Below are 228,029 nucleotides of genomic sequence, written 5' to 3'. Positions count from 1 at the left end.
TTCTTGACCGGGGCGGTCGCTTTCGGCTTGTCGTTCGCGGTCGCGGATACCTTGGCCTTGGTCGGCTTCGCCGCCTTGGCGGGTTGACCGGTGCTCGCAGGGACCCGCTCTTCGGCCAGTCGCCAGTGCTCGGCATCGCGGCCTTCGGGCTTACCCTCGGCCTCCCAGATCGCATAAGCGGTATCGCGGACGATCTGTTCCCGGCTCATCATCTGTCTCCTCGAAAGGCGGCTGAAACGCGGTGGATGAACGGCAGCAGGAGTGGTTGGTTCCGCCGACCGCCCCCGCCTTTCGGCGAGGGTGTGGTTGCGGAACGGAGACCAGTTCGGCTGCGTTGCATCATCGCCGATTCCACCTCCCGGGCGGAACACCTCTCGTCTTTCGGATAAGCCCGTTTATGCGCCAGTCTGCACCGTCTCTGCCCGCCCTGCCTCAACACGATCGGGTGTTGCTGGAGGAGGGGCGCCATCCCGACCCCTTCGCCATCCTGGGTCGCCACGACTTCACCGGTGGCAGCTTCGTGCGGGCGTTCCTGCCCGGCTGCAACTACGCCGAACTTGTCACCGGAGAGGGCGAGGAACGCAGCGCGGTGCCGATGATCACGCAAGGTGACGGCGTCTTCCAGGTATCCGCCCCGACGGAAGGCTCCTACCGGCTGCGCATTTCCTGGCCCGACGGCATCGTAGAGGCGGCCGATCCCTACGCCTTCGGCCTGTCACTGTCGGAGGACGATATCTATCTCTTTGCCGAGGGGCGCCATTTCGACCTTTCGACACGGCTCGGCGCCAATCCGTGGTCTTTCGACGGCGTCGAGGGCGTGCTCTTCGCCGTCTGGGCACCGAATGCCGCGCAGGTCGCGGTCGTTGGCGATTTCAACAGCTGGGACGCCCGCCGCCACCCGATGCGACGCCGGCTCGGGCCCGGCATCTGGGAGCTGTTCATCCCCGGCATCGGCCCGGGCGCCGTCTATAAATATGCGATCACCGCACAGAATGGCGAAAAGCTGCCTTGGAAGGCCGATCCGCTCGGACGCCGGCACGAGGAGCCGCCCCGCACCGGCTCCATCGTCGCCGCTGCGCCGGATTTCAGCTGGAGCGACGCCGCGTGGCTGGAAAGGCGCGAGCATGCGAACCCGATAGCGGAGCCACTCGCCATCTACGAGGTTCATGTCGGCTCCTGGCTCAGGACCGAATGGGGCCGGATGGGCAGTTGGGACGAGGCCTGCGACAGGCTGATCCCCTATCTTGAGCATATGGGCTTCAGCCATGTCGAGCTCTTGCCGATCACAGAGCATCCCTTCGGAGGTTCATGGGGCTATCAGCCGCTCGGCCTCTTCGCGCCCACGGCAAGACTGGGCCCGCCCGAGGCCTTCGCCAGATTCGTGGATCGTTGCCATGCGGCCGGTATCGGCGTGATCCTGGACTGGGTGCCTGCCCATTTCCCCTCGGACGAGCACGGGCTCGCGCGCTTCGACGGAACGGCCCTCTACGAGCATGAGGATCCCCGCCAGGGCTTCCACCGCGACTGGAACACACTGATCTACAATGTCGGCCGGCGCGAGGTTCGGGGCTTCTTGATCGCGTCGGCGCTCTGGTGGCTGGAGACCTTCCATCTCGACGGACTGCGCGTCGATGCGGTCGCGTCCATGCTTTATCGCGACTACAGCCGCGAGCCCGGCGAATGGGTGCCGAACCATCTCGGCGGTCGCGAGAATTTCGAGGCGATCTCCTTCTTCCAGGAGCTCAACACGCTCGTCGGCGCACGCGGACGCGGCGCCATCACCATCGCCGAGGAATCGACGGCTTGGCCCGGCGTCACAGCGCCGGTCCATCATGGTGGACTCGGCTTCCACTTCAAATGGAACATGGGCTGGATGCACGACACCTTGCGCTATTTCGCACGGGATCCGATCCATCGCGGCCATCACGGCGACGACGTCACCTTCGGGTTGATCTACGCCTTCTCCGAGAATTTCGTGCTGCCGATCTCGCATGACGAGGTGGTGCACGGCAAAGGCTCGCTCCTCTCCCGCATGCCCGGCGACGACTGGCAGCGCTTCGCCAATCTGCGGCTGTGCCTTTCCCTGATGTGGACCCATCCCGGCAAGAAGCTGCTGTTCATGGGCTGCGAGTTCGGCCAGGAGGAGGAATGGAACGTCGATGCGCCCTTCCCCTGGCCTTCGGACGATGACGGCCGCCGTCGCGGGGCCATGCAACTGGTGCGCGATCTCAATGCGCTCTATCGCGGCACCCCTTCCCTGCACCGGCTCGACCACAGCTCGGAGGGCTTCGGCTGGTTGATTGCGGATGACCAGCCCAATGCCGTCTTCGCCTTCACGCGCTCAGCCGGCGACGGCAGGCCGCCGTTCCTGGTGATCGCCAACATGACGCCGGTGCCGCGCCACGATTACCGGATCGGTGTCGCTGCCGCGGGAGCCTGGGCGGAGCGTCTTAACAGTGATGCGGAAGGCTATGGCGGCGCCGGGCTCGGCAATGGCGGGCACGCGATGGCGGAACCGATAGCATCGCACGGACAGGCGCAGTCGCTGTCGCTGACCCTCCCGCCGCTCGCGCTGCTCGTATTGGAGCATGCGGGAGCGGTCGCATGACCGATGACATCCTGCGCCAGCTCGCCACCCGCGCCGGCATCGCGCCCGAATGGACCGACCAGACCGGCGCGCTGCGCCAGGTCACGCCCGACAGCCTGCGCGCGATCCTGCGCGCGCTCGGCCTGCCCGGCGACACCGACGAGGCTTTGCGCAATTCGCTGGCCGCCGTCGAAGCACTTCCGCCCTCGGGATCGACGCGCTTCCTGACCGGGCGGGTCGGGCAGCCGATCGACCTCCCCATCGCCAGCAATGAAGACGCGGATATCGAGATGATCCTGGAGGATGGAACGCGCCGCGTTCTCCAGGCGGAAAGGGCTGGCGAGCGCCTGCTTCTACCTGCCTTCGATCAGCCCGGTTACCACACTATCCAATTTGGCGTTGAAGCGATCACCGTTGCGGTTGCACCGGCGCGCTGCGTCACCTTTTCCGACTTGTCCGGAGGCCGGCCAGGCTGGGGTCTTGCGGCGCAGATCTATTCCTTGCGCAGCGCCCATGACGGCGGGATCGGCAATTTCGCCGGCGCGGCCGCGCTGGGCCGGGCAGCCGCCGGCCGTGGCGCCGATGCCCTGGCGATCAGCCCGGTTCATGCGCTCTACGGCGCGCTGCCCGGTCAGTTCAGCCCGTACTCGCCCTCGACGCGACTGTTCTACAATCCGCTGCACGCCGATCCTGCGGCTGCGTTCCCCGACGCTTTGCTGGCGACCATCGCCGCGCAAGCCGGCCTTGACGAGGAGATGGAGCGGCTCTCCGGGCTCGACCAGATCGACTGGCTGGCCGCGACGCCGCTCCGGCAACGGTTCCTGCGCGCGCTCTTCGATCAACTGGACAAGGCCGGGGAGAGCCGCGCCGCCTTCGAGCGCTATGCCACGGAGGCCACGCCCCTGCTGTGCTCCCACGCGATCTTCGAGGTCCTGCATGCCACCGAACTGGCGCGCGACCCGACCGTGCGGTCCTGGCGCGACTGGCAGCCCGGCTATCGTGACCCCGACAGTCCGCAAGTAGCGGCCTTCGCCGAGGCCCATGCGGGCGATGTCCGATACCAGATCTTCCTGCAATGGCTAACGAGCCTGTCCTATGGCGCTGCTCAGCAGGCCTGCCGGGAAGCCGGTATGGTCGTCGGGCTCATCGCCGATCTCGCCATCGGCATGGACGGCGCCGGCAGCCATGCCTGGAGTCGCCAGGACGAGGTGTTACACGGGCTGAGCATCGGCGCCCCGCCCGACTATTACGCCGCCGATGGCCAGAACTGGGCGCTGACAACCTTTTCGCCGCGCGGCCTCGCGGCCAGCGGCTATGCGCCCTTTATCGAGACGCTGCGGGCGAGCCTGCGCCATGTCGGCGGCATCCGCATCGACCATGTCATGGGCATGAGCCGCCTCTGGCTCGTCCCGGAAGGCGCGGGCGCGCTCGATGGCGCCTATGTCAGCTTTCCGTCGGAGACCCTGTTCCGTTTGATCGCGCTCGAATCCTGGCGCCATCGTGCCATCGTCATCGGGGAAGATCTCGGCACGCTGCCCTACGGCTTCCGGGACTATCTGCGCGAGCAGGGGGTGGCCGGGCTTCGCGTACTACGCTTCGAGCGGACACAGCATGGCTATGTCCGGCCCTCGGATTGGGATCGCGATGCGGTGGCGCTGACCAGCACGCATGACCTCGTGCCGACCGCCGGCTGGTGGGCCGGCTCCGATCTTGCGGCGGATGACGCCGGCGAGGCCGAGGAGGCGAGGGCCTGGGATCGCGGCGTGCTCTGGGGTGCGTTCAGGGATGCCGCCCTAGCGGAAGGCGAACGCCCGGCGCCCGAGCATACGGACCCTGTTGTCGATGCGGCGATTCGCTATGTCGCGGCGACGCCCTGCACACTCAAGATCGCGCCGATCGAGGATGCGCTGGGCCTGCGCGTGCAGCCCAATGTCCCCGGCACGACCTTCGAAAAGCCGAACTGGCGGCACCGGCTTGCCGGCGATGCCGCCCATGCGCTCAATGGCGCCCATCTCGACGAACGGTTGGCGCCGCTGGGTGCCAGACCGTCGCGCTGATGGCTCAGGCGTGCGCGTGCCTGTCGGCGCCGGATGGTCGCCTGGCGATGTCCATTGTTTCGGTGACACAGCGATAATGCGCGATGGCGTCGCGCAGAGCGGCGCTTTCGATCGCGTCCGCCGAACCGGGCATACAGATGCCCAGAACCTTCAGACGGGATTGCGCTCGCAGCATGTCGACAGGAGAGCGGATCGGGGCAACTTGCATGGCTCACCTCCGGCGGCTGAACGCGCGTCGGAGCGTCAGGTTCCGTTCCATGCTGACGGTTTTGCGGAACCGTTTCCGAAACCTTCGCCGCGGCGGACCGGAGGCGAACCCAAGGGCTTGAAAGCGCGTTGGGAGGAAGGCGGCGGCCCCGGATCGGCCGGCGGAAACGGGGGTATCGTGACGCAGGCACATCTGGTGCGGGCCACCTATCGGCTGCAGTTCCACAAAGGCTTTCCCTTCGCGAGCGGGGCCGCTCTTGCCCGCTATCTCGGCCGGCTCGGGGTCAGCCACGTCTATTCCTCGCCGATCCTGGCCGCTCGCGCCGGCTCTCTGCACGGCTACGACGTGATCAGCTATGACGCAGTCAACCCGGAGCTCGGCGGCCTCGACGGCTTCCACACCATGGCCCGAGCCCTCCGGGCCGAAGGGCTGGGGATCATCCTCGATATCGTGCCGAACCACGTTGCCGTCGGCGGCGACGACAATGCGATGTGGCTCGACCTGCTCAAGAACGGGCGCAGCAGTTCCTATGCCGGCTGGTTCGATGTTGATTTCGAAGAAGCAGACCCGCTGCTCGACGGGCGCATCCATATGCCGTTCCTCGGGGAGCCTTTCGACGAGGCGCTCGAAGCTGGAAAGCTCGCGCTGGTCGAGGACCCGGAGCGTCACGGCTTCGCCATACGCTATGGCGAGCACCTCTTTCCGATCCGACCGGAGGATGACGCGGAGGCCCGTGATGCCCTAGCGAAGACGCGGCGCGAGCCCGAAACCCTGCGCACCTTGATCGAGCGCCAGCATTTCCATCTCGACTACTGGCGCAATGCCGGCGACCGGCTGAACTGGCGCCGCTTCTTCGATATCACGCAGCTCGCCGGTATGCGGATGGAGCGGCCGGACGCCTTCGACGCAGCCCATCGCATCGCCTTCTCGCTCTACGAGGAAGGCTGGATCGACGGGCTCAGGATCGATCATGTCGATGGACTGTCTGATCCGGCCGGTTACTGCGCGACCCTGCGGGCCCGGCTCGCGGCGCTGGCGCCCCGTCGCCCGGACGGGGCCGCACCGGGCCCAGCCTGGATCGTGGTCGAGAAGATCCTGGCTTCTGGCGAAGTCCTGCCCGCCGATTGGAAAACCGATGGGACGACGGGCTACGACTTCATGGACCAGGCAAGCGCGGTCCTCCATGCCGACGATGACGAGAACCGGCTCGGCCTGTTCTGGTCGGAGCTCAGCGGGCGGCCCGCGAGCTTCGCCGACGAGGAGATCGCGGCACGCCGCGAGGTGCTGGAACATGCCTTCGACGGGCAACTGGAAGCGATCACGGCTCGCCTGATGGCACTGGCGCAGGCGGCGGGCCGCGAAGCCGACATTCCGCGCGGCGCCATGAGACGTGCCATCACGGCCATCGCCTGCAACATGCGCCGTTACCGAACCTATCTGACCGGCGCGTCGGCTCCGGAGGATCCCGGGCTCGGCTTCACCGAGGCTGTCGCGGCGGCGCGCGGCCAGCCGCAGGCCGAGCTCATCGCGATCGACTTCGTGGTGGCCGTCCTGACCGGAACCGAAGTCGCATCGGAACAGCGTGCCAGACGTGCGGTAATCCGGCGATTCAACCAGCTTACATCGCCGCTGGCCGCGCGCAGCGTCGAGGATACCGCGTTCTATCGCTATGGCCGCCTGCTCTCCCGCAACGATGTCGGTTTCGATGCGGCGCGCTTTGCGCTGCTGGTCCCCGACTTCCATAGCGCCATGGCCGATCGCGCCTGTCTCCAGCCCGATGCCATGCTCGCCCTCTCGACGCATGATCACAAGCGCGGCGCCGATGTTCGAGCCCGCCTCGCGACGCTCAGCCAAGATCCGCAGTCCTGGATGGACGCCGTCCAGCGCTGGTTCGCGCTCAATGACCCGATCCGCCCGGAGGGGTTGGATCGCGGCGACGAATACATGCTCTACCAGATGCTGATCGGCACCTGGCCAGCAGGCGGGATCGCCGACGATTATCCCGACCGCATCGGCGGGTGGTGGCAAAAGGCATTGCGCGAGGCGAAGCTGCGCACGGGCTGGGCCGCACCGAACCAAGACTACGAGCAACTGACCAGGAATTTCCTGCGCGCCCTGCTCGATCGGAATGTCAGCCCTGGCTTCCGCGAGGCGCTGGAGCGCCATATTGCATGGATCGGGCCGGCAAGCGCCCTCAACGGACTGGCGCAAATGGTGCTCCAATGCACCGTGCCCGGCATTCCCGATATCTATCAGGGCGGTGAGTTCTGGGATTTGAGCATGGTCGATCCCGATAACCGCCGTCCGGTGGATTTCGCGGCGCGTCAGGTGGCCCTCCTGCAAGGCGAGGATGAAGATCACCTTCGGGCCGATTGGAAGAGCGGATTTATCAAACAGATCGTACTGCGGAGGCTCCTCACCACGCGGCGCGATCATTCCCGACTTTTCCGGAGCGGTCGCTATCGCGCCCTTTCGGCGCACGGCCCGCGGGCGGAGAACCTGATCGCATTCTGCCGCGAGACCGAAAAAGAGGCGCTCGCGGTGGTCGTGCCGATCGGTTGTCCGGCCGGGGTCGACGACGGGCTTTCCCTGCGAGCGGAATGGTGGGCCGATACGACAGTCGCGTTGCCTTCCGTATCCGGAACCTGGCAGCCGCTCGTGGGGGGACCGGCTTCAGGCGAAGCAATCATGCTTGCGGATGGAAGCTTCGGCTGCCGGGTGCTGCTCGGCAACCGCTAAGCTATTTCGCACCCCATGAGAGGAGAGCGCGGAAGGATCTTGCGCCGAGAAGCAGGCCGTCCGGCCTCCGCTCCGCCTCGCCCAGCGCGAAGATCTCTGCGCCTTCAGGCGGCCTGTCGCCGACGGCCTCATCACCGAAATTCGCCAGAAGCGTCAGCGTCCCACCACTGAGGTGCCAACAGGCCCGAACGGCGGACGAGCCGAGGGCAACGGCGCCTATGTTGCGACACGTATCGAGATGAGGAACCACCCGATCGCGCCGAAGCGCGATGAGACGGCGATAGAGCGCGCTCCACTCCGCACCGTCCTCGCCCGCGTCCGGCTTGCTTGCATTAAAGGTCTCGGCGGCGTTGGGGTCGAACAGCCTCGTCTCGCCACAGGGGTCGACGTGGGCGAATTCGCGCGCACGCCCTTCCCTGACCGCCTGGGCAAGCTCCTCGTGGTGATCGGTGAAATACAGGAACGGGGTGCGGCTACCGAACTCCTCACCCATGAAAAGCAGCGGAATTTGCGGGTTAAGCAACAGCAGCGCGACGGCGACGCGAACCGCAGCAGGGTCGGCCAATGCCAGGAGGCGGTCGCCGAACAGGCGATTGCCGATCTGGTCGTGGTTCTGCAGGCAGTTGACGAAACGGGTCGGCGCCAGGTCCGAGCTGGGCCAGCCGCGCGGCTCGCCACTGAAGGAGGCGACCTCGCCCTGGAACGCGAAGCCTTCCGCCATCACTCTCGCGAGATGGCGGATCGGCTCGTCGGCAAAGCTGCCGTAATAGGCCGTGGCCTCGCCCGTCAGCATGACATGGACGGCATGGTGAAAATCATCGTTCCATTGCGCGTCGAACCGCGACAGCAAGCGGGAATCGTTGGCGTCGTTCTCTACCACCAGCTGGATATGACGGTCTGCCGGAACCGCGCTGCGGACCTCGCGCTCGAAATCCAGCAGGAATTCGGTCGAGGGAATCGCATGAACGGCATCAAGCCGCAAACCGTCGAACCGGTACTCGCCAAGCCATTGGACCGCACAGGCGATGAAATAGGCTCGCACGTCCGGCCGGTCGAAATCGATCGCCGCGCCCCATGGCGTGTGACTTCCGACGCGGAAGAATTGCGGCGCATAAGCATGCAGGTAGCAGCCATCCGGGCCGAAATGGTTGAACACGACGTCGAGATGGACGGCGAGGCCAAGCTCATGCGCCCGGTCCACCAGCCGCTTCAAGTCGTCGGGCGTCCCATAAGTTGCGGCCGGCGCGAAGGGCAGGACGCCGTCATATCCCCATGAGCGCTCGCCTGGGAAATCGGCGATCGGCATGAGCTCGACAGCCGTGATGCCGAGCTCGGCCAGGCGGGGCAGGTCGCGCTCGATTCCCGCGAAGCCTCCGACGAGGCCGGGGTGAATTTCGTACAACACGGTCTCGCGCCAGGGCCTGCCGCGCCAGTTCGCGCAGCGCCAGGAATAGGAATCCGGGTCGGTCAGGACGCTCCAGCCATGCACCCCGCCCTCCTGGCGGCGCGAGGCGGGATCGGGAAAGACCAGTCCTTCCGGAGAGCGATAGCGATACCGCGTTCCGAACGGCAGGTCGGCCCGATGCTCGAACCAGCCGCCGCCAATCGCAACCATGGCGACGCTTCTTCTGGCGCCGCCTATCTCGATCTGGACCTCGGAAAGCGCGGGCGCCCATAATCGGAATGTCGAGGCCGAACCCGTTCGCCATGCCCCGAAGCGGAAACGCTTCCCATCCTCGCGCACGTTTTCGGTCATAGGCGTTCGCGATGCAGGGCGTTTTCGGTGGGAGTCGTCATGGCTGTTCGGGCGTAGCGGTGGAGGCTCGGCTTTGACGCAGCGATCGGCTCGAATCCGGCGTCCAACGTTTCCCCGAACCTGCCTCCCCCTGAATATGTTCCGCCGCTCGGATTGCTCTGCGCGATCGATGCAATGCGGCGGAACGAATCCGGCTCAAAATTCCGGAGGCCGCCTATTGTTTAAAGTCAGCGGCCGAGCGCGAGACATCCCACGCGTTCTGTCATTCGGGGACCTAGCATTAGCGGGCTTGTGGGAGTACTGCGCAACCCGAGACAGGCAAGGACACCACCACCTGTACGATAGTCCCCGAACCACGCTAGCCCTTGGCGGCGAAGGAGGCCGCGAACCGGACGTAGAGTCCGGAGACGTGTTTTTTCTCCCTCCCGTCACCGGGCACCGCCGGCTCACCCAGTCGGAAAACTTTCTCGTTGTCAGCGCCTACCCGCCAGGGCAATCCGGCGACATCGTGCGTGAGGAAGTAAACTCGGCGGCGACCTAGAAGACCGCGCTCCTAGGCTATCCCCCACGCGACCCGGTGTTGGGGCACGATGGACCGATGCTCTGGCTCGGGGCCGAGGCCGGCCCTTGAGCGCGTCCCATCGACCCGCGAAGCATGGCTCGGCACAGTCGGGCCTAAGCCGTGATCGCGGATAGCGGCAGTTTGATCGAGACTATGAGGCCCTCGGCGCGCCAATCGTGCGAAATCAGCCCGCCAAATTGGCGAACTATGGTTGTGTCGAGCAGGCGGCTGCCGAAACCCACGCGATCCGGGCTGGTCACGACTGCATCGCCCCGCTCCTCCCAGCGGATGTCGAGGCTGTCGCTATCCACCTTCCAGAACACAGCTACCATGCCCGCGTCCGCTCGCAGAGCGCCGTATTTGAGGGCGTTGGTGGTCAATTCGTTGATTACCAACGCCAGTCCACTGATCGATCCCGCGCTGACCTGCAGCATTGGTCCTTCCAATAGGAACCGCGGTGCGTCATCCGACTGGTGGGGCTCGATAACGGATTTGATGATTTGGCGCAGTTCTGATGGTTCGGATTCGTCCCGCGACAGGACGAGCTGATGCGCTCCGGCCAAGGCAAGCATGCGCCCGGTGAGCGCGGTTGCGAAATCGTCCTTGTCCCTCGCGCTCTTCGCACCGAACCGGATCATGGTCGTCACCAGCGCGAAGAGATTCTTCACCCGGTGGCTCATTTCGTGAGAAATCGTCCGCTGCGCCTCCAGCGCTTGGCGGAGTCGCTCCTCGCCTTGCTTCACCTGGAGCGCGATGCCGACGAATGTAGCGAGTTCGGTCGCAATGCGTGCGTGCTCGGCGTTGAAATGCCCCTCGTCGTCGGACACGATCCAGAGAGTGCCGAGAGGTTTATCGCCGATATAAAGCGGGACGAGGAGTACCTCCGGCACTTCGATGCCGGCGTCGGAGATCCAACTGTACATGCGCTCTGAATGCCGGGTCAGAACGGGTCCCATCTCGTCGAGCGTCACGCCACACGGACTGTAGTTGCGGGGCGTCGTCGCCCCGTCGAAGCGAGCCAACCGGCCCCGGACGTGATGCCACCGGAAAATGCCGGGCACCGGATCGGCTTCAAAGAGGCTCAGGCCGGCCGAGACGCCCCCGGTCATCGTCACCGCCAAGTCGACGAAGCACGGGAGCACCTCGTCGGGACCCTCCACCATGCGACGGGCGAGGTCCTGCAAGGCGCGCTTTTCCGCAAGATGGTCCACGGGCGTCGGCGAGCGAGCCGCGAGTTGCTCTGTGATGAAAACCTCGTGTCGGCGATCGTCTGCGAGCATATCCGCCTTCCCCCCAGCTGCTATAGAGGCCAACGGCTCGGGTGACCAGCATTCTAGCTCCATGAGCAGGCTCGTAGCAGAACGCACCGCACCTCGACGACGACCCTCGCGCAGCACATTGGATAACGAGGTTAGAGGCTCCTGCCGCTGGCAAAGCTGCGGGATTTTTGCGACATGATTTCGGTATCCACCGAGGTTACGACCCACATGAACGATTCCGCTGTCGCGGCGAGGCCCGTATCCGGACTGCCGTCTCGCGTGATGGCACTCGCGCTCGTCGCCGTCATCCTGCTGCCTGGTCTGGCCTATGCCGCCTTGCTTCTGAGCCGCTATTCGATGGCGGAGCGCGCGGGATATGAGCAGGACGCGTTGAACGTGGCCCAATCGGCGTCCTCGTTGATCGACCGGCAATTGTTGGGGTGGAAGGTGGCCCTCCAGACGCTCGCGACGTCGGCTCACCTCAAATCCGGCGACCTTCGATCATTCTATGAGCAGGCCATGCTTGTGAAGCCGTTCGTCAACGGTGACATCGGGCTGAGGGAACACGACGGACGCCTGGTGCTCAGCACCGCCGCCCCGTTCGGGACTGACCTCCCCCCGACGCGGATCAGAAATCCTCCGGAGGCGGAACTCGGCCAGCCCTTCGTCACGGATGTGTTCGTCGGCGCGCTCGTGGACCGTCCTCTTGTCGCGGTGGTGGTTCCGGTCTCGCTCGACGGTAGCGTACGTTACCATCTCCACGTCAGCGTCCCGACCATCGTCTTGCACGACCTCGTGCGACAGTCGCTGGCGCGGGACTGGATCATCGGCGTCGGGGATAAAGCCGGACGTTACGTTCTCCGCTCTGACGACGATGCAAGCTTTCGGGGCAAGCCTGGTAATCCCGATTTCCTCGCGCAAGCGGTCGGAAAAAGCGGGACCTTCGTGGGGAACAGCGCCCGTGGCGAAAGCGTGCTCGTCGGTTACGCGCGATCGGACGTCTCGGGGTGGCTGGTTGCCGCGAACATCCCCCGCACCGTGATCGAGCGTCCTCTATGGGACGCTGTGCTCTCGCTCGTGGCGTTTGGGGCGACGGCGTTGATTGTCGCCGGCCTCGGCGCCCTGTGGATCTGGCGAACGATCGAGCGGCCCCTCGCGGCGGTGACGGGCGCGGCTCGCCGTCTGGGCCGGACCGACGAGGCCTTGGAATTCCCGACCAACCTCAGGGAGTTCGCGACGCTACGCGACGCGCTCTCGTCGGCCTCCCGCGAATTGAAGCGCAACAGCGACGAACTCGAAGCGCGAGTAGAGGCCCGCACCCGGGAACTCACCGAGGCAAACGAGAGCCTCGTCGCCGAGAGCGAGAGGCGAGCTCGTCTGGAAGGGATGCTGTCCCAGGCGCAGAAGATGGAAGCCATCGGCAACCTGACTGGCGGCGTGGCGCACGATTTTAACAATTTGCTGCAGGTTATCGGGGGCAATCTGCAACTGCTTGCGCGCGAGCTGGGGGAAAACGACCGCGCTCGCGTTCGCATCGAAAAAGCCATGGCGGGCGTCGCGCGGGGTGCTCACCTTGCCACGCAACTGCTGGCTTTCGGCCGTCGCCAGCCGCTGGAGCCGAGAGTCGTCAACGCTGGGAAGCTGATCCGCGGCATGGACGATCTACTCCGGCGAACGATCGGCGAGGCGGTCGATATCGAGACAGTTGTTGCCGGCGGCCTGTGGAACACGATGGTCGATCCCACCAATCTTGAGAACGCGATTCTCAATCTCGCGATTAACGCCCGCGATGCGATGGAGGGACGGGGTCATCTCACGATCGAGACCGGAAATGCCTTCCTCGACGACAACTACGCCGAGCAACACGAGGAGGTCCAAGCGGGTCAGTACGTCCAGATATCTGTAACGGACACTGGATCGGGGATGAGCCCCCAGGTCATGGCAAAGGTGTTCGAACCGTTTTTCTCGACGAAGCCCGCAGGAAAGGGAACGGGATTAGGGCTGTCCATGGTGTTTGGCTTCGTCAAGCAGTCTGGCGGCCACGTGAAGATCTACAGCGAACCCGGTCACGGGACGACGGTGAAGTTATACCTGCCACGCTCCGCAAAGGCGGAGGAAGCGATCGTGGAGGCCGAGACGGGGCCGGTGGTCGGCGGCTCCGAAACGGTTCTCGTCGTGGAAGACGACGAGGCAGTGCGCGAGACCGTCGTGGCGACGCTGGGCGAGCTGGGGTACCGCGTACTCAAGGCATCCGATGCGCACAGCGCCTGCGTCGTCATCGAGAGCGGCGTCGAGATTGATCTCCTCTTCACCGACGTGGTCATGCCAGGCCCCATGAGAAGCACCGAGCTGGCGAGGCGAGCGAAAGAGCGTCTGCCACAGGTTAGCGTGCTGTTCACATCCGGCTACACTGAGAATTCCATCGTCCACGGCGGTCGGCTCGACGAGGGGGTCAATCTCCTTTCGAAGCCGTATTCGCGCGATGCCCTTGCGCGCAAGCTCAGGCAGGTGTTCCTCAAAGACGGAAAGACCGCGAGTGGCGTGCCTTCGCCGCTGCCGGATCAGAAGGAAGATGATGTCGCCGCGAAGACCGTTCTTGTCTGCGAAGACGACGCCCTGATCCGCCTCGACCTGGTGGATATGCTGCGGGACATGGGGCATCTCGTCCTGGAGGCGGCGGATGGATCGGAGGCACTTGCTACTGCCGGGCTGCATGCGATCGACGTCCTTGTCACCGACGTCGGCCTGCCGGACATGCGCGGCGATGAGCTCGCCCGGCGTCTTCTGGAACGGTCGCCGACCCTGGCCGTCGTTTTCGCCACAGGCCAGTCCGCATTGCCCGAGTTTGAGGGACGACCGGGTGTGTCGATCCTGAAGAAGCCCTTCCAATTGAAGGGGCTGGAGCGTGCCTTTCGCGCGGCCTTGGAAAGCGCAGAGAGCGACACGGACGCGAGTGCCGTCGGCTGATACGAGCGTCCTTAAACCCGCGAGAGCGGTCTAACGCCCCTCCCCGCGGAGAGCGCGTAAGCGAAGCAGATCGGTCACAGCGGCGCGGCGGGCGCTGCTTGATGCTACTCTTAGACCAAGACCGCCGAACTCGGCGGCTGTCGCGCAAGCTAAGGCGGCGTCACCATGTAGACGCCCTACCAGCAAACTTTACGCAGCCTCGCGCCTCCCTGGCTGGGTTTTCAGATATTTCCTCTCTGCAACGGAAGAATCTTGGCTCCGTCAGCTGTGACGGAGCCTCTTTCGTTTCCTCTGCCTCTTGTCCCGTCAACGTCGCCAGCTAGGTTTTTGGGCTCTTCAGGCATCGACGGGGAGGACGACAGCCATTCTCATCGCTGACCGATCCGGTCGATCTTGCGCGAGCGGATGGTGCGTTACAGGCGGCTTGGGCAGAGCTTCAGTTGATGACCCCGGAGCCTCTCGGTGAGCGCGAGCGGACCAGGCTGGCGTACATCATCGCAGCGCTCGTCGCTGTGGCCGAGGACGAGGACGATCTTCGGCGGCGCGCGATTGATCGCTATCGCGCGAGCTACTGAGGCAATAAGGAACCAATTCACCGCGCCACTCGTTCGGCCGAAGCCCGTCGCTGTGCCTCGACTCCGATGGAGAGCCGCATGCCGAAATATCGATTCGTGACGGATGACGGGAAGAAGTTGGATCGGGGCGAAGATACTCTTGAGTTCCCGAATGACGGCGCAGCGGCAGACGCCGCTCAACAGGCGTTGGCAGACATGGTCCAAGATGCCTTGCCGAACGGCCAATCACTAAATTTGAGTGCGGCAGTTCAGAACACTGAGGGCGATGAAGTCTATCACGCGTCCCTCAAATTTCACGGTGAAACGGCTGAGCAAGCCCGCTTCAAGGCGGCGGAAATTGATGCAGGAGCGGATGATGCGGCCGATGCAGTCGCTAGAGCGCTTTCTGCCAATCTCAAGAAAACACCAACGTAGCTATTGGATTGGCTGATACTTGGCCAGCTCCTGGCTGGCTTTCGCGAGCATTGCTTTAAGCTCAATGAGAGTACGTCTACCTCCCCGGCCGGTTCAAACTTGATGATGGCGTCGCCTCGCGCGTCGCTGCTGACTTCGATCTGCGACGGGTTCACGACTGGTAGTGGGATTGTCGGCTTTTCAGGCATCCCAGAGTGGCTCGTTTCAAGCCACGCGAGGTGAAGCGACGGTGATGCCCACCGCCAAATTTTCATGCGCCTTAGGGAGCAGGGTCGATCGTGTCGGCCACAGCCTCCTTTTTGGCGCGGGGCAGCAGTGTCATCGTCAAAATGAAGGCGGACAGAACGAAACATACGCTGTTCGTGGCGATCAGCGGCCATTCGCCCAAGCCGACGCCGTAGGCCGTCCAGAGGGCGAAACCGGTCACGGTCAGACTATAGGTCAGCGGCGAGATCGCCCCGGTGTCGCGTGTCCTGACAATCCGCCAAGCCTGAGGGACAAAGCTGATGGTAGAGCACAGCGTCGCGAGAGTGCCAGCCACCGCGACCCAGTTCACGTCCGACACCTATCTCGACAGCCGCCGGACATTCGCGCGAACCTTGCGCCGATAGCCGCGCGTAATGCCGACAGGCCCCGCGCCAGCCGACGCTTGCACCACCGCTCTCTGAGCAGCCGAGACCTTCTCCTTCACCATCAGCTTGGCCTCGCGCTCGCCGGCACGGCCACCGCCGGCAATCTTCAGGCTCCGGAGCCAGATGGCCTGCTGCGCCTCGAGGGCCAGCATCGACATTTCAACGAACAGCTTAAACATCGGCGCCACCTCCGGCCGGGGGGGTCCGAACTCCCCTTCGTGATCGGCCCGATGCAGATTTTGCCCTCCGAGCAGCGGGCTCGGCGCGGCGTGTCGGAGTCACATCCCGCGCCGCCGTCGCCCGCGCCTCCTGGCTCATGCGGTACCATCCGTAGCCAATCGCCCCGGCCAGGATCAGCGGCGTAGGAAGACGTGTCGCCAGCATGGTGAGCGGGACCGCAAGCCGCTCAGGGATTTCACCCCTGTCGACTTTCCCGGCAATCCACGCGCCGGCCAAGCTGAACATCGCTGCGCGGATCATTTCTTCTCCTCCGCCGCGCCCGGCGTAATCGGCACTTGCGCAGCTACAGGATCGCTGGCGGGAAAGGTATCCTTGAGCGCCTTTTCGAGCTTCTGGTCGGGCGTCAGCTCCCGCTCCGCTCTCGCTTGAGACTTTTGTTCCTCGCGGAGACTTTCGACGGCCGGGCTTCGAGTATTTGCCATGTGTCGCTCCATCCCCTGTGCAGAGGCTGAACGCTCCCAGGCTCGCTACCGTTCCCTTTGTGGGCCAAGCATGGTGCCGCGGATCCTTGCGGGAACCAGAGCCGCGCTTACGTCGTTGTCCGCGCGGTGCCAGCGTGGCACCTGCCTGCTCTCCGGTTGGATGCGTGGCCGCGGATGTACCGGCCGCAGCCGACAGGAGGGCAAAGTCAGTTTCCCGGTGATGGCCGGAACCGCCAAGTCCTGACGCAAGTCCAGAGGCCCGCCGCTTAAGCGGCGGGCTTTCCTTTTCCCGATGCCGGGGCGCACGACGCTGCGCGCTTGCAAAGCAGCCTGCGATGAGGAACGCCCCCGCCTCGGTCGAGTTGAGGAACCGTTCTTGGGAGATGGTGCGATGACGAAGACGACGGTGACGGCCTTTCATTTCGAGCCGTGGAGCTTCGTCCCCAACAATCCCAGGTTGTCTGCGCTGATCTACGAGGGAGCGTTCGCCGCGGACGCGACCGACCTCGCGGGGCTCATGGAAAAGCGGTTTCAGGAGAATGGATGGCCACCGCAATGGCGCAATGGGATCTACGATTTCGATCACTACCATTCGCATGGGCACGAAGTGCTCGGCATCGCGGCTGGGTCAGCCAGGCTCCTCCTCGGCGGCGATAATGGCCGCGAACTCGACGTAAAGGCCGGAGATGTGCTGGTGCTTCCGGCAGGAACGGGCCACCGCCGCATTTCGCAATCTGACGATTTCCTCGTCATCGGCGCCTATCCACCTGGCCAAAGCGGCGACATCGTTCGCGAGAAAGCTTCGGTAATTATGGCCCAGAGAATATCCGTACTGAGCTTCCCTCCGCGCGATCCAGTCGTTGGCGAGGATGGTCCGCTGCTTCGACTATGGGCAGATGTCCGCGTGGCGTGACGCCTGTCGCTTCGTGCGGGGGACATTATATGCCATTGAACGCTTCATCCATGCTGGCGCAGCTATCGAACGCACCCATGGCGCCTGGGCCTGTCGTGTGGCTCGGCATTCGCCCGCGGCGTCGTGAGTCGATGCTCGTGGTGCAGAATGCCGATTTCGATACCGTGCAAGGCGTCGTTGGAGACCGCTACACCCGCGCTCGGGGCGGCCGCCAGGTAACGCTTCTCCAGGCTGAGCATGTTGCGGCTATCGCCAGCCATATCGGCAGATCAGAAGTTTTGCCGGCCGACCTCCGGCGCAACGTCGTCACGCGCGGTATCAATCTCCTGGCTCTGAAGGACAAGCGCTTCCAGATTGGCTCTGCGGTCCTGGAGACCACTGGGGAGTGTCACCCCTGCTCCCGAATGGAAGAAATCCTCGGCGTCGGCGGCTACAATGCCGTTCGTGGCCTGGGTGGCATCACGGCACGCATTGTTCAGAGCGGAAAGGTCAGTGTCGGCGATGAACTCCTCGCGCTGCCCCGGGAGTCGAAAGCATCGCGCCGGCTCCGGAGTGAGAGCGTTCGCGGCTATCGCTTGGCGCAGGCAGTGACTTCCTCTGCGGTGAGCTGACGCCCGGCGACCCACATGGTCTCGACACGGCCAGTTTTGAGGTCCTGTGCGATCTCGCGCAGCGCGGTTTCCAAGTCGGGATACTCCATCCGGTAGGTCGCCATGAGCTCCCCCCCGACCTTCACTTTGTGCTGCAGCATCACGACGACCGCGCCATCCTCGATGTCGTTCATTCGTCCTCGCAGCGCGTCAGCATCTTTCCAGAGGGAAGCGTGAAGTAGCACTCGTCTTCGTAATGCACGGGGGTGCCGTCTTCGAGCGTGTATGATGTCAGCGAGAGGCCGGGCCATTCGCGCCAGACGACGACCTTGTAGCGGTTGCCATCCTCGTCACGGCAATGCTCCGTGTGAAGCGCGCGCCGCACCTGCGTCGGTCTCTTGTTAGGTCCATCGGATTTCCAGATTGCGACCAAGGGCGCCTCGCGATCAATCCTTCGCAGTCAACGAGAGCCTATGAGCACTGGTTCCCAGTTCGTCGGGCCCAAGCTACTCTGCGATCGCTTGCAGGGCCTATTCTATATTGAATGCGGCCGCATCGCCGCCCGCAGTTACAACGGCGAACGATCTCGCAATCCGCGCATCGTTTCCACCTGGCCGCATTTTTCTCTCGCTGATCACGGTCACGCCGACGGCGGTTACCGGAGATGCACCGGCCACTCCACAATAGCGCCGGTAGGTATCCAGAGCATCGGATCGCTCGGGATCACTCAGGAGTGAGCCGATCGGGGTGCTTTCTCGCAACCCGCTGAAATAGGCCTTCGCTTCCGTGACGGGTCTGAGTTCCCGACCGCTCAACACGTTGATGCATTTCGACATTGCAGCTCGTCTTCATCCCTCGCAGGAAGTGGGAAAAGGAGTGCCGTGGGGGCTCGCCAAGCATTCGGATATAGCCGCATCTGGAGAGCCAGCCGCGAGAGAAGCCTACGCGGAGCCGTCGGACAGCGGATCAGCGACGATAGGCTGACGGCCGTTCGCTCCCTCCCGAACTGCCGTCGCCACGAATGCGCGATACTCCGACCAGGTCGCCAAGCGGCGGGAGCAGCCGCCGCAACACACATCGCTGGTAGGCCGGAGGTCCGAGGGCACGGCGATGCTCGGCGAGCCGCAAATATCGCACCGAAATCCGTCCGCACCCATAACGCCTGTCCTGACGAACCACACCGCCGCTGCAAACTTCGCGAGCGAGTGATGGTTCCGCTGCGCGGGCTGGAACCTCCACACCAGACGCTCCGTTGCTCCGGGAAAGCTTCAGGAAGGAAATCCAGCGATGATGTTCGTCGAGCAAATTAAGGAGGGCCAGCGAGTGATCGGATCCGATGGAGGTCACGTCGGAACCGTCGACGCTCTGAGCGGCCAGCTCATCAAACTCAAGAAGAATGACGCCGAGTCGGGCGGCGCTCACCACTACATCGACCTGGGGCTTGTCATCGGCATCGAGGGCGACACGATCAAGCTGATCGTCCCGGCTACTGAGGCGAAAGAGCGATGGTCCGAGGCCACCGGCTGATGGACAGACGCCATTTCGTGGCAGGGGCAGGCGCGACAATCGTCGCTGGCCCGGCCCACGCGAGCATCGCGGTCGATCGCTTCGGGCCGATGGTTCCCGGACGCAGCGTCATCCTTCTTCACGGCTCGGATGGTCTGACCAACGGCGGTCGATATGAGTTCGCCGCGCAGATGATCGCCGCCGCCGGCTACAGTGTCTGGCTACCGCGTTATTTCCAGGCAACGGGCGATCGCCGGGCCCGCTACGGTGAGATCAAGACCAAGTTTCCAATCTGGCTTGAAGCGATCGAGGCCATCAAGGTCGAAAGACAGGATCGGTTCGCTGTTGTCGGCTTCTCGCTCGGCGGAGCGTTGGCTTTGGCATTCGCCGCTCGCGACAGCAGGATCAGGGCCGTCGTCGACTTCTTCGGTTTCCTCCCTGCTGGATTAGAGTGGGCATCATTGCCACCAACACTCATCCTCCATGGGGACGCCGACCAAATCGTTCCGGTATCGAACGCAGTCGCGATCGAGAACCTGATCAAGGGCAATGGAGGCCACGTCCAGAGCCACATTTACCCGGGCGAAGGACACGGACTGTCCGTTGCGAGCTGGCCGGACGCGATATCGAGGGCGCAGGCGTTTTTGCGGGAATACCTGTGACAGGCTTGTGCGGGAGCGCTGGTCGTGAGGACAGGCGCAATTGAAGATCGCAACCTACAACGTCAACGGCATCAACGGGCGCCTGCCTGTTCTCCTGCGCTGGCTCAAGCAGGACGGGCCGGATGTCGTCTGTCTGCAGGAGCTAAAATGTTCCGACGCCCGATTTCCAGAGTGGGAACTGCGGCAGGCGGGGTATGAGGCAGTTTGGCATGGCCAGAAGAGCTGGAACGGCGTCGCCATCCTTGCAAAGCAAGGCAGCCCGCTGGTCCTGACGCGCCGGGGGCTGCCCGGAGACCCCGACGATAGCCACAGCCGGTACATCGAGGCCGCGGCGCACGGGATACTCATCGGCTGTATCTATCTCCCCAACGGAAATCCGGCTCCGGGTCCCAAGTTCGAATACAAGCTACGCTGGTTCGAGCGGCTGCAAAGCTATGCCGAGGAGCTGCTATCGCTCGACGTGCCGGTGGCGCTTGTTGGTGACTTCAATGTCATGCCCACGGAGCTCGATGTTTATGCGCCTGAGCGTTGGAGGGAGGACGCTCTCTTTCGCACGGAGGTGAGGAAGGCGTTCGCCAGCCTTCTTGAGCAGGGCTGGGTCGACGCCGTCAGGCACCTCCATCCCCAGGAGCGAATCTACACGTTCTGGAAATACTGGCGGAACTCGTTCGAGCGCGACGCTGGACTGCGGATCGACCACTTCCTATTGAGCCCCGCGCTGGCCGATACGCTCAAGCGAGCGGAAGTTCGGCGTTCGCCGCGCGGCTGGGAGCACACCAGCGACCACGCTCCAGTGATGATTGAGCTCTAGTGCCCCGGACCCCGGAGAGCTCGTTCGCTTGGGAGACAGCCGGCTGGCAGGCATGCCGTGCTTCCTCCCGCGGCAATGGTGGCGACCCAGCGCAAGGCCTGGGTCACCAAGTTCGACCGCCGCGCGCCGCACTCCACCACGCGGCTCGACGAGGTGCCGGTCGTTGGTTCGCGCGCCCACTGAGAAGCCGCGAGGTCCGTCGCGAGCCGGACGGGATCGCACCGAAGGGAACACGACCTTAGCCCGCCCGTTCGATCTCCATCGAAAGCGGTCACCATGCTGGAGGATACCATGGGCGAGCTCACACTCAGCGACATCGCAGAGAAGATGAAGGACATGGATTTCTGCATGCTCACGACCGTGACGGAGGGCGGCAAGCTTTCCAGCCGGCCCATGAGCAACAACCGCGATGTCGAGTACGATGGGGATTCCTGGTTCTTCGCGTATGATGATGCGCGTTTCATCCAGGACATCCAAACCACTGATCAGGTCGGCCTTACCTTCTCGGGCAACAAGAGCCTGCTCGGCAAGCCAGGCATCTTCATCGGCATCGAGGGCAAGGCCAGCTTGACCAAAGACCGGGGCGCTCTCGAAGAGCACTGGGTCGACGATATGGAGCGCTGGTTCCCGCAGGGCATCGAGACCCCGGGCATCGTGCTGGTTCAGGTTCACGCGTCGCGCGTGCACTACTGGGACGGCGAAGATGAGGGAGAGGTCGCGGTCTGACCGCTTCCGCCAGCGCGGCGAGCTTGTGGCCCCTCAGCCGCCGTGCCCGAATCCCCCGCCTTCGGTTTTGCCGGCGCCAAGGGTCAGAGCTTCGCTCCATCGAGGATGACCCGGGCGATCGAACCGCAGTAAGCAAGCCTGAGCCGAGCATCATGTGAAGCGCACCGCAATGCAGCTGGCCGAGTGTCCTCTTCCTTCGTCCGTCACCTTGGGATCGTCGGTTCGCGCCAAGGGGATCGAACGCGAAATCAAGCGTCGACTGCCTTGGGCATGGAGGAAATGCCTGAAGGTCGAAGCCGGCAAGGTGACACTCGATGCGCCGGGCGCCGACGCGGTGGAATTCGACGCGCTTTCAGCGATCGTCGGCGAGACATTGGCCGGCATCGCTGTGTTGCCTGTCCTCCCGAGCGAAGCTGAGGACATTCTCGCCATCTCCTCTCGCGAGCGCCACAAATGGCTCGACGACGGTCGCCTTCAGAGCGCGGGAACCAAAACGGTCAAGCTGCGTGGCCGCGCCAAGGCCGTCACTTTCCACGTATTCGAGCCTCGCTTCATTGAGCATGTCCTTGACAGCGGACTGACAGAGATCTGGCGGGAAGAGGATATCGCCGCGGCAGCGGAAAACAGGCGGCGCGCCGCGGGAAAGGCGGCGCAGACCCGCGCGGGCAAACGGCCTGGCAAAGCGCGGAAGGCCGTCAGCAGCCCGAACGACGAAGTCCCGCCGGACCTAGCCGGCTGGGATGAATTCGATGCTGAGGGACTGCTTCGCTAGCGCTCCGGTGGCGGCCCGAGGAGCGGCGGCGATCACACCTCGAATGAGCTGCCGGCTCGCGGTTTCAATCAGCCAGAGGTGTTCCGATACGGAGCTGGTTGATTTCCCTGGTCGGCATGGAGTGCGAACCGAGCGGATGTTCGATCGGCGGATCGACCGCTACCGGGGTCGCGCACACCTTGAGGGGAATTGCGGCCGCCCTGAGGACAGGAACCTCGGCCTCGCCTCGAGGCGCGGCTGCGTGGGCGAGCGAGCTCCAGCCCATCGAGAAAGCGGCGAGAAGGAGAAGCGATTTCATGCGGAAACCTCGAAGGCTGGACGGAGCACAACCGGCCGCCTCAGTCAGAGTTCCCCTCGCCCGCCAGCAGCACCCGCCGCGGCTCGAAAATTCCTTGGCGGGCTCTGGGAACCAGCCTTTTCCGGCCGCGTTCATGCGCTCAAAGTGGAGGCGAAAATGTTGCGTCTTTCGTTTCTTTCGGCGCTGTTCTCCGTAGTTGGCATCACCTCGGTTGTGGCATCCCCCGCGATGCGCGCTCCTTGGGTCGGCGATCTGGCGTGGCTTATCATCGCGGCGACTTGCGTCGTCGCCGTTATGGCTTCCGAGAGTGAGAGCGCGTAAACCACCTGGTACAACGCTCGACAGCCACGCCGCCGACGAACCCCAACGCTACGCCCGAGGGCCAATGCGCGAGCATGCCTACCCGGGCTGACGCCAAACCCAAAGCAGCTGACCATAGAGCCGCGGGACAAGCCACGCGGTCAGCGAAGAAGGCCGCCATCGCCCCGGCATGCATCGCGTGGCCCGAAGGCATCGAGTCGAGCGCTCGGCCGGTCTTCAATCGCCCGGATCCCATCACTCGGTCAGGCCGTACTTGGTCGACGATCTGCTTGACGGCGTGATGCAAGGTAGTCGTAGCCGCAATAGTCGACAGAAAGCGAACAGCATCCCTGCGGGCAGCGCTTTGGCCCGGCGTTGCCAGAAGCCAAAGTGCGCCCCCTCCCAGCAGCACGCGCGCATCGGCTAGCCACCCGAGTGAGAACGCGACACGCGCTCCCGGCGAAGGCAGACGGGCGGCTCGCGTGACTGCGCGATCAATGTCAGACACTGGCAGTGCAATGCGCGGCACCAGCTGGCAACTCAGCTCTTTTTCTTACGCGGCTGGCGAATGGACTTTTCAGGGTCAGCGCCGGCTTGCTGCTCGCTTACAGCGTGTAGCCCGTGTCTCTGCATGGCCCACGCAGCTTTTGCTGCGGTCCAGTGTTCTCGGTCTCGCCCGTCTGGCTGCCCCTCCTTCAACCAAATCTGGTAAGCCAGTCTGCGGATTTCGGCGTGGTCTGCGTCGTGGTCCATCGGTGTCGTCCCAGGGGTCTTCGCGGCGGAAAACGCCCTCGGTGGACCGACGGTTCCGCCTCCGTTGCCGAGTTGCCGACCGGTTGCGAATGCGGCGCCCAAAGGTGCTGCCCAGTTCTCCCTGATCGCGCTTCACCTAGCGCGTCCCTGACAGCGACCTGCCGCGACTGCGCAGTCCCGTTCGCGGGGTGCCCGTCGCTTCGCGCGCGGCGGTCTTGTCAAGGGGCGATTAGCTGGCGACGCTCATTTCGCCGGGCTCTGAGCAGGCCGGAACCGGAAGTGAAAGGCGACAGTTGACCTGTTCTAGGTGATCGAAAGACTCCCGGAGCATTCGGCCCCCGCGAAGACCCAAATAAGGACGATTGAATTGGTCGAGGAAGGACCCACCAAAACTGCCCAGAGCCCTTCGTTACGCGGCCTGCGATTTTCCCCTCTGCGTGGCGTACTGAAATTGCTCGTCGAGGCAGACGGATCCCGTCTGACTCTGAGCCGTCTGCGAGCGGCCGTCATTTTGCTCGCGGCTCTCTCGGGCTTTGCATTACTCGGATACCTGCTGCCGACGCTGGTATGGTGAGGGTCCAAACCCCGCCTTTCTTTTCGCGGCGCATCGGATTGTTGGAAGCCCGCCATAACTATGGCGGGCTGCTGTTTAGTCGAGCTAGCGCGAAGCGTAGTGGACGACGATCCAAGCCACCCCGACGAGGAAGAGCCCACCGATCAGTACCGCGAGCACTGGACGACCTAGGAAACCCTGCCGCCCTTCGACGGGTGTCTCCACGGCCGGCTCGATCGTCGAATGCTTATCTGCTCGCATCGGCGGGACCACCCCTCCACCTGGGCCTTCACCCTGCTGGTCAGCACGCGCGTTGGCTGCCCGGACATCTGAATCTTGGTTGTCTGTCATCGCTCATCTCCGTTTTGCATCTGCTAGGGAGACTGCGTTTCGCTTCTGATTGTTCCGCCACGGTCGCCAACACTTGCGCTTATGGGATCGAGCCAGCATCCTGCCGGTCCACTATGGAGATGCGTATGGCTACCGGCACTGTGAAATGGTTCAACGAGACCAAGGGTTACGGCTTCATCACCCCGGACAGCGGCGGCAACGATGTTTTCGTGCACATCAGCGCGGTGGAGCGCGCCGGATTGCGGAGCCTGAACGAGGGACAGAAGGTTTCCTACGAGATGGTAGCCGATAAGAGGTCGGGCAAGCAGTCGGCTGACAACCTCAAGGCGGAGTAGCGGCGGCCACTTCTGCCGGCTGAGACAGCCCGCCTCCATCGGGAGGCGGGCATATTTATCGGGCGCCGTCCTTCAAGACCCGCTTCCCCCTTCTCAGTTTCGATCGGGAGCACAAGAAAGGGCGCGCGCCAAAGGATCGCGGAACATCAATCAGAATGGGCTATCAGCACGTCTCCTGCCAGGCCTCGCGGCCGTGAACCGTCGGCGAAACATACTCGTCGTGGGGTTCCTGTCGGCATTGACGGGTGCGGTCGGATGCCTTCTCGTCTATAATCTACTGCCTGATCCTCAAGAGCTGAGGGAGCCGCTTCCGCATCACCTGGCTTCGTCCGATCGCCAGCTGAAGACGTCGATGGGCGCCCTTTTCGGGTCGAGCTATATCCCAGGCAACAAGGTCGAGACGCTCGTCAACGGCAACCAGATCTTTCCCTCGATGCTGGGCGCCATCCGTGAAGCCCGGCAAACAATCAGTTTCGAAACCTACATCTACTGGCGCGGCGACATCGCGGTGAAATTCGCGGATGCTCTTTCCGCTAAAGCCCGCGAGGGCCTGAGCGTGAAAGTGCTGCTCGACTGGGTCGGCAGCCTCCCAATGGACGAAGCGCTGATCAAGCGCATGCAGGGTGCGGGCGTCGAGGTCGTGCGGTTCCGGCCCGTTACCTGGTACACGCTCGACCGCGTCAACAACCGTACGCACCGCAAGTTGCTAATCCTGGACGGCCGCGTTGGCTTCACGGGCGGTGTCGGCATCGCCGACGAGTGGAACGGGGATGCTCGCTCACCAAGTGAGTGGCGGGACAATCACTACCGCGTGGAGGGGCCGGCGGTGGCTGAGTTCCAGGCGGCCTTCGCCGAGCACTGGATCGAGGCGACCGGCGAACTCCTGCTCGGCGATCGCTATTTTCCGGACGTTGCGCCGACGGGCGAGCGTGCCGCGCAGGTCGTCGTCAGCTCGACCCACCAGCGCAACGTCATGCATCTGATGCTGATGACGGCGCTCGCTTCAGCGAAGAAGAACATCCGGATCGCGACGCCGTATTTCGTTCCGGACGAACTCACGCGCCAACAGCTGCTAGAAGCGCGCAAGCGCGGCGTGGACATCCACATTATCGTGCCCGGTCCCCAGACCGATGCGCGCGTGGTGAGAAAGGCATCGCGGCACCTGTGGGGCGATCTGCTTGAGGCGGGCGTGAAGATCAGCGAGTACCAGCCGACCTTTTTCCACTGCAAGCTCGTGGTCGTCGACGACGTCTGGGCCTCGGTGGGCTCGACGAATATCGACGACCGCGCCCTGCGGCTCAACGACGAGGCCAACGTCAACTTGTTCGACCAGGACTTCGCCAGAACGCAGACGACCGTGTTCGATCGGGATGCGGCAGCCTCTCGGCCTTACACGCTCCTAGAGTGGCAAAATCGATCAGCAGACGAGAAATTCTCGGACTGGGTGTCGAGCTTGGCCCGGTCACAGATTTGATCGGTTTCACTGCCGACATGGTTCGCGGCCGTCATGAGAGAACAGCGGCATCTCGGTCTCATGCAGTAGCGGCTCGCGGACCCGAGCTAGCGGCGCCTGACGAACCGTTGACGCAACACCAAGTTCACTCGCCAAAACAAAACCCCGCCGGGATCTCCGACGGGGTTTGTGGGCCTCCAGCCCTTTGCTCTGCCGCGAGGACGAGCACTACCGAATTTCGCGCCAGCCTTAGATCGGGAGCTGCCGGTACATCCGCGGCTCGCTCTCCGATCGAGGTAAAAGAAGCGAGCCGGCCGGCTGGGGGAAGTTGCGCCGGCTCGCTTCTGGTGGTCATCTTGGCAGAGGGTCCACCGCTGTCGTCGATGGGTGCAACGACGATAGCGGCTTTCAAACCAGCTTCTGCGTCTTGAGTTCCGCCGCGTGGCAAATAGTTCCGCCACCACACCTTACCGCTACATCATGCGGCCTTTTTCCCAACGCGCCGGGCTGGCTTGGACGCAGGCCGAGACGAAGCGCCTGGGGTCCTGGCGAAGAGGACCGATGCCGAGCGGCCGGGCACGGCGCAGATGACGAGGAGCTTCGGCCATGGCGCAGCACCGCTGAGGAACAGCCGGGGCATGGCAACCGTTCTCCGAGGGCGCTGCAGTATGGCGCATCTGGAGCCAGCCCGATGACGACCGAAGAAGCGACCGAGATTCTTGGCGTGCAAGGCGGCCTGCCCTGCACAATCCATTTTTGGGGAACTGATACGCCGTCGCGAAAATTCGACACGGTGCACGACGGACTAAACTTCATCACGGAGGCAGGCAAGCAGGAGCCGCTTCCCGACCTTCATATCCATGGGAACCAGGGGGACATCGCCGTAAACGGCCCCGACCTTGAGAAGCTCATCGCTGCGGCGAGCGCAATTCGGTCGGTTCCATAGGAGTTCGCGCTCAGCCCTTTGGCCGCCCGCCCTATCGACTCGGCATCTAGCCTACGCTTGACCGGCATGTCCTCCTCGAACTCGTCTCGAAACGGTCGACACAAGCGAGCCGTTTAGGCACGCATAACGAAGCCGGCGCTGCATCAGCCCAGGCAGCGGATTCTTCGAACTGTGTTTCGGCGTGCAAGTTTGACCCTGTGAGGCGGGGGATCGGCGTCCAACTTTGACCCCCTTGAGCCGGTTTCGGTGAGACTGCCCGTCCTGGTTTCGGACGGGCGGGCGGGGGATGAAGGGCGTGGATACGATTGCGCGGATCCGGCGCGAGTTTTCGATCCGCGGGAAGACGATCAAGGAGATCGCCCGCGAGCTGCACGTCTCGCGGAACACGGTTCGGAAGGTGCTGCGCTCGGGCGCGACGTCGTTCGAGTATGAGCGGAAGGTTCAGCCGCAGCCGAAGATTGGGCCCTGGCGCCCTGAGCTGGATCGGTTGCTGATGGCAAACGACGGCAAGCCGGCCCGCGAGCGCCTGACGCTGATCCGCCTCTTCGAAGAGCTGCGGGATCTCGGCTACGAGGGCGGCTACGATGCGGTTCGTCGCTATGCGAGAGGCTGGCGCCGCGAGCAATCCGCCGTCACAGCCGACGCCTATGTGCCTTTGAGCTTTGCGCCTGGCGAGGCCTACCAGTTCGACTGGAGCCACGAGATCGTCGTCATCAATGGCGCGACGACCCAGGTGAAGGTGGCGCATGTCCGGCTTTGTCACTCGCGCATGCTGTTTGTGCGGGCCTATCCGCGCGAGAGCCAGGAGATGGTCTTCGATGCCCATGACCGGGCCTTCGCCTTCTTCAAGGGCGCCTGCACGCGCGGCATCTACGACAACATGAAGACGGCGGTGGAGGCGATCTTCGTCGGCAAGGAGCGGGCCTATAATCGCCGCTTCCAGCAGATGTGCAGCCATTACCTGATCGATCCCGTTGCCTGCACGCCGGCCTCGGGCTGGGAGAAGGGGCAGGTCGAGAACCAGGTCGGGCTCGTGCGGGAGCGCTTCTTCGCCCCGCGCCTGCGGGTCAAGAACTACGACGAGTTGAACGCCTGGCTGATGGATCAGGTGCTTCGCTACGCCAAGGCCCACCGCCATCCGGAGCAACGTGACCGCACGATCTGGGAGATGTTCGAAGCCGAACGGCCGAGCCTGGTGCCTTACGCGGGACGGTTCGATGGCTTTCACTCACTGCCAGCCTCGGTGTCGAAGACCTGTCTCGTGCGCTTCGACAACAACAAGTACTCGGTCATCGCGAGTGCGGTCGGGCGCCCCGTCGAGATCCGCGCCTATGCCGATCGGATCGAGCTGCGTCAGGACGGGCGTATCGTCGGCGAGCATCCCCGCTGCTATGGCCGCGACCAGACCATCTACGACCCTTGGCACTATGTCCCGGTGCTGGCTCGCAAGCCGGGCGCCCTGCGTAACGGCGCGCCTTTCAAGGACTGGGTCTTGCCCGGCGCGATCGACCGGGTCCGGCGCAAGCTCGCTGCCGTTCAAGACGGCGATCGGCAGATGGTCGAGATCCTCACGGCGGTGCTCAGCGACGGGTTGTCGGCGGTCGAAGCCGCCTGCGCGGACGCTCTGCGGCAGGGCGTCCACTCAGCCGACGTGGTCATCAACATCCTGGCCCGGCGCCGCGAGCCTGAGGCGGCGATCACAATCATGACGCCCGACGCCCTTCGCCTGCGCCATGAGCCTACCGCCGATTGTGCCCGCTACGACAGCCTCAGGAGAGCCGTGTGATGGAACGCTCGGAGATTCTCGCCACCATGGGCGAACTCAAGCTCTACGGCATGAAGGCCGCCTTCGACGAGATCATCGCCTCGGCGGTGAAGCGCCAGCACGAGCCGCAGCGCGTCGTCGGCGACCTACTCGCTGCCGAGATCGCCGAGAAGCAAGCCCGTTCGATCAAGTATCAGATCACCATCGCCAAGCTGCCGCTCGCCAAGGATGTCGCCGACTTCGCCTTCGACGGAACCCCGATCAACGAGACCCTCGTTCATGATCTCGCCGGCGGCAACTTCCTGGCGCACCAGCGCAACGTCGTCCTCGTCGGCGGGACCGGGACCGGCAAGACCCATCTCGCCATCGCGATCGCCCGAGCCTGCATCCGTGCCGGTGCTCGAGGCCGCTTCTTCAACGTCGTCGATCTCGTCAACAAGCTCGAGGCCGAAGCCCGCGCCAGCCGCCAGGGCCGCATGGCCGACTATCTCGCCCGCATGGACTTCATCGTCCTGGACGAACTCGGCTATCTGCCCTTCGCACAGTCCGGAGGACAACTGCTCTTCCACCTGGTCAGCAGGCTCTACGAGCAGAGCTCCGTCATCGTCACCACGAACCTCGCCTTCGGCGAATGGCCATCCGTCTTCGGCGACGCCAAGATGACCACCGCGCTCCTCGACCGGCTCACCCATCACTGCGACATCGTCGAGACCGGCAACGAGAGCTGGCGCTTCAAGAACAGGCTCTGAGTTCCCCGCACACCACCGATCCGGAGCCGGCGCGGCTGCGCAATCCAGACCAGCTCCGCCGCGCCGCCTCCTCGCCGCGAAGCATGCTCAAGGGGTCAACATTGGACGCCGATCGGGGGGCAACTTTGCGCGCCGTTTGACACTCTCGCCGAGGTGAATTGGGTCGTCACGAAGTGGATCGTCGACATCTACCATCAGGAGCAGCACTCGGCGACGGGGCAGGCTCCAATGGATCGATGGAGACGTGGCATAAGCATATGCGGCGTCAAGCTGCCGCCTCCCCGTGAATTGCTGGCGCCGCTCACGGGTCTGGTAGTCCCGCGGACGCTGAATGCCCAAGGGATCAAATTCAAGAATCTGGTCTGGAACTCAAAAGAGTTCTCGGCCCTTCGCAACCGGCTAGGCGCGAGAATCGACGTCCAAGTCCGGCTGGACCCACTCTCGCTGGATCAGATCCACGTGTTTGATCCGCAAACGAGGAAGTGGGTTGCGGGCGAACTCCAAGGAGATTTTGCCAAGGACCTGACCTACCATCAATGGTTGGTCGTCAAGAAGAGAGCCGACGAAATCAGCGAGCCTGACGAGGACCGTCGCGAGGCGATTTCCCGTGCAAGGCGGGAGCTTTTCGACTTCGTGGCTAAGCTCGCTGACGCAAAGAAGAAGTCCGGCGCTCCGAAACGTATGGGCCGTTTCATGACGGATGGCCGAAAGGCCTCCGCACACATCGCGCGCGAACGCGTAGATCCGGACGCCAGTGAAATCGGGATTGGCAGCCATGTGAATGGCCAGGGCTATCCACCCGAGACGAAGAAGCCTCTTCCGCCAGTGGCGCCCCTATCCGCGGCGGAAGCTCGCCAGGAACGAGCAGATCAAGCTCGTGCCGCCGCGCCAGTAGCACCCGTCCAGGAAGCCCAAGAAACCACGCCCCGCAAGGTCGCTGTGCGAACCCGAAGTGTCAGGAGTTGAGTATGATGAAGTCTGAGCTTTCCCGCGAGGAGCGGCTGAAGTCGATTGGCGGTCTTCTCGTGGCGACCACGCCCTTCAACGAAGCGACCGAGATTCTCAGCCGAACATATGCAAACTGGGGCACTCGCCAGGAAGGCACTTGTGCCTTCGTCGTGGGAGATTCTGGCGCGGGCAAAACCACCGTCGCAGACGATTTCTTGTATGAAACCGCCAGGGCCCTCGGCACCGAATACATTGCAGAGGCCAGTGCTGATGCAACAGGCCGATGGGGGCTGATTAAGGAAACCGAAGCCGGGTTCATCCGACCGGTGCTCAAGGTTTTCGTTGGTCCACGCATCATGTTTCGCGCGCTGTTTTTCGATCTCTTGCTCGCACTCGGCGTTCGAGCGAACAGGAATGCCAACTTTGCAGAGCTGATGTCCCTGGTCATGCGTCATCTCAAGGCGCAGCAGGTCAAGCTGATCATTTTCGACGAAACCCATCACATCATCGACCGGCACACGAGGACGACCGCGTACGAGGCGGCGGACCTCCTGAAGATGCTCCTGATCCAAGCGAAAGTGCAGATCGTCTGCCTGGGGTTGCCGCATTCGCTCGAAATCTTGGCTGCGAACAACCAGCTCGACCGGCGCTGTACCGCGAAATACGAAATCCGGCCATTCCGCGATAACGTCGAAAACGCCGACGGCGAATTCATGCAGTTCTGTGCAGCGCTGGAATCTGCGTTGCCATTCGACATGCCCTCGGGCTTGGATCAGCCGGGTTTGGCGCTGCGTCTGCACCACGCGGGATCCGGCTACATCGGTCGCATGACGCATATCGCGCAAACGGCCACTGAGCTGGCGGTCGACCGTGGCCTATCTCATTTGACGACCGAGGTTCTGGGCGAGGCCTACAAGAACATCAGCACGATCAACGACGATGTGAATCCCTTCCTCGTCAAAGAGTTTCGACCGGAGGCGTTTCCCCTGCATCGAGCTCGGCTCGAAGCTCAGAACGAAGAACCCGTCCGCCGTCGCCGCCCAAAGGCTCCAGCCGCAGATTTCACGAAATGAGTTTGTTCAATCAAGCTGTCGTCGGCGTGCCTCGATGGGCGCAACCGGAGCTGGAGGAGCCCGCTCATGGGCTCTTCCTTCGCATCGCCGAAATCAACGGTCAGCCTCCCGGCGACATGGCTCGGTCGATGGGGTTTTCGCTGGCCAGCCTGAGGCGCGGCTATAACATCGACAAGATGGCGAAACTGATCCGGTGCGATGAGGTGCAGCTGGCGGCCAACTCTTTCAGCTTCGCAGTCGGCGAAAAGGTCTCCATCCGCGGCCAGACCATCGGCCTGCGGCGTGACCTATTGCGCAAGAAGCGTCGCGTTTGTCGCTGCTGTCTTGCCGAAGCTCCGTATCATCGGTTCTGGTGGGATCTCAGTTTCATCGACTTCTGCCCCCGACATTGGACGCGGCTGGAGGATCGCTGTCATTGCGAACGCGCCCATCAACTGAGTTGGTACGACGGCAGCGTCGGCATGTGCCGGCAATGCACGGAACAAGGCATCACAGCTCGGAAGGTCGAGGCGATCCCTGATAGGGAGACTGCCATCGAGAGACATCTAATAGAGGCAAATGCCTACCTTCTCGGGCGTCTGGGCGTGTGTCCAAAGCAGAGCGTTCCGATCCTGGATGCCTTGCCGTTGGATGAAGTTGTCGACGTTATCGAGCGTGTGGGAGCATTTGAGCTCGGCGGCTACTCAAAGACATGGAAAACCGCCGCCAACTTGTACCTACCCGTAGCGGAAATTCGAGCCTGGGGGTTCAACATGCTCGCGAAGGGGTTTTGGCCGGGTCATCGGGACCCCGATTACGAGCTCTACATCAGGGCATTCCAGCGGCATTTCAGCCAAATGTCCGATAATGGGCCGAGTGATCGCGACCCCGATTTCGACCAGTACCTCGTAGAAAATCCAAAGGATTCCAATCCGACGCTCAATAAGAGGCTCGGCTGGTTTTACCATTGGTTCAACGGAAAAGGCGGGAAAAGCTTCTCGCCAGGGCTGGCCGCGTTGTTAGAGCAAACGCCGTGGAACTATTTTAGCTCGCTTGGGCAAGGACTGGCGAAATCAAACCTTGGCTTCAGCTCGCACTACATGACGCTAAACCAAGCAGCCAAGGAATGCGCTCAGGGAAAAACGACGCTGCGACGCCTTTTGCGGCAATTTGGCAAAGATCGGGATCTCGTCAGAAAGGGTTTGGCCTTCCGACTGGAGGGCGAATTCGTCTCCAAATTGAGAAGCGTTCTGGAGGAAGAGTGCAACTTTGACCAGGTCCGGGAAATTCTTGGGGCCGGCCATTCGACCGTCCACCGTTTCATCAAATCCGGCTTTTTCAGCCCGGTGGTGAAAGGCGGCGGTGAACGCCATGAATATGCGTTTCGTCGTGATCACATCGAAGCGTTTCTCGAACTCCTTGGAAAGGATGCTCCTGTTCTGACAGTCTGCCCGGACGAAGCGCTTCCACTACAACGGGCTGCGCGCACCTACGCTGCTCCCCTCGAACGACTGTGCATGAGCATCATCCTCGGCCACACAGAGCTTGCGGGTCGAATTGAGGACGGAAATGGTCTGGGACAGTTCGTCATCACACGGGCGGCTGTCAAAAGCTTCAAACGCCAGTTCCGCGAGGAAGGAGAAGACTACCTCTTAGAGGGCATGTTTCAATTCCGGCACATGCGGCAATTGGAACTCGGTCTCGAAAGGAAGGCGGGGCGGTCGGTGGCTTAGAAATCCCCAGGGCGTCCGCATAAGTGATCGACGGATTTCATTCGCAGCGTGATGCCACCTCGCGCGCGACCTCGGCTATCAAGGATCTGAGCCATCGATGGGCAGGGTCGTTGCGGTAGCGGACATGCCAAGCCATCTCGACAGGGAATGTCCCCAGATCGACCGGTGACGGGACAATCGTCAGGCGCGGGTCGCTCGCGAGGTGGCGGCAGATCAGCTTCGGCAGGGTGCTGCAATAGTCGGTCACGGCGAGCAGTTCGGGGATCGCCAGAAAATGCGTGACTGAGACCGCGACCTCCCGCTTCAAGCCCTGCCGCTCCAAAGCCTGGAATAGGCCGGCGCGCAGACGTCCAGGCGGCTGCATATTGACGTGCTTCAAGCTCTCATATTGCTCCCGCGACATCGTACTTGAGATTTCGGGATGGTCGGATCGTACGACGCAGGCGAGGCCGTCATCCATCAGATGCTGGACGACGAGATTGTCGGGCGCATCAACGATACGGCCGAGCACCATTGCGGTGTCGCCCGAGATGACGCCGGTCTCGGCGACATCGCTGCCATAGGGCGTCAGGCGCAACCTGATGCCGGGCGCGACCTCGCGCAGCCGCGCAACGATGGCCGGCACGAGCACGAATTCGACATAGCTGTTCGGTGCGATCGTGATCAGCCGCTCGGCTCGCGCGGGATCGAATGCCTGCTGGCCGACCACGATGTCGTCGACGGTCGCCAGCGCGGCAGCGATGGCCGGCGCAAGCTCCAGCGCGAGAGCCGTCGGTTGGATGCCGTAGCGCTCGCGAATGAACAGCGGATCGCGCATGACCGCGCGCAGCCGCGTCAGCGCGTTCGACAGGGCTGGTTGGGTAATCCCGAGCCGTTGAGCCGCCCGCGTCACGCTGCGCTCCTCCATGAGCACGACGAAGATCGGCAGCAGGTTCAGGTCATAGCGCATCAGTTATAATTTCATATGAATATCTAAAATCATAGAAATAAACTTCTGGAATATATGCTCAACGAGCATGGTCGGGGCGTCCAAGAGGACGCCAACCCAATCCAGGAGATCATCATGAGCAAGGGCAAGGTTCTCATCGTCGGTTCCAACGCCACCCGCATCGAGATCCAGGGCGGCGGCACCGGCGTGACCGGCCAGTATCTCAACGAGACCGTGGTACCCGCGATGGCGCTTATCGTCGCCGGCTACGAGGTCGTTCTCGCAACGCCGAAGGGCAGCAAGCCGCATATCGACGAAGCATCGGACTCTGCGCAGCATTTCGAGAACGACGAGGTTGCCTATCAGCGCGCCAAGGCGTTCTACGCCGAAGACCCTGCGATGAACTCGGTCAGGACGCTGCGCTCCGTGCTCGACGAGGGGCTCGACGCCTATGCCGGCGTCTTCGTGCCGGGCGGGCAGGCGCCGGTGGTCGACCTGATGCAGGACGCCGAATTGGGCGAGATCCTGCGCCATTTCCACGAGCAGGCCAAGCCGACCGCGCTGCTCTGTCATGGTCCGATCGCGGTGGTCTCGGCCATGCCCCATGCTCGTGAATTCCGCGCCGCGCTGATCGCCGGTGTACCGGAGAAGGCGGTGGAATGGGCGAAGGGCTGGCAATATGCCGGTTATCGCATGACCGTCTTCTCGGCGACGGAGGAGAAGGTGGTCGAAGACTACATCCTGCATGCCAAGATGTACTTCAACATGCCGGAGGCGCTGCGCGCGGCGGGCGGCGATGTCAGCACGACCGCGGTGGATTTCGAGCCGAACGTGGTCGAGGATCGCGAGCTGATCACCGGCCAGAACCCGCGCTCCGACCATCCGCTCGCAGCGCGCCTTGTGGCGGCGCTCGACCGCGCGGTCGCGGCATGAGCCTGCGCAGGACAGGCGGGCTCCTGGCGGCATCTCGGCCGCCGGACGCCCGCGGGCCAAGAAAGGACGAACCGATGTCGGATACGGTGAAGATCATGGCGACCTTGGTCGCGAAGCCCGGCAAGGCGGATCAATTGAAGGACCTGCTCCTCGCCATGGTCGCGCCGAGCAGAGCCGAACCCGGCAATCTGCGCTGGGACGTCTGGCAGGAGCAGGCGGACAGCAGCCGCTTCGTGCTCGACGAACTTTATGTCGGTCACGCTGCCGTGACGGCGCATCGCCAGACATCGCATTTCGTGAATTATCTGTCGCGGATCAACGATCTCGCGGATCGCAACGCCTTCGTGCTCGACGCCGTCGAGGTCGTCTGAGCGGCCTGATCACCCCGACATCCACCAGAGGAGTTCGTCATGGCTCTGAAAGACATCCTTCCAGGCAAGCTCGGGTTTGGCGCCGCGCCTCTCGGCAACATGTTCCGCAACATTCCCGAGCCGGAAGCCCGCGCGACCGTGGAGGCCGCCTGGAAGGACGGCATCCGCTATTTCGACAACGCGCCCTTCTACGGCGCCGGCCTCGCCGAGATCCGCATGGGTGAGGCGCTGGCGGGCAAGCCGCGCGACCAATACGTGATCTCGACCAAGGTCGGTCGCGTCATCCTCGAAGAGATCGAGGACGTCAGCGCCCGCGATCTAGGCGAGAAGGGAGAGGTCTTTAAGTACGGCCGCCCCAACCGGATCGTGAACGACTATTCCGCCGATGCGACGCTGCGCTCGATCGAGGACAGCCTGAAGCGGCTGAAGACGGATCGGATCGAGATCGCCTTCGTCCATGACGTCGCGCAGGATTTCTATGGTGACGAGTGGTTGTCGATCTTCGAAAGCGCGCGCAAGGGCGCCTTCAAGGCGCTCGACCGGCTGCGCGACGAGGGCGTGATCAAGGCCTGGGGGCTGGGTGTCAACCGCGTCGAGCCGATCGAATTGCTGCTCGCGCTGGACGAACCGCGTCCGGACGGCTTCCTGCTCGCTGGCCGCTACACGCTGCTCGACCACGCCCATGCGCTCCAGCGTGCCCTGCCGATGGTGGCGGAGCGCGGGCTCGGCATCGTCGTCGGCGGGCCCTACAGCTCGGGCGCGTTGGTTGGCGGGCCGAACTTCGAATATGCGCCGATCACGCCCGCGATCCGTGACAAGGTAGCGCGGATCAAGGCCATCGCCGATCGTTATGGCGTCAGCATGAAGGCCGCGGGCCTGCAGTTCTCGCTGGCCAATCCGGCCGTCGCAGCGGTAATCCCCGGCGCCAGCCAGCCGAGCCGCATCGCCGAAGATCGCGCGGCCCTCGAAGAGGTCGTGCCGGCGGATTTCTGGCAGGAGCTGCTAGCTGCAGATTTGGTTGATCCCAGAGCGCCACTCCCAAAATCCTAACTACTTGATCCCGGATAGCGCCTATCGCCGAGAGGCGCTATCCGGGTGAACCTCCGAACCCAGCGTGAGGGGTCTTCATCGAGGCTCGCGGTCCTGATTCGGGGAGCGCTAGGACAAGCGACTCGTATTCTTGGAGCCAGATGTTAGCCTAGCTGCATGGGGTTGCGTAGCGATGAGGTGTTGTCATGCCGAACGCCGACGCCGTGACGATTTCGTCTTACCAACAGAGAAAGGCTGCTGTTCTACGAGCTGCGCAGCTCATCTCATCCTCGCCGAGCTCAGACAGCGAGCGGGAGTTCGAGAAGCTGACCGAGGCTATCGCCGAATTCGATATCCGCCAGGAAGCAATCGGCTACATTGAGATTCCCCGGGCTTTCGTACGGCTCCTCTCCAGCCGCCATCACGGTTGGATATCAACAGATCCCCGGTAGGCCGGCTGCAATGGAGAGAGCCGCACCACGCGCTAAGGTCGTTCGAGCCCCGCCGAGAGACGTCGGCCTGAGGTAACAGGCAACTCGAAGTGCTACCTATTACCCGCTACCCAGCGTGCTGATACCCTTCTAAAAGCGTGAAGGCCGCCCGATCCGGCTCCTTCACGAAGAACCGCTTGTGCTTGGCTCTCGTAGCCATCCGGCTGGAGAGAACACTCGCGCTCAGGTTTTCCCGGCGCGTCCGTGCCTCATCAAGCAACTCCTTCGGGAGATAAACCAGAAGCTCGGCCGGGCGAAAAGCCTCCTTCCTTTCCGGCGACAGGCGCAGCATCAGCGACTGCACTTCTATCATCACGCGATCCCAGAACTCGTTTGCACCTCTGCGCCTTGCGGCGGCATCGAGTTTCTCGGGCTCAACACCCTGACCTACTGCCGGATCGTTGGGCGCCTCGCGGACATCAGGCGCAGCTTCGCGATTGGTCAACTCCAGCTTTAGAAGGACGGCGCCGGAACTTTCATCTCGACGAGTCAGGTCCTCAATTTTTGCGCGTGCAACAGCCAACTCGCAGGCTAACTCCTCCGCCCGCTGTTCCGCGTCACGAATGCGTGCCTCCGCGAGGTCGGCAATAATCAGGCCTTCATCACGCATTCGTTCGTTTTCTGACCTGATCCCGTCGATACGGTGGCGTTCAGACGCAAATTGCCGTGCAGCTTCCTTCACTGCCTCGTCCCACAGCGTCTTTCCCAACGCCGCCAACTGGCGTTGCAAGGCCTCCGGAATTTGGATGGCCTCCAAGACTGGCTGATAGCAGCGGTCGACCTTCCAATCGGCCAGGTGCTCGCCGATGGATCGGTAGGACCCACCATTCAGCAGCTTCTTCTGCACCGTTCGAATGGAAATCCTGATCGCTTCCGCACGCATCTCATCGGCAACGCGGAAAACGTCTTCTCTCGTAGGCATAGGCACCTCCAACTCTCCCAATCGATGCCATCAAAATGTGAAGGCAGGATTGATCGGCCGTGGCGCCGGCGTCGGACCTCGTCGCGATTAGCATCCCATTTTCGTCGAATTCCAGCGCTCGATCCGAGCAGATTCAGAACTTACGCCTTATGGGGTGCAAACCTCTGCAAGTTTCGCTTTTTTGGGGTGCAACGCGACAATGTTATGAGAGTAAGTAGCGACCAAATATCAATGACTTAGACGCTCAGCGCTGCTCACTTATGGGGTGCGGAACAGCTTTTCCGCGCAGCAGACCGAGCACGGCAAGCAGGAAGAGCCCAGCCGAGGCCAGCGCATTCCAGCCGGCCAGCGACAGTCCGAGGAAGCGCCACGCGGCTTCCGAACAGGCGACGATCCGCGTCGTCTGCAACTGCTTCATGAAATCCTGCATGCCGCTCGCCGCCGAAGCCGCTCCGCCGCAATCGTTCGGCCCCATGAACCAGCCCCATTCGACGCCGGCATGGTAGACGCCGAGCCCGGTGCTCCAGGCCATCAGCCCGGCCAAGCCCAGCAGGACGAACCACTGCAGCCGGGCTGAGCGCGCCAGCATCAGCCCGACGAATGCGAGCCCGATCGCGGCATAATGCGGCGCGCGCTGCTCGAGGCAGAGCTTGCAGGGGCGCAGGTGCAGGACGAGTTCGAAGAACCACGCCCCGGCGATCAGCGCCAGGCTGACCACACCGATGAGAGCGATCAACTGCCGCGAATTCGGCAGGCGGCGCGAAACGGGGGCAGCGGCAAGGGAGGCGGTCATGGCGGGCTCAGCAGGAGAAAAGCTGGCCAGACCCTGCGACGAGCTTGAGGCCGAAATAAAGCAGGATCAGCAAGGCAGCGCCGACCACCGCGATCACTTTCAGGCGACGTTCGATGAAATGGCGGATCGTGTCGCCATAGCGCCGTAGCAGGAAAGCGAGCGCGAAGAAGCGCGCCCCGCGCGCCAGCACGCAGGAGATGACGAAGAAGGTCAGCCCGATATGGACGGCGCCGGCCAGGATCGTCACCACCTTGATCGGCGGCAGATGGGCAAGGCCGGAGGTCGTCAGCAGGATCAGCGTGGTATCCGGCCCGGCGCAGGCCTTGAGCGTCTCGAAGGCGCCGAGCTTGCCGTAGAAGGCCAGGACCGGCTTCGCCAGCGCCTCGAAGGCGTAGTAGCCGATCGCATAACCGGCGATGCCGCCGAGCACCGAGAACAGCGTCGCCACGAAGGCCAATCGGTAGGCCCGCTGCGGCCGGGCCAGCGCCATCGGCACGAACAGCACATCGGCCGGAATCAGGAAGAAGGAACTCTCGACGAAGGCGACCACCGCCAGCCAGAGCTCCGCCCGCGGCCGGGCGGCAAGGGACATCGTCCATTCGTAGAGGCGCTTGAGCATGGCGCGCTCTAGAGCATGGGCCAACCGGTGACGCAACGGCTTCCATGCATCGGGAAGGCGTGTTTTCGAGCCATCTCGCCCGCTCTTCGTTTTCGGCGGCGAAAGGCCTTGCAGCCTCCTTGTGAAAACCCGCTGGATTGGCGGAAGCAACGATTGACCGGCATGGGCCGATCGCTATAGTCCGCCCGCCTGCAAAGGGCCCCTGTGGCGGAATTGGTAGACGCGCTCGACTCAAAATCGAGTTCCGCAAGGAGTGCTGGTTCGATCCCGGCCAGGGGCACCATTAGCCTTTATCCACGGCATCTCAAGCGCTCTCCGGCCAACTCAAAGCCGCGTCTTTTCAAGCGCTTAGCTAGCGAACACCGTCTCAAGCCATCGCACTCGGCTCACTACAGCTCATCAACCCGACGGTATGGTGTCGAGCGAGCGCCGCAGATACATCGAGGCGACCGGCCGAGCGGAAAGCGCCCGCCGTGTCCGCGCCACCATCAGCGGCGTATCAACCTGGCCGTTATGAAGCTTAGGGCCTAGGCCGATCCTGCGGCCCCGCTGGCGGTGTTTCCGTCGATCCGCAACGCTGAGCGGGAACGCGATGAACGCGGCGCTAGGTGGATGGGCCAGCGCCTCATTTTCTCAGCGTGATGACCTCTGTGCTTTTCACGGTGAGCAGCGGTGTTCCGTGTGCGATTCGCATTTGGCCGCTCTCATCTGAGGCGCCTTGTCGTCAGGGAAAGACGCCCGGGGGCAGCGGCGGCTCCGCGTTGAGCAGCGTGATCGTCACCCGCCGGTTCGGCGGGATGTAGGGATTGTCGAGGAAGAGCGGCTCGGTGTCGGAGCGCCCCACCACGGAGGTGAAGCGGTCGTTGGGGAGCCCGGCACCCGACAGGATCTCGCGCACGGCGAGCGCCCGCCCGGCGGTGAGGCCCCAGGACTCGACGGTCTGCACCGAGCCGGGGCGCGCGGCGGCCGTGTGCCCGCTGACAGACATTTGGTTGGGCATCCGGCGCAGGGTGGGCGCAATCGCCTCCAGCACGAGGCGGGTGCGCTCGTAGGGCTGGACCGAGCCTTCGGGGAACATGGAGCGGCCGTTATCGTCCACGAGGGAGACGTTCAATCCATCCTTGGTCTGCTCGATAACGATGTTGCGCGACAGGTCGGCAATCTCGGGCATGTTCTGGAGTGCCTGCCGGATGCTGGCTATGGCGCTGTAGTTGGCCTGCACGCTGGCGGCCCTGCGGCTGACCTCGCGGTCGCTGGCGCCGCCCGCGCTGGTCGGCCGCACTTTGTCCTCCTGCCCGGTCGTGCCCTTCGCCATGTCTCGGGGCACTGACGACCTGTTGCCTGACTTGTCCAGGGCGCTGCCCATCAGGATGCCGCCAGCACCGCTGTTTGTCGGACTCAGGGCCGCCGGCGCGAAGTATTCCGCCAAGCCTTCCTTCTGCTCCTGCGTTGTCATGCTGATCAGCCACATCAGCAGAAAGAACGCCATCATGGCGGTCACGAAATCCGCATAGGCGATCTTCCAGGCCCCGCCGTGATGCGCGTGAGCGGCCTTCTTGACCTTCTTGATGATAATCGGCTGGGTCGACTTGGCCATCGAGTCCTACGGGAGATCAGGTCAGATGTTGGCGGGCAGAGCGGCGGTTGCCGCTTCCACTTCGGCGAAGGTCGGGCGGACGTCGCTCATCAGAGCCTTGCGGGCAAATTCGACCGACATCACCGGCGGCTGGCCGCTGATATGGGCGAGGAGACCCGCCTTGAGTGACAGGAAGTATTTGGCTTCCGCCTCGAAGGTGCTCTTGAGCGAGGCCGCCATCGGCGCGAAGAAGCCGTAGGCGACGAAGACGCCGAAGAAGGTGCCGACGAGCGCGCCACCGATCAGATGTCCCAGCACCTCCGGCGGCTCTTTGATCGCCCCCATCGTCTTGATCACGCCGAGCACGGCGGCGACGATGCCGAGCGCCGGTGTTCCGTCGGCGATCGACTGCATGGCCGAAACGATACGCTCCTGCTCCTGGTGGTGCGTTTCCAGTTCCTCGTCCATGAGAGCGTCGATCTCGTGGACGTTGTTGGCGCCCAGCGTCAACATGCGCATGTAGTCGCAGACGAACTCGACCGCATGGTGGTTCGCCGCAAAAGTCGGGAAGGCGTTGAACAGCGTCGACTCGCTGGGATTCTCAATGTGCTGCTCGACCGCGAGCATGCCCTTCTGCTTCACGAGCTTGTACAACGAATACTGCATCCCCAGCAGTTCGACATAGCATTCCTGCTTGTACTTGGGGCCCTTCACGATCGTGCCGAGCATGCCGGGCACGGCCTTGAGCACCGGCGCGGGGTTGCCGATGATGAAGGCACCGATCGCTGCGCCGAGGATGATGACGAACTCGAACGGCTGCCAAAGGACCTCGAGATGGCCGCCCATAGCCGCGTAGCTGCCGAAGACGCAGACGAAAACGATGATTGCGCCGACGATCAGCCGCATGGTTTGCCACCCTCGCACCGCAGCAGCTACAGCCCGCGCGAAGCCACTACTCTCCGAGGAAATGAACGATCGAGGTTAAGGGCGAGTTTATGGCCCTTGGCCCGCGGGTTCGTAAGCGTCGTCCTTCGGCCACGGCTAGAGGCTTGGGACGGCAACCGAGCCGGTGTCGTTCGATCCCGCGGCTCTCGCCAAGCACGTTGGGCTGCAGCCTCAGTCGCGAGCCGCCTGAGGCTAACCAAGATGTCGGAGCATCGCCTCGGGCGACGCCACGTTCTTGCGCAAACGGAGAAGCAGCACGACGCCAGCCAGAAGGACGACTGCCCGCGCGACGGGATTCAACACGGTTGCCGTCCAGTCTTTGCGCGCGCGTGAGCGTCAGGCGCAGATTGTCCTCCGAAGGGACGCCGTAGCAATCAAGCCCGGCCGAACCTGCAGCGGTCCGAGGCGTTTGATCCAGAACGAAGCCTATGCCGGAGCCTTGCAGTGCAAACACCACACCTACTCGCGTTCGTAACCTTGGGAATGGGGTTGGCTGCATGGATCGGATGGAGGGTTGGTCAGCTGATGACACCTCGGCCTGACGAGCTCAGACGAGCAGCGCTTGGCCGCCGACCGACACTGATCGAAACCTGGAAACCCTGCCGAGATTGAAGGCCTGTTCGGTCGATTGATCCGCGAGAGAAACCAAGATGCCTTTTCGGTCGATTGTTGCGGAACCACATGAACTCGCAAAGCTCGCGAGCGCGTTCGACGCAGCGTGGATCGCGGTGAACAGTGTGCACACGATCGGTAGCCAATCGCAGAAATTGGCGAGAGGCCGCCTGGCAGCAATCATTCTAGATCTTTGGAAAGAGGACCCCGAGCAGCCACTGAGCGCAAGCGCGGTGGAACGCTTTCTTGCAACGGGCACCGGTGCCGACGCCCCTTAGATGAGGCGGAACAAGGACGAGCTTCAGGCCGTCCCTGCATCGAGTGCAAGCAGGAAGCAAGACCAAAGCCGTCAGGCTTTCGGCAATCAATTTTCCGCGACGGCGCTGAGCGTAACTTGGACCGCGTGCCGGGCGACACCGTACCGATTTTCATCTCTGTTTCGCTTCCGATGTCGGCCATATGCCCAATCGGGACGTGAGAACCCCGCATTGACAGCGCGGTGACGGCAAAATCGACATCGCGGAAAGAGCATGAACACGCCGCCGGCTTTCCGGCTGACGCAGTGGAAGGCAAATTTCGGAGGATTAACCGTACGTTAATCGAAGCCTTTACTGCGGTTCTAAACTGAGCGAGAATTGGAGCATGCAGGATAGTAGGGGCTCCCGCATCTCCATCGCGATCGTCGATGACCATCCGCTTCTGGCGGAAGGCATAGCGGCCGTTCTGGCGCGGCGCGAAAACTATATTGTCGTAGAGACCGGCGTCAGTGCCGCGGATGTCGTCGGTATTCTCGGCAGGCGGATGTGCGACGTCGTGATCGTCGATCTGAACATGCCCGGCGATGTCTTCGCCGCGATCGCCGAACTGCGTGACATCGCACCAGCCTGCCGCGTGGTGGTCTTCACCGCCTCGACCGAGACCGAGCATGCCGTCAAGGCGCTCGGGGCCGGGGCAGCCGGCTATGTGCTGAAGGGAAGCAGTGCCGGCGAGCTGATCGATGCGGTCGATGCCGCGCTGCGCGGCGAAGTCTACATCACGCCATCCTTCGCGGCGAAGGTGATCGGCGCCCTGAACAACAAGGCGGCGGAGAAGCAGGCGGTCATCAGCACGAAGCTGAGCGTCCGCGAGGAACAGATCGTTCGCCTGCTGCTCTGCGGCAAGCAGAACCGCGAGATCGCACGTAGCCTCGATCTCAGCGAGAAGACGGTCAAAAGCTACATGACCAACCTGATGACCAAGCTCCACGCACGCAACCGGCTTGAGGTCGTCATCGCGGCACAGAAACTGAAGCCGGCCGACTTTTCCTCCGCCGGCCGCTGAAACAGGCGCCGCCACAGGTGCGGCTCACTCCACCTTCGTCCGCAGGGAGCGCCGGCGCACGGGCAGCAACACCGTGAGCAGCAAGCCACCCTGGGGTTGCTGCGTGATCGTCAGGCTGCCGCGCAAGGCCTTCACGCGGGTCTCAAGCCCCCGCAGGCCGAGGCGCGGCCGCTGCTGCGGCACGTCCGGCGGTGCTGCCTCGCCTCCCGGGCCGTCGTCCGAAACCATGATCTCCAGCGTCTCGGCGGCAAAGCGGGTCGCGACATGCTGGCCACGGCCCCGCGCATGCTTGTAGGCGTTCATCAGCGCCTCCTGGACGACGCGAAACGCGCAGAAGCGGATCGCTTCGGGCATCTGGTCCGGCAAGTCGCCGAGGCTGCGTGCAACGCCCGTTCCGGTCTGCTGCTCATGCCGCTTGATCGCGGCCTCGATCGTGTCGGATGGTGAGAGGTCCCGGATCTCAGGCAGAACCAGCCCGGCCGAGAGATTGCGCAGCTCGGCCAATGTCTGCTGGATCAGCCGCTCCAGCTGGCCTCGGAGTTCCGCCGGTTCGTCGGGAAGCCGCAGCATCAGCAGGCTCAGCATCTGGATGGGGCCGTCATGCAGGTCCGCGCCGATGCGGGCGAGGTAGATCTCATTCGAGACGGCGGCATCGAGCCGGGCCCGATCGGCCGCGCGGCGCAGCATGTTGTTGCGTCTCGCCAGAGCCGATGCGCGCGCGAGATTGGCCTCCAGCTGCGTCTGCTGCGAACTGATGATGCGGCTGGCACGGCGGATCGTCAGGTAAAGCAGGAAGCCGATGATGATCGCGACATTGAGGATCAGGAACCAGGTCGCATAGCGCAGCTGCTGGATCTCGCGGTCGAGCGACAGGCTGACTTCGTAGAATTCGCCGAAGCCGAGGATCCTGCTCGTGCCCGGCTTGTAGATGGGGGCGTAGGTTTCCAGCGAGTGCTGGCCGGGCTCCCCGTCACCATGGCTGTCGCCATGCGGGGAGACGACGACCTGCCCCCTCGACAGCTGGTCGAGCCGCGACGGCTGAAGCTGCGCGCCCTCCTTGGTCTTGCCGGTGCTGTAGATCAGCTTCCCTGTCCTGCTCCAGATCTTGATCATCGTGACGCGCTGGCCGAGGCGGCTGTCGGTGATCTGCGCCTTGATCCTGTCCTTGCTGTCTTCCGACAATGTGTCGGCATGTTCGAGTTCAAGGACATGCGGAGCCAGGAGGGCCTGGAGATAGTGGGCGCCGATCTCGGCCATGCCCTGCTCCCAGCCCATGCGGATGCGGCGCTCGACCCAGTATCCCAGGGTGAGCATCGACAACCCGACGACGAGCGAGGCGGCGATGGTGAAGCGGCGCTCCAGGCTTTGCGCAGCCCAGCGCGCCCGCAAGCCGTCCAGAAAGAGTACCGACCTTGGTCCGTATCCGAACCAGCCCAAGGTCGATGCAGCAGCCCTGTCTTTTGCCGCTGATTCTTCCTCGACCTTTCCATCTACCGCGCTTGGCATGGCTCAGGCACTCTGATGATTAACGAGTGGTTAAATCGGGGAACCGCCGCCGTCATTACGTACTGATTACGCAAGGCTCGATGCCTCTTGAAAGGCATCAATACAGTATCTTTCGTCGATTGTCTTCACGACATCGCTGCGGGAAATGATTTCCGCGGCCGGATTTTTGCGCGTCGCTTTTGAGGATCACGGCTATGGTCAATATCGTCAGGCACGATCTCGAATTCATCCTGCGCCAGATCAAGATCGCCGAGGCGCATTCCGGCGGAACGGCGCTCGACCAGATCTATGTCAACGCGGCCGGCGATGTCGTCGCGCAGGGTACGCCGGGTGCAGTGCTGGCGATTAGCCACCCCCTCGCCCCCTATGGCCTACGGACGGTCGATGGCAGCTACAACAACATGGTCGAGGGCCGCGACCAATGGGGCGCGGCCGACAATCCCTTCGCCCACCTGACCGACCCATCCTATCGCAACGACCTCGACGGTGACAGCATTCCTCTCGGCCAGAATGGCCCGCTCCTCACCAACACGAACTATGGTTCCTCCGGTTCCGTCGTCGACGCCGATCCGCGGCTGATCTCGAACCTGATCGTCGACCAGACCCTCGGCAATCCCGCAGCCGTCTACGCCGCCCTCGCGCATGCCGGCCTGAGCGGCAACGCGCTGAGCCAGGCGCTGACCGCGATCAACACCGCCTACCAGCCGGTCAAGGACGCCGCGGCCGCGCGGGCCGCGGCCAACGCGGCGCCCAACAATGCCACGCTCGATGCGGCGGCCGACGCCGCCGAGGCGGCCGCCGCCGCTGCCATGCCAGGGATTCTGGATCTCGCTGCCGACTACGGCATCGAGATGGAGGAAACGACCCACACCATCATTCTGCCGAACGTCGCGCCGGACGAAGGCCTGTCGGCGCCCTTCAATTCCTGGTTCACGCTGTTCGGCCAGTTCTTCGACCACGGCCTCGATCTGGTCGCCAAGCAGGGCGGTACGATCTACATCCCCTTGAGCCCGGACGACGCGCTCTACAACCCGGCCTCGCCCCAGACCAACTTCATGGTGCTGACGCGCACCACACCCGGCGCCGACAACCTGACGACGCCCTTCGTCGACCAGAACCAGACCTACAGCTCGACGGCGTCGAAGCAGCTGTTCATGCGCGAGTATGATTTCTCGACGGGCGTGCCGCTCGCGACCGGCAAACTGCTCTCCGGCGAGAGCGGGCTCGCGACCTGGAAGGACGTCAAGGATCAGGCGAAACTGCTCGGCTTCGACCTGACCGATGCCGATGTCGGCAATATCCCGCTCTTTGCCATGGACGAGTATGGCGAGTTCCTGCGCGGCCCCAACGGCTTCCCGCAGATCGTGATGGACCTAGGTGATGACGACGCCTTCGGTGGCGGCGACGATGTCCTCGTCGAGGGCAATCCCCTCTTGCTCGTTCCCACGACCGGAGCGCTGCGCACCGGCCACGCCTTCATCGACGACATCGCCCACAACGCCGTCTTCAAGGGCCTCGTCGATCCCGACCGGAATCCCGGCACGCCCAATTCCGTGATGCAGCAGCCTGACGGAGACAACGTCGCCGGCAATCCGATCATACCCAACGCGGCCGGCGTGGCCCTCACCTATGACGACGAACTGCTCGATGCGCACTACGTCACCGGCGACGGGCGCGGCAACGAGAATATCGGTCTCTCGGCGGTGCACCACGTGTTCCACTCGGAACACAACCACATGGTCGAGCAGATCAAGCAGAGGGCGCTCGAGGCGAACGACCTCGCCTTCCTGAACGAGTGGCTGCGCGTCGACGCGACCGCGCTTCCGGCGAATCCGGCCGCGATCGCCGCCTTGCAATGGGACGGCGAGCGCCTGTTCCAGGCCGCCCGCTTCACGACCGAGATGCAGTACCAGCACCTCGTCTTCGAGGAGTTCGCCCGCAAGGTCCAGCCGGATATCGACGCCTTCGTCTTCAATCCCTCGACCGACATCAACCCGGCCATCTTCGCCGAGTTCGCGCATGTCATCTATCGCTTCGGCCATTCGATGCTGCGCGAGGATGTCGCCCAGACCTATGCCGACGGCACGACGGGCGACCTCGCCCTGTTCGACGCATTCCTCAACCCGCTCGCCTTCGGCGGCGTGCAGCGCGACGCGAACGGAACCCCGATCCTCGGCGCGAACGGTCAGCAGATCGTGCTCGACCATGACCAGGCTGCCGGCGCGATCGTGCGCGGCATGACCAGCCAGGTCGGCAACGAGATCGATGAATTCGTCACGCATGTCCTGCGCAACCAGCTCGTCGGCATCCCGCTCGACCTTGCCGCGATCAACATCGCCCGCGGCCGCGATACCGGCATCCCCTCGCTGAACGAGGCACGCGCGCAGTTCAAGACGATAGCCAATGGCGACAGCCAGCTCGACCCCTATACGAGCTGGACCGACTTCGCCCTCAACCTGAAGAACCCGGCCTCGATCGTGAACTTCGTCGCGGCCTATGGCACGCACCAGACGATCACGAGCGCGACGACATCCGACGCAAAGCGCGACGCGGCGATGAAGCTCGTCTTCGGCGACGCGTCGCTGAACGAGGCTGACCGGCAGGACTTCCTGAACGGCCGCGGGCAGTACGCCGCGAAGCTCGGCGGCCTGAACGACGTCGATCTCTGGGTCGGTGGCCTGGCCGAGAAGAAGATGCCCTTCGGCGGCATGCTCGGCTCGACCTTCTCCTTCGTGTTCGAGCTGCAGCTCGAGAACCTGCAGAACGGCGACCGCTTCTACTATCTGTCGCGCGTCCAGGGCCTGAACTTCCTCAACGAACTCGAGAACAACTCCTTCGCCAAGATGGTGCTGAACAACACCGATCTCGGCGCGACGGGCTACGCCCTGCCCGGTGACATCTTCTCGGTTCCCGACCACGTCATCTATATGGATGCGCGCGACCAGGTGAAGTTCGCGGTGCCCGAGGCTGTCCACGAGGACCCGTTCCTCCAGGCGCTCTCGGCCTTCGTCGAGCGCCGCGACGCCAACGGCAACCTGATCGAATACCAGCGCAACCCGGACGGCACCTTCGCCAAGGACGCCGCCGGCAACGCTGTGCTCGCAGTCGGCAGCCTCGGCATCGGACAGGTCGCGCGCTCCGTGCGCGTCAACACCGCCGACCATCTCCTGATCCAGGGCACGACGGGCGATGACATCATCGTCGCCGGCGGCGGCGACGACTCCGTCTGGGGCCGCGAAGGCAATGACCGGATCGAGGCCGGCTACGGCGTCGACAAGATCCATGGCGGCGCCGGCGACGATATCATCACCAATAGCGGCACCGACATCGGTGAAGTCGACATGCTGCATGGCGAGGCGGGTGACGATGTCATCCACGCCGGCAGCGGCCTGGCGCTGGTCTTCGGCAACGAGGGCAAGGACGTCCTGATCACCGGACCGGACGGCAAGGAAGCCTTCGGCGGGCTCGGCGATGACTTCATCCTCGGCGGCGAGGGCGGCGACTTCCTGCTCGGCAACGAGGGCAGCGACTGGATCGAGGGCGGCGGCGGCTTCGACACGACAGCCGGCGACAACTCCGAGCTGTTCTTCAACTCGACCATCATCGGTCACGACGTGATGTTCGCCGGCACCGACGAGAATGATTTCGACGCCGAATCCGGCGACGACATCATGGTCCAGGGCGAAAGCGTGATGCGCAGCGAGGGCATGCTCGGCTTCGACTGGGCGATCCACAAGGGCAACACGCAGGCCGCGGATTCCGACCTCCTCGTCCCGATCTTCACCACCGACCAGCAGGACATCCTGCGCGATCGCTTCGACGCGGTCGAAGCGCTCTCGGGCTGGAACAAGGACGACCGTCTCTGGGGCGACAACCGCGGCGACGCGGATGCCGAAGCGGCTCCAGACGGCCCACCGCTCGCGGGAGCCGAGAACACGATGGTCGGCCACGAGCTCGACCAAGCCGGCATCGCGCGCATCACGGACCTCGACAAGATCGTCACAACCGATCTTCTCCGGCAGGTCAACTACATGGCTGATGGCTCCGGCGACCAGAAGCTTGCTTTCGTCGGCGGCAACATCCTGCTCGGCGGCAAGGGCAGCGACACCATCGAGGGCCGCGGCGGTGACGATGTCATCGACGGCGACGCCTGGCTCAACGTCCGCATCAGCATCAAGGATACGGCCGGAAACCAGCTCGCCACCGTCGACAGCCTGACGCAGACCCTCGACCTGCCGACAACGCACCCGTTCTACGGCCAGTGGCATGGCAAGGCGCTCAGCGAGCTGATGGTGAGCGGCGCCATCAAGCCGGTCCAGCTCAACATCGTGCGGGAGATCCTCGATTATGAGGATTCCGCTACCGCTGGCGTGGATGTCGACACCGCGGTCTTCGGCAGCAACATCGCCGAGTACGATATCGTGCGGGGAGCCGATGGAACGGTCACCGTCATCCATAGCCGCTTCGACGCGGGCACCAGCCTCACCCTCGTTTCCGACGGCAGCGACACGCTCAGGAACATCGAGAAGCTGCGCTTCGCGGACGGGACGGTCGATGTCGCGCTGGTCCTCGACCAGCCCTTCGAGCGCCTGAACATCGTGGCCACCAACGGCGACATCGGCAGGTTCGACGCCGTGTTCACTGGCCTCGTCGCCGGGCGCCCGGTCACGGTGCAGTGGCAAGTCCTCGACGCCAACGGCACGTGGCGGAACGTGGTCGGGGCGGACGGGACCGTGGCCAACGCACCCGGTGGCCCGGCGGGCGACCGCTTTACCCCGTCGAACCCGAATGTCGAGATCCGAGCCGTCGCGACCTGGACCAGCACGCTCCCGAACATCCCACCGACCCAGCGCACGCTGTCCGTCGAGACGGCCTTCATCGGCACGGCCGGGGACGACGACATGCCCGGATCGACGGCATCGAACGTGATCCTCGGCCTGGACGGCGACGACGACATCGAGGGCGATGCCGGCGTCGACACCATTGACGGCGGCGACGGAAACGACCGGATCGACGGCGGCGGTGGCGACGACATCCTGATCGGCAACGACGGCGACGACATCCTGATCGGCAGGACGGGCGACAACAGGCTCCAGGGCGGGGCCGGCGACGATGAGCTCTCCGGCAGCCACGGCAACGACACCCTTGATGGTGATGGCGGCACCGACACGGCCGTCGTCTCCGGACCGGTCGAGGCCTACACCTTCGAGCGCACCGGCGCCGTCATCACGGTCACCGACAACCTGGGCGTGGAGGGCGACGGACGCGACACCTTGACGGAGGTCGAGCTGCTCCAGGTCGGCGAGACCGACGTCTACGCCATTGGTGCGGCCGGCACGGCCGCCGTTGACATCGTGGTCGGCACCGCGGCGGGCGAGACGCTCGCGGGCGGGGCGGAGAACGACCTCGTCTTCGCCGCGGGCGGGAACGACACCGTCACCTGGCGTCCCGGCGACGGGCGCGATTTCGTCGACGGCGGCGCCGGCAACGACATCTTCCGGGTGCTCGACGGCTCGCTTCCGGTCCAGCAGCTGGGGCTCGCCGCGGCGCGCGCCCAGTTCCCGGCCCTGAGCTTCCGCGACGACACGCAGACCGTGGTGGTCCGCGGCGGCGTCGTCATCGCGGAGCTGAAGAACGTGGAGGCGGTGCAGGTCAACATCCAGGCGACCGGCGCCCCGATCGTCGTCGATCCGACCCCGACCAACGGGCTCGTGTCGCCGACCGAGGGCCTGTCCCTCAGCATCTCCACGGCCGGCATCGCGGACGCGAACGGCCTTGGGGCCTTCTCGTTCGGCTGGCAGGTCCTGGCAGCTGACGGCGTGACCTGGAACACCATCGCCGGCGCCACGGGGCAGAGCTTCACCCCGGGCCAGGCCCAGGTCGGCGCGGTCCTCAGGGCCCGCGTCAGCTTCACCGACGGCCAGGGCAACCCGGAGGAGGTGTTCTCCGCCCCCACCGGCGTCGTCGGAGACAATTTCACCGGCACGCCCCTGATCGGACTGAACTTCAACGGCACAGCCGGCGACGATATCGCCAACGGCGCCAACGCCGCGCTTCTCTCCAACGACACCATGAACGGGAACGGCGGCAACGACATCATCAACGGCCGCGCGGGCAATGACCAGATCACCCAGCTCAGCATCGACGGGCGTGACCGCGTCGACGGCGGCACGGGCACCGACACCTACATCCTGAACGGCGTCGCCGCGGCGGAGACCTTCAGCATTTACGCGCTGACCGCCGGGCAGAACGCCAACCTTGCCACCACGCTCGGGACGACCTTCGCCGCGACGACGGAGATCGTGATCACCCGCACCGTCGGCGCGACGACCACGGTGGTGGCCGAGCTCGACAACATCGAGGAGATCACCGTCAACACGTTGAATGTCTCCGCCAACGACGGCGGCGGCCCGAACCAGGGGCCGGCCGGGAACGACACCGTCGCGGTGTTCGGCAACTTCACCAGCACCAGCCTGAACTTCAGTACCATCACCATCAACGGCGCCGTGGGCGACGACACCGTCAACATCTCGGCGCTGACCTCGGCCCACCGCATCGTCTTCCGCTCCAACGGCGGCAACGACACGATCGTCGGCACCCTGCGGCCACAGGACGTGATCGAGGTCCCAGCCGGCACCGGCCTTGCCAACTACGTCTCGACGGTGAACCCGAACGGCACCACGACGCTGTCCAACGGTACGCACTCGATCACCTACCTATCGAGCGGGACGCCGGTGATCCGCGAGGAAGCGGACCCGCCGCGCGGCGCCTTCGAGATCACCCCGCGCGATCTCGAGGGCCTCGAGAGGCTGGTCAATGGCCAATTGCCCTTCCCCGACGACGACGATGCCGAAGGCGCGCTTGGACCGCGCGAGGTCTCCGGACACGGCAACAACGAGGACAACCCGTCCTCCGGACAGGCCGACACGCCCTTCATCCGGCTCACCGATGCGCGCTACGGCGCGGCCGACGCGGCGATCGGCAATCGTGGCCTCAACCCGATCTATGACGGGCTCGATCCCCGGGCCATCTCGAACATCCTGGGGGCGCAAGAGGCAGGCCTGCCGCATGCCGGCAACGACGCCAACATCTTCTTCATGGCGTTCGGCCAATATGTCGATCACGGCCTCGACTTCCTGCCGAAGAGCGCCGCCAACGGCACGATTCAGATCGGCGCGCCCGGCACCGGCCACCCCGGCCAGGGCAATCCGGCCGACCTGACCCGTGGCGAGGTCTACGCCACCGAGGGCGGCGTGCCGCAGCACCTCAACAAGACCTCGGCCTATGTCGACCAGAACCAGGCCTATGGCTCGCACAACCTCGTCACGCAGTTCCTGCGCGAAGGCGATGGCAATGGCGGCCTGACCTCGCATCTGCTGAAGGGAGCGCCCGACCCGTCGAACCCGACCTTCAGCCTGCTGCCGACGCTGCGCGAGGCGATCCAGCATCATTGGGTCAACAACACGGTCTTCCACGACCCGTCCCTGCCCGGCGGCCAGATCGCTTTCCGCGACTATTTCGTCGGACTTGTCGATGGCGGCGGCGCCATCAACCCGGCCATGATCCAGTCGGTGTCGTCCAACTTCATGGGTTCGGGTCAGGCCCTGCTGCTCGACAGCAATCCCTTCATCAGCCTGCTCGACCACTATGTCGCCGGCGATGGTCGTACCAATGAGAACTTCGCGCTGACCTCGATGCACACGATCTGGGCGCGGAACCACAATTTCCACGCCGAACAGCTCGAGGCCGCCGGGTTCGAGGGCACGGAGCAGGAGCTCTTCGACGCGGCCAAGATCATCAACGAAGCCGAATACCAGCGTGTCGTGTTCAACGAATACGCCGACACCCTGCTCGGCGGATTGCGGTCCCGCGACGGCGGCGGCGGCGACCACGGCCATGACGGCTACAATGCCGACGCCGATGCCGGCGTCAGCCACGAGTTCGCCGCGGCGGCCTTCCGCTTCGGCCACTCGCTGATCGGCCAGACCCTGACGGTGATGGACGCCAACGGGCAGCCCAAGCAGGTCAGCCTCGTCGACGCCTTCCTGAACCCGACCAACGCCGCCTCTGCCTTCCCGAACCCGCTGCCTCCCGGCTACGTGCCGCAGCCCGGCTACGCGCAATATGGCGTCGGCGCGATCCTGCAGGGGGTTGCGGGGCAGCCGGCCGAGGATGTCGACTTCAACATCGTCGACGCGGTCCGCAACGACCTCGTCCGCATCCAGGCGGATCTGTTCTCCTTCAACCTGGCCCGCGGCCGCGATGTCGGCCTGGGAACGCTGAACCAGATCCGCAACGACCTCGCGACCTCGACGAACTCCTATGTTCGGGAAGCGGTCGGGTTCGCCGGCAACATGTCGGCCTACCAGTCCTGGGAAGACTTCCAGCAGCGCAACGGCCTGAGCAACGCGGTCATCGCGCAGTTCAAGCAGGCCTATCCCGACCTCGTGCTCGACACGCCGGCGAAGCTCGCAGCCTTCGTCGCCGCCAACCCGGACATCCAGCTCGTCAACGGCAACACCGTGAAGGGCATCGACCGGGTCGACTTCTGGCTGGGCGGCCTCGCCGAGCAGCACGTCAATGGCGGCATCGTCGGCCAGACCTTCTGGGTCGTCCTGCACGAGCAGTTCGACCGCCTGCAGGAAGCCGATCGCTTCTACTACAAGGATCGTCTCGAGGCCTTCGACTTCTACGACGCCTTCATCGACGGCCAGGAGTTCTCCGACATCGTCGCCCGCAATACCGGCCTGACCGATCTGGCCGAGCATATCTTCGAGGTGGATGACGAGGATGACGCCGGCAATGGCGGCGAGGATGACGACGAGGACGATGAGGACGACGACGACACGCCGACCAATCCCGGCGATGACGACGAAGACGAGGATGACGACGACGAAGACGATGAGGATGACGAAGACGACGACGATGAAGATGACGATGACGATGAGGACGATGATGATCCGTCCTGCGGCTGCGACGATGATGACGAGGACGATGACGGCCCCGGCACGCCGGCGCCCAATCCGAACCCATCGACCGGCGGCGCTCTGCGCACCGGCACGGCCGCAGCAGACGTCCTGATCGGCACGGCCAATGCCGACAACCTCATCGGCCTGGCCGGCGACGACACCCTGATCGGTGATGCCGGTGCCGACGCGATCTCGGCTGGCGAGGGAGCGGACTTCATCGATGCCGGCGACGGGCGCGACGTCGTCTTCGCCGGAGCTGGCGACGATCAGGTCTTCGGCGGCGGCGGGGTCGACATGCTCTACGGCGAGGCCGGCAACGACCGGATCTTCGGCGGAGCGGGCAACGACCTGATCGATGCCGGCGCCGGCAACGACACGGTGGTTGCAGGCGGCGGCGACGACCGCATCATCGCGGCGACTGGCGACGGTGACGACACCTACTTTGGCGACGAGATCGACGGCGGAAACGGCACCGACACGCTCGATTTCGCGGCGATCACGGCAAACCTCACCGTCGATCTCGGCAACGGCCTCGGCGGGCGCGGCAGCGCGGCGAGCAGCCAGAGCGGCAGCGACACGTTGTGGAGCATCGAGAATGTCGCGACCGGCTCCGGCAGCGACGTGATCACGTCAAGCGACGCGGTGAACGTGATGGAGGGCGGTACCGGCAACGACACCTTCCGCTTCCTCAGCACGGTGGGCGCGGATGGCGACACGATCCTCGACTTCCAGCCGGGCGATCGCCTCGACCTCAGCGCCATCGACGCGGATGCAAGCCAGGCCGGCAACCAGAGCTTCACTCTGGCCAATGGCGGAAGCTTCACCACCACGGCGCAGCTCACGGTCACCTACGAGACCCGGACCGATGGCGAGTACACGATCGTCAAGGGCAACGTCGATGCGGCGACGGATGCCGAGTTCCAGATCAACCTGAAGGGCAGTCACAACCTGACGGCCAACAGCTTCATCGTCTGATCGAACCGGCAGCGGGTGGGCGGACCGAGGGGGCCGCCCACCCGATCCCTCTCCATCACCAGCATTTTACGGGGGCCAGAATGGCACCGTCCAAGACGCTTCTCTCCGCCCGCAAGCGCGATGCCGCCCGGCTGACGCGCGGCTTGCGCGGCATCGCCATCTTCCTGTTCGTCGTCTCCGGCCTCATCAACCTGCTGGCCCTGACCGGCTCGTTCTACATGATGCAGGTCTATGACCGCGCCCTGACGAGCGGCAGCATCCAGACCCTGGCGGCGCTCTCGGCGCTCGCCATCGGGCTCTATCTCTTCCAGGGATGCTTCGACGTCATCCGCTCGCAGGTGCTGGTTCGCGTCGGCGCGCGCTTCGACGACCAGATCGCGCCGATTGCGCATCGCGTCACCATCGACATGCCGCGCCTGGGCTTCTCGACGGCGGAGGCGATGGAGCGCGGCCGCGACGTCGATACCGTCCGCAGCTTCCTCGGCGGCCAGGGCCCCGGCGCTCTGTTCGACCTCCCCTGGATCCCGCTCTATCTCGCCTTCGTCTATTTCCTGCACCCGTGGCTCGGCGGGCTGACGCTCGCCGGCGCAGTCGTGCTCACCGTGCTGACGCTGCTCAGCGAGATCCTGACCCGCCGCATCAACAGCGAGACGCGGCAGGCGGCCGTCGCGCGCGGCGCCATCGCCGACAGCAATGCCCGCAACGCCGAGGTGCTGAAGGCGATGGGCTTCGCGCCGCGCGCCGTCGCGCGCTTCGACGAGGTCAATCGCGAGCATCTCGCCCTTCAGACCCGTTCCAGCGATCTCGGCGGCACCTTCGGCGCGATCTCGCGCGTGCTGCGCATGATCCTGCAATCGGCGACGCTGGGGCTCGGCGCCTATCTCACCATCAAGGGTGAGCTTTCGGCCGGCGCGATCATCGCCGCTTCCGTCGCCTCCTCCCGCGCGCTGGCACCGGTCGACCAGGCGATCGCCAACTGGAAGCCCTTCGTCGCGGCGCGCATGGCGTTCCAGCGCCTGCGCGAGACGATGACCGCGCTGAGCAAGGCGGTCGAGCCGATGGAGCTGCCGGCGCCATGCCGATCGCTGAAGATCGACAAGATCACCGTCGCCGCGCCGGGCAGCGGCCAGGTGCTGCTGAGCGACGCGAGCTTCGACGTTCAGGCAGGCAAGGCGGTCGGCATCATCGGGCCGAGCGGCGGCGGCAAGACCACGCTCGTGCGGGCGATCACCGGCATCTGGCCGATCCTGCGCGGCGCCGTCCGGCTCGATGGCGCGGAGCTGGAGCAATGGCCGGAAGAGACCATCGGCCACCATCTCGGCTATCTGCCGCAGGAGGTCGCGCTGCTCGACGCCACGGTCGAGGAGAACATCTCGCGCCTGGCCGAGACGTCCGATCCCGCCAAGGTCGTCGAGGCGGCGGCCGCCGCCGGCATCCACGAGATGATCCTGCGGCTGCCGCTGGGCTACAAGACCCAGCTCGGGCCGCAGGGTACGGCCCTCTCCGCCGGCCAGCGCCAGCGGATCGGCCTGGCGCGGGCGCTCTACGGCAATCCCTTCCTCGTCGTCATGGACGAGCCGAACTCCAATCTCGACGGCGAGGGAGAAGCCGCGCTCACGGCCGCGATCGAACAGGTCAAGGCGCGCGGCGGCATCGTCCTCATCGTCGCGCATCGCCCCAGCGCGCTGCAGGCGGTCGATGATGTCGGCCTGATCCAGGGCGGCAAGCTCGTCGCCTTCGGCCCACGCGACAAGATCCTCGCGCCGGCCCAGCAGCGAGCCGCCCCGGTTCCCAGCGCGCCGGCCGCGGCTTCGCCCGCTCCTGAAAGCGAGCGAACTGTTTCCATGCCACGGGCCGTCGGTCTCGGCGAACATCCGGCTGTCCTTCACGCACGGGTGCCGGCATGATCACGATCAAGGCAGCCAAACCTGCGGAGCCGCAGCTTCCCGACGCCGCCCAGATCTATCGCAAGGCGGACGAACCCGCGTCGGCGCCACGCTGGCCGGGCGTGTTCGCCCTCGCCTTCACGGCGGTCGTGCTCTACCTCAAAAGCCTGTTCCCCGGCCAGGCGAAGACCGATGCGTCGGCGCCCCCCGCCGCAGAGGACGCCGCCCAGGCCGGGGAAGCCTCCCGCAAGCCAAATGTCGCCGAAGGCGAGGATCAACGGACGGACGCGGAGAAGGATGTCGACGAAACCGGTTCGGTGAACAAGGAGCCGGCCGCGGCCAAGGCCATCGGCACGGGAGGCCCCGGCCCTGGCGTTCAGGGGCTGCCGGATTTCCTCAATATCGACTCGCGGCTGATCGACTACGAACAGCTGCCCTTGCCCCGCTACACCTCGCCGATCTTCGAGGCCGGGCTGGGCTTCTCGGCCAATAACGACAATGGCGGCCGCGGCTTTTCCTTCACCGCGGTCTCGGGCGGCGCCTCCGACGGCGGCGGCTCGTCGACGGGTTCCGGCCCAGGCGGCGGGACTGGGCCCGGTGGCCCGGGCGACGACGATGACGACGAAACGCCGGAAGAGCCGCGCAACCGCGCCCCGCGCGTTTCCGGTCCCGTCCAGCTCGTCGATATCGGTGGCTGCCAGACGCTGATGATCGCCAGCCTCGCCTTGCTGGCTGGCGCGACCGATGCCGATGCCGACCCGCTCTCCATCGTCGGGGTCCAGGTATCCCATGGTCAATTGACCGCGACCGAGGGCGGCTGGGTCTTCAAGCCGCAGAGCGGCTGGTACGGCACGGTGACGCTGACCTACTGGATCAGCGACGGCGAGGCTCTCGTGCGCCAGACGGCGACGCTGCGCGTGCTGGAATTCCTCGACGTCACCGGCACGACCGGCGACGACATGCTGCTCGGCAGCGAATGTAACGACCGGATCGCGGGCCTCGGCGGCGACGACGTGGTCGATGCGCGCGGCGGCAACGACATCGTCGTGACCGGCGCCGGCGACGACCACATCGTCGGCGGGGCCGGCAACGACCAGATCGACGCTGGCGCGGGCAACGACATCGTCTTCGGCGGCGTCGGTAACGACGTCATCCGTGGCGGTGCCGGCAATGACCGCCTGTATGGCGGCGACGGCAACGATACGATCTACGGCGAGGCCGGCGACGACGTCATCGACGCTGGCCCGGGCAACGATATCGTCGACGCCGGCCCGGGGAATGATGTCATCGATGCCGGGCCTGGCGACAACATCATCGATGCGGGTGACGGCGACGATATCGTCAAGGCCGGCGACGACGACAACACCGTGCTCGCAGGCAAGGGCGATGACCATGTGACACTGGGCGCGGGCAATGATGTCGTCGAGGCCGGCGCTGGCAATGACCATCTCAAGGCCGGTGCCGGCGCTGACCGTGTCTTCGGCGAGGAGGGCTGTGACGAGCTGTACGGCGAGGCCGGCAATGACGTGCTCGACGGCGGCGCCGACAGCGACCGCGTCTTTGGCGGCGAGGGCAACGACTGGATCATGGCGACGAGCGATGCCGCGGCCGACTGCTACGATGGCGGCGAGGGGCAGGACACGCTCGACCTCTCGGCGACCGAGCATGGCGTCACCGTCGACCTGAAGCGCGGCAAGGCCGTCGGCATCGAGATCGGTGAGGACACCGTGATCGATTTCGAGGCCATTCTCGGCGGTAGCGGCGATGATTGCATCATCGTCGGAGAGAAGGCCACGGCGCTCACCGGCGGCGGCGGCGATGACCGTTTCGTCTTCGCCGTGAGCGACAACGCGCCCCGGACCGATGACCTCGTTCACCAGATCCTCGACCTCGAGGCCGGCGACCGCATCGTGATCAAGCAGTACCAGCTCCGCTCCGGCGACGACGAAGGCAATGGCGACCAACAAGGCGGCGACGGCTTCGAGCAGGCCTATGGCGATGGCGGCAACGACCGCCCCTTCCGCTTCCGCATCGAGAAGATCGGCGAGAACGAGCGCACCTATGTCGACGTCTATGTCGAGGAGGCTGACGCGACTGATTTCTCGATCGAGATCTACGGCAACCACAAGCTCTATTACGCCTGAGGCAAGGACCGACCGCCTGAACGGCCGGCAAGGGGACAATGCCGATGAACGCCCATAACCACGATTTCGCCGCCGCTTCGGCGAAAGCAGCCAAAAAGGCCCGGGCCCGCCAGGCGAATTTCAGCCTGCGTGGCCATGTCGTCACTGGCGCCGCCATCGCCCTGCTGCTGGTCCTCGGCTTCGGCGGTTGGGCAGCAAATGCCGCGCTGAATGGCGCCGTCGTCACGCAGGGCGCCGTCAAGATCGACCAGAACCTCAAGGAGGTGCAGCACCGCGACGGCGGCATCGTCCAGTCGATCGCCGTCCGCCAGGGCGACCGCGTCGAGGAAGGTCAGGTGCTCTTCCGGCTCGACGATGTCCAGACGAGGGCCGAACTGTCGATCATCCGCTCCCAGCTCGCCGAGAATCTCGGCCGCAAGGCCAGACTCATTGCCGAACGCGACAATCTGGCGAGCATCACCTTTCCGTCCGAGATCGCGACGCTTTCCGACGAGGTCGACCATATCCGCGATGGCGAGGCCCGCCTCTTCACCGGCAACAAGGCCAATCGCGACAGCCGCAAGGAGCAGCTGGAGATTTCGATCGTCCAGTCGGGCGAGGAGATCCGCGGGCTGGAATCGCGGCAGGTCGCGAAGGTCGAGGAACTCAGGCTCGTCGATCTCGAGCGCGCCAAATATCTCAGCCTCTTCCAGAAGGGTTTCATCGACGGCGTCAAGGTCTTCAACATCAACCGCGAATGGGCGCGGCTGCTGGGCGAGCGCGGCGAGATCGATGCGACGCTTGCGCGTGCGAAGCTGCGCATCAGCGACGCCCGCCTCCAGATCATCGCGATCGACGAGACGGCCCGCACCGAGGCGCAGCGCGAATTGCGCCAGGTCGAGGCCAAGGTCTCCGAGCTGAGCGACCGCCGTATCGCCAACGAGGACCGGCTGGCGCGCATGGAAATCCGCGCGCCGATCGCAGGCACGGTCAACGAGCTGATGATCTTCACCGTCGGCGGTGTCATCACCCCCGCGGCGCGGCTGGCCACGATCGTGCCGCAGAGCGCGAAACTGGTCGTCGAAGTCCGCATCGCGCCCAACGACATCGATCAGATCCAAGTCGGGCAGACCGCGCGGATGCGCTTCTCCGCCTTCAACCGCAACACGACGCCCGAGGTCTCCGGCAAGCTGGCCCATATCTCGCCGGCGACCTCGAAGGACCCCGTCAGCGGCCAGAATTTCTATGTCGGCGAGGTCCAGATCGAGGACGCCGCCATCGCGCTCGGCGAGCGTCGCCTGCTGCCGGGCATGCCCGTCGAAGTCTTCATCTCGACCGACGAGCGCACCGCGCTGTCTTATCTCGTCAAGCCGCTGATGGACCACGCGGAGCGCGTCTTCCGCGAACGCTAGGACGTTTCGGACAAGCCCCAGACCAAGCCGCCCGGTCGCTGCGCCCAGCGACCGGGCGAATTCCTATAAAATTCCTATTTTGCGACGCCGCCCGCCGTCTCGAACGGCTATGCCGCCAGCACGATAATCCCAGCCATGGTCGATCTGCTCGCGTCCTCGCCTTCCGCAGGAAGGTGGGACCGCGCGCGTCGGCCCATCGGTAACGCCCGGTCGAAAGGACCTCGGCAATGGATATCGCCATGCTCGCGCTCGGTCTCGGCTTCTTCGCGGCAGCCCTCGCCTATGTCTCGGCCTGCAACGCGCTCTGAAGGAGCCCCCCATGTTCGTCGATTATCTCCTCGGCGGCGCGGTGACCGCGGTCCTGCTCGTCTATCTCACCTATGCGCTGCTGCGGCCCGAGCGCTTCTGAGCGCCGGCGCAAGCTGAGAAAGCCTTCCCATGACACTCTACGGCTGGATCCAGATCCTCCTCTTCTGCGCGATCGTGCTCGCCTTGGTGAAGCCGCTCGGCAGCTACATGACGCGCGTCTTCAAGGGCGAGCACACCTTCCTCTCTCCCGTGCTCGCGCCGGTCGAGCGCGGGCTCTATGCGCTCGCCGGCACGCATGAGCGCGAGGAGCAGCACTGGAGCGGCTATGCGGCCGCGCTGCTGCTGTTCAACCTCGCCGGCCTGCTGCTGCTCTACGGGCTGCAGCGCTTCCAGGGCCTGCTGCCGTTGAACCCGGACGGCATGAGCGCGGTTGCGCCCGACCTCGCCTTCAACACGGCGGTCAGCTTCGTCACCAACACGAACTGGCAGAGCTATGGCGGCGAGAGCACGATGTCCTACCTGACGCAGATGCTCGGCCTGACCGTGCAGAACTTCGTCTCGGGCGCGACCGGCATCGCCATCGCCGTGGCGCTGATCCGTGGTTTTGCGCGCGCCTCGGCCAAGTCGGTCGGCAGCTTCTGGGTCGACCTGACCCGTGCGACGCTCTACGTCCTGCTGCCGCTCTGCATCCTGCTGACGCTGGCCTATGTCGCGCTCGGCGTCCCGCAGACGCTCGATCCCTCGGTGACGGCGACGACGCTCGAAGGCGCGCAGCAGACCATCGCTCGCGGCCCGGTCGCCTCCCAGCTCGCGATCAAGATGCTCGGCACCAATGGCGGCGGCTTCTTCAACGCCAACTCGGCCCATCCCTTCGAGAACCCCGACGCCATCTCGAACCTGATCCAGATGGTCTCGATCTTCGCGATCGGTGCCGCGCTGACCAATGTCTTCGGCCGGATGGTCGGCAACGAGCGCCAGGGCTGGGCGATCCTCTCGGCCATGGGCGTGATGTTCATCGCCGGCATCGCCGTCTGCTACTGGGCGGAGGCCGCCGGCAATCCGCTGGTCCAGGGGCTCGGCCTTCAGGGCGGCAACCTCGAGGGCAAGGAGATGCGCTTCGGCATCCCGCTTTCCGCCCTCTTCGCCGTCGTCACCACGGCGGCCTCCTGCGGCGCGGTCAACGCCATGCATGGCAGCTTCACCGCGCTCGGCGGGCTGATCCCGCTGATCAACATGGAACTCGGCGAGGTCATCGTCGGCGGCGTCGGCGCCGGCTTCTACGGCATCGTGCTCTTCGTCGTGCTGGCGATCTTCGTCGCCGGCCTGATGGTCGGCCGCACGCCGGAGTATCTTGGCAAGAAGATCGAGGCGCGCGAGGTCAAGATGGCGATGCTCGCCATCCTCTGCCTGCCGGTCGGCATGCTGGTCTTCACCGCGATCGCGGTCGTGCTGCCCGGTGCGGTGGCCTCTGTCGGCAATAGCGGTCCGCACGGCTTCTCCGAGATCCTCTACGCCTATACCTCAGCGGCTGCGAACAATGGCTCGGCCTTCGCCAGCCTCTCGGCCAACACGCTCTGGTACAACACCACGCTCGGCATCACGATGCTGGTCGGCCGCTTCCTGGTCATCATCCCGGCGCTCGCCATCGCCGGTTCGCTTGCCGCGAAGAAGTCCGTGCCCGCCTCGGCCGGCACCTTCCCCACAGACGGCCCGCTCTTCGTCGGCTTGCTCGTCGGCGTCATCCTGATCGTCGGCGGCCTGACCTTCTTCCCGGCGCTGGCCGTCGGCCCGATCGTCGAGCATCTCGCGATGCTCGCCGGCCAGAGCTTCTGAGGAGATCGTCATGGCAAGCTGCCTGCGCCAATTGCGCCGCGAGGCCGTCCATCGCGACGCCGCCTCGCGGGAAACGGACGGGGCGCCACCGCGCCCTGCCACAATCATCCTCGGCCTGACGGTCGCTTTGTTCCTCGTCCTGCTGCTCGTCCGGGCGCTCGCCGGCCTCGTCGCCGCTGCCTGAGCCGGACCCGACACCCTTCCGCTGGAGCCTCTTAATGAGCCCGTCCAAATCCGCGAGCCTGATCGACGCCCGGATCCTGCTGCCGGCCCTCGCCGACGCCTTCCGCAAGCTCGACCCGCGCAGCCTCGCCCGCAACCCGGTTATGTTCGTCGTCGCCGTGGTCTCGGCGCTGACCACTGTTCTCTTCCTGAAGGACCTCGCCACCGGAGGCGCCAATCTCGGCTTCTCCTTCCAGATCGTGCTCTGGCTCTGGTTCACCGTGCTCTTCGCCAATTTCGCGGAAGCGGTGGCCGAGGGGCGCGGCAAGGCCCAGGCCGACTCGCTGCGCAAGACCCGCTCCGAAACCGAAGCCAAGCTGCTCTCGGGCGATGACCGCAGCCAGTTCCGGCTCGTTCCCGGCACCTCGCTCAAGGTCGGCGATGTCGTGCTGGTCGAGGCCGGCGACATCATCCCCTCGGACGGCGAGGTCATCGAGGGCGTCGCCTCGGTCAACGAGGCCGCGATCACCGGCGAATCCGCCCCCGTGATCCGCGAATCCGGCGGCGACCGCTCGGCCGTGACCGGCGGCACGCAGGTGCTCTCGGACTGGATCCGCGTGCGCATCACCGCAGCGGCCGGCTCGACCTTCATCGACCGCATGATCGCGCTGGTCGAGGGCGCAGAGCGCCAGAAGACGCCGAACGAGATCGCGCTCAACATCCTGCTCGCCGGCATGACGCTGATCTTCGTGCTGGCGACCGTGACGATCCCGAGCTTCGCCACCTATGCCGGCGGCTATATCCCGGTCGTGGTGCTGGTCGCGCTGTTCGTCACGCTGATCCCGACCACGATCGGCGCCCTGCTCTCGGCCATCGGCATCGCCGGCATGGACCGTCTCGTGCGCTTCAACGTGCTCGCCATGTCCGGCCGCGCCGTCGAGGCTGCCGGCGACGTCGACACGCTGCTGCTCGACAAGACCGGCACGATCACGCTCGGCAACCGCCAAGCGACGGAGTTCCGCCCCGTGCGCGGCGTCGGAGAGCAGGAGCTGGCGGACGCCGCGCAGATCGCCTCGCTCGCCGACGAAACGCCGGAGGGCCGCTCGATCGTCGTGCTTGCCAAGGAGAAATACGCCATCCGTGCCCGCGACATGGGCTCCCTGCACGCCACCTTCGTGCCCTTCACCGCGCAGAGCCGGATGAGCGGCGTCGACCTCGAGGGCTCGCAAATCCGCAAGGGCGCGGTCGATGCCGTCCTGAAATATGTCGAGGGCGCCAGCGCCAAATCCACGCCCGAGACGGTGCGCGAGGTCCAGGCCATCGCCGCCGAGGTCGCCAAGGCCGGCGGCACGCCCTTGGCGGTCGCGCGTGACGGGCGCCTGCTTGGCATCGTGCATCTCAAGGACATCGTGAAGGGCGGCATCCGCGAGCGCTTCACGGAACTGCGCCGCATGGGCATCCGCACGGTGATGATCACCGGCGACAACCCGATGACCGCCGCCGCCATCGCGGCCGAGGCCGGCGTCGACGATTTCCTCGCCCAGGCGACGCCCGAGAACAAGCTCGCGCTGATCCGCGAGGAACAGGCGAAGGGCAAGCTCGTCGCCATGTGCGGCGACGGCACCAACGATGCGCCTGCCCTCGCCCAGGCCGATGTCGGCGTCGCCATGAACACCGGCACGGTCGCGGCCCGCGAGGCCGGCAACATGGTCGATCTCGATAGCGACCCGACCAAGCTCATCGAGATCGTCGAGATCGGCAAGCAGCTGCTGATGACGCGCGGCGCGCTGACGACCTTCTCGATCGCCAACGACGTCGCCAAGTATTTCGCCATCATTCCGGCGATGTTCCTGGCCTTCTACCCGCAGCTCGGCGCGCTCAACATCATGGGGCTGCAGACGCCGCAGAGCGCCATCCTCTCCGCGATCATCTTCAACGCGCTGATCATCGTCGCGCTGATCCCGCTCGCGCTGAAGGGCGTGAAGTATCGCGCCGTCGGCGCCGGTGCGCTGCTCAGCCGCAACCTTCTCGTCTACGGGCTCGGCGGCCTCGTCGTCCCCTTCATCGGCATCAAGGCCATCGACATCGCCATCACCGCCCTCGGCCTCGTCTAAGGAGCCGCAGACATGCTCAAGCAGATCCGCCCCGCCCTCGTGATGATCGTCGCGCTGACCGCCATCACCGGCCTCGCCTACCCGCTCGCCATGACCGGCATCGCCCAGGCCGTCTTCCCGCGCCAGGCCAATGGCAGCCTGATCGAGAAGGACGGCAAGATCATCGGCTCCAGCCTGATCGGCCAGAACTTCACCAGCGAGCGCTATTTCCACGGCCGCCCCTCGGCGACATCAGGCGCCGATCCCAACGACAGCACGAAGACCATGGACGCGCCCTATAACGCCGCCAATTCCAGCGGCTCCAATCTCGGCCCGACCAACCAGAAGCTGGTCGACCGCATCAAGACCGAGACCGAGAAGCTCAAGGCGGAGAACCCGGATGCGCCGGTGCCGATGGAACTCGTGACGACCTCAGGCAGCGGGCTCGACCCGCATATCTCGCCCGAGGCCGCCTATTTCCAGATCGCGCGCGTCGCCAAGGCCCGCAATGCCGACCCGGCAACGCTGAAAGCGCTCGTCGATACCCATGTCGAGAGGCGCAAGCTCGGCTTCATCGGCGAACCCGTCGTCAACGTGCTCGCGCTGAACCTTGCTCTCGACGGCGCCGCCCAGCGCTGACACAAAGACCCCGGCGGCGCATGAGGCGCCGCCGCTTTCCCCTGCGGACCGCATGACCATCGCCGACAGCCATCGCGAGACGAGAGGCAGGCCCTCGCCGGAGGCGCTACTGGCCAGCGCCCAGCGCGAAGGTCGCGGCCGTCTGAAGATCTTCCTCGGCGCGGCGCCCGGCGTCGGCAAGACCTACGAGATGCTGACCTCCGGCCGCGCCCGCCGGGCCGAAGGGGTCGATGTCGTGATCGGTGTCGTCGAGACCCATGGCCGCAGCGAGACGCAAGCGCTGGTCGACGGCTTCGAGATCGTCCCGCGCCGGCTCGTCGACTACAAGGGCCGCGCGCTCGACGAGATGGACCTCGACGCGATCCTGACGCGCCGCCCGGCCCTCGTCCTCGTCGACGAGCTCGCCCATACCAACGCGCCCGGCAGCCGCCATCCCAAGCGCTATCTCGATGTCGAGGAATTGCTGTCGCGCGGCATCGACGTCTACACCACGCTCAACATCCAGCATGTCGAGAGCCTGAACGACGTCGTCGCCCAGATCACGCGCATCCGCGTGCGCGAGACCGTGCCGGATTCGATCGTCGACCGCGCCGACGACATCGAGATCATCGACCTGACGCCGGCCGACCTGATCAAGCGCCTCGAAGAGGGCAAGGTGTATCTCGGCAAGACCGCCAAGCGCGCCGTCGCCAATTATTTCTCGCCGGGCAACCTGACGGCCCTGCGCGAACTCGCCTTGCGCCGCACCGCGCAGCGGGTCGACGACCAGCTCCTCAGCCATATGCAGGAACACGCCATCTCCGGCCCCTGGGCGGCGGGCGAGCGCATCCTGGTCTGCATCGACGATAGCGCCGGGGCCCCTGCCCTCATCCGCCATGCCAAGCGGCAGGCCGACCGCCTGCGCGCGCCCTGGAGCGCGCTCTATGTCGAGACGCCGCAGGCCGCGGCCTTGTCCGAGCCAGCCAAGACGCGGATCGCCAATGCGCTGAGGCTCGCGGCACAGTTCGGCGCCGAGGCGATCACCCTGCCCGGACAGGATGTGGCTGGCGAGATCCTGCGCCATGCCGCCGCCGGCAACGTCACCCAGATCATCGTCGGCAAGCCGGCGAAGCCGCGCTGGCGCGAATGGCTCAGGGCCTCCGTCTCGCATGAACTGATCAATCGCGCCGGCGATATCGGCGTGCATGTCGTCGCCTTGCGGGAACAGCCGCCGGAGGCGGATGCCGGCGTCTCGGCCATCGGCAAGCCCGGCTTCGCACCAAGGCCTTATCTCGCGTCGGCGGCCTATGTCGCGGCCGCGCTAGGCGCGGCCGAACTGCTCAGCCAGATCATGGACCTGCGCAATATCGCGCTGGTCTTCCTCACCGCGGTGCTCGCCTCGGCCGTGACAACGGGCCTTGGGCCGGCCCTCTTCGCCTCGCTCCTGAGCGCGCTCGCGCTGAACTTCTTCTTCATCCCGCCGCTTTACACGCTGACGATCGCCGATCCGGAGAACGTCGTCGCGCTCGGCTTCTTCCTGCTCGTCGCGCTGATCGCCTCGAACCTCACCGCCCGCGTCCAGCGTCAGGCCAATGCCGCCCGCCAGCGCGTCCGCACCACCGAGGACCTCTATCTCTTCTCGAAGAAGCTCGCCGGCACCGGCACGCTCGACGACGTGCTCTGGGCCAGTGCCTTCCAGATCGCCTCGATGCTGCGCCTGCGCGTCGTCATCCTGATGCCCGAGGATGGAACGATCGCGGTCCGCGCCGGCTACCCACCCGACGACACATTGGTCGATGCCGATATCGCCGCCGCGCGCTGGGCCTGGGAGCACGATCGCCCGGCCGGGCGCGGCGCCGACACCCTGCCCGGCGCGAAACGGCTCTATCTGCCCCTGCGCACCGGCCGCACCGCGATCGGCGTCATCGGTCTCGACGATGACAAGGAAGGCCCGTTGCTGACGCCCGAGCAGCAGCGCCTGCTCGATGCGCTGGCCGATCAGGCCGCCGTCGCCATCGAGCGCATCCAGCTCGTCGCCGATGTCGACCGGGCCAAGCTTGCGGCCGAGGCCGACCGCCTGCGCTCGGCGTTGCTGAACTCGATCTCGCATGACCTGAAGACGCCGCTGGCCTCGATCATGGGCGCAGCCGGAACCTTGCGCGACTATCGCAACGCCCTGCCTGAGGACGACCGCACGGCCCTGCTCGCGACCGTGATCGACGAATCCGAGCGCCTCAACCGCTTCATCGCCAATCTCCTCGACATGACCCGGATCGAATCCGGCGCGATGGAACCGAATGCGGCCCTGGTCGATGTCGCCGATGTCGTCGGCAGCGCTTTGCGCCGCGCCAGCAAGATCACCGCCGGCCACCCTATCGAGACCGCCCTGCCCGGCGACCTGCCGATGCTCAGGCTCGATCCCGTCCTGTTCGAGCAGGTGCTGTTCAACCTGCTCGACAATGCCGCGAAATATGCGCCGACAGATAGCGCCATCGCCATCCGCGCCCGGCAGGACGGCCGCGAGGTTCTGGTGACGGTGACCGACGAGGGGCCGGGCCTGCCGCCCACCGATCTGGAGCGCGTCTTCGACAGCTTCTACCGCGTCCGCAAGGGCGATCAGGTCCGCGCCGGAACCGGGCTCGGCCTCGCCATATGCCGCGGCTTCGTCGAGGCGATGGGCGGTACGATCACGGCGGCGAACCGTGCGGATCGCAGCGGCGCGGTCTTCACCATCCGCATGCCGGCCGAAAGCCAGCTGAAGCCATTGGAACCACAATCATGACGGCAACGGACATCAAGGTGCTGGTCGTGGACGACGAGCCGGCGATCCGCCGCCTGCTGCGCGTCGGCCTCTCGACCGAGGGCTATGCCATCCGCGAGGCCGCGACGGCAGGCGAGGCGATCGAACGCATCGCCGAGGACTTGCCTGACCTCGTCATCCTCGATCTCGGACTGCCCGACATGTCCGGCCAGGAGTTGCTTCAGAGATGGCGCGCCGAGGCGTTGGCCCTGCCGATCGTCATCCTGTCGAGCCGCACCGACGAGGCTGGTATCGTCGAAGCCTTGGAGAACGGCGCCGACGACTATGTCACCAAGCCCTTCGGCATGAAGGAACTGGCGGCGCGCCTGCGCGTCGCGCTGCGCCACAAGCTCCAGCAGCAGGGCGAGAAGCCGGTCTTCCAGACCGGCGAGCTCTCGGTCGATCTGGTCAAGCGCATCGTCAGGCTGGGCGAGCAGGAGGTGAAGCTTTCGCCCAAGGAATACGACATCCTGCGCATCCTCGTGCAGCATGCCGGCAAGGTGCTGACCCATCAGTTCCTGATGAAGCAGGTCTGGGGCGCCTCGGCCGATGTCCAGTACCTGCGCGTCTACGTCCGGCAATTGCGCCAGAAGATCGAGCGCATCCCCGACCAGCCGCAATACATCACCACCGAGACCGGCGTCGGCTACCGCCTGCGCGAAGCCGAATGAGCCCTGCCGCAAGGCGCAAGACCGACCCATGATCCCATCCGACATCATCCGCCCGCGTTCCATCGTCAGGCTCGCCGCCGCGAACAAGCCGGCCCTGTTTAGGGCGCTTGCGAAGAAGGCGGCCGAGCAGCTCGCCTTGCCCGAAGCCGTGATCCTCGACGCACTGAACCGGCGCGAGACGCTCGGCTCCACCGGCGTCGGCGGCGGACTGGCGATGCCGCATGCACCGGTCGAAGGCCTCGCCGAGCCCTTCGGCCTATTGGCGCGATTGGAGAAACCCGTCGCTTATGAGGCGATCGACGGCGCGCCGGTCGATCTCGTCTGCATGGTGCTGACGCCGGTCAACGGCGGCAAGGGCCGCATCGATGCGCTGGCCTGCATCGCCAAGCGTCTGCGTCCGCAGGACATCCGCGACCGCATCCGCAACGCCGCGGGCGGCGAGGACATCTACGCGCTGCTGCTCGACGAGAGCTGATCGACCTTGGCCGGGACCGGCACGGAGGACAGGATCGTCGGCTTGCAACTGCCGCCGCGCGACAAGATGAACTCGTCTCGCGCGAACAGCTCCGCCAGCCAGTCGACGAAGACGCGCACCTTGTTGCTGAGGTGGCGGTTCGGCGGATAGACGATGTGCAGCGGCTTCGGCGCCGTGCACCAGTCCAGCAGCAGGGGCACGAGCCGTCCATCGGCGATCGGCACGCGGGCCATGAAGGTCGGCAATTGCATGATGCCCTGGCTGGCGAGCCCGGCCGCGAGATAACCCATGCCGTCATTGAGCGCGATCGCGTAGCGCCCGCTGACCTCGATCGTCTCGCTGAGGCTCTGGTAGACCAGCGGCAACACCCGACCACCGAGCGCCGGCCGATAGGCGACGATCTGGTGCCCATCCTCGATATCGCGCGGATGCAGCGGCGTGCCGTAGCGGGCGAGATAGTCCGGCGTCGCACAGGTGATGAGCTGCATCTCGCCGATCCGCCTTGCGATCAGGCTCTGATCGACGATCTCGCCGGCCCTCACGGCGCAATCAAGGTTCTCGCCGATCAGGTCGGCCGGCCGGTCGCTCAGGCCGAGATCGAGCTGGATGTCGGGATAGCGCCGCTGGAATTCATGCAGCGCCGGAATGATCACCGAGACCGCCAGCGAGGAGCTGCAATCGACCCTGAGCCGCCCGCTCGGCCGCGCCTGCGCCAGCGTGAGGCTGGCGTCGAGTTCGGAGAGCTCGTCGAGCAGGCGCAACGCCCGCTCGTAATAGGCCGCGCCGTCCATGGTCACGGTCACGCGCCGCGTCGTCCGGTTCAGCAGCTTGGCGCGCAGATGCGCTTCGAGCTGCTGGATCAGCTTGGTGACGGTCGGCTTCGGCATGTCCAGGAGATCGGCGGCACGCGTGAAGGTTCCGGTCTCGACGACCCGCACGAAGGCCCGCATCGCGGCAAGCTGGTCCATAAGCCCTCGGATTGTTTCCGTACGTGAACAATGAATAAGCAGATAGCGTATTTATTCCGAAATCTCGATTCACTATCTCGTGGTGCAACGCAACAGCGAGGGTTGAGTCCATGCCCGCGATCGCCGCGCAGAAACTGCAACCGGTTCTCTCCGTCTTCTGGCGTGAGGAGACCCTGAGCGCCCGTGGAGAGAGCTTCACCGGCCGCCTCTACGTTCCCGCCGAGGTTCCGGAGAATGCCGGGCTCGTGCTGCACCTGCATGGCGGCCACTTCAACAGCGGCTCGCCGGCCGAAGGGCAGGCTGTCGCCACGGCCTTGACCGAGGCCGGCGCGGTCGTGTTCTCGCTCTCCTATCCGCTCGCGCCGATCAAGCGCTTCCCCGAGACGCTGGAGCGCATCTATGCAGCGCTCGAGGCTCTTGCCAGGGGGCGCAATCGCTGGGCGACGCGCGGCGCGCCGCTCTACATCGCCGGTGAGGAAGCCGGCGGCAATCTCGCCGCGGCGCTCGCCATGATGGCGCGCGATCGCGGCGGCCCGGCACTCGCCGGCCAGATCCTGTTCTCGCCAATGCTCGATGCCTGCCTCGGCACGGCTTCGCTGCGCGGCGCGCAGGCCGGCCCGGTCGGCTGCCGCTGGGCCGATGGCTGGACCGATTATCTCGGCACGCCCGAGCGCGCCGCCCACCCTTACGCCGCCCCGCTTCAGGCAACGCGCCTCGCCGGCCTGCCGCCGGCCCTGCTGATCAGCGGGCAGGACGATCCGATGCGCGACGAAGCCGCGCAATACGCAGATCGTCTCGGCCAGGCCGGCATCGCCGTCCGCCATGTCGAGTTCACCGCGCCGACGCGCTGGCCGCAAGCCTATGCGGATGCGGCCGAGGAAGGCTCCTGTCTCTGCAAGAGCTGCGGCGAGATCGCCGCCTTCTATGAACGGACCGCGCCCTCCTAGCGGCCCGCCCCTTTTCGAACACCCCAACGCATTTCCAAGGAAGGACCGACCCATGATTCCGGGAACGAACCGTCGCGGCCTTTTGGCCGGCCTCACCGCCTCCGTCGCATTGACCGCCATCACGGTCTTCGCATTGTCCGGCACCCGTGCGCAGGGCGACACCGCCCCTGCCGCCCCGCCCGCCGTCCCCGTCTCAGTCGCGACCGTCGAGGCGCGCGACATCGTGCCCTGGGCCGAATTCTCCGGCCGGCTGGAGGCGATCGAGCGCGTCGAACTGCGCTCGCGCGTCGCCGGCGTCGTCGAGGCCGTGCATTTCCGTGAGGGCAACCTCGTGAAGCAGGGCGAGCTGCTCGTCAGCATCGACCAGGCGCCTTATCTCGCCGATCTCCAGCGGGCCGAGGCGCAGGTGCAGGGCGCGAAGGCACGCGTCGCCCTTGCCGAGAACGAGAACGAGCGCGGCCAGCAATTGCTGGCGACCCGCAACCTCTCCCAGCGCGACGTCGACACCCGCGTCAACAACCTGCGGGAGGCGCAGGCGAACCTCCAGGTTGCCGAGGCGGCGCGCCGCACGGCGCAGCTCAACCTCGACTACACGCAGATCCGCGCGCCGATCAGCGGTCGCATCGGCCGGCTCGACGTCACCGTCGGCAACCTGATCGCGGCCGGCGGGCAGGTGCTGACCTCCCTGCTCTCGGTCGATCCGATCTATGCCGCCTTCAATGCTGACGAGCGCAGCGTGCTCGACGCGCTGGCCTCGCTGCCAGACGGCTCGCGGGCGCTGGAGCAGATCCCGGTCCGGCTCACCACCGCGACGGCGCAGGCCGCGCAGTTCAGCGGCAAGCTGCATTTCGTCGATAACGGCATCGACGGCGCCAGCGGCACGGTCAGGGTGCGCGCGAGGCTCGACAATCCCGACGGCAAGCTGATGCCCGGCCAGTTCGTCCGGGTCCAGCTCGGGCAGGCCAAGGCCGAGCAGCAGCTCGTCATCAACGAGCGCGCCGTCGGCACCGACCAGAACAAGAAGTTCGTCTTCGTCGTCGGCGATGACGCCAAGGCGGCCTGGCGCGAGGTCTCGCTCGGCGCCGCCCATGACGGCCTGCGCGTCGTCAATGCCGGCCTTAAGCCGGGCGAGCGCATCATCGTCAATGGCCTCCAGCGCGTGCGGCCCGGCGCGACCGTCGCGCCCGAGCCGGTGCCGATGGCCGAAAAAAGCGAACTGAAGAAGCCCGCGACCGAACTCGCGCAACGCTGAAAAACACAGCCGTCATTCTCGGGCGAAGCGGAGCGCAGACCCGAGAATCTCAGGCAGGATGAGGCTGAAAGAGCCTCCTTCGGCAGGAGATGCTCGGGTCAAGCCCGAGCATGACGGCGTTTTTCGTCCAATGACCTATCCGCTCCGAAGGGGCGCACAATGAACCTCTCGAAATTTTTCATCGACCGGCCGATCTTCGCGGCGGTCCTCTCCGTCCTGATCTTCCTGGCAGGGCTGCTCTCGATCAGGGCCTTGCCGATCTCGGAATACCCGGAAGTCGTCCCGCCGACCGTCGTCGTGCGCGCGCAATATCCCGGCGCCAGCCCGCGCGTGATCGCCGAGACGGTGGCAACACCGATCGAGGAGCAGATCAACGGCGTCGAGGGCATGCTCTACATGTCGAGCCAGGCGACGACCGACGGCGTCATGACGCTGAACGTCACCTTCCGCCTGGGCACCGATCCGGACAAGGCCCAGCAGCTCGTGCAGAACCGCGTCAGCCAGGCCGAGCCGCGCCTGCCCGAGGAGGTCCGCCGGCTCGGCGTCACCACGGTCAAGAGCTCGCCGGACCTGACGATGGTGGTGCACATCACCTCGCCGAACGGCCGCTACGACATGACCTATCTGCGCAACTACGCGGTGCTGAACGTCAAGGACCGGCTCGCCCGCATCGACGGCGTCGGCCAGGTCCAGCTCTTCGGCTCCGGCGATTACTCGATGCGCGTCTGGCTCGACCCGCAGAAGGTCGCCGAGCACGGCCTCTCGCCCGGCGACGTCGTGCGCGAGATCCGCGCCCAGAACGTCCAGGCCGCGGCCGGCGTCATCGGCGCCTCGCCGAACGCGCCGGGCCTCGATCTCCAGCTTTCGGTGAACGCGCAGGGCCGCCTCCAGAACGAGGAGCAGTTCGGCGAGATCATCGTCAAGACGGCTGCTGATGGCGCGGTCGTCCGGCTGAAGGACATCTCCCGCATCGAGCTCGGCGCCGCGGATTATGCGCTGCGCTCGCTGCTCAACGGCAAGTCGGCCGTCGCCGTGCCGGTCTTCCAGGCGCCCGGCTCGAACGCCATCGCGATCGCCGACCGCGTTCAGGAGACCATGCGCGAGATCAAGCAGAACATGCCCGAGGGCGTGGACTACTCGATCGTCTACGACACCACCCAGTTCGTCCGCGCCTCGATCAAGGCCGTCATCACGACCCTGCTGGAGGCGGTGGCGCTCGTCGTGCTCGTCGTCATCGTCTTCCTGCAGACATGGCGCGCCTCGATCATCCCGCTCGTCGCCGTGCCCGTCTCGGTCGTCGGCACCTTCGCGGTGATGTATCTCCTGGGCTTCTCGATCAATGCGCTCAGCCTGTTCGGGCTGGTGCTCGCCATCGGCATCGTCGTCGACGACGCGATCGTCGTGGTCGAGAATGTCGAGCGCAATATCGAGAACGGCCTCTCCCCCCGCGAAGCCACCTACAAGGCGATGCGCGAGGTCTCCGGCCCGATCATCGCGATCGCGCTGGTGCTGGTCGCGGTCTTCGTGCCGCTGGCGTTCATCTCGGGCCTGACCGGCCAGTTCTACCGCCAGTTCGCGCTGACCATCGCGATCTCGACGGTGATCTCGGCGATCAACTCGCTGACGCTGTCGCCGGCTCTCGCTGCGCTGCTGCTGAAGGGCCACCACGCCCCCAAGGACGCGCTGACCCGCTTCATGGACAGGCTGTTCGGCTGGTTCTTCCGTGCCTTCAACCGCTTCTTCAATCGCTCGTCCGAGGCCTATGGCGGCGGCGTGCGCCGGGTGATCTCGCATCGCGCGATCATGCTCGCGGTCTATGTCATCATGCTCGGAGCGACCGGCGTGCTGTTCAAGGCGGTGCCCTCGGGCTTCGTCCCCGGCCAGGACAAGCAGTATCTCGTCGGCTTCGCCCAATTGCCCGATGCCGCGACGCTCGACCGGACGGAGGACGTCATCCGCCGCATGGACGAGATCGCGCTGAAGCATCCGGGCGTCGAGAACGCCATCTCCTTCCCCGGCCTCTCGATCAACGGTTTCACCAACTCGTCGAATTCCGGCATCGTCTTCGTCGGCCTGAAGCCCTTCGACCAGCGCAAGGATCCGTCCTTGAGCGGCAACGCCATCGCGATGCAGCTCAACAAGGAATTCTCAGGCATCAAGGAGGCCTTCATCGCGATGTTCCCGCCGCCGCCCGTGCAGGGCCTCGGCACCATCGGCGGCTTCAAGCTGCAGATCGAGGATCGCGCCGGCCTGGGCTATGCCGCGCTCGACGAGGCGACCAAGGCCTTCATGGGCAAGGCCGCGCAGGCGCCTGAGATCGCCGGCATGTTCTCGAGCTTCCAGGTCAACGTTCCGCAGCTCTATGCCGATATCGACCGCACCAAGGCCCGCCAGCTCGGCGTGCCCGTAACGGAGGTCTTCGACACGCTGCAGACCTATCTCGGCTCGACCTATGTCAACGACTTCAACCGCTTCGGCCGCACCTACACCGTGCGTGTCCAGGCCGATGCGCCCTTCCGTGCTCAGCCCGAGCATATCGGCCAGCTCAAGGTGCGCTCGACCTCCGGCGAGATGATCCCGCTCAGCGCGGTGCTCAACGTGCGCACCGATTCAGGGCCGGAACGCGCCATGCGCTATAACGGCTTCCTCTCGGCCGACATCAATGCCGGCGCGGCGCCGGGCTTCTCCTCGGGACAGGCGCAGGAGGCGGTGGAGCGCATCGCGAAGGAGACGCTGCCCAAGGGCTTCGCCTTCGAATGGACCGAGCTGACCTATCAGGAAATCCTGGCCGGCAACTCGGCGGTGATCGTCTTCCCGGTCGCGATCCTGCTGGTCTTCCTGGTGCTGGCGGCTCAGTACGAGAGCATGACCCTGCCGATCGCGATCCTGCTGATCATCCCGATGGGCCTGCTCGCGGCGCTGACCGGCGTCTGGCTCTCGGGCGGAGACAACAACGTCTTCACCCAGATCGGCCTCGTGGTGTTGGTCGGACTATCCGCCAAGAACGCCATCCTGATCGTCGAATTCGCGCGAGAGCTCGAATTCGAGGGCAGGACGCCGGTCGAGGCCGCGATCGAGGCGAGCCGCCTGCGCCTGCGTCCGATCCTGATGACTTCGCTCGCCTTCGTGATGGGCGTGGTGCCGCTGGTGATCTCGACCGGGGCCGGCGCCGAGATGCGGCAGGCGATGGGCATCGCGGTCTTTTCCGGCATGATCGGCGTCACCGCCTTCGGCATCTTCCTGACGCCGGTCTTCTACGTGCTCATGCGGAAGCTGGCGGGCAACCGCCCGCTCGCCCGGCACGATATCGAGCCGCCGGTCCTGCAGGCCGCCGAATAAAGCAAGTTAGAAACCGCCTCCGGCCACTGGCCGGAGGCGGTTTCGCCTTGGCCGTCTCAGCGATAGCGCCGCTGCACGGTGAGGTGGGCGATCATGGTGAGCAGGATCGTCGCGGTCATCAGGATGAAGGAGATCGCGCCGCCGAAGGGCCAGTTGTTCTGCTGCGCGAACTGGCCATAGACCAGCGGCCCCATCATCTGGAATTTCGGCCCGCCCAGCAGCACCGGCGTGGCATAGGCGTTCATCGCCAGGATGAAGGTCAGGATCGTGCCGGCGAGGATGCCGGGCAGCGCCAGCGGCCAGAGCACGCGACGGAACATCGCCGCGGGGCCGGCGCCAAGGCTGAAGGCGGCCTCCTCGACATTGCGCGGGATGCCTTCGATCACGCTCTGCAGCGTCAGCACCATGAAGGGCAGGTTGACCGCGATGATGCCGATCAGCACGGCATTCTCGGTGTACATGATCTCCAGCGGCTGATCGATCAGGCCAAGCCCCATCAGCGAGGCGTTGAACGCGCCCTTGCTGCCGAAGAGAGTCATCCAGCCGGCGGCGCGCACCGCATTGCCGACGAAGAGCGGCAGCACCACCGCGATGACCATCAGGTTCTTGAAGCGGCTTTGCGTGCGCGCCAGCACATAGGCGAGCGGGAAGCCCATGATCAGGCAGGCCAGCGTGCAGATCACCGCGACGCGGACCGTGCGGGCGAGCACGTTGAGATAATAGGCGTCGGTGAAGAACTTGACGTAGTTCTCGATCACCAGCGCATCGACCATGAACTGGCCGGGCACGAACTTGTTGAGCGAATAGCGGAACAGGATCGCCAGCGGCCCGATCAGCATGAGGGCGACGAAGAGCGTCGCCGGCACGACGAGCAGGCCGGCGAGCTTGGTGCGGGCGCCGGCGACGGCTTCGGGAGCGGCGCTCATGAACCGCTCCCCCTGGAGACGCCTCTGGCATGGTTCGACCGTTCGCCAGCGCGAGCCGGATGGCGCGGCTTTCGAGAACCGGCGCGCAGCGGACATCCGTCCGTGAGCACCGGAAGCGCAGAAAGCCGCGTCAGGCGGCCGCGATGGTCGGACGGGCGAGCCATGTCAGCCCTTGAAGACCTTGTCCCACCATTCCTTCATCGCCGCGTCGTTCTTGGCGAGGAAGGCGTAGTCGAGGTCTTTCAGGGTCTTCTCTTCCTCGGGCGTGAAGCCGATGCGCTTGTGCAGCGCCGGATCGACATTGAGGCCGGTGACGGTGCCGTTATAGCCCATGTCGACCGCGAAGGCCTCCTGCGGCGCCTTGGCCAGCATCGCGTCCATATAGGCGTAGGCGTTGTCCTTGTTCGGCGCGTTCTTCTGGATCACGAAACCCGAGACATAGGTCGGGATGCCCTCGATCGGCGAGACCGCCTCGCAGGGGATGCCGGCATTCTGCCACTGCACGACGCGGGCCTTCCAGATCGCGCTGATGCCGACTTCCTCGTTCTTCATCGCCTGGGCGAAGGCCTCATTGGTCGGATAGACGCGCGCGCCGGCCTTCTTGACCGCGAGCAGGACCTCCTTGGCCTTCTCGATGTCGTTCATGTCCTTGCCGTCGGTTGCGGCCATCGAGGCCGCGATGAAGATCGACTGGTACTGGATGTCGATGAAGCCGATCTTCGAGCCCCATTTCGGGTCGAGCCAGTCCTTGAAGCCCTTCGGCGCCGGCGAGATGATCTTGGGATTGTAGATCACGACGTTGCCCGAATAGATGTGCCCCATGCCATAGGGGTACTTCATCGTCGGCAACAGGTTCTTGGCGTTCGGCAACTTGGAATAGTCGATCTGTTCGAGCACGCCGGCTTCGTTCATTTCGTACATGTTCGCGGCCGACAGGCCCTGGATATCGACCGTGCCGCGCGGCAGGCGCCGCTCGGCGACCATCTTGGCGCGGCGCGGCGCGTCGCCGGCCTGATCCTGCACCACTTCGAGCCCCTTGGGCTTGAGGATCGGGTCCTCGATATTCTTGGTCAGAAGCCGCGCGTAGTCGCCACCCCAGGTGCCGACGACGACGCGTCCGCCGGATTGGGCGAAGGCCGGCATGCCGGTCGCGGTGGCGAGCGCCGCCGCGCCGACGCCTTTCAGAAGATCCCGCCTGTCGAATGAAGCCATGGTATTCCCCTCGTTTTTGGACGCCGATTGGGAGCTTTCAGGCCCCTTGCGGATAGACGAGCCCGGCGCTTTCGGCCCAGCCTATCGTGATGGTTTCGCCCGGCTGCGGCTCAGTGAGCCCCACCCGGTTCGGAATCTGCAGGATCATGCGATCCTGCTCGTTGAGCGCGACCTGCACGTCAAGCAGCGCGCCGAGATAGGAGGCATGCTCGATCCGGGCCGGAAAGCGGTTGGCCAGCCCCTCGGCCTCAGCCCCAACGACGATCCGCTCGGGCCGGAGTGCCAGCGTCGCCGGTCCACTCGCGGCAGCGGCGGTGCAGGCAATGTCGAGCCCACCGCCGGTGCGGAACCGCCCCTGCCCCGTGACCTGCCCCTCGATGAAGGCGCTGCGCCCGATGAAGCCAGCGACGAAGCGATCGGCCGGCTTCTCGTAGAGTTCGCGCTGGGTGCCGATCTGGCGCACTTGCCCCTTTTCCATGACGACGAGGCGGTCCGCCATGGTCAGCGCCTCTTCCTGGTCATGGGTCACCATGATCGTGGTCAGGCCGAGCTTCTGCTGCAATTCGCGAATCTCGATCCGAACCTCAAGACGCAGCTTGGCGTCGAGATTGGAGAGCGGCTCGTCGAGCAGCAGCACCTTCGGCTCCATCGCCAGCGCGCGGGCGAGCGCGACGCGCTGCTGCTGGCCGCCGGAGAGCTGGCGCGGATAGCGCTCGTCGAAGCCGCCGAGCCGGACAAGCCTGAGCGCCTCGGCGACGCGCGGGCCGCGCTCGGCCTGCGGCACCTTGTGCATCTCCAGCCCGAAGGCGACGTTCTGCGCCACGGTCATATGCGGGAACAGCGCATAGCTCTGGAAGACCAGCCCGCAATGGCGCTTCCACGGCGGCAGGTTGGTGACGTCCTGCTCGCCGATGGTGATCGCGCCGGAGCTCGGAGCGATGAAGCCCGCGACCATGCGCAAGGTCGTGGTCTTGCCGCAGCCGGAGGGACCGAGCAGCACGAGGAACTCGCCATCGGCGACCGCGATGTCGACATCGTCGACGACCGTCAGCGCGCCATAGGTCTTCTTCAGATGCGAAATCGAGAGACGTGCCATCGTTAGGAACTTGCCATCCGTTCACACCACCCGGCTCAGTTTGACATAGCGATCGGTCACGATCATCGCGACGCAGATCAGGACGATCTGGATGAGCGAGGCCGCAGCGACCGTCGGATCGATCTTCCATTCGAGATACTGGAGGATCGCGATCGGCAGCGTCGTACGCCCCGGCCCGACCAGGAACAGGCTCATCTCGAGATTGCCGAACGAGGTCACGAAGCCGAACAGCGAAGCCGCGACGATGCCCGGCCGGATGCTCGGCAGCGTCACCCGCCAGAAGGTCGTGATCGGGCCGGCACCCAGATTCTGCGCGGCCTCCTCGATCGAGCGGTCGAAGCCGGCGAGGCTCGCCGTCACCAGCCGCACCACCCAGGGGATGACGACGAGCGTATGCGCCGCGACGAGGCCGGCGAGCGAGCCCATCACCGGCAATTGCGTGGCGATCTCGACCTCGATCTGGAAGACATAGGTCGCGGTGCCCAGCACGATGCCCGGCATCACCAGCGGCAGCAGCAAGAGCGTGCTGACGCCGCCTCCCAGCGGAATGCGATGGCGCACCAGCGCGAGGCTCGCCGGCACGCCGAGGAGAAGCCCGATCAACGTCGACGCGACGGCGACCTGGAGGCTCAGCATGAAGCCGTCGATGAAGGGCTTGTTGTTCGCCGCGGCGGCGAACCATTTCAGCGAGTAGCCTTCCGGCGGGAAGGAAGGAATCTCCTGCCGGAAGAAGGCGAGCCAGGTCACGAAGATCAGCGGCAGCAGGATGAAGCCGAGCGAGAGCGCGGCCGCACCGTTCAGCGCATAGCGCCCAAAGCGCTGCGAACCGGCGCTCACCCGGCGTTTTCCCGATGGCAGGCCGCTCCGGCTGCCTGCCGCTTGCTGTCCACTGTGAAAGCCAAAACCGTCCCCTCTTTTGTCAGACAGTTTGCGACGCCAGTTACAAACAGTGAAGCCCGCTTTTCCGTCATCGGCTGGCCGGCGCTTGGGCAGGCCTCAGTGCAGCGTGTTCTTGTGGAAGGCGCCGCCCTTCATGATCGCCGCCAGGTGCTTGCCCTGCTCCTGGAAGAGCGCAAGATCCTTCAGCGGGTCGCCGTCGACGAGGATGAGGTCGGCGAAGGCGCCGGTCTGAACCGTGCCGACCTTGCCTTCCATGCGCAGGATCTGGGCGCCGACCGTGGTCGCCGAGCGGATGATCTCCAGCGGGGAGAGCACCTCGCGGCGCAGCAGGAACTCGCGCGACTGCTCGCTCTGCAACTGGCCGAGCAGGTCCGAGCCATAGGCGACCGGCACACCGGCGCGCTTGCAGATTTCGAGGGAACGCAGGCCGCCATCGATGACGAGATCGTTCTTGGCCAGCATGTCGCCGGTCATGCCGAACTCGGCCGCCCGCTCCTTCATCGCGTAATAGGCGACGAGATTGGCGGTGAGGAACATGTTGTTCTCGGCCATCAGCTTGGCCGAGGCCTCATCGATCAGGTTGCCGTGCTCGATCGCGCGCACGCCGCATTGCGCCGCCCGCGTGATCGCCTCCGGCGTATAGGCATGGGCGCAGACATAGCGGCCGAAGGCCTTCGCCTCCTCGACGGCTGCCTTCACCTCGTCGACGCTGAACTGCATCGAATCCAAGGGATCATAGGGGCTGGCGACGCCGCCCGACATCATGATCTTGATATGGTCGGCACCGAGCCGCATCTGCTCACGCACCGACTTTCGCACCGAGGAGACGCCATCGGAAACGTTCATCGTATAGGCCATGGCGTTGCAGCAATGGCAGCGCGCGCCGAAATCGGTGCGCCGGCGCGGGTCGCTATGGCCGCCGGTCGGGCCGATCGCGGCACCCGCGATGAACAGGCGCGGCCCCGCGACATCGCCCTTCTCGACCGCTTCCTTGATGCCCCAGTCGGCGCCGCCGGTATCGCGCACGCTGGTGAAGCCGCGGTCGAGCATGCCCTTCATCAGCCGGACGGCGCGTGCCGTCATCAGCGTCAGCGGCATGCTCTCCATCGTCCGGATATAGACCTCGGACAGGAAGACATGGACATGGCTGTCGATCAGGCCGGGCATCAGCGTCCGGCCGCCGCAATCGATCACGTCGGCCTTGGCCAGTTTCAGCGGCTTCTCGGAAAGCTCGCGGATTTTGTCGCCCTCGACAACAAGCTCGTAGCCCTGGCGCAGCTCACCGAAACCGGGTTCGAGCAAAGCGAAGTTCTTGAAATGCAGCATCGTCATTCCCGCCTCCGAACATGCCTGTCAGCGAGCACCCGGCCCCGACAGCGATATAATATGCACGCAACATCCAAATTGTCGACAGTGCAGAAGCGCCTGATCTGGCGGTCGGAGAATATCCTTCGCCCGCCATCGATCTCGGGGCGGCTCTGCGGCGAGCGGCGTTGCGCCACCAGTCTATGACGGCTTCACTGCGGCTCGAACGGAGATTCGCACGCGCCATGCCAGGACCACTGGACGGGATCAAGATCGTCGACCTGACCACGATTATCGCCGGTCCCTATGCGACGCAGACGCTCGGCGACATGGGTGCGGATGTCCTCAAGGTCGAGCCGCCGGGCGGCGACATCATGCGGGCGCCCGGTCCTGCTCGTTCGCCCGGCATGGGCGCAGCCTTCCTCAATTGCAACCGCAACAAGCGCAGCATCGCGCTCGACATGAAATCGGCAGAGGATCTCGTCCGCCTCCGCGAATTCATCGCGGAGGCGGACATCTTCATCCACAACATGCGGATGGAGGCCGCCCGTCGCTACGGGCTCGATCCGGAGACGCTGCTCGCCGGCCATCCGCGCCTGATCTACTGCGCCATCGTCGGCTTCGGACAGGACGGGCCTTATCGCGACCGTCCGGCCTATGACGACGTCATTCAGGCCGCCTCGGGCTGGGCCGCACTGTCCCAGCGCAGCGGCGATGCACCGGCCTATGCGCCCACCATCGTCGCCGACAAGACGACTGCTCTCTTCGCCGTCGGCGCGATCAATGCGGCGCTCTATCACCGGGCGGTCTCGGGCGAAGGCCAGGCGATCGAGGTCCCCATGTTCGAGGCCATGGTCTCTTTCCTCGCGGTCGAGCATCTCGGCGGCCGCAGCTTCGAGCCCGCACTTGGTCCAAGCGGCTATTCGCGCGTCCTGTCGCGGCATCGCCGGCCCTATCGCACGGCAGACGGCTTCATCGCAGTGATGCCCTATACGGCGGCGCATTGGCACGCCCTGTTCGAGGCCGCCGGTCGCGATGACTGGGCCACGGAACCGGCGCTCAGTGACGGCGCAGCCCGCGCCGCGATGATCGACACGCTCTACGAGCGGCTGGCGGAGTGCCTGCTGCATCGCCCGTCGGCCGAATGGCTGGCGATCCTCGACCGGATCGACGTGCCCTGCTCCGCGATCAACACGCTCGACGACCTGCTGGACGACCGGCATCTCAAGGCGACCGGCTTCTTCGAGACGGTCGAGCATCCCGAGGAAGGACAGCTGGTCACGACGAAGCCGCCGGTCCGCTTCAGCCGGACGCCCTGTGCGATCACGAAGCAGGCACCGAGCCGGCCGCGCTGATCGCAGCTTTGTGCCAGCAAAGCCATCCGGTGCTTGCTGTCGACGCGGCGGAATGCGAGAACGCCGGATAGTGCGAACAAGGGCCGGCCGTGCCGGAATGGAAGCACTGTTTCTCCATTCCTCCGCTTGCGAGCCGAACGGCATATCTGCTGTTGATTTCGAACCGATGAGACACCGTTCGCTCCTGACAGCCGCTGCATGGCCATCGCCCGATCGGGCGGTCGACGGTGCCGCGCGGCTGGATCACGGATTGTGAGGCCTCGCTTGCGCATTCTCCTGCTCAACCCCAACACGATGCCGGAAATGACAGCTCTGGTGACCCGCGTGGTCCAGCCCTATCTGCCTGTTCAGGCCGAACTCGTGCCGGTGACGGGCCGCTTCGGAGCGGAATATATCGCCAGCCGCAGCGCCAGCGTCATCGCCGCCCACGCGGCGCTCGAAGCCTTCGCCGAACATGGCCAGGATTGCGACGGCGTCTATCTCGCCTGCTTCGGCGACCCCGGCCTGCTCGCGCTCAAGGAGATGGCGCGCATCCCGGTGATCGGCATGGCCGAGGCCAGCAGCCGCTACGCCGCCGAAAAGGCAGAGCGCTTTGCCATCGTCACCGGCGGCGAGCGCTGGGGCCCGATGCTGCATGAATTCGTCGGCTCGATCGGGCTGGGCAATCGCCTCGCCGCGGTCGAGACCGTCGCGCCGACCGGCGCCGATATCGCCCGCGACCCCGACGGCTCGATCGCCATGCTCGCGGAAGCCTGCCGCCGCGTCGCCAAACGCGACGGTGCGGGCGCGGTCATCCTCGGCGGCGCCGGACTCGCAGGCCTCGCGCCCCGCGTCCAACCCCATGTCGACGTGCCCGTGATCTGCTCGGCCGAAGCCGGCATCCGCATGCTGCTGGCCGAACTCGACCAGCCCCGACCGAAGCCGCAGGAGGGCGATCTCGCCCTGCCCGCGCCGGTCGCCAGTGCCGGACTCTCGGACGGCCTCTCCCGGTTGCTGGCGCAGCCCTGAACGGCGCGGATTAGCCCTTGCCGGCGAGCGAAGTGCCGTTCAGGCCCGCGATCCAGTCCGACAGCATCGGCACGTAATCCTCGCCCTTGCCGCTGGCGACGGCGGCGGCATAGCTGTTCTTCACGGCATTGCCGATCGGGTTGGCGACGCCAGCCTCGTTGGCCACGCTCTCCAGATAGCGCACGTCCTTCAGCGCGTTACTCAGCGTGAACTTGTGGGCGTCGCGGTCGCGCTCCAGCACGTATGTCATGAAGGTCTGGTAGAAGCCGCAATCCATGCGGCTGCCGCGGATGACGCTGTCGAAAGTCTGGGGCGTGATGCCGATCTTCTGGCCGAGCGTCAGCGCCTCGGCATAGATCGCGGCATAGCCCAGCGACAGGAAATTGTTGATCAGCTTCATCTTGTGGCCGTCGCCGACCGGCCCGAGATGCACGATCTTCTGCGCCCAGGCCTCGCAGGCCGGCTTGATCCGCGCGAAGACCTCGGGAGACGCCCCGATCATCGCCGAGAGCTGGCCGAGCGCGGCCTGTGCCGGCGTGCCGCCGAGCGGCGCGTCGGCAAGATGCAGGCCCTTCGCCTCCAGTTCGGCGGCGAGCTTCACCGTCACCGTCGGGTCGGAGGTCGAGCAATCGACGATCACCGTGCCCGGCTTCGCCCCGGCGATGATGCCGTTCTCGCCTCTCAGCACGGCTTCGACCTGGGGCGAGCCGGTCACGCACAGGAAGATGATCTCGGAACGCGAAGCGAGTTCCTTCGCCGTCTTCGCCTCAGTTGCACCAGCCGCAACGAGTTCCTCGACCGGCTTGCGGTTGCGGTGTCCCATCACGGTCAGCGGGAAGCCCTTGTCGACGAGATTGCGGGCCATGCCCTGCCCCATCAGGCCGACGCCGATGAAGCCGATGGACTCTTTGGTTGCAGTCATCTTCAAATTCTCCCGCTGATATGGTTGAGATGGAACCGGAAGTCGGCGAAATGGCCCGACCGGAAGCCGGCCGTAAGGCCCGCGCTCAGTGTGGACGAGTCATGACCGCCAGCGACCCGCCCGGGCCCCGCCAGCCCAACAGCCCGCCGCCAGCCGGCCGCGCCCGCGTGACGCTTCAGGTCATCGCCGAGCGTCTCTCGGTCTCGACCGCGACGGTGTCGCTGGCTTTGCGTGGCTCTCAGCTCGTCGCGGAGGCGACGCGCAACCGCGTCCGCGAGATCGCCCGCGAGATGGGCTACAGCTACAACCGCAGCGCCGCCTCGCTCCGCACCGACCGCACCAACATCATCGGCGTCGGCTTCCACGACATCACCAATCCCTATTTCGCCGAACTGCTCGCGGCGATCGAGGAGACCGCCGGCCGCTACGACCGCTCGATCCTGCTCGGCACCTATGCCGAGAACCTCGACCGGCAGCAGCGCGTGCTCGGCACGCTCGCCGAATACCGGCCGGACGGCATGGTCCTGTGCTCGGCCGGCGGCAGCACGGCGGAAAGCCTCAGCCCCCTGATCGATGCCGGCATCCCGATCGTCCAGCTCTCGCGCGAAATCCCCGAGCTCGACCTCGATTTCGTCGGCTCCGACGATCGCCACGGCACCAATCTCGCGATGGAGCATCTGATCGAGCTCGGCCATCGCCGCATCGCCTTCCTCTGTGCCAATGAGAGCATCTCGACCGGCCGCAACCGCTATGCCGGCTATCGCGACGCGCTCGCCCGCCATGGCCTGCCCTTCGACCCGGCGCTGGTCCATTTCGATTACGGCACCCGCGAGAACGGGCTGAAGGGCATCCAGAAAGTGCTCGACGCCCATGATCCGCCGACCGCCGCCGCCTGCATGAACGATCTCGCCGCCTTCGGCGCCATGCTCGGCCTGCGTCATCGCGGACTGGAGGCCGGCAGCGATTTCTCGATCGTCGGCTGCGACGACGTGAAGGAGGCAGCGCAGTGGTTCCCGGCGCTCACCACCATCTTCAACTTCCAGAACGACATGGGCGCCAAATCGGCCGAGTTCCTGCTGAACCGCATCGCCGACCCCACCGCCCCAAGGCAGCGCCTGCTGCTGACACCGGCGCTCCACGTCCGTGGAACGACCTGCCCGCCGCGGCGCTGAGCCCTGCTCAGGCATCGTTCGCGGGCTTGGCGTTGAGCGCCCGATAGGCCCGCACCACCTGCGAATCGTCGCGCCCGCCATGGCCGAGGCCCGACGCCGAGAGGAACATCTGGTGCGCCGCGGCGGCCAGCGGCAGCGCCGTCTTCGCCGCCCGCCCGGCATCGAGCACGATGCCGAGGTCCTTCACGAAGATGTCGACGGCGCTCGCCACCACCGGATCGGGCTCATGCATGCGCGGCCCGCGATCCCTCAGCATCCAGGACGAGGCGGCCGATCCGCCCATGATCTCGAAGAGCAGGCGCCCGTCGATGCCGGCCTTCTCGGCCAAGGACAGGGCCTCGGCCGCGACCGCGATATGCACGCCGCAGAGCAGCTGGTTGACGGTCTTCACCGTCGCGCCCTGCCCGGCCTTCTCGCCGACATGGAAGACCTTGTCGCCGAGCGCATCCAGCACCGGCTTCGCCCGCGCGAAGCTGTCGCCGGGCGCGCCGACCATGATGGTCAGCGTCGCGTTGCGCGCACCGTTCACCCCGCCCGAAACCGGCGCGTCGATGAAATGCCGGCCGGTCTTCGTGACCTCAGCCGCGATCGCCTCGGCCTCGCCCGGCGGGCAGGTCGCCATCAGGATGACGGTCGCCCCCGGCGCCAACGCCTCCAGCGCACCGGCCTCGAACAGCACCGCACGCGCCTGCGCCGCATTGACGACCATCAGCACCAACGCCTCGGCGCCGGTAGCCGCCTCCTTCGCGCTCGCCGCCGCATGCCCGCCGGCTGCGACGAGCGCGTCACGCGCCGCCTCCCGCATGTCGAAGCCGGTTACGCGGAACTGCTTCCGGACGAGGTTCTCGGCCATCGGCGCGCCCATGGCGCCGAGCCCGACGAAGGCGATGCTGGAGATCGGTTGAGCGGACATGAGGCAGACACTCTCGGAACGAAAGCGGGCACAGCTCGCGCCATGCCCGCAGGAAACCCGACGCCAGGCCGGTTACTCCTTCACCGCACCCGTCATGGACGCGACGTAGTAATCGACGAAGAAGGAATAGAGGATCGCGACGGGGATCGAGCCGAGCAGCGCGCCGGCCATCAGTGAGCCCCAGTGATAGACGTCGCCCTCGACGAGCTGGGTTAGCACCGCGACCGGAACCGTCTTCTTCTCCGCCGACTGGATGAAGGCGAGCGCATAGATGAACTCGTTCCAAGACAGGGTGAAGGCGAAGATACCGGCCGAGATCAGGCCGGGCATGGCGAGCGGCAGCGTGATCCGCCACAGCGTCTGCAAGCGCGTCGCCCCGTCGATCATCGCGCATTCCTCGAGCTCGTAGGGGATCGACTTGAAATAGCCGATCAGGAGCCAGGTGCAGAACGGGATCAGGAAGGTCGGATAGGTCAGGATCAGTGCCAGTGGCGAGTCGAACAGCCCGAACTGGAAGATCAGCGTCGCCAGCGGGATGAACAGGATCGAGGGCGGCACGAGATAGGCGAGATAGATCGCGAGACCGACATATTGCGATCCCTTGAACCGCAGGCGCTGGATCGCATAGGCCGCGAGCACGCTGGAGAACAGCGAGAGCGCCGTCGCCACCGCCGCGACCATCATCGTGGTCCACAGCCATTGCGGGTAGTCGGTCTGGAAGAGCAGCTTGTTGATGTTCTCCAGCGTCGGCGACTTCACCCAGAACGGGTTGTTGTTCTTGTAGTCGAGCAGCTCGCCGTTCGGTTTGATCGCCGTGATCGCCATCCAGTAGAACGGGAACAGCAGCACGAGCACGAAGACCGACAGCGGCAGATAGAGCGTGATGAAGCGCCGCGGGCCGGACGACCAGTCGATGACGCCTTCGCGTTCCTTGTCCGTGAGTTGCGGGCGCGTGGCGAGGGTCTGGTCAGTCATTGTCTTCCCCCTGCTGCCACTTCCGCCGGGACAGGCCGTAATAGCTGAACAGCGTCGCCATCACGAGGAACGGGATCATCGCCACCGCGATCGCCGCGCCCTCGCCGAGCTGGCCGCCCGGGATGCCGCGCTGGAAGGCGAGCGTCGCCATCAGATGCGTGGCGTTGACCGGCCCGCCGCGGGTGATGGCGTAGACCAGCTGGAAATCGGTGAAGGTGAACAGGACCGAGAAGGTCAGCACCACCGCCAGGATCGGCATCAGCATCGGCAGCGTGACATGCCGGAAGCGCTGCCAGGAATTGGCGCCGTCGAGCATCGCCGCCTCGTAGAGCGAGGGTGAGATCGTCTGCAGGCCGGCGAGCAGGCTGATCGCGACGAAGGGGATGCCGCGCCAGATATTGGCCGCGATCAAGGAGAACCGCGCCGGCCAGGGCTGGCCGAGGAAATCGATATAGGTGTCGCGCCAGCCGAGCACGTCGACGAGCACATAGGAGATGATCGAGAACTGCGGATCGTAGATCCACCAGAAGGCGATCGCCGAGAGTACGGTCGGCACGATCCAGGGGATCAAGATGATCGCCCTGAGCAGCGACTTGAACGGCAGATGGTTGTTGAGCAGCAGGGCCAGCCACAGCCCGAGCGCGAACTTCCCGAAGGTCGCCACGCCCGTATAGAGCAGCGTGTTCCAGACCGAGGTGATGAAGACCCGGTCATGCCAGAGCGATTCGAAATTCTCGAAGCCGATGAACTGCCCGACACGGCCGATGCGCGTATCGGTGAAGGCGAGCCAGATGCCGAGGCCCAGCGGATAGCTGAGGAAGACCAGCAGGAAGCCCGCCGCTGGCAGCAGGCAGAGGAAGATCAGGAACGGCTTGTAGTCGAACAGACGCACAAGCCAGCTCTGCTGCAGGCTGTGGACGGTTCGCGATTCGGCGGCAGCTACGGCCATGGCGCCCTCGCGTTCGAGTCGGCAGTAGCATCGGAGCGAAAGGCTGAAACCGCCTTTCGGGGACACCCGATGCGATCTTGCGTCGGCCGCCGGACGAGCCGGCGGCCGCGTGTGTCCGTGTCAGCGCGGTTAGCGCATCACGACCGGTAGTAGCGCCGGGCACGGCGCTCGGCTTCCTTGGCCGCCTCTTCCGGCGTCGCCTGGCCTGCGCAGACGGAAGCGACCATCTGGACGACGACATACTCGGCATTGACCGTGCCGGCCGCCTCGTTGATCGCGCCCTTGTACCCGCTCCACAGCGCCCGGTCCCAGGTGTCGCGATAGACCACGATCTTCGGATCGGCCGACCAGACCTTGCTCTCGGCGAAGGCCTTCAGCGGCTGGGCCCAGTAGCCGTAGCAACCGGTGAGCCACTTGTCGTACTGCTCCTTCTCCATCATGAAGCGGAGATATTCCTTCGCGGCGTTCGGGAACTTCGTGTGCTTGAACGCCATGGCGTTGATGATCAGCGCCGGCTCCGACGGACGGCCGAGCGGGCCGACCGGCATCGTCGCATGGTTCAGGTCCTTGCCGATCGCCGCGGTCTTCTCGTCCTTCGAGTTCTTGATCGAGAAGTAGAGCGAGACGCCATTCTGGGTCAGGCCGATTTCACCGGCCGACAGCGCCTTGTTGTTGCTGATATCGAGCCAGGAGAGCGTGCCGGGGATGAAGGTCTCGTAGAGCGCCTTGGCGTATTTCAGCGCCTCGATCGTCTCCTTCGAGTTGATCGCGACCTTGTTGTTCTCGTCGACCATGTAGCCGCCATGGGTCCAGACGAGCCAGTTGCAGAAGGCGTTGCCGTCGCCGACCGCGTTGCCGAGCGCGAAGCCGGCCGGGTGGCCGTTGGCCTTGAGCTTGCGGCAGAGGTTGAGGAACCCGTCGAGATCCTTCGGGAAGGTGTCGAAGCCCGCTTCCTTGACCCAGGATTCACGATAGACCGCTGGTGCGCCGGAGGCGCCCATCGGGATCGAGATCCACTGGTTGGTCTTGTCCTTCTTGCCGTATTTCTCGGCGATCGGGTACCAGCCGCCATATTTCTTGCCGAGTTCGTCGGCGATCTCGGTGAGGTCGATCAGTTTGTCCGAGAAGATATGCGGATCATCTGCCCAGCCGACGACGATATCGGGCCCGGCGCCGGTATTGGCGGTGACCGCCGTCTGCGGGCGCAGGTCTTCCCAGCCGGCATAGTCGACACGGACCGGAACGCCCGTCGCCTTGGTGAAGGCCTCGGTGTTCTCGTTGAAGATCGTCTGGTCTGGATCGACGAACTTGGTCGGGCGCAACACGCGAAGCGTCGCGCCCTGCTCGATCTTGGCCTGCGCGATGGACGGCGCGAGCGGCAACGTTGCTCCTGCCGCGAGTCCGGCGCCGCCGATCAGAACGTCTCTTCTGGAAATGCTCATGGAAACCGTCTCCTCCGTTGGCGCGGCGGCGGCCTGCATGGGACCACCGTCCTGCATGATTATGGGCGTTGACAGCGATCATCCGTCGCTCCGCCTAGCGGGAGCGGCGAATTCCTTGATGCCGAGCCCGATCGGGCGTGAAAGAGGCCGATCGGGAAAGCCGGTTCAGAACTCCGCGCCGCGAACGCGCGGTTCGGCCGGGTCGCAGCGCAACCCGGCCGATGCCTGCTCTAGATTCGCTTGCCGGTCGCGGCGTCGAACAGATGCGTCACGCTGGTATCGGGCGTGATGCCGATCGTCTCGCCGGGCCTGGCCGAGATGCGCTCGCGGAAGATGCAGGTCAGGTCCTGCCCGCCGCAGCGGACGACGACCTGCGTCTCCGAGCCCATCGGCTCGACGACCGCGACCTCGGCCTTCAGCCCGTTGGGATCGAGCCGGAAATGCTCGGGGCGGATGCCCAGCACCGCAGAGAGCCCATCGGAGCCGACCGGATGTTTGCCGATCGGCCAGACCGTACCGCCTTCGGTCTCGAAGCCGTGACCGACGATCTTGCCCTTGAGCAGGTTCATCGAGGGCGAGCCGATGAAGGCGGCGACGAAGAGATTGGCCGGGTTGTCGTAGAGGTCGAGCGGGGCGCCCATCTGCTCGACGATGCCGTCATGCATCACGACGATCTTGTCGGCCATGGTCATGGCTTCGATCTGGTCGTGCGTGACATAGACCGTGGTGGTCTTGAGGCGCTGGTGCAGCTCCTTGATCTCGGTGCGCATCTGCACGCGCAGCTTGGCGTCGAGGTTGGAGAGCGGTTCGTCGAACAGGAAGACCTGCGGATCACGCACGATGGCGCGGCCCATCGCGACGCGCTGGCGCTGGCCGCCGGAGAGCTGGCGCGGATAGCGGTCGAGCAGCTTGGTCAGGCCGAGAATCTGGGCGGCCTTGTTGACGCGCTCGTCGATCTCGCTCTTCGGCGCCTTCCGCAGCTTCATCGAGAAGGCCATGTTGTCGGCGACCGTCATATGCGGATAGAGCGCATAGTTCTGGAACACCATGGCGATGTCGCGCTCCTTCGGGGGCACGTCATTCACCACGCGCGGACCGATCCTGATCTCACCGCCCGAGATGTTCTCGAGCCCCGCGATCATGCGCAGCAGCGTCGACTTCCCGCAGCCCGAGGGGCCGACCAGGATGACGAATTCGCCGTCGTTGATGTCGATATCGACGCCGTGGATGACCTGCGTCGACCCGTAGGCCTTGCGCACATCGGCGATCTGGACTGAGGCCATGCCGTCCTTCCCTGCTTTCCGTTCCCTGGTCGCTCCGCTTGTCATGCAGGCGGCTCACGACCACAATCGGTTTCTTGTGACCGAATGATGAAACCGGATATCGCCTGCTGCCGGCGATTGTGTCCGTTCCAATCTGCGATAAAGTCATACGATAGAAGCGGCCCTGTCAAGCGCCGCCACAGCCTTCGCAATGCCGCAAATTCAGGCTGGCCGGAGGCGCCCAAGGGAGGGGCACCAGCGATGCGGGTACGCGATTTCTCGCGGCCGACGACGCTCAATCCGGACCGGCTTTTCGGCCAGGTCGCCCAGAAGCTCGCCGTTGCGATCATCACCGGCCGCGTCCGGGCCGGCGAGGTGCTGCCGAACGAGGATGACCTGCGCTCGGAGATCTCGGTTTCGCGTACGGCTTATCGCGAGGCGGTCAAGATTCTGACGGCGAAGGGGTTGGTCGAGGCCCGCCCGAAAAGCGGCACCCGCGCTGCGCCGCGCGAGCGCTGGAACCTGCTCGACCCCGACGTCCTGTCCTGGCATTTCGAGTCCGATCCCAACGAGAAATTCATCCGCGATCTCTTCGAGTTGCGCCGCTTCGTCGAGCCCAGTGCGGCGCGCCTCGCGGCGCAGCGCCGGACCTCGGCCGATATCGCCCGCATCGAGGCCGCCTATCGCGGCATGGCCGATGGCGCGCCCTATGCCGAAGCGACGATCCGGGCCGATCTCGCCTTCCACGAGGCGATCTTCTCCGCCGCCCAGAACGCCGCCCTGCAATGCCTCTCCAGCGCGGTCATCGCCACGCTGCAATGGTCCTTGCTGCTGAAGACCGGGGATGAGGCCGCCTATATCGAGTCCCTGCCCGACCACGAGCACGTCCTGCTCGCCATCATCGACCGCGACGGAGACCTCGCCTCCGCCCGCATGGCCGGCCTCGTCATCGATAGCCTGAACACGACCCTGGCTTCGCTCGGCACGCATGTCGCCACTGAGGCTGGGAAAATCGCCAGAATAAAGCATACTAAATGAACGCTTCGCATCGCCAGCGAAGCGTGTTCGGATAGCGCTCATGCGGCGGCGGGGCTATGCCTGTCCGGCAGGCCGCGTCATTTCATTTTAATCGATTCAGATCAACCGAATCAACGACCTTCCTCACCACACCGACGGACAGCCCGACAATGACAATCTCCAACAAGCCCGAAATCGTCATGACCGGCCCGCTGATGGCCTATGCGGCCGACCAGCTCAAGGCACGCTTCACCGTCCATGAATTGTGGAAGGCGGCCGATCGCACCGCATTGCTGCGCGAGGTCGCCGACCGCGTGCGCGGCGTCGCCGCCGGCGGCGGCCACAACCGGGTCGACGGCGTGCTGTTCGACGCCCTGCCGAAGGTTGAGGTCATCTCCAGCTTCGGCGTCGGCTACGACCATGTCGATGCGGCCGAGGCCGGCCGGCGCGGGCTCATCGTCACCAACACGCCCGACGTCCTGACCGACGAGGTCGCCGATCTCGCGCTGGGTCTGCTGATCGCCACCGTCCGCCAGCTCCCGCAGGTCGATCGCTATCTGCGCGAGGGCAAGTGGCTTCAGGGCAATTACCCGCTCACCACCTCGCTGCGCGGCCGCAAGGTCGGCATCGTCGGCCTCGGCCGCATCGGCAAGGCGGTGGCACAGCGCGTCGAGGCCTTCGGCCTGTCCGTCGTCTACCATGGCCGATCGCGCCAGCCCGACGTGTCCTACCCCTACTATCCCTCGCTGGTCGACATGGCTGCCGATGTCGATACGCTGATCTCGGTCGCGCCTGGCGGCGCCTCGACCCATCACATCATCAATACCGAAGTGCTGAAGGCGCTCGGCCCCAACGGCATCCTGGTCAATGTCGGCCGTGGCACGGTCGTGGACGAGCAGGCGCTGATCAAGGCGCTCAACGACAAGACCATCCTCTCCGCCGGCCTCGACGTCTTCGAGGACGAGCCGCGCGTGCCGGCCGAGCTGATCGCCATCGAGCATGCCGTGCTGCTGCCCCATGTCGGCTCGGCCTCGGTCCATACCCGCGAGGCGATGGGCCAGCTTCTGGTCGACAACCTGGTTTCATGGTTCGATGGCAAGGGCCCGCTGACGCCCGTGTCGGAGACTCCATGGAAAAAGGCCTGATCCGCCGGCTGCTGCCGCTTATCCTTCTCGGCGCCGGCTCCCTGCCGGCCGCCGCCCAGACGGCGCCGCTGCCGCGCGGCGCCGACAAGGCGCCGGACGCGATCCGCCGCTGGCTCGGCGCCTGGGAACTCACGCTCGCCGATGCATCGAGAAGCTGCACCGTCACGCTCGGTGCGGAGCCCGCCGGCAACCGGCGCCAGTTGCGCTTCCCGGCGACCTGCCGCCGCGCCCTGCCGATCCTCGACACGGCGGCGTCATGGACATTGAGCGGCGGCGGACAGCCGCAATTCATGGATGCCAGCGGCAAGGAGGTCGTCGGCTTCCAGAGCGGCACGCCCGAAACCGGTCTCAACGGCAAGGGCAGCGACGGCAAAGCCTATAAGCTGGCGTCCAGGGATCATCCTCGCGTCTCGCCGCAAAGCACGCAAAACCCCGCTGCTGCGGCAGCACAGCGCATTACGGTCGTCGATCCTGCGACCGCCCCCCCTTCCAATACCCTGCCCGGGCGCTACGTCCTGATGCGTCAGCAGAACCGTGAGGCCTGCCGCCTCGTCCTTTCACCGGCCTCGGCCGACGGCCGCCAGCCCGCTGCCTTCGAGGGACTGTGCCCGGATACCGGGCTGACGATCTTCGATCCCGTCAGCTGGCGCTATGCCGGCGGACGCCTGACACTCGTCGCGCGTCGTGGCCACGGCACTGATCTCGTCTTCGAGAACGGCCAGTGGCGCAAGGACCCCGCGGTCGGCGCGCCCCTGCTCATGCGCAAGCTCACGCCGTAGCATGCATGGCCGGCCGAGCCGGCCATGCGGAGCGGAGTGCTATTCGGCGGCGGTGGCCGGGCTCAGCACGCCCCTGCGGATCTGGTCTTCCTCGATCGATTCGAAGAGCGCGCGGAAATTGCCCTCGCCGAAGCCGTCATCGCCCTTGCGCTGAATGAACTCGAAGAAGATCGGCCCGAGCACGGTGCCCGAGAAGATCTGCAACAGCACCTTGCTCATCCGGCCCTGCTTCTCGCCGAGCGCGACCGCGCCCTCGCCGTCGATCAGGATGCCCGTGGCCTTGAGGCGCTCGACCGGCTCGCCATGGTTCGGCACGCGGGCATCGACCTTCTCGTAATAGGTCGTGGGAGGCGACGGCATGAAGGGCAGGCCGTTGCCGCGCAGCGCCTCGACGCTGGCATAGATGTCGCGCGAGCCCATCGCGACATGCTGGATGCCCTCGCCCTTGTACTGGCGCAGGTATTCCTCGATCTGGCTCTTGTCGTCGAGCGACTCGTTGATCGGGATGCGGATCTTGCCGCAGGGCGAGGTCAGCGCCCGCGAGATCAGGCCGGTCAGCTTGCCCTCGATGTTGAAGAAGCGGATCTCGCGGAAATTAAACAGGTTGCCGTACCAGCCGGCCCAATGGTCCATGCGCCCGCGGATGACGTTATGGGTGAGGTGGTCGAGGTAATAGAGCCCGGCCTGCTCCGGATGCGGGTCGCGCTCGCCGATCCACTCGAAATCGACATCCCAGATCGAACCCTTCTCGCCATAGCGGTCGACGAAATAGAGCAGCGAACCGCCGATGCCGCGTACAGCAGGGATCGCTAGCTCGCCCGGCCCGATCGCGCTCTCATAGGGCTCGGCGCCGAGCGACACGGCCCTATCGAAAGCGTACTTCGCATCGACGACTCGGAAGGCCATGGCGCAGGCGCAGGGGCCGTGCTCGGCGGCGAAGGCCTGGGCGAAGGAATCCGGTTCGGCATTGACGACGAAATTGACGTCGCCCTGCCGGTAGAGCGTCACCTGCTTCGAGCGGTGGCGGGCGACCTTGGTGAAGCCCATCGTCTCGAAGAGGGCACCGAGCTTCTCCGGCTCGGGATGGGCATACTCGACGAACTCGAACCCATCGGTTCCCATCGGGTTGGCGGCCGAGATCGCGGGCGGGGCGGCATCATGCGGAAACGGACCCATTGACATTCCTCCTGTCTGCTCTTGTCGGGATGATCAATCATCGCGCAGTCGGCAGGCGAATGGCGTGCAAACTTGCCTTCATTAGAGATTCTGGCGCATGTTTCGTGCATATTAAGCTCTAAGGGCGCACCATATGGCCACGCTTGACGCAATCGACTGGCGCCTTCTGGATGCACTCCAGAGCGACGCCTCCCTGACCAACGCAGCCCTGGCCGAAACGGTTGGCCTCTCGGCCAGTCAGGTCTCGCGTCGGCGACAGCGGCTGGAACAGGAGGGCGTGATCCGCGGCTATCGCGCCGCGCTGGAGCCCTCCGCCGTCGGCCTCGGGGTCATCGTCTTCATCCATGTCGCGCTCGACACGCATACGCGGGATAATGCGCGCCGCTTCCGCGACCTCGTGCGCCTGACGCCGGCGATTCTCGAGGCCCACGCCCTGACCGGCGAGGCGGATTACCTGCTGAAGGTGGCGGTCGGCGACCTCAAGGCCCTCGCCCGCCTCGTCAACGAAATCCTGATGCCGCATGAAAGCGTCGCCCGCGTGCGCTCGGAGATCGCGTTGGAGACCCTTAAGGAGCCTGGGCTGCTGCCATTGCCGATGACGTGAGCGCGCAGCTGTGCAAACTCGCGCCTTGGTCACGCCGTTTTCATACGGCTGATCAAACTCGACTGCGCGGCATGACGGCCGCCAACAGGAGAAACGATATGTTCAACGCCAAATCCCTGCTCGACGCCCTGATCAGCGCCGGCAGCCAGGCAGGTGCGCAGGCGGGGCAGCAAGGCGGTCTCGGCGGCATGCTCGGCGGATTGGCCGGTCAGGTCCAGCGCTCGGGCGGCATCGGCGGGCTCGCCGGGCAGATCCTGACCCAGGCGACTCAGGGTCTCGGCGACGCCGCGCGCCAGACAGGTGTGCAGCAGGGCGCTGGCGATGCGCTCGGCCGGGTCACTGGCGGCCGGACGCCGGACCAGCTCATCGAACAGGCCAAGGGCGTGTTCACCAGCAATCCCGCGCTGGCGACGGCGGTGCTCGGCGGCCTCGGCGCTCTCGTCTTCGGCACCAGCACCGGCCGTTCCGTCGCCGGCTCAGCGGCCAAGCTCGGCGGCCTCGCCCTGATCGGGGGCCTCGCCTACAAGGCCTACCAGAACTACCAGGCCGGCAAGCCGCTGCTCAACGCCGCCCAGCAGGAGGTACTGCCGGCACCGGCCGGCACCGGCTTCGAGCCGCAGGCCGCGACCGAGGCCACCGCCCTCGTCTTCATTCGCGCCATGATCGCGGCGGCAGCCGCCGACGGCCATATCGATGCCGAAGAGCAGAGTGCGATCCTCGGCGGCCTGAAGGAGGCCGGCCTCGAGCAGGAGGCGCATGAGTGGCTGGCGAGGGAGATGGCGAAGCCGGCTTCGATCGACACGCTGGTCGAGGCGGCCGAGAGCCCGGAGCTCGCCGCCCAAATCTACACGGCGGCGCGCATCGCCATCAATCCGGACAACGCGGCCGAGAAGGATTTCCTGGCCGGGCTCGCCGGCTCGCTCGGCCTCGATGCCGAGCTGGTCGCCAATATCGACGCCGCCGCCAGCGCCGCCAAGGTCTGAGGCGCACCGGCCATTGCCATGACGGTGCCCGGCCCGGGCATCGTCCACCCCGGCTTTCGCGGAATGCGGAAGCCGGGCGTTAAGCATGGCGTTGAAATCACTGCCCGTTTCGACGCCATATGCACCCCCGCTTAGGATTTTTCGTCCGATAACGCCCGCGCCGGTTCAACCGGCAGCCGGGTTCCGCGTCGCGGAGGCTGGCCCATGTCTTGGGGGAGACGGGTCGAACTATGTCTGTGACCGCGATGATCAGGGCGATGCGGCCGCACCACTGGCTCAAGAATGGCCTCGTCTTCGTTCCGATCCTGCTCAATCACGACGCGTTCGATCCGCACGCGCTCTGGCTCGGCCTGATCGCCTTCGTCGCCTTCAGCCTGATCGCCTCGGCGATCTACCTCCTCAACGACATCATCGATGTCGAGGCGGACCGGCGCCACCCGACCAAGTGCAAGCGCCCGCTCGCGGCCGGCGAGATCACGGCGGCGCAGGCCTATGCCGCCGTGCCCGTGCTTCTGATCGCCGCCTTTGCGACGGTCATGCTGGTTCCGCAGCCCCAGCCCTTCCTGCTCGCGCTGCTGGCCTATCTCTTCCTGGCGCTGGCCTACCTGCTCTTCCTCAAGCGCAAGCTTCTGGTCGACGTGCTCGGGCTCGCCGCGATGCACACGCTGCGCATCCTTGCCGGCAACGCTGCCGCCGCGATTCCCGTCTCCTCCTGGCTGCTCGCCTTCGCGATGTTCCTCTTCCTCAGCCTCGCGCTGGTGAAGCGCTATGCCGAACTGCGCCTGACCCAGGACCAGTCCGGCCTGAAGAAGGCCGGGCGCGGCTATCAGGCCGAGGATATCGAGGCCCTCTCCCAGCTCGGCATGGCTTCGGGCTGCACCTGCGCGCTGATCATGGCGCTCTATGTCGACAGCGCCAACGTGAAGCAGCTCTATAGCCAGCCGAAGCTGATCTGGCTGATCTGCCCCATCATCCTCTACCAGATGGCCCGGATCTGGTTCCTGGCCCGCCGCGGCCATATGCCGGATGATCCGCTGGTCTTCATGATCCGCGACTGGCGCAGCCAGTTCATGGGGCTGCTCGTGATCCTGATCATGGTCGCGGCGACATTCCTGCCGTGACCGCGCCGCTTTCGGACTTCCGGTCCTGGGGTGGGCTCGCAGCCCGCGGCAGCACGATCCTCGATGCCCGCGACTGGCTCGATGCGCCCCACCGTCCGCGCCGCCCTCTCCTCGCCTATGGCAACGGCCGTTCCTATGGCGATTCCTGCCTGAACGACGGCGGCACGCTGATCGATGCGCGCGGCCTCGACGACATCCTCGCCTTCGACCGCGAGACGGGCCTCATTACGTGCGGCGCCGGCCTCATGCTCGACCGCCTGCTCGAGATCGTCGTGCCGGCCGGCTGGTTTCCGCCGGTCACGCCCGGCACCGCCTTCGTCACCGTCGGCGGCGCGCTCGCCAACGACGTCCACGGCAAGAACCACCACAGCGCCGGCACCTTCGGCAGCCATGTCCGCGCCTTCGAGCTCGTCCGCTCGGACGGGCAACACCTGATCTGCGCGCCGGACCTCAACGGTGAGCTCTTCGCCGCGACCATCGGCGGCTTCGGACTGACCGGGCTGGTGACGCAGGTGACGCTGCAACTGATGCCGATCGCCTCGGCCGAAATGGCGCAGGAGGTCCTGCCCTTCGACAATCTCGATGGCTTCTTCGACATCGCCGCCGCCTCCGACGCCACGCATGACTATACGGTCGCCTGGATCGACTCGCTCGCCAGCGGGCGGAATTTCGGCCGTGGCGTCTTCTTCAGGGCCAATCACGCCCCCGCATCCGACGAGGCGCCGCCGCGCCAGGCGCGCTCCCTGCCCTTTCCGCTGAAGCCGCCCGTCCCGTTGATCAACCGCGTGACGCTGGGCGCGTTCAATTGGCTCTACCGCAACAGCCAGCCGCGCGACCGCCTCGAACGCCGCGTGCCCTATCGCCCGTTCTTCTACCCGCTCGACCGCATCCATGACTGGAACCGCGCCTATGGTCCGAAGGGCCTGCGGCAGTTCCAATGCGCCATCCCGCCCGAGAATGCCGCCGCGACCGTCGCGGAGATGCTGCGGCAGACGCTCGCTGCCGGCGAGGCCTCGTTCCTGACGGTGCTGAAGCTTTTCGGCGACAAGCCCTCGCCCGGCCTGATGTCTTTCCCGATGCCGGGAGCGACACTGACGCTGGACTTCCCCAATCGCGGCGAACGGACCGAGCGATTGCTGACGCGGCTCGACGGCCTCGCCATCGCCGCCGGCGGGCGGGTCAATCCCTATAAGGATGCCCGCATGTCACCCGCGACCTTCGCAGCCTCCTTCCCGCGCTGGCGCGACTTCGCTGCTCATGTCGACCCAGGCTTCTCCTCCGATTTCTGGCGGCGGGTCACCGCCCAATAGACATGGGGCTGCGACATCACAGCCCGGTGTGATGCGCGCGGCAGCGGTTCCCTGTGGCGGCAGCCTGCTGCTAGCTGCGCTTCATGACTCCGCCTGTGAACGATCGGCCGGCACCCGGCCGGAACACCGCCCTGTCGCCGACACGCCGCCAGACCCTCGCCGCCGCTCTGCTTTCTCCCTTGGCGGCGACACCGGCCGCAGGCCGGCAGCCGCCGCGCTTCGCCGGGCCGAGCTCGCAATTCGTCCAGATCGATCCGCCGGAAGAGGCGGGCTCGCTCATTCTCACCGATCTCGCCGGCAAGAGCCGGCCGCTCTCCGCCTATCGCGGCAAGGCGGTGCTCCTGAATTTCTGGGCGAGCTGGTGCCCGCCTTGCCGGCGCGAATTGCCGATCCTGCGGCGGCTGCAAGCCAGAGCGGCCCGCGAGCCCTTCGTCGTCGTGCCAGTCTCGCTCGACAAATCCGCGGCGACCGTCAGGACCTATCTCGACCGGCTCGGCCTCGCCGACCTCATGACCTTTATCGATGCCGAGGGGATCGTGGCCTCGGGCCCGAAATCGGCGAAGCCCACACCGTTCCCGCTCTACGGCATGCCGATGACCTACCTGCTCGATCGCGAAGCGCGCAGCGTCGGCTATCTCGTCGGCGAGGCGGACTGGACGAGCCCGGAGGGACTGGAATTGCTGCGCTTCTATGGTCGGGCGGCGGGCTGATCACACCTGCGTTTCGGAGCAGCCTGAGCCACCCCGAAAAAATCTCGCGTCGCCTTTGAACCTGTCTGCCGCAGCCTGCGACCAATGAGCATGAAGAGCGAAACCTTCGCTCTCGCAGAGATCGGGAGACGAGCATGACGACGTTCCGCAAGACCGTGACCGCGACCCTCGCGGCCCTCACCCTGGCCACCACCTTCGCGGCTTCCAGCGCCGAGGCGCGCCCGCGCTGGGGTTACGGCTACGGCCACCGAGGCTGGGGTGTCGGAGCCGGCGTGGTCGGCGCGATCGCCGCGGGCGCCATCATTGCCGGCGCCACCCGCCCCTCCTATGGCTACGGCTACTACGCCGCCCCCGTCCGCTCCTGCGATCTCGTCGAGCGCTTCGACCGCTGGGGCAACGTCATCGGCTACCGCCGGGTGTGCGGCTACTACTGAGCCTTTCTGGAAGACCCCTGTTTCGAGACCCTGACTCAAAAGGCCGGCTCACGCCGGCCTCTTTTTTTGTTGCTGGTGAGCGAACCGGTCAGCCCTTGCCGACCGCAACCTTGCGCAGGTAGCCGGTGACGATGCCGGTGACGCCGCCCGACAGCACAGCCTCGAAGGCCGCGAGGAACTGGTCGCACTGCTCGCGCGTGACGATCAATGGCGGCTCCAGCCGGATGACGTTGCGGTTGTACTCGGTGAAGGCGACGAGCACGTCGTGCTCCTTCAGGAGCAGCGCCCCGACGAAGCCGCAGAGCGAGCCCTTCAGCTTGTCGTCGAGCAGCGCGACCATGTGCTTCAGCCCGAAGGGCATGGTCTCGCTGATGTCCTGGAACTCGACGCCGATCATCAGGCCGCGCCCGCGGATTTCCTTGAGCAGGGTCGGGTACTTGGCGCGCAGGCCGTTCAGCTTCTCGATCAGGTAGTCGCCCTGGCGCTGGGCATTGCCCATCAGGTCCTCGTCATAGAGGACGTTGAGGGCCTCGATCGACGAGACGCAGGCCTCGCCCATGCCACCGAAAGTCGCCTGCGCATGGATCAGCGCGCTCTTCGGCTTGCCATAGGCCTTCATGTAGATCTCGCGCCGCGCGATCATCGCGCCCATCGCGGCCTTCGAGCCGCCGAGCGCCTTGGCGAGCGCGGTGACATCAGGCACCACCCCGTCACGCTCGAAGGCGAAGAACTGGCCGGTGCGGCCGAGCCCGCACTGAACCTCGTCGGCGACCCAGAGCACGCCATGCTTGTCGCAGAGCGCGCGCAGTTCACGCCAGAAGCCCTCGGGAGCCTCGACGATGCCGCCGCCGCCCTGGATCGTCTCCATCACGACGATGCCGATCGAGGGGTCGCTCTCCAGCGCCTGCCGGACGGCGTTGATATCGCCGAACGGCACTTTGACCCGGTTCTCGACCAGCTTGAACTGCGACTGGTAGAGCGTCGAATCCGTGACCGAGAGCACGCCCTTGGTCTTGCCGTGGAACGAGTTCGCAGCGTGCAGGATCTTGGACTTCTCCGGGCCCTGCGCCTGCTCGGCGACCTTCAGCGCCGCCTCCATCGCCTCCGAGCCGGTCGAGCCAAGGAAGACCATGTCGAGATCGCCCGGCGCGATGGTCGCGAGGTTCTTCGCCAGCGCCGAGGCATATTGCGACATGAAAGCCATGCAGATCTCATGGCGGTTCTCGTCTTGGAATTTCTGCCGGGCCGCGACGATGCGCGGATGGTTGTGGCCGAAGGCGACCGAGCAGAAGCCGCCGAAGAAATCGAGGATCTTGCGGCCGTCCTTGGTGATGTAATGCATCCCCTCGGCGCGATCGACGAGGATCTTGTCGAAGCCGAGCAGCTTCAGGAAGTGAAGCTGGCCGGGGTTGATGTGGTTGGCGAAGAGCTCCTTCACCTGTGCGGCGTCGAGCTGCTTGGCGGCTTCCACGCTGATGAGCTGGGGCCGGGCATTCGTCACGGCGACGTCCTCGTTCTTGAAGGCGGGCATGCTCATGCTGCGAGGCTCCTCTCAGCCTGTTTCGGGCCGTCCTTGGCCTTGCGGTATTCGGTGTAGGCGGCGAGCAGCATGTCCTCGTCGCGGTATTGCGGCGCCCAGCCGAGCTCGCGCTTGGCCTTGGAGGTGTCGAGGATGCAGATTTCGTCGGCGATCTTGTACTGCTCGGGGTCCATGATCGGCAGGTTGATCGCGTCCAGCGTATCGAGCGTCAGCTTCACCAGCGAGGCCGGCGTCGGCAGCAGGATCGACTTGGAGCCTGCATGCTTGATCAGGTCGCCGAGCAGCTTGCGCACCGGCGGCGGATCGTCGGAGCCGAGGTTGTAGGCCTCGTTCGGGAAGCCCGCCTTCCAGGCCGCGACGCAGGCGCTGGCGCAGTCGAAGACCGAGATGAACTGGTAGGGATTCTTGCCCGAGCCGATCATCGGCACCGGCAGGTTCATGTCGATCAGCTTGAACAGCTTGACGAGAATGCCGAGCCGCCCCGGCCCGATGATCAGGCGCGGCCGGAAGATCGGGATGCGGAAGCCCTTGGCGCGGTACTCGTCGGCGAGGCGCTCGGTCGCGAGCTTGCTCTCGCCGTATTCGCCAAGCGGATGGGCCGGATGCGTCTCGTCCTGCGGCACCGTCACCGAATGGCCGTAGATCATGTCGGTGGTGAAATGGACGAGCCGGTTGGCGCCGTTCTTCTCCATCCACGACAGGATGTTCTGCGTGCCGTGATAGTTCACCGGCCAGAAGAACTCGTGCCGTTCGGCCCGGGTCACGATCGGCGAGAGCATCTTGGCCGAGAGATTGTAGACGAGGTCTTCAGGCGAAAGCGGGATTGAGTCCACGCTCTCAGGCCGCGTCACGTCGACCGTCAGGAACGGCACCGTGGCATAATGCGCATGGCCGCTCTGGTGGATATCGGCGACCAGAACCTCCTCGCCCATGGCGGAGAGATCAGCCGCCAGATGCGAGCCGACGAAGCCGTCGCCGCCGATGATGATGTGCTTCATCGCGTCACCTCCGGTCGACGGGCAGGTGGGAATGGCGGCTGCGCACCGGCACGGGCACCGGCTGCGGCGCCACCGGCGGCTCGAACAGGGCGCCGAGGCGCAGGAACAGGCGTACGATCAGGTCCATGATCTCCCTCAGCTTTGTGCAATGAAGATGGTGCCCAGCACGATGAAGCCGATACCGGCGATGCGCATCGCGCTCAGATCCTCGTGGAAGACGAAATAGGCGTAAGCCGCGACCACGACATAGGCGAGGCTCAGGAACGGATAAGCGTAGCTGATCTGCACCTTGGAGAGGACGATCAGGTGCGAGGCCATGCTGATCACGAAGATGCACAGGCCCGCGAAAACGAAGGGGTTGAAGACGACGCGGAAGACCGTGGCGATCAGCCCGTCACCGGCGACATCGAGAGAGCCGACGCCGGTCATGCCACGCTTCAGCATCAATTGCGCGGCGGCGTTGGTCAGCACCGTGAACAGGATCAGGGGGAGATAGGTGTTCATCGTGGCGCTTGCCGGCTCCGCATGGCTTCGTCGCCACTGGGATGCAGCCGAAAATACTTCAAATGCCTTAGGGGCCGGCGCCGACTTGCTTCTAGCGTTAAGGCTCTGCTGACGGGATCGCAGAAAATCGCCCGCGCTTCTTCAGTCGTTGATCAGCTCTCGTGATGCCCGCGCCGGATGCGCCTGACCGCCAGCCAGACGCCGGCCAGCGCCACCGGCACGAACAGGGCCATGGCGACGCCGGTATCCGGCATCGGCCAGCCGGCCTCCTTCGCGCCCTTGGCGAGATAGCCGAACAGGCTGACGACATAATAGGCGATGGCCGCGACCGACAGGCCCTCGACCGTATGCTGCAGCCGCAATTGCAATCGCGTCCGCTCGTTCATCGCGGCCAGAAGGTCACGGTTCTGCTGCTCCAGCGCGACATCGACGCGGGTGCGCAAGAGGTTGGAGGCACGCCCCAGATTGCGCGAGAGATCGCCCAGGCGCCCGACCAGCATCTGGCAGGTCCGCATCGCCGGCGCCATCCTTCGCGACAGGAAGGCCGAGATCGTCGGCCAGCCCTCATGCGGCTGCTCGCCGATCGCCGCCAGGCGCTGCTGCACGATGTCGCTATAGGCGCGGCTGGCGCCGAAGCGGTAGCCGGCGACGGTCGCCTCCGCCTGGAGCCGGGCGGCGAGCGCCGTCATCTCGTCGAGCAGCGCATTGTCGGCGGCGAGCCCGTCGGTCCGCGTCATCGTGTTGGCGATACGCACCAGAGCTTCCTCGGTCGATTTGACGAAGGGCGCGATGCGATAGGCCTCCGGCAGGCCGAGCAGGGCCAGCGTCCGGTAGGTCTCGATCTCCAGCAGGCGCTGCGCGAGCGCGCCCGTCTGCGCCGGCGTCAGCGAGCGATCCCGCACCAGGATGCGCACGAAGCCATCGGCACAGGCCCGGAAATCCGTCGCCGCCATGGCCGCGCCACCATCGACCGAGACCACGGCGAGGCTGGAGGCATCGAACAGCCTGTCGAAAGCCTCGGTCGGCCGCTCGACGACGAGATGCAGGTCGACCGAGACCAGATGCGGCCCTGGCTGCGGCAATTCGAACATCGGCTGCGGCAGCATCGTTGGCGGCGGCTCGAAGGGCTGGCCGCCCTTCGCCGGCAACTCCCAGCTATAAGTGGTGAACTCGCTATGCTGCTCCCAGCGCAAACCGGTGTCGTTGAGCCGGACGCGATGATGCTTCGCGTCCTCCGATGGACCGGCAACCCCGCGCTCGGCACAGAAGCGTGCCAGCGCCGTGCGATCCGCGGCGGCCTGCTCGGCATCGGTCAGGAAGGCGAAATGCAGGACCCGGCTCGGCGTCGCCATCGGCGCGAAGGGACGCGCATGCACCTCGCCCAGAATCAGGCCGCGATCGGGATGCGCGACCAGCCGCGACGGCGCCGGCTGTGGCACCTGAATCGCATTCGCATGACGCGCATCTTCCATCGCCGCCCCCGCCCTGGACGAAGCCAGCTTGCCTTAGGTCATCCCATGCGCCAACACGCTCCAGCGTCGCAGGGTCTAGCGCTGCTGCCACGGCCTGTCGTGCCGGCCCCGGATGCTGACGGCGATAAAGCTCGGCGAGCCCTCTCATGCCCCTTCCCAACCGCGTCAGACCCGATGGCACGCTCTTCGCCGATCCGGCGCGCGGCACCTTCTACGGCAATCGCGGCGGCCGCTTTCACGATCCCACGGCACATGAGGTGCCCAGCCGGATTCAGGCGACGCATCACTGGCTCTGCTGCGTTCTCTCGTTCAAGGGACGCAAGCGCAAGGTCTGGGGCCGCGGCTATACCGAGCTGTTCTTCTGCGACGAGGTGACGGCGCTCGCGGCGGGCCATCGCCCTTGCATGGAGTGCCGGCGCCAGGACGCGCTCGCCTATCGCGATGCGCTGGTTCGAGGCCTCGGCCTGCCCGAGACGCCACTCTTTCCCGATCTCGACCACATCCTCGATGCCGACCGCCGGGACGGCCGGATGAAGCGTACGCACCGGCTGGCCGCTGAACAATTGCCGGATGGAGCGATGCTGCGATCGGAGGACGGTGCAGCGTTCCTGGCGCTGCGCGGCGCGTCCGCCCTGCTCTGGTCGCCGGGTGGCTATGTCGCGCAGCAAAAGCGCCCGACCGGAACGGTGACCGTGCTCACGCCGCCCGCCACGCTGGCCGCACTGGAACAAGGCTACCGCCCGCAATGGCATCCGAGCGCAGAGGCGTTCGGCGCAGACTGACGGCCCGCTGGCAGGAACTTTCTCCCTCCGAAAAACGTTGCCGCAGCATCATCGATCCAACGAGGGGCTGACACATGCGCTCGATCATTCTGTGGCTTGTAGGCGTTCCGATCCCGATCATCATCCTGTTGTGGTTCTTCATGAAGTAGCGTGCGGTTGCGTCGCGTGGAGAAGGCCGGGCCCTACGCCCGGCCTTTTCGTTTCGCGGCGCTTCCCGCCATGAACTGACAGGCGATCATGCTTTCCCCGCATGACCCCGCCATCGCAACCACGCAACGGCTCCCCTATATGCCGCCCATGTCAGACACGTCCTCGCCGATCATCTCGGTCTCCGGCCTCTCGAAGACCTACGCCTCCGGCTTCAGCGCGCTGAAAGCGGTCGACCTCGCGATCAGGCGCGGCGAGATCTTCGCCCTGCTCGGTCCCAACGGCGCCGGCAAGACGACGCTGATCAGCATCGTCTGCGGGCTGGTCCGGCCGAGCACCGGCACGGTCACGGCCGATGGCCACGACATCCTCACGGACTATCGCGCCGCCCGCGCGGCCATCGGCCTCGTGCCGCAAGAATTGACCACCGACGCCTTCGAGACGGTGTGGTCGACCGTGAATTTCAGCCGCGGCCTCTTCGGCAAGCCCCGCGATCCCGCCCTGATCGAGCGCATCCTGAAAGATCTCTCGCTCTGGGAGAAGAAGGACAGCCAGATCCGCATGCTCTCGGGCGGCATGAAGCGGCGCGTCATGATCGCCAAGGCGCTCTCGCACGAACCGCGCATCCTCTTCCTCGACGAGCCGACCGCCGGCGTCGATGTCGAGCTCCGGCAGGACATGTGGCGGATGGTGCGGCGGCTGCGTGACGAGGGCGTCACCATCATCCTGACGACGCATTACATCGAGGAAGCCGAGGAGATGGCCGACCGCGTCGGCGTCATCTCCAAGGGCGAGATCATCCTGGTCGAGGAGAAGGCCGAGCTGATGCGCAAGCTCGGCAAGAAGCAGCTTTCGCTCCAGCTCCAGCAGCCGATCGCGGCCGTGCCGGAAGCGCTGGCGAGCTTCGATCTCAGGCTCTCCGCCGCGGGCGACGAGATCGTCTACACCTACGATACCCAGGCCGAGCGCACGGGCATCACCACCTTGCTGCAAGGCCTCGCCGAGGCCGGCATCCGCTTCCGCGACCTCAGCACCAGCCAGAGCTCGCTCGAGGACATCTTCGTCAGCCTGGTCAAGGAGCGCCGCTGATGACCGGCTTCAACCTGCACGCCATCGCCGCGATCTACCGTTTCGAGATGGCTCGCACCTGGCGCACCCCGCTCCAGAGCATCGTCTCGCCCGTGCTCTCGACCTCACTCTATTTCATCGTCTTCGGCGGCGCGATCGGCTCGCGCATGCAATCGGTCGAGGGCGTGCCCTATGGCGCGTTCATCGTGCCCGGCCTGATCATGCTCTCGCTCCTGACGCAGAGCATCGCCAACGCCTCCTTCGCGATTTATTTCCCGAAATTCACCGGCACGATCTACGAACTGCTCTCCGCCCCCGTCGCCTGGTGGGAGGCGGTGATCGCCTATGTTGGCGCGGCCGCGACCAAATCGATCCTGCTCGGCCTCATCATCCTGCTGACCGCCGCCTTCTTCGTGCCGCTGCGGATCGAGCATCCCGTGATGATGCTATTCTTCCTCGTGCTGACGGCGACGACCTTCAGCCTGTTCGGCTTCATCATCGGCATCTGGGCCGACGGCTTCGAGAAATTGCAGGTCATCCCGCTCTTGATCGTGACGCCGCTGGCCTTCCTCGGCGGCTCCTTCTACTCGATCTCGATGCTGCCGCCGTTCTGGCAGACGGTGACGCTGTTCAACCCCGTCGTCTACCTGATCAGCGGCTTCCGCTGGAGCTTCTACGGGCTCGCCGATGTCAGCCTCGGCGTCAGCCTCGGCATGACCCTGTTCTTCCTTGTCGCCTGCATCGCGACCGTCGGCTGGATCTTCAAGACGGGCTACCGGCTCAAGAACTGAACCGGCAGTCCCGCCTCGCGATCTGTCAGCTGCTGGAACGGGTCGCCTGCCAGTCCAGCTTGGCGCCGGCCGCCTCGCTGCTGCCGGTCATGCGGTCGTTGTCGACGCGCCCGGTATAACTGCGCCCGCCGGCCATGAAGCTGATCTCGCCGCCCTTCATGCGGGCGTCCGAGATCGGCTGCGCTTTGCCGGCGACCGTCAAGGTCCCCGACAGCTTCTGGAAGCTCTGCGCCAGCTTCAGCTCGCCGTCGCCGAGCCGCCACGTGCCCGCGACCTTGGCCGGCACGACCCAGTGATAGGCCCGGCAATAGCTCGAGCAGTTATCGGCGACGACCGCGGTCTCGTCCGGCTCCCAGTCATCCATCATGAAGGTGTTGGAGACGACGCGAGTACCCGGCTTCATGTTGAGGATCGTCGGCCGCAGCTTGAGATTGAGCTCCGGCAGCAGGAACAGCGTCAGCACCGTCGCGTCGGAGAAATTCGTCTCGAAGATGTCGCCCTCGACGAAGCGCGCCTTGTCGGTCACGCCCTCGGCCTCCGCCGTGCGCTTCGACAGCGTCACGAGGTCAGGATTGTACTCGATACCGAGCGCTCGCACGCCGCGCTTGGCGGCCGAGATGACGGTACGCCCATCGCCCGAGCCGAGATCGATCAGGTAATCGTCCTTCGTCAGCTTGGCCATCTGGAACATGCGATCGATCAGGACCTGCTGGGTCGGCACCCAAACGACATCCTTGCCGGGCTGGCCGGAGCGCGGCACATAGTCGGGTACGGCGCTCGGGTCCTTCGTCGCCTGGACGGGCTGGGCCTGAACGGCGAGCGGCGCGAGCAGGCCGATGGCGCAAGCGGCAGTGAGGATGCGAACGATCTTCATCATGTCTCTCCTGTCGAACGGTCGTTACTTGAGCGGGGCAGGTGCGGCATCTGCGGGCAAGGCGGCCTCGGGCTCCCGGCGACGGAACAGCAGCAACGGCAGGCCCGCCAGCACCACCGCGAGGCCGACGAGCGCGCCCTTGCCGGTATAGGCGAGGCTCGCATGCAGCATGTAGGCGCAAGCCAGGCAGAACAGGATCGGCGTCAGCGGATAGAGCGGCACCTTGAAGGGCAGCGTCCGCCCGGGCTCGCGCCAGCGCAGGATCGGGAGCGCGAGCCCCACCAGCAGCAGGAAGGCCCAGAACACCGGCGCGCTGTAATCGACCATCGCCTGGAAACCGTCGCGGCTCGCTGCGCCAAGCCCGACCAGCAGCAGGGCGACCGCGCCTTGCAGCAGGAGGCCGTTGGCCGGCGCCCGCCCGCGCTCGTCCCATTCGCCGACGCGCGGCAGCAAGGTAACGTCCCGCGCCATCGCGAAATAGACGCGCGCGCCGGTGAAGATCGTGGCGTTCAGGGTCGAGAGCGCCGCGACCACGATCGCGAGGCTGACGATCAGCGCGCCCGGCTCGCCCGCGACCCGCCGCATCATGTCGGCGGCGACCGCCTCCGAACGGCGCAACCCGTCGAGACCGAGGATCGCGAGCAGCGCCAGATTGGCGAGAACATAGATGGCGATCAGGATCAGCGTGCCGATCGTCAGCACCTTCACCATGTTGCTGGCGGGGTCCTTGAGCTCGCCCGAGAGATAGGCGGCCTCCGACCAGCCGCCATAGGTCAGCAGCACGAAGACCATGGCGAGCCCGATGGCGGCCGATGCCGGCGCGGGCGCAGCCGCCTGCGGCGGCGCCTCACCGCCCCCGAACAGCCCGAGCAGGATGATCGCCCCGAGCGCGCCGACCTCGACGAAGGTCATGACGATCTGCATCCTCTTGCTCTGGGTCGTGCCGATGACGTTGAGCGCGGTCAGCGCGACGATCGAGAGCGCCGCATAGATCGCCGGTCCCATCGGCCCGATCGGCGCGATCTGTGCCGCGTAGTCGCCGAGCACAAAGGCGACGGCGGCGATCGCGCCGGTCTGGATCACGGTCCCGCGCGCCCAGCCGAACAGCATCGCGACCGGCCGGCCATAGGCCCGGGTCAGGAAATGATACTCGCCACCGGCATGGGGATGGGCGGCCGCGAGCTCGGCATAGCAGAGTGCGCCGATCAGCGTGACGATGCCGCCCGCGACCCAGACGCCGATGAAGGCGGCCTCGCTCCCGACATTGGCCGCGACGATCGCCGGTGTCTTGAAGATGCCGATACCGACGACGATGCCGACCATGATCGTCACCGCATCGAAAACGGACAGGGTTGGCTGCGGCTCGGCCTTCGCGGCTGCGGGCATTCAGTCCCCCTCGATTGGCATGGAGTCGTACGACGGAAGTCGGATCGGAGAATGCGGCGGGAATGGCGGTTGTTCCGCTCACAAACCGGTCGGCAATGCTCACGGAACCGTGAGCAGGGCGTGATTGCGCGTGTTGCCCGGCGCGCAAGCCGAGAATGATTGACTTCCCCCGCCTCATCCTGTCTTCACACCGGCCATGACCGATCTTTCGACCCTTCAGGCCCCGGTGGCCGAGGCGCCGCATGCGCGCCGGCGCACCTTCGCCATCATCTCGCACCCGGACGCGGGCAAGACGACGCTGACCGAGAAGCTGCTCTATTTCGGCGGCGCCATCCAGCTCGCCGGTGAAGTGCGCGCCAAGCAGGGCCGCCGCCAGACCTCGTCGGACTGGATGAAGATCGAGCGCCAGCGCGGCATCTCGGTCGTCACTTCTGTGATGACCTTCGAATATGGCGGGCACGTCTTCAACCTGCTGGATACGCCCGGCCACGAGGACTTCTCGGAAGACACCTATCGCACGCTGACCGCCGTCGACGCCGCCGTCATGGTGATCGACGCCGCGAAGGGCATCGAGGACCGCACCAAGAAGCTGTTCGAGGTCTGCCGGCTCCGCGACATCCCGATCGTCACCTTCATCAACAAGGTCGACCGCGAGACGCGCGATCCCTTCGACCTGATCAACGAGATCGAGACGACGCTGGCGCTCGACGTCGCGCCGATGACCTGGCCGGTCGGCCGCGGCCGCGAATTCGTCGGCACCTACGACCTCAAGGCCAATACCTTCCGCCGCAACCAGAAGGGCGACGAGCGCGCCGAGGACCGCCAGGTCTCCGGCTGGGACGACCCGCTCTTCGACGAATTGCTGCCGCATGGCGCCGCCGAGACCTGGCGCGAGGAGGTCTTCCTCGCTGCCGAAGGCCTGAAGCCCTTCGACCTCCAGGCTTTCCGCGAGGGCCATCTCACGCCGCTCTATTTCGGCGCGGCCTTGCGCGACTACGGCGTGCGCGACCTGATCGATGCGCTGGGCGCCTATGCCCCGAGCCCGCGCGCCCAACTCGCCGACAAGCGCCCGATCGAGGCGGATGAGCCGAAGATGACCGGCTTCGTCTTCAAGATCCAGGCGAACATGGACCCGAACCATCGCGACCGCATCGCCTTCATGCGCATCTGCTCGGGCAAGCTGACCCGCGGCATGAAGGCCAAGCTCGTCCGCACCGGCAAGCCGATGCCGCTCAACGCGCCGCAATTCTTCTTCGCCCGCGACCGCTCGATCGCCGAGGAAGCCTTCGCCGGCGACATCGTCGGCCTGCCGAACCACGGCACCTTGCGCATCGGCGACACGCTGACCGAGGGCGAGGACATCGTCTTCAAGGGCGTGCCGAGCTTCGCCCCGGAAATCCTGCGCCGCGTCAAACTGAAGGACGCGATGAAGGCCAAGAAGCTGCGCGAGGCCCTGCAGCAGATGGCCGAGGAAGGCGTCGTCCAGCTCTTCCTGCCGCATGACGGCGCGCCCGCCATCGTCGGCGTCGTCGGCGCCCTCCAACTCGACGTGCTCAAGGAGCGCATGGACGCGGAATATTCGCTCCCCGTCGATTTCGAGCCCTGCCAGTTCTCGATCGCCCGCTGGGTCTCCGCGGACGACAAGGTCGCGCTGGCAAAATTCGTCGGGCTCAAGCCCTCGGCCATGGCGGACGATCTCGACGGCGACCCGGTCTTCATGGCGTCCAGCCAGTTCACGCTGAAATACGATGCCGAGCGCGCACCCGACATCACCTTCTCGGACGTGAAGGACTACCAGAAGGTCACGAAGGCCTGAGCGAAGGCTCCACCGTCATTCTCGGGCGAGGCATCGCCTCGACCCGAGAATCTCAGGCAGGAGAAGGCACCGGAGCCGTCGTGTCATGAGATGCTCGGATCAAGCCCGAGCATGACCCGCCTTATCCCTCCCCCGCGAAACCCAGCGGGATCGCCGAGGTCGATTTCAGCTCCTCCATCGCGAACATCGAGGTCACATCGCTGAGATCGATGCGCGAGATCAGCTTCTTGTAGAGCGCGTCATAGGCGGCGATATCGGAGACGCAGGCCTTGAGCAGGTAGTCGATCTCGCCGCTCATCCGGTAGAAATCGACGATCTCCGGCAGGTCTTGAACAGCCGCGTGGAAGCGCTCCAGCCATTCCATCGAATGCCGCGCAGTCCGCACGGCGATGAAGACGGTGACGCCGGCCTTGAGCTTGGTGCGATCGAGCAGGGCGACGCGGCGCTTGATATAGCCGCCCTCCTCCAGCTTCTGCACCCGCCGCCAGCAAGGCGAGGACGATAGCCCCACCGCCTCGGCGAGTTCGGCAAGCGGCAGGCTCGCATCCTCCTGCAGGCGCGCCAGGATACGCAGGTCGAAAGCATCGAGCTTGGCCATGGCCTCTCGCTGGAAACAGAATCAACTTCCTTCCAGAGGAATGAAGCGAAGAGGAATTTCCACATATCATCGCATAAGGGGTATCACTTTCCAATTGGGGATGAAAATTCTCCAACTCCGCAAACCGCTGCCCCCATTCGCGCCCTATCATTTCCCAAGTGATCCAGAGGGGAACGGCATGCAGGGTTTTCTCAGCGAAGAGCGGCGCGGGGCCGTGCTGCGCAATCTGCGGACCGATGCCGGCACGATGACGCGCGATTACCTGAGCGCTGCCCGCGCGGTGCTACAGGAACTCGTCGCCATGCCCGACCTGATCCAGCGCCTGCCGCTGGAGCGCAAGGCCGGCTGCTACAGCCGCAACCTGCTCGCCGGTGACGAGAACGTCAGCGTCTGGGCGATCGTCTGGGGCGAAGGCTCGATGACCTCGATCCACGACCATCATTGTTCCTGCTGCTTCGGCGTCGTCTCCGGCACGGTCACCGAGACCTGGTATCGCGCCATCGACGCCAATCGCGCCGTGCAGACCGAGGAACAGGAGCGCAAGCCGGGCTACGTCGCCTGCATGCTGCCCTCGGGCCCGAACATCCATCGCATGCGCAATTTCGGGCCGGGCGAGGCGATCTCGATCCATATCTATGGCTTCGATCACGAGGTGCACGCTTCTTCGATCGAGACCGAATACAACGCCGTCAGCGGCTGATCTCTTCGCGCCAGGCATTTTATCCCCGGCACCGCGGCAGCGGCGATGATGCCCTCCTTCTCGGAGGGCATTTTCATGTCGATGCGCGCCATCGGAACCTGGATCGGTATCGACCACGCCCCCGAGCCGGGCCTGACGGTCACCCGCGAGCGCCTGCTGCGCCTCGCACCCTCCGCCAATACCACGATCATCGCCGGCATCGCCGAACGCTTCGATGAGCTGGCCGATGATCACGCCATCGCGACACCGCGGCGCATCTGCCATTTCCTGGCGCAGGCCGCCCATGAAACCGACGGTTTCCGCACGCTCGAGGAATATGGCGGCCCCGCCTATTTCATCCGCTACGAAGGCCGCCGCGATCTCGGCAACCTCCAGGCCGGCGACGGCATTCGCTATCACGGCCGCGGCATCTTCCAGCTGACCGGCCGCTCGAATTACGGCCGCTTCGGACAACTTATCGGCATCGACCTGGAGGCGCAGCCGGAGCGGGCAAAGGAGCCTGAAACCTCGCTGCGCGTCGCTTTCGCTTATTGGACCGAACGCGCCATCAATGCTGCGGCCGATGCCGACGACATCGAGCGCGTGACCAAGCTGATCAACGGCGGCCGCAACGGTCTGGCCGAACGCAGGCGCTATCTGAAGAAGGCCAAGGGAATCTGGTTCTGAGAAACGTCCATTCCCTCAGAATGAGCGAAAAGGCGCATCGTCAGAACGCTCTCCCGGAAAAGTTCCATGAGAAGCGGGAATGCTCGCTGCATGCGGCAAGCAGGCGCTTCACCTTGCGAGACGGGCCGCACCGCCCCATCATCGCACCATGACGACGCCTGCCGACATCCGTGCCGACCATCGCCCGCCGCTCTGGGCGGCGCTCGCCATAGCGATCTTGCCGGTCGTGACCGCCTCGATCGCCGGCAGCACTGTTACCGTCCCGCAGATCCCGACCTGGTATGCCGGGCTCGCCAAGCCGCCCTTCAACCCGCCGAACTGGATCTTCGCGCCGGTCTGGACCACGCTCTTCGCGTTGATGGCGCTTGGCGCCTTCCGCATCCTGCGCCTGCCAGTGGGCATCCCCGGCCGCCGGCGCGCGCTGCTGGTCTATCACCTGCAGCTTCTCTTCAATATCGCCTGGTCCTTCGCCTTCTTCGGCACCAACAGCCCGGTCGCAGGCCTTGCGGTCATCCTGCCGCTGCTGGTCCTGATCGCAGCGACGATCGCGGCCTTCCGGCCGCTCGACCGGCTGGCCTCCAACCTGTTCTGGCCCTATCTCGCCTGGGTCGCGTTCGCGACGCTTCTCAACGCCTCGATCTGGTGGCTGAACCGCTAGCCGATCGAGCGCTCGATCACCTTCAGCACGGTCGCCCGCAATTCCGCAATGGTGAAAGGCTTGGCCATCACCTCGGCGACGATCGACTCAAGGCTCTTGGCCCGCTCGCGCTGCTCGGCATAGCCGGTCATCAGCATGATCGTCAGCTCCGGGAACTGCTGCTTGGCCGCGAGCGCCAGCGCGATCCCGTCCATCAGCGGCATGCGGATATCGGTCAGCAGCAGGTCGAAGCGGCCCTGCTCGGCTTCGAGGATATCGAGCGCCTCGGCGCCGTCGGATGCGGTCAGGCAGCTATGTCCGTCGAGGCCAAGGCCGCGCGCGACCAGCGTGCGCAGCGGCTCCTCGTCATCGACGACCAGAATACGCGACATGGATACTCCTCAGATGCCGGGCAGGCCGGCCTGATCATCGGTCTCGACCACGCCGACGAAGGGCAGCTGCCGATAGGAATGGGCCACGTCCATGCCGTAGCCGACCACGAAATAATCCGGGCATTCGAAGCCGACATAATCCGCCTGGATATTGACCGCCCGCTTATGCGGCTTCTCCAGCAGAACGGCGGTCGAGACCTTCCCGGCGCCGCGCGCCGCCAGCAGGTCCTTGGCGAAGGCCAGCGTCCGGCCGGATTCGAGGATGTCGTCGACCAAGAGCACGTCGCGGCCGCGCACCTCGCTCTGGACGTCGCGCAGGATCTCGACCTGGCCCGAGGAGGTCGTGCCGGCACGGTAGCTCGACAGGTGGACGAATTCGACCTGCGGTGAAAGCCCGGTGCGGTGCATCGCGCGGATCAGATCGGCGGCGAACATGAAGGAGCCCTTCAGGACGGCGACGACGAGCAGGTCCTTCGGGTTGCTGGCAGCGATGGCCTGCGCCATCTCCTCGTTGCGCCGCGCGATCGCCGCTTCGTCGTAGAGAACCCTGATGCGCCGTTCCGGCATGATGACTCCGTTTCGATATCCGGCCGTACCCCGCCCCGCGCGACGCTGATGCGCCAGCGAGCCGGTACGGCCCATGTTTGTGAACGCCGCCCGGTTCGGGGCCGGGCTGAGCGACAGACCCTCGTCCTAGCAGCCTCAGTGCTTGCTGGCGAGATTGACCGCGCTCTGCGCAGAGGTGAAGCGCACCCTGACCGACTGCCCCTGTTCGGGCGGGGAAGCCAACCGCGCCCGGAAGCGAACGAGCTCGGCGGGTTCGAGGCTCGCGCGTGGCGGCTCGGTCGTCCAGGTGTAGAGCGTCGCGCCACCGGCATCCTTGACCGCGACCTCGATCAGCGGCACCACCGTCTTGCTCTTGGTGATGTTGGTGACATCGCCCTCGACGACGAGGAAACGATTCTGGCCGTCGGCAACAACGCCGCTCTCGATCGAGCTGAGGCTGAGGCCCCGGACATTCACGGGCATGCCGATCTTCTCGAACAGTCCGGCCAATTGCGGCGCGGCACGGACAACCACCTGGCGCTGCCAGACGACGATACCGAGCAGGGCAAGACCCGCGAGCGCTGCCGCCATCGGCAGCCCCGCTCCGCCCCGGCGCAGGAAGGCGCCCGACGCCTTGCCCGGCTTGACCGGGCGCTTGCCCCGGCGCTTCGGCACGGCAGCCACCGGCGCCTCGACGACCGGAGGCTCATCGGAAACATCCTGCCCGCCGGTCTCGGCGGTCAGCGCGGTGATTTCGGCGTCGATCGCGGCGGCGCGCTCCAGCTCCTCGGCGAGCAGCGCCTGGGTCTCGGCCTCGCTGGGTGGCTCAGGGAAGGCGCTTGGCTCGACATGCCAGGACGTCTTGCAGCTGGCGCATCGCACCTTGCGCCCTTCCGGCCCCAGTTTGGCCGCGTCGAGTTCATATTGGCTCGCGCAGGATGGGCAGACGATCAGCATGGGTGCGAGCCAACTCCTTCAAGACAGTTGCCGCAAGCGCTTCGGCACGGCAGCGAAGCGCTACACCACAGCAGCAATTGCGCGCGTCTCCATTGGCGCGATTTATGGTTAACGCCTCGTGAAGAATCTTCGGCGCAGATTGCCCGCGTCACGGTCTTTCCGCGCGCGTCGGCTTGCGGTGTAGGATCGTCCGCGGATTCGCAAGAGATCGGTTCAACGAGGAAGACCGCTTGGTTCGGTTCGAGAATGTCGGCCTGCGATACGGCATGGGCCCGGAGGTGCTGAAGGACATCAACTTCAGCATCGAGCCGCGCTCGTTCCAGTATCTCACCGGTCCCTCCGGGGCCGGCAAGACGACGCTGATGCGCCTCATCCTGATGGCGCTGAAGCCGACGCGCGGGCTGGTCAACCTGTTCGGCCAGGACGTCTCGCGCCTCGAGCCCGATACGCTCACCGCCTTTCGCCGCCGGATGGGCGTGGTCTTCCAGGATTTCCGCCTGCTCGACCATCTCACGGTCTACGAGAACGTCGCGCTGCCGCTGCGCGTTCTCGGCAAGGAGGAGGCCAGCTACCGCGCCGAGGTCGTCGAATTGCTGCGCTGGGTCGGGCTCGGCGAGCGCATGCATGCCGTGCCGCCGGTGCTGTCCGGCGGCGAGAAGCAGCGCGCCGCCATCGCCCGCGCCCTGATCAGCCGGCCCGAGCTGCTCCTCGCCGATGAGCCGACGGGCAATGTCGATCCGGGCCTCGGCCGGCGCCTGCTGCGCCTGTTCATGGAGCTGCAATCGCTCGGCACCGCCGTCATCATCGCGACCCACGACCTCAACCTGATGGATATCTACGACGCCCCGCGCCTCGTGCTGGCCGACGGACATCTCCATGTCGATGCCTGAGGCCAGCGACCGGGAGCCCGAACGGACCGAGCGCGGCCTGCCGCCCAATCTCCGGCGCGACCAGCCGCTCGTCCCCGTCGACAACGTCGCCGGCCGCGCCCTGATGGCGGTGATCGCGATCCTGACCTTCCTCGCCTCGCTCAGCGCGGGTGCCGCGGTGCTTGCCGCACGCGCGTCCGATCAATGGCGCGGCGCCATCTCCAACGAGATGACCATCCAGGTCCGCCCCGATTCGCATCGCAAGATCGATGACGACGTGGCCCGTGCCGTCATGCTCGCAAGCGGGCTGAAGGAGGTCGAGAGCGTGCGCGCCGTGCCGAAGGCCGAGTCCGACAAGCTGCTCGAACCCTGGCTCGGCACGGGGCTCGACCTCGTCGAATTGCCGGTGCCGCGCCTGATCGTGCTCAAGCTCAGGTCCGAGGCTGGCTCCGATCTCGCCGGATTCGGCGCGACGCTGCGCCGCGAAATACCGACCGCGTCGCTCGACGACCACCGACTCTGGGTCCGGCGCCTCTCCGCCATGGCCGGCACCATCATCGCCTCCGGCTTCGCGATCGTGCTGCTGGTCCTGACGGCGGCAGCGCTCGCCGTCGCCTTCGCCACCCGCGGGGCCATGGCCGGCAGCCGCGACAGCGTCGAAGTCCTGCATTTCGTCGGGGCCAATGACGATTTCATCGCGCGCGAATTCCAGAGCCGCTTCATCCGGCTCGGCCTTCGCGGCGGCCTGTTCGGAGGCCTCGCGGCCATCGCCACGATCGCCGTGCTCGGCTTCCTCGCCTCGCGCTGGAGCGCGACGCCCGAGGCCGAGCAGTTGCAGGCCCTGTTCGGCGCTTTCGAGATCGGCTGGACGGGCTATGGCGCGGTCATCCTCGTCGCGCTCGTCGTCGCCGTGATCGCCGGCCTCGTTTCCCGCTTCACCGTGCGCCGCTACCTGAGGATGCTGGCATGAGCATCGCAGGGGTCGCACGACGTCAACCAAGCCTTAACCCTTGCGGCACGGCCGGACGTAGGTCCGCCGCCGTTATGCCCGATTGGCGCGCTAGGACGGCGGCGTCATGGCCATGATCGGCAGCACAGACGACCATCTCACGATGGCACGGTCTAATTCCGCGCCCCGGAGCGGCAAGCCTGCCCGGTTGATCTCGCTGCGCCGCATCCTGGGGCTCACGACGGTCACCCTCGCTGGTGCCGGCCTTCTGCTCCTGGGCATCGGCTATGCCCGTTTCGCCGGCATGATCGACGCGCGCGAGCCGGCCAGCACGCCACGTACCGATGCGATCGTCGTCGTCACCGGCGGCGCCCAGCGCGTCGGCGACGCCATGGGCCTGCTCGGGGCCGAGCGTGGGCGGCGGCTCCTGATCAGCGGTGTCAACGAGAAGACCGGCCGCGAGGAACTCGCCAAGCTGAACCCCGCCTCGCGCGACCTGCTCGCTTGCTGCGTCGACCTCGACTATCGCGCCCGCAACACCATCGGCAACGCGATCGAGGCCCGCCGCTGGCTCCGCCGCCACGGCTTCCGGTCGCTGCTGGTCGTGACCTCGAACTACCACATGCCGCGCACGCTAGCCGAATTCGCGCATGCGATGCCGGGCATCGAGCTCGTCGCCCATCCGGTCGTGACCGAGCATATCGACACGGCCGGCTGGTGGTACCGCTGGTCCACCATCAAGGTCCTCGTGCCGGAATACGCGAAGTACCTCGTCGCGCGCCTGCGCAGCCTCGTCGAGAGCGACCCGGAAACCTCGCGCCTCTCGGTGATCATCGGCGGCCGCAAGCCGGTTTCGCCGAAACCGGCCGACGCGCTCGGGCCGGCCGCCGAAAAGCGGACGCGCCTTCCGGGCGAGCATCGTCACGAAGGTTGATGGCGAAAAACCAAGGCAATGCTTGACCGGGACAGCATCTCGGGCTCATTGCGCAGCATGCTCGTCCTGCGCTCTCTCCTCTTCAACATCCTGTTCTATGCCAATCTCATCCTCTGGCTGATCTTCGCAGTCCTGCCCGCGCTCCTCCTGCCCAAGCAGGCGCTGCTGGCGGTCGCGATCGGCTGGTCGCACTCGTCGCTCTGGCTGATGCGGGTCATCGCCGGCACGCGCTACGAGGTCACAGGCACCGAGAACATCCCGCAGGGCGGCCTGATGGTCGGTGCCAAGCACCAGTCCTTCCTCGAGACCTTCGCGCTGGTCACGATCTTCCGGAACCCGGTCTTCATCCTGAAGCGCGAGCTGACCTGGATCCCGGTCTTCGGCTGGGCCCTGACCAAGATGCGGATGATTCCGGTCAATCGCGGTGCCCGTGCCCGCGCGCTGTCCGATGTCACGCGCCGCGCCAAGATCGAGCTCGGCCAGAACGGCCGCCAGCTCCTGATCTTCCCGGAAGGCACCCGCCGCGCGCCCGGCGCTCCGCCCGCGTACAAGTTCGGCGCCGCCCATCTCTATGCCGAGCTCGGCGTTCCCTGCGTCCCGGTTGCGCTGAACACCGGCCTCTACTGGCCCCGCCGCAAGTTCCTGCGTCGCCCCGGCACCGTCCGGATCGAGATCCTGCCGGCGATCGAGCCGGGGCTCGACAAGGTCGCGTTCCAGGCCATCCTGCAGGAACGCATCGAGACGGCGAGCGACCGGCTCCTGGCCCAGGGCCGCGCCGAACTCGCCGCGCGCGGCATGGACCCGCTCGCCAACTCCTGACACACCCTGACAGCAGCAGAGCCGGAAAGCGCCGACCCCATCGCCGGCAGCGCTTGACTTATCCCCATATCGTTCCCATTTTGTTCCTATCACAGGAGGAACGGATATGGCCGCTCTCGCCTATCGCTACACCCCCGATCTCTTCGACGAGGCCCCAGTCGCCCGCGAAATGCCGTTGCGCAGCACCGCCGCTCTCAGCGAGCGCCGCTTCACGGCCTGGCGCGGCCGCTCCGGCCGGCGCTATGTCGCCTCGGTCTTCTCGATCGACGACACGCATGCCCTGAGCTTCACCGACGCGGTGCTCCTCGCGATCTCCGCCGATCGGCGCGTCATTGCCGCCCGCGATTCCGGCCCCTTCGGCATCGAGGCTGCGCTCGGCCGCTGGCAGCGCGCGATCATGGCCGCAGGCGCCTGCGAGATTCATGTCCATCTGCTCGCCGAGGACGGGATGAGCCGCCGCGCCGCCCTGCTTGACCTGATGCCGGAAGCGAACCCGGAAGGCTGACTGCTCACGCTGATTTCTCACGGAACCGCGGCGTCATCCCGGACAAGCGGTGAAGCCGCGCCGATCCGGGATCCATCGTAGAGCGCCGGAGCCCTCCGATGGATCCCGGGACAGGCCCGGGATGACGATGCGGTTCCGAGAAAAGTGACTGCCCTACCCCGCCAATGGCGGATGAGGCGCACCGAGCCCCGGCGCCAGTTGCTGCGCCAGTTCCGCCAGCACCGGATCGAAGATGCCCATCTTGCGCAGATGCTCATGCGTCTGCAGCACATAGTCCGGGTTCTCGCCGGACTGGCCCCTGCCTTCCCGAACCAGCTTGAGCAACTGTTCCGGCGGCAGCTTGCCGGCATATTGCAGATGCTTGCGGTCGGCGACATAGACGATCCCGCGCACCTGCCGGCCGTCCTCCAGCTTCAGCGGCACATGACGCTCGAGATAGACCGCCGTCGCCTGCTCCCGTGCCCGGAGATAGTCCACCGTCTCCTGCGCCTGCCCGGCTGCGACGCGAAAGGCGAGTCCGCGGCAGACGCCGCCGCGATCCAGTCCCAGCACCAGCCCCGGCCGCTCCGGCGTGCCGCGATGGACATGCGAGAACACGCAAAGCGAGCGGTGATAGCCGTGCAGGCGCGCCTGCACGCTTTCCTCGAAGGCGAAGCCCGGCCGCCAGATCAGCGAGCCATAGCCGAAGACCCAGAGATCGGTTGCGCCGAATTCGGTCGTCATCCTCGTCCCATAATTTGGCCGCGCCGGCCTGCTTGCTTGAGCATCAGGCCGAAAAGCGGTACCCGCCTTTCGAGCAAATCCGGTGCCACGACAACGCGATAGACCGTCCGCGACAGCAATCCGGGCGATCTAGCGATCCGCCCGCCCCTGCGCAAGGAATGCCTGCCGCATGACCGATACTCTTCCGACGCGCCGCCGCAGCCGTTTCTGGCTCTACGGCCCTTTCATGCTGCTGGTCGTCCTCGCTGCCGCCTGGTCTGCCTTCTGGTTCTATGCGCGCGGCCGTGTCGCGGCCGAGATCGACCTCGCGCTGGCCCGTGAGGTCGAGCGCGGTCGTACCTGGACCTGTACCGACCGCTCCGTCGGCGGCTTCCCCTTCCGCATCGAATTGCGCTGCAATGCGCTATCCCTGACCTCGACCCGCTGGGGTGATGCGGTCCGCATCGAGACCGGCCCCTCCGTCGCTGTCGCTCAGGTCTATTCGCCCGGCCTCGTCATCTTCGAGGTATCCGGCCCGGCCAAGGCGACCTTGCCCGAAGGCCGCGTGCTCGACCTCAACTGGAAGAATCTCGATGCCAGCCTCGCCTGGCGTAGCCCGGAGCGCTTCGCGCTCGTCGCCAGCGAGCCGCGCGGCGTGCTGACCACGCCCGGCCTCGCCACCGAGACCTGGGGTGCGGCCACCCTTGAAGCGCATCTGCGCCGCAACCCGACGCGCCCCGCCACCGATCAGGCCGTCGACATCGCCATCTCCGCCAAGGGCACGATCCTGCCGCCGATCGATGGCCTGCTCGGCAACACGGAAGCCGGTGAGATCGACCTCCAGGCGACGCTCACCCAGGCCGAGAGCTTCCGCAAGGGCTTCAATCCCGACACTCTCGAAAGCTGGCGCACTGCCAACGGCACCTTCGAACTGACCCGCCTCGTCTCGACCAAGGGCAAGGCCCGCGTCGATGGCAGCGGTCAATTGATCCTCGATCCGCTGCACCGCGTCGCCGGCGATCTCCAGCTGGCGGCAGCCGGCATCGAGCAGATCGGCGGCCTGCGCATCGGCAACCTGCTTGGCGGCCTCGGCGGCTTCCTCGGCGGACGCGGCGGCAACAATGCCGGCGCGACGCCCGGCCTCACCACCTTGCCGCCGGTCTCGCTGCGCGAGGGCCGGGTCTTCATCGGCCCGTTCCGCCTGCCGCTCCAGCCGCTGCCGCCACTGTATTGAGTCAGCGCCCAATGAAGCGAAAGCCAAGGAAACATCCGCAGGGAACCCCTCTCCTGTAAGGAGAGGGGCAGGGGTGAGGTGTAGGCCCCTAAACCAGTTCGCATCACCTCACCGCAGCAACCTGAGGTCACGGCCAAAGCGTCCAGCGGCCTTCCCTTCACCCTGCCCTCTCCCTCCGGGAGAGGGTTCCCCGCGCCTTTTCTGTCAGGGTAGCCAATACGAAAAAGGGGCGCCTCGCGGCGCCCCTTGAACTATGTTGAAACCCGAAACTCGTCACGCCGCCGGCAGCGCCGCGCGCGGCGCCTCGATGCGGGTGATCGCCTTCTTCACGGCCTCCTGCACCTTCTCGAAGGCGCGGACCTCGATCTGGCGCACGCGCTCGCGCGACACGCCGAACTCCTCGGAGAGCTGCTCCAGGGTGATCGGATCCTCGGCCAGGCGACGCGCCTCGAAGATGCGGCGCTCGCGCGGATTGAGCACCTCCAGCGCCTCGCGCAGCGCCGAGTGGCGGTTATCCGCCTCCTCGGAATCGGCGAGACGGCGCTCCTGGCTTTCCGAATCGTCGACCAACCAGTCCTGCCACTCGCCCTCGCCATCCTCACGCAGCGGCGTGTTCAGCGACGCGTCGCCGCCGAGGCGGCGGTTCATGTCGACCACGTCCTGCTCGTTGACGCCGAGCTTGGTCGCGATCTGCTGGACCTGGTCGGGGCGCAGATCGCCCTCGCCCAGCGCCGAGATCTTGCTCTTGGCCTTGCGCAGGTTGAAGAACAGCTTCTTCTGGTTCGCCGTGGTGCCCATCTTCACCAGCGACCACGAGCGCAGGATGTATTCCTGGATCGAGGCCTTGATCCACCACATCGCATAGGTGGCGAGGCGGAAGCCCTTCTCGGGCTCGAAGCGCTTGACCGCCTGCATCAGGCCGACATTGCCTTCCGAGACGACTTCGCCGATCGGCAGGCCGTAGCCGCGATAGCCCATGGCGATCTTGGCGACGAGGCGCAGATGCGAGGTCACGAGCTTGTGCGCCGCGTCGCGGTCGCCATGCTCGCGCCAGCGCTTGGCCAGCATGTACTCCTGGCTCGGTTCCAGCATCGGGAACTTGCGGATTTCATCGAGATAACGTGACAGCCCGCCTTCGGCGGACAGGACGGGCAGCGAAGCACTCGCCATGCTCGTTCTCCTCATCGAGGCCCCCGCTTGGCGGCAGGCCCTCCGCGCGATCAACCTTCGCGCAGGCTCCGGATTCGGCAAAACGATCCAACGCTGGAACCTGTCATCGGTTCGGTCGGAACGTTCGCTTGCGGCGCCCCCTTGGCCATCCGCATCCGAACAGCCCCAGTATATGCGAACTCACTCTGGCGGAAAGGTGGCAAAACCGCCCGGTTCGCTCACAGCCGCGCGAGCGCTGCTTGCAGATTCGCAAAATCCTCGGGCGGCTCGGACTCGAACAGCATCTCTTCGCCGCTCGCCGGATGCTCGAATCCGAGGATCGCCGCATGCAGCGCCTGCCGGCCGAGCGTGGCCAGCGCGGCCTGCGCATCCACGGGCAGACGGACCGCTTTGGTGGCGAAGCCCGAGCCATAGAGCTGGTCGCCGAGCAAGGGGTGGCCGATATGGCTCATATGCACGCGGATCTGGTGCGTCCGCCCCGTCTCCAGCCGGCATTCGATCAGGCTCGCCAGCGGCTCGGTCTCATCGAGACCCTTCAGCAGCGGCGGATAGCGTTCGAGCAGTTCGATATGGGTGATCGCCTCGCGCCCGCGCCCTTCCTTGACCACGGTCATCTTCTCGCGGTTGCGGGTCGAGCGCTCGATCGGCGCGTCGATCGTGCCCTCGCGCAGGCGCGGCACGCCCCAGGCGATGGCGAGATAGGCGCGCTGGAGCGGCCCGGTGCGGCCATGGTCGGCGAACTGCTTGGCGAGCTTCTGATGCGCCCGGTCGTTCTTGGCGACGACGAGCAGCCCGCTGGTATCCTTGTCGAGCCGATGCACGATACCCGGCCGCCGGACGCCGCCGATGCCGGACAGGCTCTCGCCGCAATGGGCGATCAGCGCATTGACCAGCGTGCCGTCCTCATGCCCCCCGGCCGGATGGACGACGAGCCCCGCCGGCTTGTCGATCACGATCAGATGCTCGTCCTCGTAGACGACATCGAGCGGGATATCCTGCCCGACCGGGTCGGCAGGCTTCGCCGCCGGCATGATCAGGGCGATCGTGTCGCCTTCGACCACCTTGCGGCTGCCATCGCTGAAGACGGCGCCGTTGAGACTGACCCCGCCCTCCTTGATGACCTGCTGCAGGCGCGCGCGAGAAATCTCGCAGGCCAGAAGGGCGAGCGCCTTGTCCAGGCGTTGGCCGGCCTGCTCGGGGCCGACCGTCAGGGTGACGGCGGCATTCGGATCGAGAATGGATGTCATCGCGCCGCTATAAGGCGCAAGCGGCTCGGCCGCACGCCTTTTCGCTCAACCGAACAGCCTGAAGCCGCTCTTCTTCGGCTCCGGCGGCGGTTCCTCCTCCGGCCCCGGATCGTCGGGCGCATGCGAGACCGGGAAGATCACCGGCTTGGGCGACGCCGTCTCTCGCGGAGTGGGCTTGCTTTCGACCGGCTTGGCCTCGGCAGGCTTCGGCTCAGCGGGCTTCGCAGGCTCGACGACCGCTTCCACCGGCTTCGGCTCGACAACCGGTTTCGGCTCCTCCTTCGGGGCCGGCGGCGCAGCGGCCACGGCAGGCTCCGGCTTGGGCTCTTCCTTCGGCGCAGGTGGAGGCGGCGGAGGCGGCGGTGGCGGCGCAACCGCCGCAGGCTCGATCGTCGTGACGTTCTCCGCCTTCACTTCGATCAGCTTGGTCGAATCGTCGAGATCGGCCAGCACGTCGTCGACGGCCTGGGCCCGGTTTCCGAGCGTCGCCGGCGGCACGCTCCAGACGAAGGCATCAAGCCGGCCGGTGATCGGCGAGACCGGCATCCAATGGTCGGAAACCAGCCCGTCGGCGACCCAGGCGGCGTCACGCGGCGCCCGCGTCGCCCGCGCCAGCCATTCGCGCACACGCCCGGCGGCGCCATGTTCGGCATCCTCCAGCTCGGCCATCAGCAGGCAGGCGCGCACCGAGGCGCCCCCCGCCAGCAACGGCTTCAGAGTCTCGCGCGCCTTCTGGAACTCGCGCGCCTGGATCGCGGCGCCCGCCAGTGCCAGAACGCTCTCCGGATCCGACGGACGCAGCTTCGTCAAGGTCGTCGCCCGGTTGAGGCGATCCAGCGCGCTGTCGCCCGGCCGCGCATCGAGATAGGCGGCGGCGATATCGGGATGCGGCTCGTCCTTCCAGGCGGCTTCCAACAGCTTCGACGCCTTGCGGACGTCGCCGCGCTCGGCGAGCATCCGCCCGGCCAAAGCAGCAGCCGGCGTCAGGGCCGGCGCGAGCTTCACCGCTTCGAGGGCGGCGGCGAGCGCCTTCTCCGGTTCGTTATCCCGCGCCTGCAGGGCCTCGGCGGCCAGCAGCACAGCGCGTTGACGGCGCGCCTCGGCCTTGTCGGCGAGTCTCAGCGCCGCGCGGCGCTCGACGGCCGTGCGAGCCGCCGACCAGTCGCCGGCCTGCGTGTGGAAATCGAGCAGCGCATCATTGGCCCAGGCCAGCGAGGGTGAGCGGCGCACGGCATCGTCGGCGAAGGCGCGCGCAGCGGTGACGTCGCCGCGCCGCTTGGCCTCGACGAAGAGGCCGCGCAGGCCCAGCACCCGCGTTTCGGATTTATCCAGCATCGCCTTGAAGGCAGCCTCGGCCTGCGCCCGGTCGCCGCTCAACTGCGCGGTCTGCGCCTCCAGGAGCAGGGTCAGAGGCTCGCCCGGCACGAAGCGACGGGCCTCGCCGGTATAGCGCCCCGCCGCGACGGGATCGCCCGCGCCGATCGCGACCATGCCGCGCGACACAGCCTCGAAGCCGCGCGCCCGGCGCCGCGCCCGCGAGGACAGACTGAAAGCCGAAGGCAAGCCGAAGACGAAGCGCAGCACCGCCCAGGCCAGCAGGACGAGGAAGGCGAGCGCGACGACGCCGATCGCCGCCAGCGCGACGCTGGTCTCGATCCGGTAGCCCTGCCAGAGCACGGAAACCTCGCCCGGCCGGTCGGCAAGCCAGACGGCGCCGAAGGCAAGGCAGGCGAAAACGGCGAGGTAGACGAGAACGCGAACCATGGACCTCTCAACCCTCCGTCAGCCGGCCACGCCGAGCGCCGCGACCGCATCCTGCGCGATTTTGGCGATCGCCGCATCCGCCGCGGCACGCTTCTGCAGATCGGCGCCGAATTCCGCACTGGCACGGCGCGCTGGCTCCGGCAACTGGCCCCACAGGCTTACTGCCTTGACGATGTCGCCGGCAGCGATGGCGCTTTCCAGCCGGATGGGCAGCGTCGCCGGATCGGTCGAGCCGCTGTCGCCGACCGGACGAACCGTCACGATGCGGCTGGTCAGGGCCAGCAGCTTGTCCGTCCAGCGGTCGGAAACCGGCATCACCTCGCGCTGGAACGTCGCGCCATGCTTGCGGAAACCCGCCTGGAGCGCCTCGCGGGTCGGCGCCCCCGAAGTCGCAACCGCCGTCAGCGCGGCGAGATCGGCTTGCGCCACGCCGCTCTTTGCCAGCGCTGCGATATCACCGGCAAAGGGCCGTCCGCCGGCAAGCGCGCGCTGCACCCGCTCCGCGAGAACGATCCGCGCCGCTGCCATCGCTTCCGGACTTGCGTTCGATGCCGCCTTAGCCTGTGTCTCGACGCTGCCGAGCCGCCCCGCCATCTGGTCGAGGCGCTGACCCAAAGCGGCAGCGGCGGTCTCAGCCCGCTGAGCCTGCGCGCTGAAGGCGCTCGTATCCGGCGCCTGCGCATTGCCGAGCGAGGCGAGCTTCGCCGTGACGGCCTGAAGCTCGGAGCCGGCCTTCGTGGCCGCGTCCGACGCCACAGCCGCCTTGCGGTCAGCCGCAGCCGCGCTCGCCTGCAAGGTTTCGACCCGGCTGCGCAATTCTGCGACCGCCTCGGTACTTCCTGCTGGAGCCGACTTGGGGAGGACAAAGGACACAAGCGCACCACCGATCACGCCACCGACGAGAGCGGCCGCGGCCACCGCGAGCCAGGGCGTACGGGCCGGAGCCTCGCGTTCGGCAGCCGGACGCGTCTGCTCGACAGGCGGCGGCGAGAACTCCTGCGGCAGCGCCTCAGTCGGCGCGACCGCTTCCGGCGAAGGCTTCGCCTCATCCGCATTCTCGGCCGTTTCCGACGACACCACATTCAGGTCGACGGTCGGCGGCGTGCGCTGGAGGCTGCCACGCGGCTCCGGCCGGGCCGGATCGCCAAGGCGCTCGCGCGCCGAGACCTGCTGCAACGCCGCCAGCATCCCCGCTTCTTCAGGATGCTCCGCGACCAGAACCGTGCTGGCGCCAGCCGAGATCAGAGGCGATGCGACATCGGCAGACAATGCGACATGGGTGAGTTCGAGCGCCTCGTCGCCTACGTTGGCGGCCTGCGCCAGCGCGATGAAGGTCCGCGCCCCGCGCGCCGAATAATGCAGCGCCGCGCCGCCACCGCCATGCCGCAACGCGGCCTGCGTGTCCTCGGGCAGGACCGAGACCGGCTCGGCCGCATAGGCGGTCCAGAGCGTCACCTCGTAGCCGGCCTCGCGCAGACGGTCCGGCACATCCTCCTTGCGGTCGCGCCCGACGATCATCAGGAGCTTGGCGGGCGCCGGCAGCGTGCGCTTGATCAGCTCGATCAGGTCGTTGCGATCGCCATCGGCGCTGCGGGTATCCTCCAGCCCGGCCTCGCGCACCTTCGCAGCGGTGCGACTTCCCACGGTGAAGACCGGCAGGTCGCGCCAGGTCGCGGGTCCATCGGCCAGCGCCGGCACGCCGTTGCCGCTGGTCAGCACGATCGCGTCGAACGCACCTTCGGGCGCCGCCTCCGACAGGCGGATCACCTCGAAAAGCGGTGCGACCACGGGCTCGAAACCGTGCTCGGCGATGGCACGCGCCGTCCGTTCGGCATCGGGGCGTGGTCGAAACACGAAAACGCGCATTCAAAGCTCCTGACGAGACAGGCAACGGGCACCGGACGATCCGCAAACGATGCAGCATTCCGCGTTCGGGCTGCATTGAGGCGGAACAATGATGCCGTGCATGCCGTCTCCCATTTTGTATCCGGGGCGAAGGCAGCACCCCGCCCCTTGGCCTTGCATCCTGACCCGCACTATACGAAGGAATTGCCGGCGAGGAACTGCCGGACAAAGCCCTTCATCCCGTTCTTCCGTTGCACGAGGTTAATCGAGCGATCATGCGTGTCCTTGGGATCGAGACGACCTGCGACGAAACGGCGGCTGCGATCGTCTCCGTCGAGCGTTCCGGCGAAAGCAAGATCCTGTCGAACGAGGTGCTGAGTCAGATCGCCGCACATGCCGCCTATGGCGGTGTCGTGCCGGAGATCGCGGCCCGCGCCCATGTCGAGGCGATCGACCGCATCATCGCCCGCGCCTTCGCCAATGCCGACATGAAGCCCGGCGATATCGACGCCGTCGCCGCCGCTGCCGGCCCCGGCCTCGTCGGCGGCGTCATGGTCGGCCTCACCGCCGGCAAGGCGATCGCGCTCGCGACCGGCAAGCCCTTCATCGCGATCAACCATCTCGAGGCGCATGCGCTGACCGCCCGCCTCACCGACGATCTCGCCTTCCCTTATCTGCTCCTGCTCGTCTCCGGCGGTCACACCCAGCTCCTCGCCGTGCGCGGCGTCGGCGACTATCTCAAGCTCGGCGGCACCATCGACGACGCGGTCGGCGAGGCCTTCGACAAGATCGCCAAGATGCTGGCCCTGCCCTATCCCGGCGGCCCCTCGGTCGAGCGAGAGGCGCTGAAGGGCGATCCCGAGCGCTTCGACTTTCCCCGCCCGATGCAGGGACGATCGAGCCCGGATTTCTCGCTCTCCGGCCTCAAGACCGCCGTGCGCCTCGTCGCCGAGCGGATCGCGCCGCTCTCCGACAACGATGTCGCCGATCTCTGCGCCTCCTTCCAGGCCGCCGTCGTCGACGTGATGGTCGACCGCACTCGTGCGGGCCTGCGTGCCTGCCGCGAGGCTGGCATCACGCCCTCGACGCTGGTCGTCGCCGGTGGCGTCGCTGCCAACCAGGCGATCCGCAGCGGGCTCAACCGGCTCGCGACCGAAGCCGGCCTGCCGATGGTCGCCCCGCCCCTGGCGCTCTGCGGTGACAACGGCGCGATGATCGCCTGGGCAGGTCTGGAGCGTCTCAGGCTCGGCCTCGTCGACGACATGAGCGCCGTCGCCCGCCCGCGCTGGCCGCTGGACGAGCTTTCGGTCGCGCCGTCGACCGCCGCATGAGCCGGCACGCCGCCTATCGCAGCATCGGCGTCGTCGGTGCCGGCGCCTACGGCACCGCGCTGGCGCTCGCCGCCGCCCGCGCGGGGCGCGACGTGCAGCTCTGGGCGCGCGATGCCGCGACCATCGGGGCCATCGCGCAGACGCGACAGGCACCGAAACTTCCCGGCATCGACCTGCCTGAGAGCATTCGCGCGACCAGCTCCCTCGCCGCTCTCGCCGATTGCGATGCACTGATCATCGCCGTGCCGACGCAAGCCTTGCGGTCGACCTGCGAAGGACTGGCCGAAGCTCTGCCGCCGCGCGTGCCGGTGATCTCGGCCGCCAAGGGCATCGAGCAAGCGAGCGGCCGCTTCGCGACCGAGATCATCGGGGAGGCCTGGCCGGGTGCGACCGCGGCGATCCTCTCCGGCCCGAGCTTCGCTGCCGATATCGGGCGCGGCCTGCCGACCGCGGTGACGCTCGCCGCCGGTGATCCCGATCTGGCGCAAGCGCTCGCAGCAACGCTGAGCTCGCCGGCCTTCCGGATCTACCATTCCGCCGATACGCGCGGCGTCGAGATCGGCGGCGCCGCCAAGAACGTGCTCGCCATCGCGGCGGGCATCGCGATCGGCCTCGGCTATGGCGAGAGCGCCCGCGCCGCGCTGGTGGCGCGCGGCTTCGCCGAACTGCGCCGCTTCGGCGAGGCCTATGGCGGCGATGCCGAGACGCTGATGGGCCTCTCCGGTCTCGGCGACGTCGTGCTGAGCTGCGCCTCGCCGCAATCGCGCAATTTCTCCTATGGGTTGGCGCTGGGCCAGGGCAAAAGCCCGACCGAGGCAGCCGGCGGCAAGCTTGCGGAAGGCGCCTTCACCGCCTCGATCCTGGTCGAGATGGCCCGCGCGAAGCAGGTCGAGACCCCGATTGCCGAGGCTGTCGCCGCGATCATTGCCGGTGATGTCGGCGTGCGCGATGCGGTCGCCGCATTGCTGGCGCGGCCGATCCGGGCTGAGTGAAGGAGGAGAGCATGGCGGGAGACTGGTCCGATCTGACGAAGCGCGTCGCGCGCGGCATCGCCGAGGTCAAGAAGTCGACAGGTTCCGAGCTCGTCGCCGAGAGCGGCCCCGTGCCGCTGGCCGGCCGCATTGCCGGCCCGGTGATCCAGCATCGCAAGCGCCGGGCCGAGGGCACGCATCGCTTCGTGCTGATCCTGCCCTTCGGCGAGGGCGAGGTCCGCGTCGAGCTCGACCCCAAGGATTACGCCGCGCTGACCCGCGAGATGGTGCGGTTCTGGAATGAACAGGGCGAGGCGGCCTCGCAGCCGCCGGTGCCGCTCAAGGAGGACGAGGCCTGATGGCTCACTGGCTGATCAAATCCGAACCATCCGTCTGGTCCTGGGAGGACCAGGTCAAGGCCGGCGCCAAGGGCACGCATTGGGACGGGGTGAAGAACCACACCGCCAAGCTCAACCTGATGGCGATGAAGCAGGGCGATCAGGTCTTCTTCTATCACTCGAATGAGGGCCTCGAGGTCGTCGGCATCGTCGAGGTCATCAAGGAAGCCTATAACTGGATCCCCGACGAACCCTGGGTCCTCGTCGATTTCAAGGCGGTGAAGCCCTTGCCGAAGCCGGTCACGCTCGCCGCCGTCAAGGCCGAGCCGACGCTCGCCAAGATGGCGCTCGTCACCTCCTTCCGCCTCTCGGTGCAGCCGGTGACGGACGAGGAATGGGACATCGTCTGCAAGATGGGCGGTCTCTAGGGCGTTCAGCACCTCACCACCGCCGTCATGCTCGGGCTTGACCCGAGCATCTCGGAAACCAGCGCCTCCTTGTCATGAGATTCTCGGGTCAAGCCCGAGAATGACGCCTTGTCCCGGAATGACCGGCTCAGCGGCCATAATACGCCGCGAAAGGCGAGTAGCCCGCCAGCGCACGCGGCCGGTAGAGCAACATCTCGTCGAGGATCGGCACCGCCGCGGCCTGCAGCCGCTTCTCTACAGCAGGTGCCATCCGGGCCGGCTGCGGCTGGAAGCCGTGCAGCACGAAACCCTCCCGCGTGCCCTCGCTCCAGGGCAGCCAGGAGGTCTTGCGCTCGTCATGCTGGCGCCCGAGAGCGTCCGGCCGCAGTTCCGCGATCAGCCCCGGCTCGACGATGAGCGGATGCGCGATCGCCTGCGCCTCGGCGATCATCCAGCCGAGCGACAGGTCGGACAGCCCCATCTGCAAGCCGTAGCCGCCGCCGATATCGGTATGCACGCCGGCAAACCAGACCTGCCTGATCTGTCCGGGCGGTGCTGCACTCTCGTCCCAGAGCTCGGGCGCGAAGACCTGCCGGTTCTCGTCGATCGCCAGTGCATGGCGGCCATGGGCGACCTGCCGGTTGAGGATCGCATCATGGAACTTGTGGCGGCCGGGCAGGCTGCCGATTCCCGGCAATCCGAGCGCCCTCACCGTGTCCCAGACACCGACGAAGAAGGGCGGCGCCGGCTGCGTGCCGTGGCGCTGGCGAAATGCCGCCGCGGCCTCGGCCCGGACGGTGGCGTCCTTGATCATGTAGACGTCCTTGACCGCGCTCGCGGCCAGCGCCCTTACCTCCTCCACCTTGATCGCGTCGCTGAACCCGTCCCAGCGCGTCACCTCCGCGAAGCCGCCCGGCACGCCGCAGAGCGCCAATACGCCGCCGAGGCTGCGGACGGTGTACGCGCCACGGCTGAACCCGAACAGGAAGACCCGGTCGCCCGGCTTGTAGGCGCAGAGCAGCGCCGCATAGCAGTCGATGATGTTGTCGGTGATGCCGTAGCCGGTCGCCTGCGCCAGCAAGTCCTTGAAGCGCCGGAACGGCCCGCGAATCTCGCCCTCGTCCGGATTCGAGCCGAGGCCGGGATCGTAGAAGCAGATCTGCCCGGCGCCATCCGCCTCGCGCGTCGCCATGAACAGGCGATAGACATTCGTCCAGTTGATCGGGTTGGCGCCGCCGGCCTGTCCCGTCCCATCCGAGAAGATGCCGATATTGCGCGCCATGTAGCCTCCCAGAGGCCTATCCTACCATTGGATGAGGCGATCCGGGGATGTTTTGGCGCTGCGCCATGCCCAAAACGCCGGTCCCTGCCACGAAAGTGCGATGCACAATGGGTTGCCGCGCCGCGCGCGCAACCTATGATGCGTCGAAATCGAAGAAGCGACGTCCGCCGCGCCTACCCCTGAGGCGGACCAGCGCAACACAGACGATCCAAGTCTGGGGAGACGCCCGAATGTCCGAGATCATCTACGACGTCCCGACCTCCTGGTCGAAGAAGGCCTGGGCGACCGACGCCAAGTACAAGAAGATGTACGCGGCCTCGATCAAGGACCCCGACAAGTTCTGGGGCGAGCACGGACAGCGGATCGACTGGTTCAAGCCCTATACCAAGGTCAGGAACGCCAGCTATAAGCCGGGCAAGGTCTCGATCAAATGGTTCGAGGACGGCACGACCAACGTCGCGCATAACTGCATCGACCGGCATCTCGCGACCCGCGCCAAGCAGACGGCGATCATCTGGGAAGGCGACGATCCGTCGGAATCGAAGAAGATCACCTACGGCCAGCTCTATACCGAGGTCTGCAAGTTCGCGAACGTCCTCAAGGCCAATGGCGTCAAGAAGGGCGACCGCGTCACCATCTACCTGCCGATGATCCCGGAGGCGGCCTACGCGATGCTGGCCTGCGCCCGCATCGGCGCGGTCCATTCGGTGGTGTTCGGCGGCTTCTCGCCGGACTCGCTGGCGAGCCGCATCGAGGATTCCGATTCGAAGATCGTCATCACTGCTGATGAAGGCCTGCGCGGTGGCCGCGCCGTGCCGCTCAAGAAGAATGTCGACACCGCCGACGACAAGGTGAAGGGCGGCATCGGCACCGTCATCGTCGTCAAGCGCACCGGCGGCAACGTCACCATGAAGGACGGCCGCGACGTCTGGTACGATGACGAGGCCGCCAAGGTCTCCGGCCATTGCCCTCCGGCCGAGATGAAGGCGGAGGATCCGCTCTTCCTGCTCTACACCTCGGGCTCGACCGGCAAGCCGAAGGGCGTGCTGCACACCTCGGCCGGCTATCTCGTCTATGCCGCGATCACCCACCAGTATGTCTTCGACTACCATGACGGCGACATCTACTGGTGCACGGCCGATGTCGGCTGGGTGACCGGCCACAGCTACATCCTCTACGGGCCGCTCGCCAACGGCGCGACCACGCTGATGTTCGAGGGCATCCCGACCTATCCGACGATCTCGCGCTTCTGGGAGGTCATCGACAAGCACAAGGTCAACACCTTCTACACCGCGCCGACCGCGATCCGCTCGCTGATGGGCGCCGGCGAGGAGCCGGTGAAGAAGACCAAGCGCAAGTCGCTGCGCCTGCTCGGCTCGGTCGGCGAGCCGATCAATCCGGAAGCCTGGGAGTGGTATCACCGCGTCGTCGGCGAGCGCCGCTGCCCGATCGTCGACACCTGGTGGCAGACCGAGACCGGCGGCATCCTGATCACGCCGCTGCCAGGCGCGACCCAGCTCAAGCCGGGCTCGGCGACGCGGCCCTTCTTCGGCGTCAAGCCCGAGATCGTCGATGCCGAGGGCAAGGTCCTGGAAGGCGCCTGCGAGGGCAACCTCGTCATCGCCGAGAGCTGGCCCGGCCAGATGCGCACGGTCTATGGCGACCACAAGCGCTTCGAGGAAACCTATTTCGCGACCTATCCGAACAAGTACTTCACCGGCGACGGCTGCCGGCGTGATGCCGACGGCTATTACTGGATCACTGGCCGCGTCGACGACGTCATCAACGTCTCCGGCCACCGCATGGGCACGGCCGAAGTCGAATCGGCTCTCGTCGCGCATCCGTCGGTCTCTGAAGCGGCCGTCGTCGGCTACCCGCACGACATCAAGGGCCAGGGCATCTATGCCTATGTCACGCTGATGAGTGGCGAGGAGCCGAGCGACACGCTGCGCAAGGACCTCGTCGCCTATGTCCGCAAGGAAATCGGCCCGATCGCCTCGCCGGACCTGATCCAGTTCGCGCCGGGCCTGCCCAAGACCCGCTCCGGCAAGATCATGCGCCGCATCCTGCGCAAGATCGCCGAGGACGAATTCGGCGCGCTCGGCGACACCTCGACGCTCGCCGATCCCGCGGTCGTCGACGACCTCGTCGCTAACCGGCAGAACAAGCGCAAGGCGGGCTGAGACGCTCCCCTTCGGAGTGAGATCGAAAATGGCCTGCCGCACCCGCGCGCAGGCCATTTTCATGGGATTGAGCCCGGCGGCCGGGAACCGGAGCCGATATCGAGGGTTCGCAATGCCGCTGGCCTGCGCTAGATCATGCTCATGCCGCGTTCATCGCGTTTCCTGATAGTGACGCAACGTTCGGCTGACCAGATCGGAAACCGCGCCTGATGACGACGACGATCAAGACCGCATCGACCGCCGCCCTCGCCCGCGCGGCCGCCCTGCTGCCTCTGCTGGCACTGACCGCCTGCGCCGGTTCGCAGCGCTTCAGTGGGCCGGTGATGAACCAGCCCTCCTACAGTCAACCCCTGCCGTCCGCGCCGCCGATCAGTTCAGCTCCGATCACCTCGGAACCCTTGCCGCCGCCCGGCGGCTATCCGGCTGCGCCCCCGCAAGCCGGTGGCTATCCAATAGCAGGCGGCCCGCAGGGCGGTGGCGCCCTGCCCCCGCCTCAGGATCCGTTCTTCGATGCCAATGCCGGCGGCGCGCCGCAGGCCCAGCCTCTGCCGCCGACCGGCCAGCCGGTGCAGGACCCCGGCCTGCGCGGCAGCAACAACCAGGTCGCCGGCCTCGGCTCAGCCCCGGCAGCGGCGCCGCGCCCCTCGGCCAGCCGCGACAGCATGGTCGGTGGCTGGACGGCGCGCGAGGCGACCGGCGGCTCCTGCCGCGTGCAATTGTCGAGCAGCCCGACGCTCGATCTCTATCGCGCATCGTCCTCCGGCTGCACGAATAAGGACCTGCAGAAGATTTCGGCCTGGGATTTCCGGGATGGCGAGGTCTACCTCTACCAGCAGGGCGGCACGGTCGCGGCCCGGCTGCGCAACTCCGGCTCAGGCGGGCTGGACGGCGCCGTCACGAAGTCCGGCGCCTCGCTGTCCCTCAGCCGCTAGGCCCGGCTCAGGCGCCGGGAGCACGCGGGAGAAAGGCCGTTGGCCAGAAGCTCTTCTGGATCGACAGGGCCATGGTCGCGAAGCCCTTCGCATTATCGAGGGCTTCGTCGAGGATCGTGAAGGGCGTCGGACCACCGGTCGCGATCACGCCCTCGACATCGGCATAGCCGCCGACGAGGTCGGCCTCGAACTTCGCCGCGAGCCGGCGCATGGCCGCGTTCTCCGGCAGGCAGGTCAGATAGAGCGTGCGGACGCTGCGATTGCGCGCCGCCGTGATCAGGCGCCCGAACAATTGCGAGCCGACGCCGCGCCGCCGCCAGGGCGTCTCGACGCTGAAGGCGGCCTCACCGGTCAGCGCGATGATGTCGTCGAGGCCGCGCAATTCCGCTGCGCCGCGCACCACGCCATCGACCACATAGGCATAGACCAGGCCGCCGACGCCGAACGTCGTCCTGGCATAGTTCTCAAGAAAGGCGTCATTGACCGCCGTGCCGAAACGCTGGTGGCGCGTGACGGCATCGAGCCTGAGCAGATGCTCCTTGAAAAGATCGCGCTCCGTCGGCCAGAGCCTGCGGATCACGCCATCGCCGGCCTTCTTGCCGGATTGTCGCGAACGAACCAAATTTCATCTCCTGAACAGCGCATGTGTCGCGCTTACCGACCAGGAGGCGTTGTCTTCCCTAACTCGCTCATCACATCGTATGAGGTGCGCATGATTGCAAGTCCGCGACCTGCGGCATTTTCGCCGGGTCTGCGGAAACATCAAGCTTTCAAGCGGCCATCGCATGCATCGGGCGCATGCATCCGGCCCAACATGACGTTGGGGACGGGGGCGAAAAAACCACTATAACGCCGTAAAATGTCGTGCAATAATTTCGCATTGACCCCGATGACGGCGCGCCCGGCATGAGCTAAGTTGCGTGCTCCCGGTCACTCATATTTGAAGATCCATGTTCGATCGTCGCAAGCCTCCCGCTGCCCAACCCTTCGTCACGCACGAAAACATCGAAGCCAAGGTCAAGTGGTTCGACCCCGAGAAGGGGTTCGGTTTCGCATCGCCCTCCGACGGTTCGGGCGATGTCTTCCTGCATGTCTCGGCCATCGGCCCGCTCGATCAGCAGGACCTGCTGCCCGGCGCGACGATCGTCGCCGATCTCGGCGAAGGCCGCCGCGGCCTTCAGGTCGTCGCGGTCCATGAGATCGACGCCTCCACCGCCACGCAGACCGCGCCGGCTCCCCGCGCCTTCTCGCCCCGTCCTCCGCGCGATGATTTCGGCGGCGGTGGCGGCTATGGCGACCGGGATCGCGGCGGCTTCGGCGGCGATCGCGGTGGTTATAACGACCGCGGCGATCGCGGCGGCTACGGCGGTGGTGATCGCGGCGGCTTCGGCGGCGGCGATCGCGGCCCGCGTGGCGGCGGCGGCTTCCAGGATCGCAATAGCGGCCCGGTGGAAGGCCCCTATGATGGCGCCGTGAAGTTCTTCAACTCGGATCGCGGCTTCGGCTTCATTGCCCCGGACAAGGGCGGCCCGGACGTGTTCCTGCACGTCTCGTCGCTCGGCCGTAGCGGCCTGCAGCCGCCGATGGACGGGCAGCGCGTACGCTTCTCGATCCGCACCGGCCGCAAGGGCCCGGAAGCCGCCGACGTCAGCTTCATCTGACGTCACGCAGCTTCGCTGAAAATAACAAAGGCCCGCCAATGGCGGGCCTTTTCATTTGGCGTGGCAAGCCTTGCAGAACGCGCGCCGCCGGAGCGGCACGCGTCAACCCGGACTCAGTGACCGTGGTCGTCGCCTTCCAGGCCGCCGATATGCTTCTGGGTGTAGAGCTCGATGCCGATGCGGCCGATGAGGTCGAGCTGGGTCTCCAGGAAGTCGATATGGCCTTCCTCATCCTTCATCAGGGCCTTGAACAGGTCCTCGGACGGGAAGTCGCCGACCTCGCGGCAGTACTTCGCCGCTTCCTGATAAAGCGAGCGAGCCTCGATCTCGGCCTTGAGATCGCATTCGATCACTTCCTTGACGGTCTCGCCGATGCGCAGCTGGTCGAGCGTCTGCAGGTTCGGGAAACCCTCGAGGAAAAGGATGCGGTCGACGAAGCGGTCGGCATGGACCATTTCCTCGATCGATTCCTTCTTCCAGGTCTTGGCCATGTCCTTCAAGCCCCAGTTATCCAGCATGCGGTAATGCAGCCAGTACTGGTTGATGGCGGTGAGCTCCGAGCGCAGCCCCTTGTTTAGATATTCGATGACCTTCTTGTCGCCCTTCATCGGGTGCACTCCGCAATCCACATTAGAATGATCCTAATGTAGACGCGGCCTGCCCGGAAGTGAAGAGGTAAAAAGGTGGTCTCGGCGCTTTTGATCGATCAAGTGATCAAGGCAGCGCTCAGGCCGCGATGCTCTCGTCGTTCAGCTCGATCCCTTCGAGCATGATGCCAACCGAAACATGCACCGCGCACTCGACCTCGCGGCTGGCGCAGCTGCCGCATTGCGTCGCGCAGACCGCGCGGGCTTCGGCCAGAAGGGCCCGGACCTCGCGCGCGCAACGCCCGCAATCCGGGCTGCAGCCCAGGCAATCGTAGACCTCGCCGGCCGTCCGGGGCCCGCTGCCGTCAGCAGCGATTGTCCCCTTGATCTGGCCGCAGGACAGAACGTTGCAGGAGCAGACGATCACGCGTGGTGGCCCACCACCCGCTTGGTCTCGACTTCCTCGCCATCGGCGCTGCGCAAGCGGACGATGACCTCGACCGACGAGATCACCATGCCTTCCGGTGCTTCCGGCAGGCCCGCGACCTGGATCATCGAGCCCGGGATGTCGGTGACGGTCTCGTCGTCCTCGTTGTAGAAATGGTGGTGCTCCGACACGTTGGTGTCGAAGAAGGTCTTCGGACCGGAAACGGAGACCTGACGCAGCAGGCCGGCTTCCGAGAACTGGCGCAGCGTGTTGTAGACGGTCGCGAGCGAAAGCGGCTCGCGCGCCCGCAGCGCTTCCTCATAGAGCATCTCGGCGCTGACATGGCGGTCGCCCTTGGCGAAGAGCAGCCAACCCAGAGCCATGCGCTGGCGCGTGGGCCTGAGGCCCGCCGTCCGCAACCGCGCCTTCACGGCGCTGATCGGGCAGGTCGACGGGTTTTTCTGCGGCCACGGGATATGATCGCCCGCCACGGGCTTGTGATCGTGATCCTTGCTCGCCAGAACGCTCATTGTAACGCCTTCCACACGCCGAACCTCGGCAGCGTAGTTTAGAAAACCTCTAAACTACTGATATTACTGCCATTTTTGGCAAAACACCGCTCAGATGTCAATCTACGCTGCTGCGGCACCGGGTAGCGTCCACAGCACAACCGCGTGACCGCGGCGTCGACGCCCTGCTTAGCGCGCATGACGACGGCTTTGACGGACGCCATTCCTGACGGCTGCGCAACCGAAAGCTCAGCGTGGAAACACGCTAGTGGCCACCGCCTCCGCCGCCCGCGACGGGCTGCGGCGGCTTGCGCAGGAACAGCGCCATCACGACCAGGCTCGCGAAGATCATGGTCAGGCCGAGGAAGACATCGCCGAAGGCCATGACCAGCGCCTGCTTGTGGACCCGCTGGTTGATCAGGGCGAGCGCCATCGTCTGCGCCGCGTCGCCATAGTCGATGAAGCGCTGCGCCGTATTGGCGATCGCCTCCTCCGCCACGCCGCGACCGGCCGCCACCATCTCGTGCAGGCGGGTGATGTGCAGGTCGGTGCGGGTGTTCAGCATCGTGTTGATCACCGCGAGCCCGACGGCGCCGCCGAGATTGCGGGTGAGGTTGTAGAGGCCGGACGCGTTCTTGAGCTGCTGCGGCGGCAGCGAGCCGAGCGCGATGTTGTTGATCGGCACCATGCACAGCATCAGCGAGCAGCCGCGCAGAATCTGCGGAACGAGAAGCTCGTAGAAATCCCAGTCCGAGGTGATGAAGGAGGCCCACCAGGTGCCGACCGCGAAGCCGCCGAAGCCGATCATCATCATCACGCGGGGGTCGAGCTTGGTTGAAAGGCGCCCGGCGATCGGTGCCGTCAGGAACATGCACAGGCCGGTGACGAACATCGTCTCGCCGATCATCAGTGCGTCATAGCCGCGGATGCGCCCGAGATAGACCGGGTAGAGATAGGTCAGCCCGTAGAGGCCGATGCCCATGGTGAAGGAGAACAGCGAGCCGAAGGCGAAGTTGCGATTCCTGAAGGCGTAGAGATCGACCAGCGGATCGTCGCGCGTCAGCGCCCGCCAGAAGAACAGCACCGCGCCCACGACCATCACGACCGAGAAGAACACGATCTCATGGCTCTGGAACCAGTCGAGCCGCGTCCCCTCCTCCAGCACATATTCGAGGCTGCCGAGGAAGGCCGCCATGGCGGCGAGCCCGAGCCAGTCGAAGCGCTTGATCAGGCTGTGATCGGGCTTGTCGAAATCGATCAGCGTCCAGGCCGCGATGGTCACGCCGATGCCGGGCACGACATTGACGAGGAACAGCCAGTGCCAGGAGAAAGCATGGCTGAGATAGCCGCCGACGGTAGGGCCGATCGTCGGCGCCAGCGTCGCGACGAGACCGATCAATGGCGAGATCACCGGCCGCTTCGAGGGCGGGAAGATGGTGAAGGCCGCCGCGAAGACGCCGGGGATCATGCCGCCGCCGATGAAGCCCTGCACTGCCCGCCACAGGATCATCTCGTTGATCGAGGTCGCCTGCGCGCAGAGCACGCTGGCGATGGTGAAACCCGCGGCCGCGATCGAGAAGAACACCCGCGTCGACAGCGCCCGGCTGAGATAGCCCGACAGCGGGATCATGATGACTTCGGCGATCAGATAGGCGGTCTGGACCCAGGCGACCTCGTCGGACGAGGCGGACAGGCCGGCCTGGATCTCCGCCAGCGAGGCCGAGACGATCTGGATGTCGAGGATCGCCATGAACATGCCGAAGACCATCGCCATGAAGGCGAAGATCCGGCGCAAGGGGACGGCGTCCGAAGCCGGGGGCGCTCCCGCCGGCGCATTCAGGGTCGCGGTGGCCATGCTGGCCTACCTTTCCTCGGGGCTGTCTTCCCGTGCGCGCTGCGGCACGAAGTGCTGCTGCGCAGACACGGGACCGTCATCAGAACGAGGCGCCCTCACAGCGCCGGGAATCGGTAGCTTCTCGTCTCGCGGTCCCGCATCTGCGCAGCAGCACTTCGTGCCGCAGCGCGTGCGGGATGACCCGCTTCATCAATGCGCTTGATCAGCGCTGGCCTGCCGGTCGCGGATCGATCGAGACCACGACCGACATGCCCGGCCGCAGCACGTGCTTGGCCGTCGCATCCTTGTCGAGCGTGATCCGCACGGGCACGCGCTGGACGATCTTGGTGAAGTTGCCGGTCGCATTGTCGGGCGGCAGCAGCGTGAAGACCGAGCCGGTGCCGCCGGCGATGCCGCTGACCGTGCCGTGGAAGACCTGCCCCGGCAATGCATCGACGGTGATGCTCGCCTTGTCGCCGGTCTTCAGCGGCCCGACCTGTGTTTCCTTGAAATTGGCGTCGACATAGACCTGATCGAGCGGAACGATCGACATCAGGCGCTTGCCGGCGCCAACGAGGTCGCCGATCTGGACATTGGTATTCGCAATGACACCGTCGATCGGCGCCGCGATCTTCATGAAGGAGAGGTCGCGCTCGGCCTTCTGCTCGGCGACCTTCAGCTCGTCGATCTGCCGGGCGGCCTCGATGCGCTGCGCCTCCAGAACCTTGATATTGGCCTGCGCCTGCACGACCCCGGCCTTGGCGCTCGCCACCGCGGCAACGGCCTGATCGCGCCCGGCCGTGGCGGCATCGAGCGTCGCCTGCGAGCCGTAGGACTTGGCGGCAAGGCTGTTGGCACGCTCGAAATCGGCAGCCGTGCGCGTCACTGCGGCTTCGGCCGAATTCTGCTGCGCCTGCGCCTGCAATTGGGCCGCGCGCGCGGCCTCGACCTGGCTGTCGATGCGGGCGAGCGTCGCCTGCGCCGTCGCGGTCTTGGCGCGGGCGCTGTCCAGCGCGATGCGCCAGTCGCCATCATCAAGCGCGACGAGCGGCTGCCCGGCCTTGACCTCCTGGTTCTGTCGCGCCGAGACGGACGCGATATTGGCCGAGAGCTTGGCCGAGACGGTCGCCATCTCGGCGCCGACATAGGCATCGTCGGTCGAGACGATGAAGCGGCCATTGCGCCACCAGTCGATGCCGTACCAGAGCCCGGCCCCTACGACGGCCGCGCCCACGATGAGCAGCGCGCCGCGCTTCAGCGGGCTCTTTCCGGATTTGCCCTTGGCCTCGGTGGCTTCAGACGGCGCACTCTTCGCCTGCGCGTCGCGGGCGGTGGCTGGCTCGGCCGCCGGCTGGGCGGTCTCGGCCTTGGCATCGACCAGCTTCAGCCGGTCACGGCGGTGTTCGGTGGCGGTTTCAGCAGACATTGGGCGTCCTGCATGTCAATTCGAACCAACCGGTTCGATTGCGCTTGAAATAGCGCGGGGCATGATGCATATCAAGTCAAATCGAACCGGTTGGTTCGATTCTTTTTCGCAGCTGCCATGCAGGGCCCGCAGACCGGGCCGGAATGAAATGTCGGAAAGCCCTGAAAGCCCGGTAAAGACGGGTGCCCGCAATCGCCGGATCGCCGGCACCGATCCCGACAAGCGCCGCCAGATCCTGGACGGCGCCTTGCAGGTCTTCACCTCGCGCGGATTCGACGCCGCCAGCATGAGCGACATCGCCGCCGCCGCGAACGTCTCTAAGGGCACGCTCTATGTCTATTTCGAGGACAAGGAGCATCTCTTCGTCGCACTGATCCAGCGCGAGCGCGAGGCCCAGAAGCGCGGCGCGATCGAGGCCCTCAACGAGGATTCCGATCCCGTTCGCGCGCTGACCACCTTCGGCCGCTGCATCGTCAGGATGATCAATGGCGACCTCGCCGTCAGCGCCCATCGCGTGGTGATCGGCGTGGCCGAGCGCATGCCGGACCTCGGCCGCGGCTTCTACGAGAACGGCCCGATGCTGGGCTCCAAGCTGATCGCGGGCTATCTCGACCGCATGGTCGCCGAGGGCAAGCTCGCGATCGACGACACCTATCTCGCCGCCGTCCAGTTCCTCGACCTTTGCCAGTCGACCCTGACCCGCCCGCGCCTGTTCAATGCCGTCCGTACAGCGCCGAGCGACGAGGAGATCGAACGCGTCGTCGGCTCGGCCATGGCGATGTTCATGGCCCGCTACGGCGTGAAGCCGCAGGGCTGAGCCTCAGCCAGCAACCTGCCTGGCGCGGATGCGCTCGCGATGGGCGGTATAGAGCCCGGAAGCGGCGATGACGATCGCTCCGACCCAGGTCCAGATATCCGGCAGGGTCGCGAACAGCAGGAAGCCGAAGAGCGAGGCCCAGAACAGCTGGACATAGGAGAACGGCGCCAGAAGCGAGGCCCCGGCATAGCGGAAGGCCGCGATCACCAGCCAGTGCCCCGCCGTCGAGACCGCGCCGATGAAGAGCCCGACCCAGACGATTTCCCAGGTCGGGGTCACCCAGTGCAATGGCAACAGCGCCGCCATGACCAAGGCCCCGAAGACCGTGGAATAGGTGACGGTCGCGAGCGGGCTCTCCGTCCCGCTCATCATGCGCGTCACGATCAGCGAGAAGGCCCAGCACATGGCCGAGATCGCCGGCAGCAGCGAGGCGAGCTGGAATTCCGCGCCACCCGGCCTGACCACGATCAGCACGCCGGCCAGGCCGACCAGCGTCGCGGCCCAACGCCGCCAGCCGACACGCTCGCCCAGCATCGGAATGGACAGGGCCGTCACGAAGAGCGGCGCGACGAAGCTGGTCGCCGTCGCATCCGCGATCGGCAAGAGCTTCAGCGCCGAGACGAACAGCATCGAGGAGCCGATCACGCCGCAGCCGCGCAGCAGGTGCATGCCAGGCCGCCGGGTCCGAAGCGCGCCCCACTCGCCCTTGATGCCGACGATCGCCAGCAGCATCAGCCCCGAGGTAAAGTAACGCAGCCAGACGATATGAAGCGGCGGCACGCTGGTCGCGAGATACTTCGCTGCCGCATCGCCCGCCGACAGGAACACTGTCGCGAGCAGCATGATGCCGATACCGAGCAGGCCGTTGTCGCGCCGGAGCGAGCCTGCGGGCTTGTCCGTCGTCGGTTCGGATGGGGGAACGACAGGTTGCGGCAAGGGCTTCGGCGCGAATGAGGGCGGTGATGCGGGAAGTCTGCCGGTCACTCTAGTCGTTTCGACCACGCTCCGCTGCGCAAAGAACATGGGTTCTCCATGCGTTGAGGCGGCGAGATGAAACGCGGGGCTGAACGTCGCGCAGCTCAGCCGGCGACCTGCCTGGCGCGGATGCGCTCGCGATGGGCGGTGTAAAGTCCCGAAGCCGCGATGATCGCCGCGCCGACATAGGTCCAGACATCGGGGATCGCCGCGAAGACCAGATAGCCGAAGATCGAGGACCAGAGCAGCTGGGAATAGGCGAAGGGCGCCAGCAGCGAGGCATCCGCATAGCGGAAGGCCTGGATCAGGAAGATATGCCCGATCGTCGAGATCCCGCCGATGAAGAGGCCGATCAGCACCGTCTTGAGATCGAGCGTCTGCCAGTTGAACGGCACGGCCAACGACAGCAGGAGGAAGCCGATTGTGGCTGAATAGGCCAATGTCACCACCGGGATCTCGGTGCGGCTCATCATCCGGGTCACGATCAGTGAAAACGCCCAGAAGAACGACGACCCGAGAACGAAGAGCGACGCGCCATGAAAGCCGTCGCCGCCGGGGCGCACCACGACCAGCACGCCGACCAGACCGACGATCGTGGCAAGCCAGCGCCGCCAGCCGACGATTTCGCCGAGGATGGGAATGGACAGCGCCGTCACGAAGAGCGGCGAGACGAAGGAGGTCGCGGTCGCGTCCGCCATCGGCAGGTCGTGCAGCCCGGCCACGAACAGGATCGAGGAGACCGTCACGCCGAGGGCCCGCAGCACCTGCAGGCCGGGCCGGCTTGTCTTCATCCTGCTGAAACCGCCGGTGAAGCTGATGGTGACGAGCATGATCGCGGCAAAGGTGCCGTAGCGCATCCAGGTGATCTGAAGCGCCGGCAAGGTCGTCGCGAGGTATTTGGAGGCGATGTCGCCGCTGCACATGAAAATCGATGAGAGCAGCAGCAGCGCGATGCCGCGCGCGGAATTGTCGATGCGCAGCGATCTGCCGTCATGCGGAGCGGCGACCGGCGGTTGATCAAGGGGAGCGTTGGGCAAGGGCTAAGGTTCACGCGCAAGGACTGCGCAAGCCTTAGCCTGTTTGCCCGGCATAGCCACACGCAAAGACGGTCGCCCGCCCATGCGCGTGGACATTACGGTGACCCGCCCGGCTTTCGGACAGGGTCGGATAGCGTTGCTGGCCTCAGGCGGCCTGCTTGCGCGGCTGGATCAGCTTGCGGTTGACGAGAACCTCGGCGATCTGCACCGCGTTCAGCGCCGCGCCCTTGCGCAGGTTGTCCGAGACGCACCAGAAGGCGAGGCCGTTCTCGACGGTCGCGTCCTCGCGGATGCGCGAGATATAGGTCGCGTCCTCGCCGGCCGCCTCATGCGGGGTGATGTAGCCACCGGGCTCGTGCTTGTCGATCACCAGGATACCCGGGGCTGCGCGCAGCACCTCGCGCGCCTCGTCGGCGGTGATCGGCTTCTCGCACTCGATGTTCACGCTCTCGGAATGGCCGATGAAGACCGGCACGCGCACGCAGGTCGCGGTCAGCTTGATCTTCTTGTCGAGGATCTTCTTGGTCTCGACCACCATCTTCCACTCTTCCTTGGTGAAGCCGTCCTCCATGAAGACGTCGATATGCGGAATGAGGTTGAAGGAGATGCGCTTCGGAAACTTCTTGGTGGTGACCTCGCCGGCCGAGAACACGGCGCGGGTCTGGTTGAACAATTCGTCCATGCCTTCCTTGCCGGCGCCCGAGACCGACTGATAGGTCGAGACGACGACGCGCTTGACGCCGAACTTGTCGTGCAGCGGCTTCAGCGCGACCACGAGCTGCGCAGTCGAGCAGTTCGGATTGGCGATGATGTTCATCTTGGTGAAGCCGGCAGCGGCGGCGGCATTCACCTCCGGCACGATCAGCGGCACGTCGGGATGCATGCGGAAGGCCGAGGAATTATCGATCACGACGCAGCCCTGCGCGCCGATCTTCGGCGACCAGACCTTCGAGACCTCGCCGCCCGCCGACATCAGGCAGATATCGGTGTCGGAGAAATCGTAATGCTCCAAGGCCTTGCACTTCAGCGTCCTGTCGCCGAACGAAACCTCGGTGCCGACCGAGCGCGAGGAGGCGAGCGCCACGACCTCGCCGACGGGGAAGGCACGCTCGGCGAGAATGTCCAGCATCTCGCGGCCTACATTGCCGGTTGCTCCGACGACTGCGACCTTGAAGCTCATGATGTGATCCTTTGCGGATAAGGCGGTTCGGGTCTCCCTTTGGGGGCCGCCCCGCACCGGTTTCGGGCGGGTTCGGCGATCTCTCCCCGCCGGGGGGAGATGGACCCGGAACCGAGGCGAAGCGTCAGCGCGACAGGCCGGTTTTCCCGGTCGTCGTTTTGGTCGTGAGTTTCGTCGTCGTCAGACGGACAGTCACAGAGCCAATCCCGAAGGGCTGAAAACTTCGCTAGGCGGCGCAACCTTGCACCACGCCTTGTCAGAACACCGGGAACGGCGAAAAGTCAATCTCCTCCTCATAGCCGTGCCGGCTCCGCCCGTTAACCCTGCTCGTTGACCTCCTGTTCACGCTGCTGGCCGATCGGCCGGCGCCGGTAACCCGGCGGCGACTCTCGGCGTCCAGCCTGCCCGCCTGACGATGAATGGCGCGGCCGGCCTTGCGCCGCGCGGGAGTGACGGGTTGCGTTTGCGTTCGGACGAGATGAAGGAGCGATTCCGGTCCCTGTCGCAGCAATTGCGGCGGGGCTTGGCTGTTGCCGGCGCTCGGTGCCGCATCATCTCGACAAGAGTCGCAGCCATCGATCTCGTGCCGGCTCTCATCACCTGTGTCGACCGGATCGAGAGCGCCTTCCGCATCGCCTCCCGTGCCCTTCGCCGCCTCATGCCGCGTAGCGGTCTGGGCCTGCCGGGCGCCCTCGCCTGGCGCATCGCGGCCGCGCTTTGCGGCATCAGCCTGACGGCCGCGCTCGTCACAGCACTGTCCGGGAATGGCGAAGGCCGGTCCCAGTTGGCCAGCCTGGCATCGCCCGTGGCAGCCGCCACCACCCAGACCGCCGTCAATCGCAAGCCGCTCCTCGCTGCCACGGAAGCCGACTGGGTCGCGATCGCCCGCCCGATCGCGATCTTCAATCTGGAAGCCCCCGAATTCGGCCGCGAAGCTCCCGCGATCGAAGCCCGCCGCAGCCGCGACGGCAGCCAGCGCGAGGACCTGCTGAGCTTCGGCGCCTTCGCAGGCTCCGCTCCCCATCTTTCGCTGCGCCTGCAGACGGGCGACGGCATTGCCGCCCATTCCGGCTCCTTCACCGTCGCGCTGGTTCATGCCGCGGCGCTCCGCAGCCTTGCCGTCGAACGCGGCAGCACTCCCGCCGTGATCGAGACCCGCTTCGGCCCGCTCGAAACCGCCGATATCGTCCTCGGCAGCGGTACGGAAACCCGCGCCTGCCTCGCTTTTCGCACAGTCGGGCCCGACGCGCCCTTCGCGATGAGCGGCTGGTGGTGTGCCGGCGCCAAGCCCAGCGACCGCAAGCAACTGACCTGCCTGATCGACCGGCTCGACCTCGCCAATGCCGGCGCCGAGCCCGAATTGCGCGCCGCTTTCGCCCGCAGCGAACTCCAGCGCCAGCCGGGCTGCGCCACGCCGCGCCTCGCGGCGACCGGCCGCAAGGTCTCCTGGTTGGACGCGGATGGCACGATGCCGGCCCTGCGCATGAAGACCGCGACCGCCGAGCCAACACCCGAGCCGCGCCCGCGTCGCATGAAAAAGCCCCGCCGCGAGCGCTAACAAAGTTGTTAACGACGCGGTGCTAGTCTTTGCACCGGTTTTTGGATGCTTACATCGAGCGGATCGATCCGCTCCCGGAGATTGCCGTCATGATGTCGTTCAAGCGCGCTGCCGCCATCCTCGCAGTCACTGCTGCGGCCTCGACGGTGATGGTCAGCATCGCCGAAGCACAGAACCGCCGCGGCCCGCTGCGCGTCACCGTCCAGAAGCGCAGCTATCTCGATCCCGGCAATGTCGTGCCGGTCGGCTCGCTGAACCGTTACGCCAGCCAGCACATGTCGGCCTCGCCGGTCTATGCCAGCACGGGCGAGCTTTATGGCGAGGGCACCCTGCCCGGCCGCATCGGCGCGGGCGTGAACCCGTTCGCGAATACGTTTTCGACGCCGCGGTTCTGAAGGGCGCTTTCTCACAGGCGCCTATCGTGAAGGGCGCTTGTCATCCCGTGCGCTGCAGCGTGAAACGCTGCTGCGCAGACACGGGACCGTCCTCAGGAAAAGGCGCCTTCTCGTTATGCGGTCCCGTGTCTGCGCAGCGGCATTGCATGCCGCAGCGCGCACGGGATGACACCCTTCATTGAAGCGCCCTACTCCGGCAGCGCCCGGAGATAACGCACCGGCCGCCCCGGCGCCGCCGCATTCGCCGCATGCACGATCGCGTTCGCGTCGATGCCGAAATGGCGGTAGAGATCGGCGACCGTGCCGGTCTGGCCGAAATGCTCGACGCCGAGCGCCTTCTGCTTGTGGCCATGGACGCTGCCGAGCCAGGCCAGCGTCGCCGGATGCCCGTCCAGCACCGAGACGATCCCGCAATCGCGCGAGAGTTCGCCGAGCAGCCGCTCGACATGGCTCGTCGCCTCGTGATTGCCGCGCTGGCGCGCCCGCTCCGCCGCCTGCCAGCCGGCATTGAGCCGGTCCGCCGAGGTGATCGCAAGCAGGCCGACATCGCGCCGGTCCTCGGACAAGAGCCCGACCGCCTCGATCGCCTCCGGCGCCACCGCGCCGGTATAGGCGATGACCACGGAAGCATTCGGGCCGGGTTTCCTGAGCCAATAGGCACCGTCGATGATGGCGCGCTCCAGCTCCGGCGTCATCCCCCGGCTCGGCTGCTCGACCTGCCGGGTCGAGAGGCGCAAGTAAACGGAGCCGCCGGTCTCGTCGCGCAGCCAGGTGCGCTCGTCGGGATCGCCCTCGCCGTCGCGCTGCATGTAGTCGAAGGACCAGCGCATCATCACGGAAAGCTCGTCGACGAAGGCCGGCTCGAAGGAGCAGAGCCCGTCCTGGCTCATGCCGATCAAGGGCGTCGCGATCGACTGGTGCGCGCCGCCCTCCGGCGCCAGCGTCACGCCCGACGGCGTCGCCACCACCATGAAGCGCGCATCCTGGTAGCAGGCATAGTTCAGCGCATCGAGCCCGCGTGAGATGAAGGGATCGTAGAGCGTGCCGATCGGGATCAGCCGCTCGCCGAAGATCGAATGCGACAGGCCGAGCGCCGAGAGATTGATGAACAGGTTCATCTCGGCGATGCCGAGCTCGACATGCTGGCCCTTCGGCGAGAATTCCCATTTCTGCATCGAGGGAATGCGTTCGTCCTTGAAGGTGTCGGCCATCGACGCCTTGGCGAAGAGCCCGCGCCGGTTCACCCAGGGTCCGAGATTGGTCGAGACGGTGACGTCCGGGGCCGTCGTCACGATCCGGTCGGCCAGCGGCCCGCCCGTCTTGGCGAGATCGTCCAGCACCTTGCCGAAGCCCATCTGGGTCGACATCGAGGGCTGGATGCCGGCCTCCAGCTTGTCCGGAACCGGCAGCTTCGGAGCCGAGAAGCGTCGCCGCCCCTGCGAGAAGAACGGCACGGTGTCGAGGAAGGCCCTCATTTCGCTCTCGGACGGGCCAAGGCCCTCGAACAGGTCCCATTCATGGCCGGGGCGGATGTTGTTGGCCTTGCGGAAGCCGTCGAGCTGCTCCTTGGTCATGAGCCCGGCATGGTTGTCCTTGTGCCCGGCGATGGGCAGGCCGAAGCCCTTCACCGTATAGGCGAGGAAGCAGACCGGCCGGTCATGATCGATCGCCTCGAAGGCTTCGAGGATCGACGGCAGGTCATGGCCGCCGAGATTGCACATCAGCTTGGAGAGCTCGGCGTCGGAGCGCTTCTCGATCAGCGTGGTGACCGGCCCCTGATCGCCGAGATCGTCCATCAGGCGCTTGCGCCAGGCCGCGCCGCCCTGGAAGGTCAGCGCCGAATAGAGCTGGTTCGGGCAGGAATCGATCCAGGCCTTCAGCCGCTCGCCGCCCTTCTCCTTGAAGGCCGCCTGCTGGAGCGAGCCGTATTTCAGCGTGACGACGTCCCAGCCGAAATTGCGGAACATCGTCTCGAACCGGTCGTAGAGCCCCTCGCGGATCACCGCGTCGAGCGACTGGCGGTTATAGTCGATGATCCACCAGGTATTGCGCAGGCCGTGCTTCCAGCCCTCCATCAGGGCCTCGAAGATATTGCCCTCGTCGAGCTCGGCATCGCCGATCAGCGAGACCATGCGGCCTTCCGGCCGGTCCTTCGCCCAGCCATGCGCCTTCACGTAATCCTGCGTCAGCGAGGAGAACAAAGTCTGCGCGACACCGAGGCCGACCGAGCCCGTCGAGAAATCGACATCGTCGATATCCTTGGTGCGCGAGGGGTAGCTTTGCGCACCCTTGTAGCCACGGAAATTCTCGAGCTTCTCGCGCGTCTGCAGGCCCATCAGGTAGTTGATGGCATGGAAGATCGGCGAAGCATGCGGCTTTACAGCCACCCGGTCCTGCGGCTTCAGCGCCGCCATGTAGAGCGCCGTCATGATCGTGGCGAGCGAGGCCGAGGAGGCCTGGTGCCCGCCGACCTTCATCCCGTCATCGCTCTGGCGGATATGGTTGGCGTTGTGGATCGTCCACGAAGCCAGCCAGAGGATCTTCTTCTCCAGCTCGGCGAGAAACGGCAGGCGCGGATCTGTTGTCATGAAATTGGCCCGAACTCCCAGTGCCGCCGATCATGCACGGAAGCACTGGCAGAACGAGCCAAATTTCTATGTCGCTCCGGCCGGCTTTGGTGGTTTCCGCTACGGTCACGCGGCCGAGCGAGGAAAACCACCAATCAGACAGCCGGTCCGATTGCCGGCTACTTGTCGATCTGCGCGATGCGGTCGAGCGCCGCGCCGAAACCGCCCAGCGAGACGTTGAACGAGACCGGCTCGTTGTTCGACAGGTTCAGCGCCGCGACCGTCAATGCCTTGCCGGCCTTCATCGCATCGGTCGCAACCGTCGGGAACGAGATCGGCAGCAGGCAGCCCTGCGCCAGGCAGGTCGAGAAGCGCAGGCCCTGGCCGAGGTCCTTGTCATCGAGCCTGAGCACCGCGCCGTTCTCCAGCTTCATCCCGTGCGGGAACAGGATCGTGCCCTCTGCCCGCCCGTCCTTCGGCGCGCGCAATTCGATGGCGAAGACGCGCTGGCCGGTCTGGCTGTTGCCCTGCGACTGCAAGAGCACGCAGAGCCGCTGCCGCTCGACGATCCGGCAATCGACGGTCCAGTCGCCATAGGTCTCGTTGATCGCGGTGGCGCCGTTCGGCAGCGTCGCAGCCTGTGCGGCAGGCTGGCTGACGCTCGGCGCAACCGGAGAGGCCGGCGCCTGCGCGACGGGCTGGGCCGGCTTGGGCGCAGGCTTCGGCGCCGGACGGGGCGCGGGGCGCTGCGGCGCGGCGGGAGCCGGCTGTGCCGCCGGCTCTTCCTGGGCCCGCAGTGTGGGCGACGCAAAGGAGCCGAGCGCGAGAACGACGGCGAGGGAGGCGATCCGGAAGGAATGGTGTTTCATGTCAGCGCTGTCTTATGAAGATGTGGCTCGCCCTATCGCAGAAACCACACCCGAGAGAAAGCGCGAAAACGTAACCTGGCCGAAATAGATGAGTTGGACGAACGAATGCTCGGCGGCCTCGACAATAGAATGATTTCAAACTGAAAGTATTCGACCCAGCGGACTGATACTTCGAGCGCGGAACGCGAAGGCCGATCTTGCGACGACAAATCTCTAGGAGATCACCCGCCTCTGCCGCCAACGCAGGCGAACCCTGCTGCCAGCCCGCTTGTGAGCCGCACGCGCAACATGCCAGAAACCGGCACGGAATCGGGCCGCACGACCCGAGCAGGAGGAACCTACCCATGAGCAACAGCAAGGATGTCTGGCGTCGGGTCGACGACAAGGCCCCGGCCTATTTCGGGCTCTCTGACCGCATCTGGCACATGCCCGAGCTGAACTATCAGGAGGTCCGCTCGGCCGCCGAGCACGGTGCCATGCTGGAGAGCGAAGGTTTTCGCGTCACCACCGGCATCGCCGGCATCCCGACCGCGGTCATCGGCGAAGCCGGTGAAGGCGGCCCGGTCATTGCGATCATGGGCGAGTTCGATGCCTTGCCGGGCCTGAGCCAGGAGGCCGGCAACGCGACCGAGACCCCGGTCGAAAAGGGCGGCAACGGCCATGGCTGCGGCCACAACATGCTGGGCTCCGCCTCGCTGCTCGCCGCCGCCGCGGTGAAGGACTATCTCGCCGCCAACGGGCTCAAGGGCCGCGTGCGCTACTATGGTTGCCCGGCGGAAGAAGGCGGCTCGGCCAAGGGCTTCATGGTGCGGGCCGGCGCCTTCGACGATGTCGATATCGCCCTGTGCTGGCACCCCGCCTCGTTCAACGGCGTCAACCGCGCCTTCTCGCTCGCCTGCGTCGAGATCGAGTTCACCTTCTCCGGCCGCGCCTCTCATGCTGCCGCGGCTCCGCATCTCGGCCGCTCGGCGCTCGATGCGGTCGAGCTGATGCATATCGGCGTCAACTACATGCGCGAGCACATGCCTTCGACGGCGCGCGTGCATTACGCGATCATCAATGCCGGCGGTATCGCCCCCAATGTCGTGCAGGCCACAGCAACGACCCGCCAGCTCATCCGCGCCGCCACGCTCTCCGAAATGTGGGAGCTCGTCGCCCGCGTGAAGAAGATCGCCGAGGGCGCTGCCCTGATGAGCGAGACCACCGTCGCGATCAAGCAGCTCTCGGGCGATGCCAATCTCGTCGGTAACCGCCCGCTGGAAGAGACGATGCAGGCCAATCTGCTGGCGCTGGGCGGCCCCGGCTTCGACGCGGCCGACCATGCCTTCGCCGCCAAGTTCCAGAAGACGCTGAGCCCGCAGGACATCGCCGCCGCCTATGGCCGCTTCGACCTGAAGCCGAAGGAGGGCGAGGCGCTGAGCGACGAGATCTATCCGCTGGGCGCCGGCAACGACACCTCGGTCGGCTCGACCGATGTCGGCACGGTGAGCTGGGTCGTCCCGACCGTGCAGTGCCGCACCGCCTGCTACGCGATCGGCACGCCCGGCCATTCCTGGCAGCTCGTCGCGCAGGGTCTCGCGCCGGCGGCCCATAAGGGCCTGGCGCTCGCGGCAAAGGCCATGGCCGGCGTCGCCACGGACGTGCTGAACGACCCTGCCCTGCTCAAGGCAGCTAAGGACGAGTTCGCGGCCTTCCGCGCCAAGAACCCCTTCGCCAATCCGATCACGGACGATGTCGAGCCCCCGCTCGACATGGCCGCGCATTGAGCGGGCTAAGCTAAGTCACACGACACGCGTCATCCCGGACGCAGCGAAGCGGAGATCCGGGATCCATCGTAGAGCACAGCGCCCCTCGATGGATCCCGGGGCAAGCCCGGGATGACGAGGTGTTTCCGTGGAAAATCGGCCGGCGCTAGCCGCCCTTCGGCCCGGACAACTCGACACGGATCGTCGGCCGGGTCGCCTTGAACTCGGCCACCGCAGCCGAAGTCAGGTCCGACACTGAGTCGGAGGCATTCGACATCAGGCGCAGGATGATCCGTCCCAGCCGGTCGCGGGCCTCGGACTCCAGCTCGCTATCGAGCCTGTCGTCATGCCCGATCGCGGCCCAGGCCCTGGCCTGAACGGCTTCTGCGACGAGCAGTTCCTGGGAGTTCAGGACACCGGGAAAGCGGAAATTCGAGGTAGGCATCGGCGATTCAAACATGGCTGGCCAACGGATATAGGGCGGCGTCGGTTCCCGGCAAGGCGGAGAGAAAATCCGCAGCCAGATAGGTCACCCTTCACTTTCGAAATTCCGTGTGACGAGCGCGCTACGAAACCGGGCGCAGACGCAGAATAAACACAAAATCTAAATTGGACTTGTTGTCCAAATTTGCCTTGACCCGTTCCTTCCCCGCCTGCACAGATGGCCGGCACAGCCTTGCCGCCCCGGCGGCAGGCGACAGGCCGCAAGGCGGGAGGCTCGCGTGAAGTTCGACATTTTCCAGATGGAGCGGAACCAGACGCTCTTCGAGAACGACGTCGAGATCAACCTGACCGAGAGCGGCGTCCATCCCTGGTCGATCGAAGATATTCTGGGCGGCGAGGCCGCGCGCGACCTGCTGAAGCAGCCGCTCGGCTATGGCTGGACCGATGGCCGGCCGGACCTGCGCACCAACATCGCCTCCTGGTATCCCGGCGCCACCGCAGCCAACGTGCTCGTCACCAACGGCTCCTCCGAGGCGACGATGATCGCCCTGATGGCGCTGTTCGAGCCCGGCGACGCGCTGGTCTTCGCCCTGCCGAACTTCATGCAGATCGACGGGCTCGGCCGCGCGCTCGGCTTCGACATCCGCCGGCTCGAATTGTCGGGCGACACCGACTGGCAGATCGATCCCACCGGCCTCGCCAAGGTCGCGGCCGGCGCCAAGGCGATCGCCGTCACCAACCCCGCCAACCCCACCGGCAGCGTGCTCTCGGCCGCAAGCCGCGCCGCCCTCGTCGAGGCCGCCCGGCGCAACGACGCCTGGCTGATGGTCGACGAGATCTATCGCGGCGGCGAGATCGACGGTGGCGAGACCGAAACCCTCTGGGGCAGCTATCCCAAGGTCGTCGTCACCTCGAGCCTGTCGAAATCCTTCGCCTGCCCGGGGCTGCGCCTCGGCTGGATCGTCGCGCCGGCCGAAGTCGTGACGTCGGCGGCCGAGCGGCAGGACTACACCACGATCGGCAGCGGCATCCTCAGCCAGATCCTTGCCGAGGAAGTGATGCGCCCGGAGACGCGCGGACGCCTGCTCGCGCACGGCCGCGATTTGCTGCGCAGCAACGCCGATCTCGTGGCGCAATGGATGGCGCAGCACAATGACTGGTCCTGGCGGCGCCCGCAGGCCGGCGGCATGGCCTTCCTGCGCTATCCGCTCGCCATGCCCTCGGAGGTCTTCTCGCAGAAGCTGCGCGAGGAGGAGAGCGTCTTCGTCGTTGCCGGCAGCTGGTTCGGCATCGAGAACCACATCCGCATCGGCATCGGCGTCCCGACCGAAGTGCTGCGGGACGGGCTGGCGCGGATGGATCGCTTTCTCGCGCGGCACAAGGGCTGACGACGGCCCAGCCGTCATGCCCGGGCTTGATCCGGGCATCTCCTGCCGAAGGAGGCTCCCGCGCCTCGCTTTCCCGAGATTCTCGGGTCAAGCCCGAGAATGACGCCCAGTCCCGTTCAGCGCCCGATCCCGTCCAGCACCACCCGCGCGATCGCGATGTCCTGCACCGCGATCCCCGTGAGGTCGGCGATGGTGATGTCGTCGTCCGAATGCCGCGCCGGCACGTCGCCGGCGAGCACGGCCCCCAGCTCGACGCAATCGCCCGCATCGATCAGCCCGACTGAAGCGGCAGCGGCGAATTCGCCATGGTCGAGGCTCTGCTCCAGCGAATCCGCGATCCGCGTATCGGCAAGCGCGACCAGAGCGCTGTCCAGCTCCTGCTTGCCCGGTGCATCGGCACCGAGCGCAGTGATATGCGTGCCCGGCCTGATCCAGTCGTCGCGGATGATCGGCGCAGCGGCCGGCGTCACCGTGATCAACGCGTCGGATTGAGCGCAAAGCGCCTCCAGTTCCGCGACCGGTTCGATCGTGATGCCCTCCCCTTCGAGATCACGCCGCAAGGCCTCCAGCTTCTCGGGCGAGCGCGCCCAGACCGCAAAGCGCGGCTCGCGATCGCGCAGCAGATGCGCGGCGGCGCGGATCTGGAACCGCGCCTGCGTACCGGCGCCGACGATCCCGATCCGGCGCGCATCGGCCCGCATTCCCGCCCGCGTCGCGATGGCGCCGGCCAGTGCGGTCCTGAGATCGGTGAGCCAACCCTCGTCGCGCAGCATCGCGACGACGGCGCCGGTCTCGGCCGAGAGCGCGATCATCATGCCGCTCGTCGTCGGCAGCCCCTTGGCGGGATTGTCATAGAACCCCGTCGCGATCTTCACGACGAAGATCGGATCGCCGGCGATATGGCCGAACTTGATATGGCAGTCGCCATTATGCGCGGGAAAACCGAGATAGCCGACCGGCGGCATCTGCACCTGCCCCGCTGCGGCCGCCTTGAACCCCTCCTCCAGCGCGATGAAGGCCCGGTCGAGATCGACGGCGGCCTGGATCTCCGCACGCGACAGGTCAAGCATCCGGGGTCTCGTTGGCCTGGTTGAGGTAGTTGTAGACGGTCGCGCGGGCGAGTCCGAGGATGCGCGAGATATAGGCGGCGGCATTGCGTCCGCCGAAGGCGCCGTTGGCGGCAAGGTCCGCCACCAGTTCGCGCTTCTCGGCCCGGCTGAGGCTAGTCACGCCAAGGCCGCGGCTTTGCGTCCATTGCTGCACGAACTCGTTGATGCGCTCGTGCCAGTCTTCCTTGAACAAAGCCTGCGGCTTCTCGACGCCGGCCGGCACGGTCGCCAGGGCGGAGAGCGTCTGCATCAGCGCATGGAACTGCGAAACATCGACATTGATGCAGAGCACACCGATAGCCTTCGCCCCGACTGAGAGCACGATGCTGATCGATTTCAGCCGCCGCCCGTCCCAGTTCACCTTTTCATAGGGCCCGATGATCGTCTCGTCGGGATCGAAGCCGATCTCGTCGAGCAAAGACGGCTCGCCGAGCACGCGCTGCGAGAAATTCCCGGCGATATGCACGACGCTCTGCGTGCCGAGATCATGCAGAACGACCTCGGCATGCGGCCGGAACAGCAAGGCCACCGCATCGCAGACAGGCAGATAAGGGGCGAGTTCCGGCGTCATGCGCAAACCGTCAGCGCGGCTGCGACTTGAGATAGTCGCTCAAGCGCTCCAGACCCGCAGAGAGATGGTCGCCGGGCGCGCCGATGCCGATGCGGATATAGCCGTCCATCCCATAGACGTCGCCCGGCAGCAGCATGATCCCGCGCTCCTCGCGCAAGCGGTGCACGAGCTCCGTCGAGTTCATCGAGTGGCTGTACTTGATGAAGGCCATGCCACCGGCCTTGGGCGGCACGAAGGAGAAGAACTCGTCATTCGCCCTCACCCAGTTCGCCAACAGCGCGAGGTTCTCCCGCAGGATGGTCTTGCTCCGCTGCAGGATTTCGGCGCGCTTCGCCGGCTGGATGACGATGCGGGCGATATGCTCGCTCAGCGCGCTCGTGGTGATCGAGGTGTAGTCCTTGTTCTGCCAGGCCGTGTAGATGTCCTTGGCGGGTCCGACCAGCCAGCCGATGCGCAGGCCGGGCAGCGCCATCGCCTTGGAGAGCCCGCTGGTGATGATCGCCTTCTCGTAGAGATCGGCGAAGCTCGGCGGCTCGTCGGTTTCCAGCTCCGCGCCCTTGTAGACCTCGTCGGCATGAAGATAGCAGCCCTGCGCCCGAGCGATCTCGACCAGCGCGTCCATCGTCTCGCGCGAAAGCAGGCTGCCCGTCGGGTTGTTCGGGTTGCAGATCGTCATCAGCTTGGTGCGCGGCGTGATCGCCTGGCGGACCTCGTCGAGATCGGGCGTCCAGCCCAGTTCCTCGCGCAGCTTCACTTCCTTGACGGTCGCGCCGATCGCCCGCGCCCAGCCCCAGATCTGGAGATAGTTCGGCACGAAGACGACGATCTCGTCGCCCGGTTCGATCAGCGACATCACCATCAGGAAGTTGGCTTCGGCCGAGCCGTTGGTGACGATCACCTCGTCCGAGGTCCGGTTGCGATAGAGCTTGGCGATATCCTCGCGCAATTCGACCGCGCCATTGGTCCAGCCATAACCGAGCTCGACCTCCATCAGCTTGGCGCGCTGCTCCGCGCTGAGCAGTTCGTTCAGCGAATAGGGATGGACGCCGCTGTCGGAGAGATTGAACTCGACGGTGTTCTCGTAGAGCGACTGAATCCGCTCCAGTGTGAATTCTTCGATCTTCATGCTGCCCATCCCGCGGCGGCCGATCCACCGCATCTCCTCGCGAGTATGATGGGCATGATTTGGACGTCAAGGTCGATTTTGGAATTTACAGTCCAAATCGCGATTGCTATCCCTTGGCGATCCCGTCGCAGCCGCTCCCGGAGAGCCCATCATGTCCGACCAGAACCCCGGTGCCAACAAGATGTGGGGCGGCCGCTTCACCACTGCGCCGGCCGATGTGATGCGCAGGATCAATCCCTCGATCGGCTTCGATTACCGGCTCTACCGGCAGGACATCGCGGCGTCCAAGACCCATGCCGCGATGCTCGCCCGCCAGGGGATCATCGCGAGCGCCGACAACGAGCGCATCCAGGCCGGGCTCGATCAGATCCGCGGCGAGATCGACCGCGGCGAACTCCAGTTCAGCATCGATCTCGAGGACATCCACATGAATGTGGAATCGCGCCTCAAGGAGATCATCGGCGAGCCGGCCGGGCGCCTCCACACCGCCCGCAGCCGCAACGACCAGGCCGTCACCGATGTCCGCCTCTGGATGCGCGACGCGATCGACGAGCTCGACGGCATCATCCGTGAGTTGCAGCAGGCTCTGATCGAGCGCGCGAGCGAGCATGCCGACACGATCATGCCGGGCTTTACCCATATGCAGGTTGCCCAGCCCGTGACCTTCGGCCACCACCTGATGGCCTATGTCGAGATGTTCGGCCGCGACCGCGAGCGGCTGGCCGGCGCGCGCCTGCGCACCAATGTCTCGCCGCTCGGCGCCGCCGCGCTCGCCGGCACCGCCTTCCCGATCGACCGGCAGTTCACGGCCGCTGAGCTCGGCTTTGCCCGGCCGACCGAAAACTCGATGGATTCGGTCGGCGCGCGCGACCATATCTGCGAGCTCCTGTTCTGCTGCGCGATGCTCGCCGTGCATCTCTCGCGCCTCAACGAGGAGATCACGCTCTGGTGCAGCGACGGTTTCCGCTTCATCGCGCTGTCGGACGCCTTCACCACCGGCTCCTCGATCATGCCGCAGAAGCGCAATCCCGACGCGGCCGAGCTGGTGCGCGGCAAGACAGGCCGCGTCGTCGGCTCGCTCACCGCCATGCTGGTGATGGTCAAAGGCCTGCCGATGACCTTCATGAAAGACATGCAGGAGGACAAGGAGCCGATGTTCGACGCGCTGGAAACGGTCGGGCTCTGCGTCGCCGCCACTACCGGCATGGTCCGCGACCTCACGGTGCGGCCCGAGGGCATGCGCGTCTTCCTGGACCGCGGCTTCCCGACCGCGACCGACCTCGCCGACTGGCTGGTGCGTGAGGCCGGCATTCCCTTCCGCGACGCCCATCACATCACCGCCCGCGTCGTCGCCTTGGCCGAGGCCAAGGGCTGCACCTTGCAGGCGCTCGATCTCGACGCGATGCGCTCGGTCGATACTCGGATCAGCGCGGCAGTATTCGAGGTGCTGGCACCGGAGCACTCCGTCCGCAGCCGCCGCAGTTATGGTGGCACGGCGCCCGATACGGTTCGCGAGGCGATCGAGCGTGCGAAGCAGCGCTGGCTGACCGACAAACCGATCCAGGCTTAATTGTCATTCCGGGGCTTCGCGCAGCGAAGAACCCGGAACCCACGACTGGGCGAGCAGCCAGTAGCCGTGCATAGGATGTCTCACCCGGTCGTGGGTTCCGGGTTCGCGCCTACGGCACGCCCCGGAATGACAATCGCCCTCGCCCAACGCAACCCGGCGGCGGCCGTCCCGCAAACTTTGCGGGATCAAACCGGACGCCTTTCTGGCTATGGATGACGGCGCCTGTCGATTCGACCGGGCCTGAGGAAACGAGCGCGGAGCCACAGCAGCTCCGCGGCGGGGGAGAGATGATGGAACACCTCTGGTTGCGTGGGGTCGCCGAGCAGTTCGGCATCGATGGCGGGCTGCGGCAGCTCGGCGGCGAATACGATCTCAATTTCCGCGGCCGGACCAGCGAGGGCGACGTCATCGTCAAGGCGATGCGCCCGCAGGGCGAGCCCGCTCTCGTCGACCAGCAATGCGCCGCGATCAGTCACGCGCTTGCCGCCGATCCGACGTTGCCGCTGCCGCGCCTCCTCCCCGCCGAAGGCAAGCGCTTCTGGCAGAGCGTCGCCGATTCCAAGGGCCAGCAGCGCATGGTCTGGGTCCAGCGCGCCTTTACCGGCATTCCGATGGGCGAAGCCGGGCCGCAGCCGCCCGCCGTCCTTTCCGAACTCGGCGCGCTGACCGCACGTCTCGACCTTGCGCTCCGCGATTTCAAGGTCACGGCCGCACCGGACGCCGCGAAATGGGACTTGACCGAGGCCAGCTGGATCAAGCCGCATCTCGACGTGCTGGAAGGATCGCGCCGTACGCTCGTGGCCGGCATCGTCGCTGGCTTCGAGGCCCTCAAGCCTGCGCTCGACACGCTGCCGCGCCAGACCATCCATAACGACCTCAACGACTTCAACATCCTCGTCGAGCCGCGCCTCGGTGAGCCCGCCCGGATCAGCGGCCTGATCGATTTCGGCGACATGACCAACGGCCCGCGCGTCTGCGAGATCGCCATCGCCGCGGCCTATGCCATCCTCGACCACGAGACACCGGAAGCCGCGCTCGCCGCCTTCGTCGCCGGCTATCACGGCGTCTCGGCGCTGAGTGCCGAGGAGATCGGTCTGATCTGGCCGCTCGTGCGGATGCGCCTCGCGGTCAGCGTCGTGAACTCGACGATCGAGGCCAAGGGCCGCCCGAACGACCCCTATGTCACCATTTCGCAGGCTCCGGCCTGGCGCCTCCTCGAAAACCCCGCCATCGACGGCGAGTTGATGGGCGCCCGCCTGCGCAATGCCTGCGGCCTGCCGGTCGCCGACGCCGCCGGCCGTATCGCGAGCTGGATCGCCGCACAGCGCGGCAGCTTCGCGCCCGTGCTCGGCCGTGCGCTCGACGGCCTGCCGGTCGGCTCGCTCGGCATCGCAGAGGCGACGATCCCCGCGAACCCGTTCGAACTGCGCGCCGACGAGGCCCGCAATCTCGGCGTCGGGCTCGGCATCCCCCAGGAATGGTGGCTCGGCCAGTATGGCGAGCCGCGGCTGGTCTATACCGACAAGGCCTTCCGCAAGGGCCGCTGGCTCGCCTCGAACCGCCGCACCATCCACATGGCCATCGATGTCTTCGCGCCGGCCGGCGAACCGGTCCGCGCGCCTCTCGCCGGCAGGGTCGCGCTGGCGGAGAATCGCGAGGGCCATCTCGATTATGGCGGCGTCGTCATCCTCGAGCACCGCACGCCCGCCGGCGACGTCTACCACACGCTCTACGGCCACTTGGCCGCCGACGGCGCTGCGAAGCTGAAGCCAGGCCAGGAGATCGCGGCCGGCGAGGCCTTCGCCAGGCTTGGCCCGGCCGAGGAGAATGGCGGCTGGGAGCCGCATCTGCATTTCCAGCTCGCGCTGACGCTGGACGGCATGGGCCATGACTGGCCGGGCGTCGCCGATCCCGACGACTGGGCGCTCTGGCAGGCGATCTGCCCGAATCCTGCCGCCCTGCTCAACCTGCCAGACGATGTCGTCGCCTATCAGGCGATCGACGAGGTCGCGCTGCTGGCCGAGCGCAAGGCCCGCTTCGGCGCCAACCTCAAGCTCAGCTACATCAGGCCGATCACCTTCCTGCGCGGCTGGCGCCACCATCTCTTCGACGCGATGGGCCGGCCCTATCTCGACGCCTATAACAACGTGCCGCATGTCGGCCACGCCCACCCGCGCATCCGCAAGGTGGCGATGGACCAGCTCGCGCGGATGAACTCCAACACGCGCTATCTCCACCCGGCGCCGATGGCGCTGGCCGAGCGGCTGACCGCGAAATTACCGACAGAGCTGGAAGTCTGCTTCTTCGTCAATTCCGGCTCGGAGGCGAACGAGCTGGCTTTGCGCCTCGCCCGTGCGGCCAGCGGCGGCTACGACATCGTCACGCCCGATCACGGCTATCACGGCAACACCACCGGCGCGATCGACATCTCCGCCTACAAGTTCAACAAGCCGAACATGGGCGGCCGCAAGCCCTGGGTGCAGCTCATCGACGTCGCCGATGATTATCGCGGCCGCTTCCGCCGCGATGACGTCGACCGCGCGCTGCACTACGCCCAGCAAGTCGACGGCGCGCTCGCAGCGATCGCGGAACGCGGCGGCAAGGTCGCGGGCTTCATCGCCGAGACCTTCCCGAGCGTCGGCGGCCAGATCATCCCGCCGCCCGGCTATCTCGCGGCCGTCTACAAGCGCATCCGCGCCGCCGGCGGCATCTGCATCGCCGACGAGGTCCAGACCGGGCTCGGGCGCCTCGGCGACTATTATTTCGGCTTCGAGCAGCAGGCGGTGCAGCCTGATATCGTCGTGCTCGGCAAGCCGCTCGGCAACGGCCACCCGATCGGCGCGGTCATCACCACCCGCGCCATCGCCGAGCGCTTCGCGGAAGGTCCCGAGTACTTTTCGACCTTCGGCGGCTCGAACCTCTCCTGCCGCATCGCCTCGGAAGTTCTGGATGTCGTCGAGGAGGAAGGGCTCTCGGCCAATGCCAAGGCGATGGGCGAGAAGCTGCTCGCCGGCATGCGCGCGCTGATGGCGGACTATCCTTGTGTCGGCGACGTCCGCGGCATCGGCCTCTTCCTCGGACTGGAGCTGGTCACGGATCGCGAGACGCTGGAGCCCGCAACCGATGCCGCGGCCCATGTCATGAACCGCCTGCGCGACATGCGCATCCTTGTCGGCCGCGAGGGACCGGCCGACAACATCCTCAAGATCCGCCCGCCGCTGACGGTCGGTGCCGACGATGTCGAGATGATCCTCGACCGGCTGCGGATCTGCCTGCGCGAGGTCGAAGCCGCGCGCTAGCCGGCCGGCACGGCACCTGCATGCACCGGCCGGCTTCTGGCGCGGCCGGGGCATGCATGCCATCCTGCCCCGGCGTGCGGAGGAGTGGCGATGGAGTTGAAATGGCTGGAAGACGTCCTGAGCCTCGCCACGACGCTCAGCTTCTCGCGCTCCGCCCGTGAACGAAACGTCACGCAATCGGCCCTGAGCCGCCGGGTCCGGCAGCTCGAGGACTGGCTTGGCGCACCTCTCTTCGACCGCAGCAGCTACCCGATCCGCCTCACCGAAGCCGGCAAGACCTTCCTGCCACGGGCGCAGGAAATCCTCAGGCAGGTGCAATGTGCCCGCCAGGAGGTGCTCCAGCAGCGGGAGGATGTCTCGGAGATGCTGGTCTTCGCGACGCTGAACACCCTGTCGCTGACCTTCTTCCCCGGCCTCGTCCGCCGCATCGAGGACAGGCTCGGCCCGCTGAAGACACGCTTCTGCGACCAGCGCGCCTCCTTCGGCGGCAATGTCGCGCTGCTCAACCGCGGCGAATGCGATTTCCTGCTGACCTATGCGCATCCGACGGTATCGCCGGAACTCGACGCCGAACACTTCATGTATCGCCATCTCGGCAGCGAGCGGGCCATCCCCGTCTCACTGCCCGATAATGACGGCGAGCCGCTTCACGGCTTCTGCTCCGGTGACACTCCCGTCCGCCTTCTGAGCTACGGCAACAGCTCCTTCTTCGCGCGCCGGCTCGCCCTGCTCTTCGCCGAACGGCCGACGCCGCTGATCACCGTCTACGAGAACCCGATGTCGGTCGGCCTCAAGGCGATGGTGCTGGCCGGGCGTGGCGCGGCCTGGGTTCCCGAGAGCCTCGTCGTCGACGAGTTGCACGACGGCCGGCTCGTCCCGGCGGCCGACCCGTCCTGGTACATCACGGCCGAGATCCGGCTCTACCGCGCCAGGCAGCAGGGCCGGCCCGCCCTCGAGCGATTCTGGGAGGCTATCGCGGTCGAAGTTCAGCCGGAGTCCCCGGCCGAACCGGCCCGGACAGCCGCCGGAAGGCGCGGCTATGCGCGCGCCGCCTCGGGGGGCTCCGACAACAGGAAGCCGAGATCCGCCGCTGCGTCGATCTCAGTAAGCCGGGCGTAGAGCGCGTCCGCGCCCGGCAGCCCGGCGCAGCAATCCGCGAACTTCGCCGCGCGGTCATTGTCGTCGAACGGAACCGCGATCGAGCCCTTGGCTTCCCGCCGCTCGGCCTTGAGCACGCGCCCGTCCTTGAGGCTGATGGTGACGCGATGCGGCTGTCGCCCGCCCGCCTCCTCGCTCTTCTCGTAGGATCGCATCACCGTCAGCGGCAGCAGGCGCTGGACCTCCGCTCGCCCGACCGCTTCCGGCGTGAAATCGGCCAGCGATAGGCGATCCTGCAAGAGCGCGAGCGCCACGCAGTAATGCATCGAGAAGCGGCCCTGCATCTCGTCCTGCGGATCGGGATAGGCGAGGTTGCGCGCATTGGCGATGCCGACCAGCGTATCGACCGCCGCGACGTCGGCGGCGCCGAAACCGTGCTCCGCCCTGAGATCGAGGATCGCATCGACCGTATTATGCGTCGAACCGCAGCAAGGATGGCGCTTCGGGGTCAGGCCGTCGCTCTCGATCACATGCGGCGAGGCCAGCGCCATCTGGTCCCAGCCGGCGGCGCTCTCGTCGCCGAACAGCTCGGCGATGCCCATCGGGCATTCCAGGATGTCGAGCCGCCCCGTCATGCCGGCGGTTGCAAGAGCTGCCGCATCGACGGCATTGCGCGCCGCAAGCCCGGCATGAAGTGGCTTCGCCGGCGTGCCGAACTGCCCTTTCGGGCCGGAGGCCATGCTGGCGGCGACGCTCATGGCCCGCGCGATGCCGGCGGCATCGAGCCCCATCAGCCAGGCCGTGCCCGCCGCCGTGCCAATGGCGCCGACGGTCGAGGTCGCATGCCAGCCGATCGTGTAATGCGCCGGGTTGATGCCGCGCCCGACAGCGGCCTGCGCCTCCAGCCCGACGAGATAGGCATCGACGAAAGCGCGTCCGCTGGCCCCGCGCCCCTGCGCCACCGCGAGCAGCGCCGGCACCAGCACCGCCGAGGCATGGGTGATGCCCGGCCTGAAATTGTCGTCATAGTCGAGCGCATGCGCCGCCGTGCCGTTGACCAGCGCGGCGATCGCCTCGCTCGCCCTGCCACCACCCGCGACCGCAGCCGCTCCCTGCGGGCCGATGCCGGACGCGAAGGCCTGTCGCACGGCCTGCGTCGCCTGATCGCTGATACCGGCCAGCATGCAGGCCACCGTATCGGTGATGGCGTGATGCGCCCTCAGCCGCGCGAGCGGCGAGAAGACCGGCCCGGAGCGGCTCCATGCGGCGATACGTTCGATGGCGCTGGGCATGATCACTCCCGGTCGGTCTGGCGGAGGCTAAGGTTGCTCAATCCTGCCGGCGCGCTTCGAGGATCAGGCGCAGCAGGCGGCCGAAGGCGAAGCGGTTCACCTCCGTGCCCTTGATGTCGGTGTTGACGCGGTGGACGATCACGAGGTCTAGCGAGGGGATGACGAGACAGTTCTGCCCGCCAACCCCCTGGGCGCTGTAGCTGCCGGCCGGCAGTACGACGCCGGGGAAGCCGGCGCCGGAGCGCTCGGTCCACCACATATAGCCGTAGCCGCCGCGCGGCCCGGCATCGGAAAGCGGCAGCACGCTGGTCGCGACCCAGTTGGCCGGGATGACCTGTTCATCCTGCCAGCGACCTTGGCGCAGGAACATCAGGCCGAAGCGGGCGAGATCGCGCGTCGACATCCGGAACGGATAGGCGGGGTGGACCGAGCAATCGTCCGGCTCCAGCCAGCCGTCGCGCCGCTCGCCGTCGAGGCGGAAATCCTCCATCCCGAGCGGGCGGCCGATCCGCGCCACGAAATCATCATGGATGCCGGCGCCGGTCAGCGCGGTGAAGATCGTACCGAGCGCGTTGAAATCCCAGTTGTTGTAGAGCCAGAAGGTGCCCGGCGGCTGCGAATGACGCTGCGGCTTGATCGACTTCATCCAGGGCGATTCATAGCCGGCCGGATGGAAGATGCCCGAGCGCGCCGTCAGCAGATCGTAGATCGTCGCGGCCTTCTCGCGTTCGCTGAGGCCTTCCTTGTCGTCGATCCCGAGATCGGCGAGCGTGCGCGACAGGTCGATCCTGCCCTCTTCCTCATGGATGCCGATCAGGGCGCTGAGGAAGCTCTTGCGGACGGAATGGCACTGGTAGCGATGGGCGAGGTCACCGCGGCTCGCCACCACCCGCCCGCCCTGCACGATCATCACCGTCGCGGTCGAGATGGTGTCGGCATAGCGCCAGGCGCGGTCGAGCCCCTCGCGCGACCAGCCGGCCGCTTCCGGCGCGACGCTCTCCCAGTCCTTCGCCGGCCAATGCTCTCCCGCCAGGGACTTACCCGTCATGCCTGCCTCGTCCATCCGCTAATCTTCCGAAAGTGCCGATCGCTCATGCGATCGGGCGATAGCCCACGCTGGCCTCCAGGAACTCGCGCGTATAGGGCTCCTGCGCTCGGCCGGCCCTAACATCGGCCGAGCTCATCTCCTCGAGGATGCGCCCCTCGCTCATCATCGCGACGCGCTCGCAGAGATGCGTCACCACCGCGAGATCGTGGCTGACCATCAGATAGGTCAGGTCGCGGTCACGGCGGAGCTGCTTCAGCAGGTTGAGGATTTCCGCCTGCACCGAGACGTCGAGCGCCGAGGTCGGCTCGTCCAGCAGCAGCAGCTCCGGCTCGATGATGAGCGCGCGGGCGATCGCGACGCGCTGGCGCTGGCCGCCCGAAAGCTCGTGCGGAAAGCGATAGCGGAAGGACGGCCCGAGGCCGACGGCGGTCAGGATCTCGTCGATGCGCTCCTGCGGCCGGTCGAAGCCGTGGATCTTCAGCGGCTCGGCCAGCACGTTCTGCACCATCTTGCGCGGATGCAGCGAGGCATAGGGGTCCTGGAACACCATCTGCACGCGGCGGAAGAAGGCCTTGTCGCGCTTGTGGGGCACCTCGCGGTCATGGAAGGCGATCGAACCGCCATACTCGCTGTTCAAGCCCGCGAGCGCGCGCAGCACGGTCGACTTGCCGCAGCCAGACTCGCCGATCAGCCCGAAGGCCTCGCCATGGCCGAGCGTGAAGGAGACATCGTCCACCGCCTTCAACGCCGACGTACCGCGGCCGAAGATGACGGAGAGATGGCTGACCGTGAGGGCAGCCGGGCGGCTCGCCGCCATGACCGGATCGCTCGCGTTCATGCCCGGCTCCCGCTCTGCAGGGTCGGCCCGTCCAGCCAGGCCGGATCACGGCTCGGCACCTGCAGCATGTCGGTCTGCCGGTCGAGGCGCGGCAGGCTGTCGAGCAGCGCGCGGGTGTAGGGATGGCGCGCATTGCGCAATTCGCGCGCCGGGATGTCTTCCATGATCCGGCCGGCATACATCACCAGTACGCGGTCGCAGAAATCCGCCACGAGATTGAGATCGTGGCTGATGAAGATCAGCCCGGCGCCACGACGGGTCACCAACTCGTCGAGGATGCTCAGCACCTGCCGCCGGATGGTGACGTCGAGCGCCGAGGTCGGTTCGTCCGCGATGATCAGGTCGGGCTCCGGGATCAGCATCATCGCGATCATGATGCGCTGGCCCATGCCGCCCGAAACCTCGTGCGGATAGAGCTTGAAGACGCGCGCGGGGTCGCGGATCTTCACCGCCTCCAGCATGGCGAGCGCCCGCGCCTCGGCCTCCTTGCCGCCGACCTTGTGATGCAGGCGGTAGGCCTCGGTGATCTGCTCGCCGACCCGCATCAGCGGATTGAGCGAGAATTTCGGGTCCTGCAGGATCATCGAGATGCGGTTGCCGCGAATGGTCCGCATCTGCCGTTCGCTGGCGCCGAGCAGGTCGATCCCGTCGAAGGACAGCTTCCTGGCGGAGATCGTCGCCGCCTTCGGCGTCAGCTTCAGGATCGTGCGCCCGGTCAGCGACTTGCCGGAGCCGGATTCGCCGACGATGCCGACCTTCTCGCGGCCGACGCTGAAGGAGATGCCGCGCACCGCCTGCACCGAGCGATGCGCGCCCTTGAAGGTGACGGAGAGGTCCTCGACCTCGAGCAGCGGCTTATCCATGGCGGGGGTCCAGGATGTCGCGCAGGCCGTCGCCGAACAGGTTGAAGGCCAGGCTGGTGACAAGGATGGCGAGGCCAGGGATGCCGGCGATCCAGCCATTGGTCAGGATGAACTCGCGGCCCGAAGCCAGCATCGCGCCCCATTCCGGGCTCGGTGGCTGCGCGCCGAGGCCAAGGAAGCCGAGCCCCGCCGCAGTCAGGATGATCGACGCCATGTTGAGCGTGATGCGCACCACGACGGAGGGAATGCACATCGGCACGACATGGCCGAGGATGATCCGGAGCGGCGAGGCGCCTTGCAGCCGCACCGCCGCGATATAGTCGGACTTGCGGATCGACAGCGTCTCCGCTCGCGCCAGGCGCGCGATCGGTGGCCAGGCCGCGAGCGCGATCGCGATGATCGCATGGTCGATGCCGGGGCCGAGCGCCGCGACGAAGGCGAGCGCCAGCACCAGGCTCGGGAAGGCCAGGAAGATATCGACGATGCGCATCAGCACGATATCGGCCCAGCCGCCGAGATAGCCGGAGGTCGTGCCGATGATCAGGCCGAGCGGCGCCGCGATCACCGCGGTCAGCAGGGCGATGTAGAGCGTGATGCGCGCACCGAAGACCAGCCGGCTGAAGATGTCGCGGCCAAGCTCGTCAGTACCGAACCAATGCGCACCGGACGGTCGTTGCAGGCGGTTCGTCAGGTCCTGCGCGTAGATGTCATGCGTCGCGACCAATGGCGCGAACAGCGCCACCAGCGCGATCAAGACGATGATGGCGAGCCCGAACATGGCGGCGGGGTTCGCCCTGAGCCGCCACCATTTCAGCGAGAGTTGCTGCATCCGCGCCTGGAAGGGCGAGGAGGGCACGGGCGCCGCGAGCCAGGCCCGGAGGCCCCGCTCGCTGGCCTGGTCGATGGAGTGTGGTGTCATGGCCATGCCTCAGCGGGTCCGCGGGTCGAAGACCCGGTACAGCAGGTCGCACAACAGGTTGAGCGTGACGAAGATGACGCCGACCAGGAGCGTGCAGCCGACGACGGCGTTCATATCGCCGGCGAGCAGGGCATTGGTCAGGTAGCGGCCGAAGCCCGGCCAGGCGAAGACCGTCTCGGTCAGGACCGCGCCTTCGAGCAGGAAGGCGTAAGACAGCGCGACCACCGTCACCACCTGCACGGCGATGTTGCGGAAGGCATGGCCCCAGACGGTCCGCGCCCAGGACAGGCCCTTCACGCGCGCCGTCACGACGTATTCCTGGCTGAGCTGCTCCATCATGAAGCTGCGGGTCATGCGGCTGATATAGGCGAGCGAGCTGAAGGCCAGGATCGAGGCCGGCAGGATGATGTGCGACACGGCATTGCGGAACATCTCCCAGTTGCCGGCAAGCAGGCTGTCGATCAGCAGGAAGCCGGTGACCGGTTCGAGGTCGAACTCATAGGTGAAATCGATACGGCCGGGGCCGCCGACCCAGCCCAGCGTCGCGTAGAACAGCACCAGCCCCATCAGGCCGAGCCAGAAATTCGGCGCCGAATAGCCGATCAGTCCGACGACCCGAACGATCTGGTCGAGCCAGGAACCGCGATACATCGCCGAGAGCACGCCGAGCGGAATGCCGAAGCTCGTGCCGATCACGATCGCCACGCTGGCGAGTTCGATCGTCGCCGGGAAGACGCGGGCGATATCGGCCACGACCGGCTTGCCGGTGGTCAGCGCCATCCCGAAATCGAGATGCAGCACGCCCCAGAGATAGCGGCCGAACTGGATGTAGAGCGGCTGGTCGAGGCCCAGCTGCTTGTACATCGCCTGATAGGCTTCCTGGGTCACGTTGTCGCCGAGCACGGCGACGACGGGATCAAGCGGCAGCAGGCGGCCGATAAAGAAGGTCAGCGCCGCAAGCCCGAGCAGGGTGACGGCGAAGGAGGCGAGGGTCCGGCCGGAAGCCTTGAGCCAGGACGGGAGGATAGCCCGCCCTGGATCGGAACTCAGGCCGGGCGCCGCGGCGGCGGTCCGGGACATTGCGGCGGCCTTACTTGGCCGCGCGCTCGTAATAGGTCCGGAAGCCGTTCCAGGTCCACGACTTCAGGTCCTTGCGCACGCCGGCGACGCTGTTCATCTGGAACATGAAGGCCATCGGCCCCTTCGCCATGACCTCCTTCTGGATCGTGGCGTAGAGCGCGTCGCGCTTGGCCGTATCGGGCTCAAGCAGGGCCTGCTCGATCTGCTTGTTGAGGTCGAGATCCTGATAGGCCGAGCGCCAGCTCGGATACTGGGTCTGCTTGGCTTCCAGTCGGTTGTCGGGGTTGAAGACGAGGCGCGAGGCGTTGCCATGCGCGTCCGGCACGCCGGTCTGCCAGGCCAGCATCGCCGACTGATACTCACGCCCGCGCACCTTGCTGAAGAGCTGGGCATTGGCCATGCGCTCAAGCGAGAGCTTGACGCCGACCTTGGCGGCGTTCTGCTGGACGCTCTGGGCGATCGGATTGGCATGCGGCAGCGTGCCGAAGATCATCGTCGCCTCGAAGCCGTTGGGATAACCGGCCTCCGCCAGGAGCTGCTTGGCCTTGTCGAGGTCGAGCTTGAAGGGCTGGCCTTCCTTGGCGTCGAGCGCACCGACGGCGCCGAGCTGGGCGAAGCTGGCACGCGGCACGCCGAGATGGGTCATCACCGTCTTGCCGAGCCCGTCATAGTCGATCAGGTAGCGCATCGCGAGGCGCACCTTCTCCTTGGAGAACGGGCCGTCCGCGACATTGAAGCCCCAGTAGAACAATTGCGGCCGCAGGACCTTGTCGATCGTGATGTCCTTCGAGCTTTCGAGGTCCCGCAGGTCCTCGGGCGTCAGGTCGCGCGCCACGTCGACATCGCCCTGGCTGAGCAGCAGGCGCTGCGTGCCGGGCTCCGCGACATGGCGGATCAGCACGCGCTTCAGCGCCGGGGCCTTGCCCCAGTAGTTGTCGTTCGCCTCCAGCACGATCGACTCGCCGGCATTCCAGCGCGTCAGCTTGTAGGGGCCGACGCAGGCCGTGCGCGTGGCGAGGTACTTGTTGCCGAGATCGCTGCCCTGCTCGTTCGCCAGCAGGGTCTTCTTGTCCATCACCATGGAAACCCGGTTGGCCGCGATCGCCTGCAGCACCAGCGTCGTCGGATAGGGCTGGTCGAGCTTGAGGGTCAGCGTGTCGCCGGCACCCGCGACGATGCGCTGCTCGATATTGTCCTTGGTGAAGCCGTACTCGGTCAGCGTCGCCGCATTGCCGAAGTTCAGCTTGACGACGCGGTGCAGCGACCAGGCGACATCCTCGGCCGTGACCGGATTGCCGGAGGGGAACTTGGCGCCCTTGTGCAGGTGGAAGGTGATCTCCTTGCGGTCCGGAGAGACATCCCAGCGCTCGGCGAAGCTCGGCACGACCTTGCGCTCGTCGGCCTGGTCAAAATCGACCAACGTGTCGCAAGTGTTCTGCAGAATCTCGTTGGTGACGACCTCGCCGACCTGGGCGGGGTCGAATGTGCTGATCGCGTCGATGTTCCAGGCCATCACCAGGGCGTTCTTGGGCGTCGCGGCAAAGGCAGCTCCCGCGCCCGCGCAGAGGGCGGCTGCGGCAACGGCTGAGAGCAACTTGTGCCCGGCGAGGCGCGGCGTGGTTCCGGTCTTGTCGTTTCGGTTGGCCATGATCTCGATCCCGCTCTTTGATTGTTGTTTGATTGAAGACGTCTTGGTCGCCGGGAGCAACTTTGCCGGATGCTCCCGGGCAATGCCGGTTCAGGCGGCCTGCGGCCGCGGCTTGATCGGCGGCTTCACATCGGCCGGGATCGGGCAGACATAGGGCGTCTGCGTCGTTCGCTCCTGATGGTCCTTCTTGGCGCGGGCCAGCAGCGTCTCGTCGCTGATCACGTCGACCGCCGTCGCCGCCATGATCTTGGCGGCATGGACCATGCCCTTATGCGCGGCCGGCGCCTTGCCCTGCGCCGTGATCTGCCAGGAATGGCCGGGCGTGCCGATCGCATGGGTCGCGACCCGCGCCTGGATGGTCGGCACCTTCCAGCTGACATCGGCGACATCGGTCGAGCCGATCATCGGCACGCCGCGCGTGCCCTGCGGCACCACGAAATCGCAGAGCGGCGTGTCCTCGCGCGGCGCGATGCCGGTGCGGCGATAGTCGTTGAGGATATCGGCCGGACCGAGCGTCGCCTGGATCTTGGCCGCATAGGCCTTGTCGGCCGCATCGAACGGCACGGGGCCAAGCCGGTCGATGTTCTTGAACATCGCGTCTTCCAGCGGCGTATTGCCGAGCATGTTGGAGACCGCGCTCATGATCGAGATCGAGACCGTGGTCTCGGTCATCAGCGCCGCTCCCTCGGCGATCTTCTTCACGCGTTCGTTGAGCTCCAGCATGCCGGCGAGGTCGCGCGCCCGGATGGCGTAGCGCACCTTCGCCGAAGCCTGCACGACGTTGGGCGCAATGCCGCCGGCATCGAGATAGGCATAGTGGATGCGCGCATCGGACGGGGCATGCTCGCGCATGTAGTTGACGCCGACATTCATGAGTTCCACGGCATCGAGCGCGGAGCGGCCGAGATGGGGCGCAGCAGCCGCATGCGAGGCGCGGCCGGTGAACTGGAAATCCATCCGGGTGTTGGCGAGCGACAAGGCATCGTCGACCTTGGTCATCGTCGCCGGGTGCCACGAGATCGCGACATCGACATCGTCGAAGGCGCCGGCGCGCACCATGAAGGCCTTGGCCGCGCCGCCCTCCTCCGCCGGGCAGCCGAAATAGCGCACGCGCCCCGGCCGGCCGGTCTTCGCAAGCCAGTCCTTCACCGCGGTGGCGGCAAGCAGGGCAGCCGAGCCCAGCATGTTATGGCCGCAGCCATGGCCGTGGCCGCCGGCCTCGACCGGCTTCGGCTCGGCGATACCGGCCTCCTGGCTCAGGCCCGGCAGCGCATCATATTCGCCGAGGATGGCGATGACCGGACCGCCCTCGCCCGCCTCGCCCATCACGGCGGTCGGGATGCCCGCGACATTCTCGGTGATGCGGAAGCCCTGCTCCTTGAGCATCGCGATATGCTCGCCGACCGAGCGATACTCGGTATAGGCGATCTCGGGCATGCCCCAGACGCGGTCGCTCAGCGCCTCGAAAGGCTGCCGCTTGGCGTCGACCAGCTCCCAGATGATCTCGGAATTCTGCATGGCTTGCGTCCTTTCAAATGCCAAGGGGCGCTCAGAGATGCTCTCGCAGGAAACGGGCCACGCCGCCGAAGACGGTGCGCCGGTTCTCGATCCGGGCGAAGCCGTGGCCCTCATGGGGGATCCGCACATACTCGACCGGGCGACCGAGGCCGCGCAGCACCGAATAGACCATCTCGCTCTCTCCCGGCGGCACGCGGGGGTCGTCGAAGCCCTGCGCAATGAAGAGCGGCACGCGGATCTGGTCGAGCTTGTGGATCGGCGAGAAGCGGATCAGGTTTTCGCGGTCGGCGACCGGATCGCCATATTCCACCGCCCGCAGATAGCGACGCCACGGCCCGGTCGTCTCCAACAGCGTCAGGAAATTGGCGATGCCGTAGAACTCGATCCCGACCTTCCACAGGTCCGGCTGCTCGGTCAGCGCCGCCAGCACCATGAAGCCGCCATAGGAGCGGCCATAGACGGCGACGCGGTCATCGTTCACATCGCTCTGCTCGCGCAGCCAGAGCCTGACCGCTTTGAGATCGGCGACGCTGTCCATGCGCAGATGCTTGTCGTCGAGATGGTGGTAGCTGCGGCCATAGCCCGTCGAGCCACGCACGTTCGGCGCGATCACCATGATGCCCTGGCTCAGGAAGAACTGCAGGTCGGCGCGGAAGATCGGCGTCCATTGCGCCTCGGGCCCGCCATGCACCACGACGACGGCGGGGTAACCGCCTTCCGGCGCCTTGCCGCGCGGCCGGTAGACGAAGAACGGCACGTCAAGCCCGTCGAAGCTCTTGGTGCTCGCGACCGTCGGCTCGACGAAGCTCGCGGGGTCGAGACCCGCCTTCGAAGCATCGGTCAGCCGTTTCACCTGCTTCGAGGCGATGTCGAAGCGCCAGATGTCCGGCGACGAGGTCGAGCCATCGAGCGGGAAGACGAGCCCGGACCCATCCGGCAGCCAGGCGACGGAGCCGATCGAGCCGGGCGGGAAGCCCTCGACCTCGAACTCGGCCCCACCGACGATGTCGCGCACGAAGATGCGGTTCCAGCCGCGATCATTCGCGACATAGGCGAGGCGGTTCTGGTCCGGCGCCAGCGCCACCGCCTCGATATCTTGGCCGTCGCGCTCGATGATCCAGCTCAGCGTGCCCTCAGTCGCCGAGCGGAAGGCGACGCTGAGAAACTCACGGCCCTGATCGGTGATGCTGAAAAAGCCGCTGCCGTCCTTCTTCATCCGGTTGGCGGCATAGCGGGCGCGGCCCTCATGCGGCAGCAAGGCCTCGCGCGCCCCGCTGTCGAGATCGAGCCGGTAGAGGTCCTGGTCGTTCATCGCATGGGTGGCGTCAGTGACCAGCAGCGAGCGCCCGTCCGGGAAGAAAGCGACCGCCTCGCGATAGCCATTGCCCTCAAAGACGCGCCGTGCCGCTCGCGTCGCCATGTCCATCACATAGATGTCCATATGCTCGCGGTCGCGCGCATTCGAAGCGAAGGCGATGCGCTGCCCGTCAGGCGCCCAGCAGCCCCAGACATGGACCACGGTCGGATCGTCCGTCAGCGGCTGGGGCACGCCGGAAGCGCCCGGCACGAGCCAGAGCTGGTGGCGCTCGTCGCCGCCGCAATCCATGGTGAAGAGCAGGTCGCGGCTCTTCGGGTTGAAGGCGATCGCGCCGACCGGCTCCGGCATGTCGGTCAGGCGCCAGGGCGCCCCGCCCGCCAGCGGCCTAAGCCAGATCTGGTGCGTCCCGCTTTCGTCGCTGAGATAGGCGAGGAGCTCGCCGTCCGGCGCGACCGCCGGACTCTTGGCGCTGCGGATTTCGAGATAGGGCTCGATGCCCAGACGGATCTGGCTGGCGGCTTCGTACATCGTCGTTCCTTCAGGCCGCGAGGGCCAACATCGAGTCGCGCAGGCGATCGGTCGCATCGCGCAGCGCCAGCGACAGGGCCGGCGCGCTCGGCGTCGCCGCATGGTTGGCCTCGGTCACGATAGTGAAGCGCGCCTCGGGCCAGGCCGTCTTGAGGCGCCAGGCCGTGCACATCGGCGTCACGATGTCATAGCGCCCCTGTACGATCTCGGCCGGCAGGTGCCGGATGCGCGAGACGTCGCGCAGCAGCTGGCCGAGGTCGAGGAAGGCGCCGTTGACGCAGTAATGTGTGAAAATCCGGGCGAGCGCGAGTGCCGCATCCGGCTCGGTCAGCGCCGCGACATGCTCGGCATCGGGCAGGAAGGTCTGCGTCTTCCCCGAGAAGGTCCGCAAGGCGACCGCCGCCGCCAGCTGCTGCTCAGGGTCGGGACTGGTGAGCCGGCGGTAATAGGCGCCGAGCAGGTCGCCGCGCTCCGCTTCCGGCACGAAATGGGCGAAGACCTCCCAATGATCCGGGAAGATCGTGCGCGAGCCGTGGAACCACCAGTCGATCTCGGCGCGCTCGGCCATGAAGATGCCGTGCAGGCGGAAGCCGAGGCAGCGCTCGGGATGAGCCTGGCCATAGGCGAGCCCGAGGCAGCTGCCCCAGGAGCCGCCCGTCACCAGCCAACGCGCGATGCCGAGATGCTCGCGGATGCGTTCGAGATCGGCGATCAGTGCCTGGGTGGTATTGCCCGCGAGTTCCGCCAGGGGGCTGGAGCGCCCTGCCCCGCGTTGGTCGAAGGTCACGATCCGGAAGGCTGTGGGATCGAAGGTCCTGCGCTGCGCCGGCTTGGTGCCCCCGCCGGGCCCGCCATGCAGGAAGACCACGGGAATGCCGTCGGGATTGCCGCTCTCATCGACATGAAGCTCATGCCCGTCGCCGACCGGCAGGCGCAGGGACCGATAGGGCTCAACCGCCTCGTAGAGAGCGTTCTGGTCGTCTGGCACGCCGGGCTCCGCCGAACCGGAGCATCGCGACGCTCCTCGATAGGGGGAGGATGGCACGCCCGAAGCGCTGCTGGCTAATGCATTCGCGGCGCATTGTTATGACGATCTGGAATAGATTGGCGCCTTCCGTGGGCGCGACGCCCGACTTTCTTCAAACCCGGCAGCCGATGCAAGAGCGGCGTTTGACGTATGTCTGAGTTGCTGTATACAGCTCTATAGCTCGATAACGGGAGAAGATCGGGATGGCATACAGCATCATTCGTGCGGCGCTCGCCGCGGCAACGCTCACCCTCGTCGCGCCGGCGGCGCAGGCCGGGCCGGTGCTCGACAAGGTCAAGGAAGACGGCAAGATCATCTGCCTGGTGAATCCGAATTCGCCGGGCTTCTCGGTTCCCGACAGCGCCGGCCGTTTCCAGGGCTTCAATGTCGAATTCTGCCGCATGGCCGCCGTGGCGATCTTCGGCGACGCCAACAAGGCGGAGCTGCGCGGCATCGGCTTCTCCGACAGCCTGAAGGCGATCATCAGCGGCAGCGCCCATATCGCCTCGCGCGGCATCACCGCGACTGGCACGCGCGACGCCGATCCCGGCGTCTCCTTCGTCACCACCACCTTCTATGACGGCCAGGGATTCATGGTGCCCAAGAGCCTCGGCATGACCAAGCTCGCCGATCTCTCGGGTGCGACGGTCTGCGCCGAGGAGGGCTCGACCACCCTGCTCTATCTCGCCGACTGGTTCGGCGAGGCGAAGCTGCCCTACAAGGTCGAGAACATCGCCGACAAGACCGCCCGCCTCCAGGCCTTCTTCTCCGGGAAATGCGACGCCGTCGCGAGCTCGGTCTCGGCGCTCGCCGCCGACCGCCTGCTGGCGCCGAAGCCAGACGATTACGTGCTGGTGCCCCAGCGCTCCGCGACCGAGCCGCTCGCGCTGGTCTCCCGCCCCGATACCGAGCTGGAGAAGACCCTGTTCTGGGGCGTGCAGGTCATGGTCGCGGCCGAGGAATTCGGTCTGACGTCGAAGAACGTCGAAGCCAAGCTCGCCGCGCTCAAGGACCTGCCGGTCGACGCCCAGCGCCTGATCGCGCCGAACGGCCCGACCGCCGACATGGCCAAGAAGCTCGGCCTGCGCCCGGACTGGGCCTTCCAGGTCATCAAGCAGGTCGGCAATTACGGCGAGGTCTTCGAAAAGCATATCGGCAAGGCCTCGCCGCTGGCGATGGACCGCGCCCAGTCGCCGAACCGCCTCGCCCGCGACGGCGGCCTGATCTTCTCCTATCCGGTTCGGTAAGACCCTCGACCGGGATACCCGAACCGAGCCCTTCCGGAGCGATCCGGGAGGGCTTTTCGTTTGAGAGTGCTCCGCACCGGCATGCCTACAAGAGTGGACAATCCCCGCAGCAATCCGCTTCATGGAAGCGACGAGCACCGCATCTCCCGATGGCGGGAAATGAGGGCGGAGGGGCGCATGGCTGAAGGGATCGCCTGGGTCGAGCCGCCGGGCCTGGCCGGGGCGATCGGCATGTTGCCGCTGCCCGGACTCGTAATCGCCCGGCGCGGCGAGCGCTTCGTCGATGCTGCCTTGCAGGAGGAAGTTCTGGACGCCCTCGCCACCCGGCAAACCGCGCTATTGGTGGTCCTGCTCGAAGACGGCGAATGCGATCCCGACGAGATCGAGGATCTGGGTCACGCTGCAAAAGAACGATCGATCGCCCTGCTCGCTGCCCCGATCTCTGATTTCTCCGCGCCCGACCAGCGGCTCGACTGGCCCGCCCTGATCGAACGCCTCGCCGGAGAACTCCGCCAAGGGCACCGCATCGCCTTCTGCTGCCTCGCCGGCTATGGCCGCTCGGGCATGATGGCGGCGCGGCTGCTCATCGCCACGGGCTCGACGCCGGAAGGCGCGATCACGGCCGTGCGGACGGCACGTCCCGGCGCGATCGAAAGCGAGGAGCAGGTCGCCTATTTGCTGTCCTGCACGCCGTAGCGCGCCAACATCCGCTCGAGATGGGCGGCATGTAGCCGGAACAGCTCCGGCGCCGACAGGGCCGTCGCTTTCCCGGCGACCGCCGCAATCTCCTCGACCAGCAGCGCATGCATCGCAGCCGGCTCCTGCTTCAGCCAGCCGACCCAGCTGCGGGCGGTCCGGAAGAAGATGGTGTCGTCCATCTGCCGGAGCGCCTCGTCGCCGATCAGCGCATTGCGAACCTCATGATGCGTCCGCCAAACATCCCAGGCCTCCTTCAGCGAGGAATCCGGCTTGAGCAGCCCCGCCAGCGCCTGCAACCGGGCATAGTCGGAGCCCAGCGTCGAAGGCAATTGCAGGGGGATCAGGTCGGCGATCAGGCGCGTCAGGCCGATACGGAAGCGCAGCATGTCCGCCGATTGCGGCCCGACATAGGAGACGATCGTGCCGACGCCGTTGCGGGTCTCGGCGAGCTGTTCGTAGACCAGCCGCTGCAGCACCTGCCGGATCGGCGTGCGGCTGACGCGGAATTCGGTCGCCAGCGCCGTCTCGTGAATGACATGGCCTTCGTCATATTCGCGCAGGCAGATGCGGTCGCGCACGATCTCGAAGATCACGTCGTTGCGCGAGCGCACCAGCTGGCGCAGCTGGCGCGTATCCGAACCGGCGATATCGACCGTCATCGTCTCTCTTCCTGCCCGCCCTGTGCTTAGAGCATCGCTCGCGCGGCTGGCCACTTCTTTTGTTGCTGACGGCTTCTAGCGCGCCTTGACGGCGCCATGGCCGAGGCGGCGGGCCCGTTCCGAGATCAGCCAGCAGCAGATGAAGTAGAACAGGCCGATCGCCAGGTTCGCCTCCAGCGAATAGGCCTGCCATTGCGGATCGGCATAGGCCATGCGCGCGGTCGAGAGCAGGTCGTGCATGCCGACGATCGCGACGAGCGAGGTGTCCTTGAAGCTGCCGATGATCGAATTGGTGATGCCGGGGATCGCCGTGCGCAGCGCCTGCGGCAGCACGATGAGCCGGATGCGCTGCGCTGCTGAAAGCCCGAGGCTCGCCGCCGCCTCGGTCTGCCCCTTCGGCAGGGCCTGCAAGCCCCCTCGCACGTCCTCGGCGAAATAGGCGGCATAGAACAGGGTGAGCACGATCAGGATCGCGGCGACCGGCTCGATCGCGGCACCGCGCGACAGGAGCAGCGGCAGGATGAAAATGCCGGCGAACAGCACCGCGACCATCGGGATCGCCCGGACAGCCTCGATATAGCCGACGGCGAACAATGACAGACCGCGCTGGCCGGACCAGCGCGCCAAGGCCAGCACGACACCAAGCGGAAAGGCCGCGGCCATGCTGAAGGCCGAGAGGAAGAGGATCAGCGGCAAGCCGTTCCAGCGATGCGATTCGACCACAGGGAGACCGGCGACGCCGCCGCGCAGCAGCAGATAGGCACATGCGCCCGAGACCACCACGAGCACGGCCCTGCCTGCAACACCGATCGGCGCCTTGGCGAAGGCGAGGATAGCCGCGATCATCACGGCACTGGCGAGATAGGCGCGCCAGCGCTCGGGCTCGGGATAGGTCCCGGTCAGGACGAGATTGGCCTTCTCGCGCAGGAAGGCCCAGCAGGCACCGCTCGCCGCCGCGCATTCGGCCCGGCTGCCGGAGAAGGGCACGGCATCGACCACGCCCCAGCTCAGCGCCTTCGCGACGAAAGCCACGACCCCGTACAGCACGAGCCCGGTGAGCAGCGTGTTCCACCAGCTGGAGAACAGGTTCGACCGCAGCCAGCGGCCGGCCGCGACGAGGCGGCGGCTCTGCGGCGGCCCGGCAACGAGGGGCGTCTCGGCGAGCGGACTCATCTCAGCGCCCCCTGATGCGGAAGACATGGTTGCACCAGTTGACTCCGGCCGAGATCAGCAGGTTCGCGATCAGGAAGAACAGCGCGACCAGCGTCATCAACTCGATCGGGCGGAAGGTCTGGTTGACCGAGGTGCTGACCACGCTGAGCAGGTCGGAGTAGCCGATCGCAAGCGCGATCGAGGTGTTCTTCAGCAGGTTGGAATACTGGTTGCCGAGCGGCGGCGTAATGACGCGCAAGGCCTGCGGCAGCACGATCAGGCGCATCGTCCGCAGACGGGTCAGGCCCAACGCCAGCGCCGCCTCATGCTGGCCGCGCGAGGTCGCCAGGATGCCGCCCTCGACGATCGCGCCGATCTGCCCGCCATGATAGACCGAGAGCGCCAGGACGAGCGCGGCGAATTGCAGGGAGAGCCCCATGCCGCCGCTGACATTGAAGCCGGTGAGCTTCGGCATCGACCAGCCGAGCTGCACGAGCCCCGACAAGGTGAGCCCGGCATAGAGCGCAAAGCCCGCCAACAGCACCGGCAGGGCAACCGGCCGGCGCTGTCCGGTCGCGTCCTGATGCTGCTTCACCGCCCGCGCCCAGAGCGCCCAGCCGGCGAGCCAGAGACAAGCCGCCAGTATCAGAGCGAACCCGCCATGCCCGATCACCGGCGACGGCAAGGCGAGCCCGCGATTGCTCAGCATCGCGCCGAAGGGCCCAGTCCACGCCGCCTTGATATGCGGCAGGCCGCGGACCAGCGCGACATAGAGCGCGATCACGATCAGGAGCTTGGGCAGGTTGCGCAGCAGCTCGACATAGAGCCGCGCGAGATTGCGTACGAGCCAGTTGGAGCTGGTCATGGCGATGCCGACGACAAGGCCGATGACGCTCGCCAGCACCAGCGTCACCGCCGCGGCGGCCAGCGTGTTCAGGATGCCGACGAGCAGCACATAGGCGTAGGTGTCGCGCGGGGAATAGGCGATCAGGCTCTCGCTGACGTCGAAACCGGCCTGCTGCCAGAGGAAGGAGAAATCGATCTCCATCCCGGCCGCCGCGAGATTGGCCGAGACGTTCCGCGCGCCCAGCACGCCCACACCGACGAGCATAAGCAGGACGACAAGTGGCCAGACCAGCCCTTGCAGGCGCTCGCGCAAAGGCGCGCCCGGCGGCGGCGGACTCGGCGGCTTGAGTGCGCCGGCAGCGAACGCCTCGCCGCCCAAAGCGGGCACGGGTCCGATCTCGCAGGCAGGGTCGCGTGTGGACAGCATGATGATATAGCTGTACACAGCTATATCATCATGTCAATCAGCGAGCCCTGAAGCTCGTTCGAACGACGCGAATACCGTTTCGCGCCACGCACCTGCCGCAGGTAGAATGTCCCGCTGCTCCACCCTCTGGAGGATTGTTTGCACAGCCTGGCACCTTCCGTATCCCGCCTCGACCTGCCCGGCTTTGCGGGTGCGCTCCTGCTCGGGCCTTGTCCCGGCCGGCGCAAGGAGGTGCTAGACGATGCCGCATCGCAGGCGGCGTTGAGGGATGATCTATCGCGGCTAGCAGAGATGGGCGCAGCCGGGCTGCTCAGCCTCGTCGAAGCCAAGGAATTGCCGGGCGGCCTCGACGGCTTCGCCGCAGCCGTCCATACCGCCGGGCTGGGTTGGACCCATCTCGCCATTCCCGATTACGGCGTGCCGGATGCGGACTTCATGGCCGGCTGGCGCCAGCTCGACCTGGCGCGCCGTTTACGCGAGGGCGAGAGCTGGGCGATCCATTGCCGCGCCGGGCTCGGCCGCACCGGAACGATTGCCGCTCTGCTGCTGGTCGAGAATGGTTTAGGCGCGGCCGAAGCGATCGCACGGATTCGCCGCGAGCATGATGCCGCCGCTGTCGAGACCGAGGCGCAGGAAAACTTCCTGGTCGCGCACGAACAGGCGGCCGTTCGGCCGGCAGCGGCACGAAGCGTATCCTGACCCAAGGCCAGAGGCACTAGCCGAAACCTTACGTTGATCGGCGTGGCGGCGAACCGCGCACCGCCGTTTGCTGCGGCGGCAAACCTGTTAGGCTGCCCCTCGACCCTGAGTCGAACAGCCGACAGGAACAGAAGCCGTGCCGATGCCGACCGGACCGATCTCCCTGGGCGAAACGCGGTCGCCGAGGCCGTGATGGAGGATCGCGTCAACGCCTTCGTGCCCGGGCCGCGCATCCGCATCGCTGGCCGGCCCGGCGGGCCGCTCGACGGGCTGACTTTTGCCGTCAAGGACCTGTTCGACGTCGCGGGCACGCCGACCGGCGGCGGCAACCATGACTGGGCCCGAACCAATCCCGTCCCGGAACGCCATGCCTGGGCAGTGCAGACCCTGCTCGATGCCGGCGCCGAATTCGTCGGCAAGACCATCACCGACGAGGTTTCGCTCGGCATTCTCGGCGAGAACGCCTTCGACGGCACGCCGCTGAACACGGCCGCGCCCGACCGCGTGCCCGGCGGCTCCTCCTCCGGCTCCGCCGCGGCCGTTGCCGCCGGGCTCTGCGACATCGCCTTGGGCACCGATACCGGCGGCTCGATGCGCGTGCCCGGCAGCTTCTGCGGGCTCTACAGCATCCGGCCGACCCATGGCCGGATTGATCTCACCGGGCTGATGCCGCAGGCGCCGAGCTCCGACACGGCCGGCTGGTTCACCCGCGACGCCGCGACCTTCGCCCGCGTCGGCACGGCGATGCTCGGCGAGGCACCCGGCCCGCTCCCGACGAAGCTGCTCGTCGCCGCCGATGCCTTCGGCTTCGCCGATCCGGACGTTGCGGAAGCGCTCCGGCCGATGGTCGAGCGGCTCGCCCGCGTTCTGGGCGCGACACCACGCGACGAGACCATGGCGCCGCAGGGCCTCTCCGTCTGGGCGCGGGCGCAGCGCAGCCTGCAGCCGGTCGAGGCCTGGCAGACCTTCCGGCCCTGGATCGAGCGGGATAATCCGCGCATGGCTTTCACCGTCGCGGCCGGGCTGATCGCCGGCTCGCAGGTTCCGGCCAACGAGCAGAGCTGGGCCGCCCTGATGCGCGAGGAGGCCCGCGCAAGGCTGCGCTACCTGCTGCCAGCGGGCACGATCCTGTGCCTGCCGACGACGCCTTTCCCGGCACCCTTGCGCGGCCTGCCCATGCCCACGCTCCGGCCAATGCGGGACCGCATCACCTGCCTCTGCGCACAAGGCGGCTTGGCAGGCCACCCGCAGGTCAACCTGCCCGGCGCGCTTGTCGACGGCGCGCCGGTCGGCCTGTCCATCATCGGCGGGCGCGGCACGGATGCCAGCCTCATCGCCGTCGCACAGGCCATGGAGGCCGCATAATGACCGACCTGACCCCGAACATTCCCGAAGTGGTGGCCGAGATCAGCGCCCTGTTCGAGCGTTACGAGCAGGCGCTGGTCGACAAGGATGTCGACGTGCTCGACGCCTCGTTCTGGAACAGCCCCTACACGATCCGCTACGCGCTGCATGAGAACGGCTACGGCTTCAAGGAGATCCACGGCCACCGCGTCGCCCGCCCGCCGGGGCCGGGCATCAAGGAGAAGCGGATCCGGCTGGAGATCCTGACGCTGGGGCGCGACATTGCCACGGTGAACCTGGAGTTCAAGGTGCGCGGGCGCGACGTCATCGGCCGGCAGAGCCAGAGCTGGGTCCGCTTTCCCGATCTGGGCTGGAAGGTCGTCTCCGCCCATGTCTCGACGATGGAGGGGCCGCGCCTCTGGTAGGCACGGCCCAAAGCCTCAGCGCTTGCGCACGAACTCCGTCCGCAGCACGAGCCCCTTGATCGCGTCGTGGCGGCAATCGATCTCCTCGACATTCTCCGTCAGGCGGATCGTGCGGATCACCGTGCCCTGCTTCAGGGTCTGGTTGGCACCCTTCACCTTGAGGTCCTTGACCAGCACGACGGAATCGCCGTCGGCGAGCACGTTGCCGGCAGCGTCGCGCACCACCGGCGCAGCAGCGGCCGCGGCCGTCTGCTTCACGTCCGAGGCCGGGCGCCATTCCCCGGTCGCCTCGTCATAGATGTAATCGTCGTCGGACATGTCTTTCCCGTCTTGCGGCCGGGCGCTCGCCATCGGCCCGGTCGCGCGGGGTTACACGATGCCCGGCGACTTCGCCAAATCGAGGCTAGAGTATCGGACTGAGTACCGTGCTCAGTCCGATACTCTAGCTCTTTGATCTTGCATCGGCTTTGCCCGAAAACCGCGTGCCACTTTTCGGGCCGATGCTCTAGACGGTGCCCAGCGGCTTCTCGGCCATCTCGGTCGCGATGGCCTCATCGATCGGCGTCTCATAGGTCATCAGCATATAGCCGAGCACCGAGTAGAAGCCGACCGTCGCGATCAGGTCGAACACCGCCTCGCGCCCGATCGCCGCGGCAAGCTCGGCCTCCTGCGACAGCGAAAGGCGCTTGTCGTCGAAGAGCGCATCGACCGCCCGCACGATCAGCCCGTCCTCGCCATCAGGCTCGCCGCGCAGCGCGGCGATGCGGGCGTCGCTCATGCCGAGCACCCGTGCCCGGCTGACATGATGCGCCCATTCATAGGGCGAGCCCATGCGATGGGCCGCGCGCAGGATCACGACTTCGGAGCGCACCGGCCCGAGCGCGCTGTCCTTGACGATATGCTGGCGCAAGGGCGCCCATACCTTCAGCAGGGCCGGGTGATGCGCCATCGTCCGGTAGACATTGAGCGCGGTGGCGAAGCCGGTTTTCATCTCGGAGATGGCCTCAGGCCAGTCGGCATCGCTGATCGGCGGGCAGGGAGAGGTCGTCATAGAAGGTCTCGTCGGGATCAGGGTGTCAGGTACTTGGCGTAGAGAGCGGGCGCCCGGTCGGCCCAGATGCCCGTAAAGCTGCGATAGCGCGCGACCTCGGCCAGGTCGATCTCGACCCGCAGCACGTCCTCGCGATCATGGTCGAGCGCGCCGAGCACGCGGCCGTCCGGCGCGACCGCACAGGAGCGGCCGAAGAAGCGCTGCCCGCCGCGGCTGCCGCTGCGATTGCAGCTCAGGAAGAACACGCCGTTCTCGGTCGCCCGCGTATAGGCGCGGTGGATGAAGAGCGCCTCGTCGGTGACCGGCGCGGTCTCGGCCCCGAAGGAGGCCCAGACCGAGGTCACGATGCTCGCGCCCTGAAGCGCGAGGATGCGGGTGATCTCGGGGAAGCGGATATCGTAGCAGACTTGCATGCCGAGCCGCGTCCCGAAGGCGGGATAGGTGTCGATGCTGTCGCCGCCGGTGAAGAACAGCTTCTCGTTCTGCCACTGGTGGATCTTGGTGTAGTCGCCGATCACGCCCTCCGGCCCGATCAACAGCGAGGCATTGCGCATCACGCCGGCGCGAAGCGGATCGCGCAAACCGAGCCCGATGACGAGATGCACGCGATGCTTCGCAGCGAGCGCGACGAGCGCCCTGATCTCCTCGCCGTCCGGCGCCGCGCAGGCCTCGTAGAGCGCCGCCCCGAAATGCGGGACATCGCTGATCACAGCCCCACCCGGCACCAGAGGCTCGACATAGCCGGTATTGGCGAGCTCCGGGAACAGGATGAGCTGCGCACCCTTCGCCGCTTCGGTCGCAACGAAGTCGTGGATGCGCCGGAAATTCTCGGCCGGCGCCAGGGACTGGACGTCCATCTGGACGAGGCTGGCGGAAATCATGCGGTCGCTCCAGCGATGCGGCGCCCGGCCGCGAAATCCCAGTCCCGGCCCGGCGCCGCGTTGATCAGCGCGCGGGTATACTCATGGCTCGGCCTGCCCAAAACCTCGGCGGCCGGCCCCATCTCGACGACGCTGCCGCGCTGCATCACCATCACCTCGTCGCAGATCTGCGCGGCCACGCGCAGATCATGGGTGATGAACAGGACCGCCAGATTACGCCGCTCCTGGATCTCGGCCAGCAGCGCGAGCACCTGCGCCTGCACGGAGACGTCGAGCGCCGAGACCGCCTCATCCGCGACGATCACCTCCGGCTCCATCATCAGGGCGCGCGCGATCGCGATGCGCTGGCGCTGGCCACCGGAGAACTGATGCGGGAAGCGTTCGAGGCTCGTGCTGGGCAGGCCGACCACCTCCATCAGTTCGCCCGCACGCTTCAGCGCAGTCTCGCGATCCTCGCCGAGATTGAGCGGCCCCTCGATCAGGCTCTCGCCGATGCGCAGGCGCGGGTTGAGCGAGCGGTTCGGGTCCTGGAACACCATCTGCACGCGTCGCCGCGCCGGCGCCAGAGCCTGCTGGCCCTGCAGGTTGGCGATGTCCTGCCCGTTGACGCGGATTTCGCCGCCGGTCGGATGCTCCAACCGCATCAGGCAGCGCGCCACTGTCGACTTGCCCGATCCGCTTTCGCCGACGATGCCGAGCGTGCGCCCGCGCGCCAGGCCGAAGCTGACATCCTTCACCGCGCGCACGCTGCGGCTCTCGCGACCCATCAGCTTTCCAAGCAGCGAGCCGAAGCTGAAGGTCTTCTCGAGATTGCGGATTTCCAGCACCGTCTCGCCCCCAGCCGATGCGCGCGGGGCGCGCGGCGTCAGTGACGGCACCGATTGCAGCAGGTCGCGCGTATAGGCCTCGCGCGGCCGGCTCAGCACCTGCTCGACCGCTCCGGTTTCGACGATCTCGCCGCGGCGCATCACGCAGACCCGGTCCGCGATATCGACGACCACGCCCATGTCATGGGTGATGAACAGGACGGCGGTATTCTGCTTGTCCTGCAATTCGCGGATCAGGCTGAGGATCTGCTTCTGCGTGGTGACGTCGAGCGCGGTCGTCGGCTCGTCGGCGATGAGCAGCTTAGGCTTGAGCGCGAGCGCCATCGCGATCATCACGCGCTGGCGCTGCCCGCCCGAAAGCTGGTGCGGATAGCTGTCATAGATGCGCGGGGGATCAGGCAGATGCACGGCCTCGAATGCGGCGAGCGCGGCTTCCTTGCGTTCCTTCGGCCGCATCTTCGTATGGGCCCAATAGACCTCGTCCATCTGCAGCCCGATGGTCAGCACCGGGTTCAGCGCGGTCATCGGCTCCTGGAAGATCATCGCCATCTCGGCGCCGCGCAGCGCCTTGGTCCGGGCCGGCGTCGCGGTCAGGATATCCTCGCCATTGAGTCTGACCGTGCCGGCCGTCGCGCGCAATTCGTCGCGCGGCAGCAGGTCCATCGCGACCAGCGAGGTCACCGACTTGCCGGAGCCGGATTCGCCGACGAGGCAGAGCGTCTCGCCGGGATGGATGTCGAAGCTGATGCCCTTCAGGATGTCGCTGGGCTGGCGCCCCCGCGTCGCGACCTTGAGGTCGCGGACGGAGAGCACGGGCTGGGTCGCGGCGGTCGCCATCACGGAGCCCTCCCCTGCATTTTCGGATCGAGCCGGTCGCGCAGCGCGTCGCCGAGCAAGTTGATCGAGAGGATGCAGAGCGACAGCACGATCGCCGGCCAGAACACCAGCCAGGGATTGATCGCGAAATAGAGCCGCCCCTCGGCCATGATATTGCCCCAGCTCGGAACCTCGGTGCCGATGCCGACGCCGAGGAAGGAGAGCGCCGCCTCGGTCAGGATGGCGGAGGCGTACATATAGGTACCCTGCACGATCAATGGCGCGATCGTCGTCGGCAGCAGATGCTTGCGGATCAGCTTGCCCGGCCGGGTGCCGAGCAGCACGGCGGCATCGACATAGGTCTCCTCGCGCGCCGCGATAACCCGCGCCCGGACGAGGCGCACCACCTGCGGGATCGCTGGGATCATGATCGCGATGATGACGGTGACCAGCCCGCCCCGGACCAGCGCGACGATGGCGATGGCGAGCAGGATCCCGGGGATCGCCATCAGCCCGTCCATCATCCGCATCAGCACGCCGTCGATGCCGCGATACCAGCCGGCGATCAGGCCGAGCGGCAGTCCGATCACGATCGCGCCGATGGCGACGCCCGCCCCGACCAGCAGCGAGACCCGCGCGCCATAGACCACGCGCGAATAGAGATCGCGGCCGAAGGAATCCGTGCCCAGCCAATAGGTGTCGGAGGCCGGCTTCAGACGCATCGCGGCGTTGAGCTTGGTCGGCTCGAAATTGGCGAGCTGCGGCGCGAACACCGCCATCACGATCACGGCGACGAGCACCACAACGGCGAGCACCGTCGTCCAGTGCGGCGGATTGTCGAGCAGGCGGCGGCGCGGATGCGCACCCTGCGCGGGGTTCGACGGAGCGCTCATTGGTAGCGGATCCTCGGGTCGGTCAGGGCATAGGAGAGATCGATCAGCAGGTTGATCAACACATAGGTGCCGGCCGTCAGCAGGATGATCGCCTGGATCAGCGGATAGTCGCGGGCGAGCACGCCATCGACCACGAGCCGGCCGAGACCGGGAATGTTGAACACCGTCTCGGTGACAACGACGCCGGAAACCATCATGGCAAAGCCCGTTCCGACCACGGTAAGGATCGGGATCGCCGCATTGCGCAGCGCATGGCGGAACAGCACGATCCGCTCGCCCAATCCCTTGGCGCGGGCCGTGCGGACATAGTCCTCCCGCAGCACCTCCAGCATCGAGGCCCGCGTCATCCGCGAGACCAGCGCGATATAGAAGAAGGAGAGCGCCAGGCCGGGCATCAGGATGCGGTGGAAGAACGGGCCGAAGCCCTCGGCCAGTGGCCTGTAGCCCTGCACCGGGAACCATTTCAGGTTGACCGCGAAGACCGCGATCAGCACGTAGCCGATCACGAAGATCGGCACGGAGAAGCCGACGACCGAGAGCGCCATGACGAAGCGGTCGACCATGCCGCCATGGCGCCAGGCGGCGAGCACGCCGAGCGGCAGCGAAATCACCACCGTGAAGATCATCGCCATGACGGCGAGCGCCAATGTCGGACCGACGCGCTGGCCGATCATCTCCAGCACGGGGCGCTGCGAGATCAGCGACGACCCGAAATCGCCCCCGGCCATGTTGGCGATCCAGGAGATGAACTGACCGGCAATCGGCTTGTCGAGGCCGAGATTCTCGCGGATGGCCGCAAGCTGCGCCGGCGTCGCCTGATCACCGGCGATGGCCTGCGCCGGATCGCCCGGCGTCAATCGCAGCAAGAGGAAGACGAACAGCGCCACGAAGAACATGACGGGGATCGCCATCGCGAGCCTGCGCAGGAAATAGGAAGCCATGGAGTTCTCCACGCGCCTGGGCATCCACCCAAGCGGGCGATGCCGGAAACTGGGCCGGTCAGGCCGGGCGGTGGATCACCGCCCGGCCTTGCGGGGATTACTTGCTAACGCCCCAGAACAGGGTGATCGGGCCGGGCTGGAGGTTCTTCAGCTTGGCGTTCCAGGCGGCGACGGACTGGAACTCGCCGGCATTGAAGTAGAAGCCCTCGTCGAAGGCGATCTGCTGGATCTCCCGGCCGATCTTCTTCTGCTCGTCGAGGGTCGCGGCGGTGATATAGGCCGTGCGCAATTCCTCGACGCGGGCGCTCTTCGGCCAGCCCGACCAGGCGGTGTCGGCGCCGGAGGCGTCGAGCATCGCATGCACGGTCGGGTTCCAGATGCCAGACACGCCCCAATAGGTGAAGAACATGTTCCAGCCGCCCTGCGCCACCGGCTGCCAGCCGTTCTTGCGCGATTGCAGCGTCGCCCAGTCCATCGAGGCGACATCGACCTTGAAGCCGGCCTCGCGCAGCCGCTCGGCCGCGACGATCGGCTGGGTCGAGAGGATCGTCAGGTCCGTCGGCTGCATCATCAGCACCGGCGTGCCGTTGTAGCCGGAGGCCTTGAGCAGCTCCTTCGCCTTGGCCATGCGCTCCTTGGCGCTGCCCTTCAGGTAGTCCGCGCCGGCATCGGAGGCGAGCGGCACGTCGCAGCCGTAGACCGAGGCGCAGAGCTTGTAATACTGGCTGTCGCCGATCGCGGTCTGCATGAGCTGGTCCTGGTCCAGCGCATACATCGCCGCCTGGCGAACCTTCGGATTGTCGAAGGGCGGCAGGCGATGGTTGAAGCGGCCGGTCACCTGGCTGCCCAGCGCGTTGATGGCGCCGGTCTTGATCTCGTCATTGGCCTTGAGCAGCGGCAGCAGGTCGATCGTCACCTGCTCGATCAAATCGACATCGCCGGATTGCAGCGCGTTGATCGAGGTTTGCATGTCCGGCATCGCCTTCCACACGACCTTGTCGACATTGATCACCTTGCCGCCGGCGGTCCAACTCATCGGCTCGGCGCGCGGCTTGTAGTCCTTGTTCTTGACATAGACGGCCTGATCGCCCGGCCGGTACTGCTCCGCCACGAAGCGGAACGGCCCGGAGCCGACCATCTCGGTGACCTGCTTGCCAGCCGGCGTCTCGGCGAGGCGCTTCGGCATCATGAAGGGCGGCACCGGCGAGGGCTTGGCCAAAAGCTCCAGCACCTGCCCGAAGGGCTTGGCCAGCTTGATCACCAGCACCTTGTCGGAGGTCGCCTCGATCGAGGCGACATGCGCCATCATCGTGCGGGCGGCGCCGTCATTCTCGCCCCAGCGCTTCAGCGATGCCACGCAATCGGCGGCCGTGACCGGCGTGCCGTCATGCCATTTCAGGCCGTCGCGCAGCGTCAGCGTATAGGTCAGCTTGTCGGCGGAGACGGCATAGTCGGCCATCTGCGGCTGCGGGTTGTACTTGGCGTCCATGCCGAGCAGCGTGTCGAACACCATGAAGCCGTGCGTGCGCACGATCTGGGCCGTGCTCAGGATCGGGTCGAGCGAGCGAAGCGGCGCCTGCATGACGACATTGAGCGTCGTCTCGGCCAGGGCCGGCATCGCGGAAAGGGAGCCCGCGACCAGCGCGGCAGCCCCGAAAGTCTTGAACCGAAACGTCATTGTTATCCCCTCGTTTTTTGGTTGCTTGGATGGGTCGAGCGTCGTCAGGCGGGAGCGTCGCTCCACGGATAGGCCCTGGCGGTATCGAGCTGGCGGTACGGGATCAGCCTGACATCGGCGGGGCCGAGATCGGGCGTGTCGACCACGAGGATGCGGTCGGCCATCGGCTCGTAATAGTCGCGGAAATGCGTCTTCGAGCGCAGCAGGATGACGTCGTAATCCTCCGGCCGCTCGCCGAAGATGAAGAACGGATCGCCATCGACCGCGAAGGCGAAATGCGAGACCACGGAGACGCGGATCGCCCCGATCTGGAGGAGCGCGGTGAGCCCGAGATCGACGAATGAGCCGCGCTGGTAGCGCCCGGAGACGTTGAAGGATTTCGGGCCCGACCAGATGACCCGCGCCACGGCCTCGACCGGCCCGCCGGTCTCCGGCGCCGTCTTGCCGGCGAGCGCGACCTTGATCTCGGCGCCCTCCCCCGCTGCATGTGCCTGAGCCGCCGTCTCCGGATCGACCAGGAAGGGCACATTGACCCGCCCGACATCGCACTTGAGCAACGCCTGCAGCAGATGGGTCGAGTCGTTCATCCGGTCGGCATGTTCGAGCAGCACGATCGGCCGGCCCTGCGCGGGCTTCCGGGCGATATCGGCCAGCGCTTCCGCGGCACTCAGGATCGGCATGGCGTTTGCGATCGCCGCGCGCGCTGCGCGCAGACGATCCGAAAAGGCCTGCGCCTTGGCTTCGGCCGCTTCCTGCCCCGTCCAGTCCAGGCAGATCACCGACATGCCGGTATTGGCGCTGTCGGCATAGGAGAAGCCGGCCATGATCGAGATGTCGCAATCGCCCGCTTGCTCGGCGGCGCGCGCCTCGGCGATGATCAAGGCCAGCGGCTCCAAGGCCGTCGCCGACATGATCGAGGGAATGACGACATCCGGCCGCGCCACCGCGAGGCCGGGCCGGCGCCCTTCGCGCAGCAAGCGGATCAAGGCGCGGGCCGCCCGTTCGCCGGTCTCGCCCATGTCGATATGCGGCGAATGGCGATAGGCGACGGCGATATCGGCGCTGCGCAACGTCTCGCGATCGATGTTGCCGTGATAGTCGAGTGCGACGGCGATCGGCAGCGCCGGGAAGGCCGCGCGCACCGCGTCGATGACGTGCCGCTCGACATCGGGATATCCCGCTGCCCAGCAGGCGCCGTGCAGGAACAGGATGACACCGTCGAGCGGGCCGCTGCGGGCGAGCCCTGAGATGATCTCGCTGGTGTAGTGCGCGACAGCCTCATTCGCCGTAGGCCCAAGCGCGCCGAGCAGCGTGTGGAACAGCGGCACGAATTCCGCGCCCTCCGCCTCGCAGATATTCAGGCAGCCGCCCGGCACCGTATTGGTGCCGCGGAACCGCTCCGTCAGCTCCCGGCCGCGCACGCAGACGCGCTCGAACTCCGCCAGCTCCACGATCTGCGGAACGGCCGTGACCGATTCGAGATTGAAGCCGGCGAAGGCGATGCGGAGCGTCATGCCGGCATCAGCCCTTGACCGCTGCGTCGATCGCGCCGGCGATCCGCTCGACGATCTGGTCGATCTCTTCGGGGCTGATGATGTAAGGCGGCGCCAGCAGCACATGGTCGCCCAAGCGCCCGTCGATGGTGCCTCCCATCGGGTAGCACAGCAGGCCGCGCGCCATCGCTTCCTTCTTGATCCGGGCATGGATCTTCAGCGCCGGGTCGAAGGGCGCCTTGGTCTCCTTGTCGGCGACGATCTCGATGCCGCGGAACAGGCCGCGCCCGCGGATATCGCCGACATGGGGATGCTGGCCGAGCCGCGCGTCGAGCCCGGCCTGCAGGCGCTCGCCCATCAGGCGGACATTCGCCAGCATCTCCGGCTGCGAGATCAGCTCGACGACCTTGAGCGCCGCCGCCGCCGCCATCGGGTGGCAGATATAGGTGTGGCCGTGCTGGAACAGCCCGGAGCCTTCGGCGAAGGCGCGGTAGATCTTGTCCGAGAGCAGCACGGCGCCGATCGGCTGGTAGCCGCCGCCCAGCCCCTTGGCGATGGTGACGAGGTCGGGCGAGATGCCCTCCTGCTCGCAGGCGAACACCGTGCCGGTGCGGCCCATGCCGCACATCACCTCGTCAAGGATCAGCAGGACGCCGTATTTGTCGCAGAGGCTGCGGATGCGGGCGAAATAATCCGCGACCGGGCCGACCGCGCCGAGCGTCGCGCCGACCACCGGCTCGGCGATGAAGGCGATGACCTCATCCGCGCCAAGCTCCAGGATCTTGGCTTCCAGCTCGTCGGCAAGCCGGGTGGCATAGGCCTCCGGCGTCTCGCCGTCCTTCTGGTCGCGATAGGCGTAGCAGGGCGAGACATGGTGCGTCTCGGGCAGGATCGGCTGGAACTGCGCCCGCCGCCAGGCATTGCCGCCGGCGGCAAGAGCGCCCAGCGTGTTACCGTGATAGCTCTGCCGGCGCGCGATGAAATGCCGGCGCTGCGGCTGGCCGATCTCGACGAAATACTGCCGCGCCATCTTCATGGCGGCTTCGACGGCCTCCGAGCCGCCCGAGACGAGATAGACGTAGTCGAGCCCCTCCGGCGCCAGCGCGACCAGCCGCTCGGCCAGCTCCTCCGCGACATCGGTGGTGAAGAAGGACGTGTGGGCGTAGGCGATACGGTCCATCTGCGCCTGCATCGCGGCCATGACCTCGGGATGGCCGTGGCCGAGGCAGGAAACGGCGGCGCCGCCGGAACCGTCGATGTAGCTGCGCCCGTCCGCGTCGGTGATGAAGACACCCTGCCCCGCGACGGCTTGCGGCAGGCGGCCGCCGATCGAGCGATGGAGAATCCTGGTCATCTCGGCATTCCCGGAATGGTGCGGACAGACCGCCGCGGCGCGCAGCCTCATGACACGCCTCGCGCAGAGATGCAACATTTGTTTTATATGATACAAAAACGAAACGATTGACTTCTAAATCGTTGCAACGGAACAATCCGGCGCAACAGCCTCTTAGGCTGAGGGAAAGCCGAGAAACCGTTTGAAATCCGTCCGCCGCGCGGGAATGGTCGCGATCGGACAGAGAAGGGCGCGATTCAAATGTTGCAGGCCGATCCCTTGCGCGAGCGCATCGTCAGCCTCTTCGACGGCATGTCCCCGCAATTGCGGCAGGCGGCGCGCTACATCATAGAGCATCCACAGGAGGTGGCGCTGGTCTCGATGCGCGAACTCGCGCGCAATGCCGGCGTGCAGCCCTCGACCATGACCCGGCTCGCCAAGTTCCTCGGGCTTGCCGGCTATGACGACATCCGCGCCCATCATGCCGAGGCGATCCGCTTCCGCGTCGACGGTTTCGCGGCCCGCGCCATGCAGACCGAGGAGAACGAGCAAGACATGGCGGCGGCGCAATTGTCGCGCCGCATGTTGCAGGGCCTCGCCGCCCAGATCGCGCGCCTGACGGAGCCGGCCTCGCTCGAACGCCTCGCCGCCGCCGCCGACCGGCTGGCGCAAGCCCGCCGCATCTTCGTGCTCGGCCTGCGCTCATGCCATTCGGTGGCCTGGCATTTCCATTACGTGATGACGCTGCTCGGCGAGAAGACGACCCATCTCGACGGCCCGGCCGACACCGTCGGCGACGGGTTGATCCGGGCGGGCGCTGAGGATGTCCTGCTCGCCATCTCGATCAACCCCTATGCCCTGCACAGCCTGGAGCTGGCGCAGCTCGCCCGCGAGAAGGGGCTCGGCATCGTCGCGATCACCGATAGCGAGGTCTCGCCACTGGTTGGGCTCGCCGATCTCACGATCCTCTGCTCGACCGAAAGCCAGAGCTTCTTCCACACGCTGGCGCCGGCGCTGGCGATCTCCGAGGTGCTCTGCGGGTTGCTCGCCAACAAGGACCGCACGGCAGCGCTCGCCGCGCTCCAGCGCGCCGACCGCCACCTGCTCTCGCTGAACACCTATGCGACGGCGATTCCGCGCCGCCGCATCTGAGGACCGTCAGGCCACCCGCTTCAGCGCGCCGCGCAGCGTCTCGACCATCTCGCCGATCTGGTCCTCCTCGACGATCAGCGGCGGCGACAGCGCGATGATATCGCCGGTGACGCGGATCAGCAGCCCCTTCTCGAAGCAGTCGACGAAGACCTCATAGGCGCGCGCCCCGGCAGCGCCGTCGCGCGAGGAAAGCTCGATGCCGGCGACGAGACCGAGATTACGGATATCGATCACATGCGGGGCATCGCGCAGCGAATGCATCGCGTTCTCCCAGGCCGGCGCGAGCTTCGCCGCCCGCGTCAGCAACCCCTCGTCCGCATAGATGTCGAGCGTCGCAAGGCCCGCCGCGCAGGCGACCGGATGGCCGGAATACGTGTAGCCGTGGAACAGCTCGATCATGCCTTCCGGCCCGGTCATCAGGCCATCATGCACCTTGCGGCTGGCGAAGACCGCGCCCATCGGCACCGCGCCGTTGGTCAGGCCCTTGGCCGTGGTCATCAGGTCCGGCATCACCCCGAAATAATCGGCGGCGAAAGGCGTGCCGAGACGCCCGAATCCGGTGATGACCTCGTCGAAGATCAGCAGGATGCCGTGCTTCGTCGCGATCTCGCGCAGGCGCTGCAGATAGCCCTTCGGCGGCAGCAGTACGCCGGTGGAGCCGGCCATCGGCTCGACGATGACGGCCGCGATCGTCTCCGCGCCATGCAGCGCGACCAGCCGCTCGAGATCGTCGGCAAGCTCGGCGCCATGCTCGGGCATGCCGCGGGTGAAGGCGTTGCGTGCGGGATCATGGGTATGGCGCAAGTGGTCGGTGCCCGGCAGCTGCGGGAAGACGCGGCGGTTGTTGACGAGACCGCCGACCGAGATGCCGCCGAAGCCGACGCCGTGATAGCCACGCTCGCGCCCGATCAGGCGGGTCCGCGTGCCCTGGCCGATGGCGCGCTGATAGGCGACCGCGATCTTGAGCGCGGTATCGACCGATTCCGACCCAGAGCCGGTGAAGAACACCCGGTCGAGCTTGTTCGCGCCCTCGCCCGGGGCGATGGCGGCGAGCCGCTCGGCAAAATCGAACACGATCGGATGGCCCATCTGGAAGGCCGGCGCGAAATCAAGCTCGGCGATCTGGTGCGAGACGGCCTCGCTGATCTGCCGGCGGCCATGGCCGGCATTGCAGCACCACAGGCCCGCGGTGCCGTCCATGACCTTGCGGCCATCCTCGGTGGCGTAATGCATGCCGCTGGCGCTGGCGAGCAGGCGTGGCGCCTGCTTGAACTGCCGGTTCGCGGTGAACGGCATCCAGAAGGCATCGAGCGAACGGGCGTTCTGCAGCGCGGACGGCTTGGTGTTGACGGTCATGACGGCCTCCCTTTGTGGCCCGTCAGTGCTCATGTTTTCGTCAGCGCAACAAGTCTGTTTCAGTGTCGCTTTAATCCCTTGAAAAATATGGACTGATCTGGGTAACGTTCAAGATTCAGAACAGCAGGAACAGGCCGGCGATGCATATCGATGTCGGAGCCCGTCTCAGATATGTCCGGATGCAGCGGGGCCTGTCTCAGCGCGCGCTCGCCAAGCAGGCCGGCGTGACCAATTCCTCGATCTCGCTGATCGAGGCGAACGAGGTGAACCCCTCGGTCGGCGTCCTCAAGCGCATCCTCGACGGCATCCCGATCAGCCTGTCGGAGTTCTTCGCCTTCGAGCCGGAGAAGCCGCGGCAGGTCTTCTACCAGGCCGAAGAGCTGGTCGAGATCGGCAAGGGCGGCATCTCCTTCCGCCAGGTCGGCGAGAACCTGTTCGGCCGCGCCCTCCAGATCATCAAGGAGCGCTACGAGCCCGGCGCCGATACCGGCCGCGTGCTGCTGACCCATGAGGGCGAGGAAGGTGGCGTCGTGCTCGCCGGCCGGATCGAGCTCACCGTCGGCGAGGAGCGTCGCATCCTCGGCCCCGGCGACGCCTATTATTTCGAGAGCACCCGCCCGCACCGTTTCCGCTGCGTCGGCCCGGTCGCTTGCGAGATCGTCAGTGCCTGCACGCCGCCGACCTTCTAGCGTCCGCTAGTTTGACACGGACCCACGCCGTCATTCCGGGGCGGGCCGCAAGGCCCGAGCCCGGAACCCATGAACACTACAGTCGCTCATCAAGGCACCCGTTTGGCTGCGTTTCTCAATCACCGTCGTGTTCATGGCTTCCGGGCTCTTCGCTGACGCGAAGCCCCGGAATGACAGCGGAGCCACGACGAGGCCGAAGCGGCCAAACGCCCCCCGGGGCCCGGATTGCCATGCCTCCCCATTCAATTCCTGCATGATAATAATTGGATGATTTAATTTGAAAATCGGGGAGATCGCCTCATCATAAAACCCGAATAATATAACAATTCCGGGGCATAATACTCGACCTCCCTTGACGATGCCGATGCCGTCGACAGTGGATGCTGCCGGCGCGCGGTCCCACAGGCTTGGTCGAAACCAAATCAACTTCCCGGCAACATCAGGGATGAAACATGAATAGGCGCGATTTCCTCAAGATTGCCGCTCAGTCGGCCGTCTTTACGCAATTGACTCCGTTCTTCACTGCGCCAGCGCATGCGGCTGGCAAGAAGGAACTGCGCTATATTCCCGAAGCCGACCTGAACATTCTCGACCCCGTCTGGAGCACCTCGACCATCGTCCAGGTCTATGGCCATCTGGTCTTCGACACGCTCTACGGCTTCGACAAGGACTACAACGTCCATCCGCAGATGGCCGAGGGCCATGTCATCTCAGACGACAAGCTGCAATGGACGATCAAGCTGCGCGACGGGCTGCAATTCCATGACGGCACGCCGGTCCTGGCCAAGGATTGCGTCGCCAGCATCAACCGCTGGGGCAAGCGCGACTTCATGGGCGCGGCCCTGCTCGGCGTCGTCGACACGATGACCGCGGTCGATGACCGCACGCTCCAGTTCAAGCTGAAGAAGCCTTTCCCGCTGCTGCCGATGACGCTCGCCACCAGCGGCTCGAACATGCCGGCGATCATGCCGGAACGCATCGCCATGACCTCGCCGACCGAGCAGATCCGCGAGAGCATCGGCTCAGGCCCCTATCGCTTCGCCAAGGAGCAGTGGGTCTCCGGCTCCAAGGCCGTCTTCGAGAAATTTGCCGGCTACAAGCCACGCAGCGACTCCTTCGCACCGACCTACACGGCCGGTCCCAAGATCGCGCATTTCGAGAAGATCGTCTGGAACATCATCCCCGACGCCTCGACCGCCGCCGCCGCCCTCCAGGCCGGCGAGATCGACATGATCGAGATGGTCGGCGCGGACTTCCTGCCCGTGCTCAAGGCCGATCCCAATATCCGCCTGCTGCCGCGCACGACGCCGAATTTCGCGGTGATGCGCTTCAACCACCTGCAGCCGCCCTTCAACAACCCGGTGATCCGGCGGGCGCTGCTCAAGGCCTTCGACCAGCGTGCGATCATGTCCGGCACCTTCGGCGAGGAGAACAAGGAGTTCTGGCAATCCGGCGTCGGCTTCTTCAGCCCGGATTCGCCGATGACGACCACAATCGGCCTGGAGGCCTTCACCAGCCCGCGCGACGTCAAGAAGGCGGCCGAGGAGATCAAGGCCGCCGGCTATAACGGCGAGCGCGTCGTGGTGCTCGATCCCGTCGACTACCCCTGGACGCATCCCTGCACGCTGCTGGCCGCCGACACGCTGAAGAAGGTCGGCCTCAACGTCGACATCCAGGCCATGGACTGGGGCACGCTGATGCAGCGCCGCCTCAGCAAGGAGCCCGCGGACAAGGGCGGCTGGAACGTCTTCCTCACCGCTCTCTCCGGCATGAGCAACTTCAACCCAGTCGGCCATATCGGCCTGCGCGGCAACGGCAACGACGCCTGGGTCGGCTGGCCGACGGCGCCGCGACTCGAGGAGCTGCGCCAGCAATGGCTCGATGCGCCCGATGTCGCGACGCAGAAGAAGATCTGCGAGGAGATCCAGAAGCAGGCCCTGATCGACGTGCCCTATATCCCGCTCGGCGGCTTCGCCACCGTCAGCGGTTACCGGAGCAACGTGACGGATATCCAGCTCCAGCGGCCGCTCTTCTTCACGATGACCGCCAAGGGCTGAGACAGGGCCCATGCTCTCCCATATCGCGCGCCGGCTGCTCGCAGCGCTGCCGGTCATGGTCTTCGTCGCGCTGTTCGTCTTCGGCCTGCTCTATCTCGCGCCGGGTGATCCCGCCGCGATCATGGCCGGGGACCAGGCGACAGCGGCCGACATCGCCCGCATCCGCGTCGCCCTGAAGCTCGACGACCCGTTCCCGATCCGCTTCGGGAACTGGGTCTGGAACCTGCTGCGCGGCGATCTCGGGCTCTCGCTCTTCACCAACCAGCCGGTCGCAGCAATGATCGTGCAGCGCCTGGAACCGACCTATCTGCTGATGCTGATGACGCTCGTCGTCTCGGTGACACTGGCGCTGCCGATCGGCGTGATCGCCGCCTGGAAGCACAACACGGCGAGCGACCGCATGGTCATGGTCTTCGCCGTGCTGAGCTTCTCGGTGCCCTCCTTCGTCGTCGGCTACCTGCTCGCCTTCGTCTTCGGCCTGCAGCTGCGCTGGCTGCCGGTGCAGGGCTATGTGCCGATGTCCAACGGCCTCTGGCCGGCGGTCCGCAGCCTGATCCTGCCGGCGATCGCGCTCGGCAGCGTCTATATCGGCCTGCTCGCCCGCATCACCCGCGCCACCATGCTGGAGGTGCTGGCCCAGGACTACGTTCGCACCGCCCGCGCCAAGGGGGCCGAGGAGCGCAAGATCCTGTTCAAGCACGCGCTGAAGAACTGCTCGGTGCCGATCATCACCACCATCGGCAGCGGCGTCGCGCTGCTGATCGGCGGCGCCATCGTCACCGAGACCGTCTTCGCCATTCCCGGCCTCGGGCGGCTGACCGTCGATGCCATCCTGCGCCGCGACTACCCCGTCATCCAGGGCGTCATCCTGCTGTTCAGCTTCATGTACGTGCTCGTGAACCTGCTGGTCGACATGCTCTATACCGTCTTCGATCCGAGGATCCGCTATTGACCGCCATCACCTCCGACGTCGCGCCGCGCGGCGGCCGGCAGAGCCGGCTCGGGCAGCTCTTCCGCAACCCAAGCATCGCCTGCGGCGCCGCCGTGCTTGCCCTCCTGATCCTGATCGCCCTGCTCGCGCCCTGGCTCGGCACGCGTGACCCGACGGCGATCTCGGCTTTCGACCGCGCCAAGGTGCCCTCGGCCACGTTCTGGTTCGGCACCGACATGCTCGGCCGCGATCTCTACTCCCGCGTGCTCTACGGGACCCGCGTCTCGCTCATCGTCGGCTTTTCGGTCGCGATCGGTTCGACCATCCTCGGCGTGCTGATCGGCGTCTTCGCAGGCTTCCTGCCCCGCTTCGACGCCTTCGTCATGCGGGTCATGGACGGGCTGATGGCGATCCCCTCGATCCTGCTCGCCATCGCGCTGATCGCGCTCAACCGCGCCTCGATCTGGAACGTCATCCTGGCGGTCACCATCGCCGAGACGCCGCGCGTCGTGCGTCTCATCCGCGGCGTCGTGCTGTTCCTGCGCGAGGAGCCCTATGTCGAGGCAGCCCGCTCCTGCGGCGCCAGCGTTCCCTGGATCATCTTCCGCCACATCCTGCCCAACACCTTCGCGCCGATCGCGGTCCAGGCGACCTATATCTGCGCGGTCGCGATCCTGGCGGAGGCGGCGCTCTCCTTCATCGGTGCCGGCGTGCCGCCCTCGACCCCGTCCTGGGGCAACATCATGGCCGAGGGCCGGGCGCTCTGGCAGATCAAGCCCTACATCATCTTCTTCCCCGCGCTGTTCCTCTCGATCACCGTGCTCGCCATCAACATGCTCGGCGACGGCCTGCGCGATGCCCTCGATCCGCGCCTGCGCAAGCGGGTGTAAGTCCTGAACGCCTCCACGGGAGCCAAGCTCGGTACGCCCCACTCCCCGTGGACAACTCGCCCCGCCGTGCGACACCGGCGGGGCGCCTTTTATGCCGACGGTTGCGGCGGGCTGGTCCTATGATCCGGCCGGCCAAAACCGTCATCGACGTTGAGAAGCCGGCTTGGGCCGGTCTGGAAGAAGGAGATGCCTCGTGACTGATACCCTCTTGATCCGGAATGTCCGCCCCGCCGGCGGCGCGACGACGGACGTGCTGGTCCGTGACGGGCGCATCGCGGCGATCGGCGCCGGCGCAACCGGGGCGGACGTAACCTTCGATGCCGGCGGTCGCCTGATGATCCCCGGTCTCGTCGAGGCCCATACCCATCTCGACAAGAGCTTCTGGGGCATGGGCTGGCACAAGCACACCGCCGGCCCTGCCCTGATCGACAAGATCGAGACCGAGCGCCGCAACCGCCGCGAATTCGGCATCGACGCCGACCGCCAGTCCGGCCGGCTCGTCGCCCAGATGGTCAAGCTCGGCACCACCCATATCCGCAGCCATGTCGACGTCGACACGGAGGTCGGCCTGGCCGGCATCGAGGGCGTCATGGCCATGCGCGAGCGCCTCAAGGACGTGATCGATGTCGAGATCGTCGCTTTCGCGCAATCCGGCATGCTGATCCGGCCGGGCACGCTCGAGCTGCTCGACCAGGCAATGGCGATGGGTGCCGATGTCGTCGGCGGCCTCGATCCCTGCACGCTCGACCGCGACCCCAAGGGTCATCTCGACGCGATCTTCGGCCTCGCCGAAAAATACGGCCGCCCACTCGACATCCATCTGCATGAGCGTGGCGAGGTCGGCGCCTTCTCGATGGAGCTCATCATCGAGCGCACCCGCGCACTCGGCATGCAGGGCAAGGTCGCGATCAGCCACGCCTTCTGCCTGGGCATGCCCGATGCCGACTATGTCCGCCGCCTGATGGAGGACCTGGCCAAGGAGCGCATCGCACTGGTCACCACCGCACCGGCGTCCTCACCCGCCCCCTCGGTCATGGCCTGCCTCAAGGCCGGCGTGGTGATCAGCGGCGGCTCGGACGGCGTGCGCGACAGCTGGAATCCCTATGGCATGGGCGACATGCTGGAGCGGGCGACGCTGGTCGGCCTGCGCAACAATTTCCGCCGCGACGAGGAAATGGAGCTGGCGCTCGACGTCTGCACCTATCAGGGCGCCAAGACGATGGGCATCGCGGATTACGGCCTCGATGTCGGCTGCATCGCCGATCTCGTGATCCTGCCGGGTGAGACGATCTGCGAAGCCATCGTCGAGCGCCCGGCCGACCGCACCGTCGTCAAGCGCGGCAGGATCGTCGCGCGCCACGGCGAACTGACCCAGCCCATCGCCTGACGGCCAATCCCGTATCGTCAGCGCGTCGCGGAGCTTCAGGCTTCGCGGCGCCGTTTTCGTTTGCCGACCGGTAGATGGCCGGCAGCATGAAAAAGGGCCGCCGGTCGCCCGGCGGCCCGCTCCAGATCTTTTGCCCCGAGGCTGTTCCTTATCCTCGGAAACACACCGTCATCCCGGGCTTGCCCCGGGATGACGGCGAGGTTCCGAGAAACGCGACAAGCGTCGAAGAAATTCAAGCCGCCGCCGCGAAGGCCTCGTCGGAGACGATCTGCGTGCCGGCCTCGCCGCGGAGCGCCGCGACCGCATCCTCGATGCGCGCGATGATGCAGCGCCGGCCGCCGCCTTCGATGAACTGGACGGCCGCGTCGATCTTCGGCCCCATACTGCCGGGCGGGAAATGCCCCTCTTCATGCAGGCGCTTGATCTCGGACAGGCTGACGCGATCGAGGAAGCGCTGCTCCGGCTTGCCGAAATGCACGGCGACGCGCGGCACGGCGGTCAGGATGATCATGTCCGGGATGTCGAGCAGGTTCGCCATCTTGGCGGTGGTGCGGTCCTTGTCGATGACGGCCTCGACACCGCGGCTCTGGCCGTTGGGCTGGCGCACCACCGGCACGCCGCCGCCGCCGCCCGCGATCACGACCGCGCCCTTCTCCGCCAGCGCCTGCACGAGGTCGAAATCGACGATGTGCTGCGGCAGCGGCGAAGGCACGACATGGCGCCAGCCACGGCCGGAATCCTCCTTCATCAGCCAGCCCATCTCGGCGCTCAGCGCCTTGGCCTCCTCCTCCGTATAGAAATAGCCGATCGGCTTCGACGGGTTCTGGAAGGCCGGGTCGTTCGGGTCGACCTCGACCTGCGTCAGCACGCAGGTCACCTCGCGCGGATTGCCCTTGGCGCGCAGCGCGTTCTCCAACGCCTGCGTCAGGAGATAGGCGATGCCGCCCTGGCTATGGGCGACGCAGATGTCGAGCGGCATCGGCGCGACGCGATGGCGGGCAATGGCATGGCGCAGCAGCATCTTGCCGACGACCGGGCCGTTGCCATGGGTGATGATCAATTGCGAGCCGAGCTCCATCAATGGCAACAGGGCGGCGCCCGTCTCGGCGGCGAGCTGCCCCTGCTCCTCAGCCGTGCCGCGGATGCCCTCGGGATGGATGGCGTTGCCGCCGATGGCGATGATCAGGCGATCCGGAACGGCGTCGATCGAAGTCATGAATCCTCCTCCCACGCGCCGGCCGGCAGGTCGCAACGCATGTTGAAATTGTTCGTTGGTGCGGAACGCGGGCCGCGAGAGGCGGCCCGCGGCAGTCTTCAGCCCGCGACGCCTTCCTGGCGTGCGAAAGCCAGCAGAGCCTTCTCGAAAGCCTCCATCGGCGGATAGGTGATGCCGGCGCCGATCATGCCGATGCCGGCTTCCTTATGGGCGATGGCGGTGTTGATCACGGGCATGATGCCGGTCTGCAGCACCTTGCGCATGTCGATGCCGGTCGGCACGCCCTTGAAGTTGAGCAGGGGCACCGTGACGTTCGGGTTCTCGGCGGTGGTGATCTCGGCCATGCGGACCGAGAAGCCGATGGCCTCGTCGACCGTGCCGCCGACGAGCGGCACGATGGCCGGCGCCGCCGCCATGGCGAAGCCGCCGATGCCATAGGTCTCGGTGATGGCGCTGTCGCCGATATCGAGGCCGGAATCCTCCGGCTTGTAGCCGGCGAACATCGGGCCGATGACCTTCTGGGCCGGGCCGGTGAACCAGGTGAAACCCGGCACGCCGCTGATGCGGATGCCGAAATCGACGCCGTTGCGGCACATCGTCGTCAGGATGGTCGAATGTTCAACGTCATGGGCGGCGTCGAGCGCGCATTTGCACATCGCCATCCAGGTCGGGCCGGAGAAATAGTCGCTGCTGGCGACGAAATCGAAGACCTCGCGCTTCTGGGCCGTCGTGAACGAGGTCTCCAGGATGAAGGGCGCGAGCTTCTGGATCAGGATCGTCGTGCCGGCCACGTTGCGGTTATGGCACTCGTCGCCCATGTGCAGCGCCTGCGAGAGCAGCAGGCGCAGGTCGATTTCGCCGGCAATCTGCATCGCCTCGCGCAGGATCGGCCCGAGCACGTCGCGCATCCAGTTCAGCCGGGCGATGACGGTCTCATCATTGGCGCCCATGCGCAGGATCTTGGAGAGCTGCTCGCTGAGATTGGTGTAGGCGACGTTGCCATAGGTCTTGTTCTTGACGATGTGCATGAACATCGAGGCCGAGGTGACGCCCGCCATCGAGCCCACGCAGTTATGCTCGTGGCAGGGCGAGAAGGTGATCTCGCCAGAGGCCGCGAGCGCGGCCGCTTCCTCCAGGGTCTTGGCAAGCCCCTCGAAGACCAGCGCGCCGGTGACCGCGCCCTTCATCGGGCCGGACATCCGCTCCCAGGTGATCGGCGGGCCGGCATGCAGGATGGTCGTCTTGGTCATGCCGGGCACGACCTCCAGCGCCGGGCCGAAGCCGACCAGCACGGGCTGCGACTTCAGGATGCGCTCGACCGCCTCCTGGTTCGCCTTCTCGATGCGCGCCGCGATCTCGGGCCGCGCCAGGGCTTCGAGCGCGTCGATCAGTTCGGGCTTGCCGCCCGCCGGCGGGCGCCAGTCGAGGTGGACGGCGCTGCCGCCCTGCTTCTCGATATCGTCCTTGAACATTTCGAGGCCGATATTGATGACGCTGACCTTGCTGAACAGGTCGTTGATGCTGGACATGATCAGTTCTCCTTGGAGACGAAACCGCGCGCCAGCAGGCCGGCATTGGCGCAGCTGCTGGCGATGGTGACGCCGACTTCCGAAAGCTTGGCCATCTGCTCGGCGAGCGACTGGCTGTCGAGATCCGTGCCGAGGACATAGCCGAGGATCTCGAGATGGCGTCCCTCGGCCGCCGCGATCTGCTTGGCCTCGACGAGGGCGGGGATCATCACGCCGGCCGGGTCCTCATGGGCGCCGTAGCCGAGAATGAAATCGAGCACGATGACGCCGACCGAGGGGTCGCGCGCCTCCTGCACCAGCCGCGCGAGGCGCTGGGACGGGTCGATCATCGGATGCGGCCGGCCGCGGGTGAAATCGTCGTCGCCGAAATCGATGAAGGTATGCTCGATGCTGGTGGAGACGTCCTTCAGCTTGCGCGCCGGATCCTTGGCGATGTTGCTGTAGACATTGTCGTAGCTCTCCTTGGCGATCAGCATCATCTCCTCGCAGAGCGTGCCGCCGCAGAGAAGGGCGCGGATATAGCGCTGCTCGGGCTTCAGCTTGGCGCGGGTCTCGGCGATCAAGGGCAGGTTGAGCGCCCGCTTGTTGATCTCCTCCTCCTTCTTCCCGCCGAGGATGACGGCCTTCAGCGCGGCCTCCTTGGTGGTCTTGCCGAATTGCAGGCCGGCCTTAGTGACGGCCTCCTCCGAGCCGCCGAGCAGGCAGGCGACGACCGGCTTGCCGCAGGAAGCGGCCGCCGCCAGCACCTTGTCCTGCACCGACTTCGCCGGGGGCTTGGAGACCAGCACGATCACCTCGGTCGCCGGGTCGCGGGCGAGCGCGTTGATGCCGTCGATCATCATGATACCGCCGACCTTCTCGTTGAGGTCGCGGCCGCCGGTACCGATGATCTGGGTGATGCCGCCGCCGAAATCATGGATGCGGGCCGCGACCTCCTGGCTGCCGGTGCCGGAGGCGCCGACGATGCCGATATTGCCGGCGCGCACCGCATTGGCGAAGCACAGGCCGACGCCGCCGATATAGGCGGTGCCGCAATCCGGCCCCATCATCAGCAGGCCCTTGTCATGGGCGAGCGTCTTGAGGGCGACCTCGTCCTCGATCGAGACGTTGTCGCTGAACATCATGACATGCAGGCCGCTCTCCAGCGCGCGGCGCGCCTCGCGAGAGGCGAACTCGCCGGCAACCGCGATGATCGCGAGATTGGCGCCGGGCGCATGGGCGACGGCGGACTCGATCGTCGCGTAGTTCATCTTGCGGCCGGTCTCGTTGCCGCCCTTCTGCTTGAACAATTCGTCGATCTCGACCAGCGCCTGTTCGGCGATCTCGTCGGACGCCGAGCGCACCACGATCATCAGGTCACCGCTCTGGGCCTCCGCCGCTTCCGGCGTCAGCATGCCGACATTCTGCAGCACCTCCTTGTTCATGGCAGTGCCCATGCCGATCATCGCCTGGTCGACGCCGGCAACCGCATTGGCCCGCCCGGTCACCGACATCAGCGAGACCGAGTCGAAATAGGTGTTCCGCTTAATGGCGGTCTTGATGGCCATGATCCCAGTCTCCGTTGTCGATGAGCGACGCCAGCCCACGGATGACGCCGAAAGCGATCTCGGTCCCGGATGAGGAGCCGATCGCGAGAACCTGTGCGAGCGCCTGCGAGGAGGTCTCTGCTGTTGCGCTGCCGAGCGCGATGATGAGGCGCGCGACCCGCTCCCGGACCTCGCCGCGCGCCGCCTTGGCGATGGCGGCATAGGCGATCGGGTTGGTCGCGCTCTTGGCGAGCCGCGCGACGCCGCGGGCGAAACCATCGCTGTCGAGATCGCCCTGCCGCCTGCAGAGCGCGCGGGCCGCGAGCAGCCCGGTCAGGAAGTCGTCGCCCGAAGGCGTGAGCCCCGGCCCGAGGCCGAGCAACCGGCCGGCATGCGCCAGCGCCGCCTCCGTGTCGCCGCGCCCCAGCGCGAGCGCGAGCCCGTCCGCGCCTTCATGCAGCATCCGGGTCGTCAATCGCGCGACCTCGGTATCGGCCATGCCCTCGATGAAGCCGCCCGGCGTGCCGTTGCGCCAGATCGCCGCCTCGGCTTCCGCCAGGCGCCGGCGCAGCAGCCCGGTCGCGCAATGCGTCTCCGGCACAGGCGTGCGCCAGACGACCGCTCCCGCAACATTCACCATCGCCTTGCCGGCAATGGCGAGGCTGCCGCCTCCCGCCCGGACGCTGTCGCCCTGGCAGATGCCGATCGCGAGGAAATCATCGGCCGTGACGACCAGCGAATTCGGCCCGTCATCGAGATCGCCGGTGACGAGCGTGTGCAGTTCGCCATTGCTCAGGCAGGCGATGTTGACCGCCCGGTGGAAGGCGCTGTGGACCACGCCCGCGAAGGCCGCGCCGTTCACGCGTGCCAGGAAGGCGCCGTCGCCGGACCTTGCCTGCATGGTGACATGCGCGCGCATCGGGGCGGGCCCAGCCAGCATTCAGCTGGCGCGGACGGCCGGAGGCCGGCCTGATGCTGCGAGCTCGGCCTGTGCCTCGGCCTCGCGGCCGAGAAGCCGGAGCGACTGCGCCTTGTGCTGGCGATAGAGCGGGTTGCCGGGATCGGACGCGATCGCGATCTCGATCGCGCTGATCGCCTCCTCGTGCCGGCCGAGCGAGCGCAGGCTGTTGCCCTTGTGCAAGGCGAAGTCGTAGCGGCCGGGAGCGCGCGCGAGCAGTTCGTCCATCACCGCGACGGCAGCCTCGTGCCGGCCGAGTTCGCGTAGGTAATTCGACTTGTGATAGCGCAGGAACAGCGCCTGGGGCTGCTTCGCGATACCTGCATCGAAGGCCGCGAGCGCGGCTTCCGGCTGCTTCATCGCCCGCCAAGCATAGGCGATGTAGAAATGGAACTCGATCGCCTCGGGGCTCGCGGCGAGCACCGTCTCGAAGACGCGGATCGCCTCCTCGTTGCGCCCGAGCTCGTAGAGATAATAGCCCTTGTAGTAGCCGAGATCGGCATCGCCCGGATGCTGGGCCAGCGCGGCATCGATGATGGCGAGCGCCTCCTCGTAGCGCTCCGCCTTCTCGGCCCGCTTGGCCTGCCGGATCGCCGCTGCGCCCGGCCCGGATGCGGCGCCTTCGCCGCGGAATATCTTCAGCACGCGCTCCTGGCCGAGCGCATGCGCATGCTCCAGCGAGGACTTGCCGTCGCGATCCCTGAGATGCGGGTCCGCGCCCGCCTCGACCAGCGCCTCGACCACGTCGCCATAGAGCCGACCGCCATCGCCGAGGATCACGGCTTCGAGCAGGGCCGACCAGCCGAGATCATTGGCGCGATCCACCGGTATGCCGGCCGCCAGACAGACGCGCACCGTGCGCAAAAAGCCCTTCTCGCTCGACGGCAGCAGCGGCGTGCCGCCGAAGCGGTTGACGCTGTTCGGATCGGCGCCCGAGGCGATGGCGAGCTTCAGGATCTCGTTGAAGCCGTTCGCGCCCGCGCAGAGATAGGGCGAGAGCATGGTGATGTCGCGGGCATTGACGTCGCTGCCGGCCGCGATCAGGCGCCGCGCCAGCGGCAGGTTGTTCTTCTGGGTCGCCGCCATCAGCGCCGTGCGCCCGGTCTCGTCCTTGGCATCCACCTTGGCGCCCTCGGCGAGGAGGCGCTCGACGGCGGCCATGTCGCCCTTGTCGGCGGCGGCAATCAGGGGTGGGTTGGCGGACGGGGCGTTCATCGGGTCTTCCTGTCGATCGGTGGGGCGGCGCCCGTCCGGGCGCCGCGGAGGGCATGAAGGGCGGCGGAGAGGCGCGCCTGCCCTCAGCGGGCGGGCGCGCCCCGCCGGTTCATGCCTTGCTGGCCTGGGCGGCCGGCTTCATCTTGCCGGGGGAGATCGCACTGTCGGCCTCGCGCAGGTTGAGGTAGTGCTTGAGCACGAAGACGCCGGCAATCATGCAGTATGCATAGACGAGCGGCATCGCGTGCGGCTGGGCGAAGCCGACGGTCGGCGCGTGGATCACGCCGAACAGTGTCAGGAAGCCGCCGACCAGCGCCGCGATCGCGCCCCGCATCGGCTTGTCGGTGATCGCGAAGATCGTGATGCAGCCCCAGGTCATGCTGCTCAGCGGCGCGCCGTTCCCGAGATTGGACAGGCCCTGATAATAGACGCCCTTCTTGGCGAGCGCCTCGACGCCGACGGTCTTGGCGGCGGTGCCGGCGGCCGACAGCGTGTTATTGGTCAGCGTCAGCGCCCAGTTGGCGATCCACGGGAACATCGTGACGAAGATCACCGGCACTTCGTCGCGCGGCGACTCGCGCACCACCTGGTTGGCCGTGACGATGCCGATATAGACGAGGATCGGAACCACCGCGACCATCGGGATCAGCGCCAGCAGGAAGGCGCCCAGCCCGAACAGCGAGACCAGGAACATGGTCAGGCCGGTGAAGAAGGTGTAGCCGGTGCCGGCGCCGATCGATTTCCAGCCGGCATGGCCGATATAGACGGTGACCGGGAACGGGTTGCCGAAGAAGGCGCCGAGCGTCGAGGACAGGCCATTGGCCATCATCACCTGGCGGGTCGGGTAGGGATCGCCGGCGGCATGCGCGCTCTCGATGTTCTCGAGGTCGAACACGTAGTTGGCGAGGCCGAGCGGCACGGCCGAGGCAAGATAGGGCAGCGCATGCGGCAGGCCCTGCATGAAGCTCGAGATGTGCAGCGTCGGCGGGTTGAAGCCGAAGGTCGACAGCGAGTTCTTGATCTCGGCCGGGCTCTGCAGGCCGAATATCCAGGCCAGCGCCGTGCCGGCCGCGAGCAGCAGGAAGCCGGTCGGAACCTTCGGGAAGAGCGGCTTCTTGCCGAACCAGTTCAGGAAGATCAGGGCCAGCACCACGAAGGCGACGGTGGGCGTCTCGAACGACTGCAGCATCGGGTTCATCGCCAGCAGCAGCAGGCCGAGGCCGGCAAGGCAGGACAAAAGCACCGTGCGCGGGATCGTCTTGCGGATGGTCTCGCCCAGGAAGGAGCCGCCGACCAGGATCATCGCCTCGACGAAGCACCAGACCAGCGCGATCTGCAGCGCGAACTCGGCATCCTTGGTCTGCAGATAGACCGGCAGGATGACGAGGAAGGTCACCGTGAAGATCGACGGCGCACTCGGGCCGGAGGGCAGCGCGGTCACGTCGGCGCGGCCGGTTTCCTTGACGAGCTTGTAGGCGAAATAGGTGTACCAGAGGCTCGCGGCGAAGACGGCGAGGCCGAAGGCCGGGGCGATCCGGCCGTAGACCATCTCCTTGGGGAAGCCGACGACGAAGAGCAGCAGGCCGATCATCGTGAGCAGATTGGTCAGGTTGTTGGCCAGCAGGCCGAAATACCCGCCCCAGTCGCCCTTTCGCCAGATAAACGATCTATCCATCGATTGTCCCCATCCTCTCGGGCGCGCTCCAGCTGCGCGATCCCCGCCGTCGAACGATCTTCTTTTGAGGGGAGCCTAGTGAGCCGGCGACAGGCGAACCATTGCCAAGCCGCCTAAATTGACCGGCCTTGTTTTATCCAGGATGGACAAAAATCGAACCGTTCTAACCGGGTTTGGCTTGCGGTACCCGCCATTCACGCATAGATCGGCATGGCGGAGTGGTCGCTGGCGCGGCAGGAATGGCAGGCGCGGGCCACCCTGGGAGCCCGGACCATGGCCCATCAGCTCAAGATCTCCGAACTGCTGCAATTCGCGCCGTTCAGGCAGGCCCGCCTGATCTGCGGAGAAGAGGGCCTGTCCAACCCCGTCCGGGGCGTCAATGTCATCGAGGCGCCCGATGTCACCGACTGGGTACAGCCTGGCGACGTCCTCCTTACCAATTTCTATTCGCTCGACCGCCTGCGCCCGCTCGACGCCTTCATCGAGAAGGTCGCGGCCCGCAAGCTCAGTGCCTTGATCGTCAAGACCGGGCTCTTCGTGCAGGAGGTCCCGGAGGAGATCGTCGAGGCGGCGCGCAGGCACCGCCTGCCCGTCATCGAGATCCCCCGCAGCGTGCTCTACCGGACGATCGTCCTGTGCATTTCCGAGCATCTCCTCAGCGAACGCCTCGGCGTGCTCGAACGCTTCAAGGAGATCAGCGACCATTTCCTCAGCGCCTCGCTGGCGAACCAGGGCGCCTTCCGCATCCTGAAATCGCTGGAGACCTTCATCGGAAATCCGGTCGGGCTCTATGACGAGAAGCTGCAATGCCTCGCCGGCACCACCGGCAGCTCGGTGAGCCTCACCCCGCCCGAGGGGCATCAGGAAGGCGCGCCCTACTACATCCAGACCATCACCGCCCCCGAGGCCGACGACCGCATCTGCAACCGCTACGTCTTCTCGGTCCGCGTCGGTGACGAGGTCAGGCTCTATCTCACCGTGCTCGAACTGAACGGCGAGCTGGAGGATGTCCAGTCCATCGCCATCGAGAGCGCCATCAACGCGCTGGCGCTGGATTTCCTCAGGCAGCAAGCCGTGATCGAGGTCGAGAAGCAGTTCCGCTTCGATCTGATCGGTGACCTGCTTGGCGGCAGCGCCCTGCCCTCCAGCGAACTGCATCGCCGCGCCGGCCTGATCCAGTGGGACCTGAAGCGCAGGCACGCCGTCGTCGTGCTCGGGCTCAAGGCTTCCCAGAAGCAGCCCGTCCCCGGTCCAGGCGACGGCAAGAAGCTGGAGCGGCTGGCGCAGCTTCTCACCGACCTCATCGACAACGCCCATGCCCAGGTCAGGGGCGGCCATGTCGTGCTGTTCTGGCCGGCCGGCGAAGGCCGCGAATGGCGTACGCAGCTCGAACGCCGCTTCGCCGAACTGAACGCGCTCTGGTCACGCGACGAGGAACGCGCCGTCCTGCATGCTGGGATCGGTGAGATCGCGGCCGAGATCGAAAGCCTGCCACGGAGCTACCGGCAGGCGCTCGACGCCCTCAATATCGGGATCCGGGCGCGGTTCGCGAAGCAGATCGTCGCCTTTCACGAGCTCGGCATCTACCGCATGCTCTGCCGGCTCGCGCCGCAGCACGAGCTCCGGGAGATGGTCCCACCCTCGTTGCAAAAGCTGGTCTCGGTCAGGACACGGGCGCGCGCCGATCTCGTCGAGACGCTGGAGGCCTATATCGCCTGCAACGGCAATGCTCTCGAAACCTCGCGACGCCTCGACGTCCACCCGAAGACGGTCCTGTACCGGCTCGACAAGATCAGGTCGGAAGCAGGCATCGATCTCGACGATGCAGACGCGATGCTGATGGTCCAGATCGGCCTCAAGATCCTGAAAATGGAGGATGCGGCGGACGCCGCCTAGAGCCGGCAATTCCTTCTCCCCACGCCCGAAAACTTGGAAATCCCTGCGATTGACCCGCTTCCATATTCCCCGGATGCTCAAATCCATCGGAGCGATCCGGTCGCGGGATTTGTCGGAGCAGCTTGCGCCGCGTCAACAACGCTAAAAGCACCACGGTCTATCGTGGGCTCCCGACAAGGAGACACGGGCGTGGTCTATGGTCTGATCATCAATAGCCTGCTGCGGCTATCAGCCTTCCTGCGCTGGACGCGAACCGGCTGAGGCAGCTCGCCCTGCGACATCTCTGGCCATATCCGAGCGGCGAGCCGCAGCGAAGTATCTCGATACGGCCACCGCAGCCAGCCCGTCTTGCAGCACTCCTCCTACCCTGTTAAACGTTTTTCTGTAAAACGTTTAACAGGATAGGCAATGGTCACGGCCCGCGTCACGATCCGGGAGGTCGCCGCCCGCGCGGGCGTATCGATCGCGACCGTCTCGAACGTGTTCAGCGGCAACAAGCCGGTGAATGCCGAGCTGCGCGAGCGCGTGCTGAAGGCAGCCGAAGAGCTCGCCTATCAGGTCGATCGCGCGGCATCGCAACTCCGCTCGGGCCAGGCCCGCGTCGTCGGCGTGCTCGTGCCCGATCTCGACGACGTCTTCTTCACCTCGCTGGTCTCGCAGCTGGAGGTGCTCGCCCAGAAAGACGGCTACGACATCCTCGTCGCCAGCTCCCGCGACGATCTCGGGCTGGAACAATCGCGATTGCGAACCCTGCTCGCCTGGCGCCCATCGGGACTGATCGCGGTGCCCTGCTCCGACACCGTTCCTGAAGCGCTACGCAGCGAGATCGGCCGCCTGCCCATCGTCTTCGCCGATCGCGTGCCGCCCGAAGGCTCAGTTGTCGACACCGTCGCGATCGACAACCGCGAAGCCGGCGAGATCGCCGCCCGGCATCTCATCGCAAGAGGCCATCGCGATATCCTGCTTGCCGCCTCCAGCCTCGCCATCTCGCCGATCCGCGAGCGCGTCCGCGGCGCCAGCGCGTTGATCCGGACCATGCTCGACCGCGAGCCGACCGTGATCGAACTCGGCTCCAACGCGGATCGCGGCGCAGCGGCCTTCCTGCATTGGCTCGAACGGCACCAGCCGCCCAGCGCCGTGATCGCACTGACCAATGTCACGACGCTCGGCACGCTCTCGGCGCTCGCCCGGATGCGGATCGACATCCCCGATCCCGTCTCGGTCGTCGGCTTCGACGATTATCCCTGGATGAGCGCCCGCAAGACCGGCCTCACCGCGATCCGCCAGCCGATCGCGGAGATCGCCGAGACCGCCTGGGTGCGCCTGCGCGCCCGCATGGCCGGCGACCGGACGCCCCCCACCCATTCCGTATTGCAGGCAAGCTTGCAGGTCCGCGATTCCGTGCGCGACCGCGCCGTTGCGGCCGAAAGCAACGACCGCGATCCCGATCCTCATCCGAACCCGGAAAGGCCGGCCGCTTCGCCCAAGGCGGTGCACTGACGAAGACAACCTGCGGGCGCCCAAGCGCCCGAGCCACCGGGCCAGCAGAGCCCGGAGGAAAGAAACTCTGGAGGACGATGTGCAGCTTCGACGAACCGCGCGCCCCTCATGCCTGGCGACAGAACCGCGCCGCGGCCTGAGATGAGTGGGCATTTCATCGGCATCGATGTCGGCACCGGCAGCGCCCGGGCCGGCATTTTCGACCGGACCGGGCAGATGCTCGCGACGGCCAGACACGATATTGCGCTCTATCGCGACGGCCCCGATCTCGCCGAGCAGTCCAGCGCGGATATCTGGGCGGCCGTCTGCGCGAGCGTACGCGCGGCGATGGGCGAGGGCGGACTCGCGCCGGACGACATCACCGGCATCGGCTTCGACGCGACCTGCTCGCTCGTCGTGCTCGGACCGGGCGGCGCGCCGCTACCCGTCGGGCCGCATGGCGACGCGAAACGCGACATCATCGTCTGGATGGACCATCGCGCCATCGACCAGGCCGCGCGCATCAACGCGACCGTTCATCCCGTGCTCGCCTATGTCGGCGGCACGATTTCGCCGGAGATGCAGACGCCGAAGCTGCTCTGGCTCAAGGAGAACCTGCGCACGACCTATGACGCCGCTTGGCAATTCCTCGACCTGCCGGATTTCCTCACCTGGCGTGCGACCGGCTCGCTCGCACGCTCGACCTGCACGGTCACCTGCAAATGGACCTATCTCGCTCATGAGGGACGCTGGGATGCGAGCTATTTCCGGCAGATCAGCCTCGATGATCTCGCCAATGAAGGATTCACCCGGATCGGCACGGAGATCGTTCCGGGCGGCACCGCGCTTGGGCAGGGCCTGACCCAGCAGGCCGCCGCCGAGTTCGGCTTGAACCCCGGCACCGCCGTCGCGGCTGGCCTGATCGACGCCCATGCCGGCGGCGTCGGCTCGGTCGGCCTGCGCTCGTCGCACGACACCGCGTTGACCCGCATGGCCTATGTCTTCGGCACCTCGGCCTGCACCATGGCGAGCAGCGCCGAGCCGATCTTCATTCCCGGCATCTGGGGTCCCTATTTCTCGGCGATGGCACCCGGCCTCTGGCTCAGCGAGGGCGGACAATCCGGCGCCGGCGCCGCCATCGAGCAGCTCATCGGCTTCCACCCGGCGGCGCCCGAGGCGCAGCGTCTTGCCGAAACGGAGGGTCTCTCGCTGCCCGATTGGCTCGCGGCACAAGCGGCCCGGCAGGCAGGCGCGCCTTCGGAAGCGGCCCGCCTCGCCGGCGAGATCATCGTCGTGCCCGATTTCCTCGGCAATCGCTCGCCCCATGCCGATCCGCAAGCGCGCGCCGTGATCGCCGGGCTCGGCATGGCGCGCGATCTCGACAATCTCGTTTCGCTTTACGTCGCCGGCCTCACCGGGATCGGCTACGGCCTGCGCCAGATCATCGAGGTCAGCCGCGCCAGGGGTGCCACCATCGAGGCGATCGTGCTCAGCGGCGGCGCTGGCCGCCATCCCCTGATCCGGCAAGTGCTGGCGGACTGCGCCGGTCTGCCGCTGCTGGCCCCCGATGACGTCGATCCCGTCCTGCTCGGCTCGGCCATGCTTGCTGCAACCGCCGCGCATGCCTTTCCCGATCTCGGCGCGGCCATGACCGGAATGGCGCCGGGCGCCGCCGTCTTCATGCCCGCTGTTGGCGACATCGCCGAACTGCACGCGAGCCGCCTCGCAGCTTTCGAGGCGCTGCAGGCCGCAGCCCGTACGGCCCGCAACCTCATGCAGCCCACCCGGATTCAGGCCTCGCCGGAGACCGCAACGTGACGCAGGACCTCACCGGAAAGACCGCCGCGATCACCGGCGCCGCCTCAGGGATCGGCCTCGCCTGCGCGAAGCGCCTGCTCGCGGCCGGAGCCCGCGCCGTCCTGATCGACCGCGACGGCGATGCCCTTGCGCAGGCCTGCGCGCCGCTCGGCGCCGAGGCCATCCCGCTCGTCGTCGACCTGACCGACCCGGCCTCCGTCGCCGGCATGCTGCCTGCGATCCTCGACAAGGCCGGCCCGCTCGACATCTTCCACGCCAATGCCGGCTCCTATGTCGGCGGCCCCGTCAGCGAGGGCGATCCCGACGCCTGGGACCGGATGCTGAACCTCAATATCAACGCCGTCTTCCGCAGCATCCACGCCGTGCTGCCGCATATGATCAACAGAAAGACCGGCGACATCCTCGTCACCAGCTCGGTCGCCGGCGTCGTCCCCGTAGTCTGGGAGCCCGTCTACACCGCCTCGAAACATGCGGTTCAGGCCTTCGTCCACACCTTGCGCCGGCAGGTCATTCCGCATGGGCTGCGCGTCGGCGCCGTCCTGCCCGGCCCTGTCGTCACCGCCCTGATCGCCGACTGGCCACAGGAGAAGCTCGATGCCGAGCGCGCCCGCGGCGGCCTGATCGAGGCGGAGGAGGTGGCGGAAGCCGTGCATTTCATGCTGACCCGCCCGCGCAACGTCACCATCCGCGACCTCGTGATCCTGCCGCAAAGCACGGATCTCTAGCCGCCGCCGCTTCGAGAACGCCAAGAGAAGTCAATTTCGGCGACAGGCGGGTTCGCTCGCGTCCTGTTCGCCAGGGGAGTTTCGATCGTCATGTCCCGAGCCGTCTTCCTTCACGCCGCCGGCGATGCGCGCGTCGCGCCGTTCAACCTTCGCGAGGGCGCGGCGGGCGAGACCCTGCTCGATGTCGCGGCCGTCGGCCTCTGCGGCAGCGACCTGCACTATTACAAGGATGGCGGCATCGGCTCGGCCGTGATCGCGGCGCCCTTCGTGCCCGGCCACGAATTCAGCGGCTGGCTGACCGAGGATCTGCCGGAACTTGGCCTGGGGCGCGGCGCCCTCGTCGCGGTCGACCCCAACCAGGCCTGCGGCCAGTGCGAGCATTGCCGCAGCGGACATCCCAATCTCTGCCCCGAAGTCGTCTTCATCGGCGCCCCCCCGCATGACGGGGCCATGACCGAGCGCATCTGGGTGCCGAAATCGCAGATCGTCGCGGTGCCCCAGGACTTCTCGCCGAGCGATGCGGTGATGCTCGAACCGCTCGGCGTCGCGATCCATGCCGTCGACCTCGCCAAGCCGCGCCTACTGGAGCGCGTGGCGCTGATCGGCTGCGGTCCGATCGGCCTGCTGATCCTGCAGGTGCTGCGCACGGCCGGCGTCGGCGAGGTTCTCGCCTGCGATCCCCAGCCGCATCGCCGCGACCTCGCCCTCAAGCTGGGCGCCAGCAAGGCCGGCACCAGCGTCGCCGACATCGCCGAATGGTCGAAGGGCGAGGGCCTGCCTCTGGTGATCGAGGCGACCAATGCCCCCGAGGGATTCCGTGACGCGATCCGCGCCGCCCGCATCGGCGGGCGCGTCGTGCTGGTCGGTATCCCCGACGGCGACAGCTATGTGATCCCGGCCGCGGAAGCCCGCCGTCGCGGGCTGAACATCAAGTTCTCGCGCCGGATGGGCCATGTCTACCCGCGCGCGATCGAGTTGGTGGCGCAAGGCAAAGTCGATGTCGAGGCGGTCGTGAGCCACCGCTTCCCGCTCGCTGACGGACCGGCCGCCTTCCGCCGCCATGCCGATAACGAGGTCGGCATGGTCAAGAGCATGATCTATCCGGGCGGCCTGCCCGAAGATCGCCGCTGAAACCGCAAGCAGGAGCTGATGTGAGCTTCATCGGCATTGATCTCGGAACCTCCTCGGTCAAGGCCGTGCTCGTCGGTGACGAGCAGCGCGTGCTCGCCGCCGCGGCACGGGAACTCACGGTCACGCGCCCTGCCCCGCTCTGGTCGGAGCAGGCACCGGCAGACTGGGTCACCGCCACGATGGCAGTCCTGCGCAGCTTGAAGGATACCGCCCCGGAAGCTTTCCGGCGCTGCGCCGGAATCGGCCTCTCCGGACAGATGCACGGCGCGGTGCTGCTGGACGCGCGCGACGAGCCGCTGCGCCCCTGCATCCTCTGGAACGATGGGCGCGCCGCTGCCGAATGCGTCGAGATCGAAGCCAGCGAACCGGGTTCGCGCGCGATCACCGGCAATATCGCCATGCCCGGCTTCACCGCGCCCAAGCTGCTCTGGGTGCGCAAACACGAACCCGACATCTTCCACCGCACCCGCAAGGTCCTGCTGCCGAAAGCCTATCTCCGGCTGGTCCTCACCGGTGAGGCGGTCGAGGAGATGTCCGACGCCTCCGGCACGCTCTGGCTCGATACCGGCCGCCGCGACTGGTCCGACCGGATACTGGCCGCGACGGCACTGGGTCGCAGCCACATGCCCACCCTTGTCGAAGGCTCGCAGGCCGCCGGCCGCATGCGCCCCGAACTTGCCCGCGAACTCGGCTTCGACGCCCCGCCGCTCTTTGCTGGCGGCGCGGGCGACAATGCCGCCGGAGCGGTCGGACTGGGCGCGGTCGGCCCCGGCAGCAGCTTCCTGTCCCTCGGCACCTCCGGCGTCCTGTGGCGCACGACGGCAGGCTTCGAGCCGCGCCCCAGTAGCGCCGTGCACGCCTTCTGCCACGCCCTGCCCGGCCGCTGGCACCAGATGTCGGTTCACCTTTCGGCCGCAGCGAGCCTGAGCTGGTGGTCGTCCATCTCCAGACAGTCTGAAGCAGCGCTTCTCGGAGAGATCGGCCCGGCCCCGGAGCGCCCCTCGCCTGTACTCTTCACGCCCTATCTCTCGGGCGAGCGCACGCCGCATAACGACCCGCAATTGCGCGCCGGCTTCCTCGGCCTCGGCCACGATACGGACCGCAAGGCGATGACCCAGGCCGTACTTGAGGGCGTTGCCTTCGCCTTCCGGGATGGCAAGGAAGCCCTTGAAGCCGGGACATCACCGATCGGCGAGGCCATGGCCATCGGCGGCGGGGCACGTTCGGATGCGTGGCTCGCGATCCTCGCCGACGTCTTGAACCTGCCGCTGACACGCTACCGCCAGGCCGAGGCCGGCGCGGCCTTCGGCGCCGCACGTCTCGCCCGTATCGCCTGCACCGGCGAAAGCCCGGAGGCGGTCTGCACGCCGCCATCCGGCGAGGCCGATATCTTCACGCCGCACCCTGCCAGGGCGGCGACCTATGCCGAGCGCCATGCCGTCTGGCGTCGCGCTGCGGAGGTCAGTCGCGCACTGCACTGACCGAGGCGAAGTTTGACAGATGATCGGGCGAATGCTCTTCATGTGAGCATTCGTTCAAATCGACTGTTGCCCGATGCTCACTCCGCGCCAGCCCTTCGACCTCGTCATCCTCGACTGCGACGGCGTGCTCGTCGACAGCGAAACTATCAGCTGCCAGACCCTGGTCGATATTCTCTCGCCTTTCGACGAGAGCTATGATCTGGAGACGGTCATGCGCCGCTATCTCGGGCGGCCGGCCAGCGCAGTGATCGAGGATTACGAGAGAATGACCGGTCGCCCGGCCTCGGCCGACTTCACGCAGGACTGGCGCGCCCAACTCTTCGCTTCTTTCAGGAGCGACCTCCAGCCGGTTGACGGCGTCCGCGAGGCCGTCGAATCCTTCGCCAGCGATTATTGCGTCGCCTCCTCCAGCGACGAGGAACGCATCGAAATCTGCCTGCGCAAAACCGCACTCTGGGACCTGTTCGAGGGCCGGATCTTCAGCACGACACGCGTGAAGCGCGGCAAGCCGGCGCCCGACCTATTCCTGCTGGCCGCAAGCGAGCGCGGCGTCGCACCCGAGCGCTGCCTGGTCATCGAGGACAGCGTCAGCGGCGTGACCGCGGCGAAAGCAGCGGGCATGACGGCCTATGGCCTCGCCGCCGGCAGCCATTTCGCCGTGCTCGACCAGCGCAAGGCGCTTCTGGCAGCCGGGGCCGACCGCCTCTTCGAATCCTGGCGGGATCTCGCGCTCGCACCGGCACCCCACTGAGATCGCGATGGCCGAGAACGACAGCACCCGCCTCGACGACGCAGCCCGGGCCGGTTGGCTCTATTACATCGCCGGGCGCACGCAGGACGATATCGCGCAGATCCTGAACATCTCGCGCCCGGCGGCCCAGCGCCTCGTCTCGCTCTGCCGCAGCGAGGGCCTGATCAGCTTCAGGATGAACCATCCGATCAGCACCTGCATGGACCTCGCCGCCCGGCTGCGCGACCGTTTCGAGCTGCTGCATTGCGATGTCGCCCCCTCCGACGGCTCGGCGGACACGGGAGCAGCCGGCGTCGCCGCGCTCGGCGGCGTGCTGATCGAGCGCTGGCTGCGCTCGCGCAAATCGCTGGTCATGGCGCTCGGCACCGGCCGCTCGATGCGCGCCAGCATCGAGCGCGTGCCCTCGATGTCCTGCCCATTGCACCGGCTGGTTTCGCTGGTCGGCACGATCTCGCCGGACGGCTCGGCCAGCCCGTTCGACACGCTGGTGAAGCTCGCCGAGATCACCAAGGCGCAGCATTTCCCGATGCCGCTGCCTCTTTACGTGTCGAGCCCGGAGGAGCGCGCCCAGCTCGTCGAGATCGAGTCGATCCGGCGCATCCGCGCCATCGCCGGCGAGGCCGATCTCTGGGTCATGGGCATCAGCCAGATCGGCGAGGACGCCGTGCTCTATCGCGACGGCTTCATGAATCGCAGCGAATTGCTCGACATGGTCCGCCACGGCGCCGTCGGCGAGGTGACCGGCTGGGTCTTCGATGCCGAAGGCCGCTTCCTCGATCGCGGCACCAATCTGCGCGTCACCAGCGTCCCGCCGGAACCGGGCAGCACCCGCTTGCGCATCTGCATCGGCCAGGGCCCGGCCAAGGTCGTGCCGCTGCGTGCCGCCCTGACCGGCAAGATCATCAACGGCCTCGTCACCGACGAGGACACCGCCCGCGCCCTGCTCGCGGACTGACCCCCATCCATCACCTCATTCGTCCGCCCCGCACGCGAGCGATTGCGCGCGGCTGTCATGCGGCCGTCACCAACGGTTGACATAACAGGCCAGTGTGCGAGCATATGCTTCAACAAAGAGCATATGCTCGCAGAAGACGAATGAGGGAGGCTTTGAGATGCGACCTTTCTATGGTGCTTTGGCGGGCGCAGGCGCCCTGCTGCTGACGGGGATATCCGCCGTGCAGGCGGCAACCGAAATCGAACTCTGGCACGCGATGAGCGGCGCGCTCGGCGAGCGCGTCGACGAGGTCGTGAAGAAGTTCAACGACTCGCAGAAGGACTACGTCGTCAAGTCGATCGCCAAGGGTACCTATGACGAGGTCCTGAACGGCACGATCGCGGCCTATCGCGCCAAGCGCCAGCCCGAGATCGTGCAGTCGAACGAGCGCTCCTTCCTGACCATGGTCAATTCCGGCGCCATCGTCCCGACGAACGAATTGATGGCCGAGCAGGGCATGCCGCTCGACACCTCGAAATTCATCGCCCCGGTGGTCAGCTACTTCGCCATCAACGGCAAGCTGCAGGCGATGCCGTTCAACTCCTCGACGCCGATCCTGTTCTACAACCGCGACCATTTCAAAGCCGCCGGCTTCGACAAGCCCGGCGCGACCTGGCAGGAGCTCGAGCCGCAGCTCGACGCGATCAAGGCCAAGGGCGTCTCGAAATGCGCGATGGTGCTCCCCGGCGACTACGAGTGGAGCTTCCTCGAGAACTACAGCGCCGTGAACGACATCCCGTACGCGACCAAGCGCAACGGCATGGACGGGCTCGACACCAATTTCGTCTTCAACAAGGGCAAGCTGGTCGGCCAAGTCGAGCGGATGAAGCGCCTCGTCTCGTCGGGCGTGATGCAGCTCGCCGGCCAGGGCATCATCCCGATCCAGCTCTTCACCTCCGGTGAGTGCTCGACGATCATCGCCTCCACCGCTTCGCACGCCGCCGTCGTCGCGGCCGCCAAGTTCGACTGGAGCGCGAGGGAAATCCCCTATGAGCAGGGCGTCACGCCGAAGAACAGCGTCATCGGCGGCGCCGCGCTCTGGACCCTGAAGGGCCATACGCCGGAGAAGTACAAGGCGGTCGCCGCCTTCTACGACTTCCTCGCCAAGACCGACACGCAGGTCTGGTGGCATCAGGCCACGGGCTATGTCCCGGTCACGACCGCCGCCTATGACGCCGCCAAGGCGCAGGGCTATTACGAGAAGAACCCGACCCGCGAGATCGCCGTGCTGCAGCTGATGCGCGGCACGCCCAGCGACAATTCGCTCGGCTTCCGCATCGGCAACAGCAACCAGATCAACGTCGCGATCATGGAAGAGGTCTCGGCCGCCTTCCTGGGCCGCAAGCCGGTGCAGCAGGCGCTCGACGATGCCGTGTCGCGCGGCAACGAGGCGCTGCGTCGCTACGAGCAGCTCAATGCTGGCAAGAAATAAGCCGGCTGGCCTCACCCAAGCGGCTGGTGGGGGCGCTCTGCGCCTCCGCTCGCCGCTGCGGCGCCTTTTCCTGAAGGGTACCGACGATGGCCAGGCGGAAAGCGGGCTCAAGCGCGCGCATTTCAAGGAATGGCGCCTGCCCTTCTGGCTGCTCGCGCCGCAGCTCTTCATCCTGCTGCTGTTCTTCTTCATCCCCTCGATCAGGGCGCTGATCCAGGCTTTCCAATTGACCGACCCGTTCGGCGCCACGACCCAATGGGTCGGCTTCCAGAATTTCGAGCGGCTCTTCCGCAGCAACGTCTACTGGTCCTCGGCGCAAGTGACGCTGATCTTCACGATCGCGCAGAACGTGCTGACCCTGTCGCTCGCGCTGCTGCTCGCCTTCGCCTCGAACCACATCCTGCGCGGCCGCGGCGCCTATCGCACCGTGCTGCTCCTGCCCTATGCCATCGCGCCCGCGATCGCCGGCATCATGCTCGCCTTCCTGTTCAATCCCCGCGTCGGCCCCGTCGCCCATATGCTGCAGGGGATGGGGCTGGACTGGGACCCGAACCGCAATTCATGGCATGCGCTCGCGCTGGTGGTCATGGCCGCCTCGTGGAAGCACATCTGCTACAACTACATCTTCCTGGTCGCGGCGCTGATGTCGGTGCCCCAGTCGATCCTCGAATCCGCCTATCTGGACGGCGCCGGGCCGATCCAGCGCTTCCTGCGCATCTCGCTGCCGATGATCGCGCCGACGCTGTTCTTCCTGATCGTCATCAACTTCGTCTACGGGCTGTTCGAGACCTTCGCCATCGTCGATGCCACCACGCGCGGCGGCCCGGCCGGCGCCACCTCGATCCTCGTCTACAAGGTCTATCAGGACGGCTTCGTCACGCTCGACCTCGGCTCGTCAGCCGCGCAATCCGTCGTGCTGATGGCGCTCGCTTTGCTCCTGACCTTCGCGCAGTTCCGCTTCGTGGAGCGCCGCGTGAACTACAGCGTCTAGGCCCGCGATGAACGAGCGCACCCCCGTCATCGACGCTCTCTGTCACCTCATCCTGCTGGTGGGCGCGGCACTCGTCTGCCTGCCGATCTACTTCGTCTTCGTCACCGGCTCGCTGACGCAGCAGGAGATCATGCGCGTGCCGATGTCCTGGCTGCCGGGCAGCCAGTTCCTGGCGAACACGCAGACGGTGCTGAGCAACGCCAATTTCGGCCGGCTCCTGCTCAACTCCTTCATCATCGCCACCGGCATCACCATCGGGAAGCTCGCGGTCTCGGTGATCGCGGCCTTCGCCGTCACCTATTTCCGCTTCCCCTTCCGGATGACGGCCTTCTGGCTGATCTTCATGTCGCTGATGCTGCCGATCGAGGTGCGCATCGTGCCGACCTATGAATCCGCCGCGAATGTCGCGCTGCCGCTGAACATCCTCGGCTCCTGGCTCGGCATCCAGGCGCTGGTCGATCTCGACTGGAACCTGGTCAACACTTATTCGGGCCTGATCCTGCCGCTGATCGCCTCAGCGACCGCGACCTTCCTGTTCCGCCAGTTCTTCCTCACCATACCCGACGAACTCTGCGAGGCCGCGCGCATCGACGGCGCCACGCCCTGGCAGTTCTTCCGGCTGATCCTGCTGCCGCTCTCGCGCTCGAACATCGTGGCGCTGGCGATCATCCTCTTCCTGATGGGCTGGAACCAGTATCTCTGGCCGCTCCTGCTTACGACCGAGCCGGCCATGGCCAATGCCGTGATCGGCCTGAAGAAGCTGATGCCGCAGAGCGACTCGCTGCCGACCTGGCATCTTCTGATGAACGCGGCCTTCCTGACGATGCTGCCGCCGACCATCGTCATCCTCATCCTCCAGCGCTGGTTCGTGAAGGGGCTGGTGGATAGCGGCAAATAACCCGCCAACAGGCTAGTAGGGCTTTTCGATATGCGGATCATCGGTCATCGCGGCGCGCGCAATATCTGGGCGGAGAACAGCCTGAGCGGCTTCCGCAACGTCTGCGCCCTCGGCGTCGACGCCGTCGAACTCGACGTGCATCTCTCCAGCGACGGCGAGATCATGGTGATCCACGATCCGCTGCTGGAGCGCACCACCGACCACAAGGGCCCGGTCGCGCATCTTTCGCGCGCCGCGCTCGCCAAGGTGACGCTCGACGATACGCTCGGCGAGACGATCCCGACCTTGCCGGAGGTGCTCGACGTCTTCGGTCCGACCGGGATCGAGCTCGAAATCGAGATGAAGATGGATGCCTTCGGCAATCCCTATCCCGGCCTGCTCGACAAGGTCATCGCTTTGGTCGAAGCGCGCAAGATGGCCTCGCGCGTCGTGCTGACCTGCTTCGTGCCAGAAGTGATCGAGGAGATTCTGGCGAAGGCACCGCATATGCGCCGGCTCGCCTCGGTCGATCGTCGCTCCTGCGAGGCCTTCGGCGGCGTCGACCGGACCTTGCAGCGCTTCGTCGATCTCGGCTGCATCATCGCCGTCGAGCAGTCGCTGCTGCGGCTCTGCGTCGACCGCGCCGTCGGCATCGTCGGGCGCGACAAGCTCGGCGCCTGGGTTCCGAACACGGTGCGCGATCTCGATTTCTGGCTTGGCCAGCCGATCTCCCAGATCACCAGCGACCGCCCCGATCTCGCCCTGCAATTGCGCGCTGCTCGGAAGGCCTGAGTCATGGCGACAAGCCTGTCGCTGGCGACGCTCGGAGAACTCAGCGCCTCGGTTGGCATTCCCGGCTACCGGCGTGACGAGTTGAGCCCCGGCATCGTCCATATCGGCGTCGGCAACTTCCACCGCGCCCATCAGGCCGCTTATCTCGACGAACTGTTCGAGCGTGGGCTCGACCGCGATTGGGCCATCATCGGCACCGGCGTGCGCGCGAGCGATGCCGAGATGGGCCGTGACCTTGCCGCGCAGGACTTCCTGACCACGGTGGTGACGCAGGAGGCCGGGCGCTCTCAGGCGCGCGTCACCGGCGCGATGATCGATTTCGTGGCGCCGGGCGATACGGCTGCGATCCTCGAACGGCTCGTCGATCCCCGCACGCGGATCGTCTCGCTCACCGTCACCGAAGGCGGGTACTATATCGACCCGGCGACGCAGGCCTTCGATCCCGGCCATCCCGACATCGCCGCCGACGCAGCGAACTGCCTCGCCGCCCCGAAGACCGCCATTGGCCTGATCGCCGCCGGCCTCCTCAGGCGCCGCGCCGCCGGCCTGCCGCCCTTCACGGTGATGTCCTGCGACAACCTGCCGGGCAACGGCCATGTCACCGCGGATGCCATCGCCGGTCTCGTCGACCTGATCGCCCCCGCCAATGCGCGCTGGATTCGCGACAGCGTCGCCTTTCCCAACGGGATGGTCGACCGCATCACGCCGGCGACCTCGGAGCGCGAACGCCAGTCATTGCGCGACGATTTCGGCATCGCGGACAGCCGCCCGGTCTTCTGCGAGGATTTCCGGCAATGGGTGCTGGAGGATCACTTTCCGGCCGGGCGCCCGCGCCTCGAAGAGGTCGGCGTCCAGTTCGTCGCCGATGTCGCGCCCTTCGAACTGATGAAGATCCGCATCCTCAATGGCGGCCACGCGACGATCGCCTATCCCGCCGGCCTGCTCGACATCCATTTCGTCCATGAGGCGATGCAGGACACTCAGATCGCCCGCTTCCTCTCGGCGCTGCTCGACGACGAAGTCATTCCGGTCGTGCCGCCGGCGCCGGATACCGATCTGGCCAACTACAAACGGACCATCGAGCGGCGTTTCGCCAATCCGAAGATCGGCGACACGATCCGCCGGCTTTGCTTGGACGGCTCGAACCGCCAGCCGAAATTCATCCTGCCGACGCTGCGCGATGCCTTGCAAGCAAGCAGGCCCATCGAGGGGCTCGCCCTGGTGAGCGCCCTGTGGTGCCGGTACTGCTACGGCGAGACAGAAAGCCGGCAAACCATACAAGCCAACGACCCCAACTGGTCACGCTTGACCGAGCAGGCCCGGCTCGCGCGGGACGCTCCCGAGGCCTGGCTCGCGATGCAGGACATCTATGGCGATCTCGCGCAGAACGAGCGCTTCAGACACGCTTTTACACAGGCGCTCCAACGGCTCTGGCAATCGGGAACCCGCGCGAGCCTCGACCACTATCTGGCCTCGCATAGCTCCTGACCGGGAACAAGTGACCGCGGCCTCCAGCGTCATCTCATCGAAAGTGCGGACAGAGCGCTAGGCGACGTCGTGGCCATGCGAAACCGCGCGAAGCTCGACATATCGGCGGCGCGTTTCGGCAGTATTGGGCAAACCGGTTTCACGCAGCCATGCCAGGAATTCGATCGGCTTGATCGTGACGGTCTCCAGCGCGCGCCCACGCGCGAGCCAGGCATTCATCACCGCGACCGCATTGCGATGCCAGATCTCGTAATCCGTCGGCATTTCCTCGCGGTCATGCGCGAGTTCCCAGAGCTGGGAGAAATCCTCCCGCTCGTACCACGGCATCGCGATCGTATAGGCCTCGACAGTAGGCTTCACTTTGAGCCCATCGCCCGCATAGAGCGCGGAAATTTAAGGATGCTGATCGCCTGATCTGGAGGGTCGTCAGCTTGCTCTGAGTAGGCGCCGGGCCAAGCAGGAAGTCAATGCGACACGCTGCAACAGCCATGCGCTGACGGCGCCGAAATGCGATGAGACTGCGTCCCAAAACTGGCGGACATGGAGCCATCGAGACCTGCCGATTGATCGGCCCGCCACAGAACGGCAGTCGGCTACGCAACCGGCGTGACGACTCTATTCAAGCCCCCGCGACGATCTGCTTGACCGCCCGACAGAGGCACGCCCCTACTCGAACAGATCGGGATAATTCGCCTCGGTCTTCGGCAGGGCGCGCAGGATCTCGGTCAGGTGGTGGCGCATGGCGGCCTCGGCCTCGGCCGCATCGCCCGCATCGATCGCCGCGATGATGCGCCGATGCTGCTGGATCAATGGCAGCATCGCCTCCGGCCCCGGCAAGGTGAGTTGGCACACCCGGTCCATATGCGCCTTGATATCCCGGATCGCCTCCCAGGCGAGCGGCATGCCGACACCTTCCGTCAGCTCGACATGGAACAGCTCGTCATAGCGCTGGAAGGTCGCATGGTCGTTCCGCGCCGCCGCCTTGTCCTGCATCTCCAGGAAATCGGCGATGCGCTGCCGGCTTTGGGCGGCAAAGGACTGGCAGGCCTGCCGGACGATCGCGACCTCGACCGCCTCGCGTACAAAGCGCGATTCCATCATCTTGCGGACCGAGAACTTGACCACGACCGTGCCGCGCTGCGGCTGGATGTCGACAAGGCGCGTCTTGGCGAGCGCGATCAGCGCCTCGCGCACCGGCTGGCGCGAGACCCCGTATTTCAGCGCGATCTCCTGCTCCGACAGGCGCGTGCCCGGCGGTAGTTCGAGCGCGATGATCGCCCGGCGCAATTCGGCTTCGACGCGCCCGGCCGCCGAAGCGCCCGAGGCGA

201 protein-coding genes, 1 tRNA gene and 1 pseudogene (2 of these 203 only partly in view) are annotated in these 228,029 nt (G+C 66.2%); 107 read left to right on the top strand and 96 right to left on the bottom strand.

Annotation, left to right across the window (positions count from 1 at the left end; genetic code table 11):
- Positions 1-209, bottom strand: the 5' portion of a protein-coding gene (locus AC07NY_RS04105; RefSeq protein ID WP_310094102.1) for a DUF2934 domain-containing protein. The gene continues 55 nt to the left of window position 1, outside the view; 209 of the gene's 264 nt are visible here — the first part of the coding sequence; it begins with the start codon at positions 207-209; the stop codon falls past the left edge of the window.
- A gap of 188 nt (positions 210-397) precedes the next feature.
- On the opposite strand from AC07NY_RS04105, the gene glgB reads away from it, so the two are divergent.
- From glgB to treY, 3 genes are all read left to right on the top strand, one after another.
- Complete coding sequence (glgB, locus tag AC07NY_RS04100) at positions 398-2,608, top strand: 1,4-alpha-glucan branching protein GlgB (RefSeq protein ID WP_494582017.1); 2,211 nt, start codon at positions 398-400, stop codon at positions 2,606-2,608.
- On the top strand, positions 2,605-4,644 hold the full coding sequence (gene malQ / locus AC07NY_RS04095) for a 4-alpha-glucanotransferase (protein ID WP_494582015.1): 2,040 nt from the start codon (positions 2,605-2,607) through the stop codon (positions 4,642-4,644). Before glgB ends, malQ begins: the two co-directional genes overlap by 4 nt.
- Before the next feature lie 76 nt (positions 4,645-4,720).
- Positions 4,721-7,591: a malto-oligosyltrehalose synthase gene (gene treY, locus AC07NY_RS04090; protein ID WP_494582014.1), complete on the top strand. Its 2,871-nt coding sequence runs from the start codon at positions 4,721-4,723 to the stop codon at positions 7,589-7,591.
- Between the two features lies 1 nt (position 7,592).
- On the opposite strand, the gene treZ is transcribed toward treY, so the two are convergent.
- A complete protein-coding gene (gene treZ / locus AC07NY_RS04085; protein WP_494582012.1) occupies positions 7,593-9,347 on the bottom strand; it encodes a malto-oligosyltrehalose trehalohydrolase in 1,755 nt (584 codons plus the stop codon).
- Positions 9,348-10,022: 675 nt separating this feature from the next.
- Positions 10,023-11,189, bottom strand: a complete 1,167-nt coding sequence (locus AC07NY_RS04080; protein WP_494582010.1) for a sensor histidine kinase — start codon at positions 11,187-11,189, stop codon at positions 10,023-10,025.
- 207 nt (positions 11,190-11,396) lie between these two features.
- Between AC07NY_RS04080 and AC07NY_RS04075 the strand changes: the two genes are divergently transcribed.
- The 3 genes from AC07NY_RS04075 to AC07NY_RS04065 all read left to right on the top strand — a co-directional run bounded on the left by AC07NY_RS04075 (position 11,397) and on the right by AC07NY_RS04065 (position 15,124).
- Entirely contained in the window at positions 11,397-14,135 is a 2,739-nt protein-coding gene (locus AC07NY_RS04075; protein ID WP_494582008.1) for a response regulator, read from the top strand.
- 443 nt (positions 14,136-14,578) lie between these two features.
- A complete protein-coding gene (locus tag AC07NY_RS04070; protein ID WP_494582007.1) occupies positions 14,579-14,710 on the top strand; it encodes a hypothetical protein in 132 nt (43 codons plus the stop codon).
- 78 nt (positions 14,711-14,788) lie between these two features.
- Positions 14,789-15,124 carry a DUF6894 family protein gene (locus tag AC07NY_RS04065; RefSeq protein ID WP_494582005.1) on the top strand — a complete coding sequence of 112 codons (336 nt, stop codon included), beginning with the start codon at positions 14,789-14,791 and terminating at the stop codon, positions 15,122-15,124.
- Positions 15,125-15,383: 259 nt separating this feature from the next.
- Here the strand turns inward: AC07NY_RS04065 and AC07NY_RS04060 are convergent, their stop codons facing one another.
- The 3 genes from AC07NY_RS04060 to AC07NY_RS04050 form a co-directional block, all read right to left on the bottom strand.
- Entirely contained in the window at positions 15,384-15,680 is a 297-nt protein-coding gene (locus AC07NY_RS04060) for a SemiSWEET family sugar transporter (RefSeq protein ID WP_494582003.1), read from the bottom strand.
- Between the two features lie 9 nt (positions 15,681-15,689).
- Positions 15,690-15,935 (bottom strand): hypothetical protein, encoded by a 246-nt coding sequence (locus AC07NY_RS04055; protein WP_494582002.1) that lies wholly within the window; start codon positions 15,933-15,935, stop codon positions 15,690-15,692.
- Between the two features lie 297 nt (positions 15,936-16,232).
- Positions 16,233-16,418, bottom strand: a complete 186-nt coding sequence (locus AC07NY_RS04050; protein WP_310094081.1) for a hypothetical protein — start codon at positions 16,416-16,418, stop codon at positions 16,233-16,235.
- 391 nt (positions 16,419-16,809) lie between these two features.
- Here AC07NY_RS04050 and AC07NY_RS04045 point away from each other — a divergent pair, with 391 nt between their 5' ends.
- Both AC07NY_RS04045 and AC07NY_RS04040 read left to right on the top strand, forming a co-directional pair.
- Positions 16,810-17,331 carry a cupin gene (locus AC07NY_RS04045; RefSeq protein WP_494582000.1) on the top strand — a complete coding sequence of 174 codons (522 nt, stop codon included), beginning with the start codon at positions 16,810-16,812 and terminating at the stop codon, positions 17,329-17,331.
- Between the two features lie 29 nt (positions 17,332-17,360).
- Entirely contained in the window at positions 17,361-17,942 is a 582-nt protein-coding gene (locus AC07NY_RS04040) for an MOSC domain-containing protein (protein ID WP_494581999.1), read from the top strand.
- On the opposite strand, the gene AC07NY_RS04035 is transcribed toward AC07NY_RS04040, so the two are convergent.
- The 3 genes from AC07NY_RS04035 to AC07NY_RS04025 form a co-directional block, all read right to left on the bottom strand.
- Positions 17,900-18,115: a hypothetical protein gene (locus AC07NY_RS04035; RefSeq protein WP_494581997.1), complete on the bottom strand. Its 216-nt coding sequence runs from the start codon at positions 18,113-18,115 to the stop codon at positions 17,900-17,902. The two genes, AC07NY_RS04040 and AC07NY_RS04035, sit on opposite strands and share 43 nt — an antisense overlap.
- On the bottom strand, positions 18,112-18,306 hold the full coding sequence (locus AC07NY_RS04030) for a hypothetical protein (RefSeq protein WP_494581996.1): 195 nt from the start codon (positions 18,304-18,306) through the stop codon (positions 18,112-18,114). Before AC07NY_RS04030 ends, AC07NY_RS04035 begins: the two co-directional genes overlap by 4 nt.
- A gap of 145 nt (positions 18,307-18,451) precedes the next feature.
- Positions 18,452-18,757, bottom strand: coding sequence for a hypothetical protein (locus AC07NY_RS04025; protein ID WP_494581994.1), 306 nt, complete (start codon positions 18,755-18,757; stop codon positions 18,452-18,454).
- A gap of 451 nt (positions 18,758-19,208) precedes the next feature.
- On the opposite strand from AC07NY_RS04025, the gene AC07NY_RS04020 reads away from it, so the two are divergent.
- The 6 genes from AC07NY_RS04020 to AC07NY_RS03995 all read left to right on the top strand — a co-directional run bounded on the left by AC07NY_RS04020 (position 19,209) and on the right by AC07NY_RS03995 (position 22,398).
- Positions 19,209-19,448 carry a DUF2171 domain-containing protein gene (locus AC07NY_RS04020; RefSeq protein ID WP_494581993.1) on the top strand — a complete coding sequence of 80 codons (240 nt, stop codon included), beginning with the start codon at positions 19,209-19,211 and terminating at the stop codon, positions 19,446-19,448.
- On the top strand, positions 19,448-20,089 hold the full coding sequence (locus AC07NY_RS04015) for a dienelactone hydrolase family protein (RefSeq protein WP_494581991.1): 642 nt from the start codon (positions 19,448-19,450) through the stop codon (positions 20,087-20,089). The genes AC07NY_RS04020 and AC07NY_RS04015 overlap by 1 nt, the downstream gene beginning before the upstream one ends.
- 40 nt (positions 20,090-20,129) lie before the next feature.
- Positions 20,130-20,900, top strand: coding sequence for an exodeoxyribonuclease III (gene xth / locus AC07NY_RS04010; RefSeq protein ID WP_494581990.1), 771 nt, complete (start codon positions 20,130-20,132; stop codon positions 20,898-20,900).
- A gap of 57 nt (positions 20,901-20,957) precedes the next feature.
- Positions 20,958-21,083 carry a DUF4113 domain-containing protein gene (locus AC07NY_RS04005; RefSeq protein WP_494581988.1) on the top strand — a complete coding sequence of 42 codons (126 nt, stop codon included), beginning with the start codon at positions 20,958-20,960 and terminating at the stop codon, positions 21,081-21,083.
- Between the two features lie 108 nt (positions 21,084-21,191).
- On the top strand, positions 21,192-21,626 hold the full coding sequence (locus AC07NY_RS04000) for a pyridoxamine 5'-phosphate oxidase family protein (protein ID WP_494581986.1): 435 nt from the start codon (positions 21,192-21,194) through the stop codon (positions 21,624-21,626).
- Positions 21,627-21,795: 169 nt separating this feature from the next.
- Positions 21,796-22,398 carry a hypothetical protein gene (locus tag AC07NY_RS03995; RefSeq protein ID WP_494583668.1) on the top strand — a complete coding sequence of 201 codons (603 nt, stop codon included), beginning with the start codon at positions 21,796-21,798 and terminating at the stop codon, positions 22,396-22,398.
- Positions 22,399-22,462: 64 nt separating this feature from the next.
- Here the strand turns inward: AC07NY_RS03995 and AC07NY_RS03990 are convergent, their stop codons facing one another.
- The 3 genes from AC07NY_RS03990 to AC07NY_RS03980 all read right to left on the bottom strand — a co-directional run bounded on the left by AC07NY_RS03990 (position 22,463) and on the right by AC07NY_RS03980 (position 23,749).
- Complete coding sequence (locus AC07NY_RS03990) at positions 22,463-22,696, bottom strand: hypothetical protein (RefSeq protein ID WP_494581984.1); 234 nt, start codon at positions 22,694-22,696, stop codon at positions 22,463-22,465.
- 292 nt (positions 22,697-22,988) lie between these two features.
- Positions 22,989-23,408, bottom strand: coding sequence for a phosphatase PAP2 family protein (locus AC07NY_RS03985; protein ID WP_494581983.1), 420 nt, complete (start codon positions 23,406-23,408; stop codon positions 22,989-22,991).
- Positions 23,409-23,536: 128 nt separating this feature from the next.
- On the bottom strand, positions 23,537-23,749 hold the full coding sequence (locus AC07NY_RS03980) for a DUF2934 domain-containing protein (protein ID WP_494581981.1): 213 nt from the start codon (positions 23,747-23,749) through the stop codon (positions 23,537-23,539).
- Positions 23,750-24,778: 1,029 nt separating this feature from the next.
- Between AC07NY_RS03980 and AC07NY_RS03975 the strand changes: the two genes are divergently transcribed.
- The 8 genes from AC07NY_RS03975 (at position 24,779) to AC07NY_RS03940 (ending at position 33,634) form a co-directional block, all read left to right on the top strand.
- The gene (locus AC07NY_RS03975) at positions 24,779-24,988 is read left to right on the top strand and encodes a cold-shock protein (protein ID WP_310095021.1); all 210 of its coding nucleotides are present in this window, start codon (positions 24,779-24,781) and stop codon (positions 24,986-24,988) included.
- 352 nt (positions 24,989-25,340) lie between these two features.
- Positions 25,341-26,462: a phospholipase D-like domain-containing protein gene (locus tag AC07NY_RS03970; protein WP_310095024.1), complete on the top strand. Its 1,122-nt coding sequence runs from the start codon at positions 25,341-25,343 to the stop codon at positions 26,460-26,462.
- 670 nt (positions 26,463-27,132) lie between these two features.
- Entirely contained in the window at positions 27,133-27,387 is a 255-nt protein-coding gene (locus tag AC07NY_RS03965) for a hypothetical protein (protein WP_494581978.1), read from the top strand.
- Positions 27,388-27,673: 286 nt separating this feature from the next.
- On the top strand, positions 27,674-29,173 hold the full coding sequence (gene istA / locus AC07NY_RS03960) for an IS21 family transposase (protein ID WP_494581977.1): 1,500 nt from the start codon (positions 27,674-27,676) through the stop codon (positions 29,171-29,173).
- Complete coding sequence (istB, locus tag AC07NY_RS03955; RefSeq protein WP_494581976.1) at positions 29,173-29,901, top strand: IS21-like element helper ATPase IstB; 729 nt, start codon at positions 29,173-29,175, stop codon at positions 29,899-29,901. Before istA ends, istB begins: the two co-directional genes overlap by 1 nt.
- A gap of 153 nt (positions 29,902-30,054) precedes the next feature.
- Positions 30,055-30,867 carry a Mu transposase C-terminal domain-containing protein gene (locus AC07NY_RS03950; RefSeq protein WP_494581975.1) on the top strand — a complete coding sequence of 271 codons (813 nt, stop codon included), beginning with the start codon at positions 30,055-30,057 and terminating at the stop codon, positions 30,865-30,867.
- Positions 30,868-30,869: 2 nt separating this feature from the next.
- Positions 30,870-31,922: a TniB family NTP-binding protein gene (locus tag AC07NY_RS03945; protein ID WP_494581973.1), complete on the top strand. Its 1,053-nt coding sequence runs from the start codon at positions 30,870-30,872 to the stop codon at positions 31,920-31,922.
- On the top strand, positions 31,919-33,634 hold the full coding sequence (locus AC07NY_RS03940) for a TniQ family protein (RefSeq protein WP_494581971.1): 1,716 nt from the start codon (positions 31,919-31,921) through the stop codon (positions 33,632-33,634). The genes AC07NY_RS03945 and AC07NY_RS03940 overlap by 4 nt, the downstream gene beginning before the upstream one ends.
- Positions 33,635-33,671: 37 nt before the next feature.
- Here AC07NY_RS03940 and AC07NY_RS03935 read toward each other — a convergent pair whose 3' ends face one another.
- The gene (locus AC07NY_RS03935; RefSeq protein ID WP_494581969.1) at positions 33,672-34,583 is read right to left on the bottom strand and encodes a LysR family transcriptional regulator; all 912 of its coding nucleotides are present in this window, start codon (positions 34,581-34,583) and stop codon (positions 33,672-33,674) included.
- 114 nt (positions 34,584-34,697) lie between these two features.
- On the opposite strand from AC07NY_RS03935, the gene AC07NY_RS03930 reads away from it, so the two are divergent.
- The 4 genes from AC07NY_RS03930 (at position 34,698) to AC07NY_RS03915 (ending at position 37,347) form a co-directional block, all read left to right on the top strand.
- The gene (locus AC07NY_RS03930; protein WP_494581967.1) at positions 34,698-35,495 is read left to right on the top strand and encodes a type 1 glutamine amidotransferase domain-containing protein; all 798 of its coding nucleotides are present in this window, start codon (positions 34,698-34,700) and stop codon (positions 35,493-35,495) included.
- Between the two features lie 74 nt (positions 35,496-35,569).
- Entirely contained in the window at positions 35,570-35,866 is a 297-nt protein-coding gene (locus AC07NY_RS03925; RefSeq protein ID WP_494581965.1) for a putative quinol monooxygenase, read from the top strand.
- Between the two features lie 39 nt (positions 35,867-35,905).
- On the top strand, positions 35,906-36,916 hold the full coding sequence (locus AC07NY_RS03920) for an aldo/keto reductase (RefSeq protein WP_494581964.1): 1,011 nt from the start codon (positions 35,906-35,908) through the stop codon (positions 36,914-36,916).
- A 185-nt stretch (positions 36,917-37,101) separates the two neighbouring features.
- Positions 37,102-37,347, top strand: a complete 246-nt coding sequence (locus AC07NY_RS03915) for a hypothetical protein (RefSeq protein ID WP_494581962.1) — start codon at positions 37,102-37,104, stop codon at positions 37,345-37,347.
- 106 nt (positions 37,348-37,453) lie between these two features.
- Here AC07NY_RS03915 and AC07NY_RS03910 read toward each other — a convergent pair whose 3' ends face one another.
- The 3 genes from AC07NY_RS03910 to AC07NY_RS03900 form a co-directional block, all read right to left on the bottom strand.
- Positions 37,454-38,308, bottom strand: coding sequence for a DNA-binding protein (locus tag AC07NY_RS03910; protein ID WP_494581960.1), 855 nt, complete (start codon positions 38,306-38,308; stop codon positions 37,454-37,456).
- A gap of 244 nt (positions 38,309-38,552) precedes the next feature.
- A complete protein-coding gene (locus AC07NY_RS03905; RefSeq protein ID WP_494581959.1) occupies positions 38,553-39,101 on the bottom strand; it encodes a disulfide bond formation protein B in 549 nt (182 codons plus the stop codon).
- A gap of 7 nt (positions 39,102-39,108) precedes the next feature.
- Positions 39,109-39,720, bottom strand: a complete 612-nt coding sequence (locus tag AC07NY_RS03900; protein WP_492285300.1) for a YqaA family protein — start codon at positions 39,718-39,720, stop codon at positions 39,109-39,111.
- A 198-nt stretch (positions 39,721-39,918) separates the two neighbouring features.
- Here AC07NY_RS03900 and AC07NY_RS03895 point away from each other — a divergent pair.
- Positions 39,919-40,003 (top strand) — tRNA-Leu (locus AC07NY_RS03895).
- A 441-nt stretch (positions 40,004-40,444) separates the two neighbouring features.
- Here AC07NY_RS03895 and AC07NY_RS03890 read toward each other — a convergent pair.
- Together AC07NY_RS03890 and motA are read right to left on the bottom strand one after the other, a co-directional pair.
- Entirely contained in the window at positions 40,445-41,317 is an 873-nt protein-coding gene (locus tag AC07NY_RS03890) for a flagellar motor protein MotB (protein WP_492285301.1), read from the bottom strand.
- Positions 41,318-41,338: 21 nt separating this feature from the next.
- Complete coding sequence (gene motA / locus AC07NY_RS03885; protein ID WP_494581956.1) at positions 41,339-42,202, bottom strand: flagellar motor stator protein MotA; 864 nt, start codon at positions 42,200-42,202, stop codon at positions 41,339-41,341.
- Positions 42,203-43,495: 1,293 nt separating this feature from the next.
- Between motA and AC07NY_RS03880 the strand changes: the two genes are divergently transcribed.
- A complete protein-coding gene (locus tag AC07NY_RS03880; RefSeq protein ID WP_494581955.1) occupies positions 43,496-44,173 on the top strand; it encodes a response regulator in 678 nt (225 codons plus the stop codon).
- Between the two features lie 24 nt (positions 44,174-44,197).
- Here AC07NY_RS03880 and AC07NY_RS03875 read toward each other — a convergent pair whose 3' ends face one another.
- Positions 44,198-45,562: a sensor histidine kinase gene (locus tag AC07NY_RS03875; protein WP_494581954.1), complete on the bottom strand. Its 1,365-nt coding sequence runs from the start codon at positions 45,560-45,562 to the stop codon at positions 44,198-44,200.
- 311 nt (positions 45,563-45,873) lie between these two features.
- Here AC07NY_RS03875 and AC07NY_RS03870 point away from each other — a divergent pair, with 311 nt between their 5' ends.
- From AC07NY_RS03870 to AC07NY_RS03815, 12 genes are all read left to right on the top strand, one after another.
- Positions 45,874-55,623 (top strand): peroxidase family protein, encoded by a 9,750-nt coding sequence (locus AC07NY_RS03870; protein WP_494581952.1) that lies wholly within the window; start codon positions 45,874-45,876, stop codon positions 55,621-55,623.
- An 80-nt stretch (positions 55,624-55,703) separates the two neighbouring features.
- Positions 55,704-57,530, top strand: a complete 1,827-nt coding sequence (locus AC07NY_RS03865) for a type I secretion system permease/ATPase (RefSeq protein ID WP_494581950.1) — start codon at positions 55,704-55,706, stop codon at positions 57,528-57,530.
- Positions 57,527-59,653, top strand: coding sequence for a calcium-binding protein (locus tag AC07NY_RS03860; RefSeq protein ID WP_494581949.1), 2,127 nt, complete (start codon positions 57,527-57,529; stop codon positions 59,651-59,653). Before AC07NY_RS03865 ends, AC07NY_RS03860 begins: the two co-directional genes overlap by 4 nt.
- 44 nt (positions 59,654-59,697) lie before the next feature.
- Entirely contained in the window at positions 59,698-61,044 is a 1,347-nt protein-coding gene (locus AC07NY_RS03855; protein WP_494581947.1) for an HlyD family type I secretion periplasmic adaptor subunit, read from the top strand.
- A 319-nt stretch (positions 61,045-61,363) separates the two neighbouring features.
- A complete protein-coding gene (locus AC07NY_RS03850; RefSeq protein WP_173044066.1) occupies positions 61,364-61,453 on the top strand; it encodes a K(+)-transporting ATPase subunit F in 90 nt (29 codons plus the stop codon).
- Positions 61,454-61,482: 29 nt separating this feature from the next.
- Positions 61,483-63,186: a potassium-transporting ATPase subunit KdpA gene (gene kdpA, locus AC07NY_RS03845; RefSeq protein WP_494581945.1), complete on the top strand. Its 1,704-nt coding sequence runs from the start codon at positions 61,483-61,485 to the stop codon at positions 63,184-63,186.
- 10 nt (positions 63,187-63,196) lie between these two features.
- Positions 63,197-63,370 (top strand): hypothetical protein, encoded by a 174-nt coding sequence (locus AC07NY_RS03840; protein ID WP_492285310.1) that lies wholly within the window; start codon positions 63,197-63,199, stop codon positions 63,368-63,370.
- A 34-nt stretch (positions 63,371-63,404) separates the two neighbouring features.
- Entirely contained in the window at positions 63,405-65,462 is a 2,058-nt protein-coding gene (gene kdpB / locus AC07NY_RS03835; RefSeq protein WP_494581943.1) for a potassium-transporting ATPase subunit KdpB, read from the top strand.
- Positions 65,463-65,474: 12 nt separating this feature from the next.
- Complete coding sequence (locus AC07NY_RS03830; RefSeq protein ID WP_494581941.1) at positions 65,475-66,080, top strand: K(+)-transporting ATPase subunit C; 606 nt, start codon at positions 65,475-65,477, stop codon at positions 66,078-66,080.
- A gap of 52 nt (positions 66,081-66,132) precedes the next feature.
- The gene (locus tag AC07NY_RS03825) at positions 66,133-68,841 is read left to right on the top strand and encodes a DUF4118 domain-containing protein (protein ID WP_494581939.1); all 2,709 of its coding nucleotides are present in this window, start codon (positions 66,133-66,135) and stop codon (positions 68,839-68,841) included.
- On the top strand, positions 68,838-69,530 hold the full coding sequence (locus AC07NY_RS03820; RefSeq protein WP_494581937.1) for a response regulator transcription factor: 693 nt from the start codon (positions 68,838-68,840) through the stop codon (positions 69,528-69,530). Before AC07NY_RS03825 ends, AC07NY_RS03820 begins: the two co-directional genes overlap by 4 nt.
- A gap of 28 nt (positions 69,531-69,558) precedes the next feature.
- Positions 69,559-70,005 (top strand): PTS sugar transporter subunit IIA, encoded by a 447-nt coding sequence (locus tag AC07NY_RS03815; protein ID WP_494581936.1) that lies wholly within the window; start codon positions 69,559-69,561, stop codon positions 70,003-70,005.
- On the opposite strand, the gene AC07NY_RS03810 is transcribed toward AC07NY_RS03815, so the two are convergent.
- A complete protein-coding gene (locus AC07NY_RS03810) occupies positions 69,978-70,973 on the bottom strand; it encodes a LysR family transcriptional regulator (protein ID WP_494581934.1) in 996 nt (331 codons plus the stop codon). The genes AC07NY_RS03815 and AC07NY_RS03810 overlap by 28 nt on opposite strands.
- A gap of 110 nt (positions 70,974-71,083) precedes the next feature.
- On the opposite strand from AC07NY_RS03810, the gene AC07NY_RS03805 reads away from it, so the two are divergent.
- From AC07NY_RS03805 to AC07NY_RS03795, 3 genes are all read left to right on the top strand, one after another.
- Positions 71,084-71,920 (top strand): alpha/beta hydrolase fold domain-containing protein, encoded by an 837-nt coding sequence (locus tag AC07NY_RS03805; RefSeq protein WP_494581932.1) that lies wholly within the window; start codon positions 71,084-71,086, stop codon positions 71,918-71,920.
- A 52-nt stretch (positions 71,921-71,972) separates the two neighbouring features.
- Entirely contained in the window at positions 71,973-73,172 is a 1,200-nt protein-coding gene (locus AC07NY_RS03800) for an efflux RND transporter periplasmic adaptor subunit (protein WP_494581930.1), read from the top strand.
- 159 nt (positions 73,173-73,331) lie between these two features.
- Positions 73,332-76,511: an efflux RND transporter permease subunit gene (locus AC07NY_RS03795; RefSeq protein WP_494581928.1), complete on the top strand. Its 3,180-nt coding sequence runs from the start codon at positions 73,332-73,334 to the stop codon at positions 76,509-76,511.
- Positions 76,512-76,567: 56 nt separating this feature from the next.
- On the opposite strand, the gene AC07NY_RS03790 is transcribed toward AC07NY_RS03795, so the two are convergent.
- The 5 genes from AC07NY_RS03790 to AC07NY_RS03770 all read right to left on the bottom strand — a co-directional run bounded on the left by AC07NY_RS03790 (position 76,568) and on the right by AC07NY_RS03770 (position 81,977).
- The gene (locus AC07NY_RS03790; RefSeq protein WP_492285320.1) at positions 76,568-77,437 is read right to left on the bottom strand and encodes an ABC transporter permease; all 870 of its coding nucleotides are present in this window, start codon (positions 77,435-77,437) and stop codon (positions 76,568-76,570) included.
- A 165-nt stretch (positions 77,438-77,602) separates the two neighbouring features.
- Positions 77,603-78,649: an ABC transporter substrate-binding protein gene (locus AC07NY_RS03785; RefSeq protein WP_492285321.1), complete on the bottom strand. Its 1,047-nt coding sequence runs from the start codon at positions 78,647-78,649 to the stop codon at positions 77,603-77,605.
- Between the two features lie 37 nt (positions 78,650-78,686).
- Complete coding sequence (locus AC07NY_RS03780) at positions 78,687-79,745, bottom strand: ABC transporter ATP-binding protein (protein WP_494581925.1); 1,059 nt, start codon at positions 79,743-79,745, stop codon at positions 78,687-78,689.
- Positions 79,746-79,766: 21 nt separating this feature from the next.
- Positions 79,767-80,582 carry an ABC transporter permease gene (locus tag AC07NY_RS03775; protein WP_494581924.1) on the bottom strand — a complete coding sequence of 272 codons (816 nt, stop codon included), beginning with the start codon at positions 80,580-80,582 and terminating at the stop codon, positions 79,767-79,769.
- Between the two features lie 159 nt (positions 80,583-80,741).
- Positions 80,742-81,977, bottom strand: coding sequence for a metal-dependent hydrolase family protein (locus AC07NY_RS03770; protein WP_494581923.1), 1,236 nt, complete (start codon positions 81,975-81,977; stop codon positions 80,742-80,744).
- 218 nt (positions 81,978-82,195) lie between these two features.
- Between AC07NY_RS03770 and AC07NY_RS03765 the strand changes: the two genes are divergently transcribed.
- Both AC07NY_RS03765 and AC07NY_RS03760 read left to right on the top strand, forming a co-directional pair.
- Positions 82,196-83,305, top strand: coding sequence for a CaiB/BaiF CoA transferase family protein (locus AC07NY_RS03765; protein WP_494581922.1), 1,110 nt, complete (start codon positions 82,196-82,198; stop codon positions 83,303-83,305).
- A gap of 264 nt (positions 83,306-83,569) precedes the next feature.
- Positions 83,570-84,313 carry an aspartate/glutamate racemase family protein gene (locus AC07NY_RS03760; RefSeq protein ID WP_494581920.1) on the top strand — a complete coding sequence of 248 codons (744 nt, stop codon included), beginning with the start codon at positions 83,570-83,572 and terminating at the stop codon, positions 84,311-84,313.
- Between the two features lie 10 nt (positions 84,314-84,323).
- Here AC07NY_RS03760 and AC07NY_RS03755 read toward each other — a convergent pair whose 3' ends face one another.
- Positions 84,324-85,235, bottom strand: a complete 912-nt coding sequence (locus AC07NY_RS03755; RefSeq protein ID WP_494581918.1) for an NAD(P)-dependent oxidoreductase — start codon at positions 85,233-85,235, stop codon at positions 84,324-84,326.
- Positions 85,236-85,336: 101 nt separating this feature from the next.
- Between AC07NY_RS03755 and AC07NY_RS03750 the strand changes: the two genes are divergently transcribed.
- Complete coding sequence (locus AC07NY_RS03750; protein WP_492285328.1) at positions 85,337-86,407, top strand: LacI family DNA-binding transcriptional regulator; 1,071 nt, start codon at positions 85,337-85,339, stop codon at positions 86,405-86,407.
- A gap of 7 nt (positions 86,408-86,414) precedes the next feature.
- Here the strand turns inward: AC07NY_RS03750 and AC07NY_RS03745 are convergent, their stop codons facing one another.
- The 5 genes from AC07NY_RS03745 to AC07NY_RS03725 form a co-directional block, all read right to left on the bottom strand.
- A complete protein-coding gene (locus AC07NY_RS03745) occupies positions 86,415-87,320 on the bottom strand; it encodes an NAD(P)-dependent oxidoreductase (protein WP_494581916.1) in 906 nt (301 codons plus the stop codon).
- Positions 87,321-87,392: 72 nt separating this feature from the next.
- Complete coding sequence (locus tag AC07NY_RS03740; protein ID WP_257732623.1) at positions 87,393-88,295, bottom strand: carbohydrate ABC transporter permease; 903 nt, start codon at positions 88,293-88,295, stop codon at positions 87,393-87,395.
- Positions 88,288-89,244 carry a carbohydrate ABC transporter permease gene (locus tag AC07NY_RS03735; RefSeq protein ID WP_257732624.1) on the bottom strand — a complete coding sequence of 319 codons (957 nt, stop codon included), beginning with the start codon at positions 89,242-89,244 and terminating at the stop codon, positions 88,288-88,290. The genes AC07NY_RS03740 and AC07NY_RS03735 overlap by 8 nt, the downstream gene beginning before the upstream one ends.
- Before the next feature lie 137 nt (positions 89,245-89,381).
- A complete protein-coding gene (locus AC07NY_RS03730; RefSeq protein WP_492285330.1) occupies positions 89,382-90,686 on the bottom strand; it encodes an ABC transporter substrate-binding protein in 1,305 nt (434 codons plus the stop codon).
- 230 nt (positions 90,687-90,916) lie between these two features.
- Entirely contained in the window at positions 90,917-91,969 is a 1,053-nt protein-coding gene (locus AC07NY_RS03725) for an ABC transporter ATP-binding protein (RefSeq protein ID WP_492285331.1), read from the bottom strand.
- 240 nt (positions 91,970-92,209) lie between these two features.
- On the opposite strand from AC07NY_RS03725, the gene AC07NY_RS03720 reads away from it, so the two are divergent.
- From AC07NY_RS03720 to AC07NY_RS03710, 3 genes are all read left to right on the top strand, one after another.
- Entirely contained in the window at positions 92,210-92,986 is a 777-nt protein-coding gene (locus AC07NY_RS03720) for a FadR/GntR family transcriptional regulator (protein WP_494581913.1), read from the top strand.
- Positions 92,987-93,135: 149 nt separating this feature from the next.
- The gene (locus tag AC07NY_RS03715) at positions 93,136-94,110 is read left to right on the top strand and encodes a 2-hydroxyacid dehydrogenase (RefSeq protein ID WP_494581911.1); all 975 of its coding nucleotides are present in this window, start codon (positions 93,136-93,138) and stop codon (positions 94,108-94,110) included.
- Positions 94,095-94,889 carry an AprI/Inh family metalloprotease inhibitor gene (locus AC07NY_RS03710; RefSeq protein ID WP_494581909.1) on the top strand — a complete coding sequence of 265 codons (795 nt, stop codon included), beginning with the start codon at positions 94,095-94,097 and terminating at the stop codon, positions 94,887-94,889. Before AC07NY_RS03715 ends, AC07NY_RS03710 begins: the two co-directional genes overlap by 16 nt.
- A gap of 39 nt (positions 94,890-94,928) precedes the next feature.
- Here the strand turns inward: AC07NY_RS03710 and hppD are convergent, their stop codons facing one another.
- On the bottom strand, positions 94,929-96,065 hold the full coding sequence (hppD, locus tag AC07NY_RS03705) for a 4-hydroxyphenylpyruvate dioxygenase (RefSeq protein ID WP_494581907.1): 1,137 nt from the start codon (positions 96,063-96,065) through the stop codon (positions 94,929-94,931).
- A gap of 133 nt (positions 96,066-96,198) precedes the next feature.
- Here hppD and AC07NY_RS03700 point away from each other — a divergent pair, with 133 nt between their 5' ends.
- The 6 genes from AC07NY_RS03700 to AC07NY_RS03675 all read left to right on the top strand — a co-directional run bounded on the left by AC07NY_RS03700 (position 96,199) and on the right by AC07NY_RS03675 (position 101,227).
- Positions 96,199-96,669 carry an Lrp/AsnC family transcriptional regulator gene (locus tag AC07NY_RS03700; RefSeq protein WP_494581905.1) on the top strand — a complete coding sequence of 157 codons (471 nt, stop codon included), beginning with the start codon at positions 96,199-96,201 and terminating at the stop codon, positions 96,667-96,669.
- Positions 96,670-96,767: 98 nt separating this feature from the next.
- Positions 96,768-97,652 carry a tellurite resistance TerB family protein gene (locus tag AC07NY_RS03695; RefSeq protein WP_494581903.1) on the top strand — a complete coding sequence of 295 codons (885 nt, stop codon included), beginning with the start codon at positions 96,768-96,770 and terminating at the stop codon, positions 97,650-97,652.
- Between the two features lie 230 nt (positions 97,653-97,882).
- Positions 97,883-98,773, top strand: coding sequence for a UbiA family prenyltransferase (locus tag AC07NY_RS03690; protein ID WP_494581901.1), 891 nt, complete (start codon positions 97,883-97,885; stop codon positions 98,771-98,773).
- The gene (locus AC07NY_RS03685) at positions 98,770-100,083 is read left to right on the top strand and encodes an FAD-binding oxidoreductase (RefSeq protein WP_494581900.1); all 1,314 of its coding nucleotides are present in this window, start codon (positions 98,770-98,772) and stop codon (positions 100,081-100,083) included. The genes AC07NY_RS03690 and AC07NY_RS03685 overlap by 4 nt, the downstream gene beginning before the upstream one ends.
- An 83-nt stretch (positions 100,084-100,166) precedes the next feature.
- The gene (locus AC07NY_RS03680; protein ID WP_494581898.1) at positions 100,167-100,793 is read left to right on the top strand and encodes a TlpA family protein disulfide reductase; all 627 of its coding nucleotides are present in this window, start codon (positions 100,167-100,169) and stop codon (positions 100,791-100,793) included.
- Positions 100,794-100,927: 134 nt separating this feature from the next.
- The gene (locus AC07NY_RS03675) at positions 100,928-101,227 is read left to right on the top strand and encodes a hypothetical protein (protein WP_494581897.1); all 300 of its coding nucleotides are present in this window, start codon (positions 100,928-100,930) and stop codon (positions 101,225-101,227) included.
- Positions 101,228-101,315: 88 nt separating this feature from the next.
- Here AC07NY_RS03675 and AC07NY_RS03670 read toward each other — a convergent pair whose 3' ends face one another.
- The 5 genes from AC07NY_RS03670 to AC07NY_RS03650 all read right to left on the bottom strand — a co-directional run bounded on the left by AC07NY_RS03670 (position 101,316) and on the right by AC07NY_RS03650 (position 105,741).
- Complete coding sequence (locus AC07NY_RS03670; protein ID WP_492285342.1) at positions 101,316-102,764, bottom strand: aspartate aminotransferase family protein; 1,449 nt, start codon at positions 102,762-102,764, stop codon at positions 101,316-101,318.
- A complete protein-coding gene (locus tag AC07NY_RS03665) occupies positions 102,761-103,765 on the bottom strand; it encodes an NAD-dependent epimerase/dehydratase family protein (RefSeq protein WP_494581896.1) in 1,005 nt (334 codons plus the stop codon). Before AC07NY_RS03665 ends, AC07NY_RS03670 begins: the two co-directional genes overlap by 4 nt.
- Positions 103,766-103,769: 4 nt before the next feature.
- Positions 103,770-103,892 carry a hypothetical protein gene (locus AC07NY_RS03660; protein WP_494581894.1) on the bottom strand — a complete coding sequence of 41 codons (123 nt, stop codon included), beginning with the start codon at positions 103,890-103,892 and terminating at the stop codon, positions 103,770-103,772.
- 8 nt (positions 103,893-103,900) lie between these two features.
- Entirely contained in the window at positions 103,901-104,269 is a 369-nt protein-coding gene (locus AC07NY_RS03655; RefSeq protein WP_494581893.1) for a DMT family transporter, read from the bottom strand.
- A 152-nt stretch (positions 104,270-104,421) separates the two neighbouring features.
- Entirely contained in the window at positions 104,422-105,741 is a 1,320-nt protein-coding gene (locus AC07NY_RS03650) for a DUF3422 family protein (protein ID WP_494581891.1), read from the bottom strand.
- A gap of 146 nt (positions 105,742-105,887) precedes the next feature.
- Between AC07NY_RS03650 and AC07NY_RS03645 the strand changes: the two genes are divergently transcribed.
- The 3 genes from AC07NY_RS03645 to AC07NY_RS03635 all read left to right on the top strand — a co-directional run bounded on the left by AC07NY_RS03645 (position 105,888) and on the right by AC07NY_RS03635 (position 108,529).
- Complete coding sequence (locus AC07NY_RS03645; RefSeq protein WP_494581889.1) at positions 105,888-106,523, top strand: hypothetical protein; 636 nt, start codon at positions 105,888-105,890, stop codon at positions 106,521-106,523.
- Positions 106,524-106,811: 288 nt separating this feature from the next.
- On the top strand, positions 106,812-107,759 hold the full coding sequence (locus AC07NY_RS03640) for an ABC transporter ATP-binding protein (RefSeq protein ID WP_494581887.1): 948 nt from the start codon (positions 106,812-106,814) through the stop codon (positions 107,757-107,759).
- Complete coding sequence (locus tag AC07NY_RS03635) at positions 107,759-108,529, top strand: ABC transporter permease (protein ID WP_494581885.1); 771 nt, start codon at positions 107,759-107,761, stop codon at positions 108,527-108,529. Before AC07NY_RS03640 ends, AC07NY_RS03635 begins: the two co-directional genes overlap by 1 nt.
- A 25-nt stretch (positions 108,530-108,554) precedes the next feature.
- Here the strand turns inward: AC07NY_RS03635 and AC07NY_RS03630 are convergent, their stop codons facing one another.
- Positions 108,555-109,406, bottom strand: a complete 852-nt coding sequence (locus AC07NY_RS03630) for a class I SAM-dependent methyltransferase (protein WP_492285347.1) — start codon at positions 109,404-109,406, stop codon at positions 108,555-108,557.
- A 21-nt stretch (positions 109,407-109,427) separates the two neighbouring features.
- Entirely contained in the window at positions 109,428-110,789 is a 1,362-nt protein-coding gene (locus AC07NY_RS03625) for an APC family permease (protein ID WP_494581883.1), read from the bottom strand.
- Between the two features lie 196 nt (positions 110,790-110,985).
- Here AC07NY_RS03625 and AC07NY_RS03620 point away from each other — a divergent pair, with 196 nt between their 5' ends.
- Positions 110,986-112,605, top strand: a complete 1,620-nt coding sequence (locus tag AC07NY_RS03620; RefSeq protein WP_492285349.1) for a peptide chain release factor 3 — start codon at positions 110,986-110,988, stop codon at positions 112,603-112,605.
- 121 nt (positions 112,606-112,726) lie between these two features.
- On the opposite strand, the gene AC07NY_RS03615 is transcribed toward AC07NY_RS03620, so the two are convergent.
- Positions 112,727-113,203, bottom strand: coding sequence for an Lrp/AsnC family transcriptional regulator (locus AC07NY_RS03615; RefSeq protein ID WP_494581881.1), 477 nt, complete (start codon positions 113,201-113,203; stop codon positions 112,727-112,729).
- A gap of 178 nt (positions 113,204-113,381) precedes the next feature.
- Between AC07NY_RS03615 and AC07NY_RS03610 the strand changes: the two genes are divergently transcribed.
- The 3 genes from AC07NY_RS03610 (at position 113,382) to AC07NY_RS03600 (ending at position 115,227) form a co-directional block, all read left to right on the top strand.
- Complete coding sequence (locus AC07NY_RS03610; protein WP_494581879.1) at positions 113,382-113,903, top strand: cysteine dioxygenase; 522 nt, start codon at positions 113,382-113,384, stop codon at positions 113,901-113,903.
- A gap of 75 nt (positions 113,904-113,978) precedes the next feature.
- The gene (locus AC07NY_RS03605) at positions 113,979-114,569 is read left to right on the top strand and encodes a glycoside hydrolase family 19 protein (RefSeq protein ID WP_494581877.1); all 591 of its coding nucleotides are present in this window, start codon (positions 113,979-113,981) and stop codon (positions 114,567-114,569) included.
- Between the two features lie 148 nt (positions 114,570-114,717).
- Positions 114,718-115,227, top strand: coding sequence for a TspO/MBR family protein (locus AC07NY_RS03600; protein WP_494581875.1), 510 nt, complete (start codon positions 114,718-114,720; stop codon positions 115,225-115,227).
- Here the strand turns inward: AC07NY_RS03600 and AC07NY_RS03595 are convergent.
- The 3 genes from AC07NY_RS03595 to AC07NY_RS03585 form a co-directional block, all read right to left on the bottom strand.
- Entirely contained in the window at positions 115,224-115,598 is a 375-nt protein-coding gene (locus AC07NY_RS03595) for a response regulator (RefSeq protein WP_494581874.1), read from the bottom strand. The genes AC07NY_RS03600 and AC07NY_RS03595 overlap by 4 nt on opposite strands.
- Positions 115,599-115,607: 9 nt before the next feature.
- Entirely contained in the window at positions 115,608-116,165 is a 558-nt protein-coding gene (gene hpt, locus AC07NY_RS03590) for a hypoxanthine phosphoribosyltransferase (RefSeq protein ID WP_257732653.1), read from the bottom strand.
- Positions 116,166-116,300: 135 nt separating this feature from the next.
- The gene (locus AC07NY_RS03585) at positions 116,301-117,101 is read right to left on the bottom strand and encodes a zinc-ribbon domain-containing protein (RefSeq protein WP_494581873.1); all 801 of its coding nucleotides are present in this window, start codon (positions 117,099-117,101) and stop codon (positions 116,301-116,303) included.
- 266 nt (positions 117,102-117,367) lie between these two features.
- Between AC07NY_RS03585 and ftsE the strand changes: the two genes are divergently transcribed.
- The 5 genes from ftsE (at position 117,368) to AC07NY_RS03560 (ending at position 121,177) form a co-directional block, all read left to right on the top strand.
- Entirely contained in the window at positions 117,368-117,991 is a 624-nt protein-coding gene (gene ftsE / locus AC07NY_RS03580) for a cell division ATP-binding protein FtsE (RefSeq protein WP_492286091.1), read from the top strand.
- Positions 117,978-118,940, top strand: coding sequence for a cell division protein FtsX (locus AC07NY_RS03575; protein WP_494581871.1), 963 nt, complete (start codon positions 117,978-117,980; stop codon positions 118,938-118,940). Before ftsE ends, AC07NY_RS03575 begins: the two co-directional genes overlap by 14 nt.
- A gap of 106 nt (positions 118,941-119,046) precedes the next feature.
- Positions 119,047-119,853 (top strand): YdcF family protein, encoded by an 807-nt coding sequence (locus AC07NY_RS03570; protein ID WP_494581869.1) that lies wholly within the window; start codon positions 119,047-119,049, stop codon positions 119,851-119,853.
- 18 nt (positions 119,854-119,871) lie between these two features.
- On the top strand, positions 119,872-120,672 hold the full coding sequence (locus AC07NY_RS03565) for a lysophospholipid acyltransferase family protein (RefSeq protein WP_494581867.1): 801 nt from the start codon (positions 119,872-119,874) through the stop codon (positions 120,670-120,672).
- Between the two features lie 106 nt (positions 120,673-120,778).
- Positions 120,779-121,177: a hypothetical protein gene (locus AC07NY_RS03560; RefSeq protein ID WP_494581865.1), complete on the top strand. Its 399-nt coding sequence runs from the start codon at positions 120,779-120,781 to the stop codon at positions 121,175-121,177.
- A 153-nt stretch (positions 121,178-121,330) separates the two neighbouring features.
- Here the strand turns inward: AC07NY_RS03560 and AC07NY_RS03555 are convergent, their stop codons facing one another.
- Positions 121,331-121,900, bottom strand: a complete 570-nt coding sequence (locus AC07NY_RS03555) for a gamma-glutamylcyclotransferase (RefSeq protein WP_494581863.1) — start codon at positions 121,898-121,900, stop codon at positions 121,331-121,333.
- 169 nt (positions 121,901-122,069) lie between these two features.
- On the opposite strand from AC07NY_RS03555, the gene AC07NY_RS03550 reads away from it, so the two are divergent.
- Complete coding sequence (locus AC07NY_RS03550) at positions 122,070-123,113, top strand: DUF2125 domain-containing protein (RefSeq protein WP_494581861.1); 1,044 nt, start codon at positions 122,070-122,072, stop codon at positions 123,111-123,113.
- A 273-nt stretch (positions 123,114-123,386) separates the two neighbouring features.
- On the opposite strand, the gene rpoH is transcribed toward AC07NY_RS03550, so the two are convergent.
- The 4 genes from rpoH to AC07NY_RS03530 form a co-directional block, all read right to left on the bottom strand.
- Positions 123,387-124,283 carry an RNA polymerase sigma factor RpoH gene (rpoH, locus tag AC07NY_RS03545; RefSeq protein WP_199088205.1) on the bottom strand — a complete coding sequence of 299 codons (897 nt, stop codon included), beginning with the start codon at positions 124,281-124,283 and terminating at the stop codon, positions 123,387-123,389.
- Positions 124,284-124,501: 218 nt separating this feature from the next.
- Positions 124,502-125,530, bottom strand: coding sequence for an RluA family pseudouridine synthase (locus AC07NY_RS03540; protein WP_494581860.1), 1,029 nt, complete (start codon positions 125,528-125,530; stop codon positions 124,502-124,504).
- A 45-nt stretch (positions 125,531-125,575) separates the two neighbouring features.
- Positions 125,576-127,294 (bottom strand): heme biosynthesis protein HemY, encoded by a 1,719-nt coding sequence (locus AC07NY_RS03535; RefSeq protein WP_494581858.1) that lies wholly within the window; start codon positions 127,292-127,294, stop codon positions 125,576-125,578.
- Positions 127,295-127,312: 18 nt separating this feature from the next.
- Positions 127,313-129,160, bottom strand: a complete 1,848-nt coding sequence (locus AC07NY_RS03530; protein WP_494581856.1) for a uroporphyrinogen-III synthase — start codon at positions 129,158-129,160, stop codon at positions 127,313-127,315.
- A 254-nt stretch (positions 129,161-129,414) separates the two neighbouring features.
- Between AC07NY_RS03530 and tsaD the strand changes: the two genes are divergently transcribed.
- The 4 genes from tsaD to AC07NY_RS03510 are packed head-to-tail and all read left to right on the top strand — an operon-like array spanning position 129,415 to position 132,207.
- Positions 129,415-130,470, top strand: a complete 1,056-nt coding sequence (tsaD, locus tag AC07NY_RS03525; protein ID WP_492285365.1) for a tRNA (adenosine(37)-N6)-threonylcarbamoyltransferase complex transferase subunit TsaD — start codon at positions 129,415-129,417, stop codon at positions 130,468-130,470.
- Positions 130,467-131,462: an NAD(P)H-dependent glycerol-3-phosphate dehydrogenase gene (locus AC07NY_RS03520; RefSeq protein WP_494581853.1), complete on the top strand. Its 996-nt coding sequence runs from the start codon at positions 130,467-130,469 to the stop codon at positions 131,460-131,462. The genes tsaD and AC07NY_RS03520 overlap by 4 nt, the downstream gene beginning before the upstream one ends.
- An 11-nt stretch (positions 131,463-131,473) precedes the next feature.
- A complete protein-coding gene (locus AC07NY_RS03515; RefSeq protein ID WP_492285367.1) occupies positions 131,474-131,800 on the top strand; it encodes a hypothetical protein in 327 nt (108 codons plus the stop codon).
- On the top strand, positions 131,800-132,207 hold the full coding sequence (locus AC07NY_RS03510) for an EVE domain-containing protein (RefSeq protein WP_494581851.1): 408 nt from the start codon (positions 131,800-131,802) through the stop codon (positions 132,205-132,207). The genes AC07NY_RS03515 and AC07NY_RS03510 overlap by 1 nt, the downstream gene beginning before the upstream one ends.
- A gap of 127 nt (positions 132,208-132,334) precedes the next feature.
- Here AC07NY_RS03510 and AC07NY_RS03505 read toward each other — a convergent pair whose 3' ends face one another.
- Positions 132,335-133,468 (bottom strand): T6SS phospholipase effector Tle1-like catalytic domain-containing protein, encoded by a 1,134-nt coding sequence (locus AC07NY_RS03505; protein WP_494581849.1) that lies wholly within the window; start codon positions 133,466-133,468, stop codon positions 132,335-132,337.
- A gap of 230 nt (positions 133,469-133,698) precedes the next feature.
- Here AC07NY_RS03505 and acs point away from each other — a divergent pair, with 230 nt between their 5' ends.
- Both acs and AC07NY_RS03495 read left to right on the top strand, forming a co-directional pair.
- On the top strand, positions 133,699-135,651 hold the full coding sequence (gene acs, locus AC07NY_RS03500; protein WP_492285370.1) for an acetate--CoA ligase: 1,953 nt from the start codon (positions 133,699-133,701) through the stop codon (positions 135,649-135,651).
- Between the two features lie 209 nt (positions 135,652-135,860).
- Positions 135,861-136,583, top strand: a complete 723-nt coding sequence (locus AC07NY_RS03495; RefSeq protein ID WP_494581847.1) for an AprI/Inh family metalloprotease inhibitor — start codon at positions 135,861-135,863, stop codon at positions 136,581-136,583.
- Positions 136,584-136,590: 7 nt separating this feature from the next.
- Here AC07NY_RS03495 and AC07NY_RS03490 read toward each other — a convergent pair whose 3' ends face one another.
- The gene (locus tag AC07NY_RS03490; protein ID WP_492285372.1) at positions 136,591-137,205 is read right to left on the bottom strand and encodes a GNAT family N-acetyltransferase; all 615 of its coding nucleotides are present in this window, start codon (positions 137,203-137,205) and stop codon (positions 136,591-136,593) included.
- Between the two features lie 328 nt (positions 137,206-137,533).
- Here AC07NY_RS03490 and AC07NY_RS03485 point away from each other — a divergent pair, with 328 nt between their 5' ends.
- Complete coding sequence (locus AC07NY_RS03485) at positions 137,534-138,244, top strand: cold-shock protein (RefSeq protein ID WP_492285373.1); 711 nt, start codon at positions 137,534-137,536, stop codon at positions 138,242-138,244.
- Positions 138,245-138,357: 113 nt separating this feature from the next.
- On the opposite strand, the gene bfr is transcribed toward AC07NY_RS03485, so the two are convergent.
- The 5 genes from bfr to AC07NY_RS03460 all read right to left on the bottom strand — a co-directional run bounded on the left by bfr (position 138,358) and on the right by AC07NY_RS03460 (position 143,027).
- Complete coding sequence (gene bfr, locus AC07NY_RS03480; RefSeq protein ID WP_492285374.1) at positions 138,358-138,852, bottom strand: bacterioferritin; 495 nt, start codon at positions 138,850-138,852, stop codon at positions 138,358-138,360.
- A gap of 118 nt (positions 138,853-138,970) precedes the next feature.
- The gene (locus AC07NY_RS03475) at positions 138,971-139,258 is read right to left on the bottom strand and encodes a (2Fe-2S)-binding protein (protein ID WP_494581844.1); all 288 of its coding nucleotides are present in this window, start codon (positions 139,256-139,258) and stop codon (positions 138,971-138,973) included.
- On the bottom strand, positions 139,255-139,788 hold the full coding sequence (gene irrA / locus AC07NY_RS03470; protein ID WP_494581843.1) for an iron response transcriptional regulator IrrA: 534 nt from the start codon (positions 139,786-139,788) through the stop codon (positions 139,255-139,257). The genes AC07NY_RS03475 and irrA overlap by 4 nt, the downstream gene beginning before the upstream one ends.
- A 244-nt stretch (positions 139,789-140,032) precedes the next feature.
- On the bottom strand, positions 140,033-141,622 hold the full coding sequence (locus AC07NY_RS03465; RefSeq protein ID WP_494581841.1) for a DHA2 family efflux MFS transporter permease subunit: 1,590 nt from the start codon (positions 141,620-141,622) through the stop codon (positions 140,033-140,035).
- Between the two features lie 202 nt (positions 141,623-141,824).
- Positions 141,825-143,027, bottom strand: coding sequence for an HlyD family secretion protein (locus AC07NY_RS03460; protein ID WP_494581839.1), 1,203 nt, complete (start codon positions 143,025-143,027; stop codon positions 141,825-141,827).
- Between the two features lie 148 nt (positions 143,028-143,175).
- Between AC07NY_RS03460 and AC07NY_RS03455 the strand changes: the two genes are divergently transcribed.
- On the top strand, positions 143,176-143,844 hold the full coding sequence (locus tag AC07NY_RS03455; RefSeq protein ID WP_492285379.1) for a TetR/AcrR family transcriptional regulator: 669 nt from the start codon (positions 143,176-143,178) through the stop codon (positions 143,842-143,844).
- Positions 143,845-143,847: 3 nt separating this feature from the next.
- Here AC07NY_RS03455 and AC07NY_RS03450 read toward each other — a convergent pair whose 3' ends face one another.
- The 3 genes from AC07NY_RS03450 to AC07NY_RS03440 form a co-directional block, all read right to left on the bottom strand.
- Complete coding sequence (locus tag AC07NY_RS03450; RefSeq protein WP_492285380.1) at positions 143,848-144,780, bottom strand: DMT family transporter; 933 nt, start codon at positions 144,778-144,780, stop codon at positions 143,848-143,850.
- A 143-nt stretch (positions 144,781-144,923) separates the two neighbouring features.
- Entirely contained in the window at positions 144,924-145,856 is a 933-nt protein-coding gene (locus tag AC07NY_RS03445; protein WP_494581837.1) for a DMT family transporter, read from the bottom strand.
- Between the two features lie 145 nt (positions 145,857-146,001).
- Positions 146,002-147,036, bottom strand: coding sequence for an aspartate-semialdehyde dehydrogenase (locus AC07NY_RS03440; RefSeq protein ID WP_494581836.1), 1,035 nt, complete (start codon positions 147,034-147,036; stop codon positions 146,002-146,004).
- A gap of 583 nt (positions 147,037-147,619) precedes the next feature.
- Here AC07NY_RS03440 and AC07NY_RS03435 point away from each other — a divergent pair.
- Both AC07NY_RS03435 and AC07NY_RS03430 read left to right on the top strand, forming a co-directional pair.
- Positions 147,620-148,594 carry a hypothetical protein gene (locus AC07NY_RS03435; RefSeq protein WP_494581834.1) on the top strand — a complete coding sequence of 325 codons (975 nt, stop codon included), beginning with the start codon at positions 147,620-147,622 and terminating at the stop codon, positions 148,592-148,594.
- A gap of 89 nt (positions 148,595-148,683) precedes the next feature.
- Complete coding sequence (locus AC07NY_RS03430; protein ID WP_492285384.1) at positions 148,684-148,989, top strand: hypothetical protein; 306 nt, start codon at positions 148,684-148,686, stop codon at positions 148,987-148,989.
- Between the two features lie 188 nt (positions 148,990-149,177).
- Here the strand turns inward: AC07NY_RS03430 and AC07NY_RS03425 are convergent, their stop codons facing one another.
- Positions 149,178-151,577, bottom strand: a complete 2,400-nt coding sequence (locus AC07NY_RS03425) for a thiamine pyrophosphate-binding protein (protein WP_494581832.1) — start codon at positions 151,575-151,577, stop codon at positions 149,178-149,180.
- 158 nt (positions 151,578-151,735) lie between these two features.
- Positions 151,736-152,425, bottom strand: a complete 690-nt coding sequence (locus AC07NY_RS03420; protein ID WP_494581830.1) for an invasion associated locus B family protein — start codon at positions 152,423-152,425, stop codon at positions 151,736-151,738.
- A gap of 344 nt (positions 152,426-152,769) precedes the next feature.
- Here AC07NY_RS03420 and AC07NY_RS03415 point away from each other — a divergent pair, with 344 nt between their 5' ends.
- Positions 152,770-154,191 carry an amidohydrolase gene (locus tag AC07NY_RS03415; protein WP_494581828.1) on the top strand — a complete coding sequence of 474 codons (1,422 nt, stop codon included), beginning with the start codon at positions 152,770-152,772 and terminating at the stop codon, positions 154,189-154,191.
- Positions 154,192-154,336: 145 nt separating this feature from the next.
- Here AC07NY_RS03415 and AC07NY_RS03410 read toward each other — a convergent pair whose 3' ends face one another.
- On the bottom strand, positions 154,337-154,615 hold the full coding sequence (locus AC07NY_RS03410) for a hypothetical protein (RefSeq protein ID WP_494581827.1): 279 nt from the start codon (positions 154,613-154,615) through the stop codon (positions 154,337-154,339).
- A 277-nt stretch (positions 154,616-154,892) separates the two neighbouring features.
- On the opposite strand from AC07NY_RS03410, the gene AC07NY_RS03405 reads away from it, so the two are divergent.
- On the top strand, positions 154,893-156,002 hold the full coding sequence (locus AC07NY_RS03405; protein ID WP_494581825.1) for an aminotransferase class I/II-fold pyridoxal phosphate-dependent enzyme: 1,110 nt from the start codon (positions 154,893-154,895) through the stop codon (positions 156,000-156,002).
- 116 nt (positions 156,003-156,118) lie between these two features.
- Here AC07NY_RS03405 and AC07NY_RS03400 read toward each other — a convergent pair whose 3' ends face one another.
- Genes AC07NY_RS03400 through AC07NY_RS03390 form a run of 3 tightly spaced genes read right to left on the bottom strand, consistent with a single transcriptional unit; the run spans position 156,119 to position 158,808 of the window.
- A complete protein-coding gene (locus AC07NY_RS03400) occupies positions 156,119-157,072 on the bottom strand; it encodes a Rossmann-fold NAD(P)-binding domain-containing protein (protein ID WP_494581823.1) in 954 nt (317 codons plus the stop codon).
- Positions 157,065-157,682, bottom strand: a complete 618-nt coding sequence (locus AC07NY_RS03395) for a helix-turn-helix transcriptional regulator (protein WP_494581821.1) — start codon at positions 157,680-157,682, stop codon at positions 157,065-157,067. Before AC07NY_RS03395 ends, AC07NY_RS03400 begins: the two co-directional genes overlap by 8 nt.
- Before the next feature lie 10 nt (positions 157,683-157,692).
- Positions 157,693-158,808, bottom strand: a complete 1,116-nt coding sequence (locus tag AC07NY_RS03390; protein WP_494581819.1) for an aminotransferase class I/II-fold pyridoxal phosphate-dependent enzyme — start codon at positions 158,806-158,808, stop codon at positions 157,693-157,695.
- Between the two features lie 151 nt (positions 158,809-158,959).
- Here AC07NY_RS03390 and argH point away from each other — a divergent pair, with 151 nt between their 5' ends.
- From argH to AC07NY_RS03375, 3 genes are all read left to right on the top strand, one after another.
- A complete protein-coding gene (argH, locus tag AC07NY_RS03385; protein WP_494581817.1) occupies positions 158,960-160,378 on the top strand; it encodes an argininosuccinate lyase in 1,419 nt (472 codons plus the stop codon).
- Positions 160,379-160,668: 290 nt separating this feature from the next.
- Entirely contained in the window at positions 160,669-163,677 is a 3,009-nt protein-coding gene (locus AC07NY_RS03380; protein ID WP_494581816.1) for an aminotransferase class III-fold pyridoxal phosphate-dependent enzyme, read from the top strand.
- 90 nt (positions 163,678-163,767) lie between these two features.
- Positions 163,768-164,796, top strand: coding sequence for a LysR family transcriptional regulator (locus tag AC07NY_RS03375; protein ID WP_494581814.1), 1,029 nt, complete (start codon positions 163,768-163,770; stop codon positions 164,794-164,796).
- Here AC07NY_RS03375 and AC07NY_RS03370 read toward each other — a convergent pair.
- The 11 genes and pseudogenes from AC07NY_RS03370 to pip form a co-directional block, all read right to left on the bottom strand.
- Complete coding sequence (locus AC07NY_RS03370) at positions 164,715-166,067, bottom strand: MmgE/PrpD family protein (protein ID WP_494581812.1); 1,353 nt, start codon at positions 166,065-166,067, stop codon at positions 164,715-164,717. The genes AC07NY_RS03375 and AC07NY_RS03370 overlap by 82 nt on opposite strands.
- A 37-nt stretch (positions 166,068-166,104) precedes the next feature.
- The gene (locus tag AC07NY_RS03365) at positions 166,105-167,115 is read right to left on the bottom strand and encodes a serine hydrolase domain-containing protein (RefSeq protein ID WP_494581810.1); all 1,011 of its coding nucleotides are present in this window, start codon (positions 167,113-167,115) and stop codon (positions 166,105-166,107) included.
- Between the two features lie 43 nt (positions 167,116-167,158).
- Positions 167,159-167,953 (bottom strand): ABC transporter ATP-binding protein, encoded by a 795-nt coding sequence (locus AC07NY_RS03360; RefSeq protein WP_494581808.1) that lies wholly within the window; start codon positions 167,951-167,953, stop codon positions 167,159-167,161.
- Positions 167,950-168,117 (bottom strand): ABC transporter ATP-binding protein, encoded by a 168-nt coding sequence (locus tag AC07NY_RS03355; RefSeq protein ID WP_404978713.1) that lies wholly within the window; start codon positions 168,115-168,117, stop codon positions 167,950-167,952. Before AC07NY_RS03355 ends, AC07NY_RS03360 begins: the two co-directional genes overlap by 4 nt.
- Before the next feature lie 162 nt (positions 168,118-168,279).
- Positions 168,280-168,738: pseudogene (locus AC07NY_RS03350) on the bottom strand (ATP-binding cassette domain-containing protein); the annotation flags it as partial.
- A gap of 70 nt (positions 168,739-168,808) precedes the next feature.
- On the bottom strand, positions 168,809-169,741 hold the full coding sequence (locus AC07NY_RS03345) for an ABC transporter permease (RefSeq protein WP_494581807.1): 933 nt from the start codon (positions 169,739-169,741) through the stop codon (positions 168,809-168,811).
- 3 nt (positions 169,742-169,744) lie between these two features.
- Positions 169,745-170,815, bottom strand: a complete 1,071-nt coding sequence (locus AC07NY_RS03340; protein ID WP_492285400.1) for an ABC transporter permease — start codon at positions 170,813-170,815, stop codon at positions 169,745-169,747.
- A gap of 10 nt (positions 170,816-170,825) precedes the next feature.
- Positions 170,826-172,463: an ABC transporter substrate-binding protein gene (locus AC07NY_RS03335; RefSeq protein WP_494581805.1), complete on the bottom strand. Its 1,638-nt coding sequence runs from the start codon at positions 172,461-172,463 to the stop codon at positions 170,826-170,828.
- 90 nt (positions 172,464-172,553) lie between these two features.
- Positions 172,554-173,981 carry a M20 family metallopeptidase gene (locus AC07NY_RS03330; protein ID WP_494581803.1) on the bottom strand — a complete coding sequence of 476 codons (1,428 nt, stop codon included), beginning with the start codon at positions 173,979-173,981 and terminating at the stop codon, positions 172,554-172,556.
- Positions 173,982-174,012: 31 nt separating this feature from the next.
- A complete protein-coding gene (locus AC07NY_RS03325; RefSeq protein WP_494581802.1) occupies positions 174,013-175,827 on the bottom strand; it encodes a S9 family peptidase in 1,815 nt (604 codons plus the stop codon).
- A gap of 10 nt (positions 175,828-175,837) precedes the next feature.
- Positions 175,838-176,815, bottom strand: coding sequence for a prolyl aminopeptidase (pip, locus tag AC07NY_RS03320; RefSeq protein WP_494581800.1), 978 nt, complete (start codon positions 176,813-176,815; stop codon positions 175,838-175,840).
- Between the two features lie 242 nt (positions 176,816-177,057).
- On the opposite strand from pip, the gene AC07NY_RS03315 reads away from it, so the two are divergent.
- Together AC07NY_RS03315 and AC07NY_RS03310 are read left to right on the top strand one after the other, a co-directional pair.
- On the top strand, positions 177,058-178,101 hold the full coding sequence (locus AC07NY_RS03315) for a transporter substrate-binding domain-containing protein (RefSeq protein WP_494581799.1): 1,044 nt from the start codon (positions 177,058-177,060) through the stop codon (positions 178,099-178,101).
- A gap of 93 nt (positions 178,102-178,194) precedes the next feature.
- Entirely contained in the window at positions 178,195-178,797 is a 603-nt protein-coding gene (locus AC07NY_RS03310; RefSeq protein WP_494581797.1) for a protein-tyrosine phosphatase family protein, read from the top strand.
- Here AC07NY_RS03310 and AC07NY_RS03305 read toward each other — a convergent pair.
- The 3 genes from AC07NY_RS03305 to AC07NY_RS03295 all read right to left on the bottom strand — a co-directional run bounded on the left by AC07NY_RS03305 (position 178,773) and on the right by AC07NY_RS03295 (position 181,902).
- Positions 178,773-179,459, bottom strand: coding sequence for a GntR family transcriptional regulator (locus AC07NY_RS03305; RefSeq protein WP_494581795.1), 687 nt, complete (start codon positions 179,457-179,459; stop codon positions 178,773-178,775). The genes AC07NY_RS03310 and AC07NY_RS03305 overlap by 25 nt on opposite strands.
- Positions 179,460-179,534: 75 nt before the next feature.
- Complete coding sequence (locus AC07NY_RS03300; protein WP_494581794.1) at positions 179,535-180,632, bottom strand: amino acid ABC transporter permease; 1,098 nt, start codon at positions 180,630-180,632, stop codon at positions 179,535-179,537.
- 1 nt (position 180,633) lies between these two features.
- The gene (locus AC07NY_RS03295; protein WP_494581792.1) at positions 180,634-181,902 is read right to left on the bottom strand and encodes an amino acid ABC transporter permease; all 1,269 of its coding nucleotides are present in this window, start codon (positions 181,900-181,902) and stop codon (positions 180,634-180,636) included.
- A gap of 213 nt (positions 181,903-182,115) precedes the next feature.
- Between AC07NY_RS03295 and AC07NY_RS03290 the strand changes: the two genes are divergently transcribed.
- From AC07NY_RS03290 to hpxZ, 3 genes are all read left to right on the top strand, one after another.
- The gene (locus tag AC07NY_RS03290) at positions 182,116-182,583 is read left to right on the top strand and encodes a phosphatase domain-containing protein (protein ID WP_494583666.1); all 468 of its coding nucleotides are present in this window, start codon (positions 182,116-182,118) and stop codon (positions 182,581-182,583) included.
- A gap of 192 nt (positions 182,584-182,775) precedes the next feature.
- A complete protein-coding gene (locus AC07NY_RS03285) occupies positions 182,776-183,948 on the top strand; it encodes an amidase (protein ID WP_494581790.1) in 1,173 nt (390 codons plus the stop codon).
- Positions 183,948-184,352 (top strand): oxalurate catabolism protein HpxZ, encoded by a 405-nt coding sequence (hpxZ, locus tag AC07NY_RS03280; protein ID WP_494581788.1) that lies wholly within the window; start codon positions 183,948-183,950, stop codon positions 184,350-184,352. Before AC07NY_RS03285 ends, hpxZ begins: the two co-directional genes overlap by 1 nt.
- Positions 184,353-184,367: 15 nt before the next feature.
- Here hpxZ and AC07NY_RS03275 read toward each other — a convergent pair whose 3' ends face one another.
- The 9 genes from AC07NY_RS03275 to AC07NY_RS03235 form a co-directional block, all read right to left on the bottom strand.
- Positions 184,368-184,670, bottom strand: coding sequence for an alkylphosphonate utilization protein (locus tag AC07NY_RS03275; RefSeq protein ID WP_494581786.1), 303 nt, complete (start codon positions 184,668-184,670; stop codon positions 184,368-184,370).
- 187 nt (positions 184,671-184,857) lie between these two features.
- On the bottom strand, positions 184,858-185,403 hold the full coding sequence (locus tag AC07NY_RS03270) for a carboxymuconolactone decarboxylase family protein (RefSeq protein ID WP_494581784.1): 546 nt from the start codon (positions 185,401-185,403) through the stop codon (positions 184,858-184,860).
- Positions 185,404-185,420: 17 nt separating this feature from the next.
- Entirely contained in the window at positions 185,421-186,284 is an 864-nt protein-coding gene (locus AC07NY_RS03265) for a carbon-nitrogen hydrolase family protein (RefSeq protein WP_494581782.1), read from the bottom strand.
- On the bottom strand, positions 186,281-187,948 hold the full coding sequence (locus tag AC07NY_RS03260) for an ABC transporter ATP-binding protein (protein ID WP_494583665.1): 1,668 nt from the start codon (positions 187,946-187,948) through the stop codon (positions 186,281-186,283). Before AC07NY_RS03260 ends, AC07NY_RS03265 begins: the two co-directional genes overlap by 4 nt.
- The gene (locus AC07NY_RS03255) at positions 187,948-188,820 is read right to left on the bottom strand and encodes an ABC transporter permease (protein WP_492285417.1); all 873 of its coding nucleotides are present in this window, start codon (positions 188,818-188,820) and stop codon (positions 187,948-187,950) included. The genes AC07NY_RS03260 and AC07NY_RS03255 overlap by 1 nt, the downstream gene beginning before the upstream one ends.
- The gene (locus AC07NY_RS03250; RefSeq protein WP_494581779.1) at positions 188,817-189,761 is read right to left on the bottom strand and encodes an ABC transporter permease; all 945 of its coding nucleotides are present in this window, start codon (positions 189,759-189,761) and stop codon (positions 188,817-188,819) included. Before AC07NY_RS03250 ends, AC07NY_RS03255 begins: the two co-directional genes overlap by 4 nt.
- Positions 189,762-189,858: 97 nt before the next feature.
- Positions 189,859-191,439, bottom strand: coding sequence for an ABC transporter substrate-binding protein (locus AC07NY_RS03245; RefSeq protein ID WP_494581777.1), 1,581 nt, complete (start codon positions 191,437-191,439; stop codon positions 189,859-189,861).
- A gap of 44 nt (positions 191,440-191,483) precedes the next feature.
- A complete protein-coding gene (locus tag AC07NY_RS03240; protein WP_494581775.1) occupies positions 191,484-192,953 on the bottom strand; it encodes a M81 family metallopeptidase in 1,470 nt (489 codons plus the stop codon).
- A gap of 7 nt (positions 192,954-192,960) precedes the next feature.
- Entirely contained in the window at positions 192,961-194,286 is a 1,326-nt protein-coding gene (locus AC07NY_RS03235) for an aspartate aminotransferase family protein (RefSeq protein WP_494581774.1), read from the bottom strand.
- A gap of 240 nt (positions 194,287-194,526) precedes the next feature.
- Between AC07NY_RS03235 and AC07NY_RS03230 the strand changes: the two genes are divergently transcribed.
- Positions 194,527-195,417, top strand: coding sequence for a MurR/RpiR family transcriptional regulator (locus AC07NY_RS03230; protein WP_257732721.1), 891 nt, complete (start codon positions 194,527-194,529; stop codon positions 195,415-195,417).
- Positions 195,418-195,423: 6 nt separating this feature from the next.
- On the opposite strand, the gene aptA is transcribed toward AC07NY_RS03230, so the two are convergent.
- Positions 195,424-196,773: an omega-aminotransferase AptA gene (gene aptA, locus AC07NY_RS03225; RefSeq protein WP_494581771.1), complete on the bottom strand. Its 1,350-nt coding sequence runs from the start codon at positions 196,771-196,773 to the stop codon at positions 195,424-195,426.
- Positions 196,774-196,913: 140 nt separating this feature from the next.
- On the opposite strand from aptA, the gene AC07NY_RS03220 reads away from it, so the two are divergent.
- The 5 genes from AC07NY_RS03220 to AC07NY_RS03200 all read left to right on the top strand — a co-directional run bounded on the left by AC07NY_RS03220 (position 196,914) and on the right by AC07NY_RS03200 (position 202,727).
- Positions 196,914-197,462 (top strand): cupin domain-containing protein, encoded by a 549-nt coding sequence (locus tag AC07NY_RS03220; protein ID WP_492285423.1) that lies wholly within the window; start codon positions 196,914-196,916, stop codon positions 197,460-197,462.
- A 452-nt stretch (positions 197,463-197,914) separates the two neighbouring features.
- Positions 197,915-199,519, top strand: coding sequence for an ABC transporter substrate-binding protein (locus AC07NY_RS03215; RefSeq protein WP_494581769.1), 1,605 nt, complete (start codon positions 197,915-197,917; stop codon positions 199,517-199,519).
- Between the two features lie 10 nt (positions 199,520-199,529).
- Complete coding sequence (locus tag AC07NY_RS03210; RefSeq protein WP_494581767.1) at positions 199,530-200,471, top strand: ABC transporter permease; 942 nt, start codon at positions 199,530-199,532, stop codon at positions 200,469-200,471.
- Complete coding sequence (locus AC07NY_RS03205; protein WP_494581766.1) at positions 200,468-201,340, top strand: ABC transporter permease; 873 nt, start codon at positions 200,468-200,470, stop codon at positions 201,338-201,340. Before AC07NY_RS03210 ends, AC07NY_RS03205 begins: the two co-directional genes overlap by 4 nt.
- Before the next feature lie 193 nt (positions 201,341-201,533).
- Positions 201,534-202,727 (top strand): amidohydrolase family protein, encoded by a 1,194-nt coding sequence (locus tag AC07NY_RS03200; RefSeq protein WP_494581764.1) that lies wholly within the window; start codon positions 201,534-201,536, stop codon positions 202,725-202,727.
- Positions 202,728-202,959: 232 nt separating this feature from the next.
- Here the strand turns inward: AC07NY_RS03200 and arcC are convergent, their stop codons facing one another.
- The 6 genes from arcC to AC07NY_RS03170 form a co-directional block, all read right to left on the bottom strand.
- Positions 202,960-203,943 (bottom strand): carbamate kinase, encoded by a 984-nt coding sequence (gene arcC, locus AC07NY_RS03195; RefSeq protein ID WP_492285428.1) that lies wholly within the window; start codon positions 203,941-203,943, stop codon positions 202,960-202,962.
- Between the two features lie 98 nt (positions 203,944-204,041).
- Entirely contained in the window at positions 204,042-205,472 is a 1,431-nt protein-coding gene (locus AC07NY_RS03190) for a YlbE family protein (RefSeq protein WP_494581762.1), read from the bottom strand.
- A 2-nt stretch (positions 205,473-205,474) separates the two neighbouring features.
- Positions 205,475-207,019, bottom strand: a complete 1,545-nt coding sequence (gene fdrA / locus AC07NY_RS03185; protein WP_494581760.1) for an acyl-CoA synthetase FdrA — start codon at positions 207,017-207,019, stop codon at positions 205,475-205,477.
- Positions 206,997-207,899, bottom strand: a complete 903-nt coding sequence (locus AC07NY_RS03180; RefSeq protein WP_494581758.1) for an oxamate carbamoyltransferase subunit AllH family protein — start codon at positions 207,897-207,899, stop codon at positions 206,997-206,999. Before AC07NY_RS03180 ends, fdrA begins: the two co-directional genes overlap by 23 nt.
- A gap of 39 nt (positions 207,900-207,938) precedes the next feature.
- Positions 207,939-209,171, bottom strand: a complete 1,233-nt coding sequence (locus AC07NY_RS03175; RefSeq protein ID WP_494581756.1) for an ankyrin repeat domain-containing protein — start codon at positions 209,169-209,171, stop codon at positions 207,939-207,941.
- 109 nt (positions 209,172-209,280) lie between these two features.
- Complete coding sequence (locus AC07NY_RS03170) at positions 209,281-210,846, bottom strand: SulP family inorganic anion transporter (protein ID WP_494581754.1); 1,566 nt, start codon at positions 210,844-210,846, stop codon at positions 209,281-209,283.
- 210 nt (positions 210,847-211,056) lie between these two features.
- Between AC07NY_RS03170 and AC07NY_RS03165 the strand changes: the two genes are divergently transcribed.
- From AC07NY_RS03165 to AC07NY_RS03105, 13 genes are all read left to right on the top strand, one after another.
- On the top strand, positions 211,057-212,742 hold the full coding sequence (locus AC07NY_RS03165; protein ID WP_494581752.1) for a PucR family transcriptional regulator: 1,686 nt from the start codon (positions 211,057-211,059) through the stop codon (positions 212,740-212,742).
- Positions 212,743-213,150: 408 nt separating this feature from the next.
- Positions 213,151-214,242, top strand: coding sequence for a LacI family DNA-binding transcriptional regulator (locus AC07NY_RS03160; RefSeq protein WP_494581750.1), 1,092 nt, complete (start codon positions 213,151-213,153; stop codon positions 214,240-214,242).
- A gap of 141 nt (positions 214,243-214,383) precedes the next feature.
- Entirely contained in the window at positions 214,384-216,039 is a 1,656-nt protein-coding gene (locus AC07NY_RS03155) for an FGGY-family carbohydrate kinase (protein ID WP_494581749.1), read from the top strand.
- Entirely contained in the window at positions 216,036-216,764 is a 729-nt protein-coding gene (locus tag AC07NY_RS03150; protein WP_494581747.1) for an SDR family oxidoreductase, read from the top strand. Before AC07NY_RS03155 ends, AC07NY_RS03150 begins: the two co-directional genes overlap by 4 nt.
- 90 nt (positions 216,765-216,854) lie before the next feature.
- Positions 216,855-217,895 (top strand): zinc-dependent alcohol dehydrogenase, encoded by a 1,041-nt coding sequence (locus tag AC07NY_RS03145; RefSeq protein WP_494581745.1) that lies wholly within the window; start codon positions 216,855-216,857, stop codon positions 217,893-217,895.
- A gap of 20 nt (positions 217,896-217,915) precedes the next feature.
- Positions 217,916-219,376, top strand: a complete 1,461-nt coding sequence (gene xylB / locus AC07NY_RS03140) for a xylulokinase (protein ID WP_494581743.1) — start codon at positions 217,916-217,918, stop codon at positions 219,374-219,376.
- A 73-nt stretch (positions 219,377-219,449) separates the two neighbouring features.
- A complete protein-coding gene (locus tag AC07NY_RS03135; protein WP_494581741.1) occupies positions 219,450-220,127 on the top strand; it encodes an HAD family hydrolase in 678 nt (225 codons plus the stop codon).
- 7 nt (positions 220,128-220,134) lie between these two features.
- Positions 220,135-221,082, top strand: coding sequence for a sugar-binding transcriptional regulator (locus AC07NY_RS03130; RefSeq protein ID WP_494581740.1), 948 nt, complete (start codon positions 220,135-220,137; stop codon positions 221,080-221,082).
- A gap of 157 nt (positions 221,083-221,239) precedes the next feature.
- On the top strand, positions 221,240-222,553 hold the full coding sequence (locus AC07NY_RS03125; RefSeq protein ID WP_492285442.1) for an extracellular solute-binding protein: 1,314 nt from the start codon (positions 221,240-221,242) through the stop codon (positions 222,551-222,553).
- Positions 222,537-223,544, top strand: coding sequence for an ABC transporter permease subunit (locus AC07NY_RS03120; RefSeq protein ID WP_494581738.1), 1,008 nt, complete (start codon positions 222,537-222,539; stop codon positions 223,542-223,544). The genes AC07NY_RS03125 and AC07NY_RS03120 overlap by 17 nt, the downstream gene beginning before the upstream one ends.
- A 7-nt stretch (positions 223,545-223,551) precedes the next feature.
- Positions 223,552-224,442, top strand: coding sequence for an ABC transporter permease subunit (locus AC07NY_RS03115; RefSeq protein WP_494581736.1), 891 nt, complete (start codon positions 223,552-223,554; stop codon positions 224,440-224,442).
- 30 nt (positions 224,443-224,472) lie between these two features.
- Positions 224,473-225,213: a glycerophosphodiester phosphodiesterase family protein gene (locus AC07NY_RS03110; protein ID WP_494581735.1), complete on the top strand. Its 741-nt coding sequence runs from the start codon at positions 224,473-224,475 to the stop codon at positions 225,211-225,213.
- Positions 225,214-225,216: 3 nt separating this feature from the next.
- Entirely contained in the window at positions 225,217-226,701 is a 1,485-nt protein-coding gene (locus AC07NY_RS03105; protein WP_494581733.1) for a mannitol dehydrogenase family protein, read from the top strand.
- A 57-nt stretch (positions 226,702-226,758) separates the two neighbouring features.
- Here AC07NY_RS03105 and AC07NY_RS03100 read toward each other — a convergent pair whose 3' ends face one another.
- Together AC07NY_RS03100 and AC07NY_RS03095 are read right to left on the bottom strand one after the other, a co-directional pair.
- Positions 226,759-227,061: a hypothetical protein gene (locus AC07NY_RS03100; RefSeq protein ID WP_494581731.1), complete on the bottom strand. Its 303-nt coding sequence runs from the start codon at positions 227,059-227,061 to the stop codon at positions 226,759-226,761.
- 306 nt (positions 227,062-227,367) lie between these two features.
- A protein-coding gene (locus AC07NY_RS03095) for a GntR family transcriptional regulator (RefSeq protein WP_494581730.1) crosses the window boundary here: on the bottom strand, positions 227,368-228,029 show its 3' portion. Its footprint extends 70 nt past the window's final position; the window shows 662 of its 732 coding nt (coding positions 71-732); its start codon lies off the right edge, out of view; its stop codon occupies positions 227,368-227,370.

The sequence above is a fragment of the Allobosea sp. GW821-FHT09G06 genome (genome assembly GCF_059416005.1).
The sequence above is the reverse complement of the archived record's forward strand: the minus strand, read 5'-3'. Positions and strand labels throughout refer to the sequence as shown.

What these genes read in the sequence shown, in the direction of transcription:
- AC07NY_RS03230 (WP_257732721.1), top strand. Translation starts at nt 194,527, where the DNA reads ATGTTGCAGGCCGATCCCTTGCGCGAGCGCATCGTCAGCCTCTTCGAC.
- AC07NY_RS03825 (WP_494581939.1), top strand. Translation starts at nt 66,133, where the DNA reads ATGACCATCGCCGACAGCCATCGCGAGACGAGAGGCAGGCCCTCGCCG.
- acs (WP_492285370.1), top strand. Translation starts at nt 133,699, where the DNA reads ATGTCCGAGATCATCTACGACGTCCCGACCTCCTGGTCGAAGAAGGCC.
- AC07NY_RS03890 (WP_492285301.1), bottom strand. Translation starts at nt 41,317, where the DNA reads ATGGCCAAGTCGACCCAGCCGATTATCATCAAGAAGGTCAAGAAGGCC.
- AC07NY_RS03800 (WP_494581930.1), top strand. Translation starts at nt 71,973, where the DNA reads ATGATTCCGGGAACGAACCGTCGCGGCCTTTTGGCCGGCCTCACCGCC.
- AC07NY_RS03530 (WP_494581856.1), bottom strand. Translation starts at nt 129,160, where the DNA reads ATGCGCGTTTTCGTGTTTCGACCACGCCCCGATGCCGAACGGACGGCG.
- AC07NY_RS03975 (WP_310095021.1), top strand. Translation starts at nt 24,779, where the DNA reads ATGGCTACCGGCACTGTGAAATGGTTCAACGAGACCAAGGGTTACGGC.
- AC07NY_RS03615 (WP_494581881.1), bottom strand. Translation starts at nt 113,203, where the DNA reads ATGGCCAAGCTCGATGCTTTCGACCTGCGTATCCTGGCGCGCCTGCAG.
- AC07NY_RS03700 (WP_494581905.1), top strand. Translation starts at nt 96,199, where the DNA reads ATGGCCACGCTTGACGCAATCGACTGGCGCCTTCTGGATGCACTCCAG.
- AC07NY_RS03360 (WP_494581808.1), bottom strand. Translation starts at nt 167,953, where the DNA reads ATGAACGCGAGCGATCCGGTCATGGCGGCGAGCCGCCCGGCTGCCCTC.
- AC07NY_RS03640 (WP_494581887.1), top strand. Translation starts at nt 106,812, where the DNA reads ATGCCGCCCATGTCAGACACGTCCTCGCCGATCATCTCGGTCTCCGGC.
- AC07NY_RS03995 (WP_494583668.1), top strand. Translation starts at nt 21,796, where the DNA reads ATGCAGCTGGCCGAGTGTCCTCTTCCTTCGTCCGTCACCTTGGGATCG.
- AC07NY_RS03920 (WP_494581964.1), top strand. Translation starts at nt 35,906, where the DNA reads ATGGCTCTGAAAGACATCCTTCCAGGCAAGCTCGGGTTTGGCGCCGCG.
- AC07NY_RS03715 (WP_494581911.1), top strand. Translation starts at nt 93,136, where the DNA reads ATGACAATCTCCAACAAGCCCGAAATCGTCATGACCGGCCCGCTGATG.
- AC07NY_RS03655 (WP_494581893.1), bottom strand. Translation starts at nt 104,269, where the DNA reads ATGAACACCTATCTCCCCCTGATCCTGTTCACGGTGCTGACCAACGCC.
- argH (WP_494581817.1), top strand. Translation starts at nt 158,960, where the DNA reads ATGTCCGACCAGAACCCCGGTGCCAACAAGATGTGGGGCGGCCGCTTC.
- AC07NY_RS04080 (WP_494582010.1), bottom strand. Translation starts at nt 11,189, where the DNA reads ATGCTCGCAGACGATCGCCGACACGAGGTTTTCATCACAGAGCAACTC.
- AC07NY_RS03830 (WP_494581941.1), top strand. Translation starts at nt 65,475, where the DNA reads ATGCTCAAGCAGATCCGCCCCGCCCTCGTGATGATCGTCGCGCTGACC.
- hpt (WP_257732653.1), bottom strand. Translation starts at nt 116,165, where the DNA reads ATGCCGGAACGGCGCATCAGGGTTCTCTACGACGAAGCGGCGATCGCG.
- irrA (WP_494581843.1), bottom strand. Translation starts at nt 139,788, where the DNA reads ATGAGCGTTCTGGCGAGCAAGGATCACGATCACAAGCCCGTGGCGGGC.
- AC07NY_RS03175 (WP_494581756.1), bottom strand. Translation starts at nt 209,171, where the DNA reads ATGAACGCCCCGTCCGCCAACCCACCCCTGATTGCCGCCGCCGACAAG.
- AC07NY_RS03900 (WP_492285300.1), bottom strand. Translation starts at nt 39,720, where the DNA reads ATGCTCAAGCGCCTCTACGAATGGACGATGTCCCTTGCCGCCCGGCCG.
- AC07NY_RS03180 (WP_494581758.1), bottom strand. Translation starts at nt 207,899, where the DNA reads ATGCAGGCAAGGTCCGGCGACGGCGCCTTCCTGGCACGCGTGAACGGC.
- AC07NY_RS03535 (WP_494581858.1), bottom strand. Translation starts at nt 127,294, where the DNA reads ATGGTTCGCGTTCTCGTCTACCTCGCCGTTTTCGCCTGCCTTGCCTTC.
- AC07NY_RS03210 (WP_494581767.1), top strand. Translation starts at nt 199,530, where the DNA reads ATGCTCTCCCATATCGCGCGCCGGCTGCTCGCAGCGCTGCCGGTCATG.
- AC07NY_RS03850 (WP_173044066.1), top strand. Translation starts at nt 61,364, where the DNA reads ATGTTCGTCGATTATCTCCTCGGCGGCGCGGTGACCGCGGTCCTGCTC.
- AC07NY_RS03750 (WP_492285328.1), top strand. Translation starts at nt 85,337, where the DNA reads ATGACCGCCAGCGACCCGCCCGGGCCCCGCCAGCCCAACAGCCCGCCG.
- AC07NY_RS03605 (WP_494581877.1), top strand. Translation starts at nt 113,979, where the DNA reads ATGTCGATGCGCGCCATCGGAACCTGGATCGGTATCGACCACGCCCCC.
- AC07NY_RS03110 (WP_494581735.1), top strand. Translation starts at nt 224,473, where the DNA reads ATGCGGATCATCGGTCATCGCGGCGCGCGCAATATCTGGGCGGAGAAC.
- AC07NY_RS03145 (WP_494581745.1), top strand. Translation starts at nt 216,855, where the DNA reads ATGTCCCGAGCCGTCTTCCTTCACGCCGCCGGCGATGCGCGCGTCGCG.
- AC07NY_RS03340 (WP_492285400.1), bottom strand. Translation starts at nt 170,815, where the DNA reads ATGTCCCGGACCGCCGCCGCGGCGCCCGGCCTGAGTTCCGATCCAGGG.
- istB (WP_494581976.1), top strand. Translation starts at nt 29,173, where the DNA reads ATGGAACGCTCGGAGATTCTCGCCACCATGGGCGAACTCAAGCTCTAC.
- tsaD (WP_492285365.1), top strand. Translation starts at nt 129,415, where the DNA reads ATGCGTGTCCTTGGGATCGAGACGACCTGCGACGAAACGGCGGCTGCG.
- AC07NY_RS03665 (WP_494581896.1), bottom strand. Translation starts at nt 103,765, where the DNA reads ATGAAGCACATCATCATCGGCGGCGACGGCTTCGTCGGCTCGCATCTG.
- AC07NY_RS03650 (WP_494581891.1), bottom strand. Translation starts at nt 105,741, where the DNA reads ATGGAAGATGCGCGTCATGCGAATGCGATTCAGGTGCCACAGCCGGCG.
- AC07NY_RS03555 (WP_494581863.1), bottom strand. Translation starts at nt 121,900, where the DNA reads ATGACGACCGAATTCGGCGCAACCGATCTCTGGGTCTTCGGCTATGGC.
- AC07NY_RS04055 (WP_494582002.1), bottom strand. Translation starts at nt 15,935, where the DNA reads ATGTTTAAGCTGTTCGTTGAAATGTCGATGCTGGCCCTCGAGGCGCAG.
- AC07NY_RS03840 (WP_492285310.1), top strand. Translation starts at nt 63,197, where the DNA reads ATGGCAAGCTGCCTGCGCCAATTGCGCCGCGAGGCCGTCCATCGCGAC.
- AC07NY_RS03905 (WP_494581959.1), bottom strand. Translation starts at nt 39,101, where the DNA reads ATGACCGCCTCCCTTGCCGCTGCCCCCGTTTCGCGCCGCCTGCCGAAT.
- AC07NY_RS03410 (WP_494581827.1), bottom strand. Translation starts at nt 154,615, where the DNA reads ATGCCTACCTCGAATTTCCGCTTTCCCGGTGTCCTGAACTCCCAGGAA.
- AC07NY_RS03455 (WP_492285379.1), top strand. Translation starts at nt 143,176, where the DNA reads ATGTCGGAAAGCCCTGAAAGCCCGGTAAAGACGGGTGCCCGCAATCGC.
- AC07NY_RS03260 (WP_494583665.1), bottom strand. Translation starts at nt 187,948, where the DNA reads ATGGCGACCGCCGCGACCCAGCCCGTGCTCTCCGTCCGCGACCTCAAG.
- AC07NY_RS03645 (WP_494581889.1), top strand. Translation starts at nt 105,888, where the DNA reads ATGCCCCTTCCCAACCGCGTCAGACCCGATGGCACGCTCTTCGCCGAT.
- treY (WP_494582014.1), top strand. Translation starts at nt 4,721, where the DNA reads ATGCGCGATGGCGTCGCGCAGAGCGGCGCTTTCGATCGCGTCCGCCGA.
- AC07NY_RS03610 (WP_494581879.1), top strand. Translation starts at nt 113,382, where the DNA reads ATGCAGGGTTTTCTCAGCGAAGAGCGGCGCGGGGCCGTGCTGCGCAAT.
- AC07NY_RS03420 (WP_494581830.1), bottom strand. Translation starts at nt 152,425, where the DNA reads ATGAAACACCATTCCTTCCGGATCGCCTCCCTCGCCGTCGTTCTCGCG.
- AC07NY_RS03400 (WP_494581823.1), bottom strand. Translation starts at nt 157,072, where the DNA reads ATGCTTGACCTGTCGCGTGCGGAGATCCAGGCCGCCGTCGATCTCGAC.
- AC07NY_RS03390 (WP_494581819.1), bottom strand. Translation starts at nt 158,808, where the DNA reads ATGAAGATCGAAGAATTCACACTGGAGCGGATTCAGTCGCTCTACGAG.
- AC07NY_RS03790 (WP_492285320.1), bottom strand. Translation starts at nt 77,437, where the DNA reads ATGAGCGCCGCTCCCGAAGCCGTCGCCGGCGCCCGCACCAAGCTCGCC.
- rpoH (WP_199088205.1), bottom strand. Translation starts at nt 124,283, where the DNA reads ATGGCGAGTGCTTCGCTGCCCGTCCTGTCCGCCGAAGGCGGGCTGTCA.
- AC07NY_RS03285 (WP_494581790.1), top strand. Translation starts at nt 182,776, where the DNA reads ATGGAGGATCGCGTCAACGCCTTCGTGCCCGGGCCGCGCATCCGCATC.
- AC07NY_RS03165 (WP_494581752.1), top strand. Translation starts at nt 211,057, where the DNA reads ATGGCGGAGTGGTCGCTGGCGCGGCAGGAATGGCAGGCGCGGGCCACC.
- AC07NY_RS03695 (WP_494581903.1), top strand. Translation starts at nt 96,768, where the DNA reads ATGTTCAACGCCAAATCCCTGCTCGACGCCCTGATCAGCGCCGGCAGC.
- AC07NY_RS03250 (WP_494581779.1), bottom strand. Translation starts at nt 189,761, where the DNA reads ATGGCTTCCTATTTCCTGCGCAGGCTCGCGATGGCGATCCCCGTCATG.
- AC07NY_RS03565 (WP_494581867.1), top strand. Translation starts at nt 119,872, where the DNA reads ATGCTTGACCGGGACAGCATCTCGGGCTCATTGCGCAGCATGCTCGTC.
- AC07NY_RS03915 (WP_494581962.1), top strand. Translation starts at nt 37,102, where the DNA reads ATGCCGAACGCCGACGCCGTGACGATTTCGTCTTACCAACAGAGAAAG.
- AC07NY_RS03965 (WP_494581978.1), top strand. Translation starts at nt 27,133, where the DNA reads ATGACGACCGAAGAAGCGACCGAGATTCTTGGCGTGCAAGGCGGCCTG.
- AC07NY_RS04035 (WP_494581997.1), bottom strand. Translation starts at nt 18,115, where the DNA reads ATGAACGACATCGAGGATGGCGCGGTCGTCGTGATGCTGCAGCACAAA.
- AC07NY_RS03365 (WP_494581810.1), bottom strand. Translation starts at nt 167,115, where the DNA reads ATGACGGGTAAGTCCCTGGCGGGAGAGCATTGGCCGGCGAAGGACTGG.
- AC07NY_RS03125 (WP_492285442.1), top strand. Translation starts at nt 221,240, where the DNA reads ATGCGACCTTTCTATGGTGCTTTGGCGGGCGCAGGCGCCCTGCTGCTG.
- AC07NY_RS03460 (WP_494581839.1), bottom strand. Translation starts at nt 143,027, where the DNA reads ATGTCTGCTGAAACCGCCACCGAACACCGCCGTGACCGGCTGAAGCTG.
- AC07NY_RS03520 (WP_494581853.1), top strand. Translation starts at nt 130,467, where the DNA reads ATGAGCCGGCACGCCGCCTATCGCAGCATCGGCGTCGTCGGTGCCGGC.
- AC07NY_RS03780 (WP_494581925.1), bottom strand. Translation starts at nt 79,745, where the DNA reads ATGGCACGTCTCTCGATTTCGCATCTGAAGAAGACCTATGGCGCGCTG.
- AC07NY_RS03725 (WP_492285331.1), bottom strand. Translation starts at nt 91,969, where the DNA reads ATGGCCTCAGTCCAGATCGCCGATGTGCGCAAGGCCTACGGGTCGACG.
- AC07NY_RS03570 (WP_494581869.1), top strand. Translation starts at nt 119,047, where the DNA reads ATGGCCATGATCGGCAGCACAGACGACCATCTCACGATGGCACGGTCT.
- AC07NY_RS03355 (WP_404978713.1), bottom strand. Translation starts at nt 168,117, where the DNA reads ATGGAAGACATCCCGGCGCGCGAATTGCGCAATGCGCGCCATCCCTAC.
- AC07NY_RS03215 (WP_494581769.1), top strand. Translation starts at nt 197,915, where the DNA reads ATGAATAGGCGCGATTTCCTCAAGATTGCCGCTCAGTCGGCCGTCTTT.
- AC07NY_RS03510 (WP_494581851.1), top strand. Translation starts at nt 131,800, where the DNA reads ATGGCTCACTGGCTGATCAAATCCGAACCATCCGTCTGGTCCTGGGAG.
- AC07NY_RS03440 (WP_494581836.1), bottom strand. Translation starts at nt 147,036, where the DNA reads ATGAGCTTCAAGGTCGCAGTCGTCGGAGCAACCGGCAATGTAGGCCGC.
- AC07NY_RS03245 (WP_494581777.1), bottom strand. Translation starts at nt 191,439, where the DNA reads ATGACGTTTCGGTTCAAGACTTTCGGGGCTGCCGCGCTGGTCGCGGGC.
- AC07NY_RS03255 (WP_492285417.1), bottom strand. Translation starts at nt 188,820, where the DNA reads ATGAGCGCTCCGTCGAACCCCGCGCAGGGTGCGCATCCGCGCCGCCGC.
- arcC (WP_492285428.1), bottom strand. Translation starts at nt 203,943, where the DNA reads ATGACTTCGATCGACGCCGTTCCGGATCGCCTGATCATCGCCATCGGC.
- AC07NY_RS03865 (WP_494581950.1), top strand. Translation starts at nt 55,704, where the DNA reads ATGGCACCGTCCAAGACGCTTCTCTCCGCCCGCAAGCGCGATGCCGCC.
- istA (WP_494581977.1), top strand. Translation starts at nt 27,674, where the DNA reads ATGAAGGGCGTGGATACGATTGCGCGGATCCGGCGCGAGTTTTCGATC.
- AC07NY_RS03430 (WP_492285384.1), top strand. Translation starts at nt 148,684, where the DNA reads ATGATGTCGTTCAAGCGCGCTGCCGCCATCCTCGCAGTCACTGCTGCG.
- AC07NY_RS03870 (WP_494581952.1), top strand. Translation starts at nt 45,874, where the DNA reads ATGGTCAATATCGTCAGGCACGATCTCGAATTCATCCTGCGCCAGATC.
- AC07NY_RS03690 (WP_494581901.1), top strand. Translation starts at nt 97,883, where the DNA reads ATGTCTGTGACCGCGATGATCAGGGCGATGCGGCCGCACCACTGGCTC.
- ftsE (WP_492286091.1), top strand. Translation starts at nt 117,368, where the DNA reads ATGGGCCCGGAGGTGCTGAAGGACATCAACTTCAGCATCGAGCCGCGC.
- AC07NY_RS03115 (WP_494581736.1), top strand. Translation starts at nt 223,552, where the DNA reads ATGAACGAGCGCACCCCCGTCATCGACGCTCTCTGTCACCTCATCCTG.
- AC07NY_RS03805 (WP_494581932.1), top strand. Translation starts at nt 71,084, where the DNA reads ATGCCCGCGATCGCCGCGCAGAAACTGCAACCGGTTCTCTCCGTCTTC.
- AC07NY_RS03505 (WP_494581849.1), bottom strand. Translation starts at nt 133,468, where the DNA reads ATGGCGCGCAATATCGGCATCTTCTCGGATGGGACGGGACAGGCCGGC.
- AC07NY_RS03305 (WP_494581795.1), bottom strand. Translation starts at nt 179,459, where the DNA reads ATGACGGTCGATATCGCCGGTTCGGATACGCGCCAGCTGCGCCAGCTG.
- AC07NY_RS03795 (WP_494581928.1), top strand. Translation starts at nt 73,332, where the DNA reads ATGAACCTCTCGAAATTTTTCATCGACCGGCCGATCTTCGCGGCGGTC.
- AC07NY_RS03925 (WP_494581965.1), top strand. Translation starts at nt 35,570, where the DNA reads ATGTCGGATACGGTGAAGATCATGGCGACCTTGGTCGCGAAGCCCGGC.
- fdrA (WP_494581760.1), bottom strand. Translation starts at nt 207,019, where the DNA reads ATGGCCATCAAGACCGCCATTAAGCGGAACACCTATTTCGACTCGGTC.
- AC07NY_RS03370 (WP_494581812.1), bottom strand. Translation starts at nt 166,067, where the DNA reads ATGCCCAGCGCCATCGAACGTATCGCCGCATGGAGCCGCTCCGGGCCG.
- AC07NY_RS03105 (WP_494581733.1), top strand. Translation starts at nt 225,217, where the DNA reads ATGGCGACAAGCCTGTCGCTGGCGACGCTCGGAGAACTCAGCGCCTCG.
- AC07NY_RS03880 (WP_494581955.1), top strand. Translation starts at nt 43,496, where the DNA reads ATGCAGGATAGTAGGGGCTCCCGCATCTCCATCGCGATCGTCGATGAC.
- AC07NY_RS03670 (WP_492285342.1), bottom strand. Translation starts at nt 102,764, where the DNA reads ATGAGCATGCCCGCCTTCAAGAACGAGGACGTCGCCGTGACGAATGCC.
- hpxZ (WP_494581788.1), top strand. Translation starts at nt 183,948, where the DNA reads ATGACCGACCTGACCCCGAACATTCCCGAAGTGGTGGCCGAGATCAGC.
- treZ (WP_494582012.1), bottom strand. Translation starts at nt 9,347, where the DNA reads ATGACCGAAAACGTGCGCGAGGATGGGAAGCGTTTCCGCTTCGGGGCA.
- AC07NY_RS03330 (WP_494581803.1), bottom strand. Translation starts at nt 173,981, where the DNA reads ATGCAGAATTCCGAGATCATCTGGGAGCTGGTCGACGCCAAGCGGCAG.
- AC07NY_RS03270 (WP_494581784.1), bottom strand. Translation starts at nt 185,403, where the DNA reads ATGACGACCTCTCCCTGCCCGCCGATCAGCGATGCCGACTGGCCTGAG.
- AC07NY_RS03730 (WP_492285330.1), bottom strand. Translation starts at nt 90,686, where the DNA reads ATGAGCATTTCCAGAAGAGACGTTCTGATCGGCGGCGCCGGACTCGCG.
- AC07NY_RS04075 (WP_494582008.1), top strand. Translation starts at nt 11,397, where the DNA reads ATGAACGATTCCGCTGTCGCGGCGAGGCCCGTATCCGGACTGCCGTCT.
- AC07NY_RS03930 (WP_494581967.1), top strand. Translation starts at nt 34,698, where the DNA reads ATGAGCAAGGGCAAGGTTCTCATCGTCGGTTCCAACGCCACCCGCATC.
- AC07NY_RS03935 (WP_494581969.1), bottom strand. Translation starts at nt 34,583, where the DNA reads ATGCGCTATGACCTGAACCTGCTGCCGATCTTCGTCGTGCTCATGGAG.
- AC07NY_RS03940 (WP_494581971.1), top strand. Translation starts at nt 31,919, where the DNA reads ATGAGTTTGTTCAATCAAGCTGTCGTCGGCGTGCCTCGATGGGCGCAA.
- AC07NY_RS04025 (WP_494581994.1), bottom strand. Translation starts at nt 18,757, where the DNA reads ATGTCGAAATGCATCAACGTGTTGAGCGGTCGGGAACTCAGACCCGTC.
- AC07NY_RS03120 (WP_494581738.1), top strand. Translation starts at nt 222,537, where the DNA reads ATGCTGGCAAGAAATAAGCCGGCTGGCCTCACCCAAGCGGCTGGTGGG.
- AC07NY_RS03550 (WP_494581861.1), top strand. Translation starts at nt 122,070, where the DNA reads ATGACCGATACTCTTCCGACGCGCCGCCGCAGCCGTTTCTGGCTCTAC.
- AC07NY_RS03265 (WP_494581782.1), bottom strand. Translation starts at nt 186,284, where the DNA reads ATGATTTCCGCCAGCCTCGTCCAGATGGACGTCCAGTCCCTGGCGCCG.
- AC07NY_RS03130 (WP_494581740.1), top strand. Translation starts at nt 220,135, where the DNA reads ATGGCCGAGAACGACAGCACCCGCCTCGACGACGCAGCCCGGGCCGGT.
- AC07NY_RS03745 (WP_494581916.1), bottom strand. Translation starts at nt 87,320, where the DNA reads ATGTCCGCTCAACCGATCTCCAGCATCGCCTTCGTCGGGCTCGGCGCC.
- AC07NY_RS03635 (WP_494581885.1), top strand. Translation starts at nt 107,759, where the DNA reads ATGACCGGCTTCAACCTGCACGCCATCGCCGCGATCTACCGTTTCGAG.
- AC07NY_RS03910 (WP_494581960.1), bottom strand. Translation starts at nt 38,308, where the DNA reads ATGCCTACGAGAGAAGACGTTTTCCGCGTTGCCGATGAGATGCGTGCG.
- AC07NY_RS03335 (WP_494581805.1), bottom strand. Translation starts at nt 172,463, where the DNA reads ATGGCCAACCGAAACGACAAGACCGGAACCACGCCGCGCCTCGCCGGG.
- aptA (WP_494581771.1), bottom strand. Translation starts at nt 196,773, where the DNA reads ATGACCGTCAACACCAAGCCGTCCGCGCTGCAGAACGCCCGTTCGCTC.
- AC07NY_RS03770 (WP_494581923.1), bottom strand. Translation starts at nt 81,977, where the DNA reads ATGACGATGCTGCATTTCAAGAACTTCGCTTTGCTCGAACCCGGTTTC.
- kdpA (WP_494581945.1), top strand. Translation starts at nt 61,483, where the DNA reads ATGACACTCTACGGCTGGATCCAGATCCTCCTCTTCTGCGCGATCGTG.
- AC07NY_RS03595 (WP_494581874.1), bottom strand. Translation starts at nt 115,598, where the DNA reads ATGTCGCGTATTCTGGTCGTCGATGACGAGGAGCCGCTGCGCACGCTG.
- glgB (WP_494582017.1), top strand. Translation starts at nt 398, where the DNA reads ATGCGCCAGTCTGCACCGTCTCTGCCCGCCCTGCCTCAACACGATCGG.
- AC07NY_RS03990 (WP_494581984.1), bottom strand. Translation starts at nt 22,696, where the DNA reads ATGAAATCGCTTCTCCTTCTCGCCGCTTTCTCGATGGGCTGGAGCTCG.
- AC07NY_RS03235 (WP_494581774.1), bottom strand. Translation starts at nt 194,286, where the DNA reads ATGACCAGGATTCTCCATCGCTCGATCGGCGGCCGCCTGCCGCAAGCC.
- AC07NY_RS03860 (WP_494581949.1), top strand. Translation starts at nt 57,527, where the DNA reads ATGATCACGATCAAGGCAGCCAAACCTGCGGAGCCGCAGCTTCCCGAC.
- AC07NY_RS03740 (WP_257732623.1), bottom strand. Translation starts at nt 88,295, where the DNA reads ATGACTGACCAGACCCTCGCCACGCGCCCGCAACTCACGGACAAGGAA.
- AC07NY_RS03970 (WP_310095024.1), top strand. Translation starts at nt 25,341, where the DNA reads ATGGGCGCCCTTTTCGGGTCGAGCTATATCCCAGGCAACAAGGTCGAG.
- AC07NY_RS03240 (WP_494581775.1), bottom strand. Translation starts at nt 192,953, where the DNA reads ATGACGCTCCGCATCGCCTTCGCCGGCTTCAATCTCGAATCGGTCACG.
- AC07NY_RS03660 (WP_494581894.1), bottom strand. Translation starts at nt 103,892, where the DNA reads ATGGACCTGATCGTACGCCTGTTCCTGCGCCTCGGCGCCCTGTTCGAG.
- AC07NY_RS04045 (WP_494582000.1), top strand. Translation starts at nt 16,810, where the DNA reads ATGACGAAGACGACGGTGACGGCCTTTCATTTCGAGCCGTGGAGCTTC.
- AC07NY_RS03620 (WP_492285349.1), top strand. Translation starts at nt 110,986, where the DNA reads ATGACCGATCTTTCGACCCTTCAGGCCCCGGTGGCCGAGGCGCCGCAT.
- AC07NY_RS03495 (WP_494581847.1), top strand. Translation starts at nt 135,861, where the DNA reads ATGACGACGACGATCAAGACCGCATCGACCGCCGCCCTCGCCCGCGCG.
- AC07NY_RS03300 (WP_494581794.1), bottom strand. Translation starts at nt 180,632, where the DNA reads ATGAGTCCGCTCGCCGAGACGCCCCTCGTTGCCGGGCCGCCGCAGAGC.
- AC07NY_RS03765 (WP_494581922.1), top strand. Translation starts at nt 82,196, where the DNA reads ATGCCAGGACCACTGGACGGGATCAAGATCGTCGACCTGACCACGATT.
- AC07NY_RS04050 (WP_310094081.1), bottom strand. Translation starts at nt 16,418, where the DNA reads ATGGCAAATACTCGAAGCCCGGCCGTCGAAAGTCTCCGCGAGGAACAA.
- AC07NY_RS04020 (WP_494581993.1), top strand. Translation starts at nt 19,209, where the DNA reads ATGATGTTCGTCGAGCAAATTAAGGAGGGCCAGCGAGTGATCGGATCC.
- AC07NY_RS03755 (WP_494581918.1), bottom strand. Translation starts at nt 85,235, where the DNA reads ATGACTGCAACCAAAGAGTCCATCGGCTTCATCGGCGTCGGCCTGATG.
- AC07NY_RS03515 (WP_492285367.1), top strand. Translation starts at nt 131,474, where the DNA reads ATGGCGGGAGACTGGTCCGATCTGACGAAGCGCGTCGCGCGCGGCATC.
- AC07NY_RS03425 (WP_494581832.1), bottom strand. Translation starts at nt 151,577, where the DNA reads ATGACAACAGATCCGCGCCTGCCGTTTCTCGCCGAGCTGGAGAAGAAG.
- AC07NY_RS03415 (WP_494581828.1), top strand. Translation starts at nt 152,770, where the DNA reads ATGAGCAACAGCAAGGATGTCTGGCGTCGGGTCGACGACAAGGCCCCG.
- AC07NY_RS03560 (WP_494581865.1), top strand. Translation starts at nt 120,779, where the DNA reads ATGGCCGCTCTCGCCTATCGCTACACCCCCGATCTCTTCGACGAGGCC.
- AC07NY_RS03710 (WP_494581909.1), top strand. Translation starts at nt 94,095, where the DNA reads ATGGAAAAAGGCCTGATCCGCCGGCTGCTGCCGCTTATCCTTCTCGGC.
- AC07NY_RS03820 (WP_494581937.1), top strand. Translation starts at nt 68,838, where the DNA reads ATGACGGCAACGGACATCAAGGTGCTGGTCGTGGACGACGAGCCGGCG.
- AC07NY_RS03675 (WP_494581897.1), top strand. Translation starts at nt 100,928, where the DNA reads ATGACGACGTTCCGCAAGACCGTGACCGCGACCCTCGCGGCCCTCACC.
- AC07NY_RS03170 (WP_494581754.1), bottom strand. Translation starts at nt 210,846, where the DNA reads ATGGATAGATCGTTTATCTGGCGAAAGGGCGACTGGGGCGGGTATTTC.
- AC07NY_RS04040 (WP_494581999.1), top strand. Translation starts at nt 17,361, where the DNA reads ATGCCATTGAACGCTTCATCCATGCTGGCGCAGCTATCGAACGCACCC.
- AC07NY_RS03855 (WP_494581947.1), top strand. Translation starts at nt 59,698, where the DNA reads ATGAACGCCCATAACCACGATTTCGCCGCCGCTTCGGCGAAAGCAGCC.
- AC07NY_RS03585 (WP_494581873.1), bottom strand. Translation starts at nt 117,101, where the DNA reads ATGCTGATCGTCTGCCCATCCTGCGCGAGCCAATATGAACTCGACGCG.
- AC07NY_RS03465 (WP_494581841.1), bottom strand. Translation starts at nt 141,622, where the DNA reads ATGGCCACCGCGACCCTGAATGCGCCGGCGGGAGCGCCCCCGGCTTCG.
- AC07NY_RS03190 (WP_494581762.1), bottom strand. Translation starts at nt 205,472, where the DNA reads ATGTCCAGCATCAACGACCTGTTCAGCAAGGTCAGCGTCATCAATATC.
- AC07NY_RS03375 (WP_494581814.1), top strand. Translation starts at nt 163,768, where the DNA reads ATGGAGTTGAAATGGCTGGAAGACGTCCTGAGCCTCGCCACGACGCTC.
- AC07NY_RS03135 (WP_494581741.1), top strand. Translation starts at nt 219,450, where the DNA reads ATGCTCACTCCGCGCCAGCCCTTCGACCTCGTCATCCTCGACTGCGAC.
- AC07NY_RS03540 (WP_494581860.1), bottom strand. Translation starts at nt 125,530, where the DNA reads ATGACATCCATTCTCGATCCGAATGCCGCCGTCACCCTGACGGTCGGC.
- AC07NY_RS03345 (WP_494581807.1), bottom strand. Translation starts at nt 169,741, where the DNA reads ATGGCCATGACACCACACTCCATCGACCAGGCCAGCGAGCGGGGCCTC.
- AC07NY_RS03485 (WP_492285373.1), top strand. Translation starts at nt 137,534, where the DNA reads ATGTTCGATCGTCGCAAGCCTCCCGCTGCCCAACCCTTCGTCACGCAC.
- kdpB (WP_494581943.1), top strand. Translation starts at nt 63,405, where the DNA reads ATGAGCCCGTCCAAATCCGCGAGCCTGATCGACGCCCGGATCCTGCTG.
- AC07NY_RS03600 (WP_494581875.1), top strand. Translation starts at nt 114,718, where the DNA reads ATGACGACGCCTGCCGACATCCGTGCCGACCATCGCCCGCCGCTCTGG.
- AC07NY_RS04015 (WP_494581991.1), top strand. Translation starts at nt 19,448, where the DNA reads ATGGACAGACGCCATTTCGTGGCAGGGGCAGGCGCGACAATCGTCGCT.
- AC07NY_RS03785 (WP_492285321.1), bottom strand. Translation starts at nt 78,649, where the DNA reads ATGGCTTCATTCGACAGGCGGGATCTTCTGAAAGGCGTCGGCGCGGCG.
- AC07NY_RS03380 (WP_494581816.1), top strand. Translation starts at nt 160,669, where the DNA reads ATGGAACACCTCTGGTTGCGTGGGGTCGCCGAGCAGTTCGGCATCGAT.
- AC07NY_RS03625 (WP_494581883.1), bottom strand. Translation starts at nt 110,789, where the DNA reads ATGCCCGCAGCCGCGAAGGCCGAGCCGCAGCCAACCCTGTCCGTTTTC.
- AC07NY_RS03325 (WP_494581802.1), bottom strand. Translation starts at nt 175,827, where the DNA reads ATGTACGAAGCCGCCAGCCAGATCCGTCTGGGCATCGAGCCCTATCTC.
- AC07NY_RS03575 (WP_494581871.1), top strand. Translation starts at nt 117,978, where the DNA reads ATGTCGATGCCTGAGGCCAGCGACCGGGAGCCCGAACGGACCGAGCGC.
- AC07NY_RS03275 (WP_494581786.1), bottom strand. Translation starts at nt 184,670, where the DNA reads ATGTCCGACGACGATTACATCTATGACGAGGCGACCGGGGAATGGCGC.
- AC07NY_RS03720 (WP_494581913.1), top strand. Translation starts at nt 92,210, where the DNA reads ATGCGGGTACGCGATTTCTCGCGGCCGACGACGCTCAATCCGGACCGG.
- AC07NY_RS03155 (WP_494581749.1), top strand. Translation starts at nt 214,384, where the DNA reads ATGAGTGGGCATTTCATCGGCATCGATGTCGGCACCGGCAGCGCCCGG.
- AC07NY_RS03735 (WP_257732624.1), bottom strand. Translation starts at nt 89,244, where the DNA reads ATGGCCGTAGCTGCCGCCGAATCGCGAACCGTCCACAGCCTGCAGCAG.
- AC07NY_RS03630 (WP_492285347.1), bottom strand. Translation starts at nt 109,406, where the DNA reads ATGATGAAGATCGTTCGCATCCTCACTGCCGCTTGCGCCATCGGCCTG.
- hppD (WP_494581907.1), bottom strand. Translation starts at nt 96,065, where the DNA reads ATGGGTCCGTTTCCGCATGATGCCGCCCCGCCCGCGATCTCGGCCGCC.
- AC07NY_RS04000 (WP_494581986.1), top strand. Translation starts at nt 21,192, where the DNA reads ATGGGCGAGCTCACACTCAGCGACATCGCAGAGAAGATGAAGGACATG.
- AC07NY_RS03815 (WP_494581936.1), top strand. Translation starts at nt 69,559, where the DNA reads ATGATCCCATCCGACATCATCCGCCCGCGTTCCATCGTCAGGCTCGCC.
- AC07NY_RS04065 (WP_494582005.1), top strand. Translation starts at nt 14,789, where the DNA reads ATGCCGAAATATCGATTCGTGACGGATGACGGGAAGAAGTTGGATCGG.
- AC07NY_RS04070 (WP_494582007.1), top strand. Translation starts at nt 14,579, where the DNA reads ATGACCCCGGAGCCTCTCGGTGAGCGCGAGCGGACCAGGCTGGCGTAC.
- AC07NY_RS03160 (WP_494581750.1), top strand. Translation starts at nt 213,151, where the DNA reads ATGGTCACGGCCCGCGTCACGATCCGGGAGGTCGCCGCCCGCGCGGGC.
- motA (WP_494581956.1), bottom strand. Translation starts at nt 42,202, where the DNA reads ATGCGGCTGATCGTCGGCGCAATCATCGTTTTCGTCTGCGTCTTCGGC.
- malQ (WP_494582015.1), top strand. Translation starts at nt 2,605, where the DNA reads ATGACCGATGACATCCTGCGCCAGCTCGCCACCCGCGCCGGCATCGCG.
- AC07NY_RS03395 (WP_494581821.1), bottom strand. Translation starts at nt 157,682, where the DNA reads ATGACGCCGGAACTCGCCCCTTATCTGCCTGTCTGCGATGCGGTGGCC.
- AC07NY_RS03980 (WP_494581981.1), bottom strand. Translation starts at nt 23,749, where the DNA reads ATGGACCACGACGCAGACCACGCCGAAATCCGCAGACTGGCTTACCAG.
- AC07NY_RS03220 (WP_492285423.1), top strand. Translation starts at nt 196,914, where the DNA reads ATGCATATCGATGTCGGAGCCCGTCTCAGATATGTCCGGATGCAGCGG.
- bfr (WP_492285374.1), bottom strand. Translation starts at nt 138,852, where the DNA reads ATGAAGGGCGACAAGAAGGTCATCGAATATCTAAACAAGGGGCTGCGC.
- AC07NY_RS03945 (WP_494581973.1), top strand. Translation starts at nt 30,870, where the DNA reads ATGATGAAGTCTGAGCTTTCCCGCGAGGAGCGGCTGAAGTCGATTGGC.
- AC07NY_RS03315 (WP_494581799.1), top strand. Translation starts at nt 177,058, where the DNA reads ATGGCATACAGCATCATTCGTGCGGCGCTCGCCGCGGCAACGCTCACC.
- AC07NY_RS03810 (WP_494581934.1), bottom strand. Translation starts at nt 70,973, where the DNA reads ATGGACCAGCTTGCCGCGATGCGGGCCTTCGTGCGGGTCGTCGAGACC.
- AC07NY_RS03680 (WP_494581898.1), top strand. Translation starts at nt 100,167, where the DNA reads ATGACTCCGCCTGTGAACGATCGGCCGGCACCCGGCCGGAACACCGCC.